Raw genomic sequence first — 230686 nt, forward strand, 5'->3', positions numbered from 1 at the left:
CTCCAGACCGGCGGACTCTGCGCCGCAGATTGGACACCCGGACAAGAGAACCTGAAAGCATAGAAAATTTGGCCACAGAGGGCACAGAGTTTTAAATGATTCTCTGTGCTCTCTGTGGCTAGACTATTTTGGAGACAAAGAAAATGCCAATGCGAATTGGAGATGCGATGCCTCAGCTTGATGGCGCGACCACTTGGTTCAACGGCTCGCTCGAAGACACAGTTGAAGATACAAAGGGCAAGCCCGCGCTTGTTCACTTTTGGGCAGTCTCGTGCGGAATCTGCAAAGACAAGATGCCGCAACTTAACGAGATGAAAAAGAAATACGGCGAGCTCGGCCTGCAGACCATTGCCGTCCACATGCCGCGGTATGAGGCCGACACCGATCTCGACACGGTCAATCAGGCCATCGTCGAAAACAAGATCGATGAGGTCTGTGCCGTCGACAGCCTGCACAAGCTGAGAGAGTCCTTTCAGAACGAACAAGGCTGGGTACCGGTTTACTATCTCTTCGATGCAGAAGGGAAGCTAAAAACGCGAGCCGCCGGCGAGTTCGGCGTCACGGTCCTGCAGTCCGCACTAGACAAGATGTTCCCCGCGACGGTAGAGGCCGCCGGAGCCTAATAATAGACCGCAGATCGACACAAATAGACGCAGATTCAAAAAATCTGGGTTCATTTGCGTTCATCTGCGGTCAACTTCAGATATTCCCCGTGAAAAGCTCCCAGAGAATCCCGTAGATAATATACAAACTCACAAAGATCGAGCCGAGCAGGAGCAGGACGAGCAGGCCGATGATGACGAATACGAAAATGTAGTCCGCCTTGGTCCCTTGATCCTTGCCGGTCGCTCGTTCGCGGATCAGGTCCATGTTCCTCTTATTCGATTTCCAAAAGAAATCGAAAGCATCGCCCAGGAAGGGTATTGACCCGACGAGGTAGTCCAACGCGATATTGAATGCCATCCGAAGCAGCGTGATCTTCGGCACGCCGTACCGCACACCCGCGATCAAAATATAGAACGAAGCGAACGACGTGATCGTATCGCCAACATTCGGTACCAACCCGATAAGCGAGTCCAGCCCAAATCGCCATGTCGTCCCGGGAATTCGAAAGAGTCCGTCGAGATAATGGGATAAATTATCCAGGCCCTCTTCAATTTCTATCTCCCTCCGCTTCTCCTTTGGAAGGTCGAGGCGTGTTCGCGGTGCAGGGTGGTCCATAGCTCCATTTTTAGCACATTTACCAAAAATTGCGCCCGGCGAAAGAAAAATGTCGGAAAATATGCAAAAATACCGCAAAAGTATTTGAAAGCTAGCGTCAAAAAAAGAGGGGTCTGTTCTGACCGTTCGTTTCCCGCAAAAAGACGAACAATTTTGCTATGTCCACGATAACTTTCTGCAAGTTTCATGGCTTCGGGAACGACTACATAGTCATTGAAAAAGCCCAGTTGCCGGCGGGAACCGACCCCGCCGAGCTAGGAAAAGCGATCTGCGACCGCCACCGTGGAGCCGGTGCGGACGGCATCGCGATAGTAGAAAAGCTTGACGGCGAAACGGCCGATTATTCTTGCGAGATCGTTAACCCCGATGGGAGCATCGCCGGGTTTTCCGGCAACGGCACCCGTTGCGCGGTCTCGTATCTTTATCACAAAGGCCTTTGGCCGTATCCGGAGCTTCGGCTTGAGACGCGTAGCGGCGTTAAGCGATTCATGCTCGTCCAGCGGGAGAACGACCACGAGTTTTGGTTCGAGGCCGAGATTGGCGAGCCGAAGTTCACAAGCCGCGAGGTGCCGTTCCACTCCGAGGAGCCGATGAGTTCGGTTCGGGACGTGCCGGTGCACCTTTCGGACGGGTTCTTTCTGGTCTCATGCGTGAATGTTGGTAATCCAGTAGCGTGCTCGTTCGTCGAAGATTTCAACTTCGATTGGCGTAAGTTCGGTGCGGAAATGGAGGCGCATCCGCTTTTCCCTGAACGGGCGAACATCGTCTTCGTCAAGGTGCTCGACCGCGAGAATATCGAGATCCGCATCTGGGAGCGCGGGGCTCATGAGACGTCGGCCTCGGGTACGTGCGCAAGCGCAGCAGCAGTGCTCAGCGCGTTTTCGGATAGAACCGAGCGGACGGTTTCCGTCATCAGCCCCGGCGGCACGACCGAGGTGCACTGGCGAGACGACGGCGAAATGCTGCTAACAGGCAAGGCCGAGTTCGTTTATTGCGGAACCTGGCCGGTCAAATAGATTATTTTAGCCGCGATCCGGCCCCGCACGGGTTCGGGCTCGAGGCCTCAACGGCGGCAAGGCGTTCATCGCTTTGCCGCCTCTTTCATTTTAATTTCGGGCGTTGAATAGCCGGCCCGAGAAGGCACCGGTGTAAGGCACGGCCAAGCGTAACCGGTTAGTTCAGGTATTTTTTCGGGATCGGGTTTTCCGGGGTTTCGGCTTCCCAGAAGATTGTCATCACCCACCACCGCTTGCCGTCAAAGAGGAGCTGAAAGCTATTAATGCCGCGCATGAAGGGTTCCTTGTCCGTCTTGCTGCGGAATGCGGCGTAGGTCGAAAAGACCTGGACAATATTGCCGTAGCGGTCCACCTTCCGGCCGATCTCGCGTTCGTGGAAACCCTGCTTGGCAAAGACGGGTGAGACCCGTTCGATGTAGCCATCGGGCGTGAACACGGTTGCCCCGGTTACGCCGGTTTGCGGATTTTTGCCGGTCGGGATGAGCCTTGCGTCCTTGTGAAAGAGCGAGCGGAAGCGGTCCCAATCGCGTTCGACGCCGGCATCGCCGGAGATGACGTCATAAACCGCCTTCATTATCGAATCGATCGACTCGACATCGGCGGGCTTTGCTTCTTTGCCCTGAGCAAACATAGAGGTACTGAGAATGAAGATCGTGCTAAGAATGAAAAATGAACGTTTCATTCCCATTCTTACGAAGGGTCGTTCCGAAAGTTTCAGGGGTTCAGGGGTTCTTTACATCGAGCCGTTCCTCAAGATGGGTCTCGAGCTCAACGGGTAAATCGTCAAAGAAGCCGAGGCCGGTCCGCTGCTCGATCTCCCGAATGGTGGTTCGGTAGGTCTCCCATCGAACTTCTTCGATCCCATCGATATTTGGCATATCGACGGCGATGACCTGCATTCGGCGGTCGCGGTCGGCGATACTCTTGCCGCTTGGCAGAGCGACGATGATCTTCCAGCAGTTTGTCGGGGCCGTTACTCTTCCCTTGATCCGCTCCTTCTCGCCGTAGCAGCCGGCGATCTGTTGAACGGTGCCGAGCCGCCTCGCAAGCGCCCGGGCGTGCCGCTCGAGCTTCTCCCACGGGCCCTGATTGAGATCTGCCGTCTGCGGGACGATGTTGGTCATCATGAAAGTCTCTTCGTTGAGCTGCGTGTTGGCAAAGCGGTCCGCACTCGGGACGAGATGGCCGCGGTTGTAGCCGCTGCCTGAATAATCGTAGTAACCGATGCGGCGAAAGCCATCGGGCAGCCGCGGGTCGGGCCTGAAGTCTGGACGCGGGATCGACTTGCCGAGGTCGCTGCGGGTCGTTTGCCAGGCGACCCAGTTGGCCGTTCCGCGGGTGTTGTTATAAGAAAGAACCGAGCCTTCGCCGACGATCAGGAAGTTATCGCGATCGCGTTCGTCAGCAGTGGCGTTTGATGGATTTCCGAATGCGGCGTGTGGGCCTGGCGGCAAGGCCGTATCTGCCAAAGCGGTCTGCGGCGGCGTCTCAGCCGGGCCTTGGGTCACGCTTTTCAACCGCTCGCAGCCCGCAGTCGCAACGGCCAGCAGGGCGATCAGAAATATGGCGGGTTTTCCGAAACGAGCGAGAGGCGGCATCGTTTTCAAGTTTACCAAACGCGGCGTGCGAGTTCGCCCCGGCGATGCGAACACGTTTGCAAATGCGATAGAATCAACGGTGTGGAAACGCGCCCGCATCTTGTCGGACTTGGCCGCGATGAACTCACTGAGCTTTTTGCCGGGCTCGGCGAGCCGCGTTACCGTGCAGATCAGGTCTTCCGCGGGCTCTACGAACGCCGTCTACGTTCTTTTGACGAAATGACCGACCTGCCCAAGGCTCTTCGGGAGCGGCTTGCGGCAGAGACAGACGTTTCCGTGCTTGAGGTCGAATCGAAGTTCGTATCGGTAGACGGTACCCGGCGTTACCTTATGCGGACCCGCGATGGCTATCCGGTCGAGACCGTCTTTATCCCGACCGAGAGCCGCGACACGATCTGCTTCTCGTCGCAATCGGGCTGCCCGCTCAAGTGCGATTTCTGCCTTACAGCAAAGCTCGGACTGCTCAGGAATCTGACCGCCGGTGAGATCATCGAGCAGATCATCATCGTCCTCAATGACGTTTACGGCATCGGCGGCGAAACACCTCATGGGACCAATCTGGTGGCGATGGGCGAGGGCGAGCCGTTTTTGAATTTTGAGGAGCTGATAAAGGCGCTCGAGATAATAGCAGACGAAAAGGGGCTGCACATAGTCTCAGGCCGCGTCACGGTCTCGACCGCCGGCATTGTGCCCAAGATCCACGAATTTGCAAAGCTCGAACGCCGGCCGAATCTTGCGATCTCGCTCTCGGCGGCAAGCGATACGCTCCGCGACCGGCTGATGCCGATCAACCGAAAATGGCCGATCGAGGACCTGATGGCGGCGGCTCGCGAATTCGAGAAAACGCTGAAACGCGGCGAAAGATTTACGTTCGAATATGTTCTGCTCGGTGGTGTGAATGATGCTGACCGGCAGGCCGAGGAGCTCGCCGACCTGATCGAACGGCACGGCCTGCGGAAGGTGAAAATAAACTTGATCCCGCACAACCCGGCCGAGCAGCTCGACTATCGGCCGTCCGAGCCGGAGCAGGTCCGGCGATTCAAGGAGATACTCGAATGGCGGGGCATTTCGGCATATGTGCGAACCCCGCGGGGCCGCGACATCTATGCCGCCTGTGGCCAGCTTGCGGCCAAGCACGAGCCGAATCTTGTGCAGATCGGGGCCTGAGGGAATTTTTGTTGGCGTTTTTCGGATAAGAGAAATGGAGATACTGATCGTCGGTTCAATACTCGTCGCCCTGATGGTTTGGGCCTCGACCAAAATAAAGCGCGATGCCGCGGCGGCCTACGATGAGGAATTGATCGAGGGCGAAGGATTTACTTTGACCAAGCCCGCGGGCTTTATTCACATGCTGAACGACGACTCAGGCGTCACTTTTCGGGCAAACAGCAGGGACTTTGGCACCGGTGACGCGACAGAGAAGTATCAGGCGACGATAGCGGTCGAACGCCACGAAGGGAGAGAGCTTGATGCCCTCGCCGCTGAGATAAAAGAATCCGCGACGGAGGTTTTGAGCGATGAGAAGTTTATTGCCTTGGAGCGGAGGAACGTTCGGCTTGAACTTTCGGCGATCGAAGATGACATTCAGCTTCGGCGTTTTGTTCGCCTGGCCGAATCAGATGGAGCGATATTCGAGCTTCGTGCGGATGTTCTCGAAGAGATTAGTACGGAGCACGAAAAAGCGATCGAAAACCTGATCAGCGGTTTTGACGTAAAATAGAAACATCCCGCCGCGGGTGGGTGACATCATAGAAAACTTATGCTGAAAACGAAATTTATTGGAACTGCTCTCGCAATTATATTTACCGCTTTCGCGGCCGCTGCCGTCAATGCCCAAACGGTCAACGTCGGCGGCTCGATCGGCAATGGGACCGTTGCCCGCGGCGGCTCTGCCCGCGGGGTGGTCGTGCTGAATATTCCGGGCGGGCTGCATGTTAACTCAAGCCGCCCCAACAGCGAATATGCGATTCCGACGACGGTTCGGCTGACAGCGACAGGTGGCCGCGTGACCGCTCCGGTCTATCCGCGCGGCAAGAACAAGAGTTTTCAATTCTCTAACGGCGGGACCATCAACATTTACGAAGGCCGCGTTTCGATCCCCTTTACGGTTCGCGTTCCGGCGAATTTTCGCGGAAATACGGTGACCGTCCGGGCCGCGGTCCGCTATCAGGCATGCACAGACGACGTCTGCTACCCGCCGCGAACGCAGAATATTACGCTAACGGCTCGCGTCCGCTGATCATCAGAGCTTCTAGATTAGGACTTTGTCTTAGTGGACTTTGTGCATCCGATCTTTGCGGACTTTGTGTTTAGAAATATTTAAACACAAAGGCCGCAAAGGTTTTTCACAATGTACACAGAGGAAGCAAACCGCAGGAACTCTTGAGTATTTCCTGACTTTCTTACATATAGATCTGGTTACACGTTACGGCCGATGACGGACATCAGGCGTCCCGTTCGGCCGTATTTCTTTTTCTCGACGCGGTAGGAAAAGAAGAGGTCGGTTTGCTCCATTGTGCAAAGCGATGAGGCGAAGATGTTTTCGGGAGCAAGGCCGGCGGCGATGAGCTGGTCGCGATTTGCCGCGTGTAGGTCGATCAATGCGTGGCCCGGCCGGTTCGCCGTGAAATACTTTTCGGCGTCGGCAAAGCTTTCGGTAAATTCCGCGATGACATCCTCGCCGATCTCATAGTTTCGCCCGCAGGCTGCCGGGCCGATGGCGGCGATCATATCCGCCGGGTTTGCACCGAAGGTCTCCACCATCTTCTCGACCGCTCTTACGACGATAGATTGCACCGTTCCGCGCCATCCGGCGTGAACGGCGGCAAAGCTTTTAGTCTGCGGGTCGCCGATCAAGACCGGCACGCAGTCGGCCGTCTTAACCCCGAGGAGAAGCCCGGGCATGTCGGAAACGAGCGAATCAAAACGATCTTCGGTCGCGGCGGCCGCTTCGGGGCTGTCAACGACTTTCACGCCGTCACCGTGTACCTGCCAAGCGGTTGCAAGCCGCCGCTCGCCTTCAAACAGCGTGAGGAAACGTCGCCGATTTTCTTCGATATTTTCCGCAAGATCTTCGTCATAGCCGGCAAGATTGAGGTCGCCGCTGCTGCCATCGCCCCGCATATCTGAGACGCCGCCGAGCCGCGTTGAGAAACCATTGACGAAACCGGCATCCTCAAGCGGGCGGCAAACAAGTACTTTTAGCACGCCCTGTTCTCGCCAATAGAAGTCGGAATCGGTTAGAATTCGGCGTTGGGGATCGCGTAGATCAACCTCGTTTGGCGGAGGCATTTCGGCCTCGCCGCGACCATCGATGATAATCTCAACCGGCTTGGACATAATTGAAGTCTATCGCATACGCGAAACGCTCGCCAGAACTCCGCGGTTTGGCGAACGCGTTTTCACGCCAGCCGAACGCGAGTACTGCGATGCGCGGGGCAAGGCCGCGGCCGCTTCGTATGCGGCGAGATTTGCGGCCAAGGAAGCTTTCCTTAAAGCACTGAAGACGGGCTGGCGAGGGAAGATCGCTTGGCAAGATATAGAGGTCGTAAATGACGAAAACGGAGCACCTTCGCTCATCTTGAGAGGCGAGGCCGCCCGATTGTCGGCCGAAGCCGGGGCGGCCCGCATACATCTCTCGCTCTCGCACACGGCCGAATACGCCATCGCCCAAGTTATTCTCGAAGGCGAAGCGACGGCCTAGTCAAGCGAAAAATATGCGACGGCAACATCGTGGTCTGAAAAGCCTTCGATCCTTTCACCATCTGCCCGATAGGCCTTCGGGAAATCCGCATTAACTCTCAGATAGCCGAAGCCGTTGAGGTGCTTTCGGAGCGGCTGGTTGATGATGATGTGGTCAAGCGACTGGGCGTTTCCGTCAAAGATGTACGAATACTTCTGGGTGGGCTGAATCAGATCGACGAGGTTGATGAGGTCGCGTTCGATCAGGTCCGGTGACGCAGCCATCACGGCTTCTTTCGGCGTCGGTTTCCCGACGAGCGTGCCGATGATATCGACCAGCCCGTCGTTGAACTGAAAGGCATTAAGGTCGCCGGCGATGACGATCCGCTCGTTCGGGTCGGCCTTTTGCCGTTCATTGACCCATTTAGCAATGTACTCTGCCTGCAGTGCCCGTTTGGCCCTAACGCGCGGACCGTCGCGTTCATCTGTGATGCCGCGAAGTGACTTGAGGTGATTGCTCATCACGGTCACCCGAAACGGCGTCCCGGTCTTTTCATCGCGGATCTCGGCTTCGATGACGAGCGGCGGCCGGTCGTGGAGGATCGCGTCGCTTCTGCCGCCGGGTTCGCTGAAACGCTCATTCTTACCAAGCTGTTTTGCCGAGCGGACCGTCACGCGGCTACCCTTGACCAGGAACCCGACGTCGATGCTGCGGCCGTCATTTCCTTCTTCAAGATATGCCTCGTACTTAGGGTCTGGCTGGTCGGCGGCAACGGCACCTGCATTCACCGCCTTTGCAAGCTGGCGGAGCACGTTCAGGTTCTCGGCCTCGACAACAGCGATGATGTCCGGGCGGCTGGCGAGTTCATTGATCGCCCGCGAAACCTTTTTGACACGTTTCTCAAATGCCTCTTTCGTTGCGACGTCCTCGCGGATCTTTGGGTCGTCCTCGTCGTCAACAAAGGTCTCGATGTTCATCGCGGCGATCGAGAACTGGCGGTCCGTCGGCGGCGGCAAAACTATCGGGCGAATGCCGCCGGAAACCGCGGGCGGTGCGGCGGCATCGGTCAGGATCGTGTACCGGCCAAAGCCGTAATACATTACGCCGACAACATCTTTGAGTTCCTGCCCGGCCATTACGTTCAGCAGCGGGGAGGAAACTTGCGAGCGCGTATCGATGCGGATCAATTCCAGATTGCCGTCAAAAAGCGGGATCTTGGGAAACTCGGTCTTCCATTTATCTCGGTCGGGCGAGGTCAGAAAAAAAAGCGGCTCAAGCCCGGGTTCACGAAAGGGCCGCGGAACACCCTTGAGTACGCCGAAAAAAGTCCCGTCCGATTCGATCGTTTCCGTTTTTGCATCGACCCTTCCGCCGGTCGGCGCGACAACCGTCATCGCGGCGACGGCAACACGCATTCCTTCAAATTTTTCGAGCTGATCGATCGAGTTGGGTTTGAAGTCTTCCGCCGAGAGCACGATGGGCTTCGGCAGCGGGTTGCCTTTTGCCGTTACGCCAAAGAAATCGCTGCCTTGCGTATGTGATATCTGCGTTATGGTAAGGCTCGCGGCCTGATTGCCGGGGCGGTATTCCATTACGCGGCCGGAGACGGTAACGGCATTTCCGGGAACGGCGTCGGCCGGCGGTTCGGCACGTGTGAACACGTGAATACCTTCCGAAGTGTTCGGGTCGTTATCGGCCTGTCCATCAGGCGTTTGGAGAAAAAAGCCGTTTCGCATGCGGGCGGTAACGATGCCGCTTACCCGAACGGTCTGGTTCTCGAGCGGCGAAATATTGCGGTTGCCCTGGACCGCCGAGATCGGATATTCGCGTTGTGCGATGGCAGGAAGGCAAAGAAAGCCCGCAACTAGAACGATGCGGGCTGCCCGTAAAATGCTCTTCGGCAAATTATATCTTTTCATTACTGTCGGTCGCGTCGTCGTTCGATGATCTCCTGCGTGTTGCGGGGGATCGCGCTATAGAAATCGTGGCCGGTCATCACCTCGACCGCATCTACCGTGACCCGGAAGTTCCGCCACGGCGAGCCTTGGTTCACCGGCGGGAAGTTCGGGACTATGATGCCGAATGCCCGCGTCGCTTTGCTCACCCGCTGTAGATCGTTGCTGCCGTTCGGGAGGATAAGCACGACCTTCCAAGTATATTGCGGCACGACGATCTGGCCCGAGGCGATGGTGCCGATATTGCCGTGAACACCCGAAATAATGTAGAGCTCATTGCCTTGGGTGGCGAGCGAACGCGTGTAGATCTCAAAATCATTCCACGGGCCCTGATTGTTTGCACCAAGCTGCGGGACCATGTTGGTCATCAGGAACGTCGCCGAGTTGTCGGCAACCGACCGCGTCCGGTCGCCCGATGGGCACATATGCCCGCGGTCGTAGCCGGAGCCTGAATAATCAAAGTCCTGCACTTGATACCAGCCTGCGGGCAAGGTCGTATCTGGGCGATAATCGTCCTGCCGGTCGGCCGTGCCGACCCATGTGCTGTCCAGCCGCCAGGCGACCCAGTTTGCCGTTGCCTTGCTTCGATTGTAAGAGAGCGAGTACTGCGGCTTGATCATCAGGTAATTGTTCTGGTTCGCGGCATCGGCCGTTGCATTGCTCGGATTTCCGAATAGCAGCGGGTCGTCATTAGGCAGCGGCGCATTGACCGTAAGAATCACTTGAACCGGAACAACGCGACCCTGAAGGTCCGCCGCCGCACCGGCGATCGGTGCCGGCCCGCCGGAGGTGCCGGGTGCGATCGTCGCTAGGAACGAAAAAATGTTGTCGCCCGCGGTCTGGTCGCCATTCGTACCGTTGTCAAAAAACGTCTGGCTCGCCACTCCGCCGATCGACTGCAGGTTTGCGGCCACGGTAATGTTCGTGCTCGGTGGCGTTGTGGCCGGAACTACCGTGACGGTCAAAAGCGTCGTGCCGCCGGGCGCTACGGTTGTCGGGTTTGCGTTCATCGCCGCGAAGAGCGTCGTTCCACCGCCCGCGCAAGTTATAACTGTCGTCGAATTCCGCGGAGCCGAAGGGACAACATTCAGAAAATCGTTTGCGTTATTGTCCGTGTCATGGCAGCCATTCTCTTTCCGGGCCTGGCTGTTGTTGTTTCCCGGGATCGAGGTTACGACCCCTTCAACGAAAATGTTCGTCGCCGAGCCCCAACCGACGGAATCGATGATCGCCCCGGTGTCTGTGGAACCTTGGCGAATCGCTATGCCGCCGCCATTTGCTCCCATCGAGCGGACCGTCGGGTCGTAGGTCTTGTCCGGCGCGACGCCGCCGTCGTAGCTGTTCTGCGCCGCGATCAAGTAAAACTGTCCGGGTTGCAGAATGGTCGAGCTGGCCCACTCAGCCATCGGCGAGCCATCGGTCGTCCCGGTCGCCGAGCGGTAAACGACCTTGTAGTTGATAAGGTCAACCGCCGTCGAACTTGTATTGTGGATCTCGATGAACTCGTCGTTTGCGGAACCGCCGCCGGCCTGAAATTGGCTGACAACAAGATTTGGCGAGATCGCTATTGCTACCGATTCAGCCTGCGGCCGGTCGAAGGGCGCAATAAAAAGCCCGAAAACGGCCGCAAAAATACCAAAGATAAGAAAACTGCGCATAATAAAGGCTTGCTTAAAGTATTGGGGCAAGAATCATTTGTAGCATATCCGATACGAGAAAAGCATTATTGAAGGAACAGATTTAGGTGCTAATTAACTTCCTTGCGGTTTGTCGCGTCGATCGGAAAGGCGGGCGATCCGCTCGATAAGGAAGCGGCGGATGACGGTGTTATCCGTGAGTGCCAGGGCCTTGGTGAACGCAGCTTCGGCATCGGCCGAGCGGCCGGATGCGGCGAGGAAGTGTCCGCGGGTTGTTTGGTAGAGATAGAACCGCTCAAGCCGTCCGTCTGCAAAGCGAGTGTCGAGTTCGCCGAGGGCACGTTCTGCGCCCTCGATCTTCGCCAAAACGATCAGCCGGTTGAGCTCGACGACGTCGGAATATCTTCGTCGCTGGAGCTCGTCGTAGCAGGCGAGAATTCGCGGCCAATCGGTCTCCGCAAAGCTCGGGGCAAGCGTGTAGATACCGGCGATCTCAGATTCGAGATGATATTCGGTACGCTCGTCGCCGCTGGCCGAACGGTGAAGATGCTTCACGCCATGTTCGGCAAGGTGCATGTTCCAGCGGCTTCGGTCCTGATCCTCAAGCAGCACGAGATCGCCGGCGTCGTTGGTTCTCGCGGGTAGCCTCGCCGCCTGCAAGTAAAAAAGCGCAGCAAGAGCATGGACCTTCGGCGTGCTCGTCTCCGGTGAACGCAAGAGCATCTCCGCGAGCCGGATCGCCTCAAAACACATGTCGCTGCGAAAAAGATCGTCGCCCGAGGTCGCTCCGAAGCCTTCATTGAACATCAGATACAGGACGCGAAGCACGGCATCGAGCCTTCCGGGCAATTCGCGTGGCGACGGCAATTCGGGAAAGCTCGCGTCCTCGCGAAGCCGCTTTTTCGCCCGCGTCAACATCTTCGCGACCGCCTCGTCGTTCGAGAGAAACGCCCGGGCGATCTCCTGCACGCTAAAGCCGCCGACTATCTTTAGCGTCAGGGCGACCCGCGAATCCGCCGCGATCGCCGGGCTGCAGCAGGCGAAGATCATCCGCAATTCATCATCGGCAAGATCCGCGAACGCATTCCGGTCTTCTATGGCCGGTAGGTCGAAGCCATCTTCCGCATCGAGCCCGACGCTTTTGTTGTTTCGCCGCAGATCATCGATGACTTTGTTCCGCGCCGTCTGGATCAGCCAAGCCGAAGGGTTCTCCGGAATGCCGAACGGCCATTTCCGCATTGCGGCGATCATCGCTTCCTGAACGGCGTCCTCGATCAGCTCGAGCTTATCGATACCAAATGTCCGAGACAAAAGAGAGACCATCTGCCCGGCCCTTTGGCGAAACAGATGGTCTATCGTCTCGTGTACGTTCGCGTCGTTTGTGTCCATCGCGTCAGGACATTTGTTCGATCTCTCGCATCTCGATCCAGCCGCCATATTTCAGGTGCGGGCAGCCGCTTGCGACCTCGGCCGCTTCGCTGTAGTCGGCTGCGTCGATTGTATAAAAGCCGCCGACGATCTCTTTGGCCTCGGTGTATGGGCCGTCGGTGACGCGAAACTCCTCGCCAAAACCGCGAAGGTGCTTCCCGCCTTCGTCGCGGAGTTTTTCGCCGCCGACAAGCCTGTTCTCGGAAGCGAGCTTTGCTGACCAGGCGACGTATTCATTGATAACGGCCTCAATGGCCTCGGGCGATAGCCCTGAAAAATCCGACGGCTGTTCGTGAAGTAAAAGCATGTAGTGTGGCATATTGTTCTCCTTGTTGTTTTCGCTTTGAGCGGATGTCCCGCTTTCACCACATAAACGAACAGCGACGCCCGAAATGGACATCGTACGCGAAAAAATTATTGACCCATCAATCAGTGATGATCCGGAGGGCTTTGAGGACCTTTTCCGGGTCGTCGCTGGCCCGGACGGGTTCTGACCCGTCGCCCGTCGCGCCGTGATCGACCCATGCCAGCATCATTCCGGCGTCGGTTGCGAGTAGCGAAAGCTTCCGGCCACTTTTATCCTGTAGCGAATCAAGGATCTTTGTGATCTGTTCGGTTGCTTCGGCTAACTGTTTGTCGTGAAACTCCGAATGTTCAGCCTTCGCAAGTTTCGCATGAAAGCATGACGAGCTCCCGTTCATGCAAATGACCGTTGTTTGGTATGCAGAAAACTCGCAGTTTCTTCCGCTACATCCGGAGACCAGTTCTTCGTTTGTCATTTTTAGTCTTGTTACTACCGTCCGGCCACAGGGACGGGACTCTTAATCGAAGGAGCGATTTGTTTGATCTCAGTCTATTCCGAAAAGGTGACGCGGACAACATTCGCGATCGTGTGCCCTCTTGAAAATGCGATGGCCCCGGTTCGATAGTCAACAGCGAGGCTGAAAATGGAATCGCTTTCGAAACTCGAGATCTGTGTCGGATTCCCGCCTGCTATCGGTTGCGAGGCTAGTTGGTGAGTGGCAGTGGTCCGGTCAATATAGATGACCGACTGCCCATCTGCCGACCAAGAGAAATTCCGTGTTCCGGCGATCTGCGGATAACCGAGAAACTTCGGGTCGCCACCATTGATATCGACGAGCGCAAGCTCTCGCGTTCCACCCTCTTCCTGCCGGCAGACGGCTAGAATCTGCTTAGAATCAGGTGAAATGCTCGGCCGCTCGCATTCGAACTGTCGCTCCGTCAGGCGAACGGGTTCGCCGCCCGCGACGGGCACTTTCCAGAGTGAAAACCGTTCACCCTTATCGAACGAGGCATACACGATCCACCGCCCGTCGGGAGTGATCCGCGGATCTGTTGCCCACTCTGAGTTTGGTGTCAACAGGGCTGTCTCTTTGTTGTCGAGGGTTCGCAAGGCGATCTGAGGTTCCTTGCCTTCGTTGAACATATATGCGAGTTGGCTGCCATCCGGTGAGACGGCCGGAAAAAGGTATTTACCGGGACCGATGACGACCGGCTTACGCTCGCGTCCGTCCCGGTTTATCCGCCAAATGGATTGACGTGCACGCTCTCTGACAGAAAAGAAAATGTCGCCATTCGGTGCGAAAGCGATCCCTGACATTCCCTCGTCAAGCCCTACGTCCGCGGTCAACTGTGTGGCCGCATTTCCACTCGCAGGGTCGAGTTTCCAAATGTTCGCCCTACGAAGGAACTGAACCGTCGCAAGCGTTTTGCCGTCGGAGGAGACGCTGACGGAGAAATAATCGTTGGCGTCGTTCGTTACCCGCTGAAGTTCACGGTCGCGATACGAAAGCCGCCAGATCTGTGAGATCTCGGATTCGCGATCACGAGCGCTCATAAAGATGTTGCGTCCGTCGGCACTCAAGGTGAAGCCTGAGATCATCAGCCAACGTCTGGGGTCAAGTTCGCTGATCTTCGCATCGCCTACCGTTATTTCGTTGAGATAATAGAGCCCGGAACTTCGCTCGAATGCAACGGCAAGAAGTTTATCTCCGCTTGGGAACCACTCGGCGTATAGCCACTGATCGCCGTTCTCGGGCCGGACAAGCCGAGCCGCTGAGGAACCGTCCGGGTTAGCAGTAACAAGGTAACCATCGTCGTCGATGTAGGCGATCATCGACGCATCTCGTCTGAATCCTACGCGAGATCTCACGCCATTTGCGACTACCTGCGATATGCCGCCGAGAACCGGGACGCGGTAGAGGCCGTTCGAGCCATTTTCGTTGATCGCAGTGTAATAGACGAAGTTTCCGTCGCTCGAAAACGCCATGCCGCGATGCCGCAAGCGTTCAGGTGTTGTGATCTGAATGTTCGCCTTTGTTTCGACCTGCCGATACCAGAGGCTTTCCATCCCATTCTCGGAAATTGCGTAAACGATATATTTTCCGTCCGGTGATACCGCGACCTGGTCACCAATGACATTCCCGCTTGTTGTCACTTTCTCAAGCTGTATATTCCCAAATGCTTGCGTAGCCTGCTTGGGGCTGACGAAGTTCTGGAGGCCGAGGAAGAGCCCGCCGATCACGGCCGCGAAAAGAAGTATCGAACCGAACGCTCGTCCCGGATGGATCGCGACCTCATTGGCGATGAATCCGGTGATGGTGCTCGTATCGTAGTGTGAATGGCCGCCGGTATCGGGGCGAAGAAGCGTATCGCCCGTAACCTTCGCAACGCTCGGGTCGCTGATCATTGCCAGCCGCTGCGACGAAGAAGCGGTCACGCCGAGCGACGGCATTATGTCCTTAAGATCTGCCAGCAGTTCACGGGCGGATTGGTAACGCTCGTCGCGATCCTTTCTGAGGCACTTGCGGACCAATACCTGAAGGTCGTGCGGCGTCTGCGGAGCAATCGCGGAAAGCGGTTCGGGCTCCTTGTAAATTATCGAGGCTATTACATCTACGTAATTCTCGCCCGAGAAGGGCAGACGGCCTGAGAGCATCTGGTAAAGCAAAGTGCCGAAGCTGAAGATATCGGAGCGGCCGTCAACTATCCGGCCGCGGGACTGCTCGGGCGACATGAATGAGGCCGTGCCGAGAATCATTCCGGGATTAGTTCGGTGTGCAACGGTCTCGGCATCGGGGTCGGAACTGCCGTCGTTTTCCGTCAGCTTGACCAGCCCGAAGTCGAGCACCTTCACGAGCCCGTCCGGCCGGATGATGATGTTGTCCGGCTTCACGTCGCGGTGGACGACGCCGGCTTCATGTGCGGCCGCAAGTGCACCCGCGACCTGTATTGCGATATCGACAACGGTCGACATCTCAAGCCGCTTGTTGCGAAGCGTCCGGGCGAGCGTTTCGCCCTTAACGTACTCCATCGCAATGTACGGCACTTCGGCGTCGTCATTGATCTCGTAGATCGTGATTATGTTTGGGTGATTGAGGCCGGAGGCGGTCTTTGCTTCAAGGACAAAGCGGCGCATTCGCTCAGATTCGGTTGCGACCTCAGCCGGGAGAGTTTTGAGCGCGACCTTTCGCCCGAGCTTTTCATCCTCGGCGAGGAAGACCTCGCCCATGCCGCCCGAGCCGATCTTTTCGATGATTTTGTATCGACCAATTGTTTGATCTGAAAGCACTAGATCACCGCCCCAGATAATGCGGCTCAAGCGAGCCGGCGATGCGCGAAATGGAGTCCATTCCCGAAAAACGCGAAGATCGATGAAAAGAACCGGTCTGCCTCTAAAGCCTATAAATGCTGGACTTAGAGACTTTTAACTAAAGGTCACCACAGAGACGCAAAACCGCTAGCGTTTTTGCGTAAAAAATTTACCTTACCGGCCGCGGATAGACAACAGGGCTTCGATTGCCTGCCTTATCGACCGCACGAACGCCAAAAAAGTAGTTATCCTTCGACATATTCTTGACCGAGTAAGAGGTTACATTTCCAGCCGGAATGAACTTCGTCCATTCCGCGGCAGATGTGTCGCGATAGGCTATTTCGTAGCCCGCAATGTCCTTATCGGTATTCGCATCCCAGCGAAGGTCGGTGTCGTTGGTCAGCCGGCCAGTGACGACGCCAACATTCTTCGGCTTTGCCGGTGCATTGGCGATCGAAGCGAGAGCGATCAGGTTGATCCGAGTCGCGTTTGCGAGGTATTTGTAATCGACGAACTCGGGCGTATCGCCATAGAACTTGCCGTTCTCGGTCCTTACGTTCTGGTGCTGATGCGTATAGTCCTCATCGGGCTCGGTGAAGCGGACCGCCGCAAAACCGCGTTCGAGAAAGGGAATATGGTCGCCGCCGCGGCCAAAGCGGTCTCGGCGATAAATGATCCACGCCTTAAAGTCTGTCATGTAGCGGTCGGACTGCTCCTTTACATAACGCGCGAGTTGGCGGGCTTGCGAATCGTTCTCGCCGCCAACGCTGCGACGGGTCGCTGCCTGTTGTGCCGTCTCATCTGAGGGCACACCCTCGGCAAATATTCGAAGCCGGTTACGGTGCGGCGAATTCTTGAGCGTGGTCACCCCGCCGACGATGTCGTTGGTGATCATCGCCTCGATGTTCATGCCCTTCTGCTTCGCCTGCTCGGCAAAATAGGCCGCTCCGAGCAAGCCCTGCTCTTCACCGGCGACAGCCATAAAGATGATGGTCCCATCAAACTTCCGCTTTGACATCACGCGGGCAAGCTCGACGACCGCGGCCGTCCCCGAGGCATCGTCGTTTGCTCCAGGAGCGTCGCATTCGCCATCGGTTGGCGAAGTGCACATCGAATCGTAGTGCCCGGAAACAATGTAGATCCGATCGGGGTCGGATGTGCCCTTGAGCGTGGCAACGACGTTGGTCAGGATCGTCGGCTTCGGGATGCGCGGAGCGACCGGCTGTTCGAAAGATTGCTTTTCGACCGTCAGGCATCCGCCGCATGCCTGGCTGATCTTCTGAAACTCAGCAAAGAGCCAGTCGCGGGCGGCACCGATGCCCCTTGTCGGGTTGTCCTGTGCCGAAAGCGTATTGCGCGTTCCGAATGAAGCAAGCTTCCGAACATCCGCCTCGAGCCTCGCAGCCGAGATCTCATTCATCATCTTCGTGATCTCGGCATCGGGCTTTGGAACTGCCGGCTGGGCCATTGCACCAAAGGTAAAAAAAACACTTAACGCGACCGTTAGTTTCAGTATGTTCTTCATTGATTTGTCTCTCACTGCAATACGCTATATATTACGTGACAAATCGGCAAAATCTATAGCCGAAGGAGGTATGACGATGAAAGTATTGGTCTTGATACTGGTCGCAGCTTCGTTCCTTTATGGCCAGCATCAGCACGGTGTTTCGAAGGAAAGAGAGGAAAAGAAGACCGTCTGGCTTGATGACGGTCTCGGCGATGTTGACCATCCCGTTTCGACCCGGAATCCCGAGGCACAAAAGTACTTTAACCAAGGCCTCGCATACCTCTATGCGTTCAATCACGACGAAGGCGTGGCTTCGTTCAAGCACGCCGCCGAGCTTGACCCGGACCTCGCGATGGCATATTGGGGCATTGCCCTCGGGCTCGGAGCGAATTATAACGACCCGGCAAATTCGGAGCGCTTCGCCTCGGCATATAGCTATCTTCAAAAGGCGATCGCCCTGGCTCCAAAAGCAACGCCCGTGGAGCAGGCTTACATCGCCGCATTGTCAAAGCGCTATTCGAAAGACCCGAATGCCGATCCGGCAAAGCTGGCCGCCGATTACAAGGCGGCGATGGCCGAGCTTGTTAAGAACTACCCGGACGACCTCGATGCCGCCACGCTCTATGCCGAAAGCATGATGAACCTGCGGCCGTGGCAGCTTTGGTCGCTCGATGGCAAGCCGGCCCCGGGAACGATGGAGATAATCGCCGTGCTCGAGGGCGTGATGCGCCGCAACCCGAACCACACCGGAGCGAACCATTATTACATCCACGCGGTCGAGGCGAGCCCGACGCCGGAGCTCGGCATTGCCGCGGCAAACCGCCTCAGAACGCTGGCACCGAACGCCGGCCATCTGGTCCATATGCCGTCGCATATTTACCTCAGGACAGGTGACTATGACGAATCCATCAAGAGCAACAAGGCGGCGATAATCGCGGACAGAAACTACATCGAGCGAAGCGGGGCCAGCGGTGCCTATCCGCTGATGTACTACAACCACAATATTCACATGCTCGCCGCTTCGTTTGCCGGGAGCGGCAATTACGCCGAGGCGATCAAAACCGCCAATGAGCTTGCAGCGAACGCCGGGCCGAACGTAAAGGACGTTCCGGCGGTCGAGATGTTCATGCCTTATCCGATCGTCGTCAATGTCCGCTTTCACAAGTGGAACGAAGCGGTTGCCTTTCCGCGGCCGGCGGCGGAGATGCTGACGACTCTCGCCCATTGGCACTTCGCCCGCGGCATGGCGTATGCGGAAACCGGGCGTACTGCTGATGCCGAAAAGGAACTTGCCGCGATGCGGGAAGTGGGCGGCAAGATACCGAAAGAGGCGATGCTTTTTACGAATTCAGTAAGCGCGGTTCTCAAGGCCGCGGATGAGCTCTTAAGCGGGCAGATCGCCGAGTCGCGGGGCGACCGGAAGCGCTCGATCGAATTTCTCCGTGCGGCTCTCGCCGCCGAGAAGGTGATCAACTATGCCGAACCGCCGGACTGGGACCTGCCCGTCCGGGAATGGCTCGGCCGTGCGTATTTGAGGGACGGTCAATTTTCCGAGGCTGAGAAGATCTTTCGCGAGGAGATCGCCCGAAGCCCTCGCTGCGGCCGGGCACTTTTTGGCCTTGCAGAAGCTCTTCGAAAACAGGGCAAAATGGATTCGGCGAGGCTCGTTGAACGCGAGTTCGGGCGTGCATGGGCCGGTGCAGATACAAAGCTGGAAGTCGAAAATCTATATCGGAAGTAAGTGCTACTGAATTCGGTAAGCTTTGCCCTTCCAGACCGCTACCACCGGTTCGCGGAATCGCTGTGCGATCGAGCGAAGGCCCGAGTCGAGCTTGCGATAGCCTTCCGTGCCGCGGCGGATATTTTCTGTCGCCTGGCCACTATATGCAGAGTCGAACCAAACGCCGTCTCTGAGTTCAAAGCTCTTTCCGCTGATGTTGCGTCGGGCGGGTGCATCGTCCCGCGGCGCAGATCGCTTTGCCGCTTGCCGTTCGGCCATACGAGCCTTCTGGGATTCGCTCAGGGCTCCAACCTGCGCTCTGTCCTCATCACGCTGCGCCCGCTCATTGCGGAAGCTCGGCCCGCTTTGGTTTTGCACGTTAGTCGAGACGTTGGCGGCCTGCTGACGGGCCAAAAGCTGTTCGCGCGTCGCCGCATCCGCAGTTGAAGTAGGTGCGGCCTCGGCAACAACGCTCTCAGCCGTCGTTGTGGGCATTGCGGAAGGCGGCGGTGGCGCAGGCGGAGCCACTGCCGGCCTGATACCCCTGCCCGTCGGAATCGATTCCTTTTGCTGCTCAAGGCCAGAAAAAGGCTCGGCCGATCGCACGTCCTGCCTGTCAGCATTTGGTCCACGCTGGCTTCTCGCCGAGGCGATCTCGCGTTCGGGTTGATCAAGCGCGCTTGTCAGCGGCCCTCCGGGCTTTTCTTCAGGTCCGGCCTGCGACGGAGCCGCTATATTGGCCGCCGATTCCGCCATTGAAACGGATGGAGTTTCAGGAGCGACCGCGACCGCCACATTCTCTTCACGCGGGGCCTGCGAAACGTTTGTCCCCGCGTCTCGTGAACTGAATAAAGCTGTGTAGGCGATGAGCCCGCCGAAAATAACGATCAGCCCCGCCATTCCATAGGCGAGCGTCTGCAGGGCGAAGAGCTTTTTGTACCAAGGCGTTGCTGTGACCGCAGCTCCGGCCGATGCGGTCGCAGGCAGAGCGGACGACACCGGTTCCGCCGCGTTCAAAGCGATCGTATCCGCGAGGATGGTTCGGCACCGTCCGCAATCCGCAAAATGGGTGATGAATTTCGTCCTAGCGGTACCGGGAACGGCGTTCTCGGCAAAAGCAGCGATCTCTTCGGCATCGAGGTGTGGCTCCGCCCTGCCGCCCGGCCTCTCGCCGGATGCGGACAACCTTTTAAGGAGCGCGTCCATCTCTTTATCGAATTCCATTGCCATTTTCTTGCCTCAAAGGGCCCGCCGGGCAGGCCAGTTGCCAATAACCCCGCACTTACGGAACGGTTCAGCGGAGCATTTCTTGCACCGCCATGAGCATGACCACGCCCGCAAGCACTCGCTCAAAGCTAAACCCTGTCTTTTCAGCAGCTTCCGCGAGGTGCCGCTTCACCTCCGTTTCCGTCCAGCCATGCCGCTGGCGGAGCGTTTTCTCGACCGCTTTGCGGATATCCTGCTGTATCCGCGAAAGCCTTCGGCTGGCGGTCGCCTCGTGGTAACCGAATGTCGCGGCGATATCTTTCAGCTTTAGGTCATCGAAATAATAAAGCTTTAGCAGCAACCGGTCCTCGTCCTCAAGCGCCGCGATGGCCTCGCCGAGTGCGGCCACGACGTCCGCCGAGGTGCGGCTCTCGGTAAGCTGCTCTTCCGGGTTTGCCGCGTGGGCAACAAGCCCGTTGTCCGACATCGAAGCCTCGTTCGCCAGGTTCTCAAACTCCCGGTCCTCTTCGATCTGCACCAGCTTTGACTGCTTGCGAAATTCATCGACCGCAAGCTGCGATACGACCGCCCGAAGCCATCCGGCAAGCGACCCGCGGCCTGAGTAATAGGCTAGCTTGGCTTTCTTCTTGCCCTCGGCATCGCGGCGAAGCCCATGGAGCTCGGCCCAGATGGAGCCCGCGAGGTCCTCGGCATCCTCGGCGTTCGATGTCATCTTGCGTGCGGCCGAGCGGACCGTCGGGTCAAAGTTTGCGACCAGATATTCCCAGGCCTCCTCGTCGCCGCGTTCGCAGGCGATTATCAAACAAAGGTCATCTGCCCGGATCTCGTCGATGAACTCGCGAATCTCCTGCCGGTCAGGCTGAGCACCGCTCTTTGCGAAAAACTTCGTGAGCGAAGCCGCGATCCGCGGCCGCAGGTTATCCGCCGCCAGCCCGCGGGCATTTTCGGCACGCGAAACAACGCGGCCGACGGCCTCGCTTATCGCGTCAGAGTGTTTTTCGAGCGGGGAAACCATTTCGGGGACCGCCAAAAGTTTATCACCATTTAATTCGCGGCGTTAACCTTTACAGCACCAACCGCTTGTCGCCGGCCCGCCGGGTCACGCGGGTGCGGTCGAGGTGTTCGAGCAGCGGGATGGCATATTTTCGCGAGATGCCGGCGATCTCCTTGAACTTTGCGACGTCGATCAGCCTGTCCGGCGCCGCCTCGGCAAACTTGCGAACCGCGAAAGTAAGAGTTTCGAGCGAAGTAGCAGAGAAATAATATTCGTCCGTCACCTTCGCCACCTCGCCGGAGCGGATGAGCATCTCGAATATCTTCCGTGCGGCCGGCGGTGCGAGCCCGCCTCTTGCCGCGGCGAGAGCTTCATCGAGCTTCGGCGGTTCAAGCCCGGCGGTTTTATAGATCGCCGAGAGCTTTTCTTTTACCGAGCGTTCCTCGGGCGAAAGCTCTGTCCGGTGGGTCGCAAGCCGGATGAGGTCACGCTCGGAGGCGAGCTTTTTGGTGGTGACAAGTTCCTCAAGCACCGCCGCAAAGACCTCGGCAGGGAGCCGGCGAAATGCGGTCTCGCGGAGCGTCTCTCGCGGCATTCCGGCGGCGAGCGGTTCGCGGGCGTGAAACTCGGTGACGGCCTTCAGGAGCTTCGCAGAAAGCCGCTCGGCGACGCTTGTTTCAAACAAAACACCGCCGAGCGATCTGATGCCTTTCGCCGAGCCGAGCGCCTCACCAAATGCCGCAGCCGCAAGCCCAAGCCGTGCGTTCACGTCCTCAGCGGTTCGCCCTCGTTCGCCCGCCGAGCCGACAAAAAGGCTCACAAGTTCGGCCGGTTTCTCTTTCGCGGCGACGAGGTTTTCGGCTCGCTCGGCCCTCTGCTCAAAGTCGCGTTTTCTCGCTCGCGTGGCTTGCGGGTCGAGCACCTCGCCGCCGCCGATCGTCTGCTGCGGCGAATAGCTGCGGAGGATGAAGCGATCGCCGAACCGGCATGCGACCGGAGTCTCGAGCCGCAGCTGGACGTCGCCCCGCTCTCCCGGCGGAAGCTCGCCCGCCTCGTTCATAACGGCAACGCGGGCAAGCACCTCGGCGGTGCCGATGTGGACGCGAACGCGCTGCCGGCTCTTAAGCGGCCGCGGCGAGCCGGCCAGCATCTCAACCCGCGAATCGATGATCTGCGTCGGCCGAAGAACGCCCGGAGCCGCGAGCACCATCCCGCGAGACACTTCGGTATGGTCGATACCGGCCAGGTTAACGGCCGTCCGCTGTCCGGCGTGTGCCGAGCCGACCGTTCGGCCGTGCGTTTGCAGCCCGCGGATGCGCAGCCGGCGGCCCTCGGGTAAAAGCTCCACCTCGCCGCCCTCGCGAAGTTCGCCCGAAGCGAGCGTGCCGGTGACGACCGTGCCAAATCCCTTTACGGTAAAGCTACGATCTATCGGGAGAAATGCGGCATGGCGATCGATCTGCTCCGACTCCGCTGCCGCTCGAGCCGCTTCGGCAAGCGCCGTTCGCAGCTCATGGAGCCCCGAGCCGCGTATGGAACTAACGGCAACGACCGGCGCACTTTCGAGAAACGAACCTGCAACCAATTCCTCGGCATCAAGCCGGGCAAGCTCGAGCGTTTCCTCGTCAGCGAGGTCGCTTTTGGTCAGCACAACGATGCCGCGGCCGAGCCCAAGAAGGCGGCAGATCTCAAAGTGCTCGCGGGTCTGCGGCATCACGCCCTCATCCGCCGCGATGACGAGCAGGACGAGGTCGATGCCGCTCGCACCGGCGAGCATATTTTTTACGAAACGCTCGTGCCCGGGCACATCGACAAAGCCAAAGTGCGTGCCTTCAAGCTCAAGCTCGGCAAAGCCGATGTCGATGGTGATGCCGCGTTGTTTTTCTTCGGGCAGGCGGTCGGCGTCCGTGCCGGTCAGCGCCCGGACGAGCGCCGTTTTGCCGTGGTCGATGTGGCCCGCTGTCCCGACGATGATGTCCATCTTTCTTTTCGCTCGTGCCAAAAACTCGAAACCGCCCGGCAAAGCGGGCGGCAATTGAAACTAACCTCTAGCAAACATTATCGCAGCCGGAGCAAATTCTCGACCGAGACGTCCTCGTCGATCGCCTCCCAACGAATGCCGAGCCCGCCGCCGATCAGTTGCCAGGCCTTTCGCTCATGCTCGGTCGCATTCTCAAGCCGCGGAAACCACGTCAGCGGTACCGAAACGGCACGCCCATCGGCAAGCGCGACCCTGAGCGCATCATCGCTGCACATCACGTCCACCGCAAGTGGCCTAACATTTACCGCTGACAGGCTCATAAAACTCTAAACCAAAAACCACCTAAAGATTACCGAAAAACCGCCACCCGCCGCAACCCTGGGCTTTGAGTTGCAGAGTTTCAGAGTTGCGACCATAACTGCTGTGTCGAGCATTCTTGCTGTCGAGCAATCTTGCTATTAGATCAACCCTGTAGCGATGAGAATCAACACCTCGTGCATTTCGACTCGAAAAATTAATCAAAGAGTATATTCGACCGAGATTCTCGTTGGCTCCCGCTTCCGGTATTGGACGTCCTGATTTTTTTCCGCAAAAGTCGATACGTAAAAAATATTTGGAATCGACGTGTGATGACCATGTATAATCTTTCCAGCCGATCGCTTCGGCGGGAACGCAAAGTTCGACTTTTGTGCAAAGCGCTTATCAATTTTCATTGATAAGCGCCATCAATTTCTGAGCGGAGTTTACACTCCAATTAACAATCGCAAAGGCATCGAAAGCGCCTTGTGCAATCCAATTATGCCTTTTGAAACACGCAGGTTTCCCGAGGTGTTTACTCAAATCTATCAAAAGAAGGTCTCTCGAGTTATGATGGGTCGCTTTTTACTAGTGTCATTTTCGTCGGTGGTAAACATTCTCACAGTTTTGTCGCTAAATGTCGCAGTAGCCGGACAAGATGTTCGGATCCTTGCGAAACGTATTATGCCTTCCGTGGTTATGGTTGAGGCGAAGGGTGATGATAACCAGACGGTAGCGATCGGGAGTGGTTTTTTTGTCGAGCCGGATGTAGTTGCCACAAATCTACACATCCTTAGACGGTGCTCCTCGGCAGTCGTAAGGGTGGTGGGGACTAAGAAAAATCTAAAGGTAGCGGGAGTTATTGGAATTGACACTGTAAACGATCTAGCGTTGCTTTTGGTAGAGGATGCGAATGTAGCTCCTCTTAAGCTCTCGCAAGCAGTTAGATTGCCTGTTGGTGAAAAGATATTTGCGTTTGGAAACCCGCGTGGGCTCGAAGGAACAGTATCAGATGGTATCGTGAGCGGCTTACAAACGCGTACGTTTGGTAAAAGCGAGTTTATTCAGATAACCGCGCCGATTTCGCCTGGCAGTAGCGGTGGTCCTGTTGTTGATGTGCAGGGAAGAGTTGTAGGGGTTGCCACTTTGTTTTTTAAGGAATCCCAGAACCTTAATTTCGCGGTTCCTGCGAGATTTCTTCAACAGTTGATTTCGTTTTCGAACGAGAGAATGTCTTTAGCTCCAGTTTCCCAGATACGGCGGCTTTTTGATGATGAGAAGTCAGGTTCGAAATTGTTAAATCGCACAAACATCGCAGAAAGAATATCAAGGTCTCTGGTTGGTACTTCCCGGCGTTCGTCGTTACCAGATGGAACCATTGTCGAGAGTCGTGTTGCATCGGTCGAATTGTCGGAATGTCGTATTCGAATCGTAACGGTTTCCGCGATGCCGACGACGCCCGTTAAGTCGACCGAGATAATTAGTTTTGACCTTAGTCGGTCGTCTGGAGTTGCCTTGTTACCTGGATCAGACGACAAGTCATCGAGAGAACTTGCGTTTATTGGTGAATCGGCATTGGTCGAGTATTTCCTCGGCGACCAGCTTGTTCGAACCTCGCGGCCGTCTCCAGGAGTCAAGTTTCCATTGTCCAATCAGTCTCAGGCTGAGACGATAAGACTGGATTTTGAAAGTTTAAGACAAATGTGCGTAGACGAGAACAATTCACAATCACGCGAGCCTTAATTTACAAAACTATAGTTCTCGCAAATAATCCACGAACAAAACTGATCAGCGGAGGGATTCTTGAGGGGAAGAGCAGAATAGAAAATTATCAAATCCATACGCCAGCTAACGCTGGAACTCCATACAATTATTCTTCTGTTTCGTATTGGTCTAGCTTTCGGTAGAGGGTTTTGCGGCCGATGTCTAGGAGGCGGGCGGCGCGGGATTTGTCGTTGTCGGTGTATTCGAGCGTGGCTTCGATGGCCCGGCGTTCGATTTGTTCCATTGATGCGGGCAGGGCGATGAAGATGCCTTTGGCGCTTCCGTCGGCGGCGGCGACGGCCCGCTCGTGGCGGTTAACGGCCTCGGTGTCGTCGGCGGTCCGGCCGATCGCGTCGGGCAGGTCGTCGAGCTCGATCTGCCGCCCGGAGGCGATGATCACCCCTCGCTCGATGGCGTTCTCAAGTTCGCGGACGTTGCCCGGCCAATCGTAGGCGACGAGTGCACGAAGGGCTTCCTTTGAGATGCCGTTGATGTGGCGGCCGGTCTTCTCTTTTGCCCGCTCAAGGAAGTGAAAAACGAGCGGGTGAATGTCCTCAACCCGTTCGCGGAGCGGCGGCAATTTGATCGGAAAAACCGAGAGCCGATAGAAAAGATCCCGGCGAAAGCGGCCTTCCTCGGCGGCCCGTTCGAGGTCAATGTTGGTCGCGGCGACGACGCGGACGTCGGTCTTGATCACCTTGTTTCCGCCGACGCGGGTCAGCTCGCCGTCCTGCAAAACGCGGAGCAGCTTCACCTGTGCCTGCATCGGCATCTCGCCGATCTCGTCGAGGAAAAGCGTTCCGCCATCGGCTTCTTCAAACCGGCCGCGGCGGTCGCTCCGGGCATCGGTAAAGGCACCTTTCTCGTGGCCGAAGAGCTCGGATTCGAGCAGCGTTTCCGGGATCGCACCGCAGTTGATCTTCACATATGGCCCGTCTTCGCGGCCGGAATTGAAGTGGATAAGGTTCGCCAGCAGTTCCTTGCCGGTGCCGCTTTCGCCTTCGATCAGCACGGTCGCGTTCGCATCGGCGACGTTGAGAGCAAGCTCGATCGCCCGCCGGATCGAGGGTGCCTGGCCGATGATCTCGCTCTGCCGCTGATGGAGCTCTGCCTTGAGCCGCATCACCTCGGCCGAGAGTTGGTCGCGTTCGAGCGCGGTGCCGATCTGGTCGGCGATGCCCTCGACCAACGCAACATCGTGCTTCTCAAACGACGTAACCTCGCCCCAAACGAAGCCGAGCAGACCGTAGGTCGCTCCGCCTACGCGGACCGGAGTCAGCAATGCCGCCTTGCCGCCGAGCGTCCGGTTAAAAATTATCTTGATGGGCAGCGGAAGTTGCGAATCGGTTAGCGACTTCGTTTTGCCGTCGCGGATCAAGTCGGCGACCGCCGGAAATGTATCGATCCGAAGCGAGCGGCCGTGTGCTTCGACCATCTTGAGGAGCTTGCCGGGCGTGATGCCCTCGGCCGTCTTGAATGATTGCAGCGAAATGCGTTCGCCGGCGTTATCGATAACGCCAAGCGCACCGTAATCGGCACCGACGAGGCTGATCGCCCGCTCGAGTGCACGGTCTGAGACCTCATTGAAATCGGAGTGCGAGTTGAGCGTGTTGGCTATCTCGAGCAGTGCCGTCGTCCGCCGCGATTCCTGCTCCTGCGTCACGTAAAGCCGGGTGTATTGATAGCCGATGGCGAGCTGCTGGGCGATGGATTCGAGGAACTGCACTTCCTCGTCGAGCCAGACGCGCGGCTTGCGAGTATCGTGGAGCCCGAGCAGCCCGATTACCTCGCCGCTCAGCCTGATCGGGATGATGAGCAGCGACCGCGTCTCAAGCGCCTTTGCAAAGAACTTGAGCGTCGCGTCCTTGGTCTTCGCGGTGTCGTTGATACGGATCGGTTTGGAGATATCAAATTGCGTGACGAGCCGCTTTGCATCGACCGGGATGACCGTGCCTTTGCTCGACGGGATCTTTGTATCCCGCCGCCACTCGTGGCTGATCCTTAGCTCTTTCTCATCAACGAGTTGGAGCACGTCGCAGCGGTCGGCCTCGAGCATTCGGCCGATCTCAGAAACGACGACGTTCAAGAAGCGTTCAAGGTCGATGCTCTCCGGCAGGTCGCGGGCCAGCCGCTCGATGATGCCCTCGCGGGCCTCGTGCATGTGGATCTTGCGTTCGAGCGAAAGTGCTCGCGGTTCGTCGAGTTCGATACGGGTCAAAGCCATAGTAAAGCCTAACCCGTAATTTGCGACGGCGGCGTGGCGATGTCAAGTTGATACACGTTTGCCCGGTGTGTCAGAGGGCTACACAGTCTAGTTCGATCTGGGTCGATTTGCCGCAGGTGGTGGCGTTTGCGGCGGTCGGGTTGGCCGGGGCTCGGGCGGTTTTGTGGTGTTCGCGGGCGGTTTCGTGTTGGAGCCCGTGGCCGTGTTCGCCGCTGCGTTTGCGTTCGAATTCGCATTTCGCTTGTCGTCGCCGGGCATTACGGTAAAGCTGACCCGCTTCTGGCCGGCCTCGGCTCTTTCAAGCAGTTCGAGGGCCTCGATGTTGTCAGCGTCAAGCTCGACCGACTTCTTGAGCACTCCGACCGCTTCGGAATATTTGGCGAGCTTGATGAGAACCGCTCCCAGTTCCTGCTGATATTCTGTGTCGTCCGGGTTGAGCTTTACCGCCTGCCGCAGTGCACGAGCGGCGTCTTCATCTTCATTGAGTTTGTTATACGACCGGCCGAGATTGTAATAGGCGTTGTGGTCTTCGTCATTGGCGTCGATCAGCTTTTTATATGCCTCGACCGCCTTTTCAAAGGCGAGCACGGACTGCGGTTTGGCCGGTTTTCCTTTTGAATTCGCCGGAGTTTCGGTCGGTTCGATCTGCTGCTCGGCGGCCATCTGGTCGCGAAATTCGATCAACGCATGAGCAATACCGAGCCTGAAATACGCCTCGGCGAGGTCGGGGTTTATCTCGACCGCCCGATTCAAAAGCTCGATCGCCTTTTCAGTATCGCCGGTTTCAAGCTGCTTGACGCCATCCGTCAAGGCCAGGTTCGCGTCAGTATAATCGGCGGCGTTTGCCATTGGCGTGGGTTCGGCGGCGACATTCGCATTCTCGGCCGTCGGCCCCGCGCCGGAACAGGCCGCGAAGAACGCAGCCGCAAACACCAAAACCACTGACGCCAAGACCTTGAACATAAAACTACCCCGGCGGAAATACGAACGGCCGGCCTGCCAAAAGGTGAATGTGAAGATGAAAAACGGTCTGCCCGCCATCCTCGTTCGTATTTATAACGACCCGATATCCCGACTCGGCAAAGCCCTTATCGCGGGCAATACTTGCCGCTGCAAGAAGCAGATGCCCGACCGAACTCCGGTCCATTCCGTCTGCTTTATCAAGAGATTCGATGTGCTGCCGCGGGACGATCAGGATATGCGTCGGGGCCTGCGGCGAGATGTCGTCAAAGGCGATACACTGATCGTCTTCATAGACCCTCGCCGACGGAATTTCCCCGGCAATTATTTTACAGAACAGACAATCTGGCATCGACATCGTCTTTCTATTTAATCACAACGGGACGGAGTAAATGAAACGATGGCGGGCCGGCTAGACATCGGCATTGAACGCACCTTCGTCCTTTATCCGTTCGATATCGGCACCGACCGCCTTCAGCTTTCGGACGATGGTCTCGTAGCCGCGGTCGATGTGGTAAACACGGTCGATCGTCGTCTCGCCCTCGGCACAGAGCCCTGCAAGCACAAGCGATGCAGAGGCCCTGAGGTCAGACGCGATGACGGGCGCGCCATTGAGCGTCGTCTTGCCGCGGACGGTCGCGGTATTGCCGGTGATATGGATATCGGCACCCATCCGGACAAGCTCCGAGGCGTGCATAAAGCGGTTCTCAAAGATCGTTTCGGTCACGTGCGAGACACCTTCGGCCTGCGTCATCAGCGCCATGTATTGGGCCTGCATGTCGGTCGGGAAGTCCGGGTGCGGCTCGGTCGTGACGTCGCGGGCAGAAAGCGGAGCTACTCCAAGCTGAACATGTAGCGAGGTCGGCGATGTCTGCTCGATGATAACACCCACTTCGCGGAGCTTTGCGATGACGGCCGTCAGGTGATCGGGGCGGCAACTCTCTATCTCAAGCTCGCCGCCGGTGATCGCCGCCGCGACGATGAACGTGCCGGTCTCGATGCGGTCGGCGATGATGTCATGCTCCGCCCCGCCAAGAGCCTCAACGCCCTCAATGGTCATCGTCTCCGTGCCGGCTCCGGCGATCTTGGCCCCCATTTTATTTAGCAGCTCGGCGAGATCCTCGATCTCGGGTTCGCGGGCGGCGTTGCGGATCACGGTCGTACCATCAGCGAGCGAGGCGGCCATCATCACGTTCTCAGTACCTGTTACTGTGACCTTTTCAAACGCGATCTCGGCACCGATGAGGCGGCCTTTCGGAGCGGTCGCAACGACATCGCCCGATTCGAGCGAGACGTTCGCGCCCAATGCTTCAAAAGCACGCAAATGAAGATCGATCGGCCGCGTGCCGATGGCGCACCCGCCGGGCAGGCTCACCTTCGCCTTTCCAAACCGAGCAAGCAAGGGCCCGAGTGCTAGCACGCTCGCTCGCATCGTCCGGACGAGTTCATATGGCGCCTCGTAAGTATCGACATTCTTCGCCGTCACGACGTGCGTCCGAAGCTCGGGGGTCAAAACGGTCGCCCCGAGGTCCTCGAGCAGCCGCCGCTGCGTGATCAGATCTTTAACGTAAGGGATGTTGCGGAGCGTCACCGTCTCCGGCGTAAGAAGCGTGGCCGCAAGGCACGGAAGTGCCGAGTTCTTCGCGCCGCTTATCTTTACTGTACCGCTCAGCGGACGTCCGCCGCGGATCAAAAACTTATCCATATCGAAAATACTCGCTCCTCAGAACGTAAGGCGGGATTATAGCATCAACAATAAGAATTTATAACAGCGAGCAGGGTGTCCCGGACCGTCCTGTTCGCTGTCGAGCATTAAATCTGCTTTGAGTTTTGCTAACACCGTGCTAGAAATCATTAAGAAGCCTGCAATGCCTGACCAAACCCAAGCAATGACCGAGCATGAGATCCCGGGTTCCCAGCTCGACAGCGAGGACGCACGGCTCGTACTTCGCTGCCGTAAGGGCGAGCAGGCTGCTTGGGATGAACTCGTCGGCCGATACCAGCGGCTGATCTATGCGATCCCGCGGCGTGCAGGGCTTTCCGAAGACGAGGCGACGGACGTCTTTCAGGAGGTCTTCGTGACGCTGGTGCAAAAGCTCGATGAGCTCGAACAGCCCGACCGGCTTCGCTCGTGGCTTGTTACGACGACGAAATTCAAGACATGGGCCGTCGTGCGGGGGAGAAAACCGGTTGCGGAACCCGGCGAGAACCAGGAGCACTCCGAGATGATGGCGGCGATCGCGGACGATTCACCGGCAGCGGATGAGCTCTTGATCGAACTTGAACAGCAGCATCTGATCCGCACTGCGGTGGCAAAGCTGGATGAGCGGTGCCGGACGATAATTTCGATGATCTATCTCCGCACCACGGCAGCAAGCTATGCCGAGGTCGCCGGCGAGATCGGCGTCGGCGAAACGAGCATCAGCCCCATGCGGGCCCGGTGTCTTAAGAAGCTCGAAAAATTTTTACGTTAGGCCGATGACCGAGCCTGTCTTTTCTTGTCGCAGCAAAGCACTGTATTGACGTCAGAAAGGTGAGGAACCGAAAGTGAATTCAGAACAAAGACTTGAAAAGATCGTTAATTTGATGCAGCGGGATGATTCCGTCGATGCCCCGGCCGACTCCGTGCGATGGGCAAAGAACCTTTTCGCGGTTCGTGCCGCCGAGCCCGGCACGCTGCGTAGATGGGTTGCTGCCCTTATTTCGGAACTAGCACCCGGGACGCCTGCATTCGGGGAGCGTTCAGCGGCAGCCGGTAAGGCCCGCCAACTCCTATTTCAAGCCGACGAAGCCGCGATCGAGGTTCACGTCGAGCCGAAGGGCAAGACGTTCGCAGTTTCGGGGCAGTTCCTTGGCGAGTTTCAAACGGGCTCGGTCGCCACTCTTGCTGCCGGCGTATTGAAGCTTGAATGCGAGCTTTCCGAGGTCGGTGGTTTTAGTTTCGAGAAAGTTGCGAAAGGCGACTATGAATTGGTGATCCGAACCGACGAGGGTGAATTCGCGATCGAGAGGCTTTCAATAGGGTAGAGATCAAGGGGCATTTACTCCGCATAGAAACTTGAAACAGGAAAGCCGCGAGGTTTTCCTGTATTTTATTGTTTGCCGATGAGCAGCCCAAGCCGAAAAGAACTCGCAGCCCAACTTTCCTGTACGGGAGGGAAGCGGCAGATCGCGGCCCTGCTTCGCAAACACTCCCATATCGTTGACATCGATCTTGCCCGGGCTTTGCGTGAGGAGTGTTATGCGGTTTGGCAATCAGAACCCGCCCGTTCGCGTAATGCTGACTTGGCAATGCAGATGATGGCCGATCGGCTCGAGGGCCGCGAGGCAAACGCTATCGCCGAATGGCTTCACGGCATTGCCGAAATGACCGAGGGTCGGCTTGAGAACGCCCTCGTATCGCTTTCCAATTCTTCCGCTCTCTATAGATCGATCGGTGAAAAGCTTCGCTCGGCGGAAACTATCGTCGCGACGCTGATCCCGCTTGCGATGCTCGGCCAATACTCTGAGGCATTAAAGCTTGGCAAAAGAGCACTCAAGGCAATTGATGCTTCCGGGAGCGAGCTTACGGCAGGAAAGGTCGAACTAAATCTGAGCAACATCGCCGCCCGGCTTGAGCGATATCGTGATGCCGAGTCGCTGGCGCTCAGTGCGCTTGAAAGATTCAAGGCCCTCGGCGACGCCCGGCTTGCCGCGATGACCGAGAATGGGCTCGGGATAACCTACACGGAGCTCGGGCGGTTCGACGATGCCCGGGCCGCGTTCGAACGGGCACTCGAATTCGCAGCCCGCGGAGCGAGCGAAGTTACGGTCGCCGAAGCCGAAGCAAGTCTCGCAAATTTGTTCCGCTTGCGTGGTGAGTTTGACGACGCACTGCTCCATTTCGAGCGGTCGCGGGAACGGTTCGAACGCCTCGCGATGCCGCATCAAAACCTGATCGCCCAATACGAGATCGCGGCCATTTACACGGAACTCAACCTTACCAGCGAGGCCGAAGACCTCCTAACCAAGGTTTGTCCGGGGCTCGCGCAATACAAGATGGCCTATGAAGAGGCAGGTGCCCGGGTAATGTTTGCGGAGGTTCTGCGGAAGCGGTCGAAGCCCGCGAGGGCCAAGCGGCAATATGAGAAAGCGGCCGAACTTTATAGATCAAAAGGAAACATTCTCGCCGCCGATGCGGTTACAGCCAAGCTGGCGTTACTTCATCTCGGGTCGGGAAACTTAGCAAAAGCCCGGGAATTTCTAGCGGCGATCGAGCAAAGTTCAAAGCGTTCGGAAAACCAGGACCAGATGCTTCTCTCGCGGAGGCTGGCCGCGGAGATCGCCGTCGCGGATGGCAATGCGAAAAAGGCTGAGAAAATTCTCGATGAGATTGCCACAGCGGCCGCCCGCAATTCGCGCCCACAGTATTATTCATTCGCTCGGAACGCGCTCGGTGAGCTTGCCATGTCCGGCCAAAAGGTCGATAAGGCCATAGGGCATTTCGAGCATGCGGTCGAGGCGGTCGAGGCAATGCGAAGCAATCTTCCCGGCGAAGCATTCCGGATAGCATTCTTTTCGGAAACGACCCGGCCTTTTGAGAATCTGATGAACGCCCATCTGCGGCTTGGTCAAACTGAACTCGCGTTCGGTTGGCACGAGCGAATGCGGTCGCGAGCCCTGAACGAGATGATGGCGGCCGCCCCAGCGGCGATGCCGGAAGGCACAAGCGGCAGTTCGGCCGAGAGCCGAAAAGGACATGTCCGAGAGGAATTGAATGTAGCCTATCAAATGCTCGACCGCGGCAATTTCGAGGACCGCAGCCGACTCGAGGCAAAGGCCCGCCGACTTGAAGCGGAACTTACAAAGCTCGAACGCCGCGAGCTTGTTAAGGAAGGACGCGCTAACGGAGTCTCAAAAAACGAGTCGTTTGCATTCAGCGAACTTCAACGGAAGCTTGGAAAAGATGCGGTCCTCGTTGAGTTCTTTGAGTCCGAAGGCCGGATCGGAGCGTTCGTAGCAGAGGGAAGCGGACTGCGTTCGGTAATGACGGAACTTCGCCCGGCCGACATCCTAACCTGGCTCGCACAATTTGATTCTCAGCTCCGGACGTTTAGGCACGGGCAAGCGATCGAAGGGCCGGTTGTTGCGATCCTGAAGCGGCGGACCGAGCAGCTTCTTGGAAAGCTCGGGGTGGCACTGCTCGGCCAACTTGGTTTGGCCGAAAGCGTCAGGAAGATCGTGCTTGTTCCGACTGGCCCGCTGTTCGGTGTGCCATTTGCTGCGTTGCGGATCGGAGGTATGCACTTGATCGAGCGGTTTCAGATCGCAATCGCACCGAGCGCGTCCATCTGGCTTGACCTCGCAGGTAGAAAGAGCAAAAAGCCGGGGCCGCCGGTTGCAATCGGCTACTCGGACGATGCGATCCCGTTTGCCGAGGAGGAGGCTCGCGAGATAGCGAAGATGCTTGATGCAAAGGAGTCTCTTATCGGCCGCGCCGCCACAACAGAAAGTTTCGTTAGAGCCGCCGTCGGTGCGGGCTCGCTTCACATTGCTTGCCATGGGCTTTTCCGGGCGGATAATCCGATGTACTCGAGCCTACAGCTTGCAGACGGGCGATTGACCGCCGCAGATGCAGCAAAGCTGCGGCTCAAGGCGGAGCTCGTAACGCTCAGCGCCTGCGAGACCGGCCGAAGCGAGATTGCCGGAGGCGACGAAATGCTCGGCCTTGCCCGCGGATTTCTTTCGGCCGGTGCCGGAAGCCTGATCATCAGCCTCTGGAACGTCAGCGACCGCCACACGATCGACCTGATGCGTTCGTTTTATTCCGAGATGCAACGCACCAGCGACCCAGGTGCATCATTGCAGAAGACGCAGATAGCGCTTGTAAGCGAAGGCCTGCACCCATACTTTTGGGCACCATTTTGCTATATTGGTCAGTAAGCGTATTTTTTCGGCCTGCCTTTTGTCTTTTTTGTTTCCTCCGCCGCACTGTGGCAATCGGTAGAAGTTTCCGGAGATTCGAAGATGTTCAGCAGTAGATCATTAATAAGCTTTTTATTTTTCGCGTTGATCGTGGTTTTTCCGAACATCGGGCTCGCCCAGGCGCCGGCCGGCACCGGATGCAATTGCACACCGGATGATGTCCTGATCGACCTTGCACCGACAAATCAGGCCGATCTGCCCGCGATCGCTGCCCAATATGGCCTTATACCTACACCTCTTGACCAGGTCGGAACGCCGCCGACCTTTCGGATGCAGATCGACCGCACCAAGACCAAACAAACGCCGCTTGAGATAGTTCAGGCGATGGCCGGCGATCCACGTATATTACAAAAAGAGACGAACCGAAACCTAACGGTCGTCGAGCGTCGCGGGCATTCCTGGACCATCGGGCAGTCATGGGCGATCGGCCAGTCGTGGGCGATCGGGGGAAGCTCGAAGGGCTTTGCCAAACAGTATTTTCCGGGCCAGATCCGTCTGCCCGAAGCACATAAGATCTCTACCGGAAACGGCGTGATCATTGCCGTTCTCGACACCGGCATCGATCTTGAGCATCCGCTCTTTGAGGGACGCCTTGTTCCGGGGTACGACTTTGTTGATAACGACAGCGACCCGAGCGAGGTCGGCACGGTCCGCGTAAACCAGGTCTATGGCCACGGAACGCACGTTGCCGGGATCATTGCCTTAACGGCCCCGGATGCGAAGATAATGCCGATCCGCGTGCTCGACTCGAACGGCGAGGGTGATCTCTGGCGGGTAAAGGATGCGATGCTCTGGGCGGCAAAGAACGGAGCGACGATCATCAACATGAGCTTCGGCTATCCGCGAGACCTTACACCGCAGAGCAATACGTTTCTCCACGATCTTTTCAACGGCGTCGATGACGTTGTCGTTCCTGGTGAACAGCAGTTCCCGGAATTTGACGATAGCCGGCTTCTAATAGTGGCAGGTGCCGGCAACGGCGGCGAGATCGGCAATGGTTCGGCACGCATCTATCCGGCGGCCGAACGCGGAGCCCTGCCGGACAATCCTGATGCTGATATCGACGACAACCTTCTGAGCGTCGGGGCAAGCACCCGGCTTGATCGGCTAGCACCGTTCTCGACGATGGCCGATGTGCAGGACCGCGGGCTCGACCGCTGGGTCCGGGTAGTTGCTCCCGGCGAAAACATTGTAAGTGCAATGCCCGGAGGCCGTTACGGCGTCTGGAACGGCACCTCGATGTCCGCGCCGATCGTCGCCGGTATCGCAGCTCTTATAAAGTCCGCGAATCCTACCTTATTACTCCAAGAGCTCGTCGAACGCGTTGAGGAGACCGGGCATGAATGGGACTGTCAGCTTCCTTCGCGCAGTATAAAGATGGAGACTTCCAGGGTCGATGCACTCTGTGCACTGACGAATAACCAAGCCTGTGCTCCGCCGCGAACCGTCTGTATAGAGTAAATTCTACCGACATTTCTATTAAAACAGGGAGCCGATTTTTTTCGGCTCCTTTGTCTTTTTCAGCTTTCTCTTCTCACTGTTATTTCGAGGAGGCCGCGATCCGATCTGCGGCGGAAACCCGGCAAAAATTCTAAATAAGGTGAGAACAATGAAAATAACGAAGAACAAGAAGAACATTTTGAGAGCTGCTGTAGTAGTAGCAGCGATCGCCGCGTGGGTCTCGATCCCATTTTTGAGCGATAGGGCCGGTGCCGGCGGAGTTCCGATACTGGTCCGCAGCGCAAACCTCGCTTCGCCGACGGGCAGCGTAAACCCGCACGGCACGGCCGCTTACCAGGTCTATGCGAGCGGCCACCGAGAGATCGAGGTGCAGATCGAAGATGTAAATCTTCCGGCCGGAACGATGCTTAACGCGATCGTTGACGGAAACTCGATCGGGCAGATGGCATTGCAGGTTGATCAGCGGGCACGTATCAAACTGAGAACTGAGGACGGCCAGAACGTTCCGGTAACTAACGACGGATCCGTCGTGCAGGTCACAAATGGATCAACGATCCTTGTTGCCGGCGTACTTGGCGGCGGCGGGCCAAATCCGACCCCGACGGCTTCACCGACAGCGTCGCCGACCTCTTCACCAACCGCGTCTCCGACGGCATCGCCAACTGCTTCGCCTACCGCGTCGCCCACGGCTTCGCCGACCGCATCGCCGAGCCCGAGTCCTTCGCCGACCGGTTCACCCAACCCCGGCAATCTTTTCGCTGGCCTGAACGGCCCGACCATTAACGGTGCGCTTCCCCTTGGCTACGGCGAGTTTGAACTGCACAGCAGCCGCGTAGAGCTCGAGGTTCGCGTCCGGCAGATCAATCTCGCACCTGGAACTCAGCTTGGCGTTCGTGTTGACAACATCAACGTTGGTTCGATGATGCTTGAGAGCGACCGCGAAGCACGGCTTCGGCTGAGAAGCGACCGCGGCGAAACGGTTCCGCCGGTCGTCAGTGGCTCGACCATTCAGATCCTCAATGGCAGTGAGACCATTATGAGCGGCACATTCGCCGGGTTCACTTCGCCGACGCCGAGCCCTTCACCGACCGGTTCGCCGTCGCCCTCAATGGGACGCTCGTTCGAATCGCACCTTACAGGCAGCGGTATGGAGCCGCCCGTAACAACCGGAGCCAACGGCGAAGTGAAGGTAAACCTTAACGAGGCCGAAACCCAGGCGACGATCCTCGGCGAGTTCCACAACATTGGAAGCGGCCAGACCGGCGGCCGTATCGAATCCGTCACGGGCGATGTCGTAACGGTCTATTCGTTCCCGACTCTCGGCGGTGCCAACGGCAATTTCGCAACGGTTACGATCGACGTCTCGCCGGCACTCGTCCAGCAGCTTCGCTCGGGCCTCTGGTATGTCGTTCTTACGAGCTCGGCAAACCCGGGCGGTGAGATCCGCGGCCGGCTGACTCCGCGGTCGAACAACGGCGACTTCAACGGCGATGGTGCCAATGACTTCGCTGTCTATCGCCCGTCGAACGGCACCTGGTACTCGAATAACGGTTCGGGCATCTCGATCATCAGCTTCGGCGATGCGAATTCGAGGGTCGTCTCGGCAGACTACGATGGCGACGGCAAAACGGACTCCGCAGTGTTCCGCATCGTTAATGGCCTAGCGGTCTGGGAGATCAAGCACAGCTCTGATGGCGGTACAACCGGACTTCAGTTCGGCATCGACGGCGACGTCCCGGTCCGCGGCGACTTTGACGGCGACGGCAGGTCTGACATCGCGGTCTTCCGACCCTCGAATGGCGTGTGGTATGTGCTCAATAGCCTCAGCGGCGGCGTGACGATCGTCCAATACGGCACGAATGGCGATAAGCCGATCGCGGTCGATATTGATGGAGATGGCCGCGATGAGATCGCAGTCTATCGTCCTTCGAGCGGAATCTGGTTCTGGTATCGTCCCGCGACGGGAGCGACCGGTGCTATTCAGTGGGGCATTGGCGAAGATGTGCCGGTCAGCGGAGACTTTGACGGCGATGGCCGGTCAGACGTAACGGTGTATCGTCCTTCGACGGGCGTTTGGTACACGCTCCGAACCTCCGACGGCGGCTACACGATCATTCAGTTTGGCCAGACCGGCGACATTCCGGTCGCCGGAGACTACGACTCGGACCGAAAGGCTGACCTAGCTGTCTTCCGCCCGACGGACGGCTTCTGGTATGTCCTTCGGAGTTCGGACGGAACGTTCTTCGGACTCCCGTTCGGAACCAGCGGTGATATCCCAACAGCCGCAGGCAACTAAGCGAAAGGAAAAGGGCAGCGGCCGAGGCTGCTGCCCGAAAAGATCCCGGTTCGTGTCCCGTAGAGGAGTGACGACTTTTACGACGGGACCGAAACCGGTAAGAAAGCCCCGGCAGCCAGCCCTCCTCGCTGCCGGGGCCTTTTTTTAGTTTGCGGAAAGCAGCCGCCGGATCTGTGCGATGTGGCGGGCCTTATGCTGGCCGACGAGGACGAGCCATTCGATCGCTGAAAGCTCGCCAAAAAAGGGATGCGGAAAGCGGTGCTTATTTCCATCAAACTGGTCAAAAAGCGGCTTGATCTGTTCGAGTCTCTCGTTGCTCTCAGCCATCGATGCGAACGATTCGCCAATACTTCGGCCGCCGGTCGGGCGGACCATTTCGGGAGCTTCGACCTTGATCGTTGCGATCGCGACGCCGCGTTCTTCAAAGATGCTGGTGATGGCGATAGTGCCGCCCGAAAGATCGTCGCCTTTTTCGGCTTTTCCGATCAACTTGGCGCAGATGCGGGACATTCCGTCCTCGACCATTGCGAGGTGTTCGACGATCTCGGCGATCGACCACTTCTCGCCATCGGGCCGGTTTTCGGCCGTCTCTCGCGTTAACTCGCCAACAAGCGATTCAAGCTCCGAGGCGAAGCCCGCGTTGGTGCGGTAGATGTCTTCAATCGAATCGAATTTCATATGTTATCGGGCTACGGGTGCAGCCTGCGGCGAGAGGATGACGCGGTGCCAGCGGGCAAAGCTGAAGACGCTATCGGCCTGAATGGCCATCCGCTTGATGAATACCGTTTGAAAGTTCAATATCTGGTCCGCTTCCCAGTGGAGCAAAACTATCGGATTGAACGAGGGAAGTTTCGACGGGTCGGGTAGCGTTGTCGGGCCCGGCTGATTCGCATTTTGCTCGGGTGCTTCGCCGCTCTGTCGCCGTTCGAATTCCTGTGACGAGAGCAGCAGGCTGTTACGGAGCGGGATCGAAGCCTGCGTCGGCGGCGAGCCGTCCGCATCATAAACACGAATCTGATGTTCGAAGGCAGCCGCGATCTTTGATGAATCCGGCGACCAGACCGGCTTAACGGCGGTCAGGCCATCATCAAGCCGCCGTTCGCGGCCGTTCTTTTCGATCATCCGCGGCCGGCCGACCGGTGTGAAGGCTTCGCCCTTGCCGTTTGCTACGCTCTCGAGATACTGCCATTCGCGAATGGTTGCGGCAAGTGCGACGAGTGCCGAGCTATCGGGTGCCCAGGCGTAATAAAAATAAAGCAAGCCCTCGTTCTGCGTCAGCGGCCGGACAAGCCCGCCGTTCGCATCGCACAAATAGATCTGCTCGGTCCGAAATGCGAGCACGCCGGTTGGCGGCGTCGGCGTCGGTTCGCCTTCGGGTGTCGGGGTCGCTTCGGGTGTTGGCGTTGGCGTTGGGTCAGTTGCATCGCCATCGACCGGTTCCTCTACTACGGGCGCAGGGGTCGGCGAAGGCGAAGCTCCGGGTTCGGGCGGGCCGTCGCCATTCTCGCCGCGGATCATTGCCGCAAACGCCAGGTTTGCCGAGTCCGGCGACCATACGATCGTATCCGGAAAATGGACGGCCATGTTGTCCGGCGTCACCTTGCTTAGCAATTTGCCATCGGCGGAATAGATGTCCAGCCGAAACTCAGCCGAGAGATCGCCGGGGCGATGATAAACGACCGCAATGCGGTTCTTGTCCGGCGAGGTAACGGTACGGTCGAGAATGTCGTCCGGACGCGTATTTGTGAAGTGGTCGCGGACGGCGGCGTTAAACTCTTCTGGCGCCGGGTCGTTGATCGGCGGCGGCGGAATGTCGGGCTCGTAGCGATAGTTGAGCCGGACGGCCGGCACGTCGCTGAGCGCCGTCGGGGCCGCGACCGGTCCCGCTTCCGGAGTTGCGGTGCCGCACGACGAAGCGAACAAGACACAACCGATCAAAGCCGCGGCGGAAATGCGAAATCGGGAAGACATATTATCGATCGATAGCGACGCCAAAATACCGCTCATACCCGGCACGCTGCTCGGCGGTCGGTTGAGGCTCCTTGATGAAACGATAAACAACGCGTTCATTTACACCAAGCGTAAATTCGATATCCCGCAGGCGGTCGTGCCGAAAGATCGTCATTCGAACCTTATCGCCGGGCTTCTTCTCGCCGATGTAAGTCTGAAGAAAAGAGTTCGAAGCTCGGTGCCCGTCAATGGCGACGATCTGGTCGTTAAAGTTCAGTCCCTGTTCATGCGCCGGTGTTCCCGCCGGAACGGAACGCACAATGAGCCGTCCGTCCGTCTCGGCGAGACTTGCACCGATATAGGCCTGTCTACTGCTCGGAACTCCCGCCTGAAGCCTGAGCCCGATACCCTGAAGGATCGAATTATACTGTATCTCTTCACGGCCCGAGACGTATTTTGCAAAAAAATCTCTGAGGCTCCGACCAGCTGCCGCTTCACAGGCACGCTGAAAGTCGGCAGGCGTGAAATTACGACCTCCTTTGAAGAATTCGTTGTAGAGCGATCGCATCACATCGTCGAGCGAACGTTGATGACCGGAGGCGTTCCGGATCTCGATATCCAGCAGCATACTTACGATCTCGCCTTTATCGTAGTATGAGATCTGATTGTTTATCGCGTTCTCGTCCTGTCGGTAATATTTGATCCAAGCGTCAAAACTCGCTTCCTCAAGGCTCGTCTGAAAACGTCCGGGGCGGTTCTGCAGGTTACCGATCATGTCCGCCTTTGACTCGAGATTCTGTTCGGGCGTGATCAGCCCCGCACGGCGAAGAAGCACATCCTCGTAATAAGCGGTCGTTCCCTCCGCGACCCAGAGGAGCTTTGTATAGTTCTCATTCTCGTAATCGAAGGGGCCGAGGACATCAGGCCTGATCCGCTTTACGTTCCAGAGGTGGAAATATTCGTGGGCGACCAGCCGAAGAAAGCTCAAATATCGCGAACGCGGCTGGAAGCCGAAGCGGTTCCATTGCAGAGCGGTCGAGTTCAGATGTTCAAGCCCGCCGCCGCCGCGGAGATTGAGGATTATCAGGTAATCATCGACCGGCAGTTCGCCAAAGATCGCGATGCCAGCCTCGCCGATCTTTTCGGTATCCACAGCAATTTGGTCGAGGTCGTAGTTGCCTTCGCCCGTTACAACGATCCGGTGCGGTCGCCCGGCGACCTGGAATGTTTTCTCTTTAAAGTCGCTGACCTGAAACGGCGAATCGTAAAGAATGTCGTAGTCCGGTGCGGTGAATGTGTTTGCCTCGCCCGCGACCGGCCGCAAGCCCGTCGCGACCTTCCAATTGCCGTAGGGCACGACCTTTACCTTTGACGGAGCCTTTAGCTGGCCGGCAGGGAAAAAGAGCAGGGCAGCGTTATTCCAAAAGGCGTGCTCGTCGTTGAGTTCATTGGTTCGAACGGTCAGCTCATTTGAATAAACGCGATAGGTAGCGACTACCTCGCGGGCCTTTGCGGTCTTGATCCGCCAGGTATTCTTGCTTGTCTTTTCCCAAGCGAGAGCGGTTCCGGCGGCATCTTTCACTGCAAAATCCTGCACGTGTCGGGCGTATTCGCGTACGAGATAACTTCCCGGCGTCCAGACCGGCATTTTCAGGTCAAGGTCCTGCGGCATTGCCGACCAGCGGACGCGCATCTCGACCTCAAGCAGGTGCGTCCAGGGCTTTGACATCGAGACCGTGTAGCTGATCTCCGGGACGGCCTGCTGCGTTCGGCGTTCGGCGGCGGTCTCAGCAGTTACGTTCTGGAACGTAAATGCCAAAGCAAGCGAAAAAATAAGCCAACGGAGTAAGATCGAGCGAGTTTTTCCAGTCATCATTATCAAATAAGTTCTCTCTAGCCTTAGGCTTGTATAGTTTCGATTCTACTATGTTCGCGCGGTTTGCTAAAATTTCATCCGTAGATGTCCCAACCGGAAAAAAGCGAAACGGGCGAAGAAACGCCGAACGAGCGATTCTTCACTGCACCGCTGATCATTATATATGTAACGGTTTTCATTGACCTCATCGGCTTTGGGATGGTGATCCCGATCCTGCCTTTCTACGCGAATACCGACCCTTTTAACGCGACGCCCTTTGAGATCGGGCTTCTGCTCGGTATCTATTCGATAATGCAGTTCATCTTCTCGCCGCTTTTGGGAAGGCTCTCAGACAAGTACGGCCGGCGGCCGATCTTGTTCATCAGCATTTTGGGGTCGGCGGCCGGCTATTTCGTCATCGGTGCGGCGGGTACGCTCATGCTCGTTTTTCTCGGCCGCGTGATCGGCGGCATAACGGGCGGCAATATCTCGACGGCGCAGGCTTACATTGCCGATGTCACTTCACGGGAGAACCGGGCGAAAGGCATGGGGATATTCGGAGCGATGTTCGGCCTTGGGTTCATTCTCGGCCCAGCACTGGCGGGAGTTTTGAGCAAATACGGCGTTAGTGTGCCGTTCTACGTGGCAGCGGTTCTCGCTTTTTCAAATGCGATCGCTGTCTATTTTATTCTTCCGGAAACGGTCAAGCGGACGGCCGACGCGAAGCCTTCGGGCGGGCGCATCGCCGAGATGCTTGCGGCCCTCGGCAAACGCGACTTCGGAGCCATCAATCTTGTCTATTTTCTGTTGGTCACGGCATTCTCCGTGATGACCTATGCGTTCGTGCTTTTTACGGCCTACCGTTACGGTTATAACGCAGAGCAAAACGGCTATCTTTTTGCCTACGTCGGCGTGATGGCGGTCATTGGCCAGGGCGTGATCTTCGGGACGCTGGCATCGCGGATTCACGAGGCAAAGCTTGCGATCATCGGCTGCCTCTTGATGGCCGCGAGCTTTTTTGCGTTTCCGTTTCTCGGCCCAAACTCCGGCGGGCTCGCGTATCTTTTGGGCGTGTGCACGGTTCTCTCGATCGGGAACGCACTTGCCGCACCGGCGCTTACGAGCCTCGCTTCAAAGCTTTCGTCGGACGATGAACAGGGAAGTATGCTCGGGATAATGCAGTCGGGGGCGAGCCTTGCACGTGCTATCGGGCCGTTTGTCGGCGGGTTGCTGCTGAACAACGCCTTCAACGCCATCGACGATGCCTCGGTGACACGAACATTCTGGGCTGCGAGCGGGATAATGGTCCTCGCGATGGTTGCTGCTTTCTATCTTTCGAGATTGCTGGGTGAGCGGCGTGAGATGCACCGGACGGCCGCTTAGCCGACCATTCGCTGCTGAGCGGGTGAACCGAGCGGCAATGTCAGGATAAAGGTAGCACCACTTCCATTCGGGCTCTTGGCCTCGATCGATCCGCCGTGCTCCTGAACGATGCCGTAGGTCACGGCGAGTCCAAGGCCTGTTCCACTTCCAACCGCTTTTGTCGTGAAGAAAGGATCGAAGATCTTTGAGATATCTTCCTCGGATATGCCTTCGCCGGTATCTGCGACCTCGACGCGGACGCGGTCGCCGTCAAGGATCGTCCGCAGCGTTATGATGCCGCCGTTTGCCATCGCATCGCGTGCATTGAGGATCAAGTTGGTCAATACCTGCTGGAGCTTGCCGGAGTTTCCGGAAACGAGCGGCGGCCGCTCTTCATATTGTTTCACTATCTCGATCTGCGAGCGGCGGAGCTGCGGTTCAAGCAATTGGAGCGTATCGTCGATGAGCTTGTTTACATCGACCTCGGTCCATTCGATCGCACTTCCGGTTCGCGAGAAATTGAGCAGGTTGCCGACGATGTTTGCCGCCCGCTCGGTCTGCCGGTGCATCTTCTTGAGCAGTTCGTGCTTCGGGTCGGTTTCGGGGATCATCCCGAGCAGCATCTGCGTATAGCTCGAAACGCCCGTCAGCGGTGTGTTGACCTCGTGGGCAACGCCGGCAGCGAGAAGGCCTATGCTTGAGAGCTTTTCGCTTTGCTGGAGCGATTCCTCGAGCTTGACTCGCGACGAAACATTCTCCAGCACAATGATGCCGCCCGTCTGCTCGTTCGAGACCGAGCGGAGCGGGGCAACCGCAACATTGAGGATCAGCGGATTACCCGAAGCATCGCGGGCATGAAGCTTGTAGGCATTACGGATCTCGGTTAGGTGCCAGCGGCTCTTGCCGAGAATGCTATTGAGATTTGCCGCAAATGCCGGGTCAAAGATGTCATCAACGCTCTTGCCGATAACCTCCGAACGTGAGCGGTTCATCATCTCTTCAAAGGTAGTGTTGCAGCGTGTGATCAGCCCATCCTCATTTACGGCAAGAAGGCCGACGTTGACCGATTCGACTATCGACTCGTTGAATTCTTTGAGGAGTGCAAGCTCGGCGGTCTGCTGCTTTTGCTCCTGATATAGCCGACTGTTTTCGATCGCCACGGCGATATAGCCGGAGATCGTTCTCAAGATCTCAAGGTCCTCAGAGGAAAGCAGCGAGCCGTCCTTCGCCCGGCCGAGGCCGATCACGGCGACCATCTTGCTGCCAACGACGCACGGCACGAAATAATGAAGCTCCTGCCTGACGCCGGTCAGCCCGCCGCCATTGCCGTTGGTCGTATCCGCATCGTCGTCGTTGATCTCGATCTGGTCCGCGCGGACGATCCCGTTTGCTGCCGACTTTTGTCGGATGATCTGTTTGAAATCGCGAGGAACAGTGTAAGTTTCAGTCAGCCCGATCGAACGGCCGATACGGTAGCCGCCCTCACCTTCGCGATCTTCAATAAACACCGCGACCTTTTCAACGTCAAGCACCTCAACCAACCGATGCGAGAGTGATTCAAGTAGCGGCTCGAGCGCCGTAGAGGCTGAAAGCGTTCGGCCAAAATCGAGCAATCCCCGGCGAAGGTCATAGCGCTCGCCATAGAAGAAACGGTTCGCCCGCTCTTGCAGAAAATTCTTGAGCGGCTCGCTCAGCATCACGATCGCCGCCATCGCAACGATCGCAATTACGGCGCGAAGCGTGATCTCGGTGGTAGAAAGGTCGCTGCCGACCGCAAGAAATACCAACCCGAGTGCGACGGCTCCGATCATCATCGCAATGGCAAGCGTTGTCATTGCATAGACGAGGGCCCGGCGGACGACGACATCAACGTCCATCAGCCGATACCGCACGACCGAATGGCCAAAGCTTAGCGGAATTAGCGCAAGTGGAAGCGTCGAAAGAGCCGAGGTGATGATGTCTTCCGGAAGGTAGATGAACTGCCGCGTCAGTTGCAGCCCGATGATAGGGATGACCGACGCGATCGTGCCCCACATCGCCCATTTTAGCCGCTGTCGCACGACCGCCTGCGTACTCGTCAAAAATCGCCAAAGAAGAATTCCTGCACCAATGGCAACGCCGACGGCAAAATGGCCGACGAGAATTGCGTTGAGCAGCGGAAATGCCTTGTACGAAGCCAACGCGGCATTAAAACTTATGGCTGTTGCGGTCGGAAGTACAAATGGCGAAAAGGTCAGAACGATGACCGCTGCCGCTATGGCGACCGCGGGAGCATACGTGGCGATGGTCTTCCACCGAGCCTCGTCAAAGACCTCGCTCCGTACCGGATAACGCAAACAAAAATGAACAAAGAGCGGAGCAAAGGCGATGAAAGCAAGCCAATCGACGACCTGGATGGCAAGGTCGAAATCCTGCCCGAACCCAAGGGCACTGTAAAAATGAAAAACAAATGCCGCGAGACAAACGGTCGCAAAGTGCAGTATGAACGGGGCCTGGCTGCCCTGCTTAAAAAGAACGAACACCCCGACACCGAGCCACACAACGCCGACGACCATCAAAAAAATGAGCGAAGCCGGCCAGCGGGGTACCGTGTCAATATTTCGAAGGTCCGCAAAGTAGCGGTTATCGGCGAAGGAGAACGAGCTCTTTTCAAAAAAGTACGTGAGGCTGCCGCCGACTCCGGCTGCGTCCAGATACATCGGGACGTCAGCGGCAGCGACAACTTCGTCGAAATTTGTGCCGTCAAGGCTGATCGAAAGGAGTTTATCACCCGGTGAGATGCCGGCCCGCGAGGCGGCAAAGCCGCGTTCGACGCGTTCGGCGTAAATGCCGTCCGCTTTTTCTACCCACAATACGCCATCGGTCGGCGGAAGCTGGTGCGTCGCCCTTTGAGACAGGTTTAGGGCTCCGCCGGCAACGAAAAAGATCGTCGCCAGCAGCCATATCAGGCTCCAACTTGTGAAGATGCTTCGCTTCATCGGGAAGCCGTAGCTTTGGCTAACTATATTAAAAAGGCAACTCTTATTCCAACTCTCGCCCCCGGCCGAAGAATGTTAAATGCAGGAAAACAGGCGGGTTAGGGCTGGGGCAAAAAGAGGAACTGCAAGGATTGCTCATTTGATATCCATTTTTTTGCTTTTCAATCCAATATTTCGGAGTCAGTCGGTTCGTGGCCCGTTTCAAAGGCCGATAAAATACTGGAAAAATTAAACTTGGCAGGTTTCTAGAATCGCACGAGGATACTGCCCCGGACCATGCGGCGTTGCGAGTTCAGGCTAAGGGTTCCTTCCGAACTTGTGGCCGTGTTCTGAAGGTCAAAGATGTTGCGGGCGTCCAGGATCGCCTCGGCACGGAAAGGAAGGCCAAGGGTCGGTAAAGACTGTGTAACGACAAAACTGAGGCCCGGATCGTATATCGCAAGCCGGCCGCGGAATGGGTCCACGGCAAATACCGTCGCATTCGGCGAGAGCCGGAAGATCGTGCGGATATTGGTCCCCGGCCGAATATCGGTATCAAGCTGGCCAAAGACCGTATGGAAAACAGACTCTTCAAACAGCGATGCCGGGTCCTGCAATCCTTCGCCCGAAAGCCGCTGCCCGCTACCGAAGCTGTAGCCGCCCGTCAGGTTAAAGCGTCCGCTCAGCCGGCGAGCATAAACGACGCGGATGCCGCTTGCATTCCCTTGCTGATTGCCGGCGATGTCACTGCCTTCGATCGAAGCCGCACCGAACGGCAAACCAATAACGCGAACTCCGCGGACAAGGGTTCCGTCAAAAAATGCGGTCGCCTCGAGGCTTGAGCTGTTGTCAAGAACACGCTCGATACCAAACTCAAGCCGCCGCGAATTGTTCATCAGCGCCTCGCCGTCCTCGACGACCACGTCCTCAATAAAGGCGGGCTCGCGGAACGATATCTGTGCGTCCTCAAGGGCTATCTCGCGTGCCCATGATCGTTCGTCGGTTTGGGTCGTGAAGGCCGAGCGGAAACGTGTTTTTGAGTCGATGTCGTACTGGAAGCCGAGCCGCGGAGCGATAACAAAATCGTTGCTGGCACCGGTGAACCGCGAATAATCGATCCCGTAAACAAAAATGATGCCCTCGCGGATCCGCCATTCATCAATGGCCCTGAGTGAGAACTGGCCGAGCGATTCTTCGCGTTCGCCCGAGGTTAAGGTGCCGAGTTCGCCAAACGACGTCACGAACCGCAGCGTGTGCGATTCATTCGGGCGATACGAAAGCTGTGTATCGAGCCGCTTCGGTGCGTTTCTTCCGGCCGCCGCCTGGCCCGCGAGGATCAGGTCGGTTTTCTCATTGAGCGCAATATGCGTCGCAACGTTTACGCCGACATAATTTCCGCGCTCGGTGGTTGCGGCAAAGGTCTCGGCGATCGTCTGTCCGGGCTTAAGGTTGATCGATCCGCTCTCATCATCGAGCGAAGCGACCTCAACTTCGGCCGGCTCATTAACACTCTCTTCCAACGGGACATCGCCCTCGGTGTTCAAATATATCGAGCGGCCCATCTGCGAGGACCGAATGACCCACTTGGGATTTGATCGGTCGAGTTTTTTTTCGGGAAGTGTATTACCGCTTCCGGCACGCGCCAACTTGAATCCGAAATCCTGTTCCGTGGCCCGTCCAATCTCAACCTGCGGCAAGGTAGCCGGGTTAAAGCCCTGAGCGACTGCAAGAACTGTGTATTTACCTGGAATGATGCGAAGCGTGTAGCTTCCGTCGGCTGCCGAACGAACCTGCCGGAGCAGTTTTGAGGTACCGAGGCGAAAGATCGCAACAACGGCGTCCGCTATTGGCTTGCCGCCTTCATCGCGGACGATGCCGCGGATCAGGCCCAGATTGCTCTTTCCCGAAGTGCCGGCGAATTCTGCCGTATCTTCCGCTGCAATCGCCGGCGCGGCGGTGCCGATGGCCAGTGCAAAAAGCAGCAGAGAATTTATCGCTTTTGTAAAGAGTTGAGCCATATAAGGTCTTCAACGCCAGGATCGGGCAATACCGGGGAGATCAAGTCGAACCGGAGAAAAATGGACGAAATACTACAACCCCCGTATTTTCTAGTTATTCAAGTTGTGTGTCAAGCCGAAAATAAACCTATTTGCGTGGTCTATGATGCCGAAAGCTTGACAAAGTTTGCCCTTGGGCTAGAATTGACTTTGCTTTTCAGCATCCATGCGGAGACGTGGCTGAGTGGCTGAAAGCGGCGGTTTGCTAAATCGTTGTACCCTAACCCGGTACCACAGGTTCGAATCCTGTCGTCTCCGCCATAAATTCCAGAGGCCGGTCGTCAGTGGTCAGTGGTCAGAACTTTCTGCCGCGGGCCTTTGTCGATCGGTCATTTTTTATTATGAATGTCAGAGTTCGATTTGCACCGTCGCCGACGGGTTATTTACATATCGGTTCCGCAAGGACCGCTCTTTTTAACTATCTTTACGCTCGCAACACCGGCGGCAAATTCCTTTTGAGGATCGAGGACACGGATCTCGCCCGCTCTACCGAGGAATCGACCCGTTCGATCCTTGAAGGGCTTGAGTGGCTCGGCTTTGCACCGGAAGAAGAGATCGTTTTTCAGTCAAATAATGCCGACAAGCACCGAGCGACCGCGCTTAGATTATTGGAAGAAGGCAAGGCCTATCGCGACTTTACGCCGAAGGAGGCTCCGACCGACGCGAACGTAAAAGATGCGATAAAGCAGCGTGCCCGCGAGCAGGGCGGCGATAAGAACATGCGCGATAATATCTATCGCGACCTTTCGCAGGAAGAAAGCGACGCTCGTGCCGCGGCCGGCGAGCCCTTCGCCATTCGGCTCAAGGTTGGGGCCGAAGGCAAGACGGCATTCGAAGACCAGGTTTATGGCCTGCAGGAACGCGATTACGCGGACACCGAAGACCTCGTCCTGCTCCGCTCGGACGGGCATCCGCTCTACAACCTCGCCGTCGTTTGCGACGACATCGAGATGGCGATAACGCACGTCATCCGCGGCCAAGACCACCTGACGAACACGCACAAACAGGTCTTGATCTACGAAGCTCTCGGTGTCACACCGCCGATATTTGCACACCTGCCGCTGATCATGGCGCCGAACAAGGGCAAGCTCTCAAAGCGCAAGCACGGCGAGGTCGTTTCGATGACGACCTATCGCGACGCGGGTTTCATTGCCGCTGCTTTTCGAAATTTCCTCGCACTTCTTGGCTGGTCGGCCGGCGAGGAGAAGGAGATCTATTCGCTGGAAGAGCTGATCGAGAAATTTTCACTCGAGGGCATTCACCGCTCAAACGCGGTCTTTAATTTTCATCCTGACGACCCCCGAAAATGGACCGACGACAAGGCCATCTGGATGAACGCCGAATACATCCGCACGATGCCGCTCGACGGCCTCTACCCGCTCGTCAAGGCAGAGCTGAAAGCGAACAAGCTCTGGAAGGACGAATATGCCGACGATATTCCGGAACCGGCTGACGGCTTAGAGCTTATAGCTGAAAGCTATTCGGCAAACGCACCGCTCGATTCGAGCGCTTGGTTCCTTTACACCATCGATCTCATCCGCCAGCGGTTCTTTACGCTCAAGGATTTCTCGGCCCAGGGCCGTGCGTATTTCAGCGAAGATTTTGACTTCGACCCAGCGGCCATCGCCAAGAACCTGACCAAGTTCCCGGAGCTCAAAGAATGGATGCCGGAACTCGCCGACCGCTTCGAGGCCGAATTTGCCTCAAGCTCCCCTCCTTACGAAGTAGGGGTGGACGCTGCTTTGAGCGGACGGGGTGGTTCTTTGCCATTCGATGAACCCAACATCGAAACCATCGTCAAAGCCTTCACTGAAGAAAAAGGCACCAAGCTCGGCGTGATAATGAACGGTGCCCGCACACTCCTAACAGGTGTCGCCGTCGGCCCCTCAATGCTCTCGGTCTTCGAGGTCATCGGCCTCGAAAGAACCCTGATGAGACTGAGGAGTCAAGTGGCTTGGAATTTATAGTTTTCGAGCTTCTCTTTTCTGTTATCATTAACGCATGGATTATCGGGAAATCATCACCATCGACCCCGGAAAGCGAAGCGGCAAACCGACCATTCGCGGCATGCGGATCACGGTTCAGGATGTTCTGGAGTATCTCGCGGGCGGCATGACCGAGGAAGAAATAATCTCTGATTTCCCCGAACTGACCCGCGAGGACATTCGAGCCTGCCTTGCATTCGCGGCGGACCGCGAACGCCAACTCGCTGTGATGCCGCAGTATGAAGTTGTTGCTTGACCAAAACCTTTCGTGGAAGCTCGTAGACGAGCTTGGCGAATCCTATCCAGATTCAAAGCATATCAAGCACGTGCTTTCGACCGCGGCTGATGACCGTGATATTTGGAACTACGCAAAGGAAAACGGATTCACAATCGTCACTAAGGATGACGATTTCGTCCAGAAAAGCCTTCTGCTTGGCCATCCGCCGAAAGTGATCTGGATACGATTAGGGAACTGCAGGACGGAGCACATCCTTCAACTGCTAACCCGGTCGCGTGAGACGGTCTCAGCCTTCAATGGCGACGAAGAGAAATCACTGCTTGCGATCCCATGATTCGCAGTCATCGGCCTCGAACGAATCCTAATGCGCCTTCGAAGACAAGTGGATCGGAATGGATAGCGTGTCTCAAGTCGTTCTCAGTTAATCCGGGTTCTTGCAGCAGGAATGTCGGGTCAACGATTAAAATGGGGCGTTCGTAAAAAAATATTGACTATCGATATTTTGCTCACTGAAAAGCGCTCCGAAAGCAAAGCGTAACAGCAGTTATTTGCAATAGGCACCCGATCTAACCGCACACAATGAAACATCACTTCATAGACCTATTGGACAGAGAGGGCGACTATTGGACGACAGTTCCGAACAGAGAAAGGTTTGCGTTTGGTGCTGAGTCTTTTATTCCAAATAAGGACGAGGTAAAGATCCTTACCATAAGCAAGAATCAGGACAAGATACATTGGGAGCAGATCTTTGAGTGCCCATATCTGGAAGAACTTACGCTTCATGAGCCGAGCAAAGATCAGATACATGCGGCTGAAAAGTTGAAAAACCTTAAGCGCTTGAGAATTACGTTTTGCAGAACGAATGACATCGAGTTTATCGGCAACTTGCCGAATCTTGAAGAAGTGGTACTCGAATATGTTTCCGGGTTTTCAGATTTGAAGCCTTTGAGTAACCTGAAAAGACTAAAATCGGTTCATTTGGAGAATTTAAGAAAAGTAACAGACTTCAGTGGGTTGGCTGGATCGCAAGGACTGAGGTATCTCTATATAAATGGAACCTTTGATTGGAATCAACCCGTCGAGAACTTTGATTTCCTAGGTGAACTTCCAAATCTGGAAGTTCTCGCATTGGGGTTTGGGGTTAAGGTCGTGAATCCGAGATATCCAATTTTCAAGTCGCTGGTTAAGCATACGAAAATTAAAAAATTACGAATCGGCAGAGCCTTTTGCAGTCTAGAGGACTATGCGTTTGTTGAAGTACTTCTTGGGAAAACGAATATTACTTACCTTGATGATCGTCCCGTGGAGCTTTTCTACGAGAACGATGCGAGAATCGAATTCTTAGGAAAGGGAATGCGTAGCATTTCTGTGAAGAATTCAATTGAGAAGTGCAGGGAAATTACCCAAGAATACGAACGAATGAGGCTTCGGGCGGAAGAGTATTTGTCAGGCTACCATAGTTAGTTCGCGTATTTTGTCATGCAGGCTTCCGGGCGGGGTCGGAGTTCTGGGCTTCTGATCTATTTCAATTGTGCTTGAAAGTTTGGAGCATCCACGATCAAAAAGGAAAGCGCTTCTCGTATCCTTCGGTACCCGCGGTGATATCGAGCCGTTTTTGGCGGTGGGCGAGGTGCTCAGTGAGAGAGGCTGGGAGGTCGTTTGTCTTTTTCCCGAGCAGTTTCGCGATGAGGTCGTCGCGATCGGTTATCGGTTCCACGGCTTCGACCCGGCCTTTCTTGAGCTTCTAAAAGATCAGGACGGGCAACGGATCATCGGCGGCGGCGGTTCTTTTCCCGGCCGAATAAAAAGCTGGATCGCCCTTGCCCGCAAGGGTATGCGGCTCAATAGGGAGTCCGGCGAGCTGCAGCAGCGAGTGCTGACCGAGGAGTCGCCCGACCTTCTGCTTTACCACCCGAAGAGCCTCTTTAACATCATCTGGGCGATGGCGAATCCCGGTAGGGCCGTGCTTGTCAGCCCGCTGCCCGGCGTCGCCCATCCGCTCGACGATTTTGGCCCCGTTTTCAAAGATCACGGCCGCTTTCTGAACCGGCTCGAACACCGGCTTGTCAATACCATCAAGGCCGCGACGGCGCGAAGCTTCGCCCGGAAATATCCCGAGGCCTACTCTCACGTTGATACCTCGCTCTCTGCTATCCGCAATGCCTTTGTCCGCGACCAACCGGCCGTGTACCTTATCTCGCCGAGCCTTTTCGACCGCCCCGCCGCGTGGCCCGAGAACGCCCGAATAGTCGGCTATTTCGAACGCGACAAGACGGCCGGCTGGGAGCCGCCCGCCGAGCTTCAACGGTTTCTCGAAGTGTTTCCCCGGCCGATACTGATCAGCTTTGGGAGCATGACCAACCCTGAGCCGGAAAAGAAGACGCGGATCTTTGTTAATGTCCTAACGAAGCTCGGCATTCCGGCGATCATTAACACATCTTGGGGCGGGCTGCAGCGGCTCGATGGCGTTCCCGAGCACATCTTCTTTGTCGATTCCATTCCCTACGATTGGGCATTTCCGCGGGTCTATGCCGTCGTCCACCACGGCGGCTCCGGCACAACGCACATGGCTGCGAAATATGGCTGCCCGAGCCTGATCGTCCCGCACGCGGTCGATCAATTCATGTGGGCGAGGATCGTTGAACGGAAAGGCCTCGGCCCGCCGGCGATCGCGATGCGAGGTCTGAATGAACGAGAATTAGAGAATCGGCTCAATGAGCTATATAATGATGGCGAACTTAGAATTGCTGCGGCCGATATGAGCAAAAATATAGCGGCTGAATCAGACCCGAAAGCGCTTTACCGCGTTTTGACGGAAGGAATTAAATATTGAAATGAAAGGCTTTAAGACAAACATCGAGAAAGACACGATCAAGAACAAAAATTTTCGCAAGGTGCTTTACACCTCGGTGCATAGCCAGCTTGTGCTAATGAGCATCAAGCCGAAGGGTGAGATCGGCTCGGAGGTTCATAAAGAGAACGATCAGTTTTTGCGTTTCGAGGGCGGCACCGGGCGGGTCGTTATCGATGACAGCAAATACACCGTCAAAGACGGCGACGCGGTCGTCATCCCCGCCGGAGCCCGGCATAACGTCATCAACACCTCGGCAACCGATGAACTAAAGATCTACACGATCTATTCGCCGCCGCACCACAAAGACGGGATCGTGCGCAAAACCAGAGAAGAAGCCGAGGCCAACGACGAGGAATTTGACGGCAAGGTGACCGAAAAGCGGAAGCGCTAGTTTTCGATAGTCGATGGCAGCAGGCAAAGAGCGGAACAGTTATTTTTTTGTGATGTACACCGCCATGTTGTGCATTGTCCTGTTAGCGTTCGCTCCGACCTTCTACCTTCGCAGCAGCTTTCCACAGCCGGAGGTTCTGCAGATGCCGCGGCTCCCGGCGGGATTCTATGTCCATGGGATAATACTTACTGCCTGGTATATTTTCCTCGTCTTTCAATCCGGCCTAATAAAGTTCGGCAAAACAAAGCTCCACCAGAAGACGGGCTGGGTTGGCCTCGCCCTTTCCGTCGGGGTTCTTGTGTCAACCATCTACATCGTTCTGCAGTTTCCCGGCCGGATGCAGGCGTTGGCGTTTCAGTTGGGTAAATCGGTCGATGACATCGAGCCCGGCCTCGCGATGATCCTCTGGATGGATATCTTCATGGGAATCCTGTTCGTGTCGTTCATATCCATCGGCATTCTAAAACGGCGGAAACCTGAGATCCACAAACGCGTTATGCTCTATGCAGGGATAGTTTTTATCTTTGCCGCAACCGCCCGGCTGAGCGGGATCGTGAGTTTTCTGGTCGAGGCAGACATCGGCCTGATCATAAATAATCTGATACTTTTCGCACTTACGGCGAGCTTGTTGGCTTACGATAAATTTACGCAAGAGCGGGTCACCAGAACAACTTGGGCTTGCTTTGCAAGCTATTGGGCGGCGATGATATTGAGCATCTTGATCGGAAATTCGGAGATCGGAAAGGCGATCGTTATCTGATATCGTATCGAAAGAATCGCGAGTTTATGAACGCAGAGACCGAAGCATACAACCAAGCTCAAGCACCGGCGGAACGAGAGGTCTGCAATGCACTTGCCGAAGCGATATCGCGTGTTGCCGAATGCCGAAAACAAGATCTGGCATCGGCATCCGGTCTGGTTTTTGGATGGCAATCCGATCGTTGGCTATAGCAAGCTGAAGGCCGGTATCCGGCTGATGTTTTGGAGCGGTGCGAGCTTTGAAGAAGCGAAGCTCAAGCCCGGGACAGGAAAGTTCAAGGATGCGTCAGTGCTTTATAATTCAGCCGAAGAGATCGACATGAAAGACCTGAAACGCTGGCTTAAGAAAGCGCGAGAGATTCAATGGGACTATAAAAACCTTGTAAAGCGAAAAGGCGTGCTCGAAAGGTTGAAATAGCAGGCCCATAGCTCGCCGCACGACGAAAGGAGGCAAAGCAAAATGGATGAATATTTTCTGATCTTCTCGCTCTTTTTCCCGCGGATCGTTCTGCTTGTTTATTATTTCCAGGGGTGGTATCCGGACAACGCCGTTCCGCTCTGGGGTGACGTTCTGCTCGGCGTTTTCGCTCCGCGGATACTGATCCTTCTCTACATTTATCAGAACATGGGCTACGAGAATATCTGGTTCGCCGCCCATCTGATCGTCCTGATCCTCGCCTATTTCGGCGGAGGCCGCGAAACGGTCCGCCGCCGCTCGAGGCGTGAAGAATAATTGATCGAAAAGAGCGTGGGGTCAGACTTCGCCCGCTCCAAGAGACCGCCGGCGATAAGTAAACGCTTCCAAACGCTGTTAATTCTTCGCGCCTTGTCGTGTAAAATCCCGCGCAATGTAACAGCTATTTTGGATTTCCACACTCCAAATACCTATGAGTCGGGCCATTTCTGCTTCGATCGACCGAAAACCTAACCAGTTATCCTACCTGCCTATTCTTTGGCACGGCTAATGCTGATGTACCCAATTGAACGGGTCGACATGGTCCGAAGAGGTGCTCCCCCGCACCTGCGATTCGCCGACCCGGCCGATTTAAGCCTCCCGAATTTTAGTCTACGAACCCCCGCCCGCAAGAGCCGATTGCTCACAATTTTAGTTCGGAGGTTTCTATGAGCAACAAATCAATTCGTTTTCTGAAGGTCTCAGTTGTCCTCGCATTTGCGTCGGCAGCGTTACTGATCGTTTTCCTATCACCGGCGATACCGGTTGAGACGGCGGCGTCGAGCGGCGGCGCGCCTGCTGGGCGAACCGGTGCTCCCGGTGAATCGTCCTGTACGAGCTGCCACAGTCAAGTGACGCCAACAGGGCAGTTCAGCATCGTCGCCCCGGCGAACTATGTGCCCGGGCAGACCTACGCCATCGAGGTCCGAAATACCACAAACGACTCAAGCCGGCTCTCATGGGGATTTGAAATGGTGTCCTTGACCGGTGCAAATTTGAACGCCGGTACATTCGCAAATTCTACTGCCAATACACGGATCCGCACGGCGAACGGAAAGAGCTACGTGACCCAGACGACTGCCGGAACGTTTCCTGGACAGGCGGGGGGTTCGGTCTGGACCTTTAACTGGACCGCTCCAGCAACCGATGTCGGGCACGTTACTTTCTATGCCGCGGGTATGCATGCCGACGATGACGGCGGCACGGATGGCGATCAGACCTACACGAGATCCGCGGTCGCCCAGCCATCACAGCCGGTCGTCATTCATCATGGATTCGCCGATTTTGACGGCGACGGAAAGGCAGACCCGAGCGTGTTTCGGCCTTCGTCCGGCATTTGGTACCTGAACCGGTCGACAGCGGGCTTTACGGGGATGCAGCTCGGTTTAGCAGGTGACCACCTTGTACCGGCCGATTTTGACGGCGACGATAAGGCAGACATTGCAGTATGGCGGGAAGGTCCGCCCGATACTGCAGCCTTCTATATTCTCCAAAGCAGCACGGGAACAATACGGATCGAGCTCTTTGGGCAGACCGGGGACGACCCGCGTCTCGTTGGCGACTGGGATGGTGACGGGAAGGCCGATCCGGCAGTCTATCGCGACTCCGCGGTCGGTTCACAAAGTTACTTTTATTACCGGGGTTCAAACGCCAACCCAAGCGGGAACATCACATTCCTTCCCTGGGGATCGACGGCGGATATCCCGATGCGAGGTGACTTTGACGGCGACGGGAAATTCGATCCGGCCGTTCTTCGTCCCTCGAACCAGACGTGGTACGTCCGCCGCAGTGCAACCTCAACAGTTTCCTACGACCGTTGGGGGCTTCCGACCGACACTTTCGTCACCGCGGACTACGACGGCGACGGCAAAACGGATCCGGCTGTATTCCGGGCCGGTATTTGGTACATCAAGCAAAGCTCGAACGGCCAGGCTATCTACCTGAATTGGGGACTATCTTCCGACGTCCCGGTACCGGCAGATTACGATGCCGACGGTAAAGCGGATGCCGCGGTCTTTCGAAACGGCGTCTGGTACATCCGCCAAAGCGGAAACGGTACGCTGCGGGTCGATAACTTCGGCCTTGTAACCGACGAAGCAGTACCGAACGCATTCGTCCGCTAACCTGTTCGAAACGCAAAATGGGGCCCGGCAAACTGCCGGGCTTTCATTTTGCGCCTATCGCGGGGATTTGGGGAATAAAACTCCCTGCCTCTGGAATTTCAGTTCTGTTTAGCGGCAGAGACTGCGATGAGACCCGAACAGAGAAAGATATCAGCCACCTATCAATTGCTTGCGGAGCTCAACAACGAGCTGGCCGCCGCGATAGCGTTGATCGAACGGCTCGACGATACGATATTCAACGAGCCGAGCGTCCGCAACGGCAGCGTCAGTGCACATTTTCGGCACAATATCGAGCTTGTCAGAGCGCTTTATGACGGCGTCGAAACCGGAAAGGTCGACTACGCCGCCCGCAGCCGCGACCGAACTATAGAAACCGATAGAAGCGCCGCGATCAGGGCATTCCAAAGCTTGATCGAACGCGGCCGCGGGTTTGCCTCGCTCGATGTCTCTCTGCCACTTACGGTCGCCTCGGAATCGATTCCCGGGCTCGATATTGCTTCAAGCTTCGGCCGCGAGTTGGAATTCGCGATAAGCCACACGGTTCACCATCACGCGCTGATCGCCGAGCGGCTTCGTGAGATGTGCGTCGGCATCGACCCGATGTTCGGCGTGGCTGCCGCGACCCGACGCTTTTGGGAAACGGAAAACAACAAGAACAAGACGGAATAACAAACACATTTATGAACAACACAGCTTTGACGATAAGCTGGATCTGCCGGGTGGTTGTGGCACTGATCCTTTTTCAAACACTCTTTTTCAAGTTCACGGGTGCCGAGGAATCGAAGTACATTTTTACGACCGTGATGGGTGCGGAATACGAGGCCATCGGCCGCATTGGCTCGGGCATCGTCGAGCTGATCGCGGCGATCCTGCTGCTCGTTCCTTCGACCGCATCCATCGGGGCGGCGATCGCATTAGGCACGATCACGGGTGCGATTTTTAGCCATCTGACGAAGCTCGGCATCGTCGTTAAGGATGACGGCGGCCTTCTCTTCATTCTTGCCATCGTCGTCTTTTTGCTGAGCGGCGTAACGCTGCTGCTTCACCGAAAAGATCTGCCGGTAGTTGGGAGCTATCTCTAAACGCCGATGGGCGAGGTGCAGCAGTTCTTTGAGTTTTATGCGATGGGCGCTTCGGTGTCCGTCCTCTTTGCTGTGCTCTTTTTCGGGACGTTCGTTAGTGAAGATGCGGCCTGCATCCTCGCCGGAACTCTTGTCGCCTCCGGAGCGGCGAGTTTTCCGCTTGCACTTTCGGCATGCTTTCTCGGGATATTTGTCGGCGATGTCGGGCTTTACTGGCTCGGCCGCGGCGTTGGCACGAGGCTTTTTGAGACGAAGCTCTTTGGGCGATTCGTGTCGAAAAGCTCTTTAGCAAAGGCATCCGGCTGGCTTCGGAAACGCGGTGCCGCCGCGATCTTTCTTAGCCGATTCGTAACTGGCTTTCGCTTACCGACCTACGTCTTCGCCGGAGCGCTTAAGGTCAGCTTTCCTCGCTTCGCATTCTTATTTCTGGTCGCGGCCGCGATCTGGACGCCGATCCTCGTCGGCTCTGTTGCCTTTGCCCAATCGATGTTCTTTTCGAGCAATGCATTGATCGGCCTGGTCGCCCTATTTTTTGCCATTCGCCTTGTCCACAAATACTCGTCGTGGCGAAACCGGCGGTTGCTCGTCGGACGCTTTCGAAGGTTGGCGAACAGGGAGTTCTGGCCGCTTTGGATCTTCTACGCTCCGGTCGTTGTGTATGTGCTTTGGCTTGGGCTCCGTTTCCGCCGGCCGACGGCATTCGCATCTGCCAATCCAGCCATTCCGGCGGGCGGCTTCAAGGGCGAATCGAAGAACGATATCTATCGCCTGCTTGCTGCTAATGAAGAAGCCGCCGGACATTTGCTCCGGCACTTTGTCGTCTCGTCCGAGCTTTCCGTGAGCGACCGGTTTTTTGCGGCCGAGGGCTTGATGTCCGCCGCCGGGCTTGAGTTCCCGGTCGTCGTAAAGCCCGATTCAGGTGAACGAGGCGCCGATGTCGCAATAGTGCAGAATCGCAGGGAACTCGAGGCTGCGCTCGAGCTTGCCGAGCGGCCGGTGATCGTACAAGAATTTGCCGCCGGGGTCGAAGCGAGCGTTTTCTACTACCGATCTCCGGGCGAGGATTGCGGCCACATCTTTTCAATAACGGAAAAGCGATTCCCGGAAGTGATCGGCGATGGCCGCTCAACGCTTGAAGCGCTTATCCTGAAAGACTCACGGGCGGTCGCGATGGCGGAAAAGTACTTCGAACGAAATGCCGGCGATCTTTCCCGAGTGCTTGGCCCGGGCGAGAGCTTTCGTCTGATCGAAATCGGCACACACTCGCGAGGTGCGGTCTTCCTGGATGGCGGCCACCTGCTGACGCCGAAACTTGAAGAACGCATCGACGCCATTTGCCGCGGGCTTGAAGGGTTCTATTTCGGCCGCTTCGACCTTCGTGCCGAGAGCTTTGAGTCTTTAATGGCCGGGCGGTTCAGCATCATCGAACTTAACGGCGTCACGAGCGAATCGACGAACATCTACGACCCGCGATACACTTTGCTGGATGCTTACCGGATACTCTTTCGCCAGTGGCGGATCGCGTTCGAGCTCGGTCTCGCCAACATCGCGAATGGGGCTGCGGCCGTCAGCGTTGGTGAGCTGATACGCCTCGCTTTTGGCAAGCGGCCCGCCGCGAAGCCTCCGGAAAATGCCGAGCAATGTGCCTGATAGTTTTTGAGATAAGCGAAGACCCGGCCCGCGGGCTGCTGCTTGCCGCCAACCGCGACGAGTTTTACGACCGCCCGACGCTGGCAGCCGCCGCTTGGGAAGACGCTCCTGAGATTTATTCCGGCCGCGATCTGGTGGGCGGCGGAACTTGGCTAGGAATATCGCAAAGCAGGCGGTTCGCGGCCGTCACGAACTATCGCGACCCGAAAGCTCCGAAGGGATCCCGGTCGCGTGGCGAACTCGTCTCCGGGTTTCTTTCGTCGGGAATCTCGACCCGCGATTATCTCGACACATTAGCTTCCGTCGCCAATGAGTTCTCCGGGTTCAATCTGATTGTTGGCGAGGCTAGTTCGGGCGGCATCGAGGCCGCGTATTTCTCGAACCGCGAAGGCCTTATCCGGCGGCTCGAGCCCGGCGTTTACGGGCTCAGCAATCATCTCCTTGATACGCCCTGGCCGAAGGTTCGGCGGGCAAGGAAACTATTCTCCACAGCAGCGGCCGACGATGACAATGCCCTCTTCGAACTGCTTTCCGATCGAACGTTCGCGAGCGACGATGAACTGCCCGATACCGGTATCGGGCTCGAACGCGAGCGGCTGCTCTCGCCGATCTTTATCGAAACGCCGATCTACGGAACACGCTGTTCGACGGTTGTCCGGCTCAACGCGGATCGTCCGCCGCAGCTCATTGAACGCGTTTACGTTTAGGCACTCCCGAAGAACATCTTCCTGTATTTGGGATTCATCTTCTCGAGGTCAAAGACGACGAAGAAATCGATCGTGCCGAACTCGCGGTCGAGCATCGGCGGGCTGCAGACCTTTGCCCCGACCCGGAGATACATATTGAAGAGCGGCGGAAGCTCGACGGCGACCGAATCGAAGGTCGGCTCGGCGGCAGGTTCGATGCCGTTCGCTTTCGGCATCATCCGAAACTCGGGCATAAAATGCCCTCCGGCTTCGAGTTGCTGATGTGCCGCACGGCCCGCGGCCGCATCATTCGTGAAAAGCGAGCAGCAGCCGAAAAGGTATCGCTTGCCCGTCGCCTGAAGGTATGTCGCAAGGCCCTTCCAGAGAAGGAACAGGACCTTGGTGTTTCGATGTTCAGGAGCGATGCATGCCCGCCCGACCTCCATCCCGCGTTCGAGCACATCGGCGGGTAGGTCCTCGATGGTGAATTCACCAAAAGAGTAAAATCCCGACGGCCGCTTAGCGGTCTCGATCGAGTTTATCCGATAGGTGCCGACCGTTCTTCCGGTCGCATTCTCGATGACCACGAGATGCCGGCAGCGGTGGTCGTATTCATCAAAGTCGATGGCCTGTTCACCCGGCTGCGGACTCCGGCCCGCGATCTCGACATTGAAGACCTGATAGCGTAGTTCAAGTGCCGACCGCACCTCGGCGTTGGTTCGTGCAAGCCGAACCGTGTAGCGGCCGTCGGTGATGGCAAATTTTCTCGCCGCCCGGACGAGCTTTAGGATCGCCGCGGTCCGCGAGAATGGTTTTCGTATTCGTGCTCTGATCGCTCCGGTCATCACCCCGCTATCATCTTTCACGGAGGTGAACGGGCGGTTACCGCCGGTTGAACTCCGCATTAAATCATCTAGCGAGGGTTAAATTCCGCCCGTCTGCTTTATTATTCCCGGCCGGGCGGAATATACTCTTCGGGCGGGAGCAACTGCGTTCCCGACCATCCCTATGACAAAGCCGCGATATCTCACGAAATCAAGATTTAAGCTCGCAGTCGATTGCCCGACGAAGCTCTTTTACACGGGCAAGGAAGACGAGTACGCGAACCAGAACATCGACGACCCGTTTCTGCTAGCCCTTGCCGAGGGCGGCTTTCAGATCGGCGAGCTGGCAAAGGCCTATTACCCCGATGGCGTCGATATCAAGGCGCTCGGTTATGAGGAAGCTCTTGCCGCGACCAATGAACTCCTTGCGACCGGCGAGGCGACCATCTTTGAGGCCGCCGTCCGCTTCGAAAATCTCTTCATTCGCGTCGATATCCTTCGGCTCTCGGGCAACCGCATCGAGGTGATCGAGGTAAAGTCGAAGTCTTACGACAAAGAGGGCGATGCCTTTTTCGGCAAGCGCGGCGGGATAAGTTCGGCGTGGAAGCCGTATCTTTACGACATAGCTTTTCAGAAATACGTCGTTCAGAATGCGTTCCCCGGCTACGAGGTCGCGGCGTTTTTGATGATGACGGACAAGGCGGCCGTTTGCCCGACCGACGGGCTTAACCAGAAGATACGCATCGCGAGGGAAGGCGAGCGAAAGTCGGCAAAGCTGGTCGAGCCGCTTAGCGAAGCCGAGCTCGAAACGAAGCTCCTCTGCCTTGTCCCGGTCGATGAGGAATGCGAACGCATTTTTGCCAACGAGGACACGAGGCCGGCTGACCCGCTTTCGTTTGCCGAGCGGGTTTCGCTATTTGCTGCGAGCTACGAACGCGATGAGAAGATCCCTTCGCCGATCGGGCAAAAGTGCAAAGGGTGTGAGTTCATTGCGACGCCCGAGGACGAGGCCGAGGGCCTGAAGAGCGGCTTTAAGGAGTGCTGGCGTGCGCAACTCGGCTGGACGGATGCCGACTTCGAAGAGCCAACCGTGCTCGACATCTGGGATTACCGGCAAAAGGACAAGATGATCGCGGCGGGCAAGATCAAGCTCGCGGCGATCACCGAGGACGACATCGGCTCGAAGGCCGACGACCGCCCGGGGCTTTCCCGCAACGAGAGGCAATGGCTGCAGGTGAGCAGGGCCGTAAGCGGCGACGGCTCGTTCTACATCGACGCCGATAACCTCGCCCGCGAGATGGAGTCGTGGAAGTTTCCGCTCCACTTCATCGACTTTGAGACGGCGACCCCGGCGATCCCGTTCAACAAAGGCCGCCGGCCATATGAGGGCATCGCCTTCCAATTCTCTCACCACGTGGTCGAAGCCGACGGCAGCATTCGCCACGCCGGTGAATACGTCAACACCGATCGCGGGACGTTTCCGAACTACGCTTTCGCCAGGGAACTGAAGGCCGCGCTCGAAGGCGACTCGGGCACAATTTTCCGCTATGCCGCACATGAGAACAGCTACCTGAACATGATCTATCGCCAGCTTCGCGAGGACCCGAGCGACGTCCCTGACCGCGAAGAGCTTTGCGAGTTCATCCGCTCGATAACCGTTTCCGGGAAGGACTCGGCCGAGACGTGGGAAGGCGAGCGGAAGATGGTCGATCAGCTCGAGCTCGTAAAACGGTACTTCTACGACCCCTATACGGGCGGTTCTAACTCGATCAAGAAGGTGCTGCCGGCGATCCTGAACGCCTCCGAGTTTCTGCAGGAGAAATACGCGCTGCCGATCTATGGCGACGATGATCATATCCCGAGCCGAAACTTCGAGCGGTGGGCATGGATCGTACACGAAGAGGGCGTCGTCATCGACCCTTATCAGCGGCTGCCGCGGATGTTCGCGGACGTTCCCGAGGATGATCTGGAACTTTTGAGCGAGAGCGATATGCTCAACGAAGGCGGAGCGGCGATGACGGCCTATGCACGTCTGCAATTTGAGGACATGACCGAATACGAACGCGGTGAGATCATCAGGGCGTTGCTCAAATATTGCGAGCTCGATACCTTCGCGATGGTGATGATCTACGAAGGCTGGCGAGAGATGCTCCGGGCATGATCACCGCCGCCGGCCGGCGTAGCGCTGATAGACGACGTCGGGCGTGTCGAGGTTTCGGCCGGCTTTCAGGTTGGTCGCGAGCCGAATGAACTGCGCCATCGACCAAGCAAGCGGCGTCGCCGAGCCCGTTCCTTCGCCAAATTTCAGCTCGGGAATGAACTGCTTGTCGATGTTCTTCGGCGTCTCTTTCTTGTCCCAAACCTGCTCGGGGATCATCAGGCCTTCATTCGCGAAAGCGAGCATGTTGTCTAGCCGGGACTGAGCCAACTGCAGATATTTGATCGATGGCTTGGCAGGTGGCTGCGGCGTTTCACGCTTGTCAAGCGGTCGCATGTCGCGTTCGTTATACAACTGTAGATACCGGAGATGAAGAGCCAACTCATACTGCGCGCGTTCGCCTGAAAGCAGAACCCAGAGCCTGCCCTTGCCCGTGTATTTCCCATCCCAGTTCCAGCGGCGGCCGTCCGGCATTTCGCCGTAGCCGTCGTTATTGTAGCGATAGAACGCCGGGCCGTTCGGCGTATCGACCTTGATGACCTCGTCGATCACCTTCAGCGATTTCATTATCAGCGGGTCGTCCGCACGGCGGATGCCAAGCCGGACGAGTTCGAGGAAACCGGCATCGACGATGTCGCGTTCATCAAACGTGCCGGCACCGTTGTTGAGCTCGATCTTATCGCCGGCGTCGGGTTTGCCGTTCTGCGTTATGCGGAGGTAGTAGTTGCCGTCGCCGTATTTGCCGGTCGTTGTCGCGGTCCATTTCTCGATGTTCGCTTCCCATTCGTCGGCGGTCTTTAGATAAAGCTCGGCCGAGGCCGTGTCGCCATTTCGCCGGGCAATCTCGGCCGCGCAGGCGAGGCCCGCGATCTCGGCCGCGATGGTCGAGGGCGAATAGCCTGCCTCTTCTTCCCAGCGTTCCTGCGGCGTCGCGGGGCCGTTCTTGACGATGAAATCGGCCGCTTTTTTGACGTGGTTTTCCCACGTTGCCTTATCGAACCGCTTCAGCTCATAGGCCATTATTAGCGGATAGGCGACCTCGTCCATCTGCAGCGAACCCCAGAACGGCCGCCCGTCGAGCCACGAATTTTGAGGGAAACTGCCGTCCGGTTTTTGCTGTACCTTAAAGAGAAAATCGAGGGCACGCTCTGCCGCGGGACGGTCGCCGATCGCCATAAATGCCGTAAATACCTGATAAAGATCCCGCGACCAAACGAGATGATAGCCGCCGATGTTCGGCTCGTTCGCGTTCGCCCCGCCGCCCCACGGCACGCTCATCGAGGCAATATTCGCTCCCGGATTCGCCTTGTCCTCATGCGCCTTAAGCTGCATCGCCGCCATGTTGAACTGCGCCTGATACTTCGCATCGACCTTCGGCAGCGTCTTCACATAATCCGCCCAGCCTTTTTCATACTCGGCGAGACATCTTACAAAACCTTTTTCTTCGGACTCATTAGCGATTGCTAAAGCCTCTTTTGTATCTTTTCCGAAACCCAAAACGACGGTAAAATTCTTTGAGCCGCTGAATATCGGTACTTTTGCGACCTGAACAATATTCCCGTTGACCGCTCTTGTATTAAATCCATTTGATAACTTTCCGTCTTTCTTTAGTTCCATCAAACCATCGCTGGTGTCGAGAAAGCCGTTTGATATTTCATCAAGTCCAGTCATTTCCCCGTCAAAAACGATGGCCGAAGCAATTTGTTTGTCTTCAGCCAGTAAAGCTAACGGATAGGATTTATCTGAACCGAAATGTCCGACCATGGTATTTGAAGCAGAGTCACCCATTCCCGAATTCCCGATAGATGGGTCATAGTACAGATAAATTCTAAGTTCCCTATTTCTCGGCTCGAATTTGACGTCGATCAGCACCGAATCGTTCTCCGGATTGGTCACGTACGTCTTCGTTATCTTCCACTCGCCGGACTTCGCCGTATTGATCTGCTGAAAGGTCAGCGAATCCGGCCGGGTTACGCGGATCTGGTGGAAGGCGTCGTCCTGCTCGGTCTCGACCTTTTTTGTTTTTGGATTGACGACGACGAACTGGAGCAAATGCACATTGGCGACCGTTACGTCCGGGTAATAGACCTCGGTCATCACGCCCTGTGCGAGTGTGAACCAGACCTTGCTCTCGGTGGTCGCCGATGTCCCGACGCCCTGCTTCGCGGCGGTCGCCCACTGGGCATCTTTGCCCGGGCCACCCGGAGCGACCGTCTGCCCCGAAACCGCCACGGCGAAGATCACCGCCGCGACCGAGAGAAGGAAACTATTTCGCAAACAGGATATACAGGATAAAAAGGATGCTGATCGAAAGATCCTACTACTGTTGAGCGTTCCAAAAATCATGTCTATCCTATCCATCCTGTAAAACCTCCCCCTTGTCTCCGCGTCTTACTTTCTCTCGAACTTTCCTTCCCGCCATGCGAGTTCGTAGAGCAGTTTTCCCTTTTCGCTGATCTCGAAATCGGTGGTTTCTTCAACGATCTTTTTCGCGAAGACCTTCATCGTCGTGCCGACGCGGGGAAGTTCGTACCAATGCTTTTTGTTATAGTCCGGCACGGCGACGAGCGAGACGTCCTCCCATTTCCCGCCGCGGTACTCGAGGAAATGAAAATCGCTCATCATCTCGGCAAAGGTCGCGACTCCGACCAGATAGGTGCCGTCCGGCTTTTTGAAGATGGCCATCTCGATGCAGCTCTGGGCGCCGTCGCAGCCGCCCTTGAAATAGCCGTTCTTTATGTCTTCGACCTCGGTGAACGTCTTTAGATATTCGGCACGAGCTTTTTTGCAGCCTTTGTCCTTCGCCCGGTCGCAGCCTTCAAGCGTGAAGTATTCGTCCGGAAGAAGGGCAAAGAAATCCATCACCGTCCGCGGGCCGGTTTGGGGCGGATCCGCAGAGGTCGCATCGCCGGCCTCGCCGGTCTTTGCCTCAGCAGCAGGCGTTGCTGCCGGGGCGGCATTGTTCGCCGTCGGTGCGGCGCCCCCGCACGAAAATATCGAGCTAAGGGAGAAGAAAAGCGTTATCGCGAGCTTCATATTGTTGGTTGACTCCTTCGCGATGAATTGTAACCCAAAGGCGTTTCAAACAGGATGCAATTTCAAGACACAAGTTTCGCGTCCCCGCGTCGCCTTGTCCGCGTGCCTAGCTCTTCCGCCGGAAGATCCTGAACCCGTGACCCTCAAGGCTGATGGCCGGGAGTGCAACGGTCCTCTCCGGTGCATTTGGCGTCAACTCTTCAAAGGTGCCGCTCGCTTCAAGTGTCCCCACGAAAGGCGTGCTCGCCATATTTATCGCGACCACGATCTCTTCCGTACCGGTACGGCGGGCGAAGGTTACGATTCGAGCCTCGTCCGAATTCTTCATCCACCGCAACTCACCGCGGCGGAGAGCGTTAGACGACTTTCGCAAAGCGATCATCGCCGGATAAAACTTGACCATATCCGGCCGCCGCTCGGCAAATTGCCAAAAGATCGGCCGCTTTTCAAAGAGTGCCGGAGCACCCGATTCGGTGGTGTCGCCCGCCTCCATTCCGTTATAGATGAGCGGAATTCCATCGAGCGTAAAGACAAGTGCCTGTGCGGCAAGCGCTCCTTTCTCGCCAAAGCGGGCGATCGCTCGACGCTCATCGTGGTTATCAGAGAACCGCATTCGTAGGCTGCCGCGAGGGAACTTCGCCGCCTGGTCTTCCCAAACCTTCCGGAGCTCGTAGGCCGGCATCTGGCCGTGGAGCATCTTGTCGAGCATTGCGTGCATCGCCCACGAGTAGTCGAGGTTAAAGGCGTTGGCCATCAGGTCCGGCGATTCCCACTCGGCGAGCCAGAGCGTATCGGCCTTGACCTTATCGACCTCGGCACGGGCCGTTTCCCAAAAATCGGTCGGGACAAATCCGGCGACGTCGCAGCGAAAGCCGTCAAGGTCATACTCCCGCACCCAGAACTTCAGCATCTCGATCATGTATTTGCGAAGCTCGGGATTGTCGTAGTTCAGGTCCGCGACGTCTGCCCAGTCCGGCACCGGAGCGACGATCTCGCCTTGCGCGTTGCGCGTGTAAAATGCCGGCGTTTTCATCATCACGCTGTCCCACGCCGTGTGGTTGGCGACGATGTCGATGATCACCTTCATCCCGCGGCGGTGCGATTCGGCAACGAGGCGTTTGAGGTCTTCGGGCGTGCCGTAGTCCGGATTGATCGCGTAAAAGTCTTTGACCGAATAGGGCGAGCCGACCGTGCCTTTCCGCTTCGCCTCGCCGATCGGATGGATGGGCATCAGCCAGAGCACATCGACGCCGAGCGTCTTGAGCCGATCGAGGTCACGCGTAATGCCGTTGAAATTCCCATCGGCCGAGTATTGCCGCGGAAATATCTGATAGATCACCGCATCTTTTACCCAGTCCTGCGAAGGCCGAGCATTCTGCTTTGAAAAATCCCTCACCGGCTGCACTTGCGCGAGCGTGAGTGCTGAAAGCAGTACGACTGTGATGAATAGAAACGGTACCCTGTTATGTGTCATGATCTAGCCCCTCTTTACCGAAATTAATTAATAATTAGTAATTACTAATTAGTAATTATCTCGTCATTAGTGCCCACCGCCGGCCGCAACGCCTTCGATCTTCGCCGCTCCGACGTCCTTTACGATGAACACAAGCAGTGCGGCGACGATGAGCGACGCTCCGCCGAGCATTACGGCGTTAAGCGGGTTGTCGCCGAGAAGTGGTTTGTAGATCTGCGGCGTCAGGAAGCTCTGCACTATCTGCGGAATTACGATGAAAAGATTAAAGACGCCCATGTAAACACCCATGCGTGCCGGGTTGATCGCACCGGCCAGGATCACGTAAGGCATTGAAAGGATCGACGCCCAAGCGATGCCGACGCCGGCCATCCCTATGAAAAGAAAATACGGGCCGGTCGCAAAATAGGTAGAGATCAGCCCAAGGCCTCCGAGCAAGAGACAAACAATATGCACGCCTTTTCGGCCGATCCTGTTAGCAAGCGGCGGAATGCCAAAGGCGACGAGAAAACACACAAAGTTATAGACCGCAAAGCAGACGCCGCCCCATTCTGTTCCTTCCTTGAACGCCGCGGATGTCTCATCGGCCGCTCCGAAAACATGGCGGGCGACCGTAATGCCGTAAAACTGCCACATGAATGGCAATGCGAACCAAGTGAAAAATTGCACGACCGCGAGCTGCTTCATCGTCGTCGGCATATCGCCGATGGCGCCCGAGATCTCTTTGAAAATATTGCCGACAATGCTGCCCTCGGCGTTCTTTTTCCGGAAGGCCTCGATGTCTTCCGGCGGTGTTTCATCGGTCGTGAAGACGGTCCAAAGCACCGCACCGAGAAATGCCGCGGCACCGACGATAAAGGCGATCAGCGTCGAGTACGGAATACCGCTTTTCATTATGCCGACGACTCCGGCCCATGTGAGGATGTAAGGCAATGCGTTGGCGAGCGTCGAGCCGATGCCAATGAAAAACGACTGCATCACGAAACCGAGCGTCCGCTGTTCCTCGGCAAGCTTGTCGCCGACGAATGCACGGAAAGGCTCCATCGTGATGTTTATCGAGGCGTCCATCACCCAAAGCAATCCCGCCGCCATCCAAAGCGTGCTCGAGTTCGGCATCAGCACCAGGCAGATGCTGGCAATGATCGCGCCGACGAGGAAGAACGGCCGCCGCCGCCCCAGCCGCGTCCATGTGCGGTCGCTCATCGCGCCAACGATCGGCTGTACCAGCAATCCGGTCAGCGGCCCGGCGAGCCAGAGATACGGTAGATTGGCCGCATCGGCACCGAGGTATGTGTAGATCGGCGACATATTCGCCATCTGCAAGCCCCAACCGAATTGAATGCCGAGAAATCCGAAACTCATGTTCCAGATCTGCCAAAATGTCAGCCGTGGTTTGTTTTCCATAAATTTCTCCAGCCGCTATTTCGTTACGTAAATTCCTGCCGACCGGGCCGGGATCTTTGCTTTGACTTTGCCGTCGTTCACTTTTATATCGGCAAGATTGCCGAGAGCGTCCTTTAGCACCCCGTCAACCGGTATCTGTTTGCTGATGAATGTGATGTCGAAGCTGACCTCGGCCGGTTTGGTGTCGTTGTTAAAGATAACGACGACGGCGGCCTTGTCCGTCAGCCGGGCATAGGCGTATTGCTGCTCTTCATCAAGCAGGTCAAGCGAGCGGCCGCGGCGGAGCGGCTCAAGCTCTTTCCTCAGAGCACCGAGCTTTGCAAGATGATTCCAAACGTCGTTTTCCTCGGCGGTGCGGCCCGCAGCGGTGAAGGCATTTCGCGGGTCGCCCGGAAATCCGCCCGGGAAATCTCGCCGGTTGTCCGGGTCGGCTCCGCCGGGCATCGCGATCTCGTCGCCGTAATAAAGCAGCGGCGTTCCGCGGGAGGTCATTATCAGTGTTTGGGCGAGTTTTAGCCCCGTAGTCGTCGCACCCGGCTCATTCATGAACCGCGGCATATCGTGAAGTCCGAGGAAGGTAACCAAAACGTCCGATCGCGGATAGATCCAGTCGCGGGCAAACATCTGGTGCACTTCGCGGATCGGCTTACCTTGGGCGAAGGCATTTCGGATCGGGTAGAAAAGTCCGAAGTCGTAAAGCGTGTCGATCTCGGGGTCGAGTCCGTCCCAGCCCCTGCGGCCTTTCTGGAAGAACGAAAGCAGAACCGGATCGCTGTCATAAAGTTCGCCGAGGATATTCACTTTCGGAAATTCGCGATGCACGGCCGCTCCCCATTTTGCCCAGAAGCTTCGCGGCACGTGCGGCAGCGTGTCCATCCTAATGGAATCAAAGCCAACCTGGGCGATCCACCAGAGCGAGTTCTGGATAAGGTACTTCTCGACCTCGGGGTTGTTCTGGTTCAGGTCCGGAAGTATGTCGATGAACCAGCCGTCGATATTCCGCCGCTGTGTTTGATAGGTCGCCCGCGGGTTCATCGCCGTCCATTTCTGCCAGTTGTTCGAGTCGTGCTTTTCAAGGGTACCGTTGAACCAGTTCGGTGTCGGCGGGTCGTTTGCCCAGGGGTGATACGGCCCGGTGTGGTTTACGACCTGATCCTGCAAGACCACAAAGCCAGCCAAATGCGCCTTTCGGACAAACTCCTTGAGCTTCGCCATATCGCCGAGATGCTCGTCAACGGCGTAAAAGTCGATCGCTCCGTAACCATGAAATCCGGTCGTCGTCGGCATTTCGGGCGGATAAACCTCGAGCGTGTCCTCGCGGTCGGCGTTATCGTAAACGGGCGTCGTCCAGAGAGCGGTAGCCCCGAGCGACTTGATATACGGAAGCTTATCGATGATGCCCTGCAGGTCGCCGCCGTGATAATGTCGGCCCTTTTTTCGGTCGTAAAGCCCTTTCGACTTCGGCGGGTCGTTGTTGGCCTGGTCACCATCTGCAAAGCGATCGGTGAAGACGAAATAGATGACATCATCGACCGCAAAGCCGTTGTAGTTGCCCAACCGCTGCTGCGGCGTGAAGACCTCGAAAGGAGCCATCGTCGAACCGGCGGATGTAACAATTCGAAGCTGGTAATTTCCCGGCCGAACGGTCTCCGCCAGACGCACGTCGGCAAAAAGATAGTTGCCGTTCGCGCTCGACATGAAGTTACTGGCGGTGATTCCCGCCGTCGCCGATTCGATCCTCGCACCGCCGAGGTTCTTGCCCTTGATAAGAACGCGGACGGGGTTGATCGTGCTCCCGACCCACCAACTCGGCGGATCGATCTTCTCAAAAGCCGGAGCCTGCGCCGCCGCCGCCGCAACCGCGAAAAGAAGGATTAAACCGCAGAGACGCAAAGACGCAGCGAAAAAGAAGCTTTTGTTCCGAATTTCTAACGCATGCGCTCGCTTGATCGCTGCAACTTTTACAAACATGTTCTCTCTCATTCTCCGTGTCTCCGTGTCTAAACCGTCCGTCCGTACGTTTCCGTCAATTCCCGCAGCCGGGCGGTGATCTCGTCGGTCAGCGCGCCGCGTTCGAAGCGCCAGAACCAGTTGCCGGACTCGGAAGCCGGCAGGTTCATCCGCCCTTCGGTCCCGATGCCGAGCAGGTCCTGCACCGGCGTGATCGCCGTGTCCGCAACGCTCGCCCAAACGGCCCGGATAAAGTCCCAATGTATCTCGCTCCCTTCGGTGCAAAGATATTTGAGGCTGTAATCGTGTTCGCGGGTGATGTCCTCCGCGTCGCGGGTCGAGCCCGCACCGGCCTGCGAGAGCCACCAGCCGACGGTCGTGTCGTTGTCGTGTGTGCCGGTATACGCAACGCAGTTTTGCGTGTAGTTGTGCGGAAGGTCGTGGTTCTTCGCATCGCCGCCAAAGGCGAACTGAAGGATCTTCATTCCCGGGAAGCTGTACATGTCCCGAAGCTCTTCGACGTCCGGCGTGATCACACCAAGGTCCTCGGCGATCACCGGCAGGCGGACGAGGCTCTCGCGAAGAGTCTGGAAAAGCTCCTTGCCCGGAACATCGACCCAGCGGCCATTTTCAGCCGTCTTGTCGCTGCCCGGCACTTCCCACGAAGCGGCAAACCCGCGGAAGTGATCGACGCGGACAACGTCGACGGTTCGGAGCGTGAACTCGACCCGAGCGACCCACCATTTGAACCCATCGGCACGCATCTGCTCCCAATCGTAGATCGGGTTGCCCCAGAGCTGGCCTGTCTCGGAAAAATAATCCGGCGGTACACCGGCGACGACCCGTGGGCTGCCGTCCGGGTTCAGCTTAAATTTCGACTGATTGCACCAAACGTCGGCCGAATCGAGTGCGACAAAGATCGGCACATCACCGATGATCTTCACACCATGTTTATTCGCATATTCCTTGAGCAAACCCCACTGGCGAAAGAAAAGAAATTGATAAAACTTCTCGGCCTGTGTCTCGTCAAAAAGTTGCTCGCGGATGGCGGCCATCGCCCCGGGTTCGCGGAGCTTGAGAGGCGTCGGCCATTCGTACCACGGCCTTTGGCTCTGCGAAGTTTTGACCGCTTTGTAGGTCGCGTAGTCTTCCAGCCACCAATCGTTCTCGTGCTGAAACTTTTCGAACTTGCCGCGGATGTCCGTGCTTGTCGTGTGCTGAAAGCCTTCATAGGCGAGCGGGAGCAAGTGCGATTTCCATTCATAGACCGAGCCGAAATCTACGCGATGAGCAGGGAACTCGGGCCGGTCGGCGACCTGCTCGGCCGTAAGGAATTCGTCCTCGACTAGCATCTCCGGCGAGATCAAAAGCGGATTGCCGGCAAATGCCGAAAAGCATTGATACGGCGAATCGCCATACCCGGTCGGCCCAAGCGGCAGGATCTGCCAATACGTCTGCCCGGCGGCCTCAAGAAAATTTACGAAAGAATACGCCTCCGGCCCGAGATCGCCGATGCCGTAATCGCCCGGCAGGCTCGTCGGATGAAGCAATATCCCCGATGCTCTTGGAAATTTCATTAGTTAAAAAACTTGCTTAGCGTCGAGCAAATACCCCGACTGGACTGCAGGCGTCCCCGCCTGAAAATCCGCCCGCGGCCTAAGCTATAGCGCGGGCTTTATCTCATAAACGAAAGCACTTCGCGGAGCCATCGTGATCCGCAGCCGCTTTCCGTCGCTCTTGATTTTTTCACGGTCGCTGATGACCGGTGCAAACTCGACTTCGTGCAAAGCCAGTCTACTGGGAACTGCGTAATCTAGCTCGATTACCTTTTCCTGATCGCCCGAGTTGAAGGCGATCACATTGGTCGCGGTCCAATCAACAAGTTGAACACGCCGCTCAAAAACATAGGCGTCCTTGTCGTAAAAGAGATCGGTAGTCGTTCCGTTCGCCATCGCGATGCTTGCCCGGCGCGCGTTCATCCACTTGCGTGTCCATTCGAACATCCGCTGTTCTTCTGCGGTCCGGCCTTCCCGTGAAAAGGCGCTTCGCTGGTCGCCGCGAAAGCCGCCGGGGAAGTCCTTTCTGTTGTCCGGATCGTGGCCGCCGGTCATCGCGAGCTCATCGCCGTAATAGATCTGCGGGATGCCGCGGACGCTCATCGTGAACGCCATGTGCATCATCGCTCCTTCGAGCGTCGCTCCGGGCGTTGACATAAAGCGGTCGATGTCATGGTTCGCGGTCAGGTTCGTAAGCCGGTAGCGGTTCGGGTAAAGCCCGTCGTATTTCAGAACATCGCGGAGCGCCGATGCCGGCTTCTTGCCGGTGAAAACATCACGCGAAGCTTCCCAAAGATTGAAGTCGAAAACGCTCGGCAATTTGGTGTCGATACCGTCCCAGCCCGTCTTCCCGCCCTGAAAAAAGGCGAGGTGTGCCGAGTCCATCTCAAGCACCTCGCCGACGAGATAAAAGTTTGGATACTGCTTCAAGATCGCTGTTGACCAATCGCGGATGAACGTCCGCGGCATGTATTGGATCGTGTCCTGGCGGATGCCGTCGATCCCCGTCATCCCGATCCACCAAAGTGCGTTCTGGATCAGATATTTCGAGACCTCGGGTTCGTCCTGATTCAGGTCAGGCAGAAATTCGTTGAACCAGCCGCGAAGCAGAATATCGCGTTCGGCTGGCGAGGCGTTCGGCGAAAAGAGCACCGAGTCGTTGAACGTGTTCTGCTTGAATGGTGAGAACCAGTTCTCGAGCGGCGGCCGCTTCACCCACTCGTGCTGCACGCCGACGTGGTTCGCGACCTGGTCCTGTATCACCTTGATCCCGCGTTTTCGTGCCTCGCTTACAAGCTCGCGAAGGTCGGCCATCGTCCCGAAGTGGTTCTCAACGCCGTAGTAATCGATGGCATGATAGCCGTGATAATTCGTATAAGGGCACCAGGGCTGGGCACACGTGTTCGGCTCGTCCGGATTGTCGTACCAGGGCGTTAGCCAGATGGCCGTTATGCCGAGTTCCTTCAGATAATCGAGCCGCGAGATGACACCGCGAATGTCGCCGCCGTGCCAGCCGCGGGGATTCTTCCGGTCAACTTCCTTGTTGTTGCGCTCGTCGCCGTCCGCAAAGCGGTCGGTCATTATCAGATAGATGATGTCGTCGCTCGTGACCTCGTCCTTCGGGTCGCGCGGCAAAAGCTGCGGTAGAAGCTCCCAGCCGAACGCCTTCGAGCCCGCGGCGGTCTCGATCCTGAACTCATATTTACCCGGCCGGGCATCTTTTCCGATCGAAATATCAAAAAACAAATGGTCGCCCGATCCATTCACCCGCACGCCGCCAACCTTAAGGCTCTTTGCGGGCGAGATGACGTGGGCACCGGCGAGGCCGCTTCCGCGAATGAGCATCCTTACTGTTGCGACCGAATGGCCGGCCCACCAGTTCGGCGGCTCGGCCTTCTCGACCCTCGGTGCGGCCGCAAGAGCGGCTCCGGCGAGCACGGCCGTAAGGGCAAGGGCATTTAACGCGGATCGGAGCATCGTAAAAGAAAAGGGGCGTGGGAACGATTATCGTTCACGCCCCTTGAAAGAACAAAGTTGTTCCGGGCCCGGAGGTTCGGCTTTGTTTCGCTTGTCCCGAGATGGGCAACCGAGAAAAGCCGCTGGTCAGCCTCCGCTCCGGGCCAGGGCTTTAGAACTCAAGCCTGAGTCCGAACTGGATCTGGCGATTCGTGAACCCGTAGGTCGAACGGATCGTTCCGAACCCAAAGACCGGATCCGTGTTGCCAAGGTCCGTGTTCGGCGGCGTGAGCTGCGGCGTATTGAACAGGTTGAAGAACTCCGTGCGGAACTGGATCTTGAACAGTTCTCCCCAGGCAAAGTTCTTCGTAAGGCCCATGTTCAGTTGGTTCGCGATCGGGCCGCGGAGGCCGTTCCGCTTAAGCGTTCCAAAGCGTCCATTCGGGGCTTCCGCAAACGCACCGCGGTTCAGGTATATGTTGTCATTTCCCGTATACGGATCACCGACAAGGTCGACCAGAACTCCGTTGCGGCGAACGTCGAACGGCTGTCCGCTTTGGAGGCGGTAGATGCCGTTGACCTGCCAACCGCCGATGATTGCGTCAAGAGCCTTCGGCATATCGCTGCCATACTTGCGGCCGCGTCCGAAGGGAAGGTCGTAGACCGACTCGAACGAGAACACGTGCGGGAAGTCAACCCTCGACCGCGAGAACGGCTCGATGAAGTTGATGTTCGTATCGCCGACCGAGTCGAACGCGCCTTCGCCGTTATCTCTGGTCTCCGAAAGCGTGTAGGCAACGCGGTACTGCCAGCCATCGCTAAAGCGACGTTCGAGCTGGATCTGGAGCGAGTCGTACTGCGACTTGCCGACGTCGTCGCGGACGCGTGCCGGGCCGTTGAGCGACGGGTAGCAAAGCCCATTAACCAACGCACGCGGGCACGGAGCCTGCGTCCCGTCCTGAACGATGCGGCCGTTGAGGTTGTAATAGAGGATCAGGTTGCGGCCGGTCGTTCCAACGTAGCCGACGCTGATCGCCGTATTGCTGGTCAGTTGGTGCTGGACCTGGAAATTGTACTGGTGGATGTTCGACGTCTTGTTGTCGGGCAGCCACGCAAGCACGCTGACGTTCTGCGGGTTGTTAAGGTTGACGCTATCGACCGAACCGATCGGGAGCGGGCCGGTAGCAAGACGCGAATCGAGCGTGCCGTTCGGAGCACGGCCCGAGAGCGTGATGCGGACGCCGTCACCGTAGTTGAACTGCGAGAAGCCGCTGTAGGGCGGGTTCTGAGCAAGCTGGTTGTCTATACCGCCGCGGTCAAGGAAATAAAAGAGTCCGTAGCCGCCGCGAATGACCGTCTTGCCGTCGCCTTTGAGGTCGTAGGCAAAGCCGAACCGCGGTCCGAAGTTGTTGGTGTCGGTTTCCGTCAGCGAATCGTTCGAATCGCTGGCAACGACAAGGCGGCCGGTGTTGATGTCAAAGTTTGCCTGCCGGCCGTACATCTCGGTCGGGTTGGTAAAGTACTCATACCGAAGGCCGAGATTGAGCGTCAGCTTGTTCGTCACACGCCAGTCGTCCTGGATGAAGAAAGCATTCTCCCAGTTGCGGGTGCCGACCGTGCCAAAGGGCGGGCCGATCTGGTAGTTGCAGACAAAGCCGATCAGGAGGTCTGCCTGTTCCCAGCCCGTCGCCGGAGCTCCGCCGCACTGCGAGGGGTCGCTGTTGCCGATCAGGAAGAAATAGCCCTTACCGCGGTTCGGACGATAGAGGGCAACGTCGCGGCGAAGGATCGTTCCGCCGAACTTGAACGTATGATTTCCCGTGATGTAGCTCATACTGTCAACGATCTGATAGGTCGTTTGCGGTACGAGGTACGGTCCAAAGTCGCCGGTGTACTCGAGCTGGCCGTTGTAGCCGCCGATAAGAGCACCGCCGCCGAGGTTCTCATCTCGGTTTGCGTTCGGAATGCCGAGGTCCGCTGAGATCGTCTGATCAAAGAACGGCGGCGTGTAGCCGTAGCGAATGCGGTTGACCTGAATGCGGAATTCGTTAAAGAGCGAAGGCGAAAGAGCCGTGTTCAGGCCAACCACCGCTCCGCGGGTACGGATCGGGTTCGTTCCCGAACCGAAACCGGCCGGCAAGGCCGGAAGCCGCGATGACGTCGTCTGGTCGAACATTCCGTAGCTGTACCGCCCAAAGATCTGGTTCTTCGAGTTCAGGTTCGAATCGATACGGATATCGTACGTGTCCTGGTCGAGCGTCTCGTTACGGGTCGTTATGTAGTTGTTGAAGATGCCGGACCGGTTCGGCAGCGGGAAAGCCTGAAGGTAGGCAAGGCCAACCGCGTTCATACGGCTGCCCGGAAGCTGATCGACCCGGTTTCCGGCGATCGGAAGTCCGGTCAGGACGTCAGTCAACTGAATGTTTTCGGCCAACAGCTCTGAGAAATTGCCTGTCCGCATCAGCGCGGTCGGAACAGTTGCCGTCTCTTGGTTCAACGGAAGGAACTGACGAAGCCCTTCATAGTTACCGAAAAAGAAGACCTTGTCCTTCCAGATCGGGCCGCCGAGCGTTCCGCCATATTGTCCGCGGCGAAATTCGCTCTTTGAGTTGTTAAAGGTCGGACGTGCGTCCAGATTGTCGTTGCGAATGAAAAGAAACGCACTGCCGTAAAAGTCGTTGCGGCCTGATTTGACGACCGAGTTAATGATCGCACCGCCGCCGCGGCCGAACTCGGCCGTCGCGACGCTGGTCTGCACGCGGAATTCCTGAACGGCCTCGGCCGACGGGAAGACGTTGATGGTGTTGACGAGCGATTCGTTGTTATCGACACCGTCAAGCAAGAAGTTGTTCGCTTGCGTCCGCTGGCCGTTTACCGAGAGAGCGGCACCGCCGGTGTTGCGGCCGCGGTAGGTCTCAGCGTTGCCGCTGACGCCCGTGGCAAAGCCGGCCGGTACACCCTGAGTTACGCCTGGCGTGAGCCTTGCAAGCTCAAGCACGTTTCGCCCATTGAGCGGAAGTTCCACCGCCTCGCGGCCGCTGATCACCTCGCCAATGGCGGAAGTGCCCGTATCGACCTGCGGGATATCAAGTGTGACCGTTACGGTCTCCGTGACATCACCTGCTTCGAGCGTGAAGTTTGCCGTTGCATTCTGCGCGACCGAAAGCGTCACTTCCTGCTGGGTCATTTTGAAGCTCGCCTGCGAGACCTCGATCTGATATCGGCCCGGCTGCAGCGAGATTAGCGAGTAAAAGCCTTCGCCGTTCGTTGTAACCGAAACTTCTCGTCCGGTGCCGATGCCGCTGACCTTAACGGTCGCACCGGCAACGGCTGCTCCGGCCGCGTCTGTTACCGTTCCGGAAATGCGTGCGGTCTCGGTCTGGGCAAAGCCCGCGGCAGCAAGAACCGCAACCGAGAACGCCAGACAAAGGAATCGTCGCGTTCCAGTAAAGATTTTGTGTTTCATATTCTTGGTGTTCCTCAATTCAAAATTGCAGTTATCGGTGCCAGCGATCTCTGCGGTTCTTTTTGGAGCGTTCCCTGAACGAGCGTTCGGCTAGTTGGGGACGCCGAGTCAGAGTGTGAAAGATTGTTTGTTTCCTAAACAAACAAAGTATTAAATATTCCATATCGGTCTGTCAAGCGAAAAATTCGCTCAACTAACCGCTCGCCGAAGCAAACTTTTTGGCAAGTACAAGGCCGACCGACCCGAGCACTGTCGGGTCATCGCCCAGGGTCGACGGTACTATCGCCGGTGTTTCGAGTTCGTTTCTAATGCTTCGCCCGGCAAGGACCTGAAGTTCGTCACGGATAAGTTCCCATGCACGAACCACCCGCCCGTTGATAACTACCGCCTGCGGGCTGAACCCGACGATCAAATTAGAGATCCCGATACCAAGGAATCTGGCACTTTCTTTCAGCGTTTCGACGGCGTTTGCTTCACCGTTGCGGGCCAATTCGATTAATCGGTCAATATCGATAGATGGATTCGCCGTTCCGTTCAATGCGGATGCATACCGGGCAACTATCGCCTTTTCTGAGGCGTGAGCTTCCCAGCAATCTCTCCGGCCGCATGAACAGAGCACCGGAGCATTCTCGCCGACGAACATATGGCCGAATTCGCCCGCTGCGCCGAATTCACCCCGATAGATCTGGCCATCGATAACGATCCCGGTGCCGATGCCCTCGGCGACCAATATCATTACAAAGTTGCGGGTTGTGCGGATCCTTTCGTCGCCGAACCATAATTCGGCGACCGCTACCGCATTTGCGTCGTTATCGATGGTCACCGGAAGGCCGAATTTTCGCTCGATCTGCGACCCGATATCCCAGTTATTCCAGCCGAAATACGGTATGTAGACGATCGTTTGGCTGTCCGGGTCGGCGATGCCCGGGATACTTATCCCGACCTCCAGATTGGCGTTTCTGTGTTCCTGGGCAAATTCCCCGACGGGCGCCAATATCTGTTCATTCATGTAGCTGAGGTCACCAGAGGTCGGAAAGACCTTTTTCTCAAGCACGTTGCCGCCAAGGTCCGCTAGGGCGATCGTGGTGAGCCTCGGAGTAACATCAACCCCGATTGCGACCGGGATGCCGGTCTTTAATTTGAGCAATGTCGGCCGCCGGCCGCCGGTTGAGGTGCCGGCGCCTATTTCCTCGATAAATCCCTCGCCCAATAGTTCATCTACGATCGCCGAAACGGTCGAACGCTGCAGCGACGTCTCCCGAGCGATATCCGCCCTTGAGATCGGCGACTTCACGCGGACATAGTTCAGCACGATCTGCTTGTTTATGTCGCGGATCGTGTTGTGCCGGGCTATCTGCGATTTGGCCTTTGAGAGGTATATCTTCTTCATTAAAGCGTGTTCCTCGCGGGCCTGCGGTCAAAATGCAAGGCGGAACTTGATAGTTTGTTGCCTAAACAAACAAACAAACACTGATATTTATACATCTCCTGCTTAAAATGTTCAATATGCACGAGTGAATTTCTCGCAAGAGCCAGCGGCGGAGTGCATCTAGGGAAGGATCGAGGCCGCGTGCCACTCGATGATATCGTTCAGCAGTTCGGGTTCGAGGATGAGTTTTGCGATCGTCGGGTCAAATTCGATCGCCGCGAGGTCCGCGATCTCTTTACGGGCGGCATCGGGCGACATATTCGGCCTTCCGGGCCGCGTTTCCATCATTGCCGCGAAGGAATCTGCCGTGCGGAGTATGCGGGCGGCAAGCGGGATCTGTTCGCCTGAAATGGCGTCCGGATAGCCGCCGCCGTTCCACCACTCATGGTGCCAGCGGACGAGCAGCTGAACGCCGCGGGCGAGCCCGATCTTTGCCGCTTCCTGTTCGCCGATGACCGGATGCCGGTGCAGGTCGAACCGTTCGTCCTCGGTCAGCGAACGATGCTCCGCGATATAAGAGCGATCCATCGTCGCCTCGCCTATGTCGTGGACAAGCGCCGCCTGCTGCATATAGAAACGGTCGTGCGCGGCCATTCCGAGCCGCGTCCCGATGCGGTCGGCGATCGAGGCGATAAGTTGTCCGTGCGGACGCGTATAGCCCTCGAAGCGGTCGATCCCGACCGAAAGGTCTATCAGCTTTTGTTCGAGCCTGCTTTCCTGTTCTGCTGTTTGCATTGTGCGAGCCGCCGAAAACTTGAGTATATCAGCAGTCCGCCGGGACGGGAAGTTTTTATGCCCTTATGCGAGCGAGAGCCGCCAACGCTTCTTTATGATTCGGGACAAGTTCGAGGAACCGGCCTATTTCGCCTTCGGCCCGCTTGACCATATCGTAGTCGGTGTAGAACTCGATCAGCATCTCGCGGATCTTCCAGTTCTTTGCATCGAGCCGGACGGCGGTCTGCAGTTCGCCTTCTGCCTTGAACTTGAACTGAGCACTTTCGGCAAGCACTTTTCCGTAATGGGCATGGTAGAGCGCGTTCTGCGGGCTGTAGTGAACGGCTCGGGCGAGGTGCGTTGCGGCTCCGGCAAGGTCGCCTTCGGTCAAGCATCCGAGTGCGGCCTCAAAGTTCTGCAGGCCCGATTCCTCGCCCTGCGTCATCTTCTCATTTGCATCGCCGCCGCGTTCGGCAACGCGCTTTCGCATTGCCCGCTCCGATTCGAGTTTCTGGTCGTAATTTCGCCGCAGCCGCTCGTCGCGCAGAGTTTCGTGGGCGAAGGAAAGCTCAGTGAAGGCCGCCTGCATCTTCTTGAAAAGTTCTGGATCCTCGCGGCGGTAGCGGTCGGGGTGAAAGCTGCGCGCAAGAGCCAAGTATTTCTCGCGGACCACGCGGGCCGGTGCATTTTGGTCGATGGCAAGAAGGTCGTAAAGGCTCTCGTAGTTCTCGAACCGGGCAAGGTATTCTTCGGCCGAAAGCTCAACGATGGGCTCGATGTTCTCTTCAGACTGTGCGGCTTCGTCAAACGTGCCGTCGCCGTTTTGAGCGGCCGGCCGGGCAACGCGGACGTCCTCGGCCTTTTTGACGAGGTGGAGCTTTGCCGACGAGAGATTCTTAAGGTCAAGGTCCGAAAACGCCGGGTTCCAATTCGCCCTTTTGACGTATCCGCCAAGCCAGATCGTGTAGAGCCCGGAGAAGAGCAGGGACTCGGGCATTCGCGTCGCCGCTCGAAGTGCCTCAGCAGAAAGTGCCTGGCCGACAAACGCATCGAGGAGGATCTTTTCGTTCTCTCGGATGCCGTCCGGCTCTGGCACGTTACCGATCGGGTCGAACATCTCGTCGAAGCTGCGGAAGCGATTTATTACCCAACCGCTGTCAAAACAGCGGCCATAGTTCATCAGCAGATCGCCGATCTCGACGTCGAGCTTCAGGTCGTCGCGGACGCGGGCGAGCGGCGTGAACGTGAAATCGCCCTTGATCCACGAAAGGCTGTCGAGCACGATCTGCCGGACGATCGCCTTCGCAGCTTCGGTCAATTGCTCTTCGCTCAGCCGGCCTGCGGCCTTGAGCGCGGCTGCAAGCTCATGGTCCTTCGCAAAATTGGGAAACTGGGCTAGTTCTTTTTGCTCGATCAGCTTCTCCTTGAGCAGGTGCGAAAATAGGCGGTGCTCGCGGGCATTTGAGACCGCGTAGATAAGACGCCCGTCGTCAAAATAAATTATGGCTTTCTTCACGCCAAAAGACAGCCGCAGGCTTCCGCCGAGGCTATTCTGGCGGATCTCGACGATCAGCTCCGCGAGCGGATGCTTTTCGATGGTGCTTTTGATCTCGAGGCCGTTTTCCGGGGACATTGATTTTCGCAGAAAGGAGAGGGAGGATGCCGGAAGGTTTCCGGTAATGAAAGATTATATCAGAAATCGGCTGAGCGCACATTAAATTTGCAGTCGCCGCCGGGGCCAAATGGCTTGACCGCGAACGGCGAAACTGCGAACATCCGAAGTTTAGAAAATGCCCACAAAACGGACGAAATGAACCAAGAGATAACCATCCGCGAATGCACCTCGCTTGAGGAACTTGCCGACTGCGTTGACCTCCAACGCGAGGTCTTTCAGTTGCCCGAGATCGAGATCTCGCCGGTCCGCCATTTTGTGGTGACGAAGAACGCGGGCGGCTTTATCTTGGGAGCTTACAGCGGCGATATGCTGGTCGGATTTGTGCTCAGCGTGCCGGCTTTTCTTCGCGGCGAGAAGGCGTTTTACTCGCACATGACGGCGGTGAAGGCGTCGCATCAGAGCTCCGGCGTCGGCCGCAAGTTGAAATGGGCACAGCGGTCGCGGTCGCTTGAGCTTGGCGTCAAGTATGTTAAATGGACCTTCGAGCCCTGGAAGGCCCGTAATGCCTATTTCAACCTCGAGAAGCTCGGAGCTATCGTGACCGAATATCAGCCGAATTTCTACGGCGTCGATTACGCGACGGCGGGCACCGGCGGAAAGCAGATCGGCCTCGCCAGCGACCGGCTCTTCGCCGAATGGCACCTCGAAAGCCCGAAGGTCATGTCTCTAGCGGCCGGCGAAAACTTCGCCGAAACCCGCGAACCGCTTCGCCGGATCGCGGCACCCGCCGATTGGTCCTCGCTAGTAGCGGCCGACCCCGAAGCTGCACTCAAAGAGCAAGAACGCCTTAAAGCTGAGTTCACCGAAGCCTTCGCCGCCGGTCTCGTCGGCGCCGGATTCGAGCGCGACGCTAACGGGCCCGAGTATCTTCTTTATCCAGCCGGATGACGCTCAAAAAATATTGACCGCCGGTATAACCGCGGTTATACTCGGCAATATGAAAACAGCCATATCAGTCCCGCAAGACATATTTGAACTGAGCGAAAAACTTGCAAAGAAGCTGAAAATCTCGCGGAGTGCGGTCTTTGCGTTGGGTGTAAAGCGGCTTAGTGAGGACGAAGCGATCGACGAAGACGATCTCGTCGCACGCATAAATGCGGTGTGCGCGACCACCGACACCTCGCTCGACCCAGCCATTAAGCGTTTGCAGGCCAGAGCACTGCAGAGGGACAAATGGTGATAACGAGAGGGGAGATCTGGTGGGCAGACCTACCAGAGCCAAAAGGCTCAATGCCCGGATATCGACACCCAATTGTGATAATTCAGGCCGATCCGTTCAATCGCAGCGATCTCGCAACCGTTATCGGGGTCGTCGTCACAACTAATCTCGCTCTTGCATCAATGCCCGGAAACGTCGAGTTGACGTCCAAGCAGAGCGGATTGCCTAAGCGCTCGGTTGTTAATGTCACTCAGATCGTCACCGCCAACAGGTCCGATCTTCTTGAATTCGTTTCCCGATTGTCTGATCGCAAGATGGAACAGATTGAACTCGGAGTTCTCTTTGTTTTGGGCCTATGAGCAAGATGCCAATCAATCTATCCGAAAGCGTTCAAGAAATCTCCGATTTACGCGACGAGATCGAGCGGCACAATGAGCTTTATTATCAGAAAGCGGAGCCGGAGATCTCTGACTTTGCGTTTGATCAACTGCTTGAAAGGCTGAAAGCTCTAGAGGCGGAGCATCCGGAACTGATCACGCCGGACAGCCCGACCCAACGCGTCGGCGGCAAGGCGGACAGTCTTCGGCCATTTACACACACCGTTCCGCTGATGTCGCTCGACAACAGCTACAGCCTCGACGAGCTGAAAGCTTTCACCGAACGCTGCGAACGCCTCGCCGAGGGGCGCAAGCTTGAGTACGTCGCGGAGCTCAAGATCGACGGCCTCTCCGTCGCACTCCACTACGAGAACGCAGTGCTAGCCGCAGCCGCGACTCGCGGAGACGGCCGGGCCGGCGACGAGGTGACGCAGAACGCAAGGACGATCCGCACCGTTCCGCTCCGTCTAAAGATAGATTCGCCGCCGCATGCCGAGATACGCGGCGAGGTCTTTCTCTCGCGTTCGCAGTTTGCGAGGATCAACGCCGAGCTCGAGATGCAGGGCGAGAAGACCTTTGCCAACCCGCGCAATTGCGCCAGCGGCACGCTCCGGATGCTCGATTCGCAAGTGGTCGCCTCCCGTCGGCTCGATATGTTTCCTTACGATGTGCTGGCCGGGAACCAGAAGATGTTTGCGACGCACTGGGAAAATTTCGATTGGCTCGAACGCAACGGCTTTAACGTGAATCCAAACCGGGCCTTGTGTGCCGGATACGACGAACTTGTTACCTTCATCAACGAAATGGAAACGCACCGCGACACGCTCGATTATGAGATCGACGGCGTCGTCGTGAAGGTGAATTCGACGGCATTGCAGGAAGAATTTGGAGCGACGACGAAAGCCCCGCGTTGGGCGATTGCTTATAAGTATCCGGCACGCCAGGCGACGACAAAGCTGCTTTCTATCAGCATCCAGGTTGGCCGGACCGGAGCACTGACCCCGGTCGCAAATCTCGAACCAACGCTCCTTGCCGGCACAACCGTCGCCCGGGCATCGCTCCACAACGAGGACGAGATAAAGCGGCTCGGGCTAAAGATCGGCGACTACGTTCTGATCGAAAAAAGCGGCGAGATCATCCCGCAGGTATTGGCGAACATTCCGACAAAACGCGACGGCACCGAGACCGATTTCGAGTTCCCGACCGAATGCCCGGTTTGCGGCTGGGACGCTGTACGCCCCGAGGGCGAAGCCGTCCGCCGCTGCACAAATCCCGATTGCCCCGCAAAGTTGAAGGCACGCATTCAATACTTCGCCTCGCGAAAGGCGATGGACATCGAGGGCCTCGGCGAAGTGCTGGTCGAAACGCTTGTTGATAAAGAGATGATCCGCGACGTCGCCGATCTCTATAACCTGAAGGTCGCCGACATCGCCGCCCTCGAACGGATGGCCGAAAAATCCGGTACGAACCTCATCGACCAGATCGAGGCCAGCAAGACGCGAGGGCTCCAGCGGCTGCTCTACGGCATCGACATCCGCCATGTCGGCGAACGCTACGCAAAGATAATCGCCGGTAATTTCCGGAGCATCGACCGCATTGCCGAGGCGAGCATCGAACAACTTGACGACATACCCGAGATCGGCCTCGCCGTCGCCGAAAGTGTCCACGCCTGGTTCCGCGACCCGCGAAACATTGATCTTGTTGCAAGGCTCAAAGCCGCCGGTGTTCAAACAGAAATGGATGCCTCATCGACCGCCGCCCTCGATGAACGCTTTGTCGGCAAGACGTTTGTGCTGACCGGAAAGCTCGAAAATTACACCCGCGACGAAGCCGCCAAACTCATCGAAGACCGCGGCGGCCGCGTCTCGTCATCTGTAAGCAAAAAGACCGACTACGTAGTAGCCGGTAGCGACGCCGGCTCAAAGCTAACCAAAGCCGAAAGCCTCGGCGTCAATGTACTCAACGAAAAGGAATTCAGGGAGATGGTAGGATGAGTGACGATTTTAATGTCAGACTTAGAATTGCAAAACATGAGCTATTTCAGAAACTAACTGTTGAAGAGCGCCTCCTCGTTGCCGATCAATTCTTTATGACGGCAAAGGAAATTATCGTTGATAATGCTCCAAAGAATCTCAATGAGAACCAGATGAAACGATACGTTTATGAAAAGATGTACAACGAGGCTCCGCCGGCCGACCTCTGGAGGTAGACGTTGATCGAATCACTTCTTTTGCCTGAAGATTTGAAGAGCTTTTCACTCGGATACTCAGGGCTTCGATTTTTTAACGAGTCGGAATTATCTGACGGTCAACTTGGCTATTCCGTCGATCCTGATGGAAGGTCTCTTGCAGGTTCGAACCCGGGCGATTGGAAAGATGGTTGGACGGTTATTGGTTATGATGAGCGGTGCGGTGATCCGATCTTTGTCGATTTAAACTCCGAAGGTTTTCCCGTCTTCACGGCTGTTCATGGGTTAGGAGAATGGACTCCAAAACAGATTGGGGATACCCTTGAATCGTTCAGGAAATGTGTTGACGAGATTTCCGCTATTTCGATCGGGCGTGAGAATCCGGTAAAGCTCGAGGCAAACCCGATCAGTAACTTGATGCGGCAAGAAGTGTTGAAGAAAATAAAATCCTTCAGCCTTGATTCTGATTTAGAATTTTGGGAATTGACGATGGGGTTTTACTGAGGTAGGGCTATGGAAATATCATTCTGGTCTTGGTTTGCCCTCGGACTTTCGATGGCTATTTTAATTTTCGGCATCTGGTCGAGCAGAGATCTTTCCGGACGGAGGAGGGAAGAGCAGATCCGAAGGTTCGGAGTTTTTGCGATGTTTCCACTGGCAACTCTTTTCATGTTTCCGCCCAGCATTTTGGAGTTCTCACGACTTAACTATTTGCCCGATCTAAATGAAACTACGGTCACGACGTCTGAAGAGCTCTCGAACCACGCTGCTGAAATTGCACACGAAGTAAATCTGCTTAAAGGCGAGGTTAAACAACTCAGACAAGAACTTGCTGAAGCTAATGAGTTTTACAGCCGTTTCGTCTCGATGGTAGCGATCGGTTTTTTTATTTTCACTATCGTCTATCCATTTGGACGAAATGACAAAAATGTCGAGACGGATGTGCCAAAATACCCGCTTGGCCTTGCTCGGGATAGCGATGATTAAGCTCTTTTCAAGGCGAAAAGATGAACCTCAATCCAGATCGTCCTGGTTATCGCCGCTGCGGGCCTTGTACATCTCGGCTACCACCTGGATGAAAATTCCATAGACGACGATCGCACTGACGAGCAGACCGACGCAAAATACTATAACGTTTAGGCTATTCATATTCTCCTACGCGTCGTTGTTCCGTATAGCCCAAGTGAGAGAATTGACGGGACCCAAAGACCGACAAAAATTGCCGTGTCTCGATTTCCCTCGCCCAACAAGCCGAACCAAAGCGACACCGAAAAGAGAAATGACAAAAATGCCGCGACAAGAATAAAGAGATCTGATTTTTCGAGTTTCATAAATTAAAGTAATGTTTGATCTGCAAAGTTATTTAACGAACTAATTTACCGTTTCGATTTGCCCAGAGGTTCGGATTCAGGCATGAAGGCTTTGAAGTAGATCAAGACGCGAATCTGACGCTCCCGCCGCATCGATATTCTTATCTCCAAAAGGGTTTGCTATCGCGGGAAGAAATAGCCGTGACGCGAGGGGTCGAAAGGCCTTCAACAGGGTTTTTCTGGTAGAATGGCGCTTGAGCTAACTCTGATTAACATCCAGCGAATTTTGAGTGAGAACGAATGAGCGATTTTTTTACAGCAAACATTTCTGAGGCTGATCCGTTGATCAGCGATGCCATTGATGCAGAGGTTCGGCGGCAGGTCGATGGGCTTGAGCTTATTGCTTCGGAGAATTTTGTCTCTGAGGCGGTGCTGCAGACGATGGGCACTGTTTTTACGAACAAATATGCCGAGGGCTATCCGGGCAAGCGGTATTACGGCGGCTGCCAGTTTGCCGATGTGGCCGAGCAGGCGGCGATCGACCGGGCGAAGGAGCTTTTTGGGGCCGAACATGCCAATGTTCAGCCGCATTCGGGAGCTCAGGCGAACATGGCCGTTTTTCTCGCGGCCATCAAGCATGGCGACACCATCCTTGGCATGAACCTTTCGCACGGCGGCCACCTGACCCACGGCCATCCGCTCAATTTTTCGGGAATCAATTATAAAGTCGCCGACTACGGAGTTGATAAAGAGACCGAGCAGATCGATTACGATGAGCTTCAGCGAAAGGCCGAGGAATCGCGGCCTGCGTTGCTTATCTGCGGTGCGTCGGCATATCCGCGGATCATCGACTTCGAACGCATCGGCGAGATCGCCCGCTCGGTCGGGGCAAAGGTGATGGCGGACATCGCCCATATTGCCGGCCTGGTCGCCGCGGGGCTCCATCCCTCGCCGGTGCCGCATTGCGAGTTCGTCACGACGACCACGCATAAAACGCTTCGCGGGCCTCGCGGCGGACTCGCCCTCTGTAAGGAAGAGTTCGCCAAGGACCTCGACCGCAGCGTTTTTCCGGGTGTTCAGGGCGGCCCGCTGATCCACATTATCGCCGCAAAGGCAGTTGCGTTTGGCGAGGCCCTTCGCCCCGAGTTTAAGGACTATCAGCAGCAGATCATTCTCAACGCTCAGGCACTTGCCGAGACGCTTTCCGAGGCCGGGCTTCGGCTTGTCTCCGGCGGCACGGACAATCATCTTCTGCTCGTTGATGTTTATATGGACGGCAAGGGCGTCACCGGCAAGGAAGCCGAAAAGGCGCTCGATGAAGTCCATATAACGGTCAACAAAAACACCATTCCGTTCGATACGCAGAAGCCTTTTGTCGCCTCCGGCATTCGCCTCGGCACACCTGCCCTGACGACCCGCGGTATGAAGGAAGACGACATGCGCGAGATCGGACGGATGATCGCAAGCGTCATCCACGAGCCCGAGTCCGAAGATGTAAAGGAGCGTGTCCGCCGCGAGGTGCTCGAACTTACCGAGCGTTTTCCGATGTATCAGGGTCGGCTAAAGCCGCATCCGGGCGAGGCGAAAATTGCGGTGTAGGGAAAAAAAGTAAGAAGTGTAAAAAGCGGAACGGCTTCCTAAACAGGGAAGCCGTTTTCCATTTCTATTTGTTCGAGCAGGTCGCGTGCCTCTTCGCTTTCAAACTCAAAGGCCTTTTGCTCGAGTACCTGAAAAGCGATCTCGGCATAGATGGGATCATCGAGCAGAGGGATCATCGACTGAGCCGGGAAGAGCACGAGCGTTTCGTATGCGATCGCACGAATTTGCGGAAGGTCCGTTTGGCGGATTATCTCCGCGATCTCGCCGGCCGAAAAGCGTTCCAAAAGGTGCTCGGCCAATTTCTCGAAGCGGTTATAGTCGTGCTGTTTCAGCGCCCTCTGGGCAAGCTGGATAAAGACCTCCGCCGAGCCGCACTGGGCCTCAAGGATCTTAACGCACGTCTCTGCAAGATGGGCCGCTTCCTCGGTTCCAACGGCGTTCTTCGCCTTCATCTGGTCATCGAGCGCAGTAAGCAACTGGCTCAATTCCCAATCGGCATGGGCGTCGTAGTGAAACTTCTGCTGAGTTGGATTTGAGAGGAGTAGCCCGGTCGGCTCGAGCAGCCGCTCAAGCATCTTTTTTGTCATCGGCCGCAAGCCGTCCCAAACTTGAACTACTTGGGCATCGAGGTGTTTGAACATCATTGTCAACAAACTCAAGTTTACGTGATACGCGCTCGATGTCAAGCAAAAATAATTTTTGCTGTTTTCATCCCGGATTCACCGACTTTTTTCGGCCATCGTTTCGACAGCGGCAGCGAGCCTTTCTTCAACTTCTGGCTCTTCGGTGCCGTCCGCAATTACCTCGACCAGGGCATAGGGCGAGCCCGAAAGCCTGCGAAGTTCCCAGGCCTCTTCGCCCTCGCGCGAGCGGCGCGTGAACCAGACGGCATCCACCGCGGCTTCGTTCATCTCCGTCCCCGCCGGAAGCTGCGAAATCATATCGTCCTCGGGCGGCACCGTAAAAAGAAGACGCCGCGGCTCCCAACCGTGGCGTCGGTATTGTTCGAGAATTGCCGCGAGTTCTTCGCCTCGGATCATTTGACGTTCGTGGCCGGCTTCGGCACGACCGGTGTGACATTCATGTTCATGTTGACGTTCGCGTTCGGCATTCCCGGGACCATCGTGTTCCCGACCGCGTTCGCGGCTTCCTTCTCACGCTGGTCGCGGCCCTTGCCCGGCGACTTGAAAGTTCCGCCAAACATTTCGCCGACTGCGAGTTTCCAAACTCCATCCTCATTTACAAAGCCGATGTCTTCCCACTTGTTGTCGCGTCCGTTCCAGACCTCAACGGCCGCGAACTCGTCGCCGGTGCGTTCGTCGCGTATCTCGGGAAGCGAATCGGCCATGGTCGTCGCGGTAAAGCCGTTCTCGAAGACCTTTTCGATCGGCGTATTGTTTCTCGCAGCGACCATTTCGGCAAATTCAAGCGTCTTCTTGCTCATGTTCGACTTGATGGCCTCGGTGTTCTTGGATTTAACGGCTTCGTACAGTTTCTTATAAGCCTCGGTAGCCGATGCGCCGCCGCCCTTCAGTGCCGCATCGCCACAGGCGAGCATCGTCCCGACCAACCCGAGCACGACAAAAAGGCCGAATGCTCTTTGTAGAAAAGTAATGGAATGTTTGCGTTTCATTATCCGTAGAGTATATTGACAGCCCATTTGAAAGTAAATCAGCGCTCGCGGGCTGACTAGTTTCGCCCGGCCGCTTCGGGATATGATTGCGAAATGCTTGCATTAAGAGCCGAGAATGGAAGCCCTATGCTCCGCGATGTGCCGCGGCCGGCGGCCGAGGGCGAGGCGCTTGTCCGCGTTTCGCTTTCCGGCATTTGCAATACCGATCTTGAGATCATCCGCGGCTATGCCGGATTTACCGGGACGCTCGGCCATGAGTTCATCGGCGTGGTCGAGGAATCTCCCGATTCTCCGGAGCTTCTCGGCCGCCGCGTCGCGGGCGAGATAAATGCCGGGTGCGGGCGGTGCGAGCGGTGCCTCAGCCGCGACCCGCGGCATTGCCCGGAGCGGACCGTGCTCGGCATCATCGGCCGCGACGGAGCCCACGCCGAATTTCTCCGGCTGCCGACTCGAAATCTGGTCGCGGTTCCGGACGCCGTCCCGGACGAAGAGGCCGTTTTCATTGAGCCGCTCGCCGCCGCCATCGGAATCTCGGAGCAGGTTAAGATCACCGCCGAAACCCGCGTCGCCGTTATCGGGGACGGCAAGCTCGGCCTTTTGTGTGCACGAGCTATGCGGATGCTGACGCCGCATACATCCCTGATCGGCAAACATTCATCAAAACTTGACCGAGCAGAGCGGACCGGCATTCGCCCCATACTTGCGGGCGAAACCAAAGGGCTCGAGGGCTCGTTCGACGTGGTCATCGAAGCAAGCGGTTCCGATTCCGGCTTTGCCTCGGCGGTCGATCTGGTAAGGCCGCGGGGAAAGATCGTCCTTAAATCTACCTTTGCCGGAAAACCAACTTGGGAAGCCTGGCGAATTGTAGTTCAGGAGATAACGATCGTCGGTTCGCGATGCGGGCGATTTCAGCCGGCGGTCGATGCACTTGCCGCTGGGCAGATCGAGGTCGCAGACCTTATTAGTGAAGAGTATAAGCTTGCCGATGCCGTAAAGGCGGTTACGGCGGCCGGGCAGAAGGGAACGCTTAAAGTGCTCCTCAGGCCCTGAGCGAAACTTGCCGGGCGAAATAAATTTTCGGATTTTGGGCATCTTTTGATACCCTTAGTGAACTAATTGTTAAGGCCGTTCGCGGTCGGGAAGTGGAGGTTTTTACGTATGTTTTTAAGAAGCGGTGATAAGTCCAGGGTTGCGGGGTTGTTGTTTTTCGTGGTTCTTTCGCTCATCGGCGCTCCGGCGGCATACGGACAAGTTACCGCTGAGGCTCCGTCCGAGCGGGTGATGACCCTCGCCTCATTTTCCGATTCGATGGCGGCCGTTGCCAAGAAGGCCGGCCCGGCAGTCGTCAGCATTGACGCCAAGGCTCGCCCGGCCGAAATGGCCTCCCGCGATTCGCAGGAAGTGCCGGACGACATACTCGAATTCTTCCGCCGCCAGATGCCGACGCGGCCCGCGACGGCCATCGGTAGCGGCTTCATAGTTGACCCCGCGGGCTACATCGTGACCAACGCCCACGTCGTTGAGAACGCCGTCAAGATCACGGTCCGGCTCGATTCGGGCGAGGAGCATCCGGCCGAGCTCATCGGGCTTGATGACGAAACCGACATCGCCGTCCTTAAGGTAAACATCGGACAGGCGCTTCCTTATCTCCGTTTCGGCAATTCGGAAAACGTCCGCGTTGGTGACTGGGTGCTTGCCATCGGTTCGCCCTTCGGGCTCAATCGCACGGTGACCGCTGGCATCGTCTCGCAGACGCGTCGCGAGACAGCAGTTTCGACGCCCTTCCAACGCTTTATCCAAACCGATGCCGCCATCAATCGCGGCAACTCCGGCGGGCCGCTCGTTGACCTCAAAGGTGACGTTATCGGCGTGAATTCGCAGATCGCCACCTCGACCGGCGACTACAACGGCGTCGGCTTTGCCCTGCCCTCGGTAGAGGCTCGGCAGGTCTATGAGGAGATCCGGGCAAACGGAAAGGTACAGCGCGGCTACCTCGGTGTTTATCTCGACTCGGTAAAGACCGAGTTCGCAAAAGTTTACGGCCTCGGCGAGACGCGCGGTGCGATCATCACCGACGTCCGCGATGAGGACGGGCCAGCCGCCGCGGCGGGGCTCAAGACCGGCGACATCGTTGTCGATTTTGACGGCCAGGAGATCAAGGGCGCCTCGGAGCTTATCGCGAAAGTTGCGGCGACCAAGCCGGAGAGCGACGTCCAGGTCACCTTCCTTCGCGAGGTCGGCGATAAAATGGAACGCCGTTCGGTCGAGATGACGCTCGGCGAGCGCACGATCGGAAACGCCCGGATCAGGGGCCGCAACCGGCCCGCACCGGTCGAGCCGCCCGTTGATGCGACCAAGCCCTTTGGCCTGACGCTGACCGAGGTTTCGCCGGCAATGGCGACCTCGCTCAAGCTCGAAGCCGGCGGCCTAGTTGTCCGCGAGATAAACCCCGCGAGCTTCATCGCCGACGTCAAGCTCTCAAATGGAGTTGACGCCCTCGGCCGCGGCGACATCATCATCCGTATCAACCGTCAGGCCGTCACGGACCAGGCGACCTTCACCAAGTTCGCCGCCGGCCTCAAGCCGGGCGACCCGGTCGTGCTCCACGTACTCTCGCCCGTCCCCGGTGGCCAAACCGCCATCCTGAAGTACGTCCAGTTCACGGTCCAGTAGCCGTTTTTTGCAGATCATTTTGAGAAAGTTCCCGGCGAGCGGTGGCTCGCTTGGAACTTTTTCTTCTTTGGCTGTAACCTAATTGATATGGCAAAGGCAAAGAAGGCGAAAGAAAAGAATTCGAACAAGACGACGGTTGCGACCTACCACAACTACATCGGCGGCGAGTGGGTAAAGAGCGCTTCGGGCGAGTGGTTTGAGAATGTGAGCCCGGCGGATACGACCGACATCGTCGGCCGCTTCCCGAAGTCGAACGCCGAGGATGTGGATAAAGCGGTCGCGGCGGCAAAGGCGGCGGCCACCAAGTGGCGGCAAACTCCGGCTCCGAAGCGGGCCGAGCTGCTCTTTAACCTCGCAGAGATCATCCGCGACAACAAGCAGCGTTATACGGAAGAGATGACCCGCGAAATGGGCAAGGTGCTCAAGGAAGCGGGCGGCGACGTTCAGGAAGCCATCGACTGCACCTATTACACGGCAGGCGAAGGCCGGCGGCTCCATGGCTTTACGACGCCCGCCGAGATGAAGAACAAATTCGCGATGTGCGTCCGCCAGCCGGTGGGCTTGTGCGGGCTTATCACGCCTTTCAATTTCCCGATGGCGATCCCTTCGTGGAAGCTGATTCCGGCGCTCGTTTGCGGCAACACGGTCGTTATTAAGTCGGGCGAGGACGTGCCGCTTTCGGCCCTTAACCTGGTCAAGGCCTGCGAGCAGGCGGGCATACCGAAAGGCGTCGTCAATCTCGTCAATGGCTTTGGCGAGGCCGGTGCCGCACTCGTCGATCACAAGGACGTCCGGCTCATCTCATTCACCGGCTCGACCGATACCGGCCGCAAGATCGCCGAGGCCTGTGCCCGCGACAACAAGATCGTCTCGCTTGAGATGGGCGGCAAGAACGCTATCATCGTAATGGACGACGCCGACATCGACAACGCCGTCGATGGCTCGCTCTGGGGAGCCTTCGGCACCAGCGGCCAGCGGTGCACGGCCTCATCGCGGATCGTCGTTCACAAAAAGGTCTACAAGAAATTCGTCGCAAAGCTGGTCGAACGCGTAAAGGCCCTCCGCGTCGGCAACGGGCTTGACCCGAAGACCGACGTCGGCCCCGTGATCCACGAGGACGCGATGCAGAAGATCCAGGGCTATATCGAGATCGGCAAAAAGGTCGATGGGGCAACCCTCGCCGCGGGTGGCAACCGCCTGACCAAGGGTAACTACGCAAAGGGCTGGTTCCTTGAGCCGACCGTTTTTTCAGACGTAAAACCCGGCATGCGGATCGAACAGGAGGAGATCTTTGGCCCGGTCACCAGCGTCGTTCCTTTCTCAACGCTTGATGAAGCGATCGAGATCGTCAACGGCGTAAAATACGGCCTCTCGTCCGCCATCTATACGCAGGACGTCAACAAGGCTTTCTACGCGATGCAGGAGCTCTACACCGGCATCTGCTACGTAAATTCGGCCACCATCGGCGCCGAGGTCCACTTGCCCTTCGGCGGCACAAAAGCCACCGGCAACGGCCACCGCGAAGCCGGCACCCAGGTGCTCGATATCTTCAGCGAATGGAAATCACTCTACGTCGATTACAGCGGCAAACTCCAGAAAGCCCAGATCGATGAGGTGGAGATTTAGGGGCGAGTAAATCGTCAAGAGTAAATCGTAAATAGAAAGAAGGCAGGATTCGGGATCACCGATCCTGCCTTTTTTCTGTGATCTGACTTACTTGCCTACGTTCCAAATACCAGCATCATTATCGAGAATACGACGGACGCAGCGGTCAGCAGTGTTATTACCGTGCTTACGAACCTGGTATTGCGTTTGCCGTTGATGGCCATGCCCAGGCCGCCTGCGGTGAACACTACGCCGAGTATCAGGACGATCCCGAGCCCAGCGATCGACAGGATGATCGCCGCCTTTTTCGCTTCGGCCGACATGCCGCCGTAGGTTCCCTTCACCGGGCCGCTCAGCAGCCTGACCATAATGAACTCAACCGCCGCGATCGCCAGAGTAAATATCGCCCCAAGAGCAGTCAGCATCACGCCGCGGACCTTGATGTGCGTTGCCGTGAAAAACTGAGTGCTACCGCACTGCGGGCAAGCACTCTCCGCAGTTACGACGTCGTAATCGCAATCCCAGCACTGCCGCAGCTCCGGCATTTTCGCGTTCTCTTCCATCACGTAAGAAACCTGAACACCGCCCCGAAGACAAAGACCATCGCTAGCAGGATCCACATTACCCAGACCGTGTGCCGGTTGCGTTTGCCGAAGGCGAGCATCCACCCGCCGGAGACGATCATGTGCACCCCGAAGAGGATAAGCACCGCGAACAGGCCCGCCGCGGCAAGCAAGATGTGCTGGTCCTCGGCCAATTGCCGCGACTTTGAGGGGTCGTTCATAGCGTTAAGCACTATTAGCCCGACGACCACCGACACCGCGCCGATCAGCACCGCGACAAAAAGCCCGAGCCCGACGAGAATGCCGCCGCGGGTGCGGATGTTGCCCGCCGTAAAGAAAGTGCTCTTGCCGCACCGCGGACACGCGGTCTCAGCCGAGACAGCCTCAAAATTGCACCCGAAACATTGCCGAGCCTCCGCCGCCGCCATCGCCTGCTGCTGTTGCATCATAGAGAAACCAAATCCCAAAAGAATCTAAATTCGCCACGACATAATTCCCCAACTCGTCCCGGCCGAAAACCCGCCGAACCCGCCGTGCGCTACGGGCGCATTTGAAGCTCCGTTCAGTTTTTGTTAACATAGGAAGTGTTGAGGTTGCTCGTTAGTTGGTTAGATTAGTTAGTCGCTACTTCGGTAGCAGTTAGTTAGTTAGATTGGTTAGTTCGCAACCTTGACGGAGGAAAAGCTTGCCGGGTGTCAAAACCTAGCGGCTTTTCCTTTTTTCATGCCCGGACGGATCGTTACTCTGAAGTGCCCGGCCAATTTTCCCGCTAATTCAACCTAATATTGCGGAACGTTTAATCTCCGGTAGTCCTACGTAGGCGAACGCCTGCCTCCCCAAAATTGGGTATTGCTCGTTCAGCTTCGATAATGTAGTATTTCGTCAAAAGAAATCGAGCTCCCTATGAACGAGAAAATCCGAACGCTACCACCATCAAGTTTTCATCAACAAGAAGATGGATTTGTACGACCTCTTTTTAAGGTCTGCGTCCCCCTATTGATCTTGATTCTTGTGATACTCGGGTGTAAACCGAAGCCAAGTTCGAACAGTCCGACGCCGGACGTAAGTAGTCCTGAAGCGAATACATCAGAGGTTGTTAAGCAGCCCGAAACTTCTTCGCAAGGACGCTTCGAAATTACTGAGATCTGTAATTTGCCGAAGGAGGTTGCCCCAAACACTCCTTTCGGGAGACTTGGCGGCGGCCGATGGGAGAGAACCAGCAGTTTCGATGAACAATGGGATTACGACTGCAAAGGCGATACGGGCGATGTGACCTTAGAAGACAGCGAGAAAGGTAATGTTAGCGTTGAATATGGATCGATCGGTGGACCAATCGATGTGAAATATCTATCAATCGAATACACCGCTACGAGGTTCAATGGGCTCGACAAATCGGAGCTGGAACACCGAAAGAGCTACGTGGATTTCGTGGATCGGATTTCGAAGCGACTGTTCAACGAACCGCTTCCAGACTCCGTAAAGAAACAGTTGCTCGGCACAAAAGATATTCGGAAAGAAGATTCCGGCACTCCTGTTGGATCGGGATATGTGAACACGTCCGTGAATCTTACCAACAATAAGGTAGTCATGACCGATATCCATTTCTTCGAGAGTAAGGATGCATACGGTAAGTTCAGAAACCAGTAGTTTCGGTGGCCAGGGGGCGTCCGGGTTTTGTTGAAGAACGCTATCCACTTCCGAAGAGTCGGGGCTAAGAGACACGCTGACCGAAAGGTTTCTTCTGCACGTTAATTTGCTGTTTGTAATCGATGCCACGCCAAACGAGCATTTCGCAAGAGCTCAGTCGCCATCCGTTCAGTCTCCGCGTCATCGCTGAGATCCGGTAAGCCAGTGATCTCTGCGTGAGTCGGGCTGTTGGGAATCACATCCGCTTTCGCATCGCGGACATTCCCAACATGGAGACTGGTGACTGCCTTAAGACTCTTCAGGCTGGTTGTGGCGTTTTCACAATTGTTATTGACCGAGAGCCCCTTTTCATTTTGTCGAAGTGTGAATGCCAGACTATGAATCACGCAATCTTCACTAATCCAACTAGGCCTAATCGCTCGAAATATTAGGGTGTCACACAACAGTATTTCAGGGAACGCGTCATGGATTGTGGGCATAGTCAGAAGTTTAACTTTCTTAATTCTCTTGCGAGCAGTTGCGAATCTAATCGGTAGTTAACGCCATCCTTACCATCGAAGTTATAATACAGATACGGGGGGCGATTGTTTGATCCAGATAGGAACAATCTCACCTCACATTCAAACGACTTACGCCATTCGAATTTCAAACCACCAAGGCCATCTGGAGCAACACCCGGGATAACGGTCGATTTGCCAATAAGAAAATACGCGGGAACCACCCAGCGATAGTAGCGGTTCAATGCGAATCGTGAAGGTCGTGGATCAAAGTCTTCTTCAGGGATCGCGTTTTCAAGAGCGACAATTTTTGAATATAGAGACCGTAACTGATTGAAAGTTTCCGAATGGGTAACAGCCACGCAAAAGCCGCTCTCATTGTAAAGTTCCCGGCTAAGTACCGTTTGAGTCCTCGAATACAATTTCGGGAAATCTAGGAAAGTTGTTGCCGTTGTATCATGCACTGCCGACCTCGTTTTCACTATCCTCATCAATCGGGATCGCTGTCTGGCCCGTGAAAAGTTGATATTGATTTTCAAGAGCACGAATTAGGTCAGGTATCTTTTCGCTTGATATTGCAATTCGTCCAACACACTGAGCGTCGAGCATTGTGGTCTCCGAGTCGAAACCCGGTTGCAGAATTGGAATCCTCACTTCGAAAAACGAAAGAACGAAATCGGTAAGGATGACTTGTACCGCAACTTCCGACGCGTACAGCGTAGAAATCGAGTCTGGTACCTTAAAATCAATTCCAACTGGACGGGGAACTACGATTTTCTTTTCAGTGTCGTTTGCATTTTCAGCCATTAAAATTTCCTCAAGTCAGTCCACATATCATTCGCTCAAGCACCGGAGGCAAAAGGGGGCGTGGGCCGTAAGCCATTTGTTCTACATTCTTTTGAATAAGTTGCGCTTGAAAAATGCCTGCATCGCACGCGTTGTAATCTCGCTCTTTAACTTAGATGCTCTCCACGGCTCTTCGTTGTGCGTTTGCTCAACCAGAGCTGACGCTGAAAGGTCTCCATAAGCTTCGAAAACCGATTCAAGAAGTTCACGCTCGTCGGGATCGAACGTTTCAGCGTTGAACTCCTCGGGCAGATCGATGGGCCCGTATCCAAATCTCTTGTATTCTTCGTAGACTTCCTCGACAACCGGTCCGAAATTCCATGCCATCACTCGTTCCAAGAACAAGGGTCGGCTAAAATTACCGAGAGCATAGCCCTGAGCGTAGTATAAAAGCTTCTGAACCTTCAAGTTCGACACAGGTTCAGCCCCGCGCTCCTTTGCAAGCCAAACGAAATATTCCGCGATTTCAATAGCCTTCTTCATTTGGTTTTCGTATCATCACTGCAACTAAATATCGTGTGTGGCATTTAGTTGCAATGATGCAACAACAATTTCTCATGATACGGAAACCGGTGACAAAAATCAATCGATTGACGAGACAAAGCATGCGGTAGTACGGCCTCTGAAGTATGAGCTAGACCTTTATCGTTCGGCGTTTTACGGGGGAAGAGAGGACGATGGCGGTGGTTGTGATGCCGTAGGGGGTGAGTTTGTCGATGATCTCCTGGAGGTGTTCGACCGAGGCGACGGCGACCTTCATTATAAAGCTATCACCGCCGGTGCCGCGGTGGCATTCGAGCACCTCGCTCGTCTCTTCGGCGACCTCGATGATGTGGCTGTAGTCCACGCCCGTTATGCTCATCCGGACGAATGCCGTGATCGGCAGCCCGACCTTTGCCGTATCGATCTCCGCCCGATAGCCGGTGATTATCCCGGCATCTTCCAGCTTGCGGACGCGTTCGATAACGGCGGGCGTCGTCAGCCCGACCCGCCGCCCGAGCTCGGCAAAGCTCGTCCGCGCATCTTCCTGCAGCTCGGTAAGTATCTTCCGGTCAATTTCGTCGATCATAAGCTCCCTAAGGCCATTCCGCGGCCTTGGCTTTAGTTTATAAGGTTTTGCCCCGGAAATAAATCACAAAATAAAGCCCGGCCCGCCCATTTCCGAATATTCACTATTCAGATTTCTTTTCGCTTCTATTACAATTATTTATTCAAGGATAACCCGAGACCTTCCCACGGCATCGTAAATTTCGAGGAGCCAACCATGCTTACTGAGACCGCCATTGCCGCAAACGCCGCCGAAACCGATTTTCCGCTCGATAATTTTCACATTACGGACGCCGATCTGCCGACCTTTCGCGATATGCCGTTCGAGGACATCGAGGAACTCGACCTCGACCATCCCGGTGCGAGCGACCCCGAATACCGCACGCGTCGCGGCTACATCGCGAGCCTCGCCAAGAAGTTTCGCGAGACGGGCGTCATCACGGACGTTGATTACAACGACGACGAGCAGGCGATCTGGCGGCACGTCGCCACGCGGCTCGAGGAGCTGCACCAGCGGCACGCCTCGCCGTTCTATCTCAGGGCAAAGCGCGACCTCGGCATCTCGAACGAACGCATCCCGCAGCTGACGGAAATGAACCGCCGGCTCAAGGAGCTGACCAACTTCCGGCTGGCGCCGATCGAGGGCCTCGTCGATACACGTGCTTTCCTGAGCTGGCTCTCGTGGCGGACGATGCTCTCAACGCAGTACATCCGCCACCACTCGCGGCCGGAATATACGCCCGAGCCGGACATCGTCCACGAGGCGATGGGCCACATTCCGATGTTTACCAACCCAAACTTTGCCGATTTTTCGCAGTTCATCGGCCACGGTGCCCGCATCGCGACCGACAAACAGATCGAGGAACTCGGCCGGCTCTATTGGTTCACGGTCGAATTTGGCCTGGTCGAACACGAAGGCGACATCAAGGCCTACGGTGCCGGGCTGCTCTCAAGCTACGGCGAGCTCGTGCACGCTTTTTCGGACAAGGTCGAGCGGCGGCCGTTTGTGCTCGAAGAAGTGATCAACCACGAATACACATACAGCGACATGCAGCCGGTGCTCTACGTCATCCCGTCCTACGCCGAGCTGAAAGAGGTGACGCGCGGATACATCTCAACTTTTGGAAGCTGACAGATGATGGAATTTACGATCAACGGAGAAGCGACCGCCGCCGAGGTCGTCGAGCTTTACCGCGATTGCGGCCTGCCGCGGCCGATAGATGACGAGGACCGCATCGGGCGGATGCTCGCGGGCTCGAACTTGATAGTAACCGCCCGCGAAAACGGCCGGCTCATCGGCATCTCGCGGTCGATCACTGATGGAGCCTGGAGCTGCTATCTCGCCGACCTCGCCGTCGCCACCTCGCACCAAAAAGCAGGCGTCGGCCGCCGCCTCGTCGAGATGACCAAACAGGCCGCCGGCGATGAATCAATGGTCCTCCTCCTCTCCGTCCCGGCCGCCATGGATTACTACCCAAAGATCGGCATGGAACGCCTCGACAACGCATTCATAATCTGGCGGGAGATGTGAGATGTACGTAATCACAAGAAAGCGCCTGAATGAGTTTGCCGAAAAATATCCGGAGACGAACAACGCTCTTGCACGTTGGTATCGTCAAATGAGGCAGAATAGCTTTGCTTCGATCGAAGAGTTACGCGAATTCTTCCCGTCTGCGGACAAGGTCGGGAATCTGACGGTGTTCAATATCGGCGGAAATAAAGTTCGGCTGATAGCGGCGATACACTATAATCGAAAAAAGGTTTATATCCGGGCAGTTTTAACCCATGCCGAATATGACGCCGGAAATTGGAAGGAGTAGATATGCAAGCAGTCGATATTCAGTCCTGGACAAATGTTTCGGACACGGTATTCGTACCGCATAACGAACTTGAGTACGAACGTCTCGTCAAAATGCTCGACGATCTCATTGATCAGGTCGGCGAGGATGAGTCGCATCCGCTTGCTTCGATGATGGATGTTTTGTCGGCTCTGATCGAGAACTACGAGAACGCAAATGTTCCGGAGTTAGCTTTGAAAGGCTGAGGTGATACAAATGGGCGAAAGAAAGATAGACCGGAAAATGATAAATACTGCCGAAGATGAACTCACCAGCTTGTTACGACGAACTCGCCACGCCAGAGGGCTGACTCAAAAGGAACTCGCAAACAGGGCAGGTATAAGTCAATCAAGTATTTCGAAGGTTGAGAACGATCTAACGGACGCCAGTTATTCCATTCTACGAAAGATCGTCGTAGATGGCCTCGGCGGCGAGTTAAAACTGGCGATCAAGCTGTGATTGGGGTCGGAAAGTATGAAAGCAGTTGTTCTTATTGTTTTTTTGGCAATGGCTGTGTTTGCACAGGCTAACGAAGACTCTCTTTACGCCCGGGGTCTTCAGGCCTGTTTGGAAAAAGAGATTGCTTCATACAAAAGTTTTTCGGAGCGGGATTTGCGAAATGTCATTGTAGCGTACGACTTTTACATAACTAGAAATTTGCCGAAAAAGATGGGGGAGATTTCCGTTCGTTATCTGGACGACTCGGAGTTGATTCAAGAATTCAGGAAACTCTCGAAAGAGGAACGAAAGCGCGGAGTTCCATACATCAAGATCTTTCCGATCTCCGATAGGGAGGAAAAGTTGTATTTCGCATACAACACTCGTTGGTTTAGATACTCAGAAAAAGGCGGCTTTTTTTCGGAACGTAGGCTGATTCACACCCATGGTTTAGAAGGCGGATGTAACGCTGAGATCGCGTTCGACCCTTCAGAAAAAAAGTTCTATATTTCGGAGGCAAGCCTTTGGGGTATTTAGCCGATATGGTTTGACAGTTGGTTTTAAGCGGTTTGTAGGATGGACATATGGATAACAAGAATCCACTTGGATTAAAGAAGATACATCACGTTGAGTTTTACGTTGGGAATGCGAAGCAGGCGGAGTTTTATTACCGCAAGGCGTTCGGGGTGTCGTAATCGTAAACCGATGGAGAACCCATTACCCTCAACAAAGATCGGTCAGATCCTGTCTGTTTTAGACGAAATGAGGCAGGCCGGGATCGTCGATAAGTATGCGATCGGCGGGGCATTTGCCGCTATCCTGCACAACGAACCAATATCGACGATAGATCTTGATATTTTCTTTCTCTTCAAAGAAAAGCAGTCGTCGTTGGTTCTTTCATTAGACTCCATTTATGAGTTTGCTCGGGCACGCGGGTTTTCGTTCGATCATGAGTTTGTAAATATCCACGGCTGGTTGGTTCAGTTCGTTGAGGCTAGCCATAGCAAACTTTGGAGCGAAGCAATTGAGAATGCAGTTGTTTTGTCAATCGATGGTCGGGACGCTTATGTGATCGACAAGGAACATCTCGTTGCTATGTGGCTTTTTGCCGGGCGGGCAAAGGACTATCAGAAGATAGCGATGTTCGTGGATGCAGGCATTCTCGATGACGCGAGACTCGCAAGAATTCTGGCGAGACACGACTTGCTGGTAAAATGGGAAACAGATAAGTGGAGGTTTACGAATGGATAGCGAAAGCGAGATTGCAGAACTGACCAAACGCAAAGAGATATCGCGCTCCTATCTTCGGTCCCAAACACCGGAGGCTAAGATCGCCCAGCTTATCAATTTGCAGGAACAGTATTACGAAATGCTGGCGGTTCGTGAGGCGAAAGGCGGCAAACCAATTCCCTCAAGATGGAAGAAATGGTACGCGGCACGGCATCCATGATTGAAAGGTTTTTTTATGACAGACACGAAGAATCCATTAGGACTTAAGAAAATATATCACGTTGAGTTTTTTGTTGGGAATGCGAAGCAGGCGGAGTTTTATTACCGCAAGGCGTTCGGTTTCTCGCGGGTGGCGTATCGCGGGCTTGAGACGGGCGACCGCGAGGTGACGAGCTACGTTTTGCGGCAGAACCGCGTCAATTTTGTGCTGACGACGCCGCTGACACCTGAGCACCCGGCTGCCGAGCACATCAAGCAGCACGGCGATGGCGTCCGCGATATTGCCTTCCAGGTCGAAGATGCCGATCACGCCTATAACGAGGCCGTCAAACGTGGGGCGACGGGCATTACCGAGCCGCACGATATGACCGATGCGAACGGCACGGTCCGCCACGCCGCGATCGCGACCTATGGCGACACGATCCATTCGTTCTATTCCTATCAGGCATCTGCGGCCCCGTCAGCCGACCGTCCGAGCGGCTCGGCCGAAGGAGCCGCGACCGCCGCACAGCAGGAGCGGGTCTATGCATATTCCGGCGCTTTCCTGCCCGGCTTTACCGAGCAGCTCGTCCCCGGCGAGGAGGTCGGCATTCAGCTCGTCGATCACATCGTCGGCAACGTCGAACTCGGGAAGATGAACTACTGGTGCGACTTTTACCGCGACGTGATGGGCTTTGAGCGGTACATTACCTTTGACGACAAAGACATCTCGACCGAGTACTCGGCTCTGATGTCGATCGTGATGAGCGACGGCGGCCACAACATCAAGTTCCCGATCAATGAGCCCGCCGAGGGCAAGGGCGGCAAGTCGCAGATCCAGGAATATATCGACTTCTACGGCTCGGCAGGCGCCCAGCACGTAGCATTGCTCTGCAAGGACATTCTGCACACCGTCGCTAAGCTGCAGGCAAACGGCATCGAGTTCCTCCGCGTGCCGGATACCTATTACGACGAGATCCCGGCACGCGTCGGCGAGATCGATGAAAGCGTAGAAGACCTCAAACGCCTCGGCATCCTGGTCGACCGCGACGACGAGGGCTACCTGCTCCAGATCTTCACCAAGCCGGTCGAAGACCGCCCGACCGTTTTCTACGAGATCCTTCAGCGAAAGGGCTGCAAAGGTTTCGGCAAAGGCAACTTCAAGGCGCTCTTCGTCTCGATCGAAGAAGAGCAGCGACGGCGCGGGAATCTTTAATGGAGCTTCGGCGCGCTGATCTTCGAACGCTCCAAGAGCTACTCGCGGTTTTCGCTGCGGCGTTTGAGGACCATGAGTCTTATCAATCTGCGGTCCCGTCGGATGAGTATTTAACAGAACTTCTAGCCCGCCAGGACTTCATTCCGCTGGTGGCTGTGGCGGAAGGGAAGGTTGTCGGCGGGTTGGCGGCTTATGTTTTGCACAAGTTTGAGCAGGAGCGGTCGGAGATCTATATCTACGACCTCGCGGTTCTCGAAGAGTATCGACGGCAACACGTCGCGACCGGGCTGATAAACAAGCTGCGCGAGATCGCCCGCGAGCTTGGTGCGTGGGTCATTTATGTGCAGGCCGACCACGGCGACGACCCGGCGATCAAGCTTTACGAATCGCTCGGCACCCGCGAGGACGTGCTCCACTTCGACATTGAACCGTGAAATCAAGCGAGCCCACATTCCGTGATTTTCAGCCCGCCGATATCGAAAAGGTCGCCGCACTTCTGCGTTCGAACATCCCGAAATATTTCGTCCCGGCCGAGGAGCAGGAGCTTCGGGATTATCTGGCCGAGCACCCCGAGGACTACTGGCTGCTCGATCATGATGGCGAGACGGTCGGGGCCGGCGGCGTCGCACTTAACAGCGATGGCTCGGTCGGCCTTTGTTGGGGAATGGTCCGCAACGACCTGATCGGCACCGGACTCGGTAAACGGTTGACGCTCTTTCGAATGGAAAAGGCCCGCGAGAAATGGGGCGAACGTGATTTCATGATCAGCACCTCGCAGCACACCGAGGGCTTTTACCAAAAGCTCGGCTTTGAGACCATCGAACACATCCCCGACGGCTTCGGCTTGGGCATCGACAAATGTAAAATGATGCTTACAGCAGAGTAGATTTTATGATTCAACACTTTCGTCCTTACAGATTCATCTTGATAGCGTTCTGTCTTGGCGGGGTGTTTTCATCCGTTTACGGTCAAGAGATTCGTGATCAAAAGGAGGCGGAGCGAATCTATCGGGAGTCGTTGGAACAAAGCAAATACAACAAGCTGTACTTCGACGAGGCGGATCGATGTCGGCAACTCAATCGCGAACAGAAGCATCAAGAAGCGATTCTCTCTTGCCGGCGATCGATCGCTTACGCTGAGAAATTACCAGCTGGTCAGGTCTTGGAACGACAGGCCGGATATATTCAGGTAGGGATAGCTTTTCTTAGACAAAAGCGGCCCAAAGAAGCATTAAATTATTTCGAGAAGGGAATAGTGATCGGCAGATCAGTCCTTGGTGAGACTGATGTTGAGACCGGAGAGATCTATTTTCTGATCGGCCAGGCCCACCATATAGATGGAAATACAGCAACGGCAAGCGAATTCTATGATAGGGCTGAGAGGACATTCCGAGCTGCATATGACGAGATGGGTGAGGATGGGGAAGAGTTGCGGGAACAATATCCCCGTATCATCTGGCACATTCTTGAAGCCCATTTGATACTTCTGGAAGAAACCGACGAGGAAGAGAAGATGACTGCCTTAAGAAAGCGACTTCATGAGTTTGAACTAGCATTTCAAAAATACTTGAAAAAGTAGGATTCAAATGGGAATGAATTATCAAACAGGCTTTGGGAATGAGTTTGCGACCGAGGCGGTTGCGGGGGCTTTGCCTTTCGGGCGCAATTCGCCGCAGCGGGCGCCGCTCGGGCTTTATGCCGAACAGCTTTCGGGCACGGCCTTCACCGTTCCGCGGAGCGGCAATAAGCGGACGTGGACGTATCGCATTCGGCCATCGGTGACGCACAAACCGTTCGTGCCGTTCGCTCCCTCAGGCGAGCCGGGCGGAACGCTCTTCCGGTCCACTCCGTTCGATGAGGTGATCACCGCCCCGAACCAGCTCCGCTGGGATCCGTTGCCGATTCCCGATGCTCCGACCGATTTTGTCGAGGGCATAACTAGCATCGCGGGCAACGGCGACCTCTTCACACAAGCGGGGATCGCGGTCCATATTTACCGCTGCAACCGCGGAATGGGCAACCGCTATTTTTACAACGCCGACGGTGAAATGCTTATCGTCCCCGAACTCGGCCGGATCGGCATTTTGACCGAGCTCGGGGCGATGCAGGTCGGCCCCGGCGAGATAGCCGTACTCCCTCGCGGCGTACGGTTCAAGGTCGAGCTCGCCGATGGCCAGGCTCGTGGGTATATTTGCGAGAATTACGGTGCGCAATTTCGCCTGCCGGATCTCGGCCCGATCGGGGCAAATGGCCTTGCCAATCCGCGCGACTTTGAAACACCGGTCGCCTGGTACGAGGAGAAGGACGAGCCCTGCGAGATAGTGCAGAAATTCGGTGGAAATCTCTGGTCGTGCGAGAGCGACCACTCGCCGCTCGACGTCGTCGCCTGGCACGGCAACTATGCTCCGTATAAGTACGACCTTCGCCGCTTCAACACCATCGGCTCGATCTCGTTCGACCATCCGGACCCGTCGATCTTCACGGTCCTAACGAGCCCAAGCGGCGAAGCGGGCGTCGCAAATTGCGACTTCGCGATCTTCCCGGACCGCTGGCTCGTCGGCGAGGACACGTTCCGGCCGCCCTGGTACCACCGCAACACGATGAGCGAATACATGGGGCTGATCTATGGCCAGTACGACGCCAAGGAAGAGGGCTTCGTCCCCGGCGGCGGCTCGCTCCACAACCAGATGTCGGCACACGGCCCGGACCTCGACGCCTTTGAAAAGGCCTCGAACGCTGAGCTCAAGCCGCAAAAGCTCGCCGGCACCATGGCCTTTATGTTCGAGTCGCGGTACATCATCCGCCCGACCCGCTTCGCCATGGAATGCCCCGAGCTCCAGCCGGATTACTACGCCGTCTGGCAGGGGTTAAAGAAGAATGTTGAAGCGTAGACTTTTTGGTTTATGGTGCGAGCGATCAAATGGATGCCGAAAAGGGAACTTACCTATCCGTGCGCGGACATTTCGTATTTCTGGGAAGCGAGAAAAGATGCAGAGCTTAAAGTCATTATGCACTTTTCTAGAATTGCGGATGGTCTAAAGAACGACTTAGAAATCAACTTTGGTATCCCTATGGCGGTATGCTGGGAAGATGAGTCTTATGGTCTTATTGAGGTTCCAGACGGCATTCCAACGACGGAGAATGGCTCTAAATGGTCGCATCCTACGTTGATTATTGAAGAATCTGAATGGGCTCGGAAATATGCTGATCGTAAGTACTCTAGCACTGACCCAAAAGCAGGAGATGTTGTGCACTATCTACTGATATCGCTGAACGACATTTTGCACGTGCTTTCGGAAACCAAGCCCGTAACGAAATGGGTCACCCCAATCGACGACTGAGTCTGTTGAAATCAAACCAGCAGCCTATTTAAAGTTGGTTCTAAATGAGGCTATTTTTTTCTTGCTCTTTTCTTAAAACGAACGCAATATCATCTATATGATTCAGACGATTGAAGGTGTAATAGATAGTAAAGGACGGGTGAGAATTCCGGGCGGAGTTCGGCTGCCGAGCGGTCGCCGGGCACTTGTGACTGTTTTGGATGAGGCGTCGCCTGTCGAAGTTCCTGAGACCGCTTTGCTTAGTGAAGATGTGTTAAGTGAAGATTGGCTTCGAGAAGAAGAGGAGGACGCTTGGCAACACCTACAAACGGAAAAGTAGTTCTTGTCCGATTTCCGTTCAGTGATCTTTCCGCTACAAAACTTCGGCCTGCTCTCGTTCTTGCTCAGGCCGGGCGGGGCGATGTCATCCTTTGCCAGATCACAAGCCAGCCATATTCGGACCGGGCCGCAACAGAACTTTTTAACGCCGATTTTGCAGTCGGGACTCTGCGTAGACAAAGCTACGTTCGCCCGGCTAAATTGTTTACGAGCAATGATTCGATCATCGATCGCATCATCGGAACATTGAAAGACGAAAAATTCGAAGAGGTGCTTGGCACCGTTCGGTCACTTTTTGAACCTAAAGGTAAAACGTAAGAACGTATTTTCTTGTAAGCGTTCAGAAGAATAGTTTGATCGGCATTGAAAGCACCGATCATGCATAGCGACAAAAGAGTACGCAACAACTAACAATTTTATTTATTAAAATTATGAGCATAAAACGATCAGCAGACGCAAAATGGGCGGGGAGCATCATTGAGGGCAAGGGAAGCCTTAAGCTCGAGAGCGGTGCATTTGAGGGGCCTTATTCCTTCAATGCCAGGTTTGGCGATGACGCCACGATGACCAACCCCGAGGAATTGATCGCCGCGGCGCACGCCGGGTGTTTTACGATGGCATTTTCGGGCTTTCTCGGCCGTGCCGGATATGAGGCGACGAGCATCGAGACGAAGGCCGTCGTCCACGTTGAAAAGGAAGAGGCCGGGTTCTCGATCCCGCGTATCGACCTCATCACCGAGGCGGTCGTCCCGAATATCACCGACGAAGAGTTCCAAACGGTAGCTAAGGACGCAAAGGAAAAGTGCCCGGTCTCGCGCGTCCTTGCCGGTGCCGAGATATCGCTCTCGGCAACGCTCAAGAGCTAACGGCCGATAACCTTAAGGACTCGCGGAGCGGCGGTGTTCGGATCGCCCTCCGCGGGCTTTTCTGGGCAACAATATAGGGTCCTGAGGCGTATCTCATGATGCAATTCAATCAGGAGGACGCGGTTAATGGATCAAAGCGAGATACTCGATAGGATCGCCCGCGGGCGGACCGACCTTGTTTTCGATCTTCTCGCAACATCAGGATGGAACGAATCGCTTCATTCGGCCGAGGTGAGCCCGCTCCAATGGTTCGTTTACTACAACGACGTAACGGCCCTGAAAGCGGTAATGAATGCCGGTGGCGACCTTTCCGGCATTGACCTCGGGCGGGAACTTGGTAACGCCGCGTTCTTCGGCCATTGGAAGGTCGCGGACTTCCTTATCGCTAACGGCGCGGACGTGAATTGGTCCGGACCGGAGACCGGCGAAACACCCTTGCACGGAGCTCTCTCGAAAGCCGGGCGGCCGCACTACTTTTACGTGGTCAAGCTGCTGGTCGAAAATGGCGCGGATGTTAATGCGCGGACGATTCCCGGAAAGGCGACCGGCGCATTCATGCGCGACGTCCGCACAAAAGGCGAAACGCCGCTTCACCGGGCAGCCGCTTACGCCGACGCTGAGACCATCGAATTCCTTATTCAAAACGGCGCCGAAAAGGAGGCCCGAGATGCCCATGGCGATTCGCCGCTAAGCTGGGCGAGCGAGCATCTCCGTCCGGGTTCGGTGCTAAAGCTCCTCGCATTCCCGCCGCATCACATTAGCGATCTTCATGTCGAGCGAAACACTTCCGACCATGGTTGTGGTTGGGGAAACGGCATGGAACGGAATCTACTCGGAGACTATCTTCCGGAGTGTGTAAGAAAATGAATATCGAGATCTCTTCGCTGACACCGCTCTTACAGATCTTCAATATGCGGCGGTCGCTTGCCTTCTATCGAGATCTTCTCGGCTTTTCGGTGGTTGCCGATTCCGGCGGAGGCGATGACGCAAGCTGGGTATGGCTGCGTAAGGATGGATGCGATCTGATGCTCAATGATCAGTACGAGCCCGGAAAAGTTCCTGCCGAGCCGCCCGCAGCACGGACCGCTTGGCACTCCGATACCACCCTCTTCTTCGGCTGCGAGAGCGCTGATGAGATATTCGACCACCTCCGGCAAAAGGGCATCGACCTCGCCCCGCCGACGAACGCGCCCTACGGAATGCGGCAGTTGGCACTGACCGATCCCGATGGCTATTCGCTTTGCTTCCAACATCCGATTCCGTGATCCGCCGGGCTTTCGTTACGCTCGTCGACGGTGTTCAATCTCGCGTGTCGGCCGGCGCGACCATCTCGAGCTTTGTCGCGCCGATATCAACCAGCGGCCCGAGTTCGTAAACGTTCCGGTAGCCGTATGTATAGAGCGAGATATAGGTCGAAATGTTGAGAGAAGAAATGGGGTCAGGCCTGCGAGATTGCAATTCTTTCCGATTCATTTTTTGACTTTAGGCCTTAACGGTGTGAGATGGCAAGAAGAATTCGGTTGGAGGTCGAGGGTGGGATTTATCATTTGATCGTTTGCGGCAACGACCTGAAGGGAATATTTCATTCGTGTGAGGATCACAATCGTTTTCTCACGATGCTCGAAGCGGTTAAGGCGACCCTGCCGTTCATGCAAGTTCTTAAGCAGTGCAACTAGACAAGAATCGCATTATCGCAGGCCTGACCCCCATGTCCTTTGAAGGCTCGATGCAGCTCGGCGACCCGCAAAGCTTCAACCGCTACGCCTTAGTCTCCGGCGACCCGCAGAGCTTCGAACAGTAGAACTACGAAAAAGGAAAATAAGAAACCAGGCGGTGAGTTTGTGATGCCGTCGTCTTCGACGACTCCATGCGGAAAATGACGAGGACCACGTCTTGCTACGTGTGGGCTACATCAATGGCGCCGTCTTCGACGACTCCGACATTCCGCATTTAGATGAGCCCTCCCTTACGGTCGGGCCTCTGACACGACATACTGCATTGGATGAACCGCCCTTACTGACGCGCGGGCTTGCGCATTCCAGATTCGGCCCTTGTCACTCGTCACTCGCCACTAGAATGAGCCTTCCCTCACGGTCGGGCTACTGATACGAGCGTAAGCCATTCATCGTTCATCGTTCATACTTCACCATTCCAAGACACACCCTCCCTACCGGTCGGATTTCCGCCTGTGAGTTCCGCATTCATCATTCATCATTCGATGAACGCCCTTGCTGACGCCCGGGCTTCTGCATTGGGGCCCTTCCTCACGGTCGGGCTACTGACACGGGCATTCATCATTCGATGAACGCCCTTGCTGACGCGCGGGCTTCTGCAAGTTACGCTTGGTTGTGGGCTTCGACGAACCAGAGGAGTTTGTCGATGCTGCGCGAGATGCCGGTGTAGAGGTCGGCGGTGTCGGCGTCGCCAAGTTCGTCGGTGGCGTCGATGTTTTTGCGGACCCGTTTGCCGAAGTCGGCGAGTGCGGTCGAGAGGGCGTCGACGTGCGCGGTGCCGTCGGTGATCTCAAGCGGATACTGGCTGAGCGACGAGCGTTCGCCGGCGATGCGGACGGTGCCCATGGCGGTGCCTCCGAGAGTCGTAACGCGTTCGGCGAGGTCATCAACGTGCGTTTCGACCGCGGTCGCGACCTGGTCGAAAAGCTCGTGAAGGGCGATGAAGTTGCCGCCCTTGACGTTCCAGTGGGCCTGCTTCGCCTGCGACTTCAGGTCCATGGCGTCGGCCAGCGATTGGTTCAGGATCTCGACCAGCTTTTCCCGTTTGCCCTTTGCGATATCGATCTTTGTTTCGTGCAGTTCCATATATCCTCCAAAATTAGAATTATTCTAAATCTAATATAGTGCAAAGTCAACCTGTTGCAAGGTCTTTAGTATACCCTTTTGTGAACTCCGTGAATCCTTCGGTGTTCTTTTCGGTTAACAGGATTGTTTAAACACAAAGGGCGCAAAGGTTGGGGCACGAAGTTCGCGAAGGGAAATGCTGGATGGGATCCCTATCTTCTGGAACTGGCGTCGGGAACTGCCGCCGGAAATCAACGCTGGTTGCCTTGGCGGATGGGGCCTTGTGGACCGGACGTGATCCCGCCGCCGCGACGAACGGATGGATTGAATGCTCCGGCGCCGCGGAAGAGCGGGGTGAAGACCCATTTTGAGTGGTTCTCAACGCCGTAATAGGTCAGCACGGAGCGGCTGCGGCTCTGGCTTGCAACGCCGATGAAGGGCGTGTTGTCGGTCGAGTCGTCAAAGTCCTCGGGAGCGGTCAGGTCGTCGTCGCTTTCGGTGTTGAGCGAGTTGACGATAACGACCGAGTACCGGTCGAGCAGCTGCGTCGAATTTGAGGGAAGCAGGCCGTTGTTGTAGTCCTGAATTCGCTTGGCAAAGCGGGCGATGGTCTGCGGGTCGGCCTCGATCAGCCGCCAGCGGCCGTCCTCGCTGAGCGGATCGATGGCGGACGAGGGGCGAAGTATCATCCGCTTCTTCGTGCCCTGCGGAAGGCCTTCGAGCAGTTCGTCGATCGATTGCGGCAGTTTCGCTCCGTTGTGGTGAATTATGTATTGCTTTATGGCTTCAGCGATCTCTTCGCCACGGCGGATCGCCTCTTCTTCTTTCTCGCGTTGTATCTGCAGATAGATCGACGGAGCGGCGGCGAGCAGCGCAACGGTGGTCAGCACCATCATCCCCATAACGGCGATCATGGTCATCCCGCGTTCGCTGCGGCGGTTAGCCTTAGTTGCCGTCTGTGCCATCATCGTCGTCCTGCTTGGTCGGGCTATTCGGGTCGGGCGTGCGGACCGGAACAGCCGTATTCGTATTGCTGCCGGGCGGAACGTACCGCGGGATATTTGCTGGAATGCCCGGGATCGCACCCTGCGGAATGCCCTGCGGAATACCTTGCTGAAATCCTTGCGGCCGGCTCGGAATTCGTCCTCCGGGTCCGGTCGGGACTGAGCCTGCGGCGGGCGGTGCCGGGCGGAAAAGTTCAACGTTATGGCGGAAGCCGAGCGTCGTATCTTCTACGATCAATTCGCTAGAGGCGATGCTGACGACGCGGAAGCGTCCGCTGACGACGTCGCCGAGCCGGGCGGTAAATTCGGTCGGCCGGCCTTGCTCTCTAAGCACAGCGGTATCGTTATTTGCAAGGCGGCGGGCGATCATCCCGACGTATTGAAACTGCGGCCGCGGCGGTGCCTGGACCGTCAGCATAAGCTGGTTCGAGTAGAGCCGCCCGTCCGGCGTTTGGACGATGATCTGCCGCGGACCTTCGCCGGCGATCATAATCGCGGGCACCTCGGCGACCAGCCGCTGAGGGCTGATGAAGGTGGTCGGCAGCGGGCTCTGGCTTAAGAAAATTCGCGAATCCGGCGTGAACTTGTCGCCGTTGACCTCGAGCCTAAACGTCCGCGAGCCGGCATAAACGCTCTGCGGCGTTACAAACGCAACGAAGATCGGCGGCGTCGGAGTTGGCGGCGGCGTCGGCGGAATAAAAGGCGTTGGCGTCTGCGGTACGAAAGGCGTCGGCGGTGGCGGTTCGTAGAAAGCGAAGATGTTGCGGCCAGCGTTCGGAGCACCAAAGAGCCCGGGCGTGTAAACGACCGGCGTAGACTGATACTCGAAGATCACCGCGTCCTGAGCCGGGCCGTTTGTTACTTGAGAGCCAGAGGTCGGCGAGGTCCGCGGCGTCGGCGTGGGCGTTGAGGTGGTCTGTGCCCGGCTGCCGGAAAAGCTCGGACCGAACGCCATATAAAGCGTTGCAATCGCCAAAACACCAAGGACGATCGCGGCGATCATCTTGTTGCGTTCTACGGTTTGAAAGCTTTTTGCTTCGGCCATTTCTTTCTAATTCAATGCTATTGCGCCGGTTCGGCGGCGGCAAGTGCACCGCTCCCGGGCCTACGAAAATATGCAGCCATCTCGAGCCTTAGGGCAACGCGCTCGCCGTAAGTTCTGCCGCGGGCGGGCGTCGGCGGCGTCACCGGCTGGCCATAATTTGGGTCACTCGGGTCGGTAACCACCGGAGTACGCTGCGGCTGGTTTCCGGTCTCCGAGGGCGAAAGCTCGACGGAACTGATGACGACAAAGCCTTCGCCGGTTTCCATTTCGCTGATGAACCGCCGCAGGTTCTCGTACGGGCCTTCGACCGTCATTGATACATAAAGCCCGGGAAAAAGGCTACGGAAGCGGCCGCGGCCGCGTTCTTCTTCTGATTCATTTATCTGCTCGATGTCCTGCGGTTCGAGCGGTGCATAGGCCGGACCGTTCGTATTGACGAGCCCATAGGCGGCGATGAGGCCGTTGATCTTCTGATAAAGAGCGGTCTTGCCGATGGTCTCGACCGGCAGGTGGCGGGCCTCGAAGTCCTCAACGCTCGAGACGAGCTTGGCGACCGCAGTCTCGGTATTCGTGATATCGCCGTAGCGTTCGCGAGCTGAATCGCGTTCGACCACAAGGCGGTCGCGTTCGAGCCGGCTGCGTTCGAGCTCGCGGCCTGATGGACCGACGAACAAAAGGTAGAAGAGCACGGCGCCCATCAATAGCAGCATCGCAGCGCCAAAAACGCCGATCTCAAGCGGTCCCCACATGCCCATGTAGACCTTTCGCGGCCGCCGCTTGGCGACCTCATCGGCAAGTGCCGGGGCGAGCGGTGCGGCCTGCTCTTCGGGCAGCGGCCGTACGTGGAGTTCTTCGCTCATTCGCCACCTCCCTGATTTTGAGCAACCTCGGCGGGCGTGCTGAAGACCATCGGCGGAAGGTAAGTTACCGCCAGAGTGTATTCCGAAAAGGTGCTTCGCTGGCCGGCCTGCAGGTTCTGGCTGCGAAGTTCGGCGCTGAAAACGCCGCTTTCGTTCATCGAGCCGATCATGGCCATCACGGACTGGTAATCGCGGCTGAGAACGGTCAGCTCAAGCTCGGCACGAATGCGGTCGCGGTCGCGGTAAACGTTTTCGACCGCGATCCTCGAGGCACTTACGCTGCCGGGGATGAGACGTTCAAGGTCGTAAAAAAGCCGCGACCAGCCGAAGGTCTTATTTGCAACGAGCTTGTGTGAGGCAACGAGAAGGTCACGCTGCGTCGGCGAAAGCTGCTGCTGAACGGCCTGGCCTTTTGCCTGCTGTTCGGCGATCTCGGCCTTCATTTCCTCTATCTGCCGTTCGGCGAGCTCGCGGCGATTCTCATTCTCGCGAAACTGCGAGAAAAGAAGCAAAAGCGAGATGACGGACAGAAACGCCACAAGCGCCGCCAGAATGTACGGCGTGCGTCGGTTGCGGAACGGTTTGGTAGCGAGATTGAGCTTGGTTATCACAAAAAACTAACCCGAAACGGCCAAAGGCTGAATTTTATCACAAAAAATGGCCCGGGGTCTTAAACGCGGGCCGCAGAAAATAGTTCCAAAATTGCCTCGATCTAATCTGTCCGCGGCCTAAGCCCCTTGGCGAGTTCCTCGGGCGATATCTCGCGATAGGCGCAGACGCGGTTGCGGCCTTCACGCTTTGCACGGTAGAGAGCGGTATCGGCCATTTCGACGAGTTCGATCGGGTCGCTCGAATCATCAGGAAAGCAGGCGACGCCGAGGCTGATCGTGACTTTGTGCTTTGAGCCAGGGCTTCCGTGGCGGACAACGGTAAACTCGGCGTCCTCGACCTCGCTTCTAACGCGTTCGGCGGCGACAATGCCTTGAGCCAGGTCGGCATCAAGCAAGAACGCGGAAAACTCCTCGCCGCCAAAGCGGGACGCCGCGTCGCCGCTCCGCATCACCTTGATTATCAGGGCACCGATCTCTTCTAGCGTCTTGCTGCCGGTCAGATGGCCGTATGTGTCATTTACTAGCTTAAAGTGATCCACGTCCATCATCAGCACGCAGAACGGCCGAGCTTCGGTCTTTGCACGCGAAGCCTCGCGGCGAAGTTCGGAAAAGAACGAGCGGCTTGAAAGCAGGCCGGTCAGGTCGTCGTGCGAGATGAGCCTGTGAATGTGCTTCTGATACTCGCGGTCAACCTCATCGAGCAGGTCAAAGCGAAGAATATGTTCGCCGATGGTTATCTTGTCGCCGTTTTGAAGCGTCTCTTTCTCGATCTTGCGTCCGTTGAGAAATGTGCCGTTGCGCGAATGCAGGTCCTCGACCACATAGCTTTGGCCATTGACGCCGCCGCCTTCGACCATAAATATCCGGGCGTGTTGCCGCGATACCTTTGAATCGATAACGCGGACATCAGCCTCGAGCGCGCGGCCGAGAATCACCTCCTCGCGGTCGAGCGGGATCGGCGCGGCGATAAGTTCGCCCGATAAAAACACGAGTGCCGGGCGGAGGTCGCGGGTAGAGCGTTCAGGACTTTGCATCAAAAAAGCAGGGCGGGCAGAAAGGCCCGCTCTCTAAGCATAATCGAATTTGCCATCCGGTTTCCACATTTTTCGGTCGGAAAAGCAGAAAATCTTGTTTCGCGGCAGCATTTAGCATTTGTCCGCGGGAAAAGTTAGCATATGAAGGCTTGCGGATACTCATCGTAAAACTAAGTTCGATCGGAGATATCGTCCATGCCATGCCGGCGGCGGCGGAGATCAAGAAACATTTCCCCGATTCGGTACTCGGCTGGGCGGTTGAGGAGCGGTTTGCCGCGATGCTCGAAGGGAACCCGTACCTCGACCGGATCGTCAGGCTCGACACGCGGTCGCTCCGCGGCGGGAAAGTGATAGACGAGATATTTCTCGATATCGCCCGGCAATCGAAAGAGCTTCGGCGCGGCGAGTGGGAAATGGCGATCGATCTGCAAGGGCTTTTGAAGTCGGCAACGATCGCCCGCATTTCCGGTGCAAAGAAGCGTTGGGGATTTTCGCAAAGCGGCCTTCGCGAGCCGGCGGCACGAGTGCTTTACACCGATTCCGCAAAGCTTCCGGAAAGGCAAAATATCATTGAAAAGAATCTCGGGCTTGTCCGTGCGGCTTTGGGAATCGATGCGGCAACAGGTCCGCTCGACTACGGTATTACACCGTCCGCGCAGGATATACAGCAAGCCGATCAGGCGGTGGAGAGTTTTGGCGGGCCGTTCGTACTGCTCAATCCGGCGGGCGGTTGGGTGACAAAACTTTGGCCGGCTGAGAAGTACGGGCAGCTTGCCGACCGCATTTCAGATGAACTGGGGCTGGTGCCCGTCATTACCGCCGGCCCGGGAGATGAGGAACTCGTCGCCCGAACGGTTGCTACATCGGCCAGCGGAAAGCTGAGAACGATCGAGCTTCCGCTAAAGGCATTTTACGAAACAGCCCGGCTGGCCGAGGCTTATGTCGGCGGCGATACGGGCCCGACGCACATTGCCGCCGCGGCCGGGACGCCGATCGTCGGCATTTTCGGCCCGACCGAATGGTGGCGGAACGGAACGCTGAACCCCAACGACATCTGCGTTGAGCGGACGGACATCGACTGCCGTATTGATTGCCACCGGCGGACGTGCGGCAACTGGATATGTATGGACATTTCGGTCGAGACCGTTTTCGAAGCTCTCAAGAAACGGCTCGCTTCGGGAAGTGGATAGTTGATAATGGATAGTGGACAATTGGGAGTTACGGAATCGTCCTTCTTCTAATTTTTTTGGAATGGCCTCAAGCAAAAAACGACTTCTTCAAAGGATGCGCGTGCCGCTCGGCTTTGCGTTCGCGTTCCTGTTTATTTACTTCGCAGCTCCGACGCCGCTTTCGATCGGCATCGGTGGTGCGATCGCGATCTGCGGGCTGTTGATAAGGGCGTGGTCGGCGGGCCATATCGTGAAATACGAAAAGCTGGCGACGACCGGGCCCTATTCACATTCGCGAAATCCGCTTTACCTCGGCAGCTTCATACTGGCGGTCGGGTTTACGATCGCGTCGGGCGTTTGGTGGCTTGCTTTGCTGGCGGCGGGGCTCTTCCTGGGCATCTATTTGCCGGTGATGCGCGTCGAAGAGGGTGACCTGAAGAAACGCTTCGGAGCTGATTTTGATGAATTTGCCAGGAATGTACCGCTTTTTCTGCCGCGATTGACTAGGTGGAAAAAGATGGACGCGGGCTTCGACTTTCAGCTATACTTGAAGCATCGGGAATATCAGGCGGCGATCGGAGTTTTGCTCGGACTTGCCGCCCTTGTCGCTAAGATGTATTTCGTTTGGCCGGTTTGAATGAAGGGAAGTTTGCGAACAATTTTATTGACCGTTGCGGCGTCGCTTTTAGTTGGCGTCACGGCAGTCATTGCGCAGCCGAATGGCGTGAACGGCGTTACCGCCACACGGCCGGCGGCTGCGAGCCTGCCATTTAAGACCGGCGAGACGCTTACCTACGAAGGAAAGCTTAATAAGATCATCCGGGGCATCTCGGTCGCAGAGCTGGTCTTCACAGTTGGCGAAACGACGGATGGAACCGACTTTTTGATCAATGCTGAAGCCCGGTCAAAGGGCACACTTCTAAAACTTTTCCGTTTCAGCTTTTTGCAGAAGATCGACACGACGGTCGAGCGAGAAGGATTTTACGCTCACAGGACCGTTAAACACGACGTTCAGAAGGATCGCGTTCGCAACAGCGAAGCGTTTTTCGATTACACCGAGCGCCGCGTTACATATACAGAGACCGACCCGAAAGAACCGATGAGGCCGCCGCGCCGCATCGCTTCTGACCTTGAAAGCGAGTCCCACGACCTAGTTTCGGGCATTTACAGCCTGCGGCTTAGGGAGTTAAAGGTCGGCGATGCCTTCATGATGCCGATCAGCGATTCCGGGCTTGTTTATCAAATTCCTGTCCGCGTGACCGGCCGCGAGCAGCAGAAGACAATTTTCGGCAAAGTCTGGTGCCTTAAGATCGAACCGGAGGTCTTTGGCCCGGAGCGAATGATCGAACGCGAAGGCTCGATGGAGATCTGGGTGACTGACGATGCCCGGCGTATTCCGGTGCGTTCGCGGGTGAAATCGAATTTCGGAACGCTCGAAATACGCCTCCGTGCTGCCAGTAACACGCTTCCCGCCAAGGCCGCAAAGTCCGGAAAATAACCCCGAGTTAACACAGGCTTTACGCCCTTCGGCTTGTTTACCCCCTCGAAACAAAGGATAATCCTCGTTTATGCGACGACCGCCTCGGGCGGCTTATTGTTATGAGCGAAGAGAAGAAAGAAACAGCAGCCGCGGAAGACACTTTAGAGTTCGTCCTCGATGAGATGGACTCGCCGAATTCGGGCGAATTTGTGGAGCAGGCCGAAGAGAAAGCAGCCGAAGCAGCACCTTCGGAGACGGACGAAGCAGAAGCCGAGGAACTGGACGAGGAGAAGTCGCCCGCGTTCAAGCTTTTGGCCCGGCCGAGTTTGCCGCGTCTTGAGAGCGAGAATCGCGCCCGGCTGCAGATGCAATCGCCGAACCGGCTCCACTTTTATTGGTCGGTGCGGACGAATCCTTTTCAGACGCTGAACAAGGCGCTTGGAGCGGCCACATCGAACTACGCACTCGTCGTGCGGCTCGTCGATCTTCGCCGCGATACCGAAGAACTTCGGCAGATCGAACCGGAAGGGAACTGGTGGTTCAACGTCGACGCCGATAGCGAATATCGGGCAGAGGTTGGGTTTTACGCACCGAATCGTCCGTTCGTCCGGGTGCTTTACTCGAACACCATCGAGACGCCGCGTAAGAGCCCAAGCCGCCGGACGGCAGCAGAGGCCGAGTGGCGGGTTCCGGCACAGAAGTTTGCCGAGGTGCTCGACGTCGCGGGCTTTAAGCAAGACGCTTTTGACGTTGCGATCGCCGGGGATGACGCGGATGCGGCGAGCGACGCGACCTATCGTGCCTTCGGGCGGCTATCGGCAAAGCCCGCGGCCGACTTTGCCGGGCTTGATACCGAAGAGCTTCGCTATGCGATGCTTGCCATCGCGGCCGGTTCCTCGCTAGAGCAGCTTCGTTTCCGCGTAAGCGAGCGCATTTTTGAAGTATTGCAGCGGCTTGCGGCCGGTGCCTCGCAGAGCGATGCTTTAACGGCACTCCGCAGCGAGTTCGACATTCACGAAGAAGAGTTGCTCGCCGAGGAAGAAGAATTTGGGCCGGCCGTTTTCGGTGCGAGCCTTGTGAACTTTCCGAAGCGGACGCGGCTCCGCACGCGGCCACGCGGGTTTGACCGCGTTTCGAAGTTCGAGCCGATGGCTTCGCACAGCCTGGCGGCACGCTAAAAGGCTTCATTTCCGGAACGGGATGAGCAAGATGGCTAGGATATTTTCAATATCTTGGTTATCCTGTTCATCCTGTTTCTTTTCGTCCGTATGCCTGTAGGTTACTTCAGCCTCATACTTCACGCCCATCTGCCGTTCGTCAGGCATCCGGAATATCCTGAATTTTTGGAAGAGGATTGGCTTTTCGAAGCTATAACGGAGGTTTATCTTCCGCTTATCGTCATTTTTCAGCGGTTGCATGAGGCAGATGCGGCACCGCGGGTTGCGATGAACATCTCGCCGCCGCTCTGCGAGATGCTGGCCGATGAACTGCTCCAAACGCGCTACACGCGGCACCTCGAGAACTTGCTCGAACTTGCCGAGAAAGAGGTCCACCGGACCGCCGCCGAAGCAATGGAGTTTAACGCCGTCGCACGGATGTATGCGGAGAATTTACGCGACGCGCTCAACCTTTGGAATGGCAGGTACAAGCGGAACCTGATCACTGCCTTTCGCGAACTGCAGGACGAAGGCGTGCTCGAGATAATCACCTGCTGTGCGACGCACGGCTTTCTGCCGCTGATCTCAACGCACGAAGCACGGCGAGCCCAGATCGCGATCGCGGTCGCAAATTATCAGAAGCATTTTCATCGGCGCCCGCGGGGGATCTGGCTTGCTGAGTGCGCTTACGAGCCGGGGCTTGAAGATCTTCTCAAAGAGTTCGGCATTGAGTATTTTATATCCGATACGCACGCAATTCTTTACGGCGATCCGCGGCCGAAATACGGGGTCCACGCTCCTGTCGTTTGCCCGAATGGGGTGGCGACGTTTGCCCGCGATATCGAGACAAGCCAGCAGGTTTGGTCGGCGGAGATCGGGTATCCCGGCAACGATCTTTATCGCGAATTTTACCGCGATGTCGGTTGGGATCTGCCGATCGATAATTTGAAACCGCACCTGCATGCAGACGGGAACCGAAGGCACCTTGGGCTGAAATATCATCGGATAACGGGCCGCAACGTTCCGCAGAACCGGAAGGCTCCGTACATTCCCGAACTTGCCACCGCGAAGGCGGGCGAGAACGCCATGCACTTTATCGGCGAGCGGATAAAGCAGGCGTACAAACTCCGCGAGACATTTGAGGGGCATCCTCCGCTCGTTGTCTCGCCATACGACGCCGAACTGTTTGGCCACTGGTGGTACGAAGGGCCGCAGTTCATCGATTTTCTTTTCCGCAAAATGCATTGGGACCAGACGGAGATCGCGGCGATCACGCCGGGCGATTTTCTCGACAGCGGCCTGCCGATACAGGTCCAGCGGCCGACGGCCTCAAGCTGGGGCGAGAACGGCTACAACAAGGTCTGGCTCAACGAAGGAAACTCGTGGATGTATCCGTATCAGCACGACGCCGAACGACGGATGACGGAAATGGCCGACACATTCGCAGGCCGAGCTTCTGAGAACTTTCAACTTGGAACTCAAAACTATGAACTGTTAGTTCGAATCCTGAATCAGCTATCACGCGAATTATTGCTCGCACAATCTTCCGACTGGGCGTTTCAGATCTATCAGGGCACGACAGTCGAATACTCATCGCGCCGCTTCCAGTCGCACATCCAACGCTTCGACCTGCTTGCCCAAATGCTCGAACACAGCTCCCCTCCTTACGAAGGAGGGGTGGCAGCCGCCTCGGCTGACAGGGTGGTTCTTTCCCCCGAACAACACGAACTCCTGACCGAAATTGAATCCCGCGATAACATCTTTGCGGAGATCGACCATCGGATCTATTGCCGCTAGAGTGGAAAAAGATTGACCACAGGTTAGTTGTCCAATAAAATCAGGACCTATGAGCATTGCAGAGATCGAAAACGAGATCAGAAAGCTGCCTTTCGACAAGGTCGATGAGTTGATGGCCTGGTTTTCCGATTATCACGCCCAGCTTTGGGACCGTCAGATCGAGCGTGATCTGGAATCAGGCCGGCTGAATGGATTGCTGGCAGAGGTTGATGCAGAGATAGAAGCGGGGCTCGCAAAGCCGCTATGAGGCACACCGCTCTTCCGCGTTTTTGGGATTGTTACAACTCATTACCTGCTAACATTCGTGCGGCAGCCGACAAGAATTACAAGCTGTTGAAAGCCGACCCGACACATCCCTCGCTGCATTTCAAGAAGCTCGGTGGAAAAGACGGCATTTGGTCCGTCCGGATCGGGACATCATATCGGGCGCTCGGCCGCGAGACCGACGAAGGCATTGCATGGTTCTGGATCGGCAGCCATGCCGACTACGACAAGTTGCTCGGATAGATGCCAACACTCTAACAGATTAGAATCCCGCAACAAACTCTTAGCGGAGTTCGACAGTGATACCGATAGATCTTTCAATTTTGAGGGGAAGCGTAACGATGAGCCCACTGGAATTATCCGCTAACATTTTCAATTTGATCTCGGTTTTTCTGGCGAATCGAAACGACGTTAATACTTGGTGGGTGGGCATTATCGGAACGGTTCTGTTCGCATTTCTATTCTTTGAAGTGAAATTGTATGCGGATGTGACATTGCAGATCTTCTTCGTAGGAACAAGTATTTACGGTTGGTGGAACTGGAAGCGAGGCGGGGACACAAAGGTGGAATTGCCGATTACGAGAATCCGACCCAGAAGCTTGGTTTGTTTCCTGATCATATCCCTGCTGGTGTTAGGTGTCTACGGCTCACTGCTCCTTTATCTTACCGATGCAAGCTATCCCTTTATTGACTCAGTTGTCCTAGTATTTAGCGTGTTGGCTCAATTGTTGTTAATGTCGCGCAAACTTGAGACGTGGTATTTTTGGATACTCGTTGATATTGTTGCAGTCCCGCTATTTGCCTCAAAAGGGCTTTACCTTACGTCATCGATCTATTTCATCTTTCTAGTGAATGCAGTTTTCGGCTTAATGAACTGGAGACGTATTTATGTCGAACAAGCCCATCCGGTATAGAAACGGTCTGATCGTAGGGAAGTTCTCGCCGCTTCACAAAGGGCACGAATCACTGATCCGCTTTGGGCTCTCTAAGTGTGACCAGCTATACGTATTTGCCTATTCTAATCCGGAAAGCAAGGGTCACTCTTCCCAAGAGAGACAGAAGTGGCTAAGCGAACTTTTCCCGGAGATTAAGTCAGCCTCGATCTCCGCTGAAATGGCGAGTACAGCGCTTGGCCTTTCGATGCCGCTAAATGACGCGGACGACGTCGTTCATCGCCGCTTTGTGGGAGACCTATGGCGGAAGCTTGTCGGGTTACCACTGGATGTGGTCTTTACTAGTGAAGCCTATGGCGATGGGTTTGCCGATGAGCTGTCAGAGTATCTTAAGTCTATGCAAGGTCAAGGTGAGGTGTCTCACGAGATGATGGATCTTGAACGAAAGCATATACCTATTTCCGGGACAATTTTGCGTCAAGATATCCATGAAAATAGAAAGTTTCTTTCGCCAATTGTATATGCTTCGTTTGTTCATCGAATCTGCCTTCTCGGTGCGGAATCGACAGGAAAAAGCACCCTTGCTGAACGCTTAGGAGAAGAGTTTGAAACTGTGTTCGTACCCGAGTATGGCCGGGAATTGTGGGAATCGCAGGGCGGCCACCTGAGCTATGAGGACATGTTGAAGATCGCAAAAACCCATATTTCCAACGAAGAGCGGATCATTATTGGTGCGAACAAGTTTCTCTTTGTCGATACGTCACCGCTGACGACCTTCCTTTACAGCAAGAATATGTTTGATACGGTAGATGTCGAACTGAAGAGCCTTGCAAACAGAAATTATGATCTTACCTTTCTTTGCATGCCTGACTTCCCGTTTGTACAAGACGGTACACGTACTAACAAGGAATTTCAGAATCTTCAACACCAGCAGTATTTACGGGAACTAAGCGAGCGTGATATCCCTTTTACAGCCCTCACTGGTTCGATCAGAGAGCGGGTCGATGCTGTGAAAATGAAGCTAAGCGAGTATAAGTAAACTTAAAAGTATGGAACTAAATATCGGTGATTCTTTCTCTCGCACCCGCGAGGTTACGGATGCGCTTGTTCGGGCGTTTGCGGAGCTTTCGGGGGATTTTAATCCGATACATCTCGATGAGGAATTTGCGGCAAAGACGCAGTTTGGCCGGCGGATCGCTCATGGGATGCTGACGGGGGCGTTCATCTCGGCCGTGCTCGGGCAGGAATTTGCCGAGCGGCGGATCGTCTATCTTTCGCAGACGATGCGGTTCACGGCACCGGTCTTCATTGGCGACTCAGTGACGGTCACCTCGACCGTCTCGCACATCCGCGAGGACAAGGGGATCGTCACTCTTCAAACCATCTGCACAAATCAAAACGGCGAAACGCTCGTCACCGGCGAATCAAAGGTGATGATCCTACCTTAGCTGCACGCGGTAACGCCGTGTTTGCCTAAACATTTTCGTAAGGCTATCATTGCTCATTCATGGAAGCTGAAACGAAAGCAAAAGGGTTGGAGATGGCTCCGGCGGAAGGCAAACTTGGCATCTTGCTCGTTGGGCTCGGTGCGGTCTCGACGACGCTCGTCGCCGGGGTTGAGGCGATCCGCCGCGGCATCGCGCAGCCCGTCGGCTCGCTGACGCAGATGGGCACGATCCGTCTCGGCAAACGGACAGAGAACAACGTCCCGCGGATTAAAGATTTTGTCCCGCTTGCCTCGCTTGAGGACGTGGTCTTCGGCGCCTGGGACATCTTTCATGACAACGCTTTTGAGGCCGCCAAAAATGCCGGCGTGCTTGAAAAGGACTTGCTCGAGCAGGTCTCTGAACAGCTCTCGTCTCTAAAGCCGATGCCGGCCGTTTTTGAGCAATTTTATGTAAAGCGGCTTCACGGCGAGAATGTAAAAACCGGCAAAAACAAGATGGAGCTTGCCGAGCAGCTCATCGAGGACATCGCGAAGTTCAAGTCTGAAAATGGATGCGACCGGCTGGTGATGGTCTGGGCTGCATCGACCGAGGTTTATCTTGAGCACACTGCGAGCCACCTGACGATCGAGGCGTTTGAGCAGGGACTTTACGACAGCGACCCCGCGATCGCTCCGTCAATGATCTATGCCTATGCGGCGATCAAGTCGGGCGTCCCTTTTGCGAACGGTGCTCCGAATCTGACCGCGGATATTCCTGCTCTAACAAAACTTGCCGAAACCAACGGCGTCCCGATATGCGGTAAAGACTTCAAGACCGGCCAAACGCTTATGAAGACCATTATCGCACCGGGATTGAAGTCGCGGATGTTGGGGCTCGACGGCTGGTATTCGACCAACATTCTCGGCAATCGCGACGGCGAGGTGCTCGACGACCCAGAAAGCTTCAAAACAAAAGAGGAATCGAAGCTTTCCGTGCTTGAGCATATCCTCCAGCCCGAGGTCTATCCGGACCTTTACGAAGGCTTTTCGCACGTCGTCCGCATCAATTATTATCCGCCGCGTGGCGATAACAAAGAAGGCTGGGACAGCATCGACATCTTCGGCTGGCTCGGCTATAAGATGCAGATCAAGATCGATTTTCTCTGCCGCGATTCGATCCTCGCCGCCCCGCTTGCGCTCGACCTCGCCCTATTCCTCGACCTCGCACAGCGTGCCGGGATGCGAGGCGTGCAGGAATGGCTTTCGTTCTATTTCAAAGCTCCGCAGACGGCCCCGGGGCTATATCCCGAGCACGATCTTTTTATCCAACTGATGAAGCTCAAGAACACGCTTCGGCACATGATGGGCGAAGATCTGATCACGCATTTGGGCCTAGAATATTATGATTAAAGCCGGTGAGCCGATATTTCGAATCGGCCCGGATTCCATTTTTTGCTTGAAGATTTGTGCGATATGTGCGAATAATGTCACAGGGAATGCCATGTGCTTCCCCAGCCAGCCAGCCCGGACGGGTTTGGCATTACCCGGACCCAAACTCCAGCCAACGAACAAATTGTTGACATCATCTATATCCTTGACGATAGCGGGTTTACGCTATCCTGGCGATTCGGATTATAATGCCTGAATGCGGGCAGCCGAATCGGATCGAGCGGTACCGGCGAATTTAGGGAGCAAGGTCAAATGAAAACCGACACCACAAAAAAGAAAGATCAGGAACCCAAGGGCATTTTGCTGGACCCCGACCGCAAGAGCCCGCGTGCGGCAGATTTTGAGGATCGCCTCGGTGATTTTATCGTCGGGCAGGAAAGGGCCGTCCGCCGGATGAGCGGGCTTTTCCAGATATATCTTGCCGGGATGAACAACCCTTCGCGGCCGATCGGGACCATGCTTTTCCTCGGGCCGACCGGCTCCGGTAAAACCCGCGTTGTTGAAGCAGCGAGCGAGGTGCTTTTTGGGGATCCGCACTCGGTCGTGAAGATCGATTGCGCCGAATTTCAGCACTCGCACGAGATCGCCAAGCTTATCGGTTCGCCTCCCGGATATCTCGGTCACCGAGAAACCTCGCCGATGCTGACGCAGGAAAATCTCGATAAGGCCCATACCGAAGAGACGAAGCTCACTTTTGTACTCTTTGATGAGATCGAGAAAGCTTCGGATTCGCTCTGGCAGCTTCTGCTTGGGATCTTGGATAAGGCGACTTTGACACTTGGCGATAACCGCCGCGTTGATTTCTCGCGGACGATCGTCATTCTGACGTCGAACCTTGGTGCTCGCGAGATGTCTGACATGATCTCAGGCGGCATCGGCTTTGCACCGACCAAGCAGGGCACGCCCCGGGAAGATACTGAGATCGATACAAAGATCTACCGCACCGCACTCGAGGCGGCAAAGCGAAAGTTCTCGCCTGAGTTCATGAACCGGATAGATAAGGTCGTGGTCTTCCGCAGCCTTAAGGAACATCATCTGCGGCGGATACTCGACATCGAGCTCCGGTCGGTTCAGGACCGCATTACGGAATCGGCAGGCACGAAGTTCATCTTCGAATGCTCGGACCCGGCGAAGGAATTTCTGCTACAGGAAGGCATCGACCTCAAATATGGCGCACGCCACTTGAAGCGTTCGATCGAGCGGTTCCTCGTTTATCCGCTTTCGAACCTCGTCGCGACCCAGCAGGTTGAGACCGGCGACTTGGTTTATGTAGATTACGATGAGAAGAAAGATCTGCTCATCTTTACCAAGCAGGAAGGGAAGATGATAGTCGCGGACTCCGCACCGGAGATCGACGATATTCCGACGCTTGAAAAATCAGACGCAGCTGGCATGCCGCTTCCCGAGGTCGCCGTCGCAACGCAAATGAGCAAATCACAAGGCGAGAATAACGAGGTGTAGTCAGATCGCCGTTATCTCATTCTCTGCGAAAAAAATGGCGGGCTCTGCGTTTGAAATCGCTCAAACGCAGAGCCCGTTTTATTCAAACGAAAAGCTTTTAAATCATCCATTTTAGCTCATTTTCAGCATACTCGCGAATATGGTCGCGAACGTCGCGAAAAGCCGCGAGCCGCGTATCCTCGTCGCCTTCGACCGTCGCCGGGTCGTCGAACGAATGGTGTATGACCTTGGTGCGTGCCGGAAAGTAGGGGCAATTCTCGCGGGCGTTGTCGCAGACGGTGAGTACATAGTCGATCTCCCGGCCCGCGAACTCATCGACGGATTTTGAGCGGTGGCCGCTGATGTCGATGCCGATCTCGGCCATCGCCTTGATGGCTTCGGGCCGAACGATGCTCGGGTGCGTGCCGGCACTGAAAACGTCAAACCGGTCGCCGAAAAGATGCCGGGCGATACCTTCAGCCATCTGCGATCGGGCCGAATTACCGGTGCAGAGTACTAAAATGCTTTGCTTGTTTTCTGCCATTTTTTACCTCAAGGCCTCCGGAAAATTGCCTCGCTGCCTTAAAGCAACACGAACGAGTAAGATCAGCACTGGCACCTCGATCAGCGGGCCGATGACCGCGGCGAACGCAACGCCGGAATTAATACCGAATACGGCGATGGCGACCGCAATGCCGAGCTCGAAATTATTGCCCGCAGCGGTGAAGGCGAGCGACGTGCTCTTCGGGTAATCGGCTCCGGCCTTCTTCGCCATATAGAACGCCGAAAAGAACATGATCACAAAATAGAGCACGAGCGGGATCGCGATCCGCACCACATCGAACGGAATCTCGATGATCAACTGGCCCTTGTAGCTGAACATCACGACGATGGTGAAGAGCAAAGCGAGCAGCGTTATAGGGCTGATCTTTGGGATGAAAACGCCCTCGTACCACTCGCGGCCTTTCGCGCGGACGAGCACGAAACGGGTGATCATCCCGGCAAAGAACGGGATGCCGAGGTAGATCAAAACGCTCTCGGCGATCTGGGCAATGCTAATATCGACCGCCGCACCCGCAACACCGAATAGCGGCGGCAGGACCGTTACGAAGATATAGGCATAGACGCTGTAAAAGAGCACCTGGAAGATGCTGTTGAAAGCGACCAGGCCCGCGACGTACTCGTTATCACCTTTGGCCAGGTCGTTCCAGACGAGGACCATCGCGATGCAGCGGGCGATGCCGATCATGATCAGGCCGATCATATACTCGGGCTTATCAAAAAGCAGCCCGACCGCGAGGAAGAACATCAGGAGCGGGCCGATGATCCAGTTTTGAACAAGCGAGAGAGCGAGGATCTTGGTGTTGCGAAAGACCGACGGGAGTTCTTCATACCGTACCTTGGCGAGCGGCGGGTACATCATCAGGATAAGCCCGATGGCGATCGGTATGTTCGTCGTGCCGGCCTGAAACCGGTTGATGAAGTCGGCCGTTCCGGGAACCAAATAGCCAATGCCGACACCCAGGGCCATCGCGGCGAAGATCCAGAGGGTCAGGTATCGGTCGAGGAATGAGAGCCGCTTGACCGGGTCTGCGGCTTCAGATGTGTGTGTCGCCATATGACCAATGATAATATATGCGAATGAGCATATATGTAAAATGAATGGGCGTTAAATATTGGTTACAGATCTTTAGGCCAGAGACTCGAACTAGATCCGGTCTTCCATCAGAGACCTATATATGTCTTCGCATATATCATCGATGTTCTCGATACCGACGGAAATACGAAGCAGGCCATCGGAAACCCCGGCCTTCGCGCGTTCCTCGGGCGAGAGTGTCGCATGGGTCATAAGTGCAACGGGTTGGATCAATGTTTCGACTCCGCCGAGCGAGGTGGCGAAGGTGCATACGCGGAGCTTTCCAACGAGGGACTTCGCGGCATCGGCCGTCCCAACGTCGGCGGCGAGCATTCCGCCAAACCCGCGCAACTGCCGTGCTGCGGTCTCATGGCCGGGATGATCGGCAAGGCCGGGATAGTGCACAGCCTTGACCGCCGAAAGCTCCGAGAGATATTCGGCAAGGCGCATCGCGTTTTCGTTATGGCGTTCCATTCGAAGGGCGAGAGTTCTGATGCCGCGGAGCACCAGCCAGGCGACCTGCGGTGCGATATTGCCGCCATAGAATTTCGCCGGGCCTATGCGGGCGGCTTCGACGAGTTCGCCGCGGCCGACGATGACGCCGGCGGTCAGGTCGCTGTGGCCGCCGAGATATTTGGTCGCACTATGGATAACGAGGTCAGCACCGAGCGAGAGCGGCCGCTGGTTATATGGCGTGGCAAAGGTGTTATCGACGACCGTCGCGATTCCCGCGGCTCGGCCGATCGAACTGACCTCGGCGATGTCGGTGATCTTGACCAGCGGATTCGACGGCGATTCGACCCAGAACATGCGTGTATTCGGGCGGATCGCCGCCGCGTAAGCTTCGGCATTTTCGGCATCAATGAAGGTCGTCTCGATGCCAAATTGCCCGCCGATATATCGCAGGAAATTTGTGGTCGTTGAATACATCGATTCAGGTGCAACGACGTGATCGCCGGCCTTCAAAAGAGTAAAGGCCGCCGCTGAGATCGCCGCCATTCCTGAGGCAAGTGCCAGAGCCGCTTCGCCGCCTTCGAGCACGGCCATCGCTTGCTCAAGCGCGGTCTGCGTCGGATTTCCGAGCCGACCATAGTAGTAGCCGGGCTTTTCGTCGTTGTGGATCGCGATGCCTTCGTCAGGGTCGGTGAACGCGAAGACCGATGCCGGATAGATCGGCACCGAAAGGGCACCGAAATGCGCCTCGCGGTCTTCGCCGGCGTGGACGGCTAATGTTTCGAATGAATCTTCTTTCATGTCGGTATTGAGGCGAATATCCGGACGCGGATCGAGCGGGTCGAAACGACCGTAGTTCAATCATCGTTGATGGCCTGCCGTAACGACCCGATCCGCGTCCGAAATTTTCGTCTGAGACTCAGCAGCATGGCGCTGATGTCGCCCCAATGGTAGTCGCCTTTTGGCTCGGTGTGCAACAGACGTTGGTTGAAAGCTCGGCGTGCTCGACCTTTTCACCGCAGCCGCAGGCCTCGGCCTACGGTTCGGTGTTTTCGAGCACGACAAAGGCTTCCCATTCATTGCCGTCCGGGTCGCGTGCCCAGGTCTTGTCCTGCAGGGCATAGCAGCAATCGACCTTCATTTCGTCAACGGTCATGAGCCCCGCCTCGACCCACCGCTCGCGGATCTTTAGAACGTCTTCGGTCGTTGCGACCTGAAGCCCGAGGTGCGAGAGCGTTCCGCCTTCCGAGTAGGGCACTTCATTAAGGACAAAGTTGAGAGGCGGTGCGGCGACATCGAACTTGGCGTAGCCGAATCGCGGGGCCTCGCTTTCTTCGCCCGCCTGCTCGCGAATGACCGAGTGAACGGTCGAGCTGCTCTTTACAAGCTTTACAGGCTCTTGCCCGAAAAGCCTTGAACAGAACTCGACACTTTTTTCGATATCCCTGACGTTCAAAGATATATGCGGCTTAAGGTATGTGACATTATTTGATGACATTATGTTCTCTCCAGGTTTATTTCATATACGCAATAACAGATATGTATAAGCGAATGTATTCCTCGTTCCCAGCTTTGTCAAGTAAACAATTGACACATATGTTATTATTTGCATATGAAAAGTCCGGACAGCCTCGAAAGCATGGAGAAATTCTATATGGCATTGGCCGATAAGACCCGGCTTCGGCTGCTTAATCTGATGCGACAGAACGAGGTCTGCGTGTGCTTTTTCACCGAGGTGCTCGGCGACAGCCAGCCGAAGATCTCGCGGCATCTCGCATATCTCAGAAATGCCGGGATCGTTCAGGCCCGCCGTGATGGTAAGTGGATGCATTACAGCATCGTCTGGCCCGAGGACGATGGAGAAAGGCGGATGCTTGAGACGGCTCTAGATTGGCTTGCGGAAAAGGAAGACCTTCGGCTCGATCTGGAAAAGTACGAAACGGTCTGCTGTACGCCTGAGCTTTTGGTTCAGATCGCCCGGACGCCGATTGATTTCATCAATGCGGACGCAGTTGCTACAGAGTTGAGTGAGGTGCCAAAGCCGAGGTCGGAACACCGGAGACAGCCGCAACCGGAGATCGAACGGGTCGAAGAGCCGCTCTTTGCCGAGCTAGCTCCGGCTCACAACGAGCTTGAAGAGTTCCTGCTCTGATCCGCGGCCGGGTACGGGCAGTGGCGGCAGCCGTTTCCGCAGCAATAGCCACGCTCGCGAAGATATTTCGCGGTCATCACCAATAGGCCGTTCTCGAAGTAATAGTCTTCGCCCTCGACAAATTCTTTCCTCGACGCCGGCACGCGTTCAGCTTCGCTCATAACAACCAAGAAACTCCTTGTTGCCTTCCGCTCCCGTGATCGGCGATTCGGTGACCCCGAGCACGGTGAGCCCTGCCGATGCCGCGAATTCATTTACCTCGTTTACGACGCGTTCGTGCTTTTCCGGTTCACGCACAATGCCGCCTTTGCCGACCTCGCCCTTGCCGACCTCGAATTGCGGTTTGATGAGGATGACAAGCTTGCCCTCTGGGCGAAGAAGCGGAACGATCGCCGGGATGATCTTTGTGACCGATATGAACGAGACATCCATAACGGCGAGGTCAAACGGCGAGACGAAATCATAAGGCTTCAATTCGCGAGCATTTGTGTTCTCACGAACATCAACGCGAGGGTCGCTCCGGAGCTTCCAGTCGAGCTGGTTCGTTCCGGCGTCTATTGCGACAACGCCCTTTGCGCCGTGCTGGAGCAGGCAATCGGTGAAACCGCCGGTCGAGGAGCCGATATCGATACACTCGGTTCCGGCAACGTCGAGGGCAAATTCGCGAAGTGCATGCTCAAGCTTGAGCCCGCCGCGGCCGACGTATCGAGCCTCGGGGGCGTCGCCCTTTATGCGAATGGCAGCCTTCGGAGCGAATGTCTCCGATGGCTTCTCGACGCGGCGATCTCCGACAAGGACGACGCCGGCCATCACCATCGCCTGTGCCTTTGACCGCGATGGAGCGAGGCCGCGGTCGTGGAGCAATTTGTCGATGCGTTCCTTTTTCTCCATTTGCGGCTTAGTCGTCGAGGGCCGATGCGGTGAAGTCCATTATTTCCTCGCCGTCCGATGTGTAATCGACGCGTATTGGCCGGCAACAGACCTCGCAGTCTTCTACATAACTCTGCTCCGCGACCGAGGGGTCGAGAATGAATGAGATCTCCTGCCAGCAATAGGGGCAGGTAAAGAAGTGTTCTATTTCCATTAAGACCAGCTAACCGCGGCCGAATTTCACTGCTATGGCCGTGGGTGTTATTCTTTCGTCAAAACCTGCAAACCCAAGCTATGGCCGACACAGACGAATCTATCAAAACAGCCTGGCAAACGAAATTGAGCGCGTTCGCCCGCTTCGCGTGGTTTGCGGTCGCTTATAACCTCCTGGTGATACTGTGGGGCGTTTTTCTGCGGGCGTCACACTCCGGCGATGGTTGCGGCCAACACTGGATAACCTGTCACGGCGAGCCGATACCTTCGGCCCCTGAACTCAAAACTCTCATCGAGTTCTCGCATCGCGTTACGAGCCTGCTGGCGGGTTTTATCGTCATCGCTTTGGTCATCTGGGCATTCCGCCAGTTCCCGAAGCGGCATCTGGTTCGGCGGCTGGCTTTGCTCTCGTTGTTTTTCATTATCGTCGAAGGGGCGATCGGCGGCGGGCTTGTCTTGACCGGGAACACGGCCGGGAATTGGACGCCGACGCGGCCTTACTGGACCGCCGGCCATTTGATAAACACATTCATTCTGATGGCGTTCCTTACGCTAACGGCCTGGTATGCAAGCGGGCCGCGGCGGCTGACGTTTACGGCTCGGCGAAAGGTCTGGGTGCTGCTATTTGTTGGAATGGCGGCGATATTTATTACCGGCATCACCGGATCGATGTCCGCTCTTTCAACGATGCTGTTTCCCTCCGAGACGCTTGCCGAGGGCATCGCGAAAGACTTCGACCCGGATTCGCACATCCTGCTCCGGCTGCGTATTCTTCACCCGATCCTTTCGATCTTTACGGCGGTGTTCCTCGTCTTTCTCTCGGACGCGGTAAAAAAGGCATCGGGCCGGGTTTCGGTTGCGAAGTGGGGGAATTGGATGTCGGGCCTTGTTCTCGTGCAGATCGCATGGGGAGCGGCCACGCTCTTGATGCTGGCACCGATCGTGATGCAGCTAGGGCATCTGCTGTTTGCCGACCTGATATGGCTTGCATTCGTGCTGATGGCGGCCGCGGCTATTTCAGAGGATGATCACGACCCTGTTCTCCAAGCTGAGCCTCTTTCGACGAGTTCGTCTAGCGAAGCCTGAAGCTCAAGCCGCTTTGCCTCAAGCTCTTCGTCGCGAGCGTTTTTATCGACGTAGATCGGCGTTCCGATGATGACGTTCGCCCGCGTGAAAGGTTTTGGGATCTGCAGCCGGTCCCAGCTCCCGATGGTCCAAAAACTATTCGCCTCGATCACAAAAGGCATCAGCGGATTGCCCGTCTTTTTTGCGAGCAAGATAGGCCCTGATTTCGCCTCGTAACGCGGGCCTTTTGGCCCATCGAGTGTGAATGCCATCGGGTAGCCCTGCTTCATCATACGGATCATTCCGACGAGTGCCTGGATCCCGCCGCGGGTCGAGGAGCCCTTGATAATTCCGAAGCCAAACCGCTGAATGCAGCGGGCGGTGTACTCGCTGTCAAAGCTGGTCGATGAGAGAACGATGATGCCGCGGTCGCGGAAATAGTAGGTTCCGGCGACGATGCGGTCGTGCCAGAAGGCATAGATCGGGAGCCGCCCGGCGGCCTCGATCGCCTCGAAGTTTTCCCAGCCTGTACGTTCGAACCGGAGTGTAGAGCCGATGATCCGGATCGCGAGATAGAAGGCAAGGCCGGCAAGACGAATGACCAACCGCTGGCCGAAAGTGTAACGTTCGAGCCCTGCAAATTGGTAAGCGCTTTCCGTAAGTTCCGGCACAGTTAGAAAATAACTAACAACTTGGGGTATTATTTGCAACTGAGGGTCTTTTCTTTTCGTTAAAACAAAGGGGTTAAATGCAGCGTCGGATACTGATAATTGATGACCACGACGATCTGGCCTCGTCCTTGCACGAGGTCTTTTCCCACGTTGGGCATACAGTTGACGTTCTGCTTAGTCGTGCCGCCGCGGTCGAACGAAGCGATATAGAGTCGTTTGACCTTGTGATCAGCGACCTGGATGTCATTAGCCCCCGCGGAGCAGCGGGCGAGAATGGCAGCGGGCCCGTTTGCCTTCCTCATCTTTCAGAAGAGAGCGATGCCGAGCACATCAAGGCGTTTAAGATATGTGCCGCAAATTATCGCCGCGAAGGCTTTGACGAAGAGGAGCTGAAAAACCTTGTCGCGACCACCCTTGATTACAAGATCCGATATGTGGATACCATCGAAAGTGTTAAGGACCTTCACGAATACATCGAGTTTGAATTGCCGAGTGCGATCTCGCTGATGCACATTGTGCTCGACTATCTTATGAAACGCGTGGAGAAGCTCGGTGTGATCAAGCCCGAGCAGTCCAACCTCTTCATTGCTCTTGATGAGGCTTTCGTAAACGCGGTAAAGCACGGGAACAAATTCGATGCTGCAAAGCTGGTGCGGATCGCGGCCGAGGTCTCGAGCAAAGAGGCCCGCTTTACCATCGAGGACGAAGGCGAAGGCTTTGACGTCAAGAATATCCCCGACCCGCTCGACCCCGAAAATCTTTTCAAAACCAGTGGCCGCGGCGTCCTTTTTATCTACAACATAATGGACGAGGTCGCCTACAACGACCGCGGCAACCGGCTGACGATGGTGAAGAAGGCTGCCGAACCGATCGAGCCCTCTGCATAGACCAGATCAAAAATTAGTTGCTGTTTGTGCCAAATGGCGATAAAATGTCATTTGGCGGTGGTGTGACATTTATGGGGCATGTGGTGCGGACAAGAGTAACTCAGGGCGGTAGGATCGTGATCCCGGCAGAAATGCGACGCCGTCTCGGGATTGAGATCGGCGACCAGGTGAACCTCGAGCATCGCGGTGATTCTCTCACCGTGACGTCAAGCCAAGCGGCGTTGCGACGCATTCAGAAGCGACTTCAGAAGGCGATTCCACCCGGCGTTTCGTTGGTCGACGAGCTTATTGCCGAAAGGCGAGAGGAAGCAAAGAATGAGTAAGTGGGTACTTGATTCTTCAGCGATCCTCGCCGCCCTTCAAGGAGAACCGGGAGCCGAAAGGGTCGAGGCCGTGATCGGCGATTCACAAGCGAGCGCTGTGAACATTGCCGAGGTATTCACAAAACTCGCCGAAGCTGGCCAACTCAATAAGCATGTGCTTGATGATTTCTATTCTCTCGGAATCGAGATAATCGATTTTGATACCGATCAAGCTCGCAAAACGGCTGAGCTCCGTCCGCTCACAAAACACATGGGCCTTTCGCTCGGGGATCGAAGCTGCCTCGCTTTGGCGCTGAGTATGAAAGCGACGGCGGTGACGGCGGACGGAGCCTGGAAAAAGATCACGTTCTGCAAGGTCGATGTGATCCGCTAGCTGCCCTTACGAAATAGACGTCGAAAAACCATCAAGAACCGGGGCCGCTGCAGCTATCGTGGCCCCGGTTATTTTTTTTAACGCTTTGCGAGATCGATCCCGGCCCTTATCTCGTCTAAGGTCGGCCGCTGTTTGTAGTCGGTCTCAATCCGGGCCCATACGACTTTTCCCTGACCGTCAATTACGAAAACCGACGCATGGGGAATGCCGTCGAAGCCCTTTCCGGCGTAGCTCGGGTCGTAAACTCCGTAGGCGTCGATGGTTTTGCTTTCGGGGTCGGAGAGCAGCCGGAAGTTCATCTTCCCTTTGCCGTCCTTTTCGATCTTTGCGGCCAGTTCGCGGCTCTTTTCAGCGGGGTCGACCGAGATCGCAAACATCGCGACATCGTCGCTCGCTTTCAAAAGCCCGCGGAGGTCGGCAAGCTGTTTCGCGCAGAAGGGGCACCAATATCCACGGTAAAAGACGATGACCGCCGGTCGGCCCAGCGTTGAAAGGGTGACGCTTTGGCCGTTGTGGTCGTTGAGCGTGAAATCCGGAGCCGCCTGGCCGACAGCGACCGGCTCGGTCCGCGAGCGTTCGGTAGTTTTCATTTGACCGCAGGTGCCGACGGCCGAACATGCAAAAACGAATGTAACAAAAAGAATTGCTAAGAGGTTCATCATTACTCCTTTGTGATCGGTTTCTACATAGCTAAGTCTCGAGGCGGCAGAGAATATTCCCGAACCTGCTGCTGCGAGCGAATTTTTGCCCGGATTAAAATATAATCACCTTATGCGGGTGACGATCGGGCAGATCAATACGACCAACGGCGACATTGAAGGAAACGTGGCGAAGGTGCTGGCGGCCATCGGGCAGGCGAAGGCCGATGGCTCGGACATCATTGTTTTCCCCGAGGTCGCGATCCACGGCTATACGTCGCAGGATTGGTTTCAGGACCGCGACATCATCAACTCCTCGCTCGAGCCGCTCGACCGCATCATTGCCGCGACCGAGGGCATAACCGCCGTTGTCGGCACCATCCGCCCGAATACCGAACGCGACGGCCGGCGGCTTTTTAACTCGGCGGCGGTGATCTCGAATGGCCGCTTAGTCCGATTTGTCGATAAGACCCTTCTGCCGGAGTATGACGTCTTCGACGACCCGCGTTACTTTGAGCCCGAGACCGACCCGAACGGCATTGTTGAGATCACCGGCCGCGATGGCGAGCCGTGTAAGCTCGGCGTCGTCGTTTGCGAGGACTTCTGGAACGACAAGACCTTTTGGCGGGAGCGGCTCTATGAGAAAGACCCGACCGATATCGTCATCGAACGCGGTGCCGAGCTGATCGTTGCCATCAACGCCTCGCCGTATAACAAGGGGAAGATCGGGCTGCGATGCGAGATGGTTTCGCACCGGGCGAGGGCGAATCGCGTGCCGATCGTTTTCGTCAATCTGGTCGGCGGAAACGACGGCATCATCTTTGACGGTGCAAGCCTCGTGGCCGATGCCGAGGGCGACATTATCCTCCAGGCGGCGGCCTTTGAGGAATTCGTCGAAACGGTCGAGCTCGACATTCGGCGGCCGGATGCCCGCGGGATCTCGGGCGACGAGGTCGAATCGATCCGCCGTGCTCTTGTGCTCGGCATTCGCGACTACGCAGCAAAGAACGGCTTCCGGACCGCTGTGCTCGGGCTTTCGGGCGGGATCGATTCGGCGCTCGTCGCGGCCCTCGCCTGCGAGGCGATGGGGCCGGAGAACGTGCTTTGCGTAATGATGCCGTCGCCATTTTCGTCCGAAGGGAGCATCAAGGACAGCGAGGAGCTGGTCGCAAATCTCGGCTGCCAAAGCCGAATCGAACCGATCAGCGACACCTTTGAAGTGCTGCTCCGGCAGATGGGGCTTGATAAACCGACGCGGGGCGGCGACTCGCTCGCGGCCGAGAACATGCAGTCGCGGATCCGCGGCGTGATCCTGATGGCCATCTCGAACGCCGAGGGCCGGCTTGTGCTCTCGACCGGCAACAAGAGCGAGTTGGCGGTCGGATACTGCACGCTGTATGGCGATACGAACGGCGGGCTCGCCGTGCTCGGCGACGTGCTCAAGACCGAGGTCTGGCAGATCGCCCGCCACATCAACGCCGCGGCCGGCAGGGAAGTGATCCCGCAGGCGATCATCGATAAGAAGCCCTCGGCCGAGCTTGCCCCGAACCAATTTGACCAGGACAGCCTGCCGCCATACGAGCTGATGGACCCGGTGCTGCGGATGTATTTCGAACAGAAGGCCTCGCCCGCCGAGATCATCGCCGCCGGCAACGACGCCGAGCTCGTCTTTTCGATACTCAACAAGGTCGAGCACCCGGCAAACGAATTCAAACGCCGCCAGCTCCCGCCGACGCTTATAATTTCGAAAAACGCCATCGGAGTTGGCCGCCGCCGACCCATAACCCACAAATACCGCCGCAAGATGTCGGAACCGCCTGCGTAAGCGGGCGGCCAGTTTGCCCAACCCGCATGCACTTTCGGCGGACGGGGTGGTAGAAGGTTTTGAGTCCCGGCCTGCGGGAATTCCAGATTCCAAATTCCAGATTTCGAAGATCGCATTGGAGGATAAGCCCTTGCTGACGCGCGGGCTTCCGCAGTCCGAAAGCTCCCCTCCTTGATAAGGAGGGGTGGACGCCGCTTCGGCGGACGGGGTGGTAGAAGGTGCCGCAATACAAGATCCGAATTCCGAATTTGAAGATAAGCCCTTGCTGACGCGCGGGCTTCTGCATGCGTATTCCGCATTGGGCGTGTTTCATTTTTTGCGGAGAGTGCGCGTTTCTGAAACAAGGTGAAACGCTGAAACAAATGAAACACGTGAAACAAGTGAAACGCCTGAAACAACTGAAACAACTGAAACACGGGGCGGATTTGCCCGGCGGGTGCGGAAAAGTTCGCAGCAGCCGCCGCCGGCCGCCCAGAGCCCCTAAATAGTTGAACATTGTCAAACACCCCTCGCCCCGAGCCACCGATCCCAAAATGTTGACTCTTACTCATCACCACAACGACTGTAGCAAAGAAGCAACGAAAATGTCAATAATAAAATGATCGAAGCGGGCGGGTTCGGGATTGGTTCTGATGTTCTGTGTGCCTTCGTCCGTGCTTTCTGTGCTCTTTGGCTTAAGGTCATCGAACCTCGATGTTCTCTCGAAGTCCGGGATCAGTAATTCGGTAAAGTCCGACACCGGATGTTCCCGATCCGACGACAAAAGTTGAGCCGCTCGAAAGGAAATAGCCGAAGGTTTTCGGGCATCTTTGGACAAGCTCCCCGGAAGCGATACTCCTGAATTCGATCCCGTCTGCCACTACAATTGACACGAGACCAACCTCCGGAGTACTAAATGTCACGGTCCAGGGCCTCGCACCGATGCTTCTTACGTTGTAGAGTAGACGGCCAGTGGCAAGTTCCCACATTCTTACGTCTTTTCTATCGTAGCTGACTGTAGCCAGATATTTCCCGTCACGGCTGAAGACTGTCCTAAATACTCTGCTATTTTGTTCGAACGTATAAACCAGTTCTCCAGTTCGCACGTCCCACAGTCGAGCCTTTCCGTCCCGGCTCCCAGCAGCCAAAAAGTGCCCGTCCGGGCTGAAAGCAAGGTCGTAAAATTGACTTTGCCCCCTCACGTTTGCTCGCCCGGGCTTCTCGTCGATGTTCAGCCGATTTACAAATCCTGCATCGCGAGCATCCCAAACAAAGATCCCACCGGAGTAGGCTGTCGCAACCGTTTGGCTGTCAGGGCTGAATGCAGCTCTGAGGAAGGGAAAAGAGTTGCAATTCGCATCTTTCAACTGCGCGTGCCGAAGAATACCGATCGAGCGTCCATTCGTCGCATCCCAGAGAGCGGCACCTTTATCATAATTGCCAACAAGGACGTGCTGACCGTCGGGGCTCATATAAGTCTTGAAAGAAGTTTTGAATGGCTCCGTCGAAAACTCTGCTATTTTTTGCGCAGACTCGGATTCCCCGATCCATATCGTCTTCCTATTCTTCAATCGTGCCCCCAATATCCGACCATCGGCGCTTACGACAGTTCGGTCGCCGACGGCGAAGGTGTCGTCATCAGGCTTCAAAACGTTTATAAGCCGTCCGGTCTGAGCGCTCCACAGCTTGATATTTCCAGACTTCCTATCCTGCCCGAAAACAACTGATCCATCGTGAGACTCTTCAACAGATTCAGAACCCCAGCTTTCGAGTTCCGCCATTTTTTCGATGATTGTGCAGTTCTGCTGACCGTAAAGGTGCCCAGAAGTTAGGAGGATTACCGATCCGAGCAAAACTGCCTGCACTAAAACGATTCTCATAACGCGTATTGTTGTACCTTGGTTTGTCCGTTGTGCCCGACAACCGAAAAAACGCACGTCATCCCAAAAGTGGGAAACGACGAAAACCGAAAACGATCGCCATGCGAGCAACACGACGATCGGATCGATTCACGGGCGACACGTTTTAACAATCCATAAAGCATTAATTCGAAACTGATCGTCCTAGAAGGTAAAGAAGTCCGCCGCCGGCTGCCGCGACAATGACACCGACGGCAATCGCACCGCCTTTATTGCCTTTGAATGGTCTTATTTCCCGGATCTCATCAAACCGAATTTCTCGAGCACTATTGCTTTTATCTACCGCCTCAACCCTGCCGCCGACAACCCGATACCCGTCAACCAGTACGAAGCTATCTGAATTGATCTCTTTGATAAACCCTTTGAGCTTTGTTCCGTCGTTTAGCACGAGCCGCTTTATTCGGCCGTTCACTCCCACCTTTTCAACCGTCGCCCGCACCATAGAAGGCCGATCTTGAACAATTGGATTGTTTACAGAGGTTTGAGCAAAAACATGAACTGCGGAAAATACGAGAACCAATAGGCTTACGAGCACGCGTTTTAACATAGGTCCACCTCCTTCATTTGCGATTTAGTAACGGCTGCTCGGTAGATTATATAACGACTTTTTTCGCAGGTTTCTAAGCGGTGTTTAACTTTTCGCAAGTGTCACATTGCCCACAGTGAAGTCCAGATTCCAGATTTGTTTCTGTGAGTTTTGTGGTGCATGCCGTTGAGGTCGACTGGGCGGCGGAGCCGCGTGTTGGGTCGGGACGCGACGGTGAAGCTGAGCTTCACCGCAAATAGAGCGGCGGAGCCTTTAGCAGTTGTCAGTTGTCAGTGGTCGGTGGTCAGTGGTCAGATTCCGGATTCCAGATTCCAGATTCCAGACCCCAGACCCCAGACTCTTCACTTGTCACTCTTCACTCTTCACTATTGAGAGCCCTTACTTACGTGCGGGCTACTGACACGGACGGGCTACTGACACGGACGGGCTTCTGCATTTCGGATTCCAGATTCCAGATTCCAGACCCCAGACTCGTCACTATTGAGAGCCCTTACTTACGTGCGGGCTACTGACACGGACGGGCTTCTGCATTTCGGATTTCGGATTTCAGATTCCGGATTCCAGACTCGTCACTTGTCACTTTTCACTCTTCACTCGTCACTATTGAGAGCCCTTGCTTACGCGCGGGCCTCTGCATTTCGGATTCCAGATTCCAGATTCCAGACTCGTCACTTGTCACTCTTCACTCGTCACTATTGAGAGCCCTTGCTTACGCTCGGGCCTCTGACACGGTTTTAGTTTCGGACGTAGTAGCCTTGGCGGGCGCGGACTCGGGCGGCCGGGCGGGTGCCGAGGCCTACGGAGAGTTTTACGAGCTTGCCGTCGGGGTACGTCGCGTCTGAGTAATATTGGATCAGGTACTGGGCGCGGAGTTCGTTGCCGAGCTGGCGGAAGATCTGCTCGAGCAGTTCGGTGTTTTTGCGGCGGTTGTTGCCGTTGAGGTAATTGTCGTTGGTGTCGATCGGGCCAAAGTTCGGCAGAAACGCGGTGCCGCCGGTCTCATCGGCAAAGATCTGCATGTTCTCCTGGCCGAAGACGCTGATCTGGTTCAGCCGATAGGAGCTGCCCGCCGGGTTTACGGCGTACATAACGGTGTCGGCGTCCTGAAGCGCACGGAGCACCTTCTGCCGCTCGGTGACCTTGGCGGTCTGCTGTGCCGTTTGGATGATCTGGCCGAGCCGTTTGAGGTCGGGGTCGGGCCGGTTCTCAACAACGCGGCGTTCGGCGGTCCGCTGTGCCCGCTGCACACCGAGGCTGTAGTTGTCCTCGCCATCGGAGATAACGACGATCACGCGCCGCCGGCCGGACTGCGAATTTTCGCGAAGATAATCGGCCGCCGCACGGACCGAATCAAAGAACGCCGTCGGCTGCTTGGCACGCTCAACCGGTATGGCGAGCACGCTCTCGGTTGCCGGGCCGGCCTGGGCAAGCCCGCTAACGAGAAGCGCCCGTTCACCGATAGTGAAAATGGCGGCCCGGTCCTCGGCCCGCAATACATCCTTCAAAAACTTGACGGCCGTTTCCTGCTGAAAGCGGAACATCGTGTCGGTGCTTGCCGAGACGTCAAATAGCAGTGCGATATCAAGCGGAACGCTCTCCGCGCTACCGACCGATTCGATCTGCTGCCGCCGGCCCTCTTCGCTGATTTGAAAATCGCTTTGCGTCAGCCCCGTCACCGGCAGCCCGCTCGCATCGACGACCGAAACCGGCACGACGATCAGCCGCGAATCGATGCGGATCGGTTCGTCGTCATCTATCGGCGGCGTCGCGGTCGGCGTTTGGGCCGTCGCGGCAATAGCGGCCGAGATCAAAATAAAGAGAGAGAATGCGGTTTTGAAGAGATTTTTGCAGAGCATAGCGGTGGAGCTTTTTTGGGAGAGTAAGCTTGAAGAAAGGGCAGCGAGTACCGGATGTTTGCTCGGCAAACGCTGCCCTTCATTTTTTGTGACCAACGCGGCAACTAGTTGCCGTCGTTGGCGGTCGAGCGAACCTCAACATTCTGGTTGAGTCCGCGGCTGACGAGCAGCTTGACCTCGACGCGGCGGTTGGCCTCGCGGCCTTCGCGTGTCGTGTTCTCGGCGATCGGGTTGGCGATACCGTAGCCATACGAATTACCGATCCGGCGAAGCGGGATGTTGTGGGTCATGATCAGGTAGTCTTTGACTGCCTGTGCACGCCGGTCGCTGAGTATCTTGTTCGCCCGAGCATTGCCCTCGGCCGAAGCAAAACCGGTCACCTCGATAACATATCCGCGAAGCGTCGCGGCGGCTGCGGCAACCTCGTCGAGCTGCTGCTTGCCCTCAGGGCTAAGCACTGCACTGTTGACGCGGAAGTTGATCGTCGCCGAGCTCTGGACGACATATTCATCAAGAGCCGAGATGCGTTCGTTGGTGGCATTGACACCGGCAACCGCCGCATCGGCAGTGTCCTGTGCGGCCTGTGCACCACCGCGAGCGGCGTTCGAGATGGCCATCAGTTCATCGATCTGGCCGGAAACACGTTTCGCATTTTCCTCCGCAGCCGTCAGCCTTTCTTCGGCCGGAGCTACGCGAGAATCGATCGACTGTGCCGTCTGCAGATTGCTCTTATCAAAGCGGATCTTGGTGGCGGCAAGGCTGCCATTGGCATCACCGCGGCCTTCGACTGAAAGGTTCAGCCCGCGGACGAGCGAAGCGGCCGGAAAGCGGTCGCCCGAACCAAACGTTGCATTTGCCCGGACGCTTGCGTTCGGTGCAACTACGACACGCGTATCGACACCAACCGTATCGCGGACGATGAACGTATTGTCATCTTCCTTCGAAACGATCGTGCCCTTGATGTCATACTTCTGTCCGTTAACAAGATTGCGAAGCTGTGCGTCCTGTGCGACCGCACCAACAACACCGATGGCGAGTGCCATAAACAAAACAGATATTCTTTTCATAATCATCTTTTCTCCTCAAAAGGCCTTACCGTTCCGATAAGTTGCCCGAAATAGACGCCCGGCGAAGCCGTTTGGTTGCAATACTTTTGGTGCCGTGACCAATTTCCCCTGATATCAAAACCGTACGAAAACGGCTCACCGAGCGTTCCTACCCGGTCTAATAATCAAAAAGCGTGCCACGTAACGATAGTCCTCAGAAAATGAGGCCGGTTGCGGTAGAACATCGGAAAATAAACGGCTCCGCGATGTCCGCAGGGAGGAAGCATTCGAGTACCTAGAACAGGCCGTTCGAAACATTAACCAAAGTGTATGAAAATAATACGAAAATGTCGAGAGATTTTTTGCGTTGCTTGTTTGAATCTCATGCCCCAAAACGAGTGCCGAAAATCTTGCTCCCGCTCGCCTACGACGAGTCCGGCGAGGCATTCGCAAGAAGGAAACCGACACCGCGAACCCATTCCTTTTCACATCAAGCCCGAATTCGGCGCTTTGCGGCGGATGCAAAAGCTCAAGAGAAATGCCTAGAAACGAAACCCAACCCCAAGGTTCATTTGCAGGTTGTTTCGCGTGAACGATGGATTGATCGCCTTCGGGTCCTGTCCGTGGAAGCGAATGATCGTGTCGCCTGCGTCAAAACGGATCACTGTTCTTTTTGTCGGGTAGTATTCGAAAACGCCCCCAATATCGACATTAAAGAACGTCGCCGGCTTTTCGGATACACCAATCAAGATATCCTTTGGTTGGCCCCCGCCAGGCGATTGGACGACGAATTGAAAGTCGATTGAAGGAAATGCATTAAAACGGATAAACCCCGGTCGAACTTTTCCGAAGACACCAAATCGCCTTCCTCTATAACCATATTTCACCCCAGCAAGGAACTGCGTTTTTTCGCCACCCGATGACCGACGGGTTGGAATCGATCCGCCTCTAATTATTTCATCAAATGTTTTGGTACTTGGTGTGAAGTTCAGCTCGCTCTCTAACGCGAGGTTTCTAGTGACGTTGAATGCGAAGCGCCCGCCGAAGCCGCTTTCGTATCGCTTATCGACTGTAACCCGATCATTGAACCCGGCTCGTAAGAAAACTATGTCAGAAGTTTCAATGTCACCGCCCTGAAACATTATCGTTCCATGCCCGCCAATCTCAAACCGCGTTATCTTGTCCTGTTGCCGATCATCCGCGACGGGAGGCTCCTAAGCCGACACCGCAATACAAGCGGCAATGATGAGTACAAGGATGAATACAGAGGTGGCGTAGCGCCTACCGGTGACAGGTCGCATCTGTTGTTCCTATGCAGCAGAGACGGTTAAAAACAAGCACGCCCTGAGGGTTATTGCCGTAACCTTCAGGGCATTTCTTGTTTTGCGAATATGTTTGAAAGGCTTTTCGCGGACACTCCGAGCCGGAACGCCTTGGGAGACGCCGGTTGTCGTAAACGAGCTGGGAGTGCGGGAAAAGCATCAAACAACTACCTGACTGACTTTTGTCAATCATAGTACGCCCCGCCCGCCTAAGTGTCAAGAACTTTACTTGATCAAAAAAAGGCCGGGCGGGGAGAGTTTCCCTGGGCCCGGCTTTTTGATGAGTGGCGAAAGCTTTAGATGCTGAAATCGGTGGTTTCTAGGTATTCCTTGAGCGCGGCGAGGTAGCGTTCGCCGTCGGCGCCGTCGACTACTCGGTGGTCGTAGGTCAGGGCAAAGTATGCCATCTGGCGGACGGCGATGTAGTCGTCGCCATCGGGCGTTGTCAGGACCTTCGCACGTTTCTCGATAGCACCGACGCAGAGAATCGCGACCTGCGGCTGATTGATGATCGGTGTGCCGTAGAGCCCGCCGAAAACTCCGGGGTTTGTGATCGTGAACGTGCCGCCGGTGACCTCATCGGGGTTAAGCTTTTTGGCTCGGGCACGGTCGGCGAGGTCGTTTGCCGCGAGGGCGAGGCCGGAGAGCGAGAGCGTGTCGGCCTTTTTGATGACCGGGACGATCAGGCCCCAATCGAGCGCGACTGCCATGCCGAGATTGATGTCGCCTTTATAGACGACGTTCTCGCCATCAACCTGAGCGTTGACGATCGGCAGCTTGCGGATGGCGTGTGTCGCAGCCTGAAAGATGAACGGCATGTAGCTGAGCTTGGTGCCATAACGCGCCTGGAACTCGGCCTTGTTACGCTCGCGGAACTTGGCGACGTTCGTCATGTCGATCTCGAAAACGCTGGTGACGTGTGCCGAGGTGCGCTTTGAGAAGGTCATGTGCTCGGCGATCTTTTTCCGCATCACGGACATTTTCTCGACGCGGTCGCCGGCGGATTGAACGATCGCGGTCGGCTTATATTCTGCCTTCGGTGCCGCGGAAGTCCCTGCGGCGCCTTTGGTGAGCAGGTCCTCCGGCCGGAGTGCGGCACCGGTCTCGATAAAGGAAAGGATGTCCTGTTTTGTTACGCGGCCGCTGATGCCCGAGCCGGGGATGCGGCTGATGTCGATGCCGTGTTCTTTGGCTATATTGCGGACGAGCGGGCTCGATTTTGTCCGGCGGAGTTCGTCGATATCTGCCGAACGGCCGTTCGAAGCCGGCATTGCAACACCGGCGGTGGCGGCTTCAGCTTTCGGTGCGGTTACGGGAACGGGCTCTGCTTTTGCGGGCGCGGCGGCGGGTTTCGGTGCTGCCGATGCGGCGCCTGCTGAAGTTCCGACGAGAGCGACGACAGCTCCGACCTCGACGGTTTCGCCTTCCTGGACGCGGATCTCAAGTAGCTTTCCGGCTGCTGGTGACGGAACCTCGGCGTCAACTTTGTCAGTCGAAATCTCGAGCAGCGGCTCGTCCTTCTCGATGGTGTCGCCGATGGCCTTTAGCCATTTTGAGACGGTGCCTTCGGTTATCGATTCGCCCATCTGCGGCATCACGATCTCGGTCGCATCGCCGCTGTCTGCCGTGCTTTCGGCCTGCGGTGCCGGGGTCGAGCTTGCCGCAACTGCATCAGCGATGATCGCCGGAGCGGGAGCTTCTTCGATCGGTGGAGTCACCGCTGCGGGGGCTTCCTCTTTTTTCGGAGCACTCGGTGCCGGAGCTTCGCCTTCGGCTCCGATGACGGCGACGACCGTTCCGACCTCTACGGTCTCGCCTTCCTGATGGCGTATTTCGAGAAGTTTGCCCGCCGCCGGACTTGGGACCTCGGCGTCGACCTTGTCGGTCGAGATCTCAAGGATCGCTTCGTCCTTTTCAATGGCGTCGCCAACCTGCTTTAACCATTTCGAGACGGTGCCCTCCGTGATCGATTCGCCCATCTGGGGCATTACAACTTCTACGCTCATATGATCTCCGTGTCTTAAAACGTGCTGAATATAAAATGTTACAAATGACTAGAATACAAGAATCCCGGGCCAAAAAAAAGCCGGGCACTTTTGGCCCGGTTCGTTAATGTCATGATGTTTGCGAGAGCTTTACCGCAACTGTTTTTCGATGTCGGCGATAACGGCATTGAGTTCCGCCTCGCTCGCGGCCCCAAACTTAGTTGAAAGAATATTGCCGTTTCTCGCGACGACGAGCACCATTGCCTTGTCCTTTTCGTAGCCGTAGGTTTTCGCGACCTTACCGCCCCAATCGAGCAGGACAGGGAACTGCGTTTGCCGTTTGATCAGGCGGCGGACGAGCCCGCGGGCGTAGCTCGGCACGCCGCCTAGCGAGGCGATGCCGAACATATAGACCTTGCCGTCAAACTTTTTGTAGAGAGGCGTTGCCCATCCGTCGATCTGCTTCGCCCCGTCGCGGTCGCCGAATACGAAGACGACCGGCCGGTCGCTCGGAAAGTTGACCTCGACCTTTCGGTCATTCTGGTCCTGAAGGCTGAAGTTTGAGACGCGGCTTTGGCCGCTGACGCTCATGACCGCCGTCCAGAAAAGGACGCAAGCGGCCATGAAGAAAGTGAAAGTTTTCCTTCCCATTGTCTGCTCGTTTCGAAATGAACTTGCCTTTCATTTCGGCCGAGGGCAGAAAATGGTTTCGCGGGCGGCTTTTTAGCCGGCACGGGTGGGGTCGATGATGGCCCTGACCTCCGAAATTCGGTTGGCGGGGAAGCCGCTTTCGCGGGCGTGCTCTTCGATGAGTTCGGCGTTCGGTGCGGTGTAAACGCAGTAGATCTTGTCGTCGGTGACGTAGCTGTGGATCCACTGTATCTCGGCCCCAAGCTGATTGAGAACGCTACAGGACTTGGCCGAAGCTCCCTGCAGGTCCTCCGGGGACATCGAGCCGGCTCCGGGAATCTCGCGTTCAATAACGAATTTCGGCATGGTTTTCCTCCTTTGGTCTAGCGGTCCAATTTTTTCGTCTCTTCCTCGTCCACGTCGGATTCGGCAAAGACCTGCTCGAGTGGAGTGTGCGAAGGAGGAAGCTCGGCACGGTATTCAGCGAGCGACCGATCGATCTCTTCGACCGCCGAGCGGCCGCGTTCCCAGTCATCCTTAGCGAGCTTGAGCGTCAGCTTGCCGTCCTGATTCGGGAGTTCGGAAAGGACGGCCATCGTCTGAGTTCGGATGACGATCTTCGCGCCTCGTTTGAAAAAGCCCTTGCGAAAGCGGATGTCCATTATCTCGGCAATCGGCAGGCGAACCTCTTTCACACCGCCGCCGATGATGCCGAAGAGCTTTGCTTCAAACTCGAGCACGACGCCGGCTGAAGAGAATTTGGCGATCCCGTTGACCGACGTGAGGCCGTGGTTGGTCTCCGTCTTGAAGGGTACGCTTGAGAATCCGTTTGCCATAGGTCAGGCGGGTTGTTCCTCGCCGTTCTCGTCAACCTCATAATCCATCGTGTCCATGTCGAAGTCGCCGACATTCGGCTGGCCGAACAACTTGAGAAAAATGAAGCCCAAAGCTCCGGCTGTAACGGAAGCGACAAGGATCGCCATCTTTGACGAATTCACGGTCGCCGAGACGAAGTCCGGAGAGCCGCCGACGAACGCAAGATTAGTGATAAAGATCGACATTGTAAACCCGATGCCGCCAAGAAAGCCTGCGCCGAGCACGTGTTTCCAATTAAGATCGAGCGGCAAGCGGCAAATGCCTACCATTACAGCAATGAATGCGACGAGGGTAATGCCGATGGGCTTGCCGACGACCAGGCCGAGAATGATGCCGAGGCTGTTTGTAGTTGAGAGGTCCGCTGCCCAGTCTCCCCCGATGACGATGCCGGTATTTGCGAGGGCGAAGATCGGCAAGATGATGAACGCGACCGGCCGGTGGATCAAATGCTCGAGCCTGTAGGACGGTGATTTCTCGTCATCACGTTTGTGGGTGAAGGGAATGGCAAACGCGAGAAGCACGCCCGCGATAGTTGCGTGAACGCCCGATTTGAGCATGAAGAACCACATGAAAAGCCCGCCGACGAGATACGGGATAAGGCTCATAACGCCGAGCCGGTTGATGGCGATCAGCAATGCGAAGACGCCGAGCGCAAGCCCAAGATAGACCAGGGAGAGTTCGGCGGTGTAAAAGATAGCGATGATAATGATCGCACCGAGGTCGTCCATTACTGCGAGCGCGACAAGAAACACCTTGAGCGAAGCCGGAACACGGCTGCCGAGCAAGGCAAGGACGCCAATCGCGAAGGCGATGTCGGTCGCCATCGGGATACCGATACCGGCTTGTGTCGGAGTTCCGGCGTTAAAACCGAAGTGGATCAGCGCGGGAAGAGCAAGCCCGCCGATGGCGCCGAAGATCGGAAGCAGGGCGTTTCTGACGTTTGAAAGCTCGCCGGCGTAAAGTTCGCGTTCAAGTTCAAGCCCGATCATCAGAAAGAAGATCACCATCAGAGCGTCGTTGATCCAGTGTTCAACGCTGAGCCTCAGGAACCCCTCGACACCGAGGTATGTTTTCAAGTAGAAATCCGGATATGCCTGTCCGATGATGTTCGCCAGCAGAAGCGAAACAGCGGTACATCCGACCAGCACCATCGCGCTGGATTTCTCACTATCAAAAAACTCCTTGAACGCCTTTGTCAGGCGCTCATTTCTTATACGAAGTATTGGCTTCATCGGTTAAAAAGTATTATTGCTATGGTCTCTCGAGCCCGACGGATACACAGCGGAGGCCGTCACGCCCTCGCATGTTTACGTCAAAGCCCGAACATTGCTCAAACTATATAGATTTATACAAAAGCCCCGAAAACTCAATTTGCCATTTACCGATTCTAGCGATAGCCGACGATGGTGATCAGGTAGGCGGTATACAAGGCAAAGAGAATCAGACCGCGAGTTCGGCCGATCACGCCGTCACGTCCAGGAAATGTGAGAGCGACCGTAACGACGCCAAAGCCAAGCCCTACGGCGACCTCGCCGACCGGCAGGCCGGTCATTGGGGTAATAAGGGCGGCGACTGAAACTATCCAGAGGTTATTGAAGATATTGCTCCCGAGGATCATCCCGAGCCCGATCTCTTCGTGACCGCGAAGCTTTGAGATGATAACGGTCGCAAGCTCAGGCATCGATGTGCCGACCGCAACAACGGTCGCTCCGACAATGAAGGCATTGAGCCCGTAGGAAAGTGCGATGGACTTTGCCCCGGTCACGATCAGGTGGCCGGCGAGGACCAATGAGACGAGCCCGCCAACAGCGGAAAGAACTATGATCGTTTTTCCTTTGGTCTCCGGGAGATGAGCGAAACTGGCCCGCTGTTTGCGGACCTCGATCACCACCGCCACGATCCATGCGACAAAGACGAGGAGCATCACGGCTCCATCAAGCCGGGAGATCTCTCCATCGATGAGCAAAATGCCGGTCAGGATCGGGGCGAGAAGTGCTACTGGAAAGTCACGCTTTACGGTGTCTTTCGAGGCAGTGATCGCCGAAAAGGCGAGGGCGACCGAGAGGATCACCGCGATGTTGACGACGTTGCTGCCGAGAGCGTCGCCGAGCGCGATCTGCGGCGTGCCCTGGAGGGCCGAACCGACCGAGACCGCAAGTTCCGGGCTTGAGGTGGCGAAAGCCGCGATGGTCGCGGCGATTATCCCCGCAGGTACGCGTGCCCACCTCGCCAAGCCGACCGCGCCGCGGACGAACAGTTCGCCGCCGATCGCCGCCGCAGCCAACCCGCAAAGTAAAATCAGGTAATCACCCACAGCTTTTTCAAGCTCGCTCGTCGATCATCATTCGAAGCAGGTCGTGACGGGCAATTATCCCGACCGGGACGCCACTGCGGACGACCGGGAGCCGATTGATGTCGTGTTTTAGCATTAGCTCCACCGCAGAAGCGACCGGCTCGTCTTCTGCTATCGTAACGACCGAACGTACCATCACGTCTGCGACCGGCGTTGCTCTGGCCGAATCGTAGATCTTTTCCAGCCCATCCGGCGAAAGCCATTGGCCGAGCACCTGCGGTGCCCGAAAGGTCGAGAACGGCACGCCGACGCTCTTTGCGGCAAAACTCGATTCGGTTACAAGGCCGACAAGTTCGCCCGTTTCGCCGACCACAGGAAGGCATCCGAAGCCCTTTTCGAGCATTTCCGTTGCCGCATCGGCAAGCGATGCGGTGGCCGATATTGTGACGACCGGCTGCGACATTAGTTCTTTGACCTTCATAAACTTCGTTTCCCGCGGGCGCCCCGGCGGTCACCTCGCCCTTAGTGCAAGCCGCCGGTCGACCACGACAAATATTTCGGCCGCCAGCCATGTGACAACGATCGCCACTCCAATGATACCGACTGCCGCCGGATCAAGCCATTCAAGGCCAAGCAGGCGTCTGAGCGGCGGCAGGTAGAGGGTAGCAACCTGCAGAACAATGCCAGCCGCGACGGCTAAATGGAGGACGTTGTTCCGCTCGGGGGCGAACGATATCCTCCGCGAAGGGTATGCCATTACGAGCTGCGCGATCGACTCGAAGACGAAAACGCCCGTTCGCGTTGCGAGCAGGCTGTAGCCCCATTTTGGCATCATCACAAGCAAGACGCCGCCCATCAGAGCCTTGAAAAACCCGGTCCAGACAATGAACCGGACCGAGACGCGGTCGAGGAGCGGTTCGGATGGATCGCGAGGCCGCTGCCTCATCACACCGTGGTCGCGGTCGAGCCCGAGTGCGAGTGCCGGCGGGCCATCGGCGATAATGTTGATCCAGAGTAGCTGAACGGCGGTGAGCGGCAGCAAGAGCCCTCCCATCTCGTCAGTTAACCCGAGAAGGAACGACCCAAATGCTCCGCCGACCACCAAAAGGACCAAAGCAAAATTGGTCGAAAAAAGAAACCGGATGAACTTCTGTATATTCTCGTAGATGTTCCTTCCTTCCTCGATCGCGGTCACGATCGTGGCGAAGTTGTCATCCATCAGGACCAGGTCCGCCACTTCGCGGGTGACGTCGCTGCCGCGGTTGCCCATTGCCACGCCGACATCCGCTCGCTTTAGGGCGGGAGCGTCGTTGACGCCGTCGCCCGTCATTGCGACGATCTCGCCGTTTGCCTTGAGGGCACTTACGAGACGCAGTTTATGTTCGGGGTTGACCCGGGCAAAGATGCTGGTTTCCGCGACAGCCCTCCGAAGCTCGTCCTCGGAAATGGACTCGATCTCCGCTCCGGTAAGCACGCCGGTTACGGGAATGCCGATATTTTCGGCGATCGCTCTCGCGGTCGCGGGGTGGTCGCCGGTCGCCATCAGCACGCGGATCCCGGCGTCGAGTGCGTTCTTGATCGCTCCGGGCACCTCGGCTCGCGGCGGGTCCCAGAGTTTTGCAACGCCCAGAAATTCGATCGTTCCATCACTGTCATCAGATCCCCGGCCAAATGCGAGAACGCGAAAACCCTCAGCGGCGAATCGCTCCGTGCGAGCCTGCCAGTCCGCTTTATCGGCGGCGGAAAGCGAGCTTTTCTCGAGCAGAACTTCGGGAGCACCCTTAAGAAAGTTGACCGTGCGGCCGCCTTCCGGCACGCTCACCTGCATGAATTTGTAGGCGCTATCAAAGGGGATCGAGGATGAGCGTGGGAAGCGGGATCGGACGTCGTCGATCGCGAGCCCTTGTTCGGCAGCGTATGAAAGCAATGCAAGCTCAAGCGGGTCGCCGATCTCGCCGTCGGCTTCCGCGTCGTTGGCGAGGGTCATCGCACGAAGCACAAGCTCGGCATCAGCGGCGTCGATGCCCTTGACGACCATTTTGTTTTCGGTGAGCGTGCCGGTCTTGTCGCTGGCAATGACGGTAACGGAGCCGAGAGCCTCGACAGCGCTCAAGCGGCGGACGACCGCCTTTCGCTTGGCCATCCGCTCGACACCGAGAGCCAGAGTTAGCGTAAGAACAGCGGGAAGCCCTTCGGGTATCGCGGCGACCGCCAGGGCCACTGCGAAGATCAGGACGTGCCCAAGCCTCGCCGTTCCTTCGATCATTAATCCGCCGACGACGATCACGACCGCGAGCAAGAGCACGATCTTTGCGATCTGTCGGGCAAAGCCATCGAGCCTTTCCTCAAGCGGCGTCTTCCCGGCTTCGATCTCGCCGATCATTACGGCAAGCCGTCCGGTCGCACTCTCTTTGCCGGTCCGCGAAACTTTGAAGAAGACCGTTCCGCGAACCAGGAGCGTACCGCTCATTACTTCGTCGCCCTCGGAGCGTTCGACCGGGACGGATTCGCCGGTGAGTATCGATTCATCCAGCGAAACCGTTCCGTGGCCGAGCAAGATTCCATCGGCGGGAACGCGGTCGCCCGCCTCAAGGCGAACCACATCGTCGGGGACAAGTTCTGCTGCCGGAATATGAACGAGGTGGCCATCGCGAATAGCCCAGGCGAGCGGGGCGGCCATTTCCTTCAGCCGCGAAAGGGCGGCCTCGGACTTTCCTTCCTGATACATTCCGAGGCCTGCATTCAGGATCAGAATGACGGCGATGGCGATAGATTCGAACGGAACGCCGACGGCACCTTCGAAGAACCAGATGAAGGCATCGACAATGAGGGCAAGAAGGAGAATGTAGATCAGCGGACTTTGAAACTGCTGAATGAACCGCGCAAGCAGGGAAGGCCCCGGCTTTTCCGCGACGGAATTTGGGCCGTGCTTTTCTAGTAGGGCCTTAGCCTCCGAGCTTGCAAGGCCGCCAAATTTAGCGAGTTCCAGTCCCATCGATCATCGTTTCGAGTGCGGCCTTAACACTCGGGTTGAGCCATACGCACGACCTCGACCGAGCATTCGGCCCGGGCCGCGACCGTCGCCGATACGCTGCCGATAAGCAATCGTCGAAAGCGGCTAAGCCCGCGGGCCCCGATGAATATGCAATCGGCTTTCCAGTCGATCGCTTCGTCGAGTATCACGCGGCGGGCATCGCCCCAACGGCAGTTCTGCGAGATGGTTCTTCCCGTTTGCTGCATTCGGCGGGCTGGTGAGTTGAGGACACGCTCGACCCACGCCTTTGCTTCGTCAGAATCTTCTTTGCCCTCTGGGACAAGGTCCAAAACCGCGGTTTCGGGCCTGGATGCTGGATCGTCATCCGCAGTGATCAACCGGAACTCGGTATCTTCCGGCCAGTTTCGCCCGACGACCGTTTCGACACAAAGGTCGGCATTCTGCGAACCATCGACCGCGATTAGTATCCGCAACGGATCGCCAACGGCCGACCGACGCTCGCGGGCGATCCGGACAGACGTCCGAGACTCGTGCAGGACCTTCATCGAGACGCTTCCGAGGACGGCACGCTCGACGAATCCGCGGCCGTGCGAGCCGACGACGACGAGGTCCGGCTGCCAATCATCGGCAAAGGTGATGATCTCCCAGGCGGGCTTGCCGGTCCGGACCTCGGTGCGAACACTCCACCCGGGAAAAAGGGCCTGGACCTTTGCGGCAGCGGTCTCGGCAAGCCGCCGAGTGTTCTCGAGAGCATCATTAACGTGGCGGCGAAGAAGTTCGGTGTTTTCCTGGGACACCTTGCCGCCGGATGTTGTAACACGGTCGATTATCTCGGGTATCTCCCATGCATCAGTGATGCACATTAAGACCGCTTCGGCTTCGCTCGAAAGGCCCGCACGCGTCAGATCATCGATCGCGGCATCAGCAAAATTGGAACCATCGTAGGCAATCAGTATTTTCATAGTCTAAATAAACAAGGCTGGAACAAAACCGTGCGGCTGACAGGCCGGGACGCCTGAAAATGCGTTCGCGGAGCCGCGTTTAATGAAATGCAGGTAATGCTTGCCTTTTATTTTATCAGCAAATAGAGGCGGGCCGAATTGGTGAAAGTTCGATTTTGTGAATCAGCAGCCTACCGGCCGGAAAGGCGGTAAACAGAGCCTGCTGGCCCGACGGCCCAGACCGAACGGCGGCCTTTGGCGGCGACGGCATTGAGGTTTTCGTCGCCGATCTTTTTCCACGTCGCCCCGCGGTCGCTCGAGAGATCTGTTCCGTTGGTGCCGACGGCGATCAGGGTTCTGCTATCGATATAGGCTACGGCCGAGCGGTAGCCGGAGAGCCCCTCGCCGGCGTACCAGGTCTTGCCGCCATCGCGGGTAAATGCGAGATTGTTTGCCGCATCGGCCGGTTTTTCGTAGTTTCCGCCGACGGCTGTCCCGTGGAGTCCGTTGCGAAAGGTGACGGAGAAAATCCCGCTGCCGGGCGTGCCTTTGGTGACCGGTGTTTCGGCAACGAACCACGAGAGCCCGCGGTCATTCGAGCGAAAAACGCGAGCGTCGTTGCCGCCGGTAACGAGAAAAACGTCCGACTTGCCATTAACGATGAGGCAGGTGCCGCTCGCGGCAAACGCTGCTTCGCCGGCCTTCGCCCGCGGCATCTTGTCGAGCCCGGTGAACTTCCACGTCTTGCCGCCATCCATGGTGACAATAAGCTGATAGAACTCGCCGACCGGGTCGCTCATCGCAATGCAATTATTGCGGTCCCAACAGGCGATCGCGTCGTAGAACGCCTTTTCGTCCTTGTTCGTGAACTGCAATTCCCAGGTCTTGCCGCCGTCGGTGGTTTTATAAATACGCGAGGCATCGCCATTGCCGATGCTGAGGATATAGGCCGTATTCGCGTCAAAGGCTTCGATGTCGCGGAAGTCGAGCTTCTCAGCTCCCGGAACCGTCATCACGCTCCAAACCTTGCCGCCGTCCGTCGTCCTGATCACCGTTCCGCCCGTGCCGCTCGCCCAAACGACACGTTCACTCACGACCGAAAGCCCGCGAAAAGAGGCCTTGGTCTCGACCGACTGCTTTATCCATTGAGCAGAAACACCGAAGGCCGAAATGAGTACGAATATGGCGGTAAGTAGAGGTTTCATAGGACGAATGAGTCACATGGGTCACACAAGACGCTGCGAATGTCGAACATATTTTTGAGAGCTAATATACCATCCTCGCCTTTACGGTACCGGGAATATCCTTTAACAATTCGAAGGCCTCTTTTGAGATGCCGGTTTCTACGTCGAGGATGACATAGCCGATCTCCGGATTCGTGTTTAGGTATTGGCCGACGATGTTAATGCCGTGTCCGGAGAGCCGCGAGTTTATCTCACCGAGGACGCCCGGAATATTGCGATGGATGTGCAGGATGCGGTGCGTTCCGGCCTGCGGCGGAAGTGAGACGGGCGGCACTGTGTGCGAGCCCTCGCTGGTACCGTAATCGAGATATTTGATCAGCTTGCCCGTTACGTCGAGCCCGATGTTTGCCTGCGCCTCCTCGGTCGAGCCGCCGATGTGCGGCGTCAGGATGACATTGGGCATCCCCTGCAGCGGGCATTCAAACGCATCGCCGATCTTCTCGGGTTCCTCGGGAAAAACGTCCACGGCCGCTCCGGCAAGCTTGCCGCTTTTCAACGCCTTGCGGACCGCTGCGAGGTCAACGACGTCGCCGCGGCTATAGTTGAGCAGGATCGCTCCTTTTCGCATCGAGCGGATGGCCTCGGCGTCGATCATGTTTCGCGTGGTCGCGTCCGAGGGCACGTGGAGCGTGACGATGTGCGAGCGCTTGAGCAGTTCCTTAAGCTCCCGCATCTGCTTTGCGTTGCCGTGCGGGAGCTTTGTGGCGATGTCGTAATAGATGACGTGGAGCCCGAGCGCCTCGGCCATGTTCGAGACCTGCGAGCCGATGTTACCGTAGCCGATGATGCCGATGGTCTTGCCGCGGAGTTCGTAGGCACCTTTCGCGTCCTTCTGCCATTCGCCGCGATGGGCGGCCGTGTTCTTATCGGAGATCTTGCGGATAAGCATCACGCAAAGCCCAATGATCAACTCCGCGACCGAACGCGTATTTGCGTGCGGTGCGTTGAAGACCGCAACGCCTGTTTCGGTTGCGGCCTTGAGGTCCACCTGATTCACACCGATGCAGAATGCGCCGATGGCGAGCAGTTTGTCCGCCGCCTCGATAACGCCGCGTGTCACCTGGGTCTTTGACCGGATGCCAAGCACATGAACGCCTTTCACTGCCTTGACCAACTCCGCCTCGCTGACCGCACCGCCAAGCCGACGCACCTCGGTATAACCGCCGAGGCCAAATTCGCGCACAGCGGCATCGGAAATATTCTCAAGCAAAAGGATCTTGATCTTTGTTCGGGGGTAGCTAGTATTCTTTGCCGGCATAAAAGACCCAATTGTCGTCCGAAACAGGCGGTTATTCAAGTTCAGGAGCGGTAGGATTCGCCTGCGAGATCTATCGTTTTGGTGTTCCCTGTGCTTTGATCAGCGCTTCGTATCTCGCATGGATCGACTCAAGCGTTGCGTCGTCCGCGGCGGGTAAGAGAATTGTGTAATCGATCGGAAAGTTGACAGGACCCGCGCCCGGAGCTCTCGAGATCACTTCGCCACGAACCCTCCACCCGATGCGGGTTTTTACCTCCGCCCGCTCGACCGAATAAAGCCAAACGCCAAATCCAAACTCGTTTACGTCGCTAAGCATGAAGAGCTTGCCCGAATTCCCGTCGGAAATATAGATCCTGTCTGGAAGAAAAAATATGTTTGGGGCGGTGAGGTCATGTTTGTGCGCATCGGTCTTAATAACGCCGGAATAATGATCGAGCAGTCCGGCACCTTTCGTATCAGCAACAAATTCGCGTTGATATACGTCCACCCATTCCTCATCAGAATACGACAGCTTTGCGAAAACAAGATCACTATTGGGAATGTCGAGAGTCTTTACGGACGAGCCCGCATCCCTCGCCGCCCTGAACACAACACGCATCGCCGCAATTCCGCATATGAGCAGCGAAACAAAAACGATGATTGAGATTATGGCACCTACGTCCATATATTTATCCCAACTGATCCGGCAAATGCTCGACGATCACATATGTATCGTCGTATCGTGGACGCCTTCGGCGGCTTTCCATATCGCCTCGGCAATGGTCGGGTGAGCGTGGATGGAGCACCTAACCCTTGATCATCGCGTTTAAAATCGCCTGTAAGGTCTCAGACCGGCCGAGCGGTCCGATAAGAAGGACGAAAAGATTGACACCAATTGCGAGATATGTTGCCGGGTGCCTTAGCGTGCCGAACTTCCATGCTGCCACCACGACCATACCGATTATCAGAGCCTGCGTGACATAGCCCGGCGCTGTTATGTCGATGTTCGGCCAGTCGGCAATTTTTATCCCGATCCATACGTTTGTTAGGCCGCGGCCGAGCGCGGGCGTCATTATCAAAAAGACCGTAGAGATCAGCCACCATGAGTGATTCTCGATCTCTTTGCGATGGATTATGCTTTTGATGACCGCGTATCCAAATGCCGTTATCATAACGATCTCGACTACGGCGATGCCGTAAAAGAACGAAGGCTCAAAAGGGCCAAACCGTTCAGGCTGCAAACGGGCATTTTCCGCATTCACGAGATCGCGGTGCAACATGCTCAGCGCTGTAATACAAACGCCGCCTGCCACAAACATCCCGATGATCCCAAGCGTCCTATGCCTGACGATCTGGCCGTGCGTCGCGAAGTAGGGCTGAAGGATCAGAAAGAGATACCACACGGTCCCGGTCCAATAATGGACGTGTACCGCCCATGCGTTCTCAGAGAAGTCTCCCCAGTAGTCGATAAATATCCCCAGCTGCATGACGACCATCGGAACGATCATCCACTTATGAATATTTTTGTATTTGTCCATAGCCTCTTCTCCAGCTCGAACGCAACAATACGACTAGTTTTTGGTCGGATAATTTAGACCCGCCAAGTATAACAAAAAAGAGGCGGAACGCCTCTCTTTTGATCGTGTCAGACCGATTTCCTGATGCTGTGACTGCTTACATATGGATCGTCATGTCGTGGACGCCTTCGGCGGCTTCCATTACCGATTCCGAGACGGTCGGGTGGGCGTGGATAACGCGGCCGAGTTCGTCTGCGGTGGTCTCAAGAGCCATGGCGACACAGGCTTCGGCGAGAAGTTCGGTCGCGTGCGGGCCGATGATGTGAACGCCGAGGACCTCGTCGTATTTCTTCTCGGCGACTATCTTGACGAAGCCGTCGGTTTCGCCGAGGATGCGTGCCTTACCGCTCGCCGAGAACGGGAATTTGCCGACCTTTACGTCATAGCCGGCCTCTTTCGCCTTGGCTTCGGTCAGGCCGACGCTCGCGACTTCGGGGTCGCAATAGGTGCAGTTGGGAACAAGAGTCGGCTTGATCGGCTCGACCTTTTTGCCGGCGATCTTCTCGACGACCAGAATGCCTTCCTTTGAGGCGAGGTGGGCGAGCCATGCGGTATCGATAACATCGCCGATGGCATAAATGCCCGGTTCATCGGTCTCGCAATAGTCGTTGACCTTGATGGTCCCGCGGGGATTGACGACGACCTTTGTCTTCTCGAGCCCAAGGCCCTCAAGATAGGGCATGCGGCCGACGGCGACGAGCAGCATCTCGGCTTCAAACGTCACGTCCTCGCCCTTGGCATTCTTGCCCGAAACCTTGACGCCTTTCTTGTTCTTTTCGAGCTTATCGAGCTTGATGCCGGTCTCGCATTTGATGCCTTGTTTCTTAAAGGCACGGGCGAGTTCTTTCGAGACGTCTGCGTCCTCGATCGGCACGATGCGGTCGAGCAATTCGACAACGGTCGTCTCGCAGCCGAAGCGGTGATAAACGCTGGCAAATTCGACTCCGACGGCCCCCGAGCCCATTACGATCATCGACTTCGGCACGCTCTGAAGCTCGAGGATCTGGTCGGAATTAACGACCTGCTTACCATCGACTTCAAAGCCCGGTATCGGCCGGACGACCGAGCCGGTAGCGATGATGATGTTCTTGGTCTCGATCGTCTCTTTCTTGCCGTCGGCAAGTGCGACCTCGACCTTGCCATTGCCGGCGATCTTACCGTGGCCGTTAAAGACGGTGACCTTGTTCTTTTTCATCAGGTAGGTCACGCCGGCGGCGTTCTTATCGACGATGCTGGATTTGTAGTTCTGGACCCCGGCCCAATCGTAGCCGACCTCTTTTGCCTTCAATCCGAACTTCTCAAATTCGTGGGCCTTTTGATAAAGATGAGCCGCGTTGAGAAGAGCCTTGGTCGGGATGCAGCCGCGAAGGCCGCAGGTGCCGCCGAGCTTTGCATCTTTTTCCTTCTCGATGATCGCGACCTTAAGCCCGAGCTGTGCTCCGCGGACCGCCGCTACGTAGCCGCCGGGGCCGGCACCGATGATAGTTACGTCAAATTGTTCTGCCAATGCTTTATTCCTCGTTCTGATAAAGGTTTACTGCAAAACCATCATTATATCGGTTCGGCCAGCTTAGCCCAAACAGCCCTTCAATAGCCTGACATTGGCTCAATAACCCTCGGTATCCGGTTTAACACCGATTTAATGCAGTATTCACATTTCCGTAACGAATGTTACGTAATCTTTCCATTGCTTCACGAAATTTTGTTCCAGTCCACAGATCCGTCTGTTCATCGTTCAGTACTTGAGCTAGTCCGATCTGTATTGAAGTTCACCTTAATAATTTACGGTAGGAGATAAAAATAATGAGATCCAAATTGACGTTCTACAAATGGCCATTTTCCGGCCTGAACGCCAAAATCACACACGTCGTTTTCATGATGGCGATCATGGCCGTGACGGCGATCGGCGTCCTCGGGCAGACCGATTCGGGAAGCTCTGCGGTCGAAGGCACGGTCACAGATGCTAACGGAGCGATCGTTTCCGGTGCGACCGTTAAGGTTCGCAACGCGGAGACTGGCCTCGAACGCAATGTTGTTACTGACAGCAACGGGCGGTTCTCGGCACGAGTGCTTCCGGTTGGCCGGTATGAGATAACCGTTTCTGCCAGTGGGTTTGCAGAAAGCCGTCAGCAAAACGTGCAACTGCGCGTCGGTGAGGCAACCCCGGTCGCCATCTCGCTCCGTCCTTCGGAAGTGACGGCCGAAGTCGAGGTAACCTCCGGCGCCGACCTTATTGATTCTGAGACCTCGTCGACCGGAGCATCGATCGGCGAACGCCTTGTCTCCGATCTTCCGGTTCGCGGTCGAAACTTTACAGAATTTGTAACTCTGACGCCTGCGGTCGTTCAGGAAGCAGACCGCAGCGGACTTGTGGTTGCCGGACAGCGATCGATCAATTCGAACATCTCGGTTGACGGAACGGATTTCAACGATCCCCTTCAGGGCAACCAACGGGGTGGTAACGAATCAGTATTTTTCTTTCCGCAATCGGCCGTCCGTGAGTTTCAGGTGGTTCGTTCGGGAGCGAGTGCAGAGGTCGGCCGGACGAATGCAGGTTTCGTCAATGTCGTAACGAAGTCCGGTACGAACGAGATACGCGGAGAGGCCTTCTACTTCAACCGGAACAAATACCTGACGTCGGACAATGCATTCGGCCGCAGGCTCGACAATGCTCAGAACCAGTTTGGGGGTTCGGTCGGAGGGCCGATCGTCCGCGACCGAGCGTTCTTCTTCTTCAGTATCGAACAGAACCTCCTTCGTGTGCCGTTTGTCGTCGATTTCAACGATGTGCCCGGCGTTCCGATCCCGGCCGAACTTGCCGAACTTGAAGGCGAAAAGCGAGGAACCAACAACCCGACCGCACTTTTTGGCCGGACAGATTTCATCCTAAACCCGAACAACACGCTCAATCTGCAATACACCTACACGCGGATGCGCGGAGAGAATTTTGACTTCGACTCTCCGAGGCAGACAACGGCAGAGAGCGGGAACTACACCCGCATCGGCTCAAGCAATGGCCTAAAAGGATCGCTTGTTACGGTCTTTTCGCCGAACATCATCAACGAGGTGAAAGGGCAGATCGCAACCGATAATCGCCTCGAAGAGCCGAACTCGAACATGCCGCGGATCAATATTGCAGGCTTTGGCGACATTGGCGGCAACGACGGCCGCCCGCGTCAGTTCGATTCGACGCGTTTTCAGCTTGCCAACAACGTGAGCGTGACGGCCGGAAGGCATCAGCTTCGATTTGGATTCGACTCGAACATCAACCGTGTTCGCCAGCGACGAGAAACGCGTATTCAGGGCCGTTGGGATTTTGAGAATCGCACGTTGGGCGGAGTTCCGACCACCGGGCTCGAGCAATACATTGCCGGACGCCCGCGACGGTTTCGCCAGACGCTGGCGACATCGGACCAGGAACTTTCGCTCTTCCGCGGAACACAGCAGGAGTATGCGCTGTTCATTCAGGATCGCATCAAGGTTACTGACCGGTTGACGGTCGATGCCGGGTTCCGATGGGAGGCGCAGATCAACCCACAGCCGGATTCGGAATATCCGGGAATTCCGGAGACAGGAAAGATCCCGAACGACTTGGCTCAGTTTCAACCACGGCTAGGTATGGCGTTCGACATCACGGGCGACGGCCGATCGGTCGTTCGGGCGTCGGCCGGTATCTTTACTGCGCGAACGCCGGCGAACCTCTTTCAAAGGGTCTTTACCAACGATGGATTTACTACACGCGAGATCGAGATCGCAGAGCCTAGCGCCTGCAGAAATTCGGCGGACCCGAATCGTGCAGGCTGCCGGCTCCGCGGGCCGGATGCGATCCTTACCTTTCCGAACTCGCTAACGTCGATCCCGGCGAACCTGGCGCAGTTCGCGGTGGCTCCCCGGGTTTTCGGGTTTGATGAGGATTTCAAGAACCCGCGTTCCTTCCAGGCTTCGGCGACCTTCGAGCAGAGGCTGACGGATGACATCGTCCTTTCGGTCGGGTACATCCGCAATTCCACATGGAACTTGCAGCGGCGGCTTAACCGCAACCTTTTCCCGCCGACGATCGATGCGACCGGTATGCCGATCTTCCCGACGGCCCGTCCGATCCCGGCGATCAGTTGGCTTTCGATCAACGAATCGACGGCCCATTCGACCTACGACGGCATGACCGTGACGGTCACTCGCAGGTTCGCTGACCGATTCCAGTTCCAGGCGAACTACACTCTTGCGAAGAACACGGACGACGACTCGAACGAGCGCAACTTCTCACAGGAACCGGCGCTCAACCCGTTCGATCTTTCGATCGAAAAGGGTCCGTCAAAGCAGGACGTTCGCCACAACATGAATTTCAGCGGGCTTATCGATCTAGGGGCAGGTTTTTCTCTTTCCGGCGTGCTGCTTGCACGTTCCGGGTTTCCGTACACGCCGGTCATCGGTTTTGATACGCAGAACGACGGGAACGACGACAACGATCGTGCGATCATCAACGGCCGTGTCGTTGGCCGCAATTCCTACCGCCAGCCGGGTTTCTTTAATCTCGATCTCCGTTTGCTGAAGGCATTCCGGCTCAGCGAGACGCGACGGATCGACCTCTCGGCGGAACTCTTTAACGTTACAAAGGCTTCGAATAAGAACTTTGGCAACGATGCGATCAGCTTTTTCGGTACACCGCTGCCGGATGGTTCGCCGTCAAACGCGGAGGCGGGGATACCGCTTTTTGCACCGTCAACGGCACGTTTCGGTGGCCCGCGGCAGCTTCAGCTCGGAATCCGGTTCATTTTCTGATCCGATCCGAAACAGACGAGAAGAATGGGGTGTCGGCTATGGCCGCTCCCCTTTTTTCGCGGGTATTATAGCTGAAAGGTCTTGCCGTATTCGGTCATCAGCCGCTGAAATTTGACGGTCGCCTCTTTGTCGCCGGCCATTTTCATCATATTTCGCACTGAGACCTCGGTCAGCGCTTTCATATTGTTCTTGACGCTCTCTTCTAGCCGTTTTTTCGTATCGCCGGAGACCTGGACCCCTACGGCTCCTTTGATGTTGTTCCACTTTTCGGTGAGTTGCGGCTTGCGGGCGTCGAATGCCTTTTGGGCGGCGTCGATGCCGGCTGATGAGGGGTTAGAGTCGATCTTTTCGACGATCTCCTTAGTGGCCCCGTCGAGTTCGGTGATGAATGCGTTCACGTCGGCATCCTTGCTGCAGCCGGCCATGAGAGCGGATAATGTGAGTGCAATAAAGGTTACTTTGGTTCTCATGATCATTCCTGTTTTTGTTTATGAATTTGGGCCCAAACGGGCTCTGATGAAAGAGACGCAGGAAGGCGAAAGATAGGGACAAAATTGATATGAAACATTCTGAGGAATTCATCGCGGTGGTCGAGGATGCGAAGTCGCGGATCCGGGAAGTTTCAGTAGCTGAGACTCTTGAACGTACCGAGGCCGGTGCAGTGCTGGTCGATGTCCGCGAGGACAACGAATGGCAGATGGGCCACGCGACGGATGCGATCCACCTTGGCCGCGGCGTTATTGAACGCGATATCGTCGGGCAGATACCGAACAAGGAAAAGGAGATCATCCTCTACTGCGGCGGCGGATATCGCTCCGCACTCGCGGCCGATATGCTGCAGAAAATGGGCTACACCAACGTTTTCTCGATGGCCGGCGGCTGGAAAGCATGGCGCGACGCGGACGCTCCGTGGGAAATGGAGATACCGTTCTAATGAGCGAAGCGGAACAGGAGTTTGACCGGCGGGCGCGTACCCGCGAGATACAGGCCGAGTTTGCCGCACGCGGCGACGTGCTCGGCTGGTTTGACGCGCTCTACAAGGAAGCGGCCGGCGACAATGAGAAAATACCTTGGGCTGACCTCGAGCCGAACCGGTATCTGGTCGCTTACGCCAAAAAGGTTGGGCTTAAGGGAGACGGGCGAAAGGCGTTGGTCATCGGCTGCGGCCTTGGCGATGACGCCCGCTATCTCGACGACTTAGGCTTTAAGGTGAAGGCATTCGACATCTCGCCGACGGCGATCGAATGGGCCCGGCGGCTGCATGCCGACCGAGATATCACTTTCGAGGTGATGGATCTTTTTGAGCCTTTTCGCGGTTGGCTCGGGGCGTTCGATCTTGTGCTCGAGGTCTATACGATACAGCCGCTGCCGCTCGAGATGCGCGAACGGACGATCGATGCGGTCGCGTCGTTCTTGGCGCCGGGCGGGGAACTGGTGGTCGTTACCCGTGGCAGGGAGGACGACGAGGAACCGGACGAACTTCCGTGGCCAATGTCGCTGCAGGAACTCAGCCGGTTCGAAACGCACGGCTTGGTTCAGAAATTTTTCGAGGTGATGCCGGGCGATGACGAAACGCCGCAGCCGAGATTCGTCGTTACGTACAAAAAGTAACGATCGAACAAGGCACAGCGATTGCGGTTACCGATGGTCAGCGGTGGTTAGCGATCTTTCGCGAGAAATGACACGGAAAACGTGGCATTGCGCGAAAAACTTGCGTCGCCCGGCTGTCGGAGGGAATATATGCGAGCTTTTTTGGTTTTTACTATTGTGGTCTTGTTCATGTCCGGATGTGAAACGTCGCGGACGACGATGGACACGCCGCCTCCGACCAAGCCTTCGGCGGCGGTGATGGATATTTCACCTGCGGCGGCTGCCCCGAAAACACAGGAAGCATACGCCCAGTTCGTGGATGTGCGGACGGCTTTCGAATACAAGGCCGAGCACGCGGACCGGGCGATCAACATTCCGCTCGAAGAGCTCGAGGCGAATCTCGACCGCATCGAGAAGAACGAGCCCGTTTACATCATCTGCGAAACCAGCCGTCGGTCGCGGGAAGCGGCGGAAATACTGGTCAGTAAAGGGTATCCGATGGTCTATAACATTGAGGGCGGGATGACGGCCTGGCGGGCCGAGAAGCTGCCGATGGCCAAGGCGGCGGCAAACTGATAGCTGCCAACGCCGGGCTGACGGAGCGAATCGAAATCTCTTATGGAGAATGCGACAGAGGTGCAGCCCACGAAACCGGGGCTCAAACGACGATTGATGGAATGGGGCGGCTACCTTTTGGCGGTCGGCCTTTTTCTTTTCTTTTTCGCTCCCGAGTCTTGGTTTCAATTTGGCGTTACCGATGTCTCCGAGCGGAAGCCGGGCGTGGCGTTTAGCCTAAAGGCATTCGACGGCGGGCCGGATTGGGACTTCAGCGAAAAACGCGGCAAAGTGTTGGTCGTTAATTATTGGGCAACGTGGTGCGGTCCGTGCCGGCTTGAGACGCCGGGGCTCGTCAGCTTTGCAAAAGAACATCGTGACAAGGGCGTTGAGGTCGTAGGAGTTACGGTGGACGAGGATCTCTCGCTCGTCGGTCCATTTATTGAAAGCTATGGGGTCGATTATCCGATATTGCTCGCGGCGTACGACCCGAACCTGCCGCCGAACGAAATGTCTTTGCCGATGACGTTCCTTTATGACAAGCAGGGCAGGCTTGCCAAGCGATACACCGGGTACGTGCTGGAATCGACCTTGAGGTCAGACACGGAAAAGCTGCTTGCGGAATGAAGCGAAGCTAAGAGGCAGAAGCTACAGTTCTTTTGCTGCGAGTTTTGCCCACTGGCCGAGGTTGCGGCTGCGGAAATAGGGTGACGTGCGGGCGTTTTCGATGGCGGACTCGAACATCTCACGAGCGCGGGCCTCTTCACCTTTTGCTTTCAAGAGTTTTCCAAAATAGTACAAGCCTTCGGGGTCTACGGGGCGGCGTTCGACGAATTTTTCGAGCGGCTCGTATGCCTCGTTGAGCATACCGGCATCGAGGTACGTGGCGCCGATCTCCCGCCAGATCTCGCTTAGTCGGAACTTGTCGTTCTGCTCAACGACCACGGCAAAGTGGTCGAGTGCTTTCTGCAGATCTTTGTTCCCGCGGGCGATCCGGCCAAGCTCGTAGTTGGCATCGATCTCTTCGCTATCGATCTCGATCGCTTTTGTGAAGTGTTCAACAGCCCGCGTTTCCTGTCGCCGTTCAAGATAGATAATGCCGAGCTGGACGTGGGCATCTGCGTCACGAGGATTGATCGTGGCGTTCTGAAGAAAGCGTTTCAGGCTCTGCCGCTGGCGGAACGCACTGCCGAAGCCCTGCACCTGGCCGCCGAGAAATCCACCGAAGTAAAAGATAACGAGAAGGAGAAGAAACGGCGACAACAGCCACGGCCCAATGAACTGAACGACGTACATCGCAAGCGGAAAGGCGGGCCATGAGAGTCCGACCGCAATTAAAGCGACGGCGTATGTTGTGCCGAAAACCGTGCGGATCGCAAAGAGCATGAGAATGCCGAAAAGCGCTCCGCTTGCGACCCAAAGCGACAACCAGAAGGACGGATCGATCGAGCTTCCGAAGAGAGCCACGCCGGCTACGGCGAACGGGAGGTGCGCCGCCGACCAAGCCAGAAGCGTACAGGTCGCAATGACAGCGTAGTCGCGGCGGAGCAGCAAGCCGAAGCTCGCGATGCCGCCGAAAAGTGATACGCACAGTAACACGGCCGGGACAAAAAAGAGTGAGATCGCGATCAGCGGGCGATAGAAAGCCGTTGGCTCAAACGAAAAGAAGGTGAAAAAGCTATCGCCTACAATTGGGATCTGCTGCTTGTTTCGAACCGCTTCCTGATACTGCCGAAGGGCGTTTGCCTGATAGCGTTCTGCTTCATCGACGTCGATCTCGGAATAGAAGACCTCGTTGTAATAAGTGCTCAGCACCGGCAATTGGTACGCCGCGACAAGTTTCGCGTTGACGGTGAAGAAAAAGAGAATACCGACGACGAGTGTGACGGCCGCAGCGATCAGCCAACTTCCGCGATCCATTATCTCGCTAAAAGCGAACCCGGGTTTGAGGTAGATGAGGAAGAGAAGCTTCAGCGTTTCCATAGGCTAGAGTGTCGGTGAACTTTATTGTGAAAGCAATGCGAGGTCAAGGTGATTTTAGGTCCGGGTTGAAGTAAAATCAAGGACTTCAATACTAAATCATATGAGCGAATCAGCAGAAAAAGCAGTTAAAACACGGGTCGAGACCGATTCGATGGGCGAGATCGCGGTTGCGGCGGATGTTTATTGGGGGGCGCAGACGGAGCGTTCGCTGAAGCATTTCAACATCGGATTTGATGTGATGCCGCGAGAGGTGATCCGAGCTCTCGGCATCCTGAAAAAGGCGGCGGCGATCGTAAATTGCGACCTCGGCAAGCTGCCGGCGGAGAAGCGCGACCTGATAGTTCAGGCGGCGGACGAGGTGATCGAGGGCAAGCTCGACGCTCATTTTCCGCTGCGGGTTTGGCAGACCGGTTCGGGCACGCAGACCAACATGAACGCCAACGAGGTGATATCAAATCGTTCTATCGAAATGGCCGGCGGCGAGATGGGCTCGAAAGCGCCGATACACCCGAATGACGATGTCAACAAGTCGCAGTCCTCGAACGACACTTTCCCGACCGCGATGTATATTGCAGCGGCGGAACGCCTGACCGCGTTGATCCCCGAGGTTCGGAACGTTTCGGACGCGATAAAGGCGAAGGCTCGGGAATTTGAGGGCGTGGTCAAGATCGGCAGGACGCATCTGCAGGACGCGACGCCGGTGACGGTCTCGCAGGAATTCAATGGCTGGGCGAACCTCATCGACCGCGATATTGAACGGCTTGAGATGGTGCTGCCGGGCCTGATGGACCTGGCGATCGGCGGAACGGCTGTCGGAACGGGACTGAATTCGCACCCCGAGTTTGCCGAGCGGGCGGCGGCAAAGATCGCCGAGCTAACAGGGCTGCCGTTCAAGTCGCATCCTGACAAATTTGCTGCTCTCTCGGCCCACGACGAGGTGGTATTCGCCTCGGGAGCGTTGAAGACGCTGGCAGGTTCGCTTATGAAGATCGCGAACGACATCCGCTGGCTGGCCTCGGGGCCGCGGTGCGGGATCGGCGAGTTAACTCTTCCAGAAAACGAGCCTGGCTCATCGATAATGCCGGGCAAGGTAAATCCGACGCAGAGCGAGGCGATGACGATGGTCGCCGTGCAGGTGATGGGCAACGATGCGGCGATCGGGTTTGCCGGCTCGCAGGGCAACTTCGAGCTGAACGTCTTCAAGCCCGTGATGATCCACAACTTTCTGCACTCTGTGCGGCTTATCCACGATGCCTGCCACGGCTTTGTCGATTACTGCATTGCGGGCATCGAGCTCAACCGCGAGCAGATCGACCGCTACCTCAACGATTCGTTAATGCTCGTGACTGCGCTCAACCAGCACATCGGGTATGACAACGCGGCAAAGATTGCCAAGCACGCACACAAGAAGGGTTCGTCGCTTAAGGAAGCAGCGATCGAATTGGAGCTGCTCACGGCAGAGAAATTTGACGAACTGGTCATCCCGGAGGCCATGACCCGGCCGTAGCCTGGGAAGATGGTCGGATAGCGTTCTTGCGGTAACTGGCCGGCCGGAAAATTTGTGGCTGTCGCTCCCATCCGAGAAACCGGATCATTTCGCAACGTGCGAAGAGCAAGTCTGACTAACTTGACGGGGTCGCCGGAACTTCGTTCGAGGGCGGAACCTCGTCCTTTTGCTTGCTATCTACTTCAAAGGCAAGCCAATCTGTCTTGAGGGAACCGATCCAGTCTCCCTTTGACGCATCTGTGTTCTCGTGAACAAACTTAAATTGATACTTGCCGTCTTCAAGGTCATCACCAAAGAGGTCCACTCCGCGATAAGTGAAGGTGACCGACTCATTCGGTTTGAGAAACACGCGTCCTTCGTGGCCGTCATCTTCAGGCGGAAAGGGAGGGGAGGTTGGCGTGACCGGCGTTCCGTCAGCATGTTGGACCTTTAGCAGAATCGGAGCGAAACCGAGAAAAAGCGTATTCAGACGCATCCTCTCCGTTCCTCGATTCGTGAACTTTGCCGTAGCGAGAAAGTCGTTGGCAGTCCTGAACTTCTGCTTTTCGAGTATCAGTTCTATTTCAAGATGGTTCGATGTGGCTTTCACTTTCGTCTCTCTCCCTTGCGATGCCGTCGTTATTCCCGTTCTGCCGCAGTCCTGGAACAACAGGGCGGCAAAACATGCCAATACGATGAGACCCACTTTCATCATTAACTAAGCTCTTTATTCTGTGGTGCACGTAACACCCATTACAGATTCCGCGGCCTTCTTTATCGCGTCAAAGTTTTTCGGCTTTGGGTTATTCGACGGATTGTTCATTATCCCACCGTCTGCGTCGCGAAATCCCGCCTTTGTACCGCCTGCCGTATAGTCTACCCCGTCAGTTGTAAAATACTCTTCCGGGCAACCAAGCATGTGTCCGAATTCATGAGCGATATCGGTGGTATCGTCTACTCCCCAACCCGTCATGCTTGTCGTTCCGCCGATGCCGGCTCGACCACCTTCCGTCGCTGCCGGCTGGTTCGCGGTGATCGTATAGTGTTCGCCCGAATCGACCCACTTTATCTCTACCTTGACTGAGTAGCCGCCCGGGCAAGCCTCTTCGCACTTTGGATCGGGACACTTCATGGTCACCTTATTGTTCCACTTGCCTTCGATCGCCGACTTCCATGCGGATTTCTGTGCATCTGTTGCGGTACCGGAAACCTTAAGTTTCATGATCACCTTTATCTCACAAGGCGATCTCGTCACCTCCACCGTGAATTTCGAACGCCAACTATAGGTGCCGTTCCAAGCCTGATATGGAGCCGGAGCGTTGCTAATAGTTTCAGAAACGCTATTGTTGATCTCCTTTGGCGGAAATACCTTCTTTTTGCACTCTTCGGGACATTCTTTTTTCGGTTGCGCTACTGGATCCGATGCCCCGGCGCCGGATGAGGGTGAGGAAGGTGCTTTTTTTGAACCCATCTATTTCGCCTCCTTTGCTTTTTTCAGAACGGCATCGAACCAGATACGGACGCGTTTCTCGAGTTTCTCTGCGGTCTTGTCCGGAGTTTCACCAGTATCTTCCTTGAGCGAGTTAGAGACCCAAGGATGAAATGGGTCGAGATCAAATTTGTGTCCAAGAGCAAACATCATCATCGTCATCAGGGCCATCGACCGCGGGGCCTTAAAGCCATACCTTTCGTCGCCGCGGGAAATCGCGAAGTCAACGAGAGACCTTAAACCCTCAGCACCGACGAGGTCGTATTTCATCGGGTGGATCTCCTTAAAGAGTGTGAGCATATCGGTGCGGAAGTTCTCGCGTTTGAACTCGATGCCTTCCTTTACCTTGCCAAGCGTCTTTTCAAGGGCCTCATTGCTGTGGGCACTTTCCGGGCCGAAGACGACAGCAAAGACCTCGGTCGCCTTGTTGTGGAGAGCTTCGGAGAGTTCCATCTGCGTCATGCCTTCGGGATTGGCAAGGATCTGGGCCGCCCAAGGGTATTGCGGATCAGTATCGAAACCCGAACCAAAGGCGATCATCAGATCGACGTAGAACCTGACCGGCCCACGCTTGTCGAACCCGTGCGTCTCGGCGGCCTTGATCCCTTGCCGAACGGCCGCTTCGAGCTGTTCATCGGACAAAGCCTCGAGCAGATCGGGAGCATACTCGCGGCAGTGCTCGCAGAGCTCGGCGACGAAGGCATCGACTGAGGCCGACTCAAGAATTTTGATCTGTGCGTCACGTATGATCATCGTAGATCTGAAAACTAAATTTGAAAGATTAATGTCCTAACCGCCAATGATAACAGTCATTTCTCCCTTCGCGATGGTGTTTGGCGGGCCGATCGGTTCAAGGATCGTATCGCCCAATCGACATGCAGGAAGATTGTTTATCATTACCGTCGCGGAGCCCGTTATCACTACGCCAGGGCCGTGCGGTGGAACCGGAAAAGGTGTCGTACAAGCATGAATGTCGGCCCCGCCCGAGGCCGCTGCTATCGTGCTGGCCATTGAGGCGGCCGCCGTGGATTTTGCCAGCTCTTCCGCGGTCTTTGCCGCCGGTGCGCCCGGTGTTCCTGCGGCCGCGACCGTTGCAGCCATAGCGGTCTGAATAGCCGTATCGGCTACGGTCTTGGCTGCCTGGACCGCGGCGACCGCTGCCAGGGGCATTCCCCGCCAAGCCGGAAGAAAGCCGATCAAGACGTTCATACTACCCGGGCCGGGAGTGAGTATCGGCGGCAATGGGTGTACGACGTTGTCTGTTATTCTTGCTGCTGGTCCTGTCGGCATATTACCTCACTGATCGAATTCAACTGTTTCAAGCACTCCCTCTTTTATGCGAAAGCGGAGCATTTTACCTGCGCTCGCATCCTCGGAAAAAAAGGTGTCAACGCTTCCAAAGAACGCCTCCATTTCCTCCGGGGTGCAGGTCGGCAAAAAGCGGTTCAAAACCCGCGGATCGTAGAACCGGAAGATCATCGGGTCGCCCGCTTCGTTCATAACGGTCAAAAGCTTCCGGAACTGGAAACGCATTTCCTTCAATGAACGGCGACTCTGGGCGAAGATGCCCCAGTGTTTACCAAAGCACTCCGCCAAGACCCAGTCGACGAAAGGAGTTCCCGGCACAAGCCCTACGACATACGGAGCGACCTCCTGCATATCGGGCTCTAGCTCGCCGCGGAAAAGACAATGGTGCGGCGGCCGCATCTCGTAGAACTTATCGCGAAGTCCGGGAATCGAGGCCCCATCGAGCACCGCGAAGACAAGGGCCCTTTCGCTAAAGAGCAATTTTTCGAGCTGTTCCTTCTTCATTCTCCCTTATCGGTACCGATCAAAAAACACTTAGGCATTGGACTGTGCACAAATAGCGCAAAATGGGGTTCCGTCCTCGGCCGCTCGCTGGAGCGAGATCGCCAGCGGGCTGAAGCTCTTAACCGGCTCTGGAGGTGCGGGTTTCGGACTTGGCGTTCGTGCCCCGGGGTCGGCCTGGTCGGCTTCCTTCGGATCCTTCGGCGCTTCGGGGCTGCATCCGGCTCCGGAGCCGGCAGCACCGCCGCTATTGAGCATCACCATTGTTCCGGAGATATAGACACCGCTCGAATTGATGTTGATGAAATTGCCGCCGACCTTCAGCGTAAGGCTCACACCTGCCTCGATAACGGCAGTCGTTCCGGCCTTGATATGTACGGCGGATCCGCCCTCAATGGCGACGTTGCTGGCTGCTTTCATGTGTATGTCAGAACCAGCATTAACGGAGAGCGTATCGCCGATCTTTTGGTTGACGTTGCCGCCGACGGTCAAATGGACGTCCTTATCGACCTTTTCGAGCTGATCATTCTTGACCATCAGGTGCCGGTCGTTGCCGATGTACTCCATGCAGTCGTTCTTAACCCGAATATCCTGGTTCTTTTCTGCGTGGATGAAGATCTGTTCGCTGCCTTTCTTATCTTCGAAACGGAGTTCATTGAACCCGCCGCCGCCTTCCGACGAATCGGTCTTTATCGTCGATTTGGTCCTTTCGTCGGGCAAGGTGTACGGCGGCATCGTCTCCGGGTTGTAAACGCATCCGGTGATGATCGGCTGGTCAAGGTCGCCCTCGATGAAATGAACCACGACCTCCATCCCGACGCGCGGAATGAACACCATACCCCATTTGTTGCCTGCCCAGCCTTGAGCGACGCGGACCCAGCATGAGCTGCTTGCGTCGCTTTTTCCGAAGCGGTCCCAGTGGAACTGGACCTTAACGCGGCCGTATTTATCGGTGTGGATCTCGCCCGGCCCGACGACATAAGCCGTCTGCGAGCCATAGACCCTCGGTTTCGGGGTGACCGGAAGCGGACGGAAAGGCGGTTTCCCGGCGCCGTGGGCGATCGCTTTAAAGGTGTTCTGATAGGCCTCTGCCGGGCTTTCGTCCGAAACATAAGACGGGGCCTGGATGATCGTGTGTCTCGCCTCGGTGATCACGTAGACCCCGTTGGTGTTCGAATCAGGATGATCCTTGAGCGTGAAGCGATGCCCCGGCGTCAGTGAAGGGCAGTCGCTGCTTCCGACAATCGTGGCATAACCTGCGTCAATGGCATCGCTTAGATTTGAGGCGTGCTTCTGATTATCACTAAAGATCTTTTGAAGATCGTTTGCCTGCTCGCCGCCGCTCTTATCAATGCCATCGTATTTTTTCGCGTAACCGCCGGGATGTTCATAGACCTCAAGCTGGTTGTTTCCCCCGACGCTGAAACGCGAGGGTTTGGTCACTTCGAGGTTCTTTCTCGGCAGTTGGAAGTTGTGGTCCCAGAGCGAGACCTTTCCCGGTATCAAACGGTAATCCGTATGCAGGCTGAAGATCGACGAGATCAGTTCTTCCTCGCTTCCGACCTTAAGAGCATAGGGGATCGTGCTTTTTCCGGGGCACTCTTTGTTCGACTGCGGAGTATCGGCGATCACGATCTTGTGTTCGTTCTGCGAATGCTCGAAGAAATAGAAGATGCCTTCTTCCTCCATCAAACGCGAGGCAAAGTCCCAATCGGTCTCCTGATACTGAACGCAGTAGTTGCGTTTTTCGTAGGTGCCCTGAAGTTCGAACGAGCTCGTGAATCCCTTGAGGATCTCCTTGAGGATATCAGGAACGCTCTTCTGCTGATATATCTTCGTCTGTTGTCGCTGGGTAAGCATCCAGACCTGCGGCACGACGACGGCCTTGTAGAACGTGAATCGTAAATGGCGAACGCCCTGTTGAAAGTACTTGACGATGCCGTGGAAAAAGCGCTCCACACCGTCAGACTGCATTACGGAGATCGCGACCGGCTTTCCGAGAATATCTGCCGGCGGAACTGTCGTCGGTTTATAGTCCATCTCTTCTTCGGCATGGACCAGGTCGAGCTCTATAGAATAGAGCTTTGACATCTCTTCGGAGACGCTCATTGCTTCTACGAGGATCATATCCTCGCCGAGCGGGGTCGCTATTTTGATCAGCCTGCTGTCTTGTTTCGTTCCCATCTTTTCCTTCAAACCTTCCGGCCGCTAACTGGATGCCGGGAGGAGCAAACCTCCCGGCGACCCGGTTCTTGCGGCCTACGTTATCTGATAGGCAAAGTTTCCATCATCACCCACGCCGACGTGAACCTTCTTTATGGATTCACCCGCCGCCATACGCGAAAGGACCTCGCCGCTCATGTCCGGAAGCATCGTCCCCGTCAGGATGTTATAAACATTCCGAGCACCGCTATCAACATCGGTACACCGAGATGCTACCGTTTCTATGACGGAATCGTCGTAGGAAAATTGCGCACCGTGGTTGTCCGCTATCCGGTCGCGGATCTTGCCGAGCTGGAGCTTGATGATCAGACGCAGGATATCATCGGAGATCGGATAGAAGGGAACCGTGACCATACGGCCGAGCAGAGCGGGCTTGAACGCCTTGTTGAGCTCGGGCTTGACGGCCTCGATGATTCCTTCGGGAAGCGGCTTCGTGTCCGGATCGGCACAAAGCTTCATGATCGTGTCCGTACCGACGTTGGACGTCAGGATGATGACGCAGTTCTTGAAGTCGATCTCCCGGCCTTCGCCATCTTCGAGAACGCCCTTATCGAACACCTGGAAGAAGAGCTCCATCACGTCGGGGTGGGCCTTTTCGACCTCATCTAAAAGGACGACCGAGTACGGCTTTCTTCTCACAGCTTCGGTCAACACGCCGCCTTCGCCGTAACCAACGTAGCCGGGAGGCGAGCCCTTGAGGCTTGAGACCGTGTGAGCTTCCTGATACTCGCTCATATTTATCGAGATCAAGTTCCGCTCGCCGCCGTAGAGAGCTTCGGCAAGTGCCAGAGCGGTTTCCGTTTTACCGACGCCCGAGGTACCGACGAGCATGAAGACGCCGATCGGACGCTTCGGATCGGTGAGTCCGGCCCGCGATGTGCGAATGCGTTGGGCAATGGCTTCAAGGGCGTGATCCTGTCCGAGAACACGTTCCCTGAGCGTTTCGTGCAGATTGAGGACGGCATTGATCTCGTCGGCGACCATTTTGCCTATCGGGATGCCGGTCCAGCCGGAGATGATCTCGGCGATCGCCTGTCCGTTCACGACCGGCTGGATGAGCGGGTTCTCGCCTTGGAGAGCTTTTAGCTCGTCGGTGAGCTTTTTAAGTTCCGCTTTCGCTGTCTCTAGATCGGCAGGAGTTGCTGCTTCGGGTGCGGTTGCTGCGGCGGTTCCCGAGTCGTCGCCTGCGGGCGTTCCGTCAGCTTCGGCGGTCGCGGCCGCGGCCATCGCTTCGCCTCCGCCGTTGGTGTTTGTTGCCGCGATCGCATCAGAAAGCTTGCCATCGAGCCGCGACATTTCGAGCTTGGTGCGGATCTTCTTGATCTGGTCAACGAGAACCTTTTCCTTCTCGAACTGCTCATTGAAGACCGCAAGTTCTTCTTCGACCTTCGCCCGTTCTGCTATCAGCTTTTCCAGGCGTTCGTCGTGGTCCGTTCCTGTCACCTGTTCGCGTTCGAGCGATTCGATCTCAGAATCGAGGAACTGGATGCGGCGCTTTGCGTCATCGATCGGAGCCGGGATCGACCCCTGGCCGATGGCAACCTTGGCACACGCGGTGTCGAGAACCGACACGGATTTGTCGGGAAGCTGTCGGCCCGTTATGTAGCGGTGCGAGAGCTTGACGCATTCGACGATCGCTTCATCAAGGATGCGGACGTTATGGTGCGATTCCATTTTGTCAGCGATGCCGCGCATCATCGCGATGGCCTTGATCTCATCGGGCTCATCAACCTTGACGACCTGGAAGCGGCGGGCGAGTGCCGCGTCTTTCTCAAAATACTTCTTATATTCAGCCCAGGTCGTCGCCGCGATCGTGCGAAGTTCGCCGCGGGCAAGTGCCGGTTTGAGCAGATTCGCAGCGTCGTTCTGCCCAGCGGCTCCGCCGGCACCGATCATGGTGTGGGCTTCGTCGATGAACATAATTATGGGCTGCGGCGAGGCCTTTACCTCGTCGATGACCGACTTCAGACGATTTTCAAACTCACCTTTGACCCCCGCACCGGCCTGGAGAAGCCCGAGATCGAGTGTCCGAACCGCCACATTCTTGAGCGGGTCCGGAACGTCGCCCTCGACGATGCGAAGCGCGAAGCCTTCGACAACGGCTGTCTTGCCGACGCCAGCTTCACCGGTCAGGATCGGGTTGTTCTGCCGCCGGCGGGTGAGGATATCGATGATCTGCCGGATCTCAAAATCACGCCCGAGCACTGGGTCGATCTTTCCGGAGCGAGCTTTTGCCGTCAGGTCCTCGGTGTATTGATCGAGTGCTTTTGTTTTGCCGGGAATGCCGGAGGCGACGGCATTGCCGCCGGAAACGCCCGGAGCCTCGCCGAGAGCAACGGCATCACGAGCCTCGGCCGATTCGGCTGTGATATCGGCAAAGCCGGACGAAAATGCCTCGAGCGAAATGTGGTCAAACTCCTTAGAGATATCGCGGGCGATGCGCGCCGTGCGGTCATTCGTGAGCAGAGCCAGCAGGAGATGGCCCGAACGGACGCGTGCCGCTCCATGATCGACCGAAGCAAGAAGCCAGGCGTCCTGGATCCACTCCGGGATGCGGTCACTTAACCCCGGCGTTCGCGAGTTGCCTGACTTGAACCGGTCGAGAGCGGCGTTCACATCCTTCGACAGCCGATCGATGTTTATCTCAAAATGCGAGCAGATGCGGTGGATGTCGGTATTGTCCTGTTCGAGGAGCTTGACGAGCATATGCTCGATCTCAACGTCGTAATTGGTCCGCGAAAGGCAGAGGCCCGCGGCACCCTCGAGCGCGTTGCGGGAGACGTCATTAAGCCTTCCGACCAGTGATTTCAAATTTACGTTCATAGGGGTTTCTCCTGCTTCGTTTTCTCACAAAAATGCACTAAAAAGTTTCTGCGTCCTGGTCCATCGCCAGAACGACCTGGCCGTCATCCTCGGTGAACGGCACTGATTTGAGCCACGTTGTCCAGCCGAGCATCGGCCGCCGGACGGCACGTGTCGTTAACACAAGTCCCGGCACTTGCTTCGCCTCAAGGACCAACTGCACGTCAAAGTCCGTTTCAAGCCCGGCCAGGAATCGAATGATCGACCGCAGCGGCGTATTGCCCGAGCCATTCGGAAGCATCGCCCGAAACTGATCGAACTTCATCGGCCCGAGAGCTACTCGGAATTTGGATTGCTGGTCCCAGACGCGGTCACCGATCAAAGCCGAACGGCCGAGCACGCTATTGCGTTGGCCGAGGAACGTTATATCTCGGGCGGTCAGGGAAAGCCATTGCCCGAAGAACTGCGTAAGCTTTGCCGCAACGCCAAAGTAATCGCCGAGAATATTTTCAAGCGCCGAAGCCGAATGCGGCTTCTGCGAAACAAGGCCAACATAGGGCAGCAGAGCTTCATCTTCGAACCCCATCCGGCCGCGGAGCCCGGCAGTTCCGAGTCCGGCAAAGTCGTAAAGATACGACGTAAATTCATCGTTCCCGCGTTCATAGGCGATAGGGAAGCGATACTTTGCCCAAGCCCTGTAAAAGAGCGACGCCGAGCGGTGCGTAAAGATATCAAGGAACGACCACATCGCCGTATCACGCTGGCGAATGCGGTCCATTACCTGCTCGGTATAATGCACGGGCAAGGTGCCGGAGGGGCCGATCATGCCCATGAAGTTGATCAGCATCTCGAGCCGGCGTTCGCCGGTCGCCTCGTCCTCGACCTCGCGGATCTCCTGGATCTCGCTTGGCGGAAAATCGAGCGACGGCCGCGTTCGAATGCGAACGGGTTCTTCCTTTGGCAGAGCCTTACCGCCGACCGGTTTCTTATCGACGGCCATGCGCTCAAGAAGGCGGACCGCCTGAAAGAAATCAAAGCGATACGGTTCGTCAAAGAGTTGTTCTCTTACGCTCTTGCCTGACACAAAAAATGTTTAGCCCGTCCGACGCTGGCGCTAACCTAAAGTAAGACCTGCTCACCGGTTCGCGGCGGGAAGACCTTAATATCCGCTTCACGTTGTTCGGAGCGGATGATCAATTGATTGAACGAATTGATCGACGAGTAAAGTGCAAGAAAACGCTCAAGCACACAGGCGAAAAGGAATAGGCCGCTTCCTACGAACTGCTCCTCGTCAAAGGTCAATGTTGTTTCAAGCCCGCGGACAAACCCGGCGCCGATCTTGCCGCCGACCTGCCGCACGGCCTTCCGGGTTTCGATGCCGGTGATGCCGAGTATTTGCTTTCGCGTAACCGACGAATCGTCAAAATTATAGAGATGCAATATCTCTTGCAGGGCCTCGGGCGTTCCGTTCCTATCCGCGACGATCGAAAGATAATTCAAATTCAAATGCGAGATCAACCGCCATTGAAGTGCACGCCTTTGCGGCGGGCGAATGGTCTCGGTCGGTTTCGTCAGGCAACGGACGCGCGAAACGAGAGCCGTGCCCTCAACGTCAAAATCGCTTTCCTTTCCGCCGAACGGAAGCCGTGCCGGAAGGTCGCGGTTGGTACACGTCGCCCGCACATTTAGCACCTCTACATTCGGAGCATAGGGGTCGAACTTTGCATCAACGAACGAAAGAAAGATCTCGCTGCCCTCGTCGTTTTCACGCTGCGACTGGCGCCGGGCGGCGTACCAGTATGACTTCTCCATCTCATCGCCGTAGGCGTGGCGGAGCGAATAGAATGGTGCAAACTCACGGGTCTCGCCCGAACGTGGATCGGCGGCATAGACCTCATCGATCGAATAGATCTCGGTTGCCGACTGGCGGTGGATGTCCGGGATGATCTGATACTCGTATTTTTGCTGTGAGATATAGATCGGGTCGGCAAGCCGGTTGAAAAGATTTATCACCGGAGTGCAGCCAAGCCGGAAGGTTTCAGTAACCACCGGAGCGATCGGCGGCGTGACATCGCGAAGATGGATGAACACGTCAAAGTGGCTGCCGAACTTTGCGGCGACGGCCCGGTCGACGCCAAGAATATCAAAGAACAAAAACTTATAAGGGAATGAGAAATACTCGGTCAGCAGCCGGTAACCCTTGAATGAACGCTTTGAAGCCGGCAGCAGAGCCTCGTCATCGGTGAAGCCGACCTGGCGAATGGCATCATCGGCGGGAATGACGACCGGATCCGGCAGCTTGAGCTGGATGTTGGTCAGGGTCTTCATTGTCCCTGCTCCGAGCGGCGGATCTTTCGGCCGAAATTCGACCGAGACCGCGTGGTTCATTATGATCTCGTAGAGCGGGAAGACGAGCTGCGGGTCGCCGTCAAGGTAGAAACGAAAAGACGAGAGGTTTGAATCATCGTTCGCGACCTTCATCTCATGGAGATTCGCCCCGCCGTAGCAGGCCATGCTCAGGCGGATGAAGCAATCGGCATATTTGCCTTGAGAATTTTTCGGGGCCGGCGATTCGAGTGCCGCGGATTCGAGTTCGATCGGCAGCAGTTGAACGTCATAGGCCGTTCGAAACTGACATGGAGTGCCCTCGACGGGGCGCGAATTGAGCCGCGAACCGCGCTCGACCACCTGGACCGATGTGACCTTGTCGCTTTGCGATCCGAATGAGAGCTGCGTGACGGCCATCGACGGGATCGGGGCAAGATAATGCGGGTAAAGCAGATTGATGAACGACTCGGTTATTTCCGGGAGTTCATCATCGAGCTTGAGGCCGACGCGGCCGGTCAGAAAAGCAAAGGATTCGATGATCCGCTCGACGTGCGGGTCTTCGATCTTTTCTTCATCGAGCAGAAGGCGAGCGGCGATCTTCGGATACTTACGCGCAAATTCCGCACCCATCCGGCGCAGGAAGACCAGCTCGCGTTCGTAATATCCAAGTAGTTCGTCTCTCATCTATAAAGGAAAGACCGCTCAACCTGAGCAGCCTCTTAGCCCTCGGCAACCGAGAAATTTCCCGAGCCCGATTGCAGTACCGAATCGAAAACGACCGGTTCTGGCGTCGGCTCGATATCGAGGATGGCCTCAATGCGAAACCGGATCTGTCGGTCGATGTGGTTTACGGGTTCCATCGTCACTTTCAGGTTCTTGAACCGGGGCTCAAAGATCTTAAGTGCCTCTTCTATTTCGCGGACCATCCGCTTTTGTTCGTTATGGTTCTTGACGCTTACGCCTGTGAAGTCCGGTAAGCCGTAAAAAGCGACCGACCGCGGTGCCTCTTCGAGCCGATCGTCGAGAGCCTCGGTGTGGCAACGGGTATTGAGCAGCCACTCAAGATCGCGGCGGACCGACTGTTTCAGTTCGTTGACCGAGGCCGTGTGCGACTTCGGCGGCTCCTCGCTGACCCGCGGGTCAAGGTCGATAAGCCGGTCAAAAACCGACGGTGTGACCCTGATCTCATTGCCGAATCGCGACATTAGTGCCTTAAGAGAAAAATACGCTCCCGCCGATGAGGGCGGGAACGATTTGCTTGAAAGTAATTTTCGGGAGCGGCCGGTATGTGGGGCCGGCCGCTTCCGGTTGCTTGTGGAACTTTTACGCTCCGCTGCCTTCGACCTTCTTGATGTCGTAGCTGGTCGTGTTGGTGAGTGCCACCGAACCGTCCGCCTTCTGCTGGAAGTACTCGAAAGTGATCTTCGTGAAGTTGAACGAGACCTGCTCCATCGGAAGGGCTCCCGATCCGTTCGAACCGCCGGTCTGGAAGCTCGAGAGGACCACGTCGCCGAAGGTCACCTTGTAGTAGGTGTACGGGTTGCCGTCGCCGCCCGTCTTTCGGCAAGAAAGGATCGCCTGCGGAATGTGGTTGCCCTTTGCACATTTCAAGAAGAGCTGGGCCGAGGCCTTGCCATTCTGGATGACGAAGTGGAAATCCTGAAGGGATACCTTTCCGGTTCCGAGACCGGTACCGACACCCGAAGATCCCGAGTTCGTTGCTCCGAACGACCATGATTCGATCTGCATCTGCTTTTCAAAACCGACGGCTTCTGATTCGCCTTCGATCGTGTCTATCTTCAAATAATAATCTGCACTTGCCATTGAGTTTCTTTCGCTCCTTATCGTTTGTTTATGACCCTCATTTATTAGGGCTTGTAGCTTTCGTACCGCGTTCCTCGCTGTCTTACCGGCTTACAGAGGATTGACGGACTTCCAATCGGCTTTTGCCGAACGCGGGAGAAAAACATGTGGGAGCATGATCCATTTACTTCGCCGGCGGCGGAAGATCCGCGACCAGACGCAAGCTCACAGAGAGTTCGTCAAGCTGGAAGTGCGGCCGCAAGAATGCGACTGCACGATAGCAGCCCGGCTTGCCCGGTATCTCCGCAACGTCAACACGAGCCTCACGGAGCGGATACTTCGCTTTCTGATCGGCGGGGGCTACGTCGTTCTCGAGCACATACTTCGTTATCCAGCGGTTGAGGAAGCGTTCGGCCTCTTCTCGCGACATGAACGAGCCGATCTTGTCGCGCATCATTGATTTCAGATAATGAGCGAACCGCGAAACGGCGAAGATGTACTGAAGCTGTGAGGAAAGCCGCGCGTTGGCATTGGCCGCATCGGTATCGTACTTCTTGGATTTATTCGCCGACTGTGTGGCAAAGAACGCAGCGTAATCGGTGCCTTTGCAGTGGACCAGCGGAATGAAGCCGTTGTCCGAGAATTCCTTCTCGCGGCGGTCCGTGATCGCAACTTCGGTCGGGCACTTCATCGCGACCTCGCCCTCGTCGGTCTCGAAGGTATGGGTCGGAAGGCCCTGGACAAGGCCGCCGCCCTCTACGCCGCGGATAGCGACGCACCAGCCGTGCATTGAGAAAGCCTCAGTAAGCCGCGTGCCGAGAGCGTAAGCGGCATTGCCCCAGAGGTATTTCTTGTGGTCCTTGCCGTCGACGTCCTCTTCAAAGCGGAAGCTTTCGGTCGGCTTGGTGGCCGCTCCGTAAGGCTCACGCATTAGAACGTGCGGAAGCGTCAGGCCGACGTAGCGTGAATCTTCCGAATCGCGGAAGCTGCGCCACTTCATATATTCAGCCCGGTCGAAGATCTTCGTGATGTCGCGGACCTCGCTCATTTCCGAGAAGGTGTCCCAGCCGAACATGTCGGCCGAGGCCGCGCTCAGGAACGGGGCGTGGGCTGCCGCGGCGACCTCTGAAAGCTTTTCGAGAAGGGCCATATCCTGCGGATGGTTGCCGAACTCAAAGTCTCCGATCAATGCGCCGTAAGGGGCACCGCCGAAGGTTCCGTATTCTTCTTCGTAAACCTTGCGGAAGAGCGTCGATTGGTCAAACTCAAGTGCCCTTTCGAAGTCCTTGAGCAGTTCCTTTTTCGTTACGCTCATTACGCGGATCTTGAGCTGCGGGCCGGTGAGCGTATTCTTGAGCAGGTGATGAAGTCCGCGCCATGAGCCTTCTAGTTTCTGGAAGTCCTCTTGGTGCATGATCTCGTTCATCTGTGCCGAGATCAGGCGGTCGATCTCAGCGATACGCGAATTGATAGCGACGTCCATGTTCTTGGTCATCGTCAATTCACCGGACATCACTTGATTGACGAATTCCGAGATCATGTCTTTTGCACGCTCTTTCTGGAACTCGTCGCGGGCCATGCGGCCTTCTGTCAAGATCTTGTCAAGCAGTCCGCCTTCTTCGGCGGTTTCCACCGTTTGGACGGCGGCTTCTTCTTGTTTCTTGGCTGCCATAATCTACTATTCCTCCTTCGACCCAAGTCCGAGCTGGTCGCTCAGTTCCTTTTGCTTACCCGCATCCGAGATAATGTCTTCAAGCATTGTCTCGAGCTTCTCGTTGCCGTCCATCTTTGAGCGAAGGTCGGCGAGCTTTTGGCGGGCTTCGACGAGCTTGCGGAGCGGCTCGACCTGTTGGACGACATTGTCGGGCTCAAAGTCCTCGATACTGTTGAATTTCAGCTCGACTCCCATCTTGCTTCCGTCATCCTGCAGCTTATTGTCCACCGTATAGGCAAGCCGCGGCTTCATTCCGGCGAGAACCTGATTGAAGTTGTCCGGGTCCACCTCAACGAATTTCCGGTTTTTGAAGGCCGGAAGTGGTTCTTCCGGTTTACCGGTAAAATCACCCATCACGCCGATGACGAACGGAAGCTCCTTAAGTTCGATCGCTCCGCCGACCTCGACATCGTAAGTGATCTGTACACGCGGCGGTCGGACGCGGTCGATCTTATGTTGCAGACTTTCTTTTGTTGGCATTGGCGTTTCTCCTTATCGAATAAAATAACCTGGGAGCATTGATCAAATCTTTTAGCGACGGCCTCGGCTAGACAGAAGTCTGATCCTCCGAGCCCGCTTGGCCGGTGTTAAAGCCGAGTGTTTGCCGAAGCTGATAAAGGATCGTCTCGTCCTTGATGACGTCCTGCAGCCAGTTCTCAAGCGGCATATGGCCCCATTTAACGGCCCTTTGGACGAGATAGGCGACCGGGCTGTGCGGCTCGGTCTTGCGAAAGAACTCGGCGATCTCGTCAAGGCGTTTAAGGGCATCGCGGCGGCTCTGGATCGCACCCGTTGCAGCTCCGGCCCCGGCAACGACCGTTACGGTCCCGTCGGCATTTACGACCTCTTCGCCTTCAGGCTGGTCGCTCTCATCGGGCTCCTCGGCACGCTTTTCCTCGAGCAGTTTTTTGACCTGCAGATCGATGTCGTCGAGCGACTTTTTAAGATTGGTAAGGCTCGGCGTTTGATTGCGGTCGTAATTCTCCTCAATGACCTTGTTCAGTGCGGCAAGACCATCGAAGCACTCCTTGAGCACGAAGCTAAGCTCTTCGGCAAACGCCCTTCGGGTTGCGGCCCATTCCTTTCGCCACATATCCGCCGTAACCCGGCGTTCGCGTTCGGCCTGTTCGCGGAGCGCGTTGTACTTGACCTGTTCCTCAGTGCTCAGGCTTTCGAGCCCTTCGGGAATATCAAATACCTTTGAATCTTCCCAGTCGTTGTGGCTGTAGCCGGCACTTCCGGTGATCTTCGCCGCCTTTATGGCGAGACCGCACGTCGATTCAAACCAAGATATGGCATTTGCCCGGCCTTCCATGTCGCCTTCGTCGATCTCGGGGTGAATTGACTCCCAAAAACGCCCGGTCAGAAGGCGAAGCAGGTCAAGGCTATCTCGCAGCCCAACGAATCCATCCTGCTTTACAAGGGCTTCGCAAAGCCAGACGGCAAGCTGAAGATCCTTTGTTTGCGTGGAAAGAGCAGGTATCACAAGGTCCTTTACCTTGCGATAATCGGCGACCTTGAGTTCGGTCTGCCACTCGCCTAGATTGAGGTTGTCGTCGGCCCGGCGGGCCTCGGAGACCTCATCATAAAGCCCGGAATACCGCAGGCTTTCGCCCGAGGGGGCTTCGTCGGAAATAGGCGAAAGTAACGCCTCGAGGTCGATAACACTAGGTTTTCGCAGCTCTTCGCTCATCGAAAATTATCCCTTGACGCTGATGCCGCGTCATTCGAATTTGGTCTTGGTGGGTGCGTTAACGCACCCATCATATACGAAATCGTGAAATTCCAAAAACAAAAACGGAAAAAAGCTCAAGCTTCGGCCGCGGCTTCGTGATGGAACTCGATCGTCTGGATATCGAGGATCGCTTTGTCGCGTCCGTCCATCCAGAAAAGTTTTGTGCCTTCGCCAATGAACAGCTCATCGCCGAGGTTGCGCCAATCGGTCATTCGGCCGAGCCGGACCTGATCGTTCTCGCTTTTCCACGTGCCCGAATACAGGGCCGGAATGAACATCTCACCACCGGTTCCGTTCTTCAACTCGATATTTGCCTGGATCCAAAAAAGGTCACGTAGCGTGCCGGGCTTTGGAATTTCGATCTTGACGATCTGCTCGAACGGAAGCCAGATATACGCATCCTTATGAATGACCTCTAGGACGCACATTGTTAGGTCGTTGTAATCGCGAAAATCCGAGAAACCCTCGCCGTTTACTGAGCACTTATAGGCGGGCCGGATCTCCTCGACGCGGTCGAGTATCGCCCGGGCTTCGGCGACGTTGCCTTCGCGGACACGATTGTTCGCGTCCATCAACTCCGTCACATAGGACGGCATGGCAGTCATCGTCTCGGGCTTGAGGCCATCCGAAAAATACTTCAGCCGGTCGCGTTCCGCCTTGAAGTTCTGTTTGTAGATCATTGACCCGATCATCGCGGTCGTGTCCTGATGGCCGATGAAATCGAGCTGCTTTTCGGCACGCTCCCAATCACCGGAAAAGCAAGAAAGTTCAAAAAGAAAGATCCGGGCCGCTGAGTCCGTCGGGTTAGTGCGGACGAGATTGATCGCCGATTCCACGGCCGACTTAAGGTCGCCCTTATCCAATGCTAATTTTGCGTCGTTCATCTTTTTCCTCCGGCCGCTGAGTTTGATCTCCCGGCCTTTCTGTTGCTATTTCAATGCCTTCTCGGGTGCCCGGACCTTCTCGAAGATCTCCTTACCGAAGAGGTCGCCGCTGCTCGATTTGATGGTCGCTCCGATGGACTTTCCGCCGGCGGAGATACTCAGCAAGTACTCGCCGGTCGCCTGTTTCTGCGGCTTCGAGGCCTCGACGAACCTGAACAATCCCCATTTGCCGGCAAAAGGCGGCGTCGAGGTCGTCGTGGTGCCCGTGGTCGATTCGGCCGTTGAGGACGTCGAAACGAGGTTTATCGCAACGCCGGTCTCGCTTGATTGGGCGGCAGGGAAAGTCCCTCTGATCGAACCCGTTCCTTCGGACGTGATCTTCTGGCCGTCGATCGATACTTCGATGACCGCATCAGGAGAAGGCTTGAGGGTGAATTCGTAGTCGAACTTCGGCGTCGGGCTTGAGCCAAAAAGCGCCCGCCGCAGTGCAAAGGCATTGTTGAGATAGGCGACAAATTCGTCCGTAAACTGGATCTCGGCCGATTCACGCGGCTTGAGTTGGCCGCCGCTCTCCTCAAAGTAGTTCTTCAAACGTTCGTCATAGAACTTCGAAAGCTTGCCGTCCGTTGGGCTTAGGAAGCGAGAAATCGCTTCGAAATCCGCCTCCGGTTGGCCGGCACCAAATGGATAGAGTCCCTCAAGTACTTTTGCGTCAGGAAGTATGGTTTCACGCCAAGTTCGCTCGATCTGCTGCTTGACGCCGGCACCAAGCAGGTTCTTAAGGTTCATGATCGGCTGCTGAAGAAGCGTCGCGACCTCTTGGCCGGCCGGTGTTTCGTTAAAGGCGGAAACGAGTCCGTTGACGGCCTGCTCGCGCTTATTAACGTCGAGCGGGTCCTTCTCATTCGCCATTTCGTCGATCGCCCGGCGGAACTGGTCGTCATTGACGGTGCTCAGCCTGGTATAGACGCGCTGCAGCTCGGATTGATACTTTTCGATCGGGGCGTTCTCGCCCTGCTCGATCTTGCCGACAAAGGTCGTCACCGGCCGGAACTCCTTCTCGGGCTGTGTGTTGCCCGGTTCGTCTGTGGCCTTTTTCGTGAAGAAGCTGGAGATCCAGTCGAACCAACCGCCGCCATCGACCTTTTTCGAGAGATTTGTGTTGTTCTCGACCTCGATCACCAGCCGTTTGAGCGGCGAGTTTGCCGAGGCGAGCACCTGGAAGGCATCGACCGCATCGGTACGCTTCTCAAAACTGCGGATCTGGGTACCCCGGACGAACTTTCGCCAGTGGTCAGTGTAATCGCGATAGTAAAGGTCCTCGAGCTTTGCGGCATCGGTCGCCTGCGCCTGAACGAGTTGGCGTTTGCCGAGCTCACCCATCACCCAATCGTCCTCGGCGAGTTTCGAATCTGCCTCAGCGATGGCGGTTTTCATCAGCTCAAAGCCCGGGCGGGTAAATGCTCCCGGAACGCGGTAGGTTCCCGTCAAGAGGCTTGTATCCGCACCGCCGCGGGCAACCAACGACTCGACATTTGTCGGGCCGACCTTGTCGTCGATCTCGCGTGAGATGCGGCTGACCTGATTGCTGTAGTAACGGTTGACTGCCGGAAATGCCTGCAGTTTTCGGCGGGCCTCGTCCACGATCTTTGCGTTGAGTTGTATCCGCGGGAACTCGCCAAGCCCTTCAGCACGGTCGATCTGCCGAGACCAAAAGTCGAGGTGCATCTCGGCCGTTGCCTTCATGTCATTCGGGATCTTCGATTCCGTCAGCCAGTAGTCGCGAAGCGTGGCCGCGATATGCGTTGCTTCGGCCTTCTCGCGATAACGCAGGGTCTTGCCGTCGATCTGCTGCGACCCATCGGAGAGCATCAGATAGGCCTTGAGCAAATTGTAATTCTTGTTGAGGCTGGCTTCGCGCTCGATATCATCCGATCCCGCAAGTTGGCCGCTTTCGGCGAACTGCTTGAGCTCTGCCTCGAGTTTACGGATGGCCGGCTGCTTGAACCTCTTTTCGACGAGGTTCATATAAAGCGGCAGAAGGCTCTGGAGGTAAATTCCGTTACCGGAGTACATCCCCATTCGCATATGGAGCGGGGCACCGTTGCGGTTGTTATCGTCGAGTGTGACGAGCATCGGCCGCATTCCTTCAAGCACCCGCATTTCCTCGCGGACCTCGTCCTCTTTCTTCGTGAGGATGTCGCGATTGAGGTCGGCACGCCTTAAGGCAAGGCCCCGGTCGCCGACACTTGCCGCTTCGTCAAGCATCTGCTTGTTCGTTACGAGCGAAACGGCGGTCAACCCAAGCAGGCCGAGAACGATCATCGCTCCGATGAAGGTAAGCACCCAGCCAAAGATCGGAGCCCGTTGCCGCTGTGCCTGAAACGTTCTTACAACATCGCGGTCGCGGAGGATGACGTCTTTGAAAAGCCTTTCGGTGAAGTAAGTGTTGCCGACGGTCACCGGCACGTTACCACTGCCTTTTGTGCCCGGTGCCGAGGTGAAATAAAAGCCGCGGAAGAACGGATTTTCGCTGAACGGATTCGGGCGGAATAGAGCGTTGACGAACGAGCCGAACTTTCTGCGAGCGGCGCCAAAATGGAGCGGGAAGTTAAATATACGAAGCTGGCGAACGGGCGGGAATGGGGCCGAGAGCCGCGAAAGCCGCCGCCGCATTACGGCATCCTGTAAGACCTCAAACTCGCCATCGAACGACGCCTGCGCATTCTCGCTCTTTTCGATCGGGATGGTCGCGCCCCAAACGAGCGTCTTGTCCTCTTTTTTCGAGGTTGAGAACGAGTCGCGGAAGCCTTCGATCGAATCCGCTTGCGTAAAGACGAGATAGACTGGGAACTTTACCTTTAGGCGCTGAAGCGTGTCGTCAAGGCGAGCCCTAAGCACCTTGGCGTGCTCTTCGTTTTGCCGCTCATCGCCTTTGGTTATGGTGTTTACGTCGACAGTTAGGATCAGCCCGTCGATCGGCCGATTTGGGCGATACTTGCGGATGGCCTCGAGCAATGCGGCCCATTCTTCGCCATCGATGCCTTCGCTGCCATAGCGGCCTGCGGTGTCGATAAAGACGCCTTCGCTTGTTACGCGCCAATCAACATTCGGGGTTGGCCGGACGATCTTAAGTTCGGATTGGCGTTGGCTCGGGAGGTTCTGGAAGTTAAGGTCTGAGCCGATGACCAGCGAACTCTTGCCAGATTTCGGTGCGCCGGCGACCAGATACCACGGGAGCGAATAGATCGCATCCTTGCCTCCGCTGCCGAGATTTGAGGTCTTTATGAACTGAACGACCTCTTCAAGGCCCGCAAGCGCGGTGGCGTCGGCCGCAACCGCGGGGGTCGCAGTAGCAGCGGCCGGTTGGTCGGCTTGCTTGCCTTCGGCGGCCGCTTCCGCTTCAGCCTTTGCTTTTTCTTCTTTCTTTTTGGAACGCCGGGCCGCGAGATAGCCCCCGAGAAGTGTAAAGGGAAGCGTTATTAGGATCAGTAAAATGACGACGATCTTTTGATTACGCCCGACGCTGCCCTCGGGCATCATCATCACGATGAACGTGACAACGCCGTAAAACGACATTATCGAGCCGAGCCCGAGGGCGTACTTAAGTTGTCCAGCGTGCCATGAGGACATAGAAAAGATGTTAGGGTTTCCCGGGCAGCCATAATGCTCAACGACGCTGGCCTGACGGGAAGGTACTTTCGATTACAGTAAAGAACGCGAATATCGATCCGGTCCCGGATCACATCGCGAGCCGATTTATCGCCTGCTGCATGAACTGTGATGACATAACAAACATGACAAGATAAACGATAATGCCTAAACCTAGACCGCCAACGGCGCCGATTTTTGCCCAAACGGGCATTCCGCGTTTCTCGGGCGGCTTTGGCTGGTCGCTTGAAAGCCAGTGTGGTGAGAGGTCGACCGGCCTGATCCTGCCTACCTTTACGAGTGCTTTTGCGGTCTGCTCCATCGTTGCCAAGAGCTTTTCATGCTCATAGATCGCGTAGCGGCCCTTAAAGCCGAGGAGCATGCAAAAATAATAGACCTCGACGGCATCCTGAGTTGCCTCGATCTGCTTGATCATCGATTCGAGCTTCTCAAAAAACTTGTTTCCAGCGAGCTGCTCGCCGAAATACTCGAGCTGAAGCGGGTTTTTTTCCCACTCGTTCTTGAGATGAAAATCATTTGTCAGTACCGTTTCATCGACAAACGCGGCGAGTGCGAACTTAGAGACCTGAACGATCTTATGATTGAAACGGTAACGCTCGGCACGCTTTTCAAACTCCTCGAGCATACCGGCGATCTTCGGCCGAAGGTCATTTGACGGCGCGACAATGCCGGCCTTGAGCCTCAGGATCAGGTCAAAAACCGGCCCGGCAAACGTTATAAGATCTTTTTTTAGTGCACCTTCTGCCATTTTTCACACGCCTATGGTTTTACAGCGTAAAGCTCAAGTTTCTCATCCGGGATCTCGTTCGGGACATAAAGAGCGATGACCTTTGATCCGGCGATGCCGTTCCAATACGGCCCGATCGAATCTAGCTGGAAATATTTGAAGCCGACGCGTGCCGGTATCGGGGCTGGCGGCGGATTCGAATAGGTCAGCACAACGCCCGGCAAGGCCGAACCGATGACCGAATCGATGACATCACGAGACGCTATCTTAACAACGCGTGGAACGCCCTCGATAAGTTTCGATTCCGGCATCTGCGCCCGCACCGCGAGGTAGAACCCTGCCTCTTTGATCAAGCGTTCGTCCTCGATCCTGCCAACGTAGAGCGTGTCGCGGGTCTTCTCGAGCGGTATCTGGACACAACGGCTCGGGATAACGGTCTCGAGTAGGTCCTTGAGCTGAAGCGACAGGCTGTAGAACGTGAAATATAGGTCGTCGTGGTCGTATTTGACGATGTCTTTCGGGTTATGCTCGAGCGAAAAGGTCATCAGCTTTCCGGCAAGCTCGCCCATGGTCATATAAAGCTGCTCAGGATGAATGAGCGGCGACCGGAAGAAATGCGACATCGTCGGGATCGACGAATTGATCGTGTGAAGCAGCCAGAAAACGGCGACCTCCGAGGTCGTAAAATCGGCAAGTGAGGCATTGCGATGCCGTCGCTGTTCGCCGAGGCTTCCGCTTTTCGTGATCAGGATCTCGACCATCTGGCGAAGCATATTTACGAGCCAGGTCGAGGCGGTAACTTTGAGGATCGGCGGAATGTAGTCGTCTGAGATCTTTAACTGGCCGGTCGGCGTTCGCTCAAGCTCGGCGATCTTCATCGAGGTAAAGCCGTCGCGAAGTTCATCATCGAAGATTATCCGCAGGTTGCTCTTGGCATAGGCGATCGGTTGCTCGCCGGAGCCGGTCGTTTCATCCTTGACCATCGCTCCTTCCTGCAGAAAGCGGAGCGTTGTGCTCGCCTTTGCGCCATTTGCCTGAAAATTAGCCTCGCCGGCTTTGCGGGCCGGGATCGCGAGGTGAACCCCGAGCTTTTCTTGCTCAACGCGGAAGTGGTCGCCAATTGGACGCATGTCCGGAACCGCTTCAGAATCGGGGACATTGACGAAGAGCCCATCGGGCATCACCGCCCGGCAATTTATGACCTGAAAGTTGCCGTTCGCGATAGCTTCATTGCTGACCTGCAGTTCAAGGACGCCGTAATCATACTGCTTGACGGCATCGACCCGCGAGTTGAGCAAGCCCTCGAAGTAGTTATCCCACTGCTGGAAATGGTGCGGGGTCAGAAGCATCCCCTCGTTCCAGACGACTTTGCGGTATCTGCTCATAAAGTGAATCGACCTAAATAGTAGAACGAGTTCGAAAAATAGTAAACAGCGGCAAGCGATTGTGACTAAATGTGTTTACATCATCGCTTGCGCCCGTTGCTGCCGTTATTCGCCGATGGCTTCTTTCTTGCGGAGTCGGGAATCTCGCTGTGCGTTAGCATCGTAAAGAAGTCTGCCATCCATTTCTCGCCTGTTTTTTCTACGAACTTTTCGGGGTATTGTTCGGCAAGTTCGAGCGAACGTATCATTGGCAGCAGGGCGAATTTGGCGAGCCGGCCCGTATTGCCGACGTTGGTCAGCGTTTTGGAGGGCGAAATGCCGAGCGGGACGAGGTCGATGCCCTCGGCCGTTGGGGTGGAGCAATTCTCGGCCGGGCTCGTTACCAAATATTCGCGGCAGGCGACGGGCCTGTCTTTATGGATCGAACAGCTCTCCTCAAAAAGGAACGGACAGGCGACGCCCTCGCGAAAATATTCTGTCGTAAGCTCGGAAAGCTGTTTCATCGCTTCCTCTTTGCCGTTCTCCTCGACCACTTCGCGGATATCCTGCACGCGATCGAACCATTTGATCGACCGGAAATGCTCCATCGCATCGCGGAAACGCTGCTTGACCTCGCTCCTCCGCGGTTCAGGAAGTGCCTCGACCACCTCAGCGATGTGGTAAACCTCGATCTCAGAGACCGGTACAGGCTGTCGGCAACAAGCTCCGCATCCGGCCTTGCAGGAGATGCTCTTACCAGCATTTTCCGCTTCGGAAACGCCCATATCAACAAACGTGTTCGACATTTGCTGAAAGATCGGGAGCATCCGGTGCGGCTTGACGCGATTCGCCGGGACGGTCATCGTCATCGAGAGCGGTTGGCCATTGATCGAGATCGTCACGTTGCCGGTGACCCATTCGTTTTCCTGCATATTTTGAAACCTCCGGTCGCTGAGCGTAGCTTTGGCCTAATCGCCGAGCGGTTCTGAATTGACGCCAAAGTCCTTAGGGTTTTGCATCACGGTACCGACGGCCAGGAACCGCAGGGCCCTATCGAACTCGGTTTTTGTGATCTTCTGCTTTTGTTCAAGGAACCAGATCGACCTTATCTCACGCGAGCTCTCGGGAAACTCGGACGGAAGCTTTTGGATCATATTTCTCATCTTCAAGAACTCGCCCGCAACGCCCTGGTCATAAGCAGCGATCAGCAGAACGGCATCGTCGCTGCGTTCCGAACCGATCTGGGCGTTCAGCTTTGAAAGCACTTCTACCATACCCTGAGCAGTCTGAAGAACGTCTCCGCGTGAGTTGCCAAGCTTGTTCACCGCGGCTGCCGCAAGGAAATGCGGTTTTAGGCCATTTGCACTGGCGAGCGATGCGATCGCGGACGAATTCTTCCGGGCAGACTCGAGATTTGCGGCCAATGCCGGCGAGCCTGCGACCTCGCGGATCTTGGCCGAAACCCGCTGTGCGTGCTCAGCGGTGATGAAGGCTCGCGGGTCATTCACGGCGGCCTTTCGCAAAAAGACCGCGGTATTTCGTTCGACCTTCGCTAGTTCGGAGTCCGGCGGAGTCACGGTCGTTCCGGTTGGGGCCGAGCCCGGCCCGGTGCCCGGAGTGGACGTTGTTCCGGGGTTGCCGGTGGTCGGCCGCGTTGTTGGCGATGAACTCGAACCCGGCCCGCCGATGTCGTCGTTTGAACCTGATGGCGAATCGTCGCCAATATCATCTGCAAAAGGGTCGTCGGTATCGCGGGAGATATCGCGGCTCGCTTGCCCGCTGGTGCTCCAGAGATACAACCCGCCGCCGACGAAGACGAGCAGGAGGACGGCTGTAAGCGGAGCGAGGACGGCGAGCCAGACCAAATTGCTGCCGCCCGAAGCGGACGATCCCGCGGCACCCGCCGAAGCGGCAACGGGCGGAGCCGCCGGTTTTGGCTCTTCCTTTGGAGCGGTAGATGGCAATTCGGCCTTGATCTCAAGTGAATCACCGAGGCCGATAGTATCGCCATTCTTGAGCCCTGTCGGTTCACTAAGCAAAACCCCGTTGACCTTCGTCCCGAACTTCGAACCGAGATCCTGGATAACGTAAACCGTACCGAAGCGTTCGATCCGGGCATGCTCTCGTGAGACGCCCGGAGCAGACAAAACAAGGTCGCACGACGAGTGCCGGCCGAGAGTGAACTTGTCAACCCCGACCGTTGCAGAGCGGTCCTTGCCGTCATGGTCCTTATAATCGAGCCGAAGGTCGCTCATCGTTCGTCCGGGCCTAATTCGAATAGGTCGAAAGCGGCTGAAGCTTCAGGCCGAAGTCTTGCGGATACTCGCCAACGATAGCGGCGGCAAAGAACTTGGGCACGTACTTGAAATTCTCCGATTGAAATTGCTTAGAGAGCATGTCGCTTTTTGAGATCAGGGTCCAGAAATCACGAGGGACACCGGAGCCCGATTCGAGAGCCTTGACGAGGTTCGAACTCAAGCCACCTTCGCCGCTGTTGTAAGAACCGATCGCAAGGGGGACACTCGCCGGCCCGGTGCCGTACCTCGCCGTCAATGCCTTCATGTATGAGGCGGCGGCTCGTGCCGAGGGTTCCGGTTCGCAGCGTTCATCGGGATTTGAGGGCGAGGCGCCGCTGATGGTTTTAAGGCCGTGATTTTCGCCGGTCGCTTTTGTGAACTGGAACATTCCGAGCGGGCCGGTCGGGCTTTGCAGGCAAACACAATGTTCCGACTCGATCATTGCAAGGTAAAGCCCGATCCGCGGGTCGATCCCGCGGGCGTTAAAGGCCCGGACGATGAACGGCGCGTTCTTGCTCGCACGTTCATAGGTCGCCTGCAGATTATCGCCAAAGCGGCACCCTCCGAGCGGCTTAACATTGATCCGCTTGGCGAAGGCATCGGTAAAGACCTTGATCCGCTCGACGGCTTCGGGAGGTATCTGATCGCTCGAGCTGTTTCCGATAGCTGTTGCGATCCGCATCGAGCGTTCGGCTACATATTTGCGCTTTTCGGCGTCAGTAAGGTCAAGGTAACGCTTTCCGGGCGGAATAACGGGCGCCTCCGGTTTCGACGGTTCGGGAGTCTTGATATTGAGCGGCTCACTTGAGTCAGGGTCGGTGGACGTCGTTGAGTTCGTCGATGAGCTTCCGGAATTTGACGGCCTATCGCTGGTATTCTTCGAGTCGCTGTCACGGGTGCTCCGCGGCTCAGAATCGGAAAACTCAATGTCGTCATCGGCCCGTACAACTGAAGGTTCGCCAAAGCCGAACACTTTATATGCGATCAGTGCGAACGACACGGTCACGATCATGAACGCGAATCCGATCATCGCTATCGGCACAATGCCAATGCCGGACGGGACGTCCGAGGCTGCGATGATTCCTTCACCCGAAGCGGCCGCCGCCCGAGCGGGTTCGGCAGCCTTTGATGCGGCTTGGATCTCGACGCTGATCTGAGTTTCGTTACCGATCTTGATGCGGTCGCCATTCGCGAGTGGCTTGCCGACCGGCGGCACGGCCTCGCCATTCACAAATGTGCCATTCGCCGAGTTGTCATCGACGATCCAAACGCGATCGCCTTCGCGATAGACCGTTGCGTGCAGCCGCGAGAGGCCGTTATCCTCGAACCGCTCATCGGCATCGCTGCCGCGGCCGAACGAGATCCGCCCTTCGGCGACGCTTACTGTTCGGTTGCCGTCCGGGCCTTTGCAATTGAGTCGAACCTCCAACATCTTTCCACTATCTTACATCGCGATCCGGTAAAATTCCGAGAGCGGCCGCTCGCTTTCGAGGCCGAATTTTTGCGGGTTCTCAGCTACGACTCCTGCCGCTAAAAAGCGAACAAGCTGCTCGCGTTCGGCGGGTGTTTTGATCGAGTTCCACACGTCTGTTCGGATCGCGGGAAGCGTCGCCTTCCACTCGCCTGCTTCCTGCGGCGACTTGCCGAATGCAGCCACGGCAAAGAGGAAATCGCCCTCAAACGCGCCGAGTACCATCGCCTTCATATAAAGACCTGCGGCAATCGCCGCACATTCCTGTTTTGGGTCGGCGATCGTTTGCCCACCGCACGTTCCGTCATAGGCAGCTGCCTTAACGAATTCGGGCGACATTCGCCAAAGGCCCTCATCGGTGCCTTGGCGGGCCGGGTCAAAACGGCTACGGCTCATCGCGAGGACAAAGCCCAACGGAGCATCAAGGTTCTGCTCGCGGACAAACCCGACATTGATGGCATCTTTGAACTGCGATGCTTTTGCCGAATATCCGGGTTGTGCGAAATCGGCGGTCTTTCGCTGTATCTCTTGCAGCAACTGCCGGTTCGAGATGTTGTACTTATCGCCGCCATTGAACTGCGACAGCATCTTTCGAGTAAGATCGTGGACCTCGACGAGGCTCGGGCCGGACGTTTTCGCCGGCCGCTGCGGCTCGTCGGGTTGGGTGGTCTGTGTTCCGGCAACTTCATCGCCTTCGCGACGAACAGCACGCGTTTCAAAGGCAAGCAGAACGGGCGGGCTGGTCGTGAACTTTACGCCCTTTTCGTCCTCAAGCACGATCCCGAGCGGGTGGTCGAAGCCATCGGCGAGGTCGGGGAAGTCCGCCGGGTTGATCTCAACAATGTAAGGCGACCCAGACACGCTGGCGAATTCAAAGCCATCAACCGTAAAGGCGACGCGAGAAACGCACTCGGAATTCTCGATCTCAACCTCGATCTCGGTCGGCTTGGCGATAGTATCGCCGGGCTCGGGCGAAAGGATAACGGCCCGGGCGTTGCAACTCGTATCGCGCAAGAAATAGTAGCCGGTCGCTCCGGCACCTATCACGAGCGAAAGAGCCAGAAAACCGCCTGCGGCGAGAAAGAGGCCCTTTGAACTTGAACCACCTTCCGGGCCGGCCGGTGCGGCTGCTTCTGTTTCGGCGGTTTCGGACGGTTCTGCTTCGGATGTTTCTGTATTCTCGGAGGCCGGAACGCCGGCAACTGAATCTTCGGCTCCCTTTTCCTTAACGAACTCAAGAGTCAGCTTTGCGGAGCCGCCAAGCAGTATCTCGTCGCCATCGAACAGATAGACCTCGCCTTTGATCGGCACACCGTTGACTGTGGTGCCATTGCTGCTGTTGAGGTCGATCAGGCAATATTCTTCGCCGCGAAGCTCTATTTCAATGTGGTAACGTGAGACGTTGCTGTCGCCCGGAAAAGAAATAGAGTTATCCGGCGTCCGGCCGATGGTCACAAGGCCCGAGCCGAGGAAAAACTCGCGGTCGTCAAATTTCAGCTTTGCTTCTCGCATTTACCTAAAAGCACACTCTTCATCAAAAATCGGCCGCAAGCTCCGTCGTAAGGGCAGCGGCCGCAGCACGATCCTGGATTTTGACGCTCGGGACACGGGCGTTTTGCGTTCTTAGAAAGCGCTGTCTCCGCCACCTCTAAAAAACAAAAAATAGACGCCGACGGAGAAAGCGATCACAAAGACCACAATGATGAACAAAGTAAAGATGGCCCAAACGGCACCGCGGCCGCCTTTTTCCTCGATGGCCGAGGAGGCCGGAACCCCAGTTTCGGGTGCGTCCGGAACCGCCTCATTGAGGTCGGGCTGCGGCTCGATATCAAGAGCAATTGGCTCGGCCGCCGCTGCTGCAACCGGTTCGGTTGTTGCCGGCATCTGGCTGCGTTGAGGCGTATGCCCGCTCGTTTGACGAAATACCGGCGGCGGCATCGACCAACCACCCGCAGGCTTTTCGGCACCGGGTCGTGGTTCAGGCCTCTCGGTCGGGGCCTCGTCGGGGGAAGAGTTGTCGAGTCCTTGCATTTCTGCGATTCCGTCGTTCATTCGGACCACCTCCGTTCTGAAGTGTTGGGCACGGTGTTTAGATCAACTTGAAAGTTCCAAAACATCCGAACGCGTAATGATCCCTGTAATTCGCTTAAAGTCTTCTATCACAACCGCGGGCGATTCCAAAAGCTTCGCCTTTATTTCGTTGATGCTCGAATCAACTTGCACGACCGGAAAGCTCGGCTCCATAACATCGCTGACCTTTGATTCGAGCAGGGAATGATCGACAAGCAGCTTGGCCAAAACGCGGCTTTCGCGGAAACTTCCGACCGAGCGGTTATCTTCGATCACAGGTATCTGCGTAATGCCATTTTCGGACATTCTCGCAAGGGCGGCCGCAACCGTTTCATCAGGCCCGGTAAAGATCAATTGACCCGGAGCGGTCCCGTTCTTGGTCTCTACGATGAGCCCGGCCGTAATCTTCTGAGGCTCAAGAAGCAGCTTCTCCTTCATCCATTCGTCCGAATGGAACTTGGACAAATAATGCTCGCCCGTATCGCATACGATGAAAACGATGACGGCGTTCTCGTCCGATTCTTTTGCGACCTTTAGGGCAGCGGCGAAGTTCGTTCCCGTAGAGCCGCCGCAGAAAATGCCTTCCTTTCGCGAGAGTTGGCGGGCGAGGTCAAAGGACTCGCGGTCGGTTACGTTGATCACTTCGTCCACCACACTCATATCGGCATTGCCGACCGGGAGGCTTTGCCCGATGCCTTCGACCAGATAGGGCGTTGCCTCGGGCACTTGGCCCGAGTCCTTGTAGGTCTTAAAGATCGAACCGTAAGGGTCGGCACCGATGATCTTTACGTTCGGGTTTTGTTCTTTTAGGTAGCGGCCGGTTCCGCTGATGGTTCCGCCTGTGCCGATGCTGGCCACGAAATGGGTTATCTTGCCGTCCGTATCCCGCCACAGCTCGGGGCCGGTCGTCCGGTAATGGGCCGCCGGGTTTGCCGGGTGGTTGTACTGATCGGGATAAAACGAGTTCGGTGTTTCTTGCGAAATGCGCTTTGCCGTCTCAACATAATGATCAGGCGTGCCCGGCTTGGCCGCCGCAGGGCATACGACGATATCGGCGCCGAGCGACTTGAGGTATCGCATTTTTTCGACCGAAACCTTCTCCGTCAAAACAAATATGCACTTGTATCCGCGAACGGCGGCAACAAGAGCCATTCCGATTCCGGTATTTCCCGAGGTCGCTTCGACCAACGTGCCGCCGGGCTTCAGGACGCCTTCCGTTTCAGCCCAATCGACCATCGAAACGCCGATCCTGTCCTTGACCGAATATCCGGGATTCAGGCTCTCCATCTTTGCGAGAATCGTTGACTTGACGTTAAACTGACGGGCCAGATTGTTGACCTTGACAAGGGGTGTGTTGCCGATTAGTTCAAGAACGTTTTCGTAATATTTCATTTATTAGAGGATAAATTAAACTAATTGAAAGTGCGATGCCCTAATCTTAAACCCACTTTAAATTCATGTAAACCTGAAACGAACTAAAGCGACCCATCGTATAGAAATTTAGAAAATATGAGAAAAAGGTGGGTTTTTGAACTAAAATATGCGGCCGGGCTGATCTTCTCGCTCGGCGTTCTTTTCTTTGCAGCCGAGGCTCAGATCGCGGCCGATGTTGCCAGTCCTGCTGCGGATGCGGCGAAGCGGCGGATAGATAGTTTTGAAAAGGTCTGGTCAACGGTCAACGATAAGCATTATGACCCGACTTTTGGCGGTGTGGATTGGGCATCCGTTAAGGTGAAATACGAGCCGCTTGCCCGGGCGGCGAAAAACGATGACGAGCTGCACGACGTGCTTCGCAAGATGCTGGCAGAGCTAAAGCTCTCGCATTTCGGCATTCATTCGGGCAATCCGGAGTTCGGTTCGGGAGCGGGTGAGGTCGGCGTAGAGCTGAAATCGCTTCGCTCGGGAATGACGATCTTTCGCGTCGATCTTAGTTCGGCAGCGGCGAAGTCTGGCCTAAAGCCCGGAATGATCATCACTTCGATAGACGGCAAAACATCTGTCGACATGATAGAAAAGCTCGAATCTGCTATCGCCGGGCGCGACCTGACCGAAGGTTCGCGGCGGATCTACCGTGAGCGAATGTTTGAAGCTGCTTTGGGCGGCAAGCCCGGGAGCGAGGTCAAGATCGGGATACAGGAGTTGGGCAAGGAACCAAGGACGGTAAGCGTCACCCGCGAAGAGTTTGCTGGCGAATATTCGCAGCCGCTCGGTAATTTTCCGGCACAGCCGATGAAGTTTGAATCGCGGCGGCTTGAGGGCAATATCGGTTATATCAGCTTCAATATGTGGGTCATCGCCCAGATGCCGAAGCTGCGTGCCGCTATGAGGGAACATGCTGAAGCGGCTGGAATTATAATAGATCTTCGCGGTAATCCGGGCGGTGTCGGCGGCATGGCAAGCGGGCTTGCAGGTATGATGCTGAAAGAAGAGCTGTCGCTTGGCTCGATGCGGTCGCGGGAAAGCGGGATGAAGTTTTCGGTCTTCCCGCAGCCAGGGGCGTTCAACGGGCCGGTCGCGGTCTTGATCGACCATGGCTCGGGCTCGACCAGTGAAATATTCGCCGCCGGACTTCAGGATGCAGGCCGAATCACACTAATCGGCGAACGCACAGCGGGAGCGGTTTTGCCGTCATTTTTTGAGAAGCTTCCGACGGGTGCGACGTTTCAATATGCCGTTTCGGATTACCGGTCACCGAAAGATGTGCTCGTCGAGGGCCGCGGCGTTGAGCCCGATATAAAGGCCGAGCTTGATGGCGAAAGCCTCGCCAAAGGGATCGATTCGCAGCTTCAGCGGGCGGTCGAGGTACTACTAAAAAAGGGGAAATAAATGAAACTGAACAAATATCTTTTGATGCTTCTTGCACTTGTCTTTTCCGGTTCCGCCGTGGCTCAGAAGGCCGGCGAAGGCTGGGCAAAACCGAGCCTCCCGGCGGCCTCGGAGATCATTGCCAAATACGTGACCGCCATCGGCGGCCGCGAGGCGAACGCGAAATTCAAGTCGCGTGTCACAACCGGCAAGGCCTCGCTCTCACCGCTCGGCATAAGCGGAACCTTCGAACAGGCAGCGGTCTCACCAAACCGCTCGGCCCTCAGAATGGAACTCGCCGGTGTCGGACAGTTCCTGGATGTGACCGATGGCGGAACGTCGTGGGCAAATGATCCGATCCAGGGTTTTCGCCAACGCTCGGGCAAGGAGCTTGACCAGCAAAAGAACACCGCTCTCTTTGCACGGACCTATGACCTGAACGCCGCCTATAGCTCATTCGAGGTCACGGGAATTGAGAAAGTGGGCGGCAGTGATGCGTATGTCGTCATTGCAAAGCAAACCGGCCTACCGGATGACACCATCTATTTTGACGTAGCGAGCGGACTGATCGTCCGGACGGATTCAACCTCGATCTCTCCGCAGGGCGAGATCAAAACGCAGTCATTTCCGAGCGATTACCGTGAGGTGGACGGCATCAAGATCCCTTTCAAGATCAGATCTGTTATCCCGAATGTGGAAATACTCCTGACGGTTGAAAAGGTCGAGCACGACGTCACCGTCAGCGACGAGAAATTTGCTAGGCCGAAGTAGCCGCGGCTTTTAACTCTTTGACCCCGAGAAATTCCTCACGCTTTTTGAGGAGCTTCGCGGGGTCATTTGTTATTACGGCCTTTACTCCGAGCAGTGCGGACCGCTTTAGCCAATGAGAGTGGTCCGCAGTCCAGATCGCTACCGGCAGCCCGGCTTTCGTGGCCTTTTTCATCAGCTTTCGTGTGGCAAGCGAATAGTGGATCGAAAGTTCGTGGGCTCCGAGCTCTTCCGCAAGCCGGACAAGGTATTTCTCCTTTCTAAGTATCGTCTTTATCTTCGGTGCGAAGAGGGCCGCGGTTCGAACTTCGGGGAGATTCTCGCGAAAGAAGGTGATGACCGGGTGCCGAAAGCTCTTGACGATCAACGTGCCGGCTAGGTTCGCGCCTTCGATGACCGCAGCGACCGCACGGGCAAGCGGATAGAGGTCATCGTTCTTGCACTTTAGCTCAACGTAGATCTCACCGCGAAAGTCCTTCAAAAAGTTTAAGGCAGAAGCGAGGGTAATGATCCGCTCCTCAGAAAATACGGCCCTTTTCCCTTTCTTATTGCTTCGGGAGAACCAGCTTCCGACATCGATGTGCGAAAGTTCTTCGGAGCTATATGCCGCGACCTTGCCCGGCCTTCCGGCCGTGCGTTTGAGCGACGAATCGTGAATGACGACGGGAACGCCGTCCGCCGCGAGCCGGACGTCAAATTCGATCCCGTCGGCCGGGCAATCGATCGCTCGCTGAAAGGCGGCGAGCGTGTTCTCCGGTGCGACGGCGCTTGCACCGCGGTGCGCGATTATCAGAGGAAGAGGATGCGATGGGCCGGTGAGGTCGAAGATCTTCATCGGTTTTTTTGCGGGTCAGATCCTTTCAAGCAAAAAGATCGTCTTTGACCACGAGATAGGTTCGTTTAACGGGAACCTATGATTGCCCACTATCCTAAAATACTTTTGTGAAATCCGTCTTACATCTTTGATCGGATGTATCTTGAATTTGTAAAGAAATTCGAGCATCGAACCGACGAGCGAAGGCTTGACAGGGATAAAGACGAGCTTTGCTCCCGGATTTAGAACGCGTGCCATCTCGGCAAGGCCGGCTTCTAGCGAGACGTACTCGAGCACCCCGCAGGTTATCACGAGGTCGAAAGTTTCATCCTCGAAAGGAAGTTCGAGCACGTTTCCTTGCACTACCTCGATGCGATTGTCATCGGTCTTTTTATCGCGGCGGAACTCGCTCCGGGCGATGTCGAGCGAGTGGAGCGAAAGATCGAGAGCAATGGTGCCGCGATGCGGGACGCCGGAATCCTCTAGGCCGAGCGTGATAATGCCGGTGCCGCTCCCGGCGTCAAGCACCATTGATTCTTCCGTCAGGCCGAGGTCGAGCGAGCGAAGGTATTTTGACACAGAAGCTCGATAGCCATTGACCCGCAGGGCAATGTTATGCACTTCCGCGATGCTATCGTAAAAGCTTTCCGTCTTGCTTTTTGAACGTTTGTCTGCGGGCTTTGGGGCGGTCATTTTTCGTCCAGCAACGCCTTTATCCGGCGATGCATTTCCTCCATTCGGCTCGGACTCGAACCCGACTCGATAAATCTTATGATCCCTTTTCGATCGATCAGGACGGCGGTCGGGAGTGCCGTTGCTCCATACTGTATTTGGGCCTGCTGGTCACGCGTTACAACGAAATCATAAGGCAGGCGATACTTTTCACGAAAGCGCTTAAGGAACTCGATCTCGTTCGGATTATCAACGCTAAATCCTTCGGTCCGTCCGTAATAGCGCGTGACGCCGAGTACTACCAGTCCCTTATCACCATAGTCACGCTGCCACTCGGTCAGGTGCGGAAACGCGTCAAAGCACGGCCCGCACCAGGTCGCCCAAAAATCGAGAAGAACGACCTTGCCGCGGAGCGCGGCGATCGTCTGCGGCTCGCCAGGAAACCAACGGTCTACGCTCGGAAGCTCGAAGGCCGGCTCGGCCATCAGCTTGTAATGCTTTTCGCGAGCTTTGAGACGGCGGATCGCGTCATTTGCGACTGCCTTGTTCGAAAAGACCTTGCCCGCTTCGATCAGAGCGGACATATAGCCTTCCATCGCGGCGGACTTTTTACCCTGGTCGATGCGGTAAACCAACAGCTTGTCAGTGGCGTAATAAAAAAGGTCTGAGGCTCCGACGCCGCCGGCTACCTTTCTAAGATCCGTAAGCGCGACTTCCGCCTCGGGGGCCTTATCGGAGTCGCGATAGCTCTCAAAAAGCAGCATTCCGTTGTCGAGGAGTTCGTCGAGCCCTCGGGCCTTTAGGCTTGGGTCGGCGAGCATCGACTTCGAGGTCCGATAGGCACGGTCGGCAAATTGGACCGCCTTCGCTGGGCTTTGAGCGGCCAGATATGCCTTTGCGAGTTCATTGTTCATCCGCGAGACTTCGGAAGCTCGCCGCGGTTCGTTTCCGTCATATTCTGCTAGGAAACGGGTGGCGTCCTCGAAGTTCTTCTGTTTTGCATGGATCACGACGAGGAGCGAACGTGCCGTTTGGGCCTTCTCGCCGACGGTATCTTTCCGGGCAAGATATTCCGTAAGCGAAGCGGCGGTCCGGTCGAGATTCTCTGAGATCCAATGAAGCAGTCCCTTGTAGTAAACGTCCTCGGTCGTGAGGTCGGTCCGCTCCTCAGCCGCCATCGCATACTTTGCAGCGAGCTGCTTCTGCTCACGCTCGGTGACGAGCCTAAGCTCTTCAGAATATGCGATCTTTTTCTGGGCAAATTCCTCGAACTTTTTGCGACGAAAGCCATTCGCTTCTTCATAAAGCTCACGGACAGGCCGTTCGCTTCGCTCGACTTCTGCAACCGGGCTCGCCGTGGGCCTTGCACGCCGCGACTGGGCGGCCACATCCGCGACGGCAAATGAAAGAATGATAAAAAATATAACTGCCGTTCTCATAAGGGATTACGATGCCGCAGCCTCCTTGCCCGATGCAGGAAGAAACGGCCGGGCGAAATCCGGTACCGAGCCCGCAAGCACCGCCTCGGCGATCAACTTTGCCGTTACGGGAGCGAGCAAGATGCCGTTTCGGTAATGTCCGGTCGCTACAAAGAGCCCGCGAACTCCGGGAACAGCTCCGATCAACGGCTCGCCTCCGGCCGCAAAAGGCCTGAGCCCTGCCCATTTATCAACCGGTTCGCGGCCCGCAAGCTCAGGCAAAAGCCGCTCCGCCGAGCTCCGCAACGATAGTACACCATCGGCCGTAACGTCGGTGTTAAAACCCGCGTCCTCGACCGTCGCTCCGACAAGGAGCCGTCCGTCTCGTCGCGGCACAAGATAGCCGCCCGCACCGTAAACGACGTGCCACAGGGAAGAAAAATTCTTGTATGCGATTACCTGACCTTTAACTGGAGTGACCTGCGGACACCGGTTTTGAAGCAGAACGGAAGACCATGCCCCTACTGCAATCACAACGGCATCAGCTTCAAAAATGCGTCCATTAGATCGTGCCCCGAAAGTCTCGCCATTTTTGATGATCAACTCATCGACCGGCGAATGCTCAAGCACTTCGATCGCGTTTCTTCGGGCAAATTCCGAAAGTCCCTGAACGAGCTTGCGGTTCTCAACCTGACCGTTGTCCCGACAAAGCGCACCGGCAACGATATCTCCGGAAAGCGACGGCTCGAGCTTTCGGACATCTTCGGCCGAAAGGAAATCAGCCTGCATTCCGGCGTTTTGCTGAGCCGAAAGACGTTCTCGAAGCTGATCGGCCTCATCGTCAGAGAACGCCGCACAGATCGTCCCCGTCCGGTCGAGTTCGATATCAATGCCGGTCTCATCGAGAAGTGCCGCCGCAAATTCGGGATACATCTCATTCGACAACCGGCAGAGCCGGTACATTGCATCGACCGTCTCGGTTTCGGCGTCCGGGGCGAGCATTCCCGCCGCAGCCCACGATGACTCCATTCCGGCCCGGCCTTTTTCGAGCACGGTGATGCGGCCGGCGCCGGCGATACGCAGCTCACGAGCTGCCGCCAGGCCGATAACACCACCGCCGATGATGAGGACGTTCATAAAGCAAAGAAATATTATAAGATATGGAGAGCTAAACTCGTATGAAACACAACATCGCATTGATCCCGGGAGACGGCATTGGGCCGGAGATAACCTCGGCCACGGTTCGTATCATTGAAGCAGCAGGCGTGGAGGTCGAGTGGTCAACGCACATCCTCGGCGCTCAGGCGCAGGAGAAATACGGCACGACGCTGCCGGATGACGCCATTAGCTCGATCCGACAGAATAAAGTGGCCCTCAAGGGGCCGATAATGACCCCGGTTGGGAAGGGGTTCACCTCGGTCAATGTGGGCCTGAGGAAGGCTCTTGATCTTTACGCCAACGTCCGGCCGGTAAAGGCTCTGCCGAACGTGCCTTGTCGCTACCCGGAACTCGACCTCGTGATCGTCCGCGAAAACACCGAAGGGCTTTATTCGGGCATTGAGCACGTTGTCGTTCCCGGTGTGGTTGAGAGCCTTAAGGTGATCACCGAGAAGGCTTCGACGCGGATCGCAAAATATGCGTTTGAATTTGCCCGCGATAACGGCCGCAAAAAAGTAACCGCCGTTCACAAGGCGAATATAATGAAGCTCTCGGACGGGCTTTTCCTCGAGTGCTTCTATAACGTCGCGAAAGATTTTCCTGACATCGAGGCGGACGACAAGATCATCGACAACTGCTGCATGCAGCTTGTAATGCGGCCGGAGCAGTTCGATGTTCTCGTAATGGAAAATCTTTACGGCGACATTCTCTCGGATCTTTGCGCCGGACTGATCGGCGGGCTCGGGCTTGCGCCGGGCGCGAACATCGGCGAGCAGGGAGCGGTCTTTGAAGCGGTTCACGGCTCGGCACCGGATATTGCGGGGCAGGGCATCGCCAACCCGACGGCGATCCTGATGTCCGGTTTGATGATGCTTCGCCACATCGGCGAAAATGACGCAGCGGAAAGAGCGGAAAAGGCAATGCTCGCGGTTTTCGCCGAGGGCAAATACCTTACTCGCGACCTAGGCGGCACGACCAACACCGCCGACTTTGCTTCGGCAATCATCGAGAAACTTCGTTCCACCGAAACTGCCGCGGCCTAAATAGCCGCAGGTTGGACCGGGTCGGCGAAATAAAAAGAGGTTGCGACGGATCGCAACCTCTTTCTCTATAGTTCCGCTGTCGTCGATGTCAATTTACGGGCATTCCAACAAAGTCGATGTCCAGCACGTTATCGTCGGCAGAGATCACCCGGGACGAAACCGGGAAATCGATGCCTTTTGCCCTAACTGAAACTAGGTAGCTTCGCCCCGCGGGAATATCGGGTACCAAATAGTGGCCGAACGAATTCGAAACGACCGGGACGCTTACTCCCGTACCGAGGGCCGTCACGGTTATCGATGATCCGCTTATCCCACGGCCTTCAGGATCGATTATCCGTCCTCCGATGACGATCGGAGCTGCGGTCGGGGCCAAATTAGCGAATACGACCTGCTCATTCGAATCCCCGTTCTCGCCGTTCGGACCGACCGCGGAAACCGCGAAATAATACCTCCATGACGGCAGGCCATTAAATGATGCACTGGTGGCATTAGCGCCGTAATCCAAGATCGAAGTGTAGTTTCCCGGGGTCACTCCATACTTGACCCTATAGCCGGTCGCTCCGGGCACCGGGACCCATGAGATGTTCGCCGTTTGGTTTCCGCCGCTCGATTTGACGATCATCGGTGAACCGAGGCCAGCACCGTATTCGACCTTCACCATCTCTGCCACGGACGGCACGCCGTTCTCGTCAATGAGAAACAACATGTAATAGCCCGGCGGTGCTATGTTCGCGTTTCGCGGAGCCTTGACCGATAGCCCGCCCTCGGCGACCGTAAACTCGAGTGGGACCCGTCTCTGTTCGAAATCGACCGAGTGCGTAACTGATGAGACCCGCATCATGACGACCTGTTCGATCGCCCCAGCATCAGGTGTCCCGACCGCAAATACCTCATCGAATTCTACTGCTGAGGGGGCCGAGTTGATCTCCGGCCGTGGAGCAAGGTTGCCCGACCCGTCCGAGTCATAAAGATATGGAGGCGTGAAGATCTCCATATTCTTTTCAAGGTATCCGACATTGAAACAGGTTCCACAGATGCCGCCGCCACCGGTCAAGACTCTACCGTCGGGTAGCAGCAATGCCGTAGAATGGTATTGCCGCTTTTGAGAGGCGTCACTTAACGTCGACCACTCGCCGCTCTCAGGGTCCCAAAGCTCCGCCGAAAGCACACTGGCATTGAGATCAACGAGATTCGCACCGCTGCTCAACCCGCCCGTTGCGAGAACCTTGCCATCGGGAAGAACAGTCAGATTATGTTGCCTTCTGCCGAACGCCATGTTTTCCGCCGTAACCGAAACTGGGCTTACGGACGGATCTCTGAAATCGACCGTAACAGTTTCCCGACGCGAATTCGATCCGCCGCTCGCAACAACGCGGCCGACATCATACATTGCAAAGGAACCGTATGATCGCCAGATTCCGTCGACCCGCCAACCGGCGCTTTGACTTGATCCTGCTCCCGCAGTCTCAAGGTAATACATCGGTGGATTTGGGCCGAAGTAAAATGCTTTGCCGTTAGGGGCAGCCTGTATCCAGGGATAGATCGGCATAGAAAGCGTGAAATTGCTAAGTGTCCGAAGTGTTCCGTCGGTGGCATATACTTCATGACTTGATGGGCCGCCGGAGGTGATCAACATCTCGCCGTTTGCTAACGGGGTTACAGAAGGGTACCAGCGCTCGAAGTGCATGTCCGGGCCAAGCGACCACAGATTGGTAACTTGATCAAAGAAATGCGTCCTTTTAATACCGTCGAGGTTCCCGTTCTTGTTTCCCCCAGCTAAAAAGGGGGTTCCGTCCGGAAGGTGGGCAAACCCGGCACAAAAGACGTTATGCCCGGTCTGGACATTATCTACATTAGAAACGAGATTGGTTGCCGGATCCCATACAGATGCCCGCGTGAAGTCATGCGTAGGGTAGCTTTCCGCCGGATTATCGCCAACAGAATCCCACATTAAGACTATGCCGTTAGGCAGCAGCATCACGTGGATCGGCACCAAAGGCAATTGATAGGTGGGCGACCATGAGCCAACCAAGTGCCCGTTCGGATTGAACTGACGTTCGGCCGCTTCGCCGTTCTTTGCCAGATTCTCCCAGTTTGAAAACTGCTCGAAGCTCTGCTGCAGTTCGAGGTTCAACCGGTCGAATCCTTTGAATCCGAAATCAGTTTGCCGGTGCTTTTCGATCTCAGCTTTTGAAGACTTGTCCTTAAGGTGGCCCTCATGAGGGTATGCGGGCAAAACCAAAGAGAGGAGAACGAGCAGGGCGCAGGAAAGCCTGCAAAGTGCGGGCAAACAACGAAAAAAACTCATAACAACTCCTCAGGCTGGGGGCAGCCTGAAAATGAAAAACCCACGGAGCAACGCTCCCGAATTTACAGGTGTCCGGAATGATACACCACTTATGCGAAGTTGTAAATACCTATTTTCGCCAGAATTCCTGAATCTCGGAAGATTTCAGCGATGCGGTGCTGAAAGGACCATCAGCGCAAGCAAGAGAAGAAAATACGGTACGAGGACCGCGGCACCGGGGTAATCCTTTGCGATCCGCTGGCCGAAGAAGAGTGCAGTAAGCGATGCTGCACCGAGAACGCCCGCGGCGAAAACGACGATAAGAGAACCGGTCGCGAGGAAATAGACAATGCCAACCGCCGCCGCGAAGCCGGTCGCCAGTTCCATCAGCGTTATCGTGGCGAGCATCATCGGCACCATCCCGGCCAGGAACGTCTTCGAGAAATGGCCGGTCAGCCACTCAAGATTGCCCTTCCAATCGAAGACCTTGTCGAGCGCCGACTGAATAAAAAGTATCGCGACAAAAGCCGCCGCGAAAAGGGCAGGGAGATTTCTGACAATGTCGTCGATGCTGATCATACCCGCGTTGAATACGCCCTTACTTACGTGCGGGCTTCCGCATTAGAGCCTCGATCTCGTCCGGGTCTTTCGTGACCTTCGACGTCAGGTTGCGGTTGCCGTCGTCGGTTACGAGCACGTCGTCCTCGATGCGGATACCGATGCCGCGATACTTCGCCGGAGCGGTCTTGTCATCCGGCGGGACGTAGATGCCGGGCTCGACCGTCAGCACCATTCCCGGAGCGAACGGCCGCGAGTGCTTCGCCTCCTGGTCGCTGAAATAGCGGCCGGCGTCATGGACATCGAGCCCCAAATAGTGCCCGACGCCGTGCATGTAATATTTAAGGTAAGCCTTCTTCTTTACGAGCTCAGACGTCTTGCCCTTAAGCAGCCCAAGCTTGACCATTCCTTCGGTCAGAAGCTCGATCGAATATTCCTGCCGCTTTTTCACGGTGTTGCCGGTTTTGGTAGCCTCGATGCACTTTAGCTGAACGTCGAGCACGACGTCGTAAACCTCCCTCTGCGCCTGCGTAAACTTGCCGTTGACCGGAAATGTCCGCGTGATGTCCGAGGCATAGCCCTTATACTGTGCACCGGCGTCGATGAGAATCAGGTCGCCGTCCTTAAGCGGCATATTGTTCTCAACGTAGTGAAGGATGGTCGCGTTGTCGCCGCCGCCGACGATGGAGTTATAGGCGACGCCGCTCGCGCCTTTGTCCTTCATATAGGCTTCCATCAGAGCCTCGACCTGGCCTTCGTTCATCCCCGGCTTTACCTTCTTCATCGCCAGGATGTGTGCCTCGGCGGCGATGTCGGCCGAGACCTGCATCAACTCGACCTCCTCGGGCGTTTTGTGGAGCCGCATTTCGCCGGTGATGATGGTCGGGTCGATGATGGTGTGCGGCGGATATGCCGTCTTGAGCCGGCGGACCCGCTGGCCCGAAAGGTACTGCAAGATCTGTTGGTCGAGAGCCTTATCGACCGCGAACCGGTAATACAACTTATCGTGGCCATCGAGCAGCTTCGGCAGGTCCGCTGCAAATTTTTCTATCGAGAACGCCCGGTCAGCGCCGTAATTCTTGACCGCACCCTCAACGCCCTGCCTCCGCCCGTACCAGGTCTCCATCAGCGGATCACGCGGCCTTACGTAAAGCGTGTAAGGCGATTTCTTGTTCTTCGGGTCGATCACCGCGATCGCGTCCGGCTCCGGAAATCCGGTCAGGTAATAAAAGTCCGGGTCCTGCTGAAACTTGAACTCCGTGTCGTAGCTCCGCGTAACCTCATGGGCCGCCGGGATGACCGCCACCGAATTTTCTTCCATCTGGTCAATGAACCGCTTTAGTTGCTCTCGCATATACCCGAAGTGTAGCCGAAACGGAAAATAGATTCCAGAGTTGCGAAGTTGCGGGGTTTTGAATCCTGGCTTCAGCCGGCCGTCGTGTATTCCGCATTCGGGTTGTTTCATTTTTTAAAAGTACTGAGTTCTTCAGAAACGGCTGAAAAAGGTGAAACACGTGAAACGGCTGAAACAAGTGAAACAATTGAAACGCGTGAAACGCTTGGCAGAGGCGGCGGCCGGGCGCTCCAAAGCCCGCGAGGTCCGCCCGCGGTGCCGGATAATTGCCCCGGATGCCTTTGATCTTATCGCCGCCGCCCATAACACCCTTGCCCTGAATGCCTGTAATATCGTATCGAATGCCTGTATGGGTATCGGGTTCGATACACATATCCGAGCCGCAGCACTCGCCGGCTCGCTGCCGCCAACCGCCAAACCCCAACCTGTGCCCGACACTCCATACCAAAACAAACGTAGCATAAACACAACATACGAGTCAATATACATCTTCTCGACGATCGAGGCTCTCTGACTCTCACGGATGTCTCGTTCGCTGCAAGGTAGGACAAAGGCGACCGCGGTTTCGAAAATCAAAACAACCCTGCCGTTCGTACGGGAACCGCTTTACAATACTCCGGTCGAGCCTCGCAACGGCAGCTTTCGCGACGAATGCCCAAACGCCGACCGGTTCTCGCCAATCGAAGATGCGGGCGAGACGTTCCGGGCATTCAATGCTGATTACAGCGGCCCGACGCCGATTGACGCAATTCAAAACAACCAAGAGTCCCGTGAGCCTCTAGCTTTGATCGGTAACAAGAAACGGGGGTAGCACGGGCCGACGTGAGCAACTCGATGTCAGGAATTTTGCGAAGGCTTAGACCAAATACGATCAGAATACGTCAAAACGAGGAAAATAACCGAATCGACTCCGAAGTTGATACAGGAACAATTATTAAATGCAGCGAAAATACAATATTAATCGCATATTAAGATTGATCGCGATTGGCGTATTCGTAGTTCCAATTTTTGCCTTAATTCAAGATTCTCTACTTAGTTCTAAAACGGCCGGGCAAAGTGGAGGACCCCCATTGTCCGTCCCAACAAGCGTTACCGCAACCAATGGCGATTATATAAATAAAGTCGGAATCAACTGGGACACGATCCGCGGGGCAACTCAATACCGCGTCTATCGAAACTTGATAAACGATCCGTTGACCGCGACCGAATTAGGCACTACGGAGGCCAGCTTTTTCTTTGACACGTCTGCGCCGATAAATCAGACCTTGTTTTATTGGGTGCGAGCAGAAAACATCTCCGCTGCAAGCGAATTGAGCGAGTCCGCTCAAGGATTGCGGCGACTGGGGACGGCCAACGGCCCACGTCTTCCACTAGAGCCGCCGCCAACCCCGACGGGAAATCCGATCACCGCAACGAAGATAAGTCTCGGCAAAGCGCTTTTTTGGGAAGAACAACTTTCATCAACTAAGACCGTTTCTTGTGGAACCTGTCACATCAATCGGGTCGGCGGCTCTGATCCTAATTCAGTGATCTCGAATCTTGAGTCAACAAATCCAGGACCTGACGCTACGTTCGGAACGGGAGATGACATTACTGGGTCTCCCGGTGTTCCCGCGAGCTTATCAGGCGGGGACTATCAATGGAACCCGAATTTCGGACTGAACAAGCAAGTAACAACTCGAAAGGCGAATGCGACCGTAAATGCCGCGTATGCTCCACTACTTTTCTGGGACGGCCGGGCATCGAATGTTTTTAGAGACCCAGTTACGGACTCCGTTCTTTTAGCTGCTGGAGCTGCTCTTGAATCACAGGCCGCGGGCCCTCCGCTTTCGGATGTCGAGATGGCGCATTCTGGACGAGACTGGAATCAGGCCGCCGCGCAAATCGCGAACGCTAAACCGCTTGCATTGGTGCCGAGCATGCCGGCGGCACTTGCGACCTGGATAAACGGTAGATCCTATCCGGAGCTTTTTGAAGAGGCATTTGGTACGCCTGAGGTGACCCCGGCACGCATAGCGATGGCATTGGCAACGTACCAGCGCGTCCTTTACTCAGATCGAGCACCGGTTGACCGATTGTTCAGCGGTCAGAATACGCTGACAGTTCAGGAGCAGCGAGGGCTTAACGTATTCAACGGAGCTAACTGCAATGCATGCCACGGCGGAGGGCGATTCACCAACGATGCATTCATATATATTGGCGTTCGCCCGGTTCTGGACGACCTCGGCCGTTTTGCGCAGACAAGCCAAAATGTTGATCGCGGTGCATTTCGGGTTCCGAGTCTTAGAAATGTTGAACTTAGGGCCCCATACATGCACAACGGTCGGTTCGGAACGCTTGAGGAGGTAGTTGCGTTTTACAACCGTGGCGGCGATTTTAATGCACCGAATAAGGCCCCGGCGATGGTGCCCCAAGGGTTAACCGCTCAACAGCAAGCTGACCTCGTCGCTTTTCTTAAGCGACCTTTGACCGATGAGCGGGTTGCCAACGAGACAGGCGTTTTCGACCGTCCGGTTCTTTATTCGGAATCAAACCGCGTTCCGGTGGTTGCGGGAACGGGTCGAGCCGGTGCGGGAGGGACAGTTCCGAAGGTGATTGCGATCGAGCCGCCGCTTGTAGGCAATCCCAGCTTCACAGTGGCTGTAGCCAATACCGTACCCGGTGCTCAGGCAGTCCTCGTCATTGGGGAGGACGATCCAGGCGTCGGCACGTCTATTCCTGCGATCGGGTCGTTCGCGAGAGAAACTACCACAACTAACAGCAGCGGTACGGGAATCGGGTACGGCTCCGTAAGCATTGCCATCCCCGATAATGCCAACCTGATCGGACGAGTATTCTTCGGGCGATGGTACATTGCCGACCCGCTCGCCGTAAACGGTTTTTCGGTATCTCAGGTTTTTCAGTTCAAAATCTTTGGTGAGTCGGCAAACACCTCCTCATCTGAAGCGATCTTTGATTTTGACGGCGATGGGAAGACGGATATTTCGGTGTTTCGGCCGGTTGGTGGAAGTGGATCGGAGTGGTGGTATTTGAGGTCTTCGGATGGTGGGAACCGGGCGTTCGCCTTTGGCAAGGCGACTGACACGATCGTGCCCGCAGACTTTACCGGTGATGGAAAGACGGATCTTGCTTTCTGGCGGCCGGCGTCGGGCGAGTGGTTTGTCTTGAGGAGCGAGGATTCGACGTTCTTCGCGTTCCCGTTCGGAGCGGCGGGCGATGTGCCTTCGCCGGCGGATTTTGACGGCGACGGGAGGTCGGACGCAACGGTGTATCGGCCTTCGACGAACACTTGGTTCACGCTCCGTTCTTCGGACGGGCAGGTGGCGGCGACGCCGTTCGGCACCGCGGACGACAAGCCTGTTCCGGCGGATTACGACGGCGACGGGAAAGCTGATGTTGCGATCTTCCGTCCAACGGGCGGCTCCGGCGGCGGCGAGTGGTGGTATCTGAGATCGAGCGACGGAGCCAATCGCGCTTTCGCGTTCGGGTCGGCGACTGATCTTACCTTGCCGGGCGATTACACCGGCGACGGCAAGGCCGACCTGGCATATTTCAGGCCATCGACCGGCGAGTGGTACGTGCTTCGCAGCGAGGACTCGAGCTTCTATGCGTTCCCGTGGGGAACCAGTGGCGACCTTCCGGCACCGGGCGATTACGATGGCGACGGCAAGATCGACGCAGCGGTCTTTCGGCCGTCGAACTCGAACTGGTTCGCGTTGAGATCAACGGCCGGCCCGCTTATCTTGCAATTCGGCACGACCGGCGACCGCCCGCTGCCGAATGCGTTCGTGAGATAAAGTAGTCAGAAGTCAGAAGTCAGAAGTCAGAAGCCGGAGACGTAGGGTGACCGCGTCTCCGGTTTTTGCTTTGAGTGAGGACACAGGCGGAACCCGGTCGGCGACCAGGAGGAGAAAGGAGAAGGGAGAAAGTAAAGCTTCGGTTTCTTCTTTTCCGCTTTTGTGTTTGATCGGGTCGTTAGTCGGTCGGTTAGGAAAATAGCCAGGGAAAAAGAAAAGAAGAAAACGAGGGATCTCAGTTTCGGATTCACCATTCACCACTCACCATTCACCATTCCAACAGACACCCTCCCTACAGGTCGGGTTTCTGCCTGTGTGGTTGAAGGGCGGGGCTCGGGCGTGGCCGGGTCTGCGGGGTGTGTATGAAAAAAATAAAATGAATGAGTGTTCATTCATTTTGCGTTTTTGTGTTATACTTTTCGCACTTTTGGAGGTTATGAGCGTGGATACACAAATGGCAAAAGAGTATGTGAAAGGCGGCGAGTTCTTGATCGCGGAGCAGACGACCGCCGAGGTTTTTACACCGGAGGATTTTTCCGATGAGCATCGGATGATCGGCGAGACGTGTCGCGAATATATTGACAACGAGGTCGTGCCGAACCTGCCGGCCCTCGAGAATCACGCCTGGGAGGTTGCTCGCGACCTGCTGAAAAAGGCGGGCGAGCTCGGCCTTCTCGGGGCAAACATTCCCGAGGAATACGGCGGAATGGAGCTCGACCAGACGACCGGAGCGATCATCGCAGAAATGGTCGGCCGCGGCAGCGGTTTTGGCTCGACCTACGGAGCGCAGACCTCGATCGGGCTCTTGCCGATACTTTACTGGGGCTCGGAAGAGCTGAAGAAAGAATGGATACCGGGCATCATCTCGGGCGAGATCGTTTCGGCGTACTGCCTGACCGAATCGGGCTCGGGCTCGGACGCTCTCGGGGCCAAGTGCGTCGCAAAGCTTTCCGATGACGGCGAACACTGGATCTTGAACGGCGAGAAGATGTGGATCACCAACGGCGGCTTTGCCGATGTCTATCTCGTCTTTGCCAAGGTCGATGGCGAGAAGGAAAAGTTTTCGTGCTTCCTCGTGCCGCGGTCGGAAAACTGCCGCCCGGGCAATGAAGAGCACAAGCTCGGCATCAAGTCGTCCTCAACGACCGCCGTTATTCTCTCCGATGCGAAGATCCCGAAGGGCAACCTGATCGGCGAGGTCGGCGACGGTGCGAAGATCGCTTTCAACGTGCTCAATGTCGGCCGATTCAAACTCGGAGCTTCGGTAACGGGCGGAGCAAAGCTCGCGATCCACGAATCGGTGCGGTACGCCAACGAACGGCATCAGTTCAATAAGCCGATCTCTTCGTTTGGTGCGATCAAGCACAAGCTCGCCGAGATGGCGATCCGGACGTGGGTCGCAGAATCGATCACATACCGGACGGTCGGGATGATCGATGCTTTGATCGGCGATGGTGCCGATAACGCAAAGAAGCTTCAGTCGATCGAGGAATACGCTGTCGAATCGTCGATCAACAAGGTGGCTTGTTCCGAGTCGCTCGATTATGTTGTCGATGAGATGGTGCAGATCTACGGCGGGTACGGCTATTCGGCCGATTATCCGGCAGAGAAGGCCTATCGCGATTCGCGCATCAACCGCATCTTTGAAGGCACGAATGAGATCAACCGGATGCTGATTCCCGGCCAGTTGATGAAGCGAGCGATGAAGGGCAAGATCGGTTTGCTGCAGGCGGCAAAGGCTCTGCAGGACGAGATACTGAACCCGCAGATGTCGTTTGACGAAGACACAAGCCTGCTCGCGGCGGAAATGAAACTTGCGGCAAACGCCAAGAAGATCGCCCTGATGGTGCTCGGCACGGCGGCCCAGAAATACATGATGGCTCTCGCCGAACAACAGGAAGTGCTGATCAATTGCGCCGACATCATTATGGACGCCTACCAGATGGAGACGGCGATTCTGCGTGCAAAGAAATACGCTGAAAAGAACGGCGAGGACGCCGCCGGACGCTACATAGACATGGCAGGCGTCTATTGCAACGACGCCATCCAGCGGATCGAGGCGAAGGCGAAGAACACCATCGCAGCCATCGCCGAGGGCGACGAGGGCCGCACGCTTCTGGTCGCACTAAAGCGGTTCACTAAGAACAACTCGCCGATCAACACCATTGCCGCCCGCCAGCGGATCGCCGATGTGATGATCGCGGCGAATACTTACACCTATTAGGTTCGTCTGAACCGTTCGGAGACTTAAAAAGCGTCCCCGGCTATCGAGCGTATGCTCAATAGCCCGGGACTTTTTGATCGCAAATGCGCCGAAAAATTTTGCCATGGGTGACAAGTCCGATAGACTCAAAGTATGACGTCGCAATATCGAGTTGAACGATGGAACGAGCCGTATGCTCCGGACGTGGCTTCGCTGAGGTCTCGCCTCACCGCGGAGGGCTATTCTGTCTTTCAGTGGACCGATCTTCCGGGAGCGGAATATCCGCAACACGCCCACGCTAACGACCAAACGCACTGGGTAGTTTCCGGAGAGATAGAGCTTGAGGTTGCGGGAGCGGGAAAAAGTATTCTGGCTGCGGGCGACCGCGACTTCATGCCCTCGGGCACAGAGCACACAGCGCGGGTTATCGGCGATGTCCCGGTAATCTACCTCATTGGTGAAAAGGTCTGAACAACAAAAGAGCGGTGGGTCGTTAAGCCCGCCGCTCTTCCTCCCCGGCTCGAAATTGTCATCGGTTTAGTTCCGACGATAAACGCGTTCGTACCTCTTCGTCTTCGGGTTGATCTTGTATGTATAGACCGCTCCCGCACCGCCTCCGGCTAACGCTCCCCAGGCAGCTCCCTTCTTGCCGCCGAGCAAACCTCCGACGATCGCTCCGGCGCCGGCGCCGATTCCTATGTTAATTAGGTTGCGGTGACGCTGGTAAACATTCTTTTTCTTTCCGTACGTTCGTTCATAGCGATCATTGTCGCGATAGCGACGCGTCTGTGCGTCTGCAGACGAGGCAAAAAACGGAACCATCACGGCCAACATTGCCATCATCGAAATTGCTGTAAGAAATCTTTTCATAACTGTTTCCCCCTAAAAACTTGGCTATGGAGGAAATGCCCTCCTTGCCCTATTCCATGGTGCAAAGGCTGTGCCAGAAAGCAAAGTCCCAATGTGTGCAACAATTTAGCAGAATCGCACGTCATTTGCCCCTCGACCTCCGGGCACGAAAACAAGAGGGAACTCAACGCTTTGGTATGCGGTGCAAGGCAGCCGACAGCCGCATGTTTCAGCGAAAGTTTTCGGGTGTGTTAAAATTGCCGTCGAATGCTCAAGAGCGACATACACGAGCGGACCTGGTTCTTTGATCTTGAGTGGGTCCCGGACGCCGCAGCGGCGAAGAAGTTATACGAACTGCCCAATGACGTGACCGAGCTCGAAGCGATCCAGAAGCTCTGGGAAACGGCCTCGGGCTATTCTGCCGATGTGCCGCGGCCCTTTGTAAAGTATCTTTTCTCGCGGATAGTCTCAATAGCTTTTTTGTCGCGTAATGTTGTTTTTCGCGATGGTGAGCAGCAGATCGAATTCGGCATCCACTCGCTGCCGAAGCTTCCGACCTTACGAGAGGAACACGACGAGGCGAGCATGATCGGCAAGTTCCTTTACTGGATCGGCGAGCGGGAGCCGCAGCTCGTCGGCTTTAATTCGCTCGAATCCGATCTTCAGGTTATCATCCAGCGAGCATTGATAAACGAGGTCTCGGTGCCCTCGTTCGCTCGACGCCCGGCTAAGCCCTGGGAGGGCCGCGACTATTTTGATTCGAAGAACAGCGAATGGCATTTGGACCTGATGCAGCGGTTCTCGATGCGGGGCGGGATGGCACCGAAACTGAACGACCTTGCGGTTTTGTGCGGCTATCCGGGAAAGATCGACGTTGCCGGCGATCAGGTAGTTGACCTCTGGCTTGCGGGCGACGTGAACCGCATCGTCGAATATAATCAGACGGACGTGATGAACACATATCTGGTTTGGCTGAGGGTCGCTTATTTTTCCGGAAAGATCAGCGAAGAAAGCTATTTCGCTGAACAGGACCAATTTCGCGAATTTCTCGCTGCGGAAGCAGCCAAGGAAGGCGGAGCGCATATCACAAAGTTTCTTGAGATGTGGGAGCCGTGAGCCTAGGTGAAACGCATTTTGCTTTGGCAACGGAAGCCTGGATTTCTGCACCACATTATTTGAATTGACAGCGAGAGTATCGATTTGAGCAGCGACAGACCAAATCAGGTGATGACAGCAACCGTTTGCACGGCGTGCGGGACTGCCGCATCGGCGGGGGGCGAGAAGTTTTGCCTTGTCTGCAACAAGCTCCTTTCCGAGGACTATCAGCCGCTCGATTCGCTTCGTTCTTCGTATGGGCTGCAGCGGCAGGCTTTGCAGATGGGAGACGCGGGCGTTATTTCGGCTGATGAACTTTTTGCCCGCAGGCCAGAGAACAACCTCGCTGAGTTTTCTTGGGCGTGTTTTGTTTACTCGCTGGTGCCTTATCTCGGGATTATTTTTGTGCCGGTTACTCTGCTCCTTGGCACTGTGGCGGGCATTTCATCTATCCGGCATGCGGACAAGAGCGGAACGCGGCTCGGCTTTGGAATGGTCGCGGGAAGCATTCCGGTGCTTGCGGTACAGATTCTACTTTGGTGGCTGCTTTACCTTATCCCGCAGCTTGGCCACGGCCCTTCGATGTAAAAATGACATCTGTAGCAACAGTTATCGGGTCGAATTCTCATCTCGAGTACATCGCCCGGCTGAAAAAACAGAAAGAGACCGAAGGCGGCCGCTTGCCGGGCTTTGGTGATTTTGTCGAGATCGCTTCGGCGGGGATCTTGGCGGTCGGCGTGGTCTTTGATACCCGAATCTTTAACCCGGAGATCGCCGGAGCCGGACAAAGGATCGGCGCCCAACCGGCATTTGCCGCGAGCGTCGGTGAAGCTACGGGAGAAACGGGCCATTTGCTTGGGATTCTCGTCGTCGGCTATCGGCCCGAAGAAAGTGGGATTTACGAACAGCAGCCGCCGAAATTCGTGCTGCCGCACGGAAGCGAGGTTCGGCTGATGGCGGAAGAGCGGTTCCGCGAGTTTCACGCGGCCGGCGAAGGCGGCGTTCGGGTCACCTACACCGGTAAGGTCTTGAAGCACGCCGGAATGCTCGGCCAGCCGCTGATACAGGCGATCCTGCAACGGCTCGGAGACGAATTTGGCGAGCGGCAGGCTCCGGCACTTTCATTGATCGATCGCTCAATTGCCTGGCGCGAGGCCGGGATCTGACCAACGCTCATCACCCAACCATGATCGAATTCGCAACGATCTACAACGAGAACTGCCTTGAAACGCTCGGCCGGATGCCGGATTCGTTCATCGATATGACGATAACGAGCCCGCCGTATGACGATCTCCGCGACTACAACGGCTATCACTTTCCGGTCGAGGAGATCGCAGCGGGGCTCTTTGCCAAGACGAAGGAAGGCGGAGTTGTGATCTGGGTCGTCGGCGACCGGACGTATAACGGCAGCGAGAGCTTGAGCAGCTTTGAGCACGCCTTCGCATTTCGCGAGGCAGGTTTTCGCGTCCACGACACGATGATCTATGCGAAGAATAATCCCATTCCGAGCGATTGTGGCAAGCGGTATCGGCAGGCGTTCGAATATATGTTTTGCTTTGCGAAGGGCCAGCCCGGGACGTTCAACCCGCTGACGGTTCCGATCAAGCAGGAGAAGGCGTTCAAGTCGTTTCGCATAACGAAGGTCGGCCGCAACGACCTTGCCCACGACCACGTCGCCCCGAAAGAGCGGAAGGTCAACAATATTTTTTTCTACAACGTCGGCACGTCATCATCTAAGGACAAGATCGCATTCGAGCATCCGGCAATCTTTCCGGAGCAACTGGTAGAAGATCAGATAAGAACCTGGACCAACGAGGGCGATACGGTTTACGACCCCTTTATGGGCAGCGGAACAACGGCCAAGATCGCCGGGCTGCTCGACCGGAAATGGGTCGGCTCGGAGATCTCAGCCGAATATGTAGCGATAGCGGAGCAAAGGCTCGAGATCCATCGAAAGGATGCAATGGCATTGAGCGGCGGGGCGTGACAACCATTTCCTCTGCTCGCGCGTCTGATAGCCGGTACGATCAACTTGAGGTAAATGTATGAAGAAGTTGTTTGCAGTCGCCCTTCTGTTTGCGGCCGCGATCGGTGCCGCGGCACAGGTCAGGCCGGCGGATGCTGCCCAGCCAGACCGAAAACCGGCGGCTCCGCAGTCGTTCGAAGCAAAATACGAAGGCGGTATGTTCGGCTACGGCAAGAAAGAGACGGGAACGCTTAAGTTTGACGACATTAACGAACGCATCGTGTTTCATGGAAAAGACGGCAAAGAAAAGTTCTCGATCGGCTTTCAGCAGATCAGCGTCATCTCCCCGCAGTCGCGTTCGGTGACATCGACGACAGGGAATGTCGTCCGCAATATTCCGCTTCCGGGTTCGGTGCTCGGCGGACTGATCAAAGAGAAAAAGCGATACATGATCCTCCAATTCGCGGATCGCGATGCCGACGTCAGCGGCACGGTCAGCTTTAAGCTCGACAATAAGGACCTGCTCGATTCGGTCATCCAAACGCTCGGCGAAAAAGCGAAAATGACGCAACGGGGCGATGCTTATTACCGTCCTCGAACGGTTCGGAACGAGATCTAATTCATATCGCCGAAGCGGTGCTGGATGATCGCGGTTAGGGCGATCGCGGCCGTTTCGGCTCGAAGTATTCTGCCGCCGAGTGTGACAACGGCGGCTTTTTTCGTTTCCGCAAGCTCAAGCTCCGCATCGGCCCAGCCGCCCTTTGGTCCATAGATCAGCGTAAGCGGCACCCCCGACGGGATATCCTCGATCTTTTCGCCGCCAAGCTCGCTAAATAGAATAACTCGGCCGTCTTCGGCACGGTCAAATACCTCTGAAAAAGCTATCGGCTCATCCACTTTCATCAGCACCGCACGGCCGCACTGCTTTGCGGCCCCAAACGCGATCCGACGCCAGCGTTCGAGCCGGCGGGTAGCGGCCGAAGCCTTTACCTCCGTGCGGTTGGTAATCAGCGGGATGAGCCGCCGGACGCCGAGCTCGACGGCCTTTTCGACGGCGAGGTCAAACTTCTCGGCGGGCGTGACTGCGGCGGCGATGGTGAGGTCGAGCGGCGACTCCAGAGCAGACGGCTCGACACTTCGAACGATCCGCAGCATCGCTTCACGCTTTGTGACCGAGGCGATCTCGGCCTCGTATTCTTGGCCTTCGCCATCGAAGACATTTACAGCTCCGCCAACGCCAAGCCGGAGAACGTCGCGAAGGTGATGGGTCTCGCCTGCATCGAGCCGGGCTTGCCCTTCGGCAAAGTTTTCGGTCGGCGAATAGAATCGATGCTTTGTCATGATTCCTTTGTGGTCAAAAACTTCGCGGCGTAGTCGGCCGAGGCTTGCCGCATCTCGATCCAGTGCTCGAAGACCTCGGGCGAACCGAGCCAGATCGTCAGCCACTCGGCAAGCTCTTTCCGCACGCTCACCGGCAGCGGGCGAAGCCGCGAGCTTTCAGCGCCGAGAAGTTCGTCCTTCTCCTCGATGGCAAGCTGACGAAGCAGGCGAAGCCCGTCGCGGTCCTTGCGTTCGGTAAACTTTCTGCGGAGATTCTCCATCCGCCGCAGCGACGACCGAGCACTCTCAAGCCCGGTTAGATCGAAAAGATCGCGAAAGGCCGCATCGTACGGCCGATCCTCGTCGCGCTCGATGTGCAGTTCCATTAACTCTGCGTGGCGGAGCTCGGCGCCTTCATCGGCAAGCAGCCGGGCGATGACCATTACCGGATCGACCGCCTGCGGGCCGAAGCGTTCGCGGACGGCGGCCTCGATCGCCTCGAGTTCGGGCCGGCCGATGCTTTCGCAATCGAGGCGTTCCCAGACCTCGATGATCAGATCGGTCTTGTTTCGAGCGGTCTCCATCTGTCGGGTCACCGGCACCTATCGCATAAGCGTTTCGATCATCTCAGAAGAAGAATGGTCCTTCGGGTCGCCGACGATGGCGACGCGGCCGCCGATCGAGAGAACGACATCGCGTTCGGGCACATTCGCTTCGGTATAGTCGGTTCCTTTTGTGTGAATGTCGGGCCGGATCGCGAGGATGAGTTCGGTGACGGTCGGCTCGTCAAAGATCGTAACGGCATCGACCGAACGGAGCGATGCGATCATCTCCGCTCGCTCGTCGGCGGGAACTGCGGGTCGCCCCGGCCCCTTCAACATAGCCACCTGGCGGTCGCTGTTGATGCCGACGACCAGCAGATCGCCGAGTGCTTTCGCACCCGCGAGATAACGAATGTGGCCGACGTGGAGCAGGTCGAAGCAGCCATTCGCAAGCACTATTGTCCGACCCGTTGCCCTTTGATCGGCAACGAACTTGGTCAACTCTTCGCGGTCGAGAATTTGTGCGGGAGCTGTCATAGTTCGTCGTTCGCGGCGGCCGTATGCACGGGCTCCTCGGCGGAAAGCGAGGCGGTCAATTCAGCAAGCGAAACGGTCGCGGTTCCGCGTTTCATAACTACGATACCGCCGGCGTGATTTGCGATCTCGGTTGCCCGGCGAAAGTCGAGCCCGGCCGCGAGGGCCATTGTGAATACGGCAATCACGGTATCGCCCGCACCGGTTACGTCAACGGGCTCGGTCGAGCCGACGACCGGTATCTGTTCGAGCGGCCGGCCCGCGACCGAAAGCAGCATTCCGTTTCCGCCACGGGTGATGAGCAAAGCAAGGCAGTCGAGCCGTTTGCGAAGATCATCGGTGGCTTCGGGCTCAAAGCCGCTCCCGATGATCGCCTCGGCTTCCTCAAGATTTGGCGTTGCGGCGGTTGCTCCGCGAAACTCGGCGAGCCGATAGCGCGAATCAACAACGATCGGGATTCCACGCCTTTCGGCCGCAGCAAGCAGCTCGGCGAAAAGATCCGTATCGACCGCACCATAGCCGTAGTCCGAAACGATTACGGCGTCCGCCTGCTCAACGGCAGCGATCGCGAGGCTCCGAATTGCGGATCGATCTTCGTCGGCAAGCCCGCGGCGGTCTTCGTGGTCGATCCTAAGCACCTGCTGACGCGACGATGTGCTCCGCCCGGCAAGCACGCGGGTCTTGGTCGTTGTATTGAAATTTGGGGAAGCGAGAATTGTCGTGGTCTCGACACCGAGCGAAGCAAGCTCGCCGAGAAGTTCTTTGCCGACCGGGTCTTCGCCGACGACGCCGACCGCCATCGCGACGCCGCAGAGCGAGGCAATGTTCGCAGCAGCATTTGCCGCTCCGCCGGGGAAGGTCTCGGTCAGTTCGTGCTTTACGATCAGGACCGGAGCCTCGCGCGAGACTCGGTCAATGGTGCCTCGAAGATAGCGGTCAGCAACCACATCGCCGACGACCGCGATGCGGAGCCCCGCGAACCCATTCAGATTTTCGTGTTCCGGTTCGTTCATCAGTCAGCCAACAAAATACTACCGCAAACGGAGCAAAAATAAAGAGCCGGGTACCAAAAGGAACCCGGCCCAAGGTTTGATGAATTGCCGCTGACTAGTGCGTGTCGTAGCTCGCAACCGGGAAATCGTTGGGCGAACCCCATTGATTTACGCTGAGCGAGAGGTCCGTGCTATTCAGCACGAAAAACTGACCATCGGTGTTACGCCAGATCGCGACGTCGGTCTTTCCGTCGCCGTCGTAGTCGCCCTGAACAAGAAGGTCTGAGCCTGTCAGGCCGAACGAATAGGCGTTGAAGTCGCCATCTGAACTCCGGCGAATGTACCAAACGAGGTTGGCGTCAGGAGTTGAACCTTCGCGGACGACCGCATAGTCGGTCTTGCCGTCGCCATCGTAATCACCCGGGACGACGAGGTCATTGCTGATGCCCCACGGGATGATCTCGACGCCGCCGTTGCTCAGGGCAGCATAAAATGTGGCCTGCGAGGTTGGGGTTGCACCCGGCCGTTGGATGGCGAAATCGAACTTGCCGTCGCCGTCGTAATCGCCCGGTGCGGTGAAGTCCGTCGCAATGCCAAACTGGAATGCGGTAAAGCCTTGGTCAGATGAACGGTAAACGTACCAGATCATGTTGCCGTTCGTTCGGCGAGCGACCGCCACGTCCGTTTTGCCGTCGCCATCGTAATCGCGGGCGACCGGCTCATCACCGCTAATGCCGAAGGTAATGGCATTGAAGGTGCTGTCCGTGCTATTCAGCCAGTACCAGACGCCCGTGGTATCACGCCAAACGGCAATGTCGCCTTTTCCGTCACCATCATAATCGCCGGGCGTAACGAAATCTTCGTTCGCAAGGCCGAAGGTCTGGATCGAAATACCGCCGTTGCTGAGCAACGAATACCAAGCGTTATTGCTCGGCCTAAATACCGTGTAGTCGGTTTTTCCGTCTCCATCCACGTCCGTCGCCTCGCGGAGCGTTAGCTGCGCGATCGATGCGGTTGTCAGAACAAAAACAGCCAGCATCGTGCACGCGACCCGACCGGCGAAATGGTAATTTTTCATCATCAATTCCTAAATATCCGAATGCCTGTTGAATTCTTGATATGGCTTTCGTCCGAATCTAATACTATACAGTCTCGTAAGCGGGCGTTGCAAGACAGAAATCTTGCTCCCGAAGACAATCAAACAAGCATTTCGGACGTGTTTTCAAATAATTCTGCTTTTTGACGCCTCAGCCGGCCAAATAGTTGGTCGTGGCCGAAATTATTTCGCTGTGCCGCGATCCTGAACAATGGTCACGGACCGGCCACCGATCTCGAGCGTCGAACTACGGCTGATGACCGGATTTACGCTAATAAAGACGTCGACCGTTGCCGAACCGGAAGTCTGGTCGCGGTCGAGAACGCGGATCCAGCGGCTGTTCGAACGGACCGGAAAGTCGCAATTCGGCGATGTCTTTAGCGTAAAACTAATGAGCCCGCCTTTGGTCGGGATCTGCCTTTCGAGCGGGCCGACGTCGGCCGTGCAATTCGTCGGGTTCTGCAACGCGGCGGCGGCATTGAGCCTTCCGGAGGTCTTCACGAGGCTTGCCCAATCTGGCAACACATCGACGCTATTCATCAGGGTTGCCTTGAGCGAACGGGCATCAAGCGTCGGGTGCTGTGCGGCAAGCAAGGCGGCGACACCGGCGACGTGCGGAGCGGCCATCGAGGTTCCGCTCATGCCGCCGTAGCTCGAATTCGAGCCGTTGGTCGTGCTGTAGATCCCGGCACCAGGTGCGGCAATGTCAACCGAGATGATCCCGTAATTTGAAAAGCTCGCACGGGAATCGATGCTTGTTGAGGCAGCAACGTTCAAAATGCTCGGCGAATCGTAGCTGCCGGGATAGAACGGGAGGTTATCCGTGTTTCGGCCGTTATTTCCTCCTGCAAAGACGTTGAGGACTCCGGCATCGCCGAGAGCGTCGATGGCGTCTTTGGTCGCCTGATCGTACCCGCATGCCTCGGCACATCCGCCATAAGAATTATTGGTAACGCGGATGTTGTGGCCGGCGAGCTTCATCATTCGGACGTAGTTATACGCGTTGACCAGCATCGCCGAGGTCGTGTCGTTTGCCGCCTGGCTATAGATCTTGATCGGCATTATGCGGACGTTCCAGTTGACGCCGACGATGCCTATCGCATTATTTCCGACCGCCCCTATAGTGCCCGCGACGTGCGTGCCGTGGCCATGCTGGTCGGCCGGGTCGCTATCATCAAAACGGAAGTCCCAGCCGTGGACGTCATCAATAAATCCATTACCGTCGTCGTCGATCCCATTTCCGGCGATCTCGCCGGAATTTACCCAGAGGTTCGCCGCGAGGTCTTCATGGCCAAGCCGCATTCCGGTATCAATGACCGCGACGATCACGGTGTTCGAGCCGGTCGTGATGTCCCAGGCGGCCGGGGCCGAGATCTTTGGCAAGCCCCAGAGCCCGGCGTTCGAATATTGCGGGTCATCGGGAAGAGCGGTTAGTTCGTAATAGAAGTTTGGCTGGGCGGCGATGACGGCGGGAAGCTTTTTGTATTGTGCAATGGCCGTCTCGACGCTTTGGCCTGCGGAAATGCGGATACGCTGCCAACCGGTCTGGCCGAGGCTTTCTAAACTGTATGAGCCGAGCCGGTCGTGGACCGAAGCGATCGCCTCGCTCTCAAATGAGGGGTCGAACTTGACCAAAACCTCGTCCTTAACAAATCTATCGAAACGAGCAGGAACCTGTGCCGTAATGTTAACGGCAAAGACGAGTAGAAATAGTTGTAAGACGAAAAACCCTTTTTTCAAGATGAGAAACCTCAAGGGCAATGATAAACCAACCATCGCCCGAAATTAAAGAAAAATCGGCGATCGGGCGGGCATTTATCGGAAAGTGATTGAAATTGAAAGGTAAATGATGGGGCGGCTAGTGGGAATCGAACCCACGACATCCAGAACCACAATCTGGCGTTCTAACCCCTGAACTATAGCCGCCATATGAGAATCTCAGATCTGCGGACCTGAAATCTCGACTTTTCGCCCCCGGCAGGACTCGAACCTGCGGCCCACAGCTTAGAAGGCTGTTGCTCTATCCGGCTGAGCTACGGGAGCATATCAAACAGCAAACCGAAATCTTATCGGCTGCGGAGGGATTAGTCAAATTATTTTAGGATTCGGTAAATGACAAAGACCAGCAGGCCGACAAGCATTGGATAAAGGGTGAGAGCGGCCATAAGCCACGCTTCTCGGGTAAAATGTCCACTAGGCCGCCGCACTCTTTCTTTCACGAATCACGGCGAGCATTTGTTCGAAAACTTCATCCAGATCGAGTTCCGAGGTGTCGATCACCTCGGAGCCTTCCGGTATCTGCAGCGGCGAGTCGTCGCGAGAAACGTCGCGTTCATCGCGTTCGTTTATCTCGGCGAGAGTTTGTTCGAAGGTCGAGGTCCGGCCTTTCCCTTTATCTTCTTCAAAGCGTCTGCGTGCACGTGCGGCGGGCTCGGCGGTGAGAAAGAATTTCACGTCAGCATTTGGGAAAACGACGCTACCAATGTCGCGGCCCTCGAGAACGCATCCCCGCTCGGCCCGCTCGCCCATCTCCCGTTGAAGCTCGACCATGCGGCGGCGGACGGCGGAGTTTGTCGAAACGCGAGAGGCTGCCTGGGCGACCTCGAGCGTTCGGATCTCGGCGGTGACGTCTGCTCCGTCGAGCAGAACCGTCAGGTTTTCGGAATTGCCGGTGAGATGGATCGATGCGGCCGTGATCGCCTCGGCGACACTCGTCTCTTCCTCAAACGAAATACCCGCCCGGAGGACCGCAAGAGCTCCCGCACGGTACATCGCACCGGTATCGAGATACAAGAGGTCAAGCTCGCGGGCGAGCATTTTGCCAAGAGTCGATTTACCGGCGCCCGATGGGCCATCGATAGCGATTATCATCGAGATAATTCTACCGAAATCGCCGGGAATGTCATTTTGCCGTTAACGCTTGCGGAAAACCTGAACCGCTCGGTCGGGATAATCGGTGATTATGCCGTCCAGATCGAACTTGCTCATCCGCTCTAGATCGGCGATCTCGTTGACCGTCCACGGCACGAGTTTCATCCCTTTTTCACGGCATAAAGCTACCAGCTTTTCGTTCACCAGCGAGAAGTGAGGGCTGAGCGTGTCCGGAACAAAGGTCAGCTTTTCGAGCTTGCCAGTCAGGTCTTCCGTCGGGCCGACGAGAAGGGCGAGCGGAATAGCCGGTGCCGTTCGTTTCAGTTCCTGAAGCGGGCGGAGATCAAAGGACTGAATGATGACGCGCTTTTCCAGGCCGAATTTCTTCACATCAGCGAGAACGAGCCGAGCGAATTCATCCGGAGCCGGATGAAAAGTTCCATCGCCCTGCGGTGCTGATTTGATCTCGATGTTATAGCGGACCGGCGCGAGCTTATTATCCTTTACAAATTTATCGACCGCCTTGAAGAGGTCCGTCATCAGCGGCTTTTGAACCTTCATCGGCTTCTGATCGGGAAAGCCGACGTTGCCGATGCTACCGACGTCGTACTTCTTGGTCTCGGCATAGGTCATCTGATAGATGTTGTGATCGCGTTCGGTTTCTTTTGTGATCGGCTTACCATTCGGAGCGGTCGAGATCAGGTGGGAAAACCAGGGCTCGTGCGAGACCAAAACTTTCTTGTCCTTGGTGATCACAACGTCGAGCTCGAGCGTGTCCGAGCCTTGCTCGATCGCGAGGATGAACGACGGAATCGTGTTTTCCGGCAGATAACCGCGGGCTCCGCGATGGCCTTCGATCGAGACGGCCTTTTTGCCTGATCCGTTGATCTTCATTTGGGCGAAAGTTGGCGGGTTGATGAAAGCGGCGAAACAAAGGGCAGCCGCGAGCTTTAACGAAGAACGATTTCTGAACATTCCACAAAATTGACACTCGGGAGTGAACTTAAGGTTACAGGAAAGTTCACCCGGCCAAGATCGAACCCAATGATGCGACCGCGACATCGATCTGCTCGCTCGAAACGTCGCAGTGCGTCACCATTCGGATGGCGTTGCCGAAGCCTATGGCGAGTATGCCGTTATCTTTGAGCTCGGAGCAGATCTCAGCGGACGTCTTGCCGGTGCCGGCGATGTCAAAGATAACGATGTTGGTGACAACTCTTTCGACGACGATCGAGGTGCCGGGCAGCTGCGATATGCCTTCGGCCAATCGGCGGGCGTTGGCGTGGTCTTCGTAAAGCCGCTTTGGCGATTCCTCAAGCGCGATCAAGCCGGCGGCGCCAAGTATGCCGGCCTGCCGCATTCCACCACCGAAACGCTTCCGCCAGACGCGGGCTTCTTTGATAAAGTCCGTCGACCCTACAAGCATCGATCCGACCGGTGCTCCTAGCCCTTTTGAAAGGCAGAATTGAACAGAGTCGCAGTGGCGTGTGAGCTCGGCGACGGACGTATCAAGTGCAGCAGCCGCATTGAAAATACGTGCCCCGTCCATATGAACCGGCAGCCCGAGTGCATGTGCCTTTTCACAGATCTCGGCGCAATGCTCGGCGGTCATTACGCTTCCGCCAGCGAAGTTGTGCGTGTTCTCAAGGCAGATCAGGCCGGTCGGGCAGGAATAATACGGCTGGTCGATGTGCAATGCCGAAGCGATCTCATCCCAGGTCAGATGGCCGCTGCCATCGCGGCTCTTTACGGGCCGCATCATCACCCCCGAGGCGATCGCTGGCGTGCCCATCTCATAATTAAAGATGTGACCGCGTTCTTCGATGATGACCTCGTCGCCGGGCCGGGTATGGAGCTTGACCGCGATCTGGTTGCCCATCGAACCGGTCGGCACAAAAAGAGCCGCCTCTTTTTCGAAGATCTCAGCCGCTCGCTCCTGCAGGCGATTGACCGTCGGGTCCTCGCCATAAACATCGTCGCCAACTTCGGCCGCCGCCATCGCCCGCCGCATCGCATCGGTCGGCTTTGTCACTGTATCGCTTCTTAGGTCGATCATCTTGGTCTTTCAAGATCGCTGAGTATGCACGCCTCACCCAGCGGTTCAAATCAAAGTATCCGCCACCACGGAACCGCCAGCACGTCCGGGGTTATCCATTCAGTTTTTTCCCCGGCGTGGATCAGCAACCCGGAACGTACTTTTTCCTTTTGAGTTTGACGAAAGGCCCGAAGATGCCGAGTATCATCGATTCGCGGCCGAGTATCTGATTTATCAGAGATCAGTCGAGGTAATGTAAATCTATTCACACTATGAATGAAATTCATTCATGGTGTGAACCGCATTGAATAACTAAAACAAAAGCTGCGAAAAGTCTCCGGTTACGATCTGAGATTAAACCCCGAAGGACCAGGTGGCCAGGGGCCTCATTTCGAACAGATCTCAATCGCCCTCCGAAAAACATGGTAAAACGCATTAGCCGTTTCTTTCTCGTCGAACGTGAACCGTAGAGTTTCTCCCCAAAGTGATTTACAAAACTGGTTGTCCTGATGCGACCTGATGCCGATCAGGACGTTCTCGCGTTCACGAAATTTCCCCCGCACCATTTCAAAA

At 56.2% G+C, this 230686-nt stretch carries 220 protein-coding genes, 3 tRNA genes and 1 pseudogene (2 of these 224 only partly in view); 98 read left to right on the forward strand and 126 right to left on the reverse strand.

The window, feature by feature from the left end; all coding sequences use genetic code 11:
* A protein-coding gene (locus IPM21_07630; GenBank protein ID MBK9163767.1) for a peroxiredoxin crosses the window boundary here: on the forward strand, positions 1-63 show its 3' end. 522 nt of this gene lie to the left of the window's left edge; only the last 63 of its 585 coding nucleotides appear in the window; the start codon falls outside the window, past its left edge; its stop codon occupies positions 61-63.
* Positions 64-143: 80 nt separating this feature from the next.
* Positions 144-623: a TlpA family protein disulfide reductase gene (locus IPM21_07635; GenBank protein ID MBK9163768.1), complete on the forward strand. Its 480-nt coding sequence runs from the start codon at positions 144-146 to the stop codon at positions 621-623.
* 76 nt (positions 624-699) lie between these two features.
* Here the strand turns inward: IPM21_07635 and IPM21_07640 are convergent, their stop codons facing one another.
* Positions 700-1221, reverse strand: coding sequence for a DUF4112 domain-containing protein (locus tag IPM21_07640; GenBank protein ID MBK9163769.1), 522 nt, complete (start codon positions 1219-1221; stop codon positions 700-702).
* A 158-nt stretch (positions 1222-1379) separates the two neighbouring features.
* Here IPM21_07640 and dapF point away from each other — a divergent pair, with 158 nt between their 5' ends.
* Positions 1380-2237 carry a diaminopimelate epimerase gene (gene dapF, locus IPM21_07645; GenBank protein MBK9163770.1) on the forward strand — a complete coding sequence of 286 codons (858 nt, stop codon included), beginning with the start codon at positions 1380-1382 and terminating at the stop codon, positions 2235-2237.
* Positions 2238-2394: 157 nt separating this feature from the next.
* On the opposite strand, the gene IPM21_07650 is transcribed toward dapF, so the two are convergent.
* Together IPM21_07650 and IPM21_07655 are read right to left on the reverse strand one after the other, a co-directional pair.
* Positions 2395-2919, reverse strand: coding sequence for a hypothetical protein (locus IPM21_07650; GenBank protein MBK9163771.1), 525 nt, complete (start codon positions 2917-2919; stop codon positions 2395-2397).
* Between the two features lie 40 nt (positions 2920-2959).
* The gene (locus IPM21_07655; protein ID MBK9163772.1) at positions 2960-3835 is read right to left on the reverse strand and encodes a DNA/RNA non-specific endonuclease; all 876 of its coding nucleotides are present in this window, start codon (positions 3833-3835) and stop codon (positions 2960-2962) included.
* A gap of 81 nt (positions 3836-3916) precedes the next feature.
* Between IPM21_07655 and rlmN the strand changes: the two genes are divergently transcribed.
* From rlmN to IPM21_07670, 3 genes are read left to right on the forward strand one after another with little or no spacing between them, the layout of a single operon-like run.
* Positions 3917-5002 carry a 23S rRNA (adenine(2503)-C(2))-methyltransferase RlmN gene (gene rlmN, locus IPM21_07660; protein MBK9163773.1) on the forward strand — a complete coding sequence of 362 codons (1086 nt, stop codon included), beginning with the start codon at positions 3917-3919 and terminating at the stop codon, positions 5000-5002.
* A 34-nt stretch (positions 5003-5036) separates the two neighbouring features.
* Positions 5037-5555, forward strand: a complete 519-nt coding sequence (locus IPM21_07665; protein MBK9163774.1) for a hypothetical protein — start codon at positions 5037-5039, stop codon at positions 5553-5555.
* Between the two features lie 39 nt (positions 5556-5594).
* On the forward strand, positions 5595-6074 hold the full coding sequence (locus IPM21_07670; protein ID MBK9163775.1) for a protein-disulfide reductase DsbD N-terminal domain-containing protein: 480 nt from the start codon (positions 5595-5597) through the stop codon (positions 6072-6074).
* Between the two features lie 179 nt (positions 6075-6253).
* On the opposite strand, the gene pgeF is transcribed toward IPM21_07670, so the two are convergent.
* Complete coding sequence (pgeF, locus tag IPM21_07675; GenBank protein MBK9163776.1) at positions 6254-7174, reverse strand: peptidoglycan editing factor PgeF; 921 nt, start codon at positions 7172-7174, stop codon at positions 6254-6256.
* Here pgeF and IPM21_07680 point away from each other — a divergent pair.
* Positions 7149-7538, forward strand: coding sequence for a holo-ACP synthase (locus IPM21_07680; protein ID MBK9163777.1), 390 nt, complete (start codon positions 7149-7151; stop codon positions 7536-7538). The genes pgeF and IPM21_07680 overlap by 26 nt on opposite strands.
* Here the strand turns inward: IPM21_07680 and IPM21_07685 are convergent.
* The 7 genes from IPM21_07685 to IPM21_07715 form a co-directional block, all read right to left on the reverse strand.
* Positions 7535-9436 (reverse strand): hypothetical protein, encoded by a 1902-nt coding sequence (locus IPM21_07685; GenBank protein ID MBK9163778.1) that lies wholly within the window; start codon positions 9434-9436, stop codon positions 7535-7537. The two genes, IPM21_07680 and IPM21_07685, sit on opposite strands and share 4 nt — an antisense overlap.
* Positions 9436-11130 (reverse strand): DNA/RNA non-specific endonuclease, encoded by a 1695-nt coding sequence (locus IPM21_07690; GenBank protein ID MBK9163779.1) that lies wholly within the window; start codon positions 11128-11130, stop codon positions 9436-9438. Before IPM21_07690 ends, IPM21_07685 begins: the two co-directional genes overlap by 1 nt.
* 93 nt (positions 11131-11223) lie before the next feature.
* Positions 11224-12498: a sigma-70 family RNA polymerase sigma factor gene (locus IPM21_07695; GenBank protein ID MBK9163780.1), complete on the reverse strand. Its 1275-nt coding sequence runs from the start codon at positions 12496-12498 to the stop codon at positions 11224-11226.
* A 4-nt stretch (positions 12499-12502) separates the two neighbouring features.
* On the reverse strand, positions 12503-12856 hold the full coding sequence (locus IPM21_07700) for a transcription initiation protein (GenBank protein ID MBK9163781.1): 354 nt from the start codon (positions 12854-12856) through the stop codon (positions 12503-12505).
* Between the two features lie 106 nt (positions 12857-12962).
* Entirely contained in the window at positions 12963-13316 is a 354-nt protein-coding gene (locus IPM21_07705) for a hypothetical protein (GenBank protein MBK9163782.1), read from the reverse strand.
* Between the two features lie 74 nt (positions 13317-13390).
* Entirely contained in the window at positions 13391-16129 is a 2739-nt protein-coding gene (locus tag IPM21_07710; GenBank protein ID MBK9163783.1) for a protein kinase, read from the reverse strand.
* 190 nt (positions 16130-16319) lie between these two features.
* Positions 16320-17675: a M28 family metallopeptidase gene (locus tag IPM21_07715; GenBank protein MBK9163784.1), complete on the reverse strand. Its 1356-nt coding sequence runs from the start codon at positions 17673-17675 to the stop codon at positions 16320-16322.
* A gap of 76 nt (positions 17676-17751) precedes the next feature.
* On the opposite strand from IPM21_07715, the gene IPM21_07720 reads away from it, so the two are divergent.
* A complete protein-coding gene (locus IPM21_07720) occupies positions 17752-19398 on the forward strand; it encodes a tetratricopeptide repeat protein (protein MBK9163785.1) in 1647 nt (548 codons plus the stop codon).
* Positions 19399-19401: 3 nt separating this feature from the next.
* On the opposite strand, the gene IPM21_07725 is transcribed toward IPM21_07720, so the two are convergent.
* The 4 genes from IPM21_07725 to IPM21_07740 form a co-directional block, all read right to left on the reverse strand.
* The gene (locus tag IPM21_07725) at positions 19402-20601 is read right to left on the reverse strand and encodes a hypothetical protein (GenBank protein ID MBK9163786.1); all 1200 of its coding nucleotides are present in this window, start codon (positions 20599-20601) and stop codon (positions 19402-19404) included.
* Positions 20602-20671: 70 nt separating this feature from the next.
* The gene (locus IPM21_07730; protein ID MBK9163787.1) at positions 20672-21619 is read right to left on the reverse strand and encodes a sigma-70 family RNA polymerase sigma factor; all 948 of its coding nucleotides are present in this window, start codon (positions 21617-21619) and stop codon (positions 20672-20674) included.
* Between the two features lie 49 nt (positions 21620-21668).
* The gene (selB, locus tag IPM21_07735) at positions 21669-23600 is read right to left on the reverse strand and encodes a selenocysteine-specific translation elongation factor (GenBank protein MBK9163788.1); all 1932 of its coding nucleotides are present in this window, start codon (positions 23598-23600) and stop codon (positions 21669-21671) included.
* Between the two features lie 56 nt (positions 23601-23656).
* Positions 23657-23899, reverse strand: coding sequence for a DUF2442 domain-containing protein (locus tag IPM21_07740; GenBank protein MBK9163789.1), 243 nt, complete (start codon positions 23897-23899; stop codon positions 23657-23659).
* A gap of 478 nt (positions 23900-24377) precedes the next feature.
* Between IPM21_07740 and IPM21_07745 the strand changes: the two genes are divergently transcribed.
* Positions 24378-25619 (forward strand): trypsin-like peptidase domain-containing protein, encoded by a 1242-nt coding sequence (locus IPM21_07745; GenBank protein ID MBK9163790.1) that lies wholly within the window; start codon positions 24378-24380, stop codon positions 25617-25619.
* A gap of 127 nt (positions 25620-25746) precedes the next feature.
* Here IPM21_07745 and IPM21_07750 read toward each other — a convergent pair whose 3' ends face one another.
* The 4 genes from IPM21_07750 to murA all read right to left on the reverse strand — a co-directional run bounded on the left by IPM21_07750 (position 25747) and on the right by murA (position 30529).
* A complete protein-coding gene (locus IPM21_07750) occupies positions 25747-27864 on the reverse strand; it encodes a sigma 54-interacting transcriptional regulator (protein ID MBK9163791.1) in 2118 nt (705 codons plus the stop codon).
* Between the two features lie 87 nt (positions 27865-27951).
* Positions 27952-28827 (reverse strand): tetratricopeptide repeat protein, encoded by an 876-nt coding sequence (locus IPM21_07755; GenBank protein MBK9163792.1) that lies wholly within the window; start codon positions 28825-28827, stop codon positions 27952-27954.
* Positions 28828-28831: 4 nt separating this feature from the next.
* Positions 28832-29176: a histidine triad nucleotide-binding protein gene (locus IPM21_07760; GenBank protein ID MBK9163793.1), complete on the reverse strand. Its 345-nt coding sequence runs from the start codon at positions 29174-29176 to the stop codon at positions 28832-28834.
* 60 nt (positions 29177-29236) lie between these two features.
* Positions 29237-30529: a UDP-N-acetylglucosamine 1-carboxyvinyltransferase gene (murA, locus tag IPM21_07765; GenBank protein ID MBK9163794.1), complete on the reverse strand. Its 1293-nt coding sequence runs from the start codon at positions 30527-30529 to the stop codon at positions 29237-29239.
* A 163-nt stretch (positions 30530-30692) separates the two neighbouring features.
* Between murA and IPM21_07770 the strand changes: the two genes are divergently transcribed.
* The 5 genes from IPM21_07770 (at position 30693) to IPM21_07790 (ending at position 38545) form a co-directional block, all read left to right on the forward strand.
* Positions 30693-31298, forward strand: a complete 606-nt coding sequence (locus IPM21_07770) for a sigma-70 family RNA polymerase sigma factor (GenBank protein ID MBK9163795.1) — start codon at positions 30693-30695, stop codon at positions 31296-31298.
* A gap of 73 nt (positions 31299-31371) precedes the next feature.
* A complete protein-coding gene (locus tag IPM21_07775) occupies positions 31372-31851 on the forward strand; it encodes a hypothetical protein (GenBank protein ID MBK9163796.1) in 480 nt (159 codons plus the stop codon).
* 78 nt (positions 31852-31929) lie between these two features.
* Positions 31930-34746: a CHAT domain-containing protein gene (locus IPM21_07780; protein MBK9163797.1), complete on the forward strand. Its 2817-nt coding sequence runs from the start codon at positions 31930-31932 to the stop codon at positions 34744-34746.
* Positions 34747-34830: 84 nt separating this feature from the next.
* The gene (locus tag IPM21_07785) at positions 34831-36249 is read left to right on the forward strand and encodes a S8 family serine peptidase (protein ID MBK9163798.1); all 1419 of its coding nucleotides are present in this window, start codon (positions 34831-34833) and stop codon (positions 36247-36249) included.
* Positions 36250-36397: 148 nt separating this feature from the next.
* Positions 36398-38545, forward strand: a complete 2148-nt coding sequence (locus IPM21_07790) for a VCBS repeat-containing protein (protein MBK9163799.1) — start codon at positions 36398-36400, stop codon at positions 38543-38545.
* A 144-nt stretch (positions 38546-38689) separates the two neighbouring features.
* Here IPM21_07790 and IPM21_07795 read toward each other — a convergent pair whose 3' ends face one another.
* Genes IPM21_07795 through IPM21_07805 form a run of 3 tightly spaced genes read right to left on the reverse strand, consistent with a single transcriptional unit; the run spans position 38690 to position 42371 of the window.
* Positions 38690-39223: a DinB family protein gene (locus IPM21_07795; GenBank protein MBK9163800.1), complete on the reverse strand. Its 534-nt coding sequence runs from the start codon at positions 39221-39223 to the stop codon at positions 38690-38692.
* A 3-nt stretch (positions 39224-39226) separates the two neighbouring features.
* Positions 39227-40516: a hypothetical protein gene (locus IPM21_07800; GenBank protein ID MBK9163801.1), complete on the reverse strand. Its 1290-nt coding sequence runs from the start codon at positions 40514-40516 to the stop codon at positions 39227-39229.
* A 1-nt stretch (position 40517) separates the two neighbouring features.
* Complete coding sequence (locus tag IPM21_07805; GenBank protein MBK9163802.1) at positions 40518-42371, reverse strand: M61 family metallopeptidase; 1854 nt, start codon at positions 42369-42371, stop codon at positions 40518-40520.
* 84 nt (positions 42372-42455) lie between these two features.
* Between IPM21_07805 and IPM21_07810 the strand changes: the two genes are divergently transcribed.
* Positions 42456-43733, forward strand: coding sequence for an MFS transporter (locus tag IPM21_07810; protein ID MBK9163803.1), 1278 nt, complete (start codon positions 42456-42458; stop codon positions 43731-43733).
* Here the strand turns inward: IPM21_07810 and IPM21_07815 are convergent.
* Positions 43730-46690, reverse strand: coding sequence for a PAS domain S-box protein (locus IPM21_07815; protein MBK9163804.1), 2961 nt, complete (start codon positions 46688-46690; stop codon positions 43730-43732). The two genes, IPM21_07810 and IPM21_07815, sit on opposite strands and share 4 nt — an antisense overlap.
* A gap of 245 nt (positions 46691-46935) precedes the next feature.
* Positions 46936-48687, reverse strand: a complete 1752-nt coding sequence (locus IPM21_07820; GenBank protein ID MBK9163805.1) for a carboxypeptidase regulatory-like domain-containing protein — start codon at positions 48685-48687, stop codon at positions 46936-46938.
* A 209-nt stretch (positions 48688-48896) separates the two neighbouring features.
* Here IPM21_07820 and IPM21_07825 point away from each other — a divergent pair.
* From IPM21_07825 to IPM21_07895, 15 genes and pseudogenes are all read left to right on the forward strand, one after another.
* A tRNA-Ser gene (locus tag IPM21_07825) sits at positions 48897-48987 on the forward strand.
* An 80-nt stretch (positions 48988-49067) separates the two neighbouring features.
* Positions 49068-50693: a glutamate--tRNA ligase gene (locus tag IPM21_07830; protein MBK9163806.1), complete on the forward strand. Its 1626-nt coding sequence runs from the start codon at positions 49068-49070 to the stop codon at positions 50691-50693.
* A gap of 34 nt (positions 50694-50727) precedes the next feature.
* Positions 50728-50967 (forward strand): DUF433 domain-containing protein, encoded by a 240-nt coding sequence (locus tag IPM21_07835; protein ID MBK9163807.1) that lies wholly within the window; start codon positions 50728-50730, stop codon positions 50965-50967.
* Positions 50951-51283, forward strand: a complete 333-nt coding sequence (locus IPM21_07840; protein MBK9163808.1) for a DUF5615 family PIN-like protein — start codon at positions 50951-50953, stop codon at positions 51281-51283. Before IPM21_07835 ends, IPM21_07840 begins: the two co-directional genes overlap by 17 nt.
* A gap of 245 nt (positions 51284-51528) precedes the next feature.
* Positions 51529-52413: a leucine-rich repeat domain-containing protein gene (locus IPM21_07845; protein ID MBK9163809.1), complete on the forward strand. Its 885-nt coding sequence runs from the start codon at positions 51529-51531 to the stop codon at positions 52411-52413.
* A 67-nt stretch (positions 52414-52480) separates the two neighbouring features.
* A complete protein-coding gene (locus IPM21_07850; protein MBK9163810.1) occupies positions 52481-53782 on the forward strand; it encodes a glycosyltransferase family 1 protein in 1302 nt (433 codons plus the stop codon).
* 1 nt (position 53783) lies between these two features.
* Entirely contained in the window at positions 53784-54194 is a 411-nt protein-coding gene (locus tag IPM21_07855; GenBank protein MBK9163811.1) for a cupin domain-containing protein, read from the forward strand.
* A 13-nt stretch (positions 54195-54207) separates the two neighbouring features.
* Positions 54208-54954: a hypothetical protein gene (locus IPM21_07860; protein MBK9163812.1), complete on the forward strand. Its 747-nt coding sequence runs from the start codon at positions 54208-54210 to the stop codon at positions 54952-54954.
* 26 nt (positions 54955-54980) lie between these two features.
* Positions 54981-55371: pseudogene (locus IPM21_07865) on the forward strand (DUF1801 domain-containing protein).
* A gap of 42 nt (positions 55372-55413) precedes the next feature.
* A complete protein-coding gene (locus IPM21_07870) occupies positions 55414-55686 on the forward strand; it encodes a hypothetical protein (protein ID MBK9163813.1) in 273 nt (90 codons plus the stop codon).
* Between the two features lie 389 nt (positions 55687-56075).
* Complete coding sequence (locus tag IPM21_07875; GenBank protein MBK9163814.1) at positions 56076-57530, forward strand: hypothetical protein; 1455 nt, start codon at positions 56076-56078, stop codon at positions 57528-57530.
* A gap of 126 nt (positions 57531-57656) precedes the next feature.
* On the forward strand, positions 57657-58199 hold the full coding sequence (locus IPM21_07880) for a hypothetical protein (protein ID MBK9163815.1): 543 nt from the start codon (positions 57657-57659) through the stop codon (positions 58197-58199).
* Between the two features lie 11 nt (positions 58200-58210).
* Positions 58211-58612 (forward strand): DoxX family protein, encoded by a 402-nt coding sequence (locus tag IPM21_07885; protein ID MBK9163816.1) that lies wholly within the window; start codon positions 58211-58213, stop codon positions 58610-58612.
* A 6-nt stretch (positions 58613-58618) separates the two neighbouring features.
* Positions 58619-60262: a VTT domain-containing protein gene (locus IPM21_07890; GenBank protein ID MBK9163817.1), complete on the forward strand. Its 1644-nt coding sequence runs from the start codon at positions 58619-58621 to the stop codon at positions 60260-60262.
* Positions 60253-60969, forward strand: a complete 717-nt coding sequence (locus IPM21_07895) for an NRDE family protein (protein MBK9163818.1) — start codon at positions 60253-60255, stop codon at positions 60967-60969. The genes IPM21_07890 and IPM21_07895 overlap by 10 nt, the downstream gene beginning before the upstream one ends.
* Here the strand turns inward: IPM21_07895 and IPM21_07900 are convergent.
* Entirely contained in the window at positions 60966-61853 is an 888-nt protein-coding gene (locus IPM21_07900; protein MBK9163819.1) for a GNAT family N-acetyltransferase, read from the reverse strand. The genes IPM21_07895 and IPM21_07900 overlap by 4 nt on opposite strands.
* A 103-nt stretch (positions 61854-61956) precedes the next feature.
* Between IPM21_07900 and IPM21_07905 the strand changes: the two genes are divergently transcribed.
* On the forward strand, positions 61957-63933 hold the full coding sequence (locus IPM21_07905) for a DUF2779 domain-containing protein (GenBank protein ID MBK9163820.1): 1977 nt from the start codon (positions 61957-61959) through the stop codon (positions 63931-63933).
* Here IPM21_07905 and IPM21_07910 read toward each other — a convergent pair whose 3' ends face one another.
* From IPM21_07910 to IPM21_07960, 11 genes are all read right to left on the reverse strand, one after another.
* Positions 63934-66207, reverse strand: a complete 2274-nt coding sequence (locus IPM21_07910; protein ID MBK9163821.1) for a glucoamylase — start codon at positions 66205-66207, stop codon at positions 63934-63936.
* Between the two features lie 114 nt (positions 66208-66321).
* A complete protein-coding gene (locus tag IPM21_07915; GenBank protein ID MBK9163822.1) occupies positions 66322-66966 on the reverse strand; it encodes a hypothetical protein in 645 nt (214 codons plus the stop codon).
* A 106-nt stretch (positions 66967-67072) separates the two neighbouring features.
* Positions 67073-68440 (reverse strand): alpha-amylase, encoded by a 1368-nt coding sequence (locus tag IPM21_07920; protein ID MBK9163823.1) that lies wholly within the window; start codon positions 68438-68440, stop codon positions 67073-67075.
* Between the two features lie 66 nt (positions 68441-68506).
* A complete protein-coding gene (locus IPM21_07925; GenBank protein ID MBK9163824.1) occupies positions 68507-69799 on the reverse strand; it encodes an MFS transporter in 1293 nt (430 codons plus the stop codon).
* Between the two features lie 57 nt (positions 69800-69856).
* On the reverse strand, positions 69857-71812 hold the full coding sequence (locus tag IPM21_07930) for a cyclomaltodextrinase N-terminal domain-containing protein (GenBank protein ID MBK9163825.1): 1956 nt from the start codon (positions 71810-71812) through the stop codon (positions 69857-69859).
* A gap of 29 nt (positions 71813-71841) precedes the next feature.
* A complete protein-coding gene (gene malQ / locus IPM21_07935) occupies positions 71842-73368 on the reverse strand; it encodes a 4-alpha-glucanotransferase (protein ID MBK9163826.1) in 1527 nt (508 codons plus the stop codon).
* 84 nt (positions 73369-73452) lie between these two features.
* Entirely contained in the window at positions 73453-75324 is a 1872-nt protein-coding gene (locus IPM21_07940) for a cyclomaltodextrinase N-terminal domain-containing protein (protein MBK9163827.1), read from the reverse strand.
* A gap of 151 nt (positions 75325-75475) precedes the next feature.
* Positions 75476-78769 carry a TonB-dependent receptor gene (locus IPM21_07945; protein ID MBK9163828.1) on the reverse strand — a complete coding sequence of 1098 codons (3294 nt, stop codon included), beginning with the start codon at positions 78767-78769 and terminating at the stop codon, positions 75476-75478.
* Between the two features lie 193 nt (positions 78770-78962).
* On the reverse strand, positions 78963-80159 hold the full coding sequence (locus IPM21_07950) for an ROK family transcriptional regulator (protein MBK9163829.1): 1197 nt from the start codon (positions 80157-80159) through the stop codon (positions 78963-78965).
* A 159-nt stretch (positions 80160-80318) separates the two neighbouring features.
* Positions 80319-80933, reverse strand: a complete 615-nt coding sequence (locus IPM21_07955; protein MBK9163830.1) for an HD domain-containing protein — start codon at positions 80931-80933, stop codon at positions 80319-80321.
* A 55-nt stretch (positions 80934-80988) separates the two neighbouring features.
* Positions 80989-82545 (reverse strand): DnaJ domain-containing protein, encoded by a 1557-nt coding sequence (locus tag IPM21_07960; GenBank protein ID MBK9163831.1) that lies wholly within the window; start codon positions 82543-82545, stop codon positions 80989-80991.
* 177 nt (positions 82546-82722) lie between these two features.
* Here IPM21_07960 and IPM21_07965 point away from each other — a divergent pair, with 177 nt between their 5' ends.
* From IPM21_07965 to IPM21_08000, 8 genes are all read left to right on the forward strand, one after another.
* Positions 82723-83475 carry a hypothetical protein gene (locus IPM21_07965; GenBank protein ID MBK9163832.1) on the forward strand — a complete coding sequence of 251 codons (753 nt, stop codon included), beginning with the start codon at positions 82723-82725 and terminating at the stop codon, positions 83473-83475.
* Between the two features lie 49 nt (positions 83476-83524).
* Positions 83525-83767, forward strand: a complete 243-nt coding sequence (locus tag IPM21_07970) for a hypothetical protein (GenBank protein ID MBK9163833.1) — start codon at positions 83525-83527, stop codon at positions 83765-83767.
* Positions 83761-84105, forward strand: a complete 345-nt coding sequence (locus tag IPM21_07975; GenBank protein ID MBK9163834.1) for a type II toxin-antitoxin system PemK/MazF family toxin — start codon at positions 83761-83763, stop codon at positions 84103-84105. Before IPM21_07970 ends, IPM21_07975 begins: the two co-directional genes overlap by 7 nt.
* The gene (gene ligA, locus IPM21_07980; GenBank protein ID MBK9163835.1) at positions 84102-86117 is read left to right on the forward strand and encodes an NAD-dependent DNA ligase LigA; all 2016 of its coding nucleotides are present in this window, start codon (positions 84102-84104) and stop codon (positions 86115-86117) included. The genes IPM21_07975 and ligA overlap by 4 nt, the downstream gene beginning before the upstream one ends.
* Complete coding sequence (locus IPM21_07985; protein ID MBK9163836.1) at positions 86114-86332, forward strand: hypothetical protein; 219 nt, start codon at positions 86114-86116, stop codon at positions 86330-86332. Before ligA ends, IPM21_07985 begins: the two co-directional genes overlap by 4 nt.
* A gap of 3 nt (positions 86333-86335) precedes the next feature.
* Entirely contained in the window at positions 86336-86815 is a 480-nt protein-coding gene (locus tag IPM21_07990) for an SMI1/KNR4 family protein (GenBank protein ID MBK9163837.1), read from the forward strand.
* A 9-nt stretch (positions 86816-86824) separates the two neighbouring features.
* Positions 86825-87298 carry a hypothetical protein gene (locus tag IPM21_07995; protein MBK9163838.1) on the forward strand — a complete coding sequence of 158 codons (474 nt, stop codon included), beginning with the start codon at positions 86825-86827 and terminating at the stop codon, positions 87296-87298.
* Positions 87299-87921: 623 nt separating this feature from the next.
* Positions 87922-89220: a serine hydroxymethyltransferase gene (locus tag IPM21_08000; GenBank protein MBK9163839.1), complete on the forward strand. Its 1299-nt coding sequence runs from the start codon at positions 87922-87924 to the stop codon at positions 89218-89220.
* A 38-nt stretch (positions 89221-89258) separates the two neighbouring features.
* Here the strand turns inward: IPM21_08000 and IPM21_08005 are convergent, their stop codons facing one another.
* The 3 genes from IPM21_08005 to IPM21_08015 form a co-directional block, all read right to left on the reverse strand.
* Entirely contained in the window at positions 89259-89864 is a 606-nt protein-coding gene (locus IPM21_08005; GenBank protein ID MBK9163840.1) for a hypothetical protein, read from the reverse strand.
* Positions 89865-89939: 75 nt separating this feature from the next.
* Positions 89940-90260 (reverse strand): hypothetical protein, encoded by a 321-nt coding sequence (locus IPM21_08010; protein MBK9163841.1) that lies wholly within the window; start codon positions 90258-90260, stop codon positions 89940-89942.
* Positions 90257-90853, reverse strand: a complete 597-nt coding sequence (locus IPM21_08015) for a hypothetical protein (GenBank protein MBK9163842.1) — start codon at positions 90851-90853, stop codon at positions 90257-90259. Before IPM21_08015 ends, IPM21_08010 begins: the two co-directional genes overlap by 4 nt.
* Positions 90854-90946: 93 nt before the next feature.
* Here IPM21_08015 and IPM21_08020 point away from each other — a divergent pair, with 93 nt between their 5' ends.
* The 3 genes from IPM21_08020 to IPM21_08030 all read left to right on the forward strand — a co-directional run bounded on the left by IPM21_08020 (position 90947) and on the right by IPM21_08030 (position 95152).
* Entirely contained in the window at positions 90947-91903 is a 957-nt protein-coding gene (locus IPM21_08020; GenBank protein MBK9163843.1) for an alcohol dehydrogenase catalytic domain-containing protein, read from the forward strand.
* Positions 91904-92011: 108 nt separating this feature from the next.
* A complete protein-coding gene (locus IPM21_08025) occupies positions 92012-93526 on the forward strand; it encodes a trypsin-like peptidase domain-containing protein (protein ID MBK9163844.1) in 1515 nt (504 codons plus the stop codon).
* A gap of 87 nt (positions 93527-93613) precedes the next feature.
* Complete coding sequence (locus tag IPM21_08030; protein ID MBK9163845.1) at positions 93614-95152, forward strand: aldehyde dehydrogenase family protein; 1539 nt, start codon at positions 93614-93616, stop codon at positions 95150-95152.
* A 95-nt stretch (positions 95153-95247) separates the two neighbouring features.
* On the opposite strand, the gene IPM21_08035 is transcribed toward IPM21_08030, so the two are convergent.
* Both IPM21_08035 and IPM21_08040 read right to left on the reverse strand, forming a co-directional pair.
* A complete protein-coding gene (locus tag IPM21_08035) occupies positions 95248-95694 on the reverse strand; it encodes a hypothetical protein (GenBank protein ID MBK9163846.1) in 447 nt (148 codons plus the stop codon).
* Positions 95694-96143: a hypothetical protein gene (locus tag IPM21_08040; protein MBK9163847.1), complete on the reverse strand. Its 450-nt coding sequence runs from the start codon at positions 96141-96143 to the stop codon at positions 95694-95696. Before IPM21_08040 ends, IPM21_08035 begins: the two co-directional genes overlap by 1 nt.
* 703 nt (positions 96144-96846) lie before the next feature.
* Here IPM21_08040 and IPM21_08045 point away from each other — a divergent pair.
* Positions 96847-97341 carry a hypothetical protein gene (locus IPM21_08045; GenBank protein ID MBK9163848.1) on the forward strand — a complete coding sequence of 165 codons (495 nt, stop codon included), beginning with the start codon at positions 96847-96849 and terminating at the stop codon, positions 97339-97341.
* Positions 97342-97822: 481 nt separating this feature from the next.
* On the opposite strand, the gene IPM21_08050 is transcribed toward IPM21_08045, so the two are convergent.
* From IPM21_08050 to IPM21_08065, 4 genes are all read right to left on the reverse strand, one after another.
* Entirely contained in the window at positions 97823-98302 is a 480-nt protein-coding gene (locus tag IPM21_08050) for a hypothetical protein (GenBank protein ID MBK9163849.1), read from the reverse strand.
* Positions 98295-98645, reverse strand: a complete 351-nt coding sequence (locus tag IPM21_08055; GenBank protein ID MBK9163850.1) for a hypothetical protein — start codon at positions 98643-98645, stop codon at positions 98295-98297. Before IPM21_08055 ends, IPM21_08050 begins: the two co-directional genes overlap by 8 nt.
* Positions 98646-98726: 81 nt before the next feature.
* Entirely contained in the window at positions 98727-99167 is a 441-nt protein-coding gene (locus tag IPM21_08060) for a SocA family protein (protein ID MBK9163851.1), read from the reverse strand.
* Between the two features lie 151 nt (positions 99168-99318).
* The gene (locus tag IPM21_08065) at positions 99319-99753 is read right to left on the reverse strand and encodes an Lrp/AsnC family transcriptional regulator (protein MBK9163852.1); all 435 of its coding nucleotides are present in this window, start codon (positions 99751-99753) and stop codon (positions 99319-99321) included.
* A 195-nt stretch (positions 99754-99948) separates the two neighbouring features.
* On the opposite strand from IPM21_08065, the gene IPM21_08070 reads away from it, so the two are divergent.
* The 18 genes from IPM21_08070 (at position 99949) to IPM21_08155 (ending at position 110440) form a co-directional block, all read left to right on the forward strand.
* A complete protein-coding gene (locus IPM21_08070) occupies positions 99949-100863 on the forward strand; it encodes a phenylalanine 4-monooxygenase (GenBank protein MBK9163853.1) in 915 nt (304 codons plus the stop codon).
* Positions 100864-100866: 3 nt separating this feature from the next.
* Positions 100867-101262 carry a GNAT family N-acetyltransferase gene (locus IPM21_08075; GenBank protein ID MBK9163854.1) on the forward strand — a complete coding sequence of 132 codons (396 nt, stop codon included), beginning with the start codon at positions 100867-100869 and terminating at the stop codon, positions 101260-101262.
* Between the two features lies 1 nt (position 101263).
* Entirely contained in the window at positions 101264-101551 is a 288-nt protein-coding gene (locus IPM21_08080) for a type II toxin-antitoxin system HigB family toxin (GenBank protein MBK9163855.1), read from the forward strand.
* 2 nt (positions 101552-101553) lie between these two features.
* Positions 101554-101775 (forward strand): hypothetical protein, encoded by a 222-nt coding sequence (locus IPM21_08085; GenBank protein ID MBK9163856.1) that lies wholly within the window; start codon positions 101554-101556, stop codon positions 101773-101775.
* A 10-nt stretch (positions 101776-101785) separates the two neighbouring features.
* Positions 101786-102028: a helix-turn-helix transcriptional regulator gene (locus IPM21_08090; protein MBK9163857.1), complete on the forward strand. Its 243-nt coding sequence runs from the start codon at positions 101786-101788 to the stop codon at positions 102026-102028.
* A 15-nt stretch (positions 102029-102043) separates the two neighbouring features.
* Entirely contained in the window at positions 102044-102544 is a 501-nt protein-coding gene (locus IPM21_08095) for a hypothetical protein (protein ID MBK9163858.1), read from the forward strand.
* A gap of 168 nt (positions 102545-102712) precedes the next feature.
* Positions 102713-103258, forward strand: a complete 546-nt coding sequence (locus IPM21_08100; GenBank protein ID MBK9163859.1) for a hypothetical protein — start codon at positions 102713-102715, stop codon at positions 103256-103258.
* Positions 103251-103457, forward strand: coding sequence for a hypothetical protein (locus tag IPM21_08105; GenBank protein ID MBK9163860.1), 207 nt, complete (start codon positions 103251-103253; stop codon positions 103455-103457). The genes IPM21_08100 and IPM21_08105 overlap by 8 nt, the downstream gene beginning before the upstream one ends.
* Before the next feature lie 15 nt (positions 103458-103472).
* The gene (gene hppD, locus IPM21_08110; GenBank protein ID MBK9163861.1) at positions 103473-104651 is read left to right on the forward strand and encodes a 4-hydroxyphenylpyruvate dioxygenase; all 1179 of its coding nucleotides are present in this window, start codon (positions 103473-103475) and stop codon (positions 104649-104651) included.
* A complete protein-coding gene (gene aac(3)-I, locus IPM21_08115; GenBank protein MBK9163862.1) occupies positions 104651-105085 on the forward strand; it encodes an AAC(3)-I family aminoglycoside N-acetyltransferase in 435 nt (144 codons plus the stop codon). The genes hppD and aac(3)-I overlap by 1 nt, the downstream gene beginning before the upstream one ends.
* The gene (locus IPM21_08120; protein MBK9163863.1) at positions 105082-105537 is read left to right on the forward strand and encodes a GNAT family N-acetyltransferase; all 456 of its coding nucleotides are present in this window, start codon (positions 105082-105084) and stop codon (positions 105535-105537) included. The genes aac(3)-I and IPM21_08120 overlap by 4 nt, the downstream gene beginning before the upstream one ends.
* A 5-nt stretch (positions 105538-105542) precedes the next feature.
* Positions 105543-106229, forward strand: a complete 687-nt coding sequence (locus tag IPM21_08125; GenBank protein MBK9163864.1) for a tetratricopeptide repeat protein — start codon at positions 105543-105545, stop codon at positions 106227-106229.
* 7 nt (positions 106230-106236) lie between these two features.
* A complete protein-coding gene (locus IPM21_08130; protein MBK9163865.1) occupies positions 106237-107541 on the forward strand; it encodes a homogentisate 1,2-dioxygenase in 1305 nt (434 codons plus the stop codon).
* 12 nt (positions 107542-107553) lie between these two features.
* Positions 107554-107991 carry a hypothetical protein gene (locus tag IPM21_08135; protein MBK9163866.1) on the forward strand — a complete coding sequence of 146 codons (438 nt, stop codon included), beginning with the start codon at positions 107554-107556 and terminating at the stop codon, positions 107989-107991.
* Between the two features lie 291 nt (positions 107992-108282).
* Entirely contained in the window at positions 108283-108627 is a 345-nt protein-coding gene (locus tag IPM21_08140) for a type II toxin-antitoxin system PemK/MazF family toxin (GenBank protein ID MBK9163867.1), read from the forward strand.
* 113 nt (positions 108628-108740) lie between these two features.
* Positions 108741-109175, forward strand: coding sequence for an OsmC family protein (locus IPM21_08145; GenBank protein ID MBK9163868.1), 435 nt, complete (start codon positions 108741-108743; stop codon positions 109173-109175).
* A 126-nt stretch (positions 109176-109301) separates the two neighbouring features.
* Positions 109302-110042, forward strand: coding sequence for a hypothetical protein (locus IPM21_08150; protein ID MBK9163869.1), 741 nt, complete (start codon positions 109302-109304; stop codon positions 110040-110042).
* The gene (locus IPM21_08155) at positions 110039-110440 is read left to right on the forward strand and encodes a VOC family protein (protein MBK9163870.1); all 402 of its coding nucleotides are present in this window, start codon (positions 110039-110041) and stop codon (positions 110438-110440) included. The genes IPM21_08150 and IPM21_08155 overlap by 4 nt, the downstream gene beginning before the upstream one ends.
* 34 nt (positions 110441-110474) lie before the next feature.
* On the opposite strand, the gene IPM21_08160 is transcribed toward IPM21_08155, so the two are convergent.
* Positions 110475-110648, reverse strand: coding sequence for a hypothetical protein (locus IPM21_08160; GenBank protein MBK9163871.1), 174 nt, complete (start codon positions 110646-110648; stop codon positions 110475-110477).
* Positions 110649-110677: 29 nt separating this feature from the next.
* Here IPM21_08160 and IPM21_08165 point away from each other — a divergent pair, with 29 nt between their 5' ends.
* Positions 110678-110851: a hypothetical protein gene (locus IPM21_08165; GenBank protein MBK9163872.1), complete on the forward strand. Its 174-nt coding sequence runs from the start codon at positions 110678-110680 to the stop codon at positions 110849-110851.
* Between the two features lie 660 nt (positions 110852-111511).
* On the opposite strand, the gene dps is transcribed toward IPM21_08165, so the two are convergent.
* The 6 genes from dps to IPM21_08195 all read right to left on the reverse strand — a co-directional run bounded on the left by dps (position 111512) and on the right by IPM21_08195 (position 116527).
* On the reverse strand, positions 111512-111994 hold the full coding sequence (dps, locus tag IPM21_08170) for a DNA starvation/stationary phase protection protein Dps (GenBank protein ID MBK9163873.1): 483 nt from the start codon (positions 111992-111994) through the stop codon (positions 111512-111514).
* Between the two features lie 230 nt (positions 111995-112224).
* Positions 112225-112938 (reverse strand): type II secretion system protein, encoded by a 714-nt coding sequence (locus IPM21_08175; protein MBK9163874.1) that lies wholly within the window; start codon positions 112936-112938, stop codon positions 112225-112227.
* Positions 112919-114022 carry a hypothetical protein gene (locus IPM21_08180; protein MBK9163875.1) on the reverse strand — a complete coding sequence of 368 codons (1104 nt, stop codon included), beginning with the start codon at positions 114020-114022 and terminating at the stop codon, positions 112919-112921. Before IPM21_08180 ends, IPM21_08175 begins: the two co-directional genes overlap by 20 nt.
* A 17-nt stretch (positions 114023-114039) precedes the next feature.
* A complete protein-coding gene (locus tag IPM21_08185) occupies positions 114040-114882 on the reverse strand; it encodes a hypothetical protein (protein MBK9163876.1) in 843 nt (280 codons plus the stop codon).
* Positions 114879-115493, reverse strand: coding sequence for a hypothetical protein (locus tag IPM21_08190; protein ID MBK9163877.1), 615 nt, complete (start codon positions 115491-115493; stop codon positions 114879-114881). The genes IPM21_08185 and IPM21_08190 overlap by 4 nt, the downstream gene beginning before the upstream one ends.
* Positions 115494-115594: 101 nt before the next feature.
* Positions 115595-116527, reverse strand: a complete 933-nt coding sequence (locus IPM21_08195; GenBank protein MBK9163878.1) for a GGDEF domain-containing protein — start codon at positions 116525-116527, stop codon at positions 115595-115597.
* 149 nt (positions 116528-116676) lie between these two features.
* On the opposite strand from IPM21_08195, the gene waaC reads away from it, so the two are divergent.
* The 12 genes from waaC (at position 116677) to IPM21_08255 (ending at position 127623) form a co-directional block, all read left to right on the forward strand.
* Positions 116677-117717 (forward strand): lipopolysaccharide heptosyltransferase I, encoded by a 1041-nt coding sequence (waaC, locus tag IPM21_08200; protein MBK9163879.1) that lies wholly within the window; start codon positions 116677-116679, stop codon positions 117715-117717.
* Positions 117718-117778: 61 nt separating this feature from the next.
* Entirely contained in the window at positions 117779-118333 is a 555-nt protein-coding gene (locus tag IPM21_08205) for an isoprenylcysteine carboxylmethyltransferase family protein (GenBank protein MBK9163880.1), read from the forward strand.
* 12 nt (positions 118334-118345) lie between these two features.
* Positions 118346-119194, forward strand: a complete 849-nt coding sequence (locus IPM21_08210; GenBank protein MBK9163881.1) for a DUF3108 domain-containing protein — start codon at positions 118346-118348, stop codon at positions 119192-119194.
* A 101-nt stretch (positions 119195-119295) separates the two neighbouring features.
* Positions 119296-120354 (forward strand): DUF4912 domain-containing protein, encoded by a 1059-nt coding sequence (locus IPM21_08215; GenBank protein MBK9163882.1) that lies wholly within the window; start codon positions 119296-119298, stop codon positions 120352-120354.
* Positions 120355-120444: 90 nt separating this feature from the next.
* A complete protein-coding gene (locus tag IPM21_08220; GenBank protein ID MBK9163883.1) occupies positions 120445-122130 on the forward strand; it encodes a DUF1957 domain-containing protein in 1686 nt (561 codons plus the stop codon).
* Between the two features lie 49 nt (positions 122131-122179).
* On the forward strand, positions 122180-122377 hold the full coding sequence (locus IPM21_08225; protein MBK9163884.1) for a hypothetical protein: 198 nt from the start codon (positions 122180-122182) through the stop codon (positions 122375-122377).
* The gene (locus IPM21_08230; GenBank protein ID MBK9163885.1) at positions 122374-122637 is read left to right on the forward strand and encodes a hypothetical protein; all 264 of its coding nucleotides are present in this window, start codon (positions 122374-122376) and stop codon (positions 122635-122637) included. Before IPM21_08225 ends, IPM21_08230 begins: the two co-directional genes overlap by 4 nt.
* A 98-nt stretch (positions 122638-122735) precedes the next feature.
* Positions 122736-123308 (forward strand): nicotinamide mononucleotide transporter, encoded by a 573-nt coding sequence (locus tag IPM21_08235; protein MBK9163886.1) that lies wholly within the window; start codon positions 122736-122738, stop codon positions 123306-123308.
* Positions 123283-124326, forward strand: a complete 1044-nt coding sequence (locus tag IPM21_08240) for an AAA family ATPase (protein ID MBK9163887.1) — start codon at positions 123283-123285, stop codon at positions 124324-124326. Before IPM21_08235 ends, IPM21_08240 begins: the two co-directional genes overlap by 26 nt.
* A 10-nt stretch (positions 124327-124336) precedes the next feature.
* Positions 124337-124735, forward strand: coding sequence for a MaoC family dehydratase (locus tag IPM21_08245; protein ID MBK9163888.1), 399 nt, complete (start codon positions 124337-124339; stop codon positions 124733-124735).
* 59 nt (positions 124736-124794) lie between these two features.
* Positions 124795-126123: an inositol-3-phosphate synthase gene (locus IPM21_08250; GenBank protein ID MBK9163889.1), complete on the forward strand. Its 1329-nt coding sequence runs from the start codon at positions 124795-124797 to the stop codon at positions 126121-126123.
* A 291-nt stretch (positions 126124-126414) separates the two neighbouring features.
* Complete coding sequence (locus IPM21_08255; protein MBK9163890.1) at positions 126415-127623, forward strand: ATP-dependent Clp protease ATP-binding subunit; 1209 nt, start codon at positions 126415-126417, stop codon at positions 127621-127623.
* 97 nt (positions 127624-127720) lie between these two features.
* On the opposite strand, the gene IPM21_08260 is transcribed toward IPM21_08255, so the two are convergent.
* The 4 genes from IPM21_08260 to IPM21_08275 form a co-directional block, all read right to left on the reverse strand.
* Positions 127721-128146 carry an arsenate reductase ArsC gene (locus IPM21_08260; GenBank protein ID MBK9163891.1) on the reverse strand — a complete coding sequence of 142 codons (426 nt, stop codon included), beginning with the start codon at positions 128144-128146 and terminating at the stop codon, positions 127721-127723.
* Positions 128147-128149: 3 nt separating this feature from the next.
* Positions 128150-129220 carry an ACR3 family arsenite efflux transporter gene (arsB, locus tag IPM21_08265; protein ID MBK9163892.1) on the reverse strand — a complete coding sequence of 357 codons (1071 nt, stop codon included), beginning with the start codon at positions 129218-129220 and terminating at the stop codon, positions 128150-128152.
* Between the two features lie 90 nt (positions 129221-129310).
* Positions 129311-130552: a PLP-dependent transferase gene (locus IPM21_08270; protein ID MBK9163893.1), complete on the reverse strand. Its 1242-nt coding sequence runs from the start codon at positions 130550-130552 to the stop codon at positions 129311-129313.
* Positions 130553-130727: 175 nt separating this feature from the next.
* On the reverse strand, positions 130728-131189 hold the full coding sequence (locus IPM21_08275; protein MBK9163894.1) for a VOC family protein: 462 nt from the start codon (positions 131187-131189) through the stop codon (positions 130728-130730).
* A 114-nt stretch (positions 131190-131303) separates the two neighbouring features.
* Here IPM21_08275 and IPM21_08280 point away from each other — a divergent pair, with 114 nt between their 5' ends.
* Positions 131304-131843, forward strand: a complete 540-nt coding sequence (locus IPM21_08280; protein ID MBK9163895.1) for a metalloregulator ArsR/SmtB family transcription factor — start codon at positions 131304-131306, stop codon at positions 131841-131843.
* Here IPM21_08280 and IPM21_08285 read toward each other — a convergent pair.
* From IPM21_08285 to IPM21_08295, 3 genes are read right to left on the reverse strand one after another with little or no spacing between them, the layout of a single operon-like run.
* Positions 131813-132004, reverse strand: coding sequence for a hypothetical protein (locus IPM21_08285; protein MBK9163896.1), 192 nt, complete (start codon positions 132002-132004; stop codon positions 131813-131815). The two genes, IPM21_08280 and IPM21_08285, sit on opposite strands and share 31 nt — an antisense overlap.
* On the reverse strand, positions 131991-132734 hold the full coding sequence (locus tag IPM21_08290) for a TlyA family RNA methyltransferase (protein ID MBK9163897.1): 744 nt from the start codon (positions 132732-132734) through the stop codon (positions 131991-131993). Before IPM21_08290 ends, IPM21_08285 begins: the two co-directional genes overlap by 14 nt.
* Positions 132735-132741: 7 nt before the next feature.
* On the reverse strand, positions 132742-132927 hold the full coding sequence (locus tag IPM21_08295; protein MBK9163898.1) for a CPXCG motif-containing cysteine-rich protein: 186 nt from the start codon (positions 132925-132927) through the stop codon (positions 132742-132744).
* An 80-nt stretch (positions 132928-133007) separates the two neighbouring features.
* Here IPM21_08295 and IPM21_08300 point away from each other — a divergent pair, with 80 nt between their 5' ends.
* Positions 133008-134012, forward strand: a complete 1005-nt coding sequence (locus tag IPM21_08300) for a COX15/CtaA family protein (protein ID MBK9163899.1) — start codon at positions 133008-133010, stop codon at positions 134010-134012.
* Here the strand turns inward: IPM21_08300 and IPM21_08305 are convergent.
* Positions 133955-134662, reverse strand: a complete 708-nt coding sequence (locus tag IPM21_08305) for a lysophospholipid acyltransferase family protein (GenBank protein MBK9163900.1) — start codon at positions 134660-134662, stop codon at positions 133955-133957. The two genes, IPM21_08300 and IPM21_08305, sit on opposite strands and share 58 nt — an antisense overlap.
* Positions 134663-134739: 77 nt before the next feature.
* Between IPM21_08305 and IPM21_08310 the strand changes: the two genes are divergently transcribed.
* From IPM21_08310 to IPM21_08320, 3 genes are all read left to right on the forward strand, one after another.
* A complete protein-coding gene (locus tag IPM21_08310; protein ID MBK9163901.1) occupies positions 134740-135549 on the forward strand; it encodes an ATP-binding protein in 810 nt (269 codons plus the stop codon).
* A 71-nt stretch (positions 135550-135620) separates the two neighbouring features.
* The gene (locus IPM21_08315; protein MBK9163902.1) at positions 135621-135872 is read left to right on the forward strand and encodes an AbrB/MazE/SpoVT family DNA-binding domain-containing protein; all 252 of its coding nucleotides are present in this window, start codon (positions 135621-135623) and stop codon (positions 135870-135872) included.
* A complete protein-coding gene (locus IPM21_08320) occupies positions 135865-136245 on the forward strand; it encodes a type II toxin-antitoxin system VapC family toxin (protein ID MBK9163903.1) in 381 nt (126 codons plus the stop codon). Before IPM21_08315 ends, IPM21_08320 begins: the two co-directional genes overlap by 8 nt.
* A 77-nt stretch (positions 136246-136322) precedes the next feature.
* Here the strand turns inward: IPM21_08320 and IPM21_08325 are convergent, their stop codons facing one another.
* Positions 136323-136904, reverse strand: a complete 582-nt coding sequence (locus IPM21_08325) for a redoxin domain-containing protein (protein MBK9163904.1) — start codon at positions 136902-136904, stop codon at positions 136323-136325.
* A gap of 85 nt (positions 136905-136989) precedes the next feature.
* On the opposite strand from IPM21_08325, the gene IPM21_08330 reads away from it, so the two are divergent.
* Positions 136990-138708, forward strand: coding sequence for an NAD+ synthase (locus tag IPM21_08330; protein MBK9163905.1), 1719 nt, complete (start codon positions 136990-136992; stop codon positions 138706-138708).
* Positions 138709-139388: 680 nt separating this feature from the next.
* On the opposite strand, the gene IPM21_08335 is transcribed toward IPM21_08330, so the two are convergent.
* From IPM21_08335 to lpdA, 19 genes are all read right to left on the reverse strand, one after another.
* Positions 139389-140567 (reverse strand): hypothetical protein, encoded by a 1179-nt coding sequence (locus tag IPM21_08335; GenBank protein MBK9163906.1) that lies wholly within the window; start codon positions 140565-140567, stop codon positions 139389-139391.
* 163 nt (positions 140568-140730) lie between these two features.
* A complete protein-coding gene (locus IPM21_08340; protein ID MBK9163907.1) occupies positions 140731-141018 on the reverse strand; it encodes a hypothetical protein in 288 nt (95 codons plus the stop codon).
* Between the two features lie 869 nt (positions 141019-141887).
* Positions 141888-143009 (reverse strand): VWA domain-containing protein, encoded by a 1122-nt coding sequence (locus tag IPM21_08345; protein MBK9163908.1) that lies wholly within the window; start codon positions 143007-143009, stop codon positions 141888-141890.
* A 104-nt stretch (positions 143010-143113) separates the two neighbouring features.
* Positions 143114-144076 carry an OmpA family protein gene (locus IPM21_08350; protein MBK9163909.1) on the reverse strand — a complete coding sequence of 321 codons (963 nt, stop codon included), beginning with the start codon at positions 144074-144076 and terminating at the stop codon, positions 143114-143116.
* A gap of 521 nt (positions 144077-144597) precedes the next feature.
* On the reverse strand, positions 144598-144804 hold the full coding sequence (locus tag IPM21_08355) for a hypothetical protein (GenBank protein MBK9163910.1): 207 nt from the start codon (positions 144802-144804) through the stop codon (positions 144598-144600).
* Between the two features lie 869 nt (positions 144805-145673).
* Complete coding sequence (sucB, locus tag IPM21_08360; protein ID MBK9163911.1) at positions 145674-147383, reverse strand: 2-oxoglutarate dehydrogenase, E2 component, dihydrolipoamide succinyltransferase; 1710 nt, start codon at positions 147381-147383, stop codon at positions 145674-145676.
* Positions 147384-147512: 129 nt separating this feature from the next.
* Positions 147513-148013: a hypothetical protein gene (locus IPM21_08365; protein MBK9163912.1), complete on the reverse strand. Its 501-nt coding sequence runs from the start codon at positions 148011-148013 to the stop codon at positions 147513-147515.
* A 72-nt stretch (positions 148014-148085) separates the two neighbouring features.
* Entirely contained in the window at positions 148086-148358 is a 273-nt protein-coding gene (locus tag IPM21_08370) for a DUF4242 domain-containing protein (protein MBK9163913.1), read from the reverse strand.
* A 17-nt stretch (positions 148359-148375) separates the two neighbouring features.
* Positions 148376-148828: a hypothetical protein gene (locus tag IPM21_08375; GenBank protein ID MBK9163914.1), complete on the reverse strand. Its 453-nt coding sequence runs from the start codon at positions 148826-148828 to the stop codon at positions 148376-148378.
* Positions 148829-148831: 3 nt separating this feature from the next.
* Positions 148832-150100 carry a Na+/H+ antiporter NhaA gene (gene nhaA / locus IPM21_08380; GenBank protein MBK9163915.1) on the reverse strand — a complete coding sequence of 423 codons (1269 nt, stop codon included), beginning with the start codon at positions 150098-150100 and terminating at the stop codon, positions 148832-148834.
* Between the two features lie 155 nt (positions 150101-150255).
* A complete protein-coding gene (locus tag IPM21_08385) occupies positions 150256-151182 on the reverse strand; it encodes a calcium/sodium antiporter (GenBank protein ID MBK9163916.1) in 927 nt (308 codons plus the stop codon).
* A gap of 7 nt (positions 151183-151189) precedes the next feature.
* Complete coding sequence (locus tag IPM21_08390; protein MBK9163917.1) at positions 151190-151642, reverse strand: CBS domain-containing protein; 453 nt, start codon at positions 151640-151642, stop codon at positions 151190-151192.
* Between the two features lie 30 nt (positions 151643-151672).
* Positions 151673-154156, reverse strand: a complete 2484-nt coding sequence (locus IPM21_08395; GenBank protein MBK9163918.1) for a cation-translocating P-type ATPase — start codon at positions 154154-154156, stop codon at positions 151673-151675.
* Positions 154157-154179: 23 nt separating this feature from the next.
* On the reverse strand, positions 154180-155118 hold the full coding sequence (locus IPM21_08400; GenBank protein MBK9163919.1) for a universal stress protein: 939 nt from the start codon (positions 155116-155118) through the stop codon (positions 154180-154182).
* A gap of 170 nt (positions 155119-155288) precedes the next feature.
* The gene (locus IPM21_08405; protein MBK9163920.1) at positions 155289-156302 is read right to left on the reverse strand and encodes a glycosyl hydrolase; all 1014 of its coding nucleotides are present in this window, start codon (positions 156300-156302) and stop codon (positions 155289-155291) included.
* A 61-nt stretch (positions 156303-156363) separates the two neighbouring features.
* Complete coding sequence (gene serA, locus IPM21_08410) at positions 156364-157599, reverse strand: phosphoglycerate dehydrogenase (protein MBK9163921.1); 1236 nt, start codon at positions 157597-157599, stop codon at positions 156364-156366.
* 70 nt (positions 157600-157669) lie between these two features.
* Entirely contained in the window at positions 157670-158263 is a 594-nt protein-coding gene (locus IPM21_08415; GenBank protein ID MBK9163922.1) for a hypothetical protein, read from the reverse strand.
* A 121-nt stretch (positions 158264-158384) separates the two neighbouring features.
* The gene (locus tag IPM21_08420) at positions 158385-159116 is read right to left on the reverse strand and encodes a hypothetical protein (protein ID MBK9163923.1); all 732 of its coding nucleotides are present in this window, start codon (positions 159114-159116) and stop codon (positions 158385-158387) included.
* Positions 159117-159252: 136 nt separating this feature from the next.
* Positions 159253-160662: a dihydrolipoyl dehydrogenase gene (gene lpdA, locus IPM21_08425; protein ID MBK9163924.1), complete on the reverse strand. Its 1410-nt coding sequence runs from the start codon at positions 160660-160662 to the stop codon at positions 159253-159255.
* A 296-nt stretch (positions 160663-160958) separates the two neighbouring features.
* On the opposite strand from lpdA, the gene IPM21_08430 reads away from it, so the two are divergent.
* A complete protein-coding gene (locus IPM21_08430; GenBank protein MBK9163925.1) occupies positions 160959-163934 on the forward strand; it encodes a TonB-dependent receptor in 2976 nt (991 codons plus the stop codon).
* Between the two features lie 65 nt (positions 163935-163999).
* On the opposite strand, the gene IPM21_08435 is transcribed toward IPM21_08430, so the two are convergent.
* The gene (locus IPM21_08435) at positions 164000-164404 is read right to left on the reverse strand and encodes a hypothetical protein (GenBank protein MBK9163926.1); all 405 of its coding nucleotides are present in this window, start codon (positions 164402-164404) and stop codon (positions 164000-164002) included.
* Positions 164405-164493: 89 nt separating this feature from the next.
* Here IPM21_08435 and IPM21_08440 point away from each other — a divergent pair, with 89 nt between their 5' ends.
* From IPM21_08440 to IPM21_08455, 4 genes are all read left to right on the forward strand, one after another.
* The gene (locus IPM21_08440; protein MBK9163927.1) at positions 164494-164868 is read left to right on the forward strand and encodes a sulfurtransferase; all 375 of its coding nucleotides are present in this window, start codon (positions 164494-164496) and stop codon (positions 164866-164868) included.
* Positions 164868-165545 carry a class I SAM-dependent methyltransferase gene (locus tag IPM21_08445; protein ID MBK9163928.1) on the forward strand — a complete coding sequence of 226 codons (678 nt, stop codon included), beginning with the start codon at positions 164868-164870 and terminating at the stop codon, positions 165543-165545. The genes IPM21_08440 and IPM21_08445 overlap by 1 nt, the downstream gene beginning before the upstream one ends.
* A 129-nt stretch (positions 165546-165674) precedes the next feature.
* On the forward strand, positions 165675-166100 hold the full coding sequence (locus IPM21_08450) for a rhodanese-like domain-containing protein (GenBank protein MBK9163929.1): 426 nt from the start codon (positions 165675-165677) through the stop codon (positions 166098-166100).
* A 42-nt stretch (positions 166101-166142) separates the two neighbouring features.
* Entirely contained in the window at positions 166143-166706 is a 564-nt protein-coding gene (locus IPM21_08455) for a TlpA family protein disulfide reductase (GenBank protein ID MBK9163930.1), read from the forward strand.
* A 21-nt stretch (positions 166707-166727) separates the two neighbouring features.
* Here the strand turns inward: IPM21_08455 and IPM21_08460 are convergent, their stop codons facing one another.
* Complete coding sequence (locus tag IPM21_08460) at positions 166728-168062, reverse strand: tetratricopeptide repeat protein (protein ID MBK9163931.1); 1335 nt, start codon at positions 168060-168062, stop codon at positions 166728-166730.
* A gap of 100 nt (positions 168063-168162) precedes the next feature.
* Here IPM21_08460 and fumC point away from each other — a divergent pair, with 100 nt between their 5' ends.
* Complete coding sequence (fumC, locus tag IPM21_08465) at positions 168163-169569, forward strand: class II fumarate hydratase (GenBank protein MBK9163932.1); 1407 nt, start codon at positions 168163-168165, stop codon at positions 169567-169569.
* A 115-nt stretch (positions 169570-169684) separates the two neighbouring features.
* Here the strand turns inward: fumC and IPM21_08470 are convergent, their stop codons facing one another.
* The 24 genes from IPM21_08470 to IPM21_08585 all read right to left on the reverse strand — a co-directional run bounded on the left by IPM21_08470 (position 169685) and on the right by IPM21_08585 (position 199328).
* Complete coding sequence (locus IPM21_08470; GenBank protein MBK9163933.1) at positions 169685-170158, reverse strand: hypothetical protein; 474 nt, start codon at positions 170156-170158, stop codon at positions 169685-169687.
* Positions 170159-170275: 117 nt separating this feature from the next.
* Entirely contained in the window at positions 170276-170770 is a 495-nt protein-coding gene (locus tag IPM21_08475; protein ID MBK9163934.1) for a hypothetical protein, read from the reverse strand.
* Between the two features lie 249 nt (positions 170771-171019).
* Entirely contained in the window at positions 171020-171790 is a 771-nt protein-coding gene (locus IPM21_08480; protein ID MBK9163935.1) for a hypothetical protein, read from the reverse strand.
* Positions 171791-171826: 36 nt separating this feature from the next.
* Positions 171827-172327 (reverse strand): PAAR domain-containing protein, encoded by a 501-nt coding sequence (locus IPM21_08485; protein ID MBK9163936.1) that lies wholly within the window; start codon positions 172325-172327, stop codon positions 171827-171829.
* A 6-nt stretch (positions 172328-172333) separates the two neighbouring features.
* Complete coding sequence (locus tag IPM21_08490) at positions 172334-172849, reverse strand: DUF4123 domain-containing protein (protein ID MBK9163937.1); 516 nt, start codon at positions 172847-172849, stop codon at positions 172334-172336.
* Between the two features lie 30 nt (positions 172850-172879).
* Positions 172880-175030: a type VI secretion system tip protein VgrG gene (tssI, locus tag IPM21_08495; protein ID MBK9163938.1), complete on the reverse strand. Its 2151-nt coding sequence runs from the start codon at positions 175028-175030 to the stop codon at positions 172880-172882.
* Positions 175031-175105: 75 nt separating this feature from the next.
* Positions 175106-177892: a type VI secretion system ATPase TssH gene (gene tssH, locus IPM21_08500; protein ID MBK9163939.1), complete on the reverse strand. Its 2787-nt coding sequence runs from the start codon at positions 177890-177892 to the stop codon at positions 175106-175108.
* A 37-nt stretch (positions 177893-177929) separates the two neighbouring features.
* Entirely contained in the window at positions 177930-178955 is a 1026-nt protein-coding gene (tssG, locus tag IPM21_08505; protein MBK9163940.1) for a type VI secretion system baseplate subunit TssG, read from the reverse strand.
* Positions 178956-178990: 35 nt separating this feature from the next.
* Positions 178991-180883, reverse strand: a complete 1893-nt coding sequence (gene tssF / locus IPM21_08510; protein ID MBK9163941.1) for a type VI secretion system baseplate subunit TssF — start codon at positions 180881-180883, stop codon at positions 178991-178993.
* Between the two features lie 35 nt (positions 180884-180918).
* On the reverse strand, positions 180919-181404 hold the full coding sequence (tssE, locus tag IPM21_08515; protein ID MBK9163942.1) for a type VI secretion system baseplate subunit TssE: 486 nt from the start codon (positions 181402-181404) through the stop codon (positions 180919-180921).
* A 118-nt stretch (positions 181405-181522) separates the two neighbouring features.
* Complete coding sequence (locus IPM21_08520; GenBank protein MBK9163943.1) at positions 181523-182023, reverse strand: type VI secretion system tube protein Hcp; 501 nt, start codon at positions 182021-182023, stop codon at positions 181523-181525.
* Between the two features lie 163 nt (positions 182024-182186).
* Complete coding sequence (gene tssC / locus IPM21_08525; protein MBK9163944.1) at positions 182187-183674, reverse strand: type VI secretion system contractile sheath large subunit; 1488 nt, start codon at positions 183672-183674, stop codon at positions 182187-182189.
* 6 nt (positions 183675-183680) lie between these two features.
* On the reverse strand, positions 183681-184196 hold the full coding sequence (gene tssB, locus IPM21_08530) for a type VI secretion system contractile sheath small subunit (GenBank protein MBK9163945.1): 516 nt from the start codon (positions 184194-184196) through the stop codon (positions 183681-183683).
* 67 nt (positions 184197-184263) lie between these two features.
* The gene (tssA, locus tag IPM21_08535) at positions 184264-185409 is read right to left on the reverse strand and encodes a type VI secretion system protein TssA (GenBank protein MBK9163946.1); all 1146 of its coding nucleotides are present in this window, start codon (positions 185407-185409) and stop codon (positions 184264-184266) included.
* Positions 185410-185525: 116 nt separating this feature from the next.
* Positions 185526-186335, reverse strand: coding sequence for a hypothetical protein (locus IPM21_08540; GenBank protein MBK9163947.1), 810 nt, complete (start codon positions 186333-186335; stop codon positions 185526-185528).
* Positions 186336-186380: 45 nt separating this feature from the next.
* A complete protein-coding gene (gene tssM, locus IPM21_08545) occupies positions 186381-189968 on the reverse strand; it encodes a type VI secretion system membrane subunit TssM (protein ID MBK9163948.1) in 3588 nt (1195 codons plus the stop codon).
* 109 nt (positions 189969-190077) lie between these two features.
* Positions 190078-190755, reverse strand: coding sequence for a DotU family type IV/VI secretion system protein (locus IPM21_08550; protein MBK9163949.1), 678 nt, complete (start codon positions 190753-190755; stop codon positions 190078-190080).
* Between the two features lie 11 nt (positions 190756-190766).
* Positions 190767-192119: a type VI secretion system baseplate subunit TssK gene (gene tssK / locus IPM21_08555; protein MBK9163950.1), complete on the reverse strand. Its 1353-nt coding sequence runs from the start codon at positions 192117-192119 to the stop codon at positions 190767-190769.
* Between the two features lie 80 nt (positions 192120-192199).
* On the reverse strand, positions 192200-193030 hold the full coding sequence (locus IPM21_08560; protein ID MBK9163951.1) for a YkgJ family cysteine cluster protein: 831 nt from the start codon (positions 193028-193030) through the stop codon (positions 192200-192202).
* A 36-nt stretch (positions 193031-193066) separates the two neighbouring features.
* On the reverse strand, positions 193067-194353 hold the full coding sequence (locus IPM21_08565; GenBank protein MBK9163952.1) for an FHA domain-containing protein: 1287 nt from the start codon (positions 194351-194353) through the stop codon (positions 193067-193069).
* Positions 194354-194366: 13 nt separating this feature from the next.
* Positions 194367-195827, reverse strand: coding sequence for a transglycosylase SLT domain-containing protein (locus IPM21_08570; protein MBK9163953.1), 1461 nt, complete (start codon positions 195825-195827; stop codon positions 194367-194369).
* Positions 195828-195839: 12 nt separating this feature from the next.
* Positions 195840-197378 (reverse strand): FHA domain-containing protein, encoded by a 1539-nt coding sequence (locus IPM21_08575; protein ID MBK9163954.1) that lies wholly within the window; start codon positions 197376-197378, stop codon positions 195840-195842.
* A gap of 111 nt (positions 197379-197489) precedes the next feature.
* Positions 197490-197918: a hypothetical protein gene (locus IPM21_08580; GenBank protein MBK9163955.1), complete on the reverse strand. Its 429-nt coding sequence runs from the start codon at positions 197916-197918 to the stop codon at positions 197490-197492.
* A 42-nt stretch (positions 197919-197960) separates the two neighbouring features.
* Positions 197961-199328 (reverse strand): pyridoxal-phosphate dependent enzyme, encoded by a 1368-nt coding sequence (locus tag IPM21_08585; protein ID MBK9163956.1) that lies wholly within the window; start codon positions 199326-199328, stop codon positions 197961-197963.
* A gap of 117 nt (positions 199329-199445) precedes the next feature.
* Here IPM21_08585 and IPM21_08590 point away from each other — a divergent pair, with 117 nt between their 5' ends.
* Positions 199446-200762 (forward strand): PDZ domain-containing protein, encoded by a 1317-nt coding sequence (locus IPM21_08590; GenBank protein MBK9163957.1) that lies wholly within the window; start codon positions 199446-199448, stop codon positions 200760-200762.
* Positions 200763-201512: a hypothetical protein gene (locus tag IPM21_08595; GenBank protein MBK9163958.1), complete on the forward strand. Its 750-nt coding sequence runs from the start codon at positions 200763-200765 to the stop codon at positions 201510-201512. It begins immediately after the preceding gene.
* On the opposite strand, the gene IPM21_08600 is transcribed toward IPM21_08595, so the two are convergent.
* Genes IPM21_08600 through thiO form a run of 4 tightly spaced genes read right to left on the reverse strand, consistent with a single transcriptional unit; the run spans position 201499 to position 205550 of the window.
* On the reverse strand, positions 201499-202344 hold the full coding sequence (locus tag IPM21_08600; GenBank protein ID MBK9163959.1) for a hypothetical protein: 846 nt from the start codon (positions 202342-202344) through the stop codon (positions 201499-201501). The two genes, IPM21_08595 and IPM21_08600, sit on opposite strands and share 14 nt — an antisense overlap.
* Positions 202345-202359: 15 nt before the next feature.
* Positions 202360-203016: a class I SAM-dependent methyltransferase gene (locus tag IPM21_08605; protein MBK9163960.1), complete on the reverse strand. Its 657-nt coding sequence runs from the start codon at positions 203014-203016 to the stop codon at positions 202360-202362.
* A complete protein-coding gene (locus tag IPM21_08610) occupies positions 203013-204434 on the reverse strand; it encodes a redoxin family protein (GenBank protein ID MBK9163961.1) in 1422 nt (473 codons plus the stop codon). Before IPM21_08610 ends, IPM21_08605 begins: the two co-directional genes overlap by 4 nt.
* Positions 204435-204440: 6 nt before the next feature.
* Positions 204441-205550 (reverse strand): glycine oxidase ThiO, encoded by a 1110-nt coding sequence (gene thiO / locus IPM21_08615; GenBank protein MBK9163962.1) that lies wholly within the window; start codon positions 205548-205550, stop codon positions 204441-204443.
* Positions 205551-205591: 41 nt separating this feature from the next.
* Between thiO and IPM21_08620 the strand changes: the two genes are divergently transcribed.
* Entirely contained in the window at positions 205592-206614 is a 1023-nt protein-coding gene (locus tag IPM21_08620) for an isocitrate dehydrogenase (NAD(+)) (protein MBK9163963.1), read from the forward strand.
* 88 nt (positions 206615-206702) lie between these two features.
* Here the strand turns inward: IPM21_08620 and IPM21_08625 are convergent, their stop codons facing one another.
* The 3 genes from IPM21_08625 to IPM21_08635 all read right to left on the reverse strand — a co-directional run bounded on the left by IPM21_08625 (position 206703) and on the right by IPM21_08635 (position 210813).
* Positions 206703-208922 (reverse strand): DUF1929 domain-containing protein, encoded by a 2220-nt coding sequence (locus IPM21_08625; GenBank protein ID MBK9163964.1) that lies wholly within the window; start codon positions 208920-208922, stop codon positions 206703-206705.
* A gap of 144 nt (positions 208923-209066) precedes the next feature.
* Positions 209067-209480 carry a DoxX family protein gene (locus IPM21_08630; protein ID MBK9163965.1) on the reverse strand — a complete coding sequence of 138 codons (414 nt, stop codon included), beginning with the start codon at positions 209478-209480 and terminating at the stop codon, positions 209067-209069.
* A gap of 19 nt (positions 209481-209499) precedes the next feature.
* Positions 209500-210813, reverse strand: coding sequence for an aminopeptidase P N-terminal domain-containing protein (locus IPM21_08635; GenBank protein ID MBK9163966.1), 1314 nt, complete (start codon positions 210811-210813; stop codon positions 209500-209502).
* A 196-nt stretch (positions 210814-211009) separates the two neighbouring features.
* Here IPM21_08635 and IPM21_08640 point away from each other — a divergent pair, with 196 nt between their 5' ends.
* The 4 genes from IPM21_08640 (at position 211010) to IPM21_08655 (ending at position 217284) form a co-directional block, all read left to right on the forward strand.
* Positions 211010-211327: a hypothetical protein gene (locus IPM21_08640; GenBank protein ID MBK9163967.1), complete on the forward strand. Its 318-nt coding sequence runs from the start codon at positions 211010-211012 to the stop codon at positions 211325-211327.
* A 556-nt stretch (positions 211328-211883) separates the two neighbouring features.
* A complete protein-coding gene (locus tag IPM21_08645; protein ID MBK9163968.1) occupies positions 211884-214610 on the forward strand; it encodes a VCBS repeat-containing protein in 2727 nt (908 codons plus the stop codon).
* A 454-nt stretch (positions 214611-215064) separates the two neighbouring features.
* Positions 215065-216834, forward strand: a complete 1770-nt coding sequence (locus IPM21_08650; protein MBK9163969.1) for an acyl-CoA dehydrogenase family protein — start codon at positions 215065-215067, stop codon at positions 216832-216834.
* Between the two features lie 132 nt (positions 216835-216966).
* The gene (locus tag IPM21_08655) at positions 216967-217284 is read left to right on the forward strand and encodes a cupin domain-containing protein (protein ID MBK9163970.1); all 318 of its coding nucleotides are present in this window, start codon (positions 216967-216969) and stop codon (positions 217282-217284) included.
* A 66-nt stretch (positions 217285-217350) separates the two neighbouring features.
* Here IPM21_08655 and IPM21_08660 read toward each other — a convergent pair whose 3' ends face one another.
* Positions 217351-217683 carry a hypothetical protein gene (locus tag IPM21_08660; protein ID MBK9163971.1) on the reverse strand — a complete coding sequence of 111 codons (333 nt, stop codon included), beginning with the start codon at positions 217681-217683 and terminating at the stop codon, positions 217351-217353.
* 246 nt (positions 217684-217929) lie between these two features.
* On the opposite strand from IPM21_08660, the gene IPM21_08665 reads away from it, so the two are divergent.
* From IPM21_08665 to IPM21_08685, 5 genes are all read left to right on the forward strand, one after another.
* Positions 217930-218778: a hypothetical protein gene (locus IPM21_08665; GenBank protein MBK9163972.1), complete on the forward strand. Its 849-nt coding sequence runs from the start codon at positions 217930-217932 to the stop codon at positions 218776-218778.
* An 84-nt stretch (positions 218779-218862) separates the two neighbouring features.
* A complete protein-coding gene (locus tag IPM21_08670) occupies positions 218863-219345 on the forward strand; it encodes a hypothetical protein (GenBank protein MBK9163973.1) in 483 nt (160 codons plus the stop codon).
* Positions 219346-219347: 2 nt separating this feature from the next.
* The gene (locus IPM21_08675; GenBank protein ID MBK9163974.1) at positions 219348-219923 is read left to right on the forward strand and encodes a hypothetical protein; all 576 of its coding nucleotides are present in this window, start codon (positions 219348-219350) and stop codon (positions 219921-219923) included.
* Positions 219924-219946: 23 nt separating this feature from the next.
* On the forward strand, positions 219947-220744 hold the full coding sequence (locus IPM21_08680) for a site-specific DNA-methyltransferase (protein MBK9163975.1): 798 nt from the start codon (positions 219947-219949) through the stop codon (positions 220742-220744).
* A gap of 58 nt (positions 220745-220802) precedes the next feature.
* Positions 220803-221342, forward strand: coding sequence for a hypothetical protein (locus IPM21_08685; GenBank protein ID MBK9163976.1), 540 nt, complete (start codon positions 220803-220805; stop codon positions 221340-221342).
* Here the strand turns inward: IPM21_08685 and IPM21_08690 are convergent.
* The 12 genes from IPM21_08690 to IPM21_08745 all read right to left on the reverse strand — a co-directional run.
* Positions 221339-222064, reverse strand: a complete 726-nt coding sequence (locus IPM21_08690) for a 16S rRNA (uracil(1498)-N(3))-methyltransferase (protein MBK9163977.1) — start codon at positions 222062-222064, stop codon at positions 221339-221341. The two genes, IPM21_08685 and IPM21_08690, sit on opposite strands and share 4 nt — an antisense overlap.
* Positions 222061-222627: a hypothetical protein gene (locus tag IPM21_08695; GenBank protein ID MBK9163978.1), complete on the reverse strand. Its 567-nt coding sequence runs from the start codon at positions 222625-222627 to the stop codon at positions 222061-222063. Before IPM21_08695 ends, IPM21_08690 begins: the two co-directional genes overlap by 4 nt.
* Positions 222628-222645: 18 nt before the next feature.
* Positions 222646-223122, reverse strand: coding sequence for an adenylyltransferase/cytidyltransferase family protein (locus IPM21_08700; protein MBK9163979.1), 477 nt, complete (start codon positions 223120-223122; stop codon positions 222646-222648).
* Positions 223119-224132 carry a sugar kinase gene (locus IPM21_08705; protein MBK9163980.1) on the reverse strand — a complete coding sequence of 338 codons (1014 nt, stop codon included), beginning with the start codon at positions 224130-224132 and terminating at the stop codon, positions 223119-223121. The genes IPM21_08700 and IPM21_08705 overlap by 4 nt, the downstream gene beginning before the upstream one ends.
* Positions 224133-224226: 94 nt before the next feature.
* Complete coding sequence (locus tag IPM21_08710; protein ID MBK9163981.1) at positions 224227-225189, reverse strand: VCBS repeat-containing protein; 963 nt, start codon at positions 225187-225189, stop codon at positions 224227-224229.
* Between the two features lie 201 nt (positions 225190-225390).
* Complete coding sequence (locus IPM21_08715; protein MBK9163982.1) at positions 225391-226947, reverse strand: S8 family serine peptidase; 1557 nt, start codon at positions 226945-226947, stop codon at positions 225391-225393.
* 110 nt (positions 226948-227057) lie between these two features.
* Positions 227058-227133 (reverse strand) — tRNA-His (locus IPM21_08720).
* A 43-nt stretch (positions 227134-227176) separates the two neighbouring features.
* Positions 227177-227250: transfer RNA gene (locus IPM21_08725), tRNA-Arg, on the reverse strand.
* A 150-nt stretch (positions 227251-227400) separates the two neighbouring features.
* Positions 227401-228078 carry a (d)CMP kinase gene (locus tag IPM21_08730; protein MBK9163983.1) on the reverse strand — a complete coding sequence of 226 codons (678 nt, stop codon included), beginning with the start codon at positions 228076-228078 and terminating at the stop codon, positions 227401-227403.
* 42 nt (positions 228079-228120) lie between these two features.
* A complete protein-coding gene (locus tag IPM21_08735) occupies positions 228121-228972 on the reverse strand; it encodes a glycerophosphodiester phosphodiesterase (GenBank protein ID MBK9163984.1) in 852 nt (283 codons plus the stop codon).
* A 127-nt stretch (positions 228973-229099) separates the two neighbouring features.
* On the reverse strand, positions 229100-230134 hold the full coding sequence (gene ltaE, locus IPM21_08740) for a low-specificity L-threonine aldolase (protein ID MBK9163985.1): 1035 nt from the start codon (positions 230132-230134) through the stop codon (positions 229100-229102).
* 365 nt (positions 230135-230499) lie between these two features.
* On the reverse strand, positions 230500-230686 hold the 3' end of the coding sequence (locus IPM21_08745; GenBank protein ID MBK9163986.1) for a hypothetical protein. Its footprint extends 518 nt past the window's final position; 187 of the gene's 705 nt are visible here — the last part of the coding sequence; its start codon lies off the right edge, out of view; its stop codon occupies positions 230500-230502.

This window comes from Acidobacteriota bacterium (assembly GCA_016716435.1).
GTDB lineage: Bacteria > Acidobacteriota > Blastocatellia > Pyrinomonadales > Pyrinomonadaceae > OLB17.

What these genes read in the sequence shown, in the direction of transcription:
- IPM21_07635 (MBK9163768.1), top strand. Translation starts at nt 144, where the DNA reads ATGCCAATGCGAATTGGAGATGCGATGCCTCAGCTTGATGGCGCGACC.
- IPM21_07640 (MBK9163769.1), bottom strand. Translation starts at nt 1,221, where the DNA reads ATGGACCACCCTGCACCGCGAACACGCCTCGACCTTCCAAAGGAGAAG.
- dapF (MBK9163770.1), top strand. Translation starts at nt 1,380, where the DNA reads ATGTCCACGATAACTTTCTGCAAGTTTCATGGCTTCGGGAACGACTAC.
- IPM21_07650 (MBK9163771.1), bottom strand. Translation starts at nt 2,919, where the DNA reads ATGAAACGTTCATTTTTCATTCTTAGCACGATCTTCATTCTCAGTACC.
- IPM21_07655 (MBK9163772.1), bottom strand. Translation starts at nt 3,835, where the DNA reads ATGCCGCCTCTCGCTCGTTTCGGAAAACCCGCCATATTTCTGATCGCC.
- IPM21_07665 (MBK9163774.1), top strand. Translation starts at nt 5,037, where the DNA reads ATGGAGATACTGATCGTCGGTTCAATACTCGTCGCCCTGATGGTTTGG.
- IPM21_07670 (MBK9163775.1), top strand. Translation starts at nt 5,595, where the DNA reads ATGCTGAAAACGAAATTTATTGGAACTGCTCTCGCAATTATATTTACC.
- IPM21_07680 (MBK9163777.1), top strand. Translation starts at nt 7,149, where the DNA reads ATGATAATCTCAACCGGCTTGGACATAATTGAAGTCTATCGCATACGC.
- pgeF (MBK9163776.1), bottom strand. Translation starts at nt 7,174, where the DNA reads ATGTCCAAGCCGGTTGAGATTATCATCGATGGTCGCGGCGAGGCCGAA.
- IPM21_07685 (MBK9163778.1), bottom strand. Translation starts at nt 9,436, where the DNA reads ATGAAAAGATATAATTTGCCGAAGAGCATTTTACGGGCAGCCCGCATC.
- IPM21_07690 (MBK9163779.1), bottom strand. Translation starts at nt 11,130, where the DNA reads ATGCGCAGTTTTCTTATCTTTGGTATTTTTGCGGCCGTTTTCGGGCTT.
- IPM21_07695 (MBK9163780.1), bottom strand. Translation starts at nt 12,498, where the DNA reads ATGGACACAAACGACGCGAACGTACACGAGACGATAGACCATCTGTTT.
- IPM21_07700 (MBK9163781.1), bottom strand. Translation starts at nt 12,856, where the DNA reads ATGCCACACTACATGCTTTTACTTCACGAACAGCCGTCGGATTTTTCA.
- IPM21_07705 (MBK9163782.1), bottom strand. Translation starts at nt 13,316, where the DNA reads ATGACAAACGAAGAACTGGTCTCCGGATGTAGCGGAAGAAACTGCGAG.
- IPM21_07715 (MBK9163784.1), bottom strand. Translation starts at nt 17,675, where the DNA reads ATGAAGAACATACTGAAACTAACGGTCGCGTTAAGTGTTTTTTTTACC.
- IPM21_07720 (MBK9163785.1), top strand. Translation starts at nt 17,752, where the DNA reads ATGAAAGTATTGGTCTTGATACTGGTCGCAGCTTCGTTCCTTTATGGC.
- IPM21_07725 (MBK9163786.1), bottom strand. Translation starts at nt 20,601, where the DNA reads ATGGAATTCGATAAAGAGATGGACGCGCTCCTTAAAAGGTTGTCCGCA.
- IPM21_07730 (MBK9163787.1), bottom strand. Translation starts at nt 21,619, where the DNA reads ATGGTTTCCCCGCTCGAAAAACACTCTGACGCGATAAGCGAGGCCGTC.
- IPM21_07740 (MBK9163789.1), bottom strand. Translation starts at nt 23,899, where the DNA reads ATGAGCCTGTCAGCGGTAAATGTTAGGCCACTTGCGGTGGACGTGATG.
- IPM21_07745 (MBK9163790.1), top strand. Translation starts at nt 24,378, where the DNA reads ATGCCTTTTGAAACACGCAGGTTTCCCGAGGTGTTTACTCAAATCTAT.
- IPM21_07750 (MBK9163791.1), bottom strand. Translation starts at nt 27,864, where the DNA reads ATGGCTTTGACCCGTATCGAACTCGACGAACCGCGAGCACTTTCGCTC.
- IPM21_07755 (MBK9163792.1), bottom strand. Translation starts at nt 28,827, where the DNA reads ATGTTCAAGGTCTTGGCGTCAGTGGTTTTGGTGTTTGCGGCTGCGTTC.
- IPM21_07760 (MBK9163793.1), bottom strand. Translation starts at nt 29,176, where the DNA reads ATGCCAGATTGTCTGTTCTGTAAAATAATTGCCGGGGAAATTCCGTCG.
- murA (MBK9163794.1), bottom strand. Translation starts at nt 30,529, where the DNA reads ATGGATAAGTTTTTGATCCGCGGCGGACGTCCGCTGAGCGGTACAGTA.
- IPM21_07770 (MBK9163795.1), top strand. Translation starts at nt 30,693, where the DNA reads ATGCCTGACCAAACCCAAGCAATGACCGAGCATGAGATCCCGGGTTCC.
- IPM21_07780 (MBK9163797.1), top strand. Translation starts at nt 31,930, where the DNA reads ATGAGCAGCCCAAGCCGAAAAGAACTCGCAGCCCAACTTTCCTGTACG.
- IPM21_07785 (MBK9163798.1), top strand. Translation starts at nt 34,831, where the DNA reads ATGTTCAGCAGTAGATCATTAATAAGCTTTTTATTTTTCGCGTTGATC.
- IPM21_07790 (MBK9163799.1), top strand. Translation starts at nt 36,398, where the DNA reads ATGAAAATAACGAAGAACAAGAAGAACATTTTGAGAGCTGCTGTAGTA.
- IPM21_07795 (MBK9163800.1), bottom strand. Translation starts at nt 39,223, where the DNA reads ATGAAATTCGATTCGATTGAAGACATCTACCGCACCAACGCGGGCTTC.
- IPM21_07800 (MBK9163801.1), bottom strand. Translation starts at nt 40,516, where the DNA reads ATGTCTTCCCGATTTCGCATTTCCGCCGCGGCTTTGATCGGTTGTGTC.
- IPM21_07805 (MBK9163802.1), bottom strand. Translation starts at nt 42,371, where the DNA reads ATGATGACTGGAAAAACTCGCTCGATCTTACTCCGTTGGCTTATTTTT.
- IPM21_07810 (MBK9163803.1), top strand. Translation starts at nt 42,456, where the DNA reads ATGTCCCAACCGGAAAAAAGCGAAACGGGCGAAGAAACGCCGAACGAG.
- IPM21_07815 (MBK9163804.1), bottom strand. Translation starts at nt 46,690, where the DNA reads ATGAAGCGAAGCATCTTCACAAGTTGGAGCCTGATATGGCTGCTGGCG.
- IPM21_07820 (MBK9163805.1), bottom strand. Translation starts at nt 48,687, where the DNA reads ATGGCTCAACTCTTTACAAAAGCGATAAATTCTCTGCTGCTTTTTGCA.
- IPM21_07830 (MBK9163806.1), top strand. Translation starts at nt 49,068, where the DNA reads ATGAATGTCAGAGTTCGATTTGCACCGTCGCCGACGGGTTATTTACAT.
- IPM21_07835 (MBK9163807.1), top strand. Translation starts at nt 50,728, where the DNA reads ATGGATTATCGGGAAATCATCACCATCGACCCCGGAAAGCGAAGCGGC.
- IPM21_07840 (MBK9163808.1), top strand. Translation starts at nt 50,951, where the DNA reads ATGAAGTTGTTGCTTGACCAAAACCTTTCGTGGAAGCTCGTAGACGAG.
- IPM21_07845 (MBK9163809.1), top strand. Translation starts at nt 51,529, where the DNA reads ATGAAACATCACTTCATAGACCTATTGGACAGAGAGGGCGACTATTGG.
- IPM21_07855 (MBK9163811.1), top strand. Translation starts at nt 53,784, where the DNA reads ATGAAAGGCTTTAAGACAAACATCGAGAAAGACACGATCAAGAACAAA.
- IPM21_07860 (MBK9163812.1), top strand. Translation starts at nt 54,208, where the DNA reads ATGGCAGCAGGCAAAGAGCGGAACAGTTATTTTTTTGTGATGTACACC.
- IPM21_07870 (MBK9163813.1), top strand. Translation starts at nt 55,414, where the DNA reads ATGGATGAATATTTTCTGATCTTCTCGCTCTTTTTCCCGCGGATCGTT.
- IPM21_07875 (MBK9163814.1), top strand. Translation starts at nt 56,076, where the DNA reads ATGAGCAACAAATCAATTCGTTTTCTGAAGGTCTCAGTTGTCCTCGCA.
- IPM21_07880 (MBK9163815.1), top strand. Translation starts at nt 57,657, where the DNA reads ATGAGACCCGAACAGAGAAAGATATCAGCCACCTATCAATTGCTTGCG.
- IPM21_07885 (MBK9163816.1), top strand. Translation starts at nt 58,211, where the DNA reads ATGAACAACACAGCTTTGACGATAAGCTGGATCTGCCGGGTGGTTGTG.
- IPM21_07890 (MBK9163817.1), top strand. Translation starts at nt 58,619, where the DNA reads ATGGGCGAGGTGCAGCAGTTCTTTGAGTTTTATGCGATGGGCGCTTCG.
- IPM21_07895 (MBK9163818.1), top strand. Translation starts at nt 60,253, where the DNA reads ATGTGCCTGATAGTTTTTGAGATAAGCGAAGACCCGGCCCGCGGGCTG.
- IPM21_07900 (MBK9163819.1), bottom strand. Translation starts at nt 61,853, where the DNA reads ATGCGGAGTTCAACCGGCGGTAACCGCCCGTTCACCTCCGTGAAAGAT.
- IPM21_07905 (MBK9163820.1), top strand. Translation starts at nt 61,957, where the DNA reads ATGACAAAGCCGCGATATCTCACGAAATCAAGATTTAAGCTCGCAGTC.
- IPM21_07915 (MBK9163822.1), bottom strand. Translation starts at nt 66,966, where the DNA reads ATGAAGCTCGCGATAACGCTTTTCTTCTCCCTTAGCTCGATATTTTCG.
- IPM21_07920 (MBK9163823.1), bottom strand. Translation starts at nt 68,440, where the DNA reads ATGACACATAACAGGGTACCGTTTCTATTCATCACAGTCGTACTGCTT.
- IPM21_07925 (MBK9163824.1), bottom strand. Translation starts at nt 69,799, where the DNA reads ATGAGTTTCGGATTTCTCGGCATTCAATTCGGTTGGGGCTTGCAGATG.
- IPM21_07930 (MBK9163825.1), bottom strand. Translation starts at nt 71,812, where the DNA reads ATGTTTGTAAAAGTTGCAGCGATCAAGCGAGCGCATGCGTTAGAAATT.
- malQ (MBK9163826.1), bottom strand. Translation starts at nt 73,368, where the DNA reads ATGAAATTTCCAAGAGCATCGGGGATATTGCTTCATCCGACGAGCCTG.
- IPM21_07940 (MBK9163827.1), bottom strand. Translation starts at nt 75,324, where the DNA reads ATGCTCCGATCCGCGTTAAATGCCCTTGCCCTTACGGCCGTGCTCGCC.
- IPM21_07945 (MBK9163828.1), bottom strand. Translation starts at nt 78,769, where the DNA reads ATGAAACACAAAATCTTTACTGGAACGCGACGATTCCTTTGTCTGGCG.
- IPM21_07950 (MBK9163829.1), bottom strand. Translation starts at nt 80,159, where the DNA reads ATGAAGAAGATATACCTCTCAAAGGCCAAATCGCAGATAGCCCGGCAC.
- IPM21_07955 (MBK9163830.1), bottom strand. Translation starts at nt 80,933, where the DNA reads ATGCAAACAGCAGAACAGGAAAGCAGGCTCGAACAAAAGCTGATAGAC.
- IPM21_07960 (MBK9163831.1), bottom strand. Translation starts at nt 82,545, where the DNA reads ATGTCCCCGGAAAACGGCCTCGAGATCAAAAGCACCATCGAAAAGCAT.
- IPM21_07965 (MBK9163832.1), top strand. Translation starts at nt 82,723, where the DNA reads ATGAACCAAGAGATAACCATCCGCGAATGCACCTCGCTTGAGGAACTT.
- IPM21_07970 (MBK9163833.1), top strand. Translation starts at nt 83,525, where the DNA reads ATGAAAACAGCCATATCAGTCCCGCAAGACATATTTGAACTGAGCGAA.
- IPM21_07975 (MBK9163834.1), top strand. Translation starts at nt 83,761, where the DNA reads ATGGTGATAACGAGAGGGGAGATCTGGTGGGCAGACCTACCAGAGCCA.
- ligA (MBK9163835.1), top strand. Translation starts at nt 84,102, where the DNA reads ATGAGCAAGATGCCAATCAATCTATCCGAAAGCGTTCAAGAAATCTCC.
- IPM21_07985 (MBK9163836.1), top strand. Translation starts at nt 86,114, where the DNA reads ATGAGTGACGATTTTAATGTCAGACTTAGAATTGCAAAACATGAGCTA.
- IPM21_07995 (MBK9163838.1), top strand. Translation starts at nt 86,825, where the DNA reads ATGGAAATATCATTCTGGTCTTGGTTTGCCCTCGGACTTTCGATGGCT.
- IPM21_08000 (MBK9163839.1), top strand. Translation starts at nt 87,922, where the DNA reads ATGAGCGATTTTTTTACAGCAAACATTTCTGAGGCTGATCCGTTGATC.
- IPM21_08005 (MBK9163840.1), bottom strand. Translation starts at nt 89,864, where the DNA reads ATGATGTTCAAACACCTCGATGCCCAAGTAGTTCAAGTTTGGGACGGC.
- IPM21_08010 (MBK9163841.1), bottom strand. Translation starts at nt 90,260, where the DNA reads ATGATCCGAGGCGAAGAACTCGCGGCAATTCTCGAACAATACCGACGC.
- IPM21_08015 (MBK9163842.1), bottom strand. Translation starts at nt 90,853, where the DNA reads ATGAAACGCAAACATTCCATTACTTTTCTACAAAGAGCATTCGGCCTT.
- IPM21_08020 (MBK9163843.1), top strand. Translation starts at nt 90,947, where the DNA reads ATGCTTGCATTAAGAGCCGAGAATGGAAGCCCTATGCTCCGCGATGTG.
- IPM21_08025 (MBK9163844.1), top strand. Translation starts at nt 92,012, where the DNA reads ATGTTTTTAAGAAGCGGTGATAAGTCCAGGGTTGCGGGGTTGTTGTTT.
- IPM21_08030 (MBK9163845.1), top strand. Translation starts at nt 93,614, where the DNA reads ATGGCAAAGGCAAAGAAGGCGAAAGAAAAGAATTCGAACAAGACGACG.
- IPM21_08035 (MBK9163846.1), bottom strand. Translation starts at nt 95,694, where the DNA reads ATGGAAGAGAACGCGAAAATGCCGGAGCTGCGGCAGTGCTGGGATTGC.
- IPM21_08040 (MBK9163847.1), bottom strand. Translation starts at nt 96,143, where the DNA reads ATGATGCAACAGCAGCAGGCGATGGCGGCGGCGGAGGCTCGGCAATGT.
- IPM21_08055 (MBK9163850.1), bottom strand. Translation starts at nt 98,645, where the DNA reads ATGGCTGAAAATGCAAACGACACTGAAAAGAAAATCGTAGTTCCCCGT.
- IPM21_08060 (MBK9163851.1), bottom strand. Translation starts at nt 99,167, where the DNA reads ATGAAGAAGGCTATTGAAATCGCGGAATATTTCGTTTGGCTTGCAAAG.
- IPM21_08065 (MBK9163852.1), bottom strand. Translation starts at nt 99,753, where the DNA reads ATGATCGACGAAATTGACCGGAAGATACTTACCGAGCTGCAGGAAGAT.
- IPM21_08070 (MBK9163853.1), top strand. Translation starts at nt 99,949, where the DNA reads ATGCTTACTGAGACCGCCATTGCCGCAAACGCCGCCGAAACCGATTTT.
- IPM21_08075 (MBK9163854.1), top strand. Translation starts at nt 100,867, where the DNA reads ATGATGGAATTTACGATCAACGGAGAAGCGACCGCCGCCGAGGTCGTC.
- IPM21_08080 (MBK9163855.1), top strand. Translation starts at nt 101,264, where the DNA reads ATGTACGTAATCACAAGAAAGCGCCTGAATGAGTTTGCCGAAAAATAT.
- IPM21_08085 (MBK9163856.1), top strand. Translation starts at nt 101,554, where the DNA reads ATGCAAGCAGTCGATATTCAGTCCTGGACAAATGTTTCGGACACGGTA.
- IPM21_08090 (MBK9163857.1), top strand. Translation starts at nt 101,786, where the DNA reads ATGGGCGAAAGAAAGATAGACCGGAAAATGATAAATACTGCCGAAGAT.
- IPM21_08095 (MBK9163858.1), top strand. Translation starts at nt 102,044, where the DNA reads ATGAAAGCAGTTGTTCTTATTGTTTTTTTGGCAATGGCTGTGTTTGCA.
- IPM21_08100 (MBK9163859.1), top strand. Translation starts at nt 102,713, where the DNA reads ATGGAGAACCCATTACCCTCAACAAAGATCGGTCAGATCCTGTCTGTT.
- IPM21_08105 (MBK9163860.1), top strand. Translation starts at nt 103,251, where the DNA reads ATGGATAGCGAAAGCGAGATTGCAGAACTGACCAAACGCAAAGAGATA.
- hppD (MBK9163861.1), top strand. Translation starts at nt 103,473, where the DNA reads ATGACAGACACGAAGAATCCATTAGGACTTAAGAAAATATATCACGTT.
- IPM21_08125 (MBK9163864.1), top strand. Translation starts at nt 105,543, where the DNA reads ATGATTCAACACTTTCGTCCTTACAGATTCATCTTGATAGCGTTCTGT.
- IPM21_08130 (MBK9163865.1), top strand. Translation starts at nt 106,237, where the DNA reads ATGGGAATGAATTATCAAACAGGCTTTGGGAATGAGTTTGCGACCGAG.
- IPM21_08135 (MBK9163866.1), top strand. Translation starts at nt 107,554, where the DNA reads ATGGTGCGAGCGATCAAATGGATGCCGAAAAGGGAACTTACCTATCCG.
- IPM21_08145 (MBK9163868.1), top strand. Translation starts at nt 108,741, where the DNA reads ATGAGCATAAAACGATCAGCAGACGCAAAATGGGCGGGGAGCATCATT.
- IPM21_08150 (MBK9163869.1), top strand. Translation starts at nt 109,302, where the DNA reads ATGGATCAAAGCGAGATACTCGATAGGATCGCCCGCGGGCGGACCGAC.
- IPM21_08155 (MBK9163870.1), top strand. Translation starts at nt 110,039, where the DNA reads ATGAATATCGAGATCTCTTCGCTGACACCGCTCTTACAGATCTTCAAT.
- IPM21_08160 (MBK9163871.1), bottom strand. Translation starts at nt 110,648, where the DNA reads ATGAATCGGAAAGAATTGCAATCTCGCAGGCCTGACCCCATTTCTTCT.
- IPM21_08165 (MBK9163872.1), top strand. Translation starts at nt 110,678, where the DNA reads ATGGCAAGAAGAATTCGGTTGGAGGTCGAGGGTGGGATTTATCATTTG.
- dps (MBK9163873.1), bottom strand. Translation starts at nt 111,994, where the DNA reads ATGGAACTGCACGAAACAAAGATCGATATCGCAAAGGGCAAACGGGAA.
- IPM21_08175 (MBK9163874.1), bottom strand. Translation starts at nt 112,938, where the DNA reads ATGGCACAGACGGCAACTAAGGCTAACCGCCGCAGCGAACGCGGGATG.
- IPM21_08180 (MBK9163875.1), bottom strand. Translation starts at nt 114,022, where the DNA reads ATGGCCGAAGCAAAAAGCTTTCAAACCGTAGAACGCAACAAGATGATC.
- IPM21_08185 (MBK9163876.1), bottom strand. Translation starts at nt 114,882, where the DNA reads ATGAGCGAAGAACTCCACGTACGGCCGCTGCCCGAAGAGCAGGCCGCA.
- IPM21_08195 (MBK9163878.1), bottom strand. Translation starts at nt 116,527, where the DNA reads ATGCAAAGTCCTGAACGCTCTACCCGCGACCTCCGCCCGGCACTCGTG.
- IPM21_08205 (MBK9163880.1), top strand. Translation starts at nt 117,779, where the DNA reads ATGGCCTCAAGCAAAAAACGACTTCTTCAAAGGATGCGCGTGCCGCTC.
- IPM21_08215 (MBK9163882.1), top strand. Translation starts at nt 119,296, where the DNA reads ATGAGCGAAGAGAAGAAAGAAACAGCAGCCGCGGAAGACACTTTAGAG.
- IPM21_08220 (MBK9163883.1), top strand. Translation starts at nt 120,445, where the DNA reads ATGCCTGTAGGTTACTTCAGCCTCATACTTCACGCCCATCTGCCGTTC.
- IPM21_08225 (MBK9163884.1), top strand. Translation starts at nt 122,180, where the DNA reads ATGAGCATTGCAGAGATCGAAAACGAGATCAGAAAGCTGCCTTTCGAC.
- IPM21_08230 (MBK9163885.1), top strand. Translation starts at nt 122,374, where the DNA reads ATGAGGCACACCGCTCTTCCGCGTTTTTGGGATTGTTACAACTCATTA.
- IPM21_08235 (MBK9163886.1), top strand. Translation starts at nt 122,736, where the DNA reads ATGAGCCCACTGGAATTATCCGCTAACATTTTCAATTTGATCTCGGTT.
- IPM21_08240 (MBK9163887.1), top strand. Translation starts at nt 123,283, where the DNA reads ATGTCGAACAAGCCCATCCGGTATAGAAACGGTCTGATCGTAGGGAAG.
- IPM21_08245 (MBK9163888.1), top strand. Translation starts at nt 124,337, where the DNA reads ATGGAACTAAATATCGGTGATTCTTTCTCTCGCACCCGCGAGGTTACG.
- IPM21_08250 (MBK9163889.1), top strand. Translation starts at nt 124,795, where the DNA reads ATGGAAGCTGAAACGAAAGCAAAAGGGTTGGAGATGGCTCCGGCGGAA.
- IPM21_08255 (MBK9163890.1), top strand. Translation starts at nt 126,415, where the DNA reads ATGAAAACCGACACCACAAAAAAGAAAGATCAGGAACCCAAGGGCATT.
- IPM21_08260 (MBK9163891.1), bottom strand. Translation starts at nt 128,146, where the DNA reads ATGGCAGAAAACAAGCAAAGCATTTTAGTACTCTGCACCGGTAATTCG.
- arsB (MBK9163892.1), bottom strand. Translation starts at nt 129,220, where the DNA reads ATGGCGACACACACATCTGAAGCCGCAGACCCGGTCAAGCGGCTCTCA.
- IPM21_08275 (MBK9163894.1), bottom strand. Translation starts at nt 131,189, where the DNA reads ATGTCATCAAATAATGTCACATACCTTAAGCCGCATATATCTTTGAAC.
- IPM21_08280 (MBK9163895.1), top strand. Translation starts at nt 131,304, where the DNA reads ATGAAAAGTCCGGACAGCCTCGAAAGCATGGAGAAATTCTATATGGCA.
- IPM21_08285 (MBK9163896.1), bottom strand. Translation starts at nt 132,004, where the DNA reads ATGAGCGAAGCTGAACGCGTGCCGGCGTCGAGGAAAGAATTTGTCGAG.
- IPM21_08290 (MBK9163897.1), bottom strand. Translation starts at nt 132,734, where the DNA reads ATGGAGAAAAAGGAACGCATCGACAAATTGCTCCACGACCGCGGCCTC.
- IPM21_08295 (MBK9163898.1), bottom strand. Translation starts at nt 132,927, where the DNA reads ATGGAAATAGAACACTTCTTTACCTGCCCCTATTGCTGGCAGGAGATC.
- IPM21_08300 (MBK9163899.1), top strand. Translation starts at nt 133,008, where the DNA reads ATGGCCGACACAGACGAATCTATCAAAACAGCCTGGCAAACGAAATTG.
- IPM21_08310 (MBK9163901.1), top strand. Translation starts at nt 134,740, where the DNA reads ATGCAGCGTCGGATACTGATAATTGATGACCACGACGATCTGGCCTCG.
- IPM21_08315 (MBK9163902.1), top strand. Translation starts at nt 135,621, where the DNA reads ATGGGGCATGTGGTGCGGACAAGAGTAACTCAGGGCGGTAGGATCGTG.
- IPM21_08320 (MBK9163903.1), top strand. Translation starts at nt 135,865, where the DNA reads ATGAGTAAGTGGGTACTTGATTCTTCAGCGATCCTCGCCGCCCTTCAA.
- IPM21_08325 (MBK9163904.1), bottom strand. Translation starts at nt 136,904, where the DNA reads ATGAACCTCTTAGCAATTCTTTTTGTTACATTCGTTTTTGCATGTTCG.
- IPM21_08335 (MBK9163906.1), bottom strand. Translation starts at nt 140,567, where the DNA reads ATGAGAATCGTTTTAGTGCAGGCAGTTTTGCTCGGATCGGTAATCCTC.
- IPM21_08345 (MBK9163908.1), bottom strand. Translation starts at nt 143,009, where the DNA reads ATGCTCTGCAAAAATCTCTTCAAAACCGCATTCTCTCTCTTTATTTTG.
- IPM21_08350 (MBK9163909.1), bottom strand. Translation starts at nt 144,076, where the DNA reads ATGAAAAGAATATCTGTTTTGTTTATGGCACTCGCCATCGGTGTTGTT.
- sucB (MBK9163911.1), bottom strand. Translation starts at nt 147,383, where the DNA reads ATGAGCGTAGAAGTTGTAATGCCCCAGATGGGCGAATCGATCACGGAG.
- IPM21_08365 (MBK9163912.1), bottom strand. Translation starts at nt 148,013, where the DNA reads ATGGGAAGGAAAACTTTCACTTTCTTCATGGCCGCTTGCGTCCTTTTC.
- IPM21_08370 (MBK9163913.1), bottom strand. Translation starts at nt 148,358, where the DNA reads ATGCCGAAATTCGTTATTGAACGCGAGATTCCCGGAGCCGGCTCGATG.
- IPM21_08375 (MBK9163914.1), bottom strand. Translation starts at nt 148,828, where the DNA reads ATGGCAAACGGATTCTCAAGCGTACCCTTCAAGACGGAGACCAACCAC.
- nhaA (MBK9163915.1), bottom strand. Translation starts at nt 150,100, where the DNA reads ATGAAGCCAATACTTCGTATAAGAAATGAGCGCCTGACAAAGGCGTTC.
- IPM21_08390 (MBK9163917.1), bottom strand. Translation starts at nt 151,642, where the DNA reads ATGAAGGTCAAAGAACTAATGTCGCAGCCGGTCGTCACAATATCGGCC.
- IPM21_08395 (MBK9163918.1), bottom strand. Translation starts at nt 154,156, where the DNA reads ATGGGACTGGAACTCGCTAAATTTGGCGGCCTTGCAAGCTCGGAGGCT.
- IPM21_08400 (MBK9163919.1), bottom strand. Translation starts at nt 155,118, where the DNA reads ATGAAAATACTGATTGCCTACGATGGTTCCAATTTTGCTGATGCCGCG.
- IPM21_08405 (MBK9163920.1), bottom strand. Translation starts at nt 156,302, where the DNA reads ATGAAACCTCTACTTACCGCCATATTCGTACTCATTTCGGCCTTCGGT.
- serA (MBK9163921.1), bottom strand. Translation starts at nt 157,599, where the DNA reads ATGCCGGCAAAGAATACTAGCTACCCCCGAACAAAGATCAAGATCCTT.
- IPM21_08415 (MBK9163922.1), bottom strand. Translation starts at nt 158,263, where the DNA reads ATGGACGTAGGTGCCATAATCTCAATCATCGTTTTTGTTTCGCTGCTC.
- IPM21_08420 (MBK9163923.1), bottom strand. Translation starts at nt 159,116, where the DNA reads ATGGACAAATACAAAAATATTCATAAGTGGATGATCGTTCCGATGGTC.
- IPM21_08430 (MBK9163925.1), top strand. Translation starts at nt 160,959, where the DNA reads ATGAGATCCAAATTGACGTTCTACAAATGGCCATTTTCCGGCCTGAAC.
- IPM21_08435 (MBK9163926.1), bottom strand. Translation starts at nt 164,404, where the DNA reads ATGAGAACCAAAGTAACCTTTATTGCACTCACATTATCCGCTCTCATG.
- IPM21_08440 (MBK9163927.1), top strand. Translation starts at nt 164,494, where the DNA reads ATGAAACATTCTGAGGAATTCATCGCGGTGGTCGAGGATGCGAAGTCG.
- IPM21_08445 (MBK9163928.1), top strand. Translation starts at nt 164,868, where the DNA reads ATGAGCGAAGCGGAACAGGAGTTTGACCGGCGGGCGCGTACCCGCGAG.
- IPM21_08450 (MBK9163929.1), top strand. Translation starts at nt 165,675, where the DNA reads ATGCGAGCTTTTTTGGTTTTTACTATTGTGGTCTTGTTCATGTCCGGA.
- IPM21_08455 (MBK9163930.1), top strand. Translation starts at nt 166,143, where the DNA reads ATGGAGAATGCGACAGAGGTGCAGCCCACGAAACCGGGGCTCAAACGA.
- IPM21_08460 (MBK9163931.1), bottom strand. Translation starts at nt 168,062, where the DNA reads ATGGAAACGCTGAAGCTTCTCTTCCTCATCTACCTCAAACCCGGGTTC.
- fumC (MBK9163932.1), top strand. Translation starts at nt 168,163, where the DNA reads ATGAGCGAATCAGCAGAAAAAGCAGTTAAAACACGGGTCGAGACCGAT.
- IPM21_08475 (MBK9163934.1), bottom strand. Translation starts at nt 170,770, where the DNA reads ATGAAACTTAAGGTTTCCGGTACCGCAACAGATGCACAGAAATCCGCA.
- IPM21_08480 (MBK9163935.1), bottom strand. Translation starts at nt 171,790, where the DNA reads ATGATCATACGTGACGCACAGATCAAAATTCTTGAGTCGGCCTCAGTC.
- IPM21_08485 (MBK9163936.1), bottom strand. Translation starts at nt 172,327, where the DNA reads ATGCCGACAGGACCAGCAGCAAGAATAACAGACAACGTCGTACACCCA.
- IPM21_08490 (MBK9163937.1), bottom strand. Translation starts at nt 172,849, where the DNA reads ATGAAGAAGGAACAGCTCGAAAAATTGCTCTTTAGCGAAAGGGCCCTT.
- tssI (MBK9163938.1), bottom strand. Translation starts at nt 175,030, where the DNA reads ATGGGAACGAAACAAGACAGCAGGCTGATCAAAATAGCGACCCCGCTC.
- tssH (MBK9163939.1), bottom strand. Translation starts at nt 177,892, where the DNA reads ATGAACGTAAATTTGAAATCACTGGTCGGAAGGCTTAATGACGTCTCC.
- tssF (MBK9163941.1), bottom strand. Translation starts at nt 180,883, where the DNA reads ATGAGAGACGAACTACTTGGATATTACGAACGCGAGCTGGTCTTCCTG.
- tssE (MBK9163942.1), bottom strand. Translation starts at nt 181,404, where the DNA reads ATGTCGCGATTCGGCAATGAGATCAGGGTCACACCGTCGGTTTTTGAC.
- IPM21_08520 (MBK9163943.1), bottom strand. Translation starts at nt 182,023, where the DNA reads ATGGCAAGTGCAGATTATTATTTGAAGATAGACACGATCGAAGGCGAA.
- tssC (MBK9163944.1), bottom strand. Translation starts at nt 183,674, where the DNA reads ATGGCAGCCAAGAAACAAGAAGAAGCCGCCGTCCAAACGGTGGAAACC.
- tssB (MBK9163945.1), bottom strand. Translation starts at nt 184,196, where the DNA reads ATGCCAACAAAAGAAAGTCTGCAACATAAGATCGACCGCGTCCGACCG.
- tssA (MBK9163946.1), bottom strand. Translation starts at nt 185,409, where the DNA reads ATGAGCGAAGAGCTGCGAAAACCTAGTGTTATCGACCTCGAGGCGTTA.
- IPM21_08540 (MBK9163947.1), bottom strand. Translation starts at nt 186,335, where the DNA reads ATGAACGACGCAAAATTAGCATTGGATAAGGGCGACCTTAAGTCGGCC.
- tssM (MBK9163948.1), bottom strand. Translation starts at nt 189,968, where the DNA reads ATGTCCTCATGGCACGCTGGACAACTTAAGTACGCCCTCGGGCTCGGC.
- IPM21_08550 (MBK9163949.1), bottom strand. Translation starts at nt 190,755, where the DNA reads ATGGCAGAAGGTGCACTAAAAAAAGATCTTATAACGTTTGCCGGGCCG.
- tssK (MBK9163950.1), bottom strand. Translation starts at nt 192,119, where the DNA reads ATGAGCAGATACCGCAAAGTCGTCTGGAACGAGGGGATGCTTCTGACC.
- IPM21_08560 (MBK9163951.1), bottom strand. Translation starts at nt 193,030, where the DNA reads ATGCAGGAAAACGAATGGGTCACCGGCAACGTGACGATCTCGATCAAT.
- IPM21_08565 (MBK9163952.1), bottom strand. Translation starts at nt 194,353, where the DNA reads ATGAGCGACCTTCGGCTCGATTATAAGGACCATGACGGCAAGGACCGC.
- IPM21_08570 (MBK9163953.1), bottom strand. Translation starts at nt 195,827, where the DNA reads ATGTTGGAGGTTCGACTCAATTGCAAAGGCCCGGACGGCAACCGAACA.
- IPM21_08575 (MBK9163954.1), bottom strand. Translation starts at nt 197,378, where the DNA reads ATGCGAGAAGCAAAGCTGAAATTTGACGACCGCGAGTTTTTCCTCGGC.
- IPM21_08580 (MBK9163955.1), bottom strand. Translation starts at nt 197,918, where the DNA reads ATGAACGACGGAATCGCAGAAATGCAAGGACTCGACAACTCTTCCCCC.
- IPM21_08585 (MBK9163956.1), bottom strand. Translation starts at nt 199,328, where the DNA reads ATGAAATATTACGAAAACGTTCTTGAACTAATCGGCAACACACCCCTT.
- IPM21_08590 (MBK9163957.1), top strand. Translation starts at nt 199,446, where the DNA reads ATGAGAAAAAGGTGGGTTTTTGAACTAAAATATGCGGCCGGGCTGATC.
- IPM21_08595 (MBK9163958.1), top strand. Translation starts at nt 200,763, where the DNA reads ATGAAACTGAACAAATATCTTTTGATGCTTCTTGCACTTGTCTTTTCC.
- IPM21_08600 (MBK9163959.1), bottom strand. Translation starts at nt 202,344, where the DNA reads ATGAAGATCTTCGACCTCACCGGCCCATCGCATCCTCTTCCTCTGATA.
- IPM21_08605 (MBK9163960.1), bottom strand. Translation starts at nt 203,016, where the DNA reads ATGACCGCCCCAAAGCCCGCAGACAAACGTTCAAAAAGCAAGACGGAA.
- IPM21_08610 (MBK9163961.1), bottom strand. Translation starts at nt 204,434, where the DNA reads ATGAGAACGGCAGTTATATTTTTTATCATTCTTTCATTTGCCGTCGCG.
- thiO (MBK9163962.1), bottom strand. Translation starts at nt 205,550, where the DNA reads ATGAACGTCCTCATCATCGGCGGTGGTGTTATCGGCCTGGCGGCAGCT.
- IPM21_08620 (MBK9163963.1), top strand. Translation starts at nt 205,592, where the DNA reads ATGAAACACAACATCGCATTGATCCCGGGAGACGGCATTGGGCCGGAG.
- IPM21_08625 (MBK9163964.1), bottom strand. Translation starts at nt 208,922, where the DNA reads ATGAGTTTTTTTCGTTGTTTGCCCGCACTTTGCAGGCTTTCCTGCGCC.
- IPM21_08630 (MBK9163965.1), bottom strand. Translation starts at nt 209,480, where the DNA reads ATGATCAGCATCGACGACATTGTCAGAAATCTCCCTGCCCTTTTCGCG.
- IPM21_08635 (MBK9163966.1), bottom strand. Translation starts at nt 210,813, where the DNA reads ATGCGAGAGCAACTAAAGCGGTTCATTGACCAGATGGAAGAAAATTCG.
- IPM21_08650 (MBK9163969.1), top strand. Translation starts at nt 215,065, where the DNA reads ATGGCAAAAGAGTATGTGAAAGGCGGCGAGTTCTTGATCGCGGAGCAG.
- IPM21_08655 (MBK9163970.1), top strand. Translation starts at nt 216,967, where the DNA reads ATGACGTCGCAATATCGAGTTGAACGATGGAACGAGCCGTATGCTCCG.
- IPM21_08660 (MBK9163971.1), bottom strand. Translation starts at nt 217,683, where the DNA reads ATGAAAAGATTTCTTACAGCAATTTCGATGATGGCAATGTTGGCCGTG.
- IPM21_08665 (MBK9163972.1), top strand. Translation starts at nt 217,930, where the DNA reads ATGCTCAAGAGCGACATACACGAGCGGACCTGGTTCTTTGATCTTGAG.
- IPM21_08675 (MBK9163974.1), top strand. Translation starts at nt 219,348, where the DNA reads ATGACATCTGTAGCAACAGTTATCGGGTCGAATTCTCATCTCGAGTAC.
- IPM21_08685 (MBK9163976.1), top strand. Translation starts at nt 220,803, where the DNA reads ATGAAGAAGTTGTTTGCAGTCGCCCTTCTGTTTGCGGCCGCGATCGGT.
- IPM21_08690 (MBK9163977.1), bottom strand. Translation starts at nt 222,064, where the DNA reads ATGACAAAGCATCGATTCTATTCGCCGACCGAAAACTTTGCCGAAGGG.
- IPM21_08695 (MBK9163978.1), bottom strand. Translation starts at nt 222,627, where the DNA reads ATGGAGACCGCTCGAAACAAGACCGATCTGATCATCGAGGTCTGGGAA.
- IPM21_08700 (MBK9163979.1), bottom strand. Translation starts at nt 223,122, where the DNA reads ATGACAGCTCCCGCACAAATTCTCGACCGCGAAGAGTTGACCAAGTTC.
- IPM21_08705 (MBK9163980.1), bottom strand. Translation starts at nt 224,132, where the DNA reads ATGAACGAACCGGAACACGAAAATCTGAATGGGTTCGCGGGGCTCCGC.
- IPM21_08710 (MBK9163981.1), bottom strand. Translation starts at nt 225,189, where the DNA reads ATGAAAAATTACCATTTCGCCGGTCGGGTCGCGTGCACGATGCTGGCT.
- IPM21_08730 (MBK9163983.1), bottom strand. Translation starts at nt 228,078, where the DNA reads ATGATAATCGCTATCGATGGCCCATCGGGCGCCGGTAAATCGACTCTT.
- IPM21_08735 (MBK9163984.1), bottom strand. Translation starts at nt 228,972, where the DNA reads ATGAAGATCAACGGATCAGGCAAAAAGGCCGTCTCGATCGAAGGCCAT.
- ltaE (MBK9163985.1), bottom strand. Translation starts at nt 230,134, where the DNA reads ATGATCGACCTAAGAAGCGATACAGTGACAAAGCCGACCGATGCGATG.